We start from the raw sequence: 230,686 nt of genomic DNA on the forward strand, positions 1-230,686 counted from the left end.
ACAAAGGAAAGTCAAGTTTCCCCAGATGGCTATACTCTTGATATAGCTTATATGTCCCGGCCGGGAAATGATGAGAAACAATTGGATTTAATTTTTGATTACCAAAATAATGTAAAAATGTACCCGGAGTTTCAACAGTATCTCCGTGAATATCAGCCGCCCTTGCTAGCAGTCTGGGGTGAAAATGATGTTTCCTTTATTCCGGCTGGTGCTGAGGCTTTTAAGAAAGATTTACCTAAAGCCGAGATTCATTTATTAGATACTGGGCACTTTGCATTGGAAACACATGCATATGAAATTGGAGAACTAATGTTGGATTTTTTAGGAAAACAATAGAATTTGAAGATTCAAAAGTTGGTAAATCCCGGATGGTTTCTACCGTCATTTCTTGTTATAGGAATTGATTTTTTTAATGTTAACCAGGATTTATGTTCATATTAATTGATGTATTGAGAGGTAAATTGAATTTAGAAGGGTGACAGGTCAGTCTCATGGAGAATTCAGGAGCTAAAAATGCGAAATTGTTTAATTCCACAAAGACCATGATCGGTGGTTTAGTTATGCTCATTATTGCAATGGGAATCGGACGTTTTTCATATACTTCCATACTTCCATTGATGCAATCACAAGCTCATCTATCCGCTACGGAATCCGGATATTTGGCAGGGAGTAATAACTTGGGTTACCTTATCGCTGCCTTTGGTGCAGGTTTCATAACCTGGGGATCCCGAAGAGCCTATCATCTTCGGATGCAATTGGTACTCTGCATCATTTTAACGGGACTTATGGGAATCACTTCATCATTTTTATGGTGGATGATTTTGCGCTTTCTTGCTGGAATTAGCAGCGGCCTTATTTTCGTTCTATCATCAAGTTTAGTGTTGGATGCGTTGTTTTCAGATAAGCGTGAAAAATGGGTAGGTATATTTTACGGAGGAGTTGGCGTTGGTATTGTTTTAGTTGGTTTACTTACGCCTTTTCTTAGCATTTTCACTTGGAGGGGGCCTTGGATCGGCCTTTTGATCATTAGTATCATCCTTATCGTACCCGTTTGGTCATTTATCCACGATAAAGAGCCGAAACCTATAACTCAAAATGCTGAATCCCTGAGTTCATCAGCGGAAAATCCATCTATTTTCGGCTGGCTACTTATTGCTTATGGACTTGAGGGGTTAGGTTATATAGTAAGCGCGACGTTTCTTGTAGCAATGGTTAAGCAAATGCCTCATATGTCAAGTTTTGCTGACTTTAGCTGGATTATCGTTGGGATAGCGGCGGTACCATCAACAGTGATCTGGTCCTGGTGGGCGAGTAAAGTCGGTTATATCAAACCATTGATTATTGCGCTTATCCTGCAGGCTGTTGGGGTCATACTGCCTGTATGTCTTCCCAATATATTCGGCGTAACGTTAGGATCTGTCCTTTTTGGAGGCACTTTTATGGGCATCTCCATGCTTGCTCTCGCCGAGGCTCGTATGTCTAGACCATCCAGTGGTAGTAGAGCAATTGCTTTGATGACAGGATTTTATGGCATAGGTCAAATACTCGGTCCAATCGGAGCCGGAATCGTGTTGGAAATGGCGCATAGCTACAACCTATCACTACTTCTTGCCGCTTTGGTGCTTGTTGTTGCTGCTATAATATTGCTATCCGGTGCAGTCATTTCAAGTCAAAAAGGAGCGGTAGGAAATTTAAACCATGCTCACATTCATCCTGGTCAAGAGCTTAGTTAGATCCTGGGCAGTTTGCTTTGGAATCAGATACAAATGGAATTGTGAATTGATTCCTTATTGGAGGAATAAAAAATGCAAATAGGTTTTTTTGATTCTGGTATTGGAGGCATTACTGTATTGCATGATACATTAAAAGTTTTACCTAATGAAGATTATATGTATTACGCAGATACATTAAATGTTCCATATGGGCACAAAACGAAAGATGAAGTTAAAAAGTATGTTTTAAATGCTATAGAATTTATTAGCCAGCAAAAAGTAAAAGCGATAGTGATTGCTTGTAATACTGCCACAAGCGCAGCAATCGAAGAAATAAGGGGAAAATACAGCATTCCAATCATTGGTATGGAGCCTGCCGTAAAACCAGCTGTTAAATCAAAAAAAAATATAGATAAACGAGTTTTAGTAACTGCTACTGCTTTGACTCTAAGGGAAGAAAGACTTCAAAATCTTATTACTAAATTAGATAACGAGCATGTTGTTGATTTATTACCTCTTCCGAAATTAGTTCAGTTTGCAGAAAGTTTTGAGTTTAACGAGCAAATAGTGCTGCCTTATCTTCAAGAACAATTATCTATATATGATTTAAGTAAGTATGAAACTATTGTTTTAGGATGTACTCACTTTTCTTACTATAAAGATATATTTAGAAAATTATTTTCATCGGATGTTAATATAATTGATGGAAATAACGGTACTGCAAAAAATCTAAAAAAAGTACTGGAAGAAATGAATTCTTTAGATGAAGGCAATGGCAATATTTCATTCTATTGTTCAGGGGTCAAAGTCGAGGATAAGGCTAAATTAAAAGAGTTTAATAAACTGTTCAAAAGATTGGATGCTATTAACGAATATAATTGAAAAGTCTGCCAGCCTTTCGGAGTAAACTTCTATCTGCCTGAGCAATCAGAAGATTCGGAAGAAGCAGTTTACCGGATCACAGATTATCTGAATAAATACCGCATCAAACTTAGAACTGCTCAAAATCCATCTCATATAAAGTTTTCAGAATCATTTGAAGAGCAGCTACTGGTACTGTTGGAGGAGCGTGTACCCTTAGTCCGATAATTTTCTTTTATTAGAATGGTTGATAATAAATAGGGAAAAATAATTTTTATTAAAGGGAGGAAGTTAAAATGCCATTACTTCGTTTTGATCTTATTAAAGGACGAGATAAAGCAAGCCTAAAAAAACTTTTGGATGTTGCCCACCAAGTTGTTGTGGAAGCTTTTGACGTTCCTGAGCGAGATCGTTACCAAATCGTTCACGAACACCCGGCGGACCATATGATTATTGAGGATACTGGGCTAGGATTTAACCGTACCGATAGTCTAGTTATTCTCTCCATAATAAGCAAAGCCCGGCCAAAAGAGAAGAAACAAAAGCTCTACTCCTTGCTGGCTGAAAGGTTAGAAGCTGAATGCGGCATCGCACCAACCGATTTAATGGTATCTATTGTTGAAAATAATGATGATGATTGGAGTTTTGGACTGGGGGAGGCACAATTTTTGACCGGTAAGTTAAGCTGATTCAATGCTAGTCGTTTCGATCTTAATCGGTAATATCTCTAATTCTAATCGCCCTTAAATTGGCCTGGTAGGCTAGTTGAAGGGCGATTTCCATGAGGTTTGGTATTGAGATGGTAAAATAGGCTTATGGATGGTCCAAAATTACAATTACATCCAATCATTCTGATGTGAAACAACCCAATTCATAGTAAGTATTATTGTTGAAATCAAAGCTTTTAATCACGTCAAGACCAAGCTTTTTGGTATGGGCAGCGTAAGATCTATGATTGATGTGGTTTATAAAAGTTATCAATATCGGATATTTTTTACTCATTTGCATTCTGGAAAAATCAAAAACCTTTCGGAGTACTACCGTCCCCCTGTAATCCGTATCAATGCAAATTGGCCCATACTGATAAGTGTTTTCAGTAGAAAGCGTAATTCCCTTATATTCTGTATCTTTCAAATCGTCAATCATAAATTGAAAAAGAGGCCACTTAGCCCAATACTTCCATGAGGCAGCCATCACATAAGCAATAATCTTCTGGCCATGACATGCAATTGTAATTCCATTTTCTTTTTCAATTAATTCCTTAAATTGTTCTTCTGTAAATAAGGTTGTTACGAAGCCATCGGGTTTGTCTTTTTCACTAATGGTTGTAATGTGATATTTTTTTTGTAATTCCACTATAGCAGATATATCATCAACAGTAGCGTTTCTATAAATCATTGTTATCCTCCTATATGAAATAAGCTTAAAAAAACTTTACTTCAGCATTCGACATATTGCAACCATTTTAAGTTATAGGTTTTTGCGAGAGGAAGGCTACACTATGATCAGGAGAGCGTTAACAGGGGGAGAGCGACTGGAATTTCTATTATCCTACCTGTCTTACAAGGAAACATTGGAAAAGTTTTTTAACAATTTTCCCAAGAGGGAGAGGATTTTCAGATCGACCCACTGCAGATTAGTGTAGCCCCTGACGAATAAGCAAATGGAGTTAGTTATTAGATCGCGGCGGGTAAAAGAAAATAAAGATTTAGACTGAAAAATAAAGTATTAGACTGACGATGCTTCATTAAGCTAACGGGCAAAATTTCAATGCTAAGTGTATAATTTAGAAGACGTATTAATTATATATCACACTCCAGGACATTCTCCTGGCCATATTTCAGTTTTCGATGAAACAAAAGGGTATTTATTTACTGGCGATCTGCTCTATGATGAAGCGCCAATATATGCCTTTTATCCTTCAACGAACCCTGTTGATTTAGTGAATTCATTAGAAAAGATTGCAAGAATACCCAACGTCAAAATGGTATACGATTCTCACAATACATTAGGACTTAATCCAATAATTTTAGTTGAAGTAAAAATTGCAGTTAAATTTCTGAGGGAACATGATCTCGTCAAATTTGGAACTGGGATTCATAAATTCAACGGATTTAGTGTTCAGTTCTAATAATCTTGTCAAACTAACGGGAAACGTTAGCTCAATAAAATAGCGACAGTCTAGGACTTTATTTCGTGTTATTAGGTCAATCAGAGATTTCTGGTTGGCCTTTTTTCTTAGGCATCATATGATGGCGGTAGCCGAGAGAACGTTGACTTTATTGGGGCGGGCCCGTCGTGAAAACAGTTCTCTCACTGCCCTCAATGACCATGTTTGAGCTGGTTGAGACAGGGATCTCGTATCACAAGCGAAGCTATGGGGGAACCATCGTGGGAGTGGCCGCAACTTTAATATTAGGGAGTGTGTTATGGAGCCGGTTGTAGGATTAGATGTGGATTAGTTTCCTATTTTAATACGCGAGGAGTGCAAGCATTTTATAATCAATCCACTTCAAACTAAACGTGCGAGAAACACGCAACTGCGAAAAGTAAAAACCGACACTGCAGATGTCAAAAGATTGAATTTATCAATAAATAGGCAAAATGAATAAAGTCCCTGGACTCTTAATGCGATGTGCATGCGGATCGGGGACTTATCATGTGAAATACTCAATATAAGCAGTTTGCTTAATTTTTGAAAAACACTTAAAAACACTTAACAAAAAGCGTTAAATTGCTTATGATGAATATAGGGAAAGGGGGAGGGATTATATTCACCAAGAGAAACGACTTTTAAAAATTTTGGAGTATCTCCAAAGCCGTAACCAATTATCAAATTCGGAAATTTGCGATTTATTGAACATCTCGAGAGATACGGCAAGAAGGGATATTATTAAGCTTGTTCATGAAGGGGGGGTTATCAGAACCCATGGAGGTATTGCCTTACCCTTATTAAAAGAAGAAATAAGAGCCTACAAGGAACGTGTAACCTCAGCAACAAAGCAAAAGATGCTTATTGCAAAAGCAGCTTCTGAGCATATCGCTGACGGAGATGTATGCTTCATGGATGTATCGACTACCATTCAACTGCTCTGTGGGCAATTGGACAAGAATCTGACGGTTTACACACACTCGTTGGATAATGCAGAAGCTTTATCAGCAAAAAGTGAAATTAACATAAATTTGCTCGGGGGCAAATTTAATCATGAAAACCGTTTTTTTTATGACTACGACACGGCTATGCAGTTGAACGATGTTTTTTTTGACAAAGCTTTTTTAGGAGCTGCCGCCATTATGGAAGACGGAGTGTATTTTGCGAACCGTGATGATGCTTTAGTTAAAAAGCTGGTATCGAGGCGTGCCAGAGAAGTATTTTTACTTGCCGATTTCAAAAAATTTAATTTAACAAGCCCGTTTAAAGGTCTGAATTTTTCCGAAATTGATATTCTAATTACAAATCAGGATGCCCCGAAGCATTCATTGCTGATGTTGCAGGATAGCGGAGTAGAAGTTATCAAGGTGCTTGAGGAAGAAAAGTGATAAAAAATCGCAAGGGAGCATGGGCCATGATACAAGCAATCTTTAGCGATATTGACGGGACGTTGTTAAATTCAAAACATCAAATTACATTCGACACCAAAAATACAATCCAAAAGGTTGTGGGAGGAAATATCCCTTTTGTACTCGTTTCAGCGAGAATGCCAAGCAGCATTTTTGCTCTTCAGCAAGAGCTCAATATTAACGCTCCCGTCATTTGTTATAGCGGTGGTCTAATATTGGGCTGTAATAGGGAAATCCTCCATAGCATCTGTTTATCAAAAAAGAGCATTAAACAAATATACGATATTGTATCGGATCATTATCCTTCTATTAGTTTTAACTTATATGGCTATGACCAGTGGATCGTTGATAACACTCAAAATCCTTGGGTAATTCAGGAAGCGGGAATTATTAATGGCTCTCCCATACAGAGGGTGCTTTCCTCATATATAGAAGAAGATCATGAAACTCACAAAATTTTATGCATGGGACCTCCCGAAGACGTTGAGCGGCTTGTACAACAAATCAAAAATGAAGTTACTGGTATCAGTGTCTATAAATCCAAGGGAACCTATCTGGAAATTATGGATGAGATGGTGTCCAAATCGTATGCCATTCAGGAACTCGAGGGGATATTTAATATTACTTATCGTGAATCGATGGCCATTGGAGACAACTATAATGACATGGATATGATTTTGTACGCAGGCCTAGGAATTGCAATGGGGAATGCGCCAGAGGAAGTTAAGAAAATTGCCGACTGGGTCACATCGAGTAATGATGAAGACGGTTTGAAAATAGGCTTGGAGAAATACATTTTGTCCGTTTGAAATGATCCAGTGACATTGTATATCCAAACACCAAAAAACTGTAGGCATTAGAAATAGAACAGAGGGGGACACATAACCCTGAGGATACTGAGTTTGTATCTTCTCGGTCTGCGAGTGACGAGAACGGTAGAAAAAGAAAAGCACAGTGAGACGACAAAAAGAGATGAGGAAAGTTAGGTTGGGAGTTTGGTCGTCTGGATTTGTAGTGAAGAGCTTATTTACCTGTAATGCAGAAGAGCAGAAGGGATTAGTGATGCACGTTCTTATTATGGGCATCAAAAGTCAATTTTATTAAACTAAAGGGCAGGATAGTCAATTTTTTCACGAATACTTTACATTTGAAAGAAATTTGCGAAATTCGTAGATAAGAGGTTATGAGAAAAGTGATGTAAGCTTTTGGGTGCTAGGTGAACAAGGAGAGCCTGCTTGCCTTATGACGGATTTTCTTATAATGGACTGATTAAAACCCATGAAAACGTGGGTTCTTTTTTATGCAACATTAACGTTATCTTTGTGTGATCAAACATAGGGCTTTAGCAGTTAGACACTATTCATAGATATAGTGAATAAGTGGATAGTGTATAATGAAGAAAATAGGAACGGAGGACAAATCGGTGAAGATACAACTATTGGTACTAATCATTTCTATTGGTGGAGTAGTATTAGCGACATTCATTTCTGTGTTTGCTGTGCTTCGATTGAAAAAGAGTCATCAAACGGCGAGTGACGAACAGAAGAATAGCAGAAAAGTAAACTTAGCCATACCGTCTAAAACATTTGAAGTTGAACTCCATCAATCACTCTTTCAGGACTGGGGAAGTGGTGTGGAGGAATCATCGTTTCAAGACGATAAATCTAGTGTTTATCTAGAAGTTTATAATCATGGAAATATCCCAGCAGAAAATGTCATGGTTGAGATTGCGGTTGATTTTGATGAATTAAATGATTTTATGAAAGATCATACTGCTTTCAATGATGAAGATAATCATTCATTTTATCTTTCTGAGGAAGAAGAAAAAGTCGTTATTTCATTTAATAAAGTAGAAAATATCAAACATGAAATCAGTTTTCATCTTGAGGAATTGGGAACGATTCATCCTGTTGGCGCAGAAAAACACGGTATAAAAATACATCTTCCTAGATGGTACATATACTTATTGAACATAAAGGCATTTAATGAAAACTTGGATTTATTCAGTTTGAATATCATATTGGTGTACAAAGATCCGAATAATGAAAGTAAATTATGTACAGAAGAGTTTTTGATTGAACCTGAGATACATATGGCGAAGAGGGAAGAAGAGCATTCTAATAATAAGGTGAAGTATAGAATTAAGGGTGAGTTAATAATAGAATAACTGTTTGGCACGGTTTATACGGCTTCCAGTAGGTAGTCGTTCTTTTTTTTGTTTCAAAAGATACTTAACAATATCCTGGCAGCCAGCTACAAGGCAATTAAAATGAACAAATGGACTTCAAGGATCAATGTGAAATCGGTGAACCTATTTAGGTAACTTTGCGTCATTAATGTAGGAACATTTTTGTCATTGGATAAAAATGGGGAGAATATGGACTAAGTAATTGTATGACACAAATCTTCTCTAAGTCTAGCCTCAGGGATAAATACAGTGAGATTGATGAATTTTACCTGATTTATATCATGAAGAATCTACGTTGCTATGCGGGTTTTCTAAGACATCTTCACAAAACCCGTATCTCTTTTAGTTTGATTAAATTATTATTTAGTCTTTATTTAATAAGGATTTTATATATTGTGTCACAATATATATATATTTGATTGTAAGTATAGGTTTAAGCCATAGACACATCGGCAGAGGAATAGCCACAGAAGCAACAGCGAAAGCGATAGCTCCTATCCATTATGAAAAGAAACATGAATTCATTCATGCTTTTTGCAATCCTGCTTCTAATGTCATTTGTCGCAAGCTTGGCTTCTTCTTATTGGTGAATGTGATTTTGAATACCCTGTTGGTACTACCATACGATGTAATGACTGGAGGCTGAGGGTCGGGGACGGCTTATCTTAGTTGTGTAAAATAGATATTAATTGTAATTTGCAAGAAATATGTCGTACCGTTCGGCACAATAGCATGCAGCGCTTCCATGAGCTTGAGTGAGGAAACTAAATCATTTCCAGGGAGCTTAATGATTAAGTGAATTTATGAATCCCAGTACGGATTAGCATTCAGTTCTAATAATCTTGTCCAACTCACGGGAAACGTTAGTTCAAGAAAATAGCGACAGTCGGTAAGAAGTTCTCTTGTTTTCAACTATCCATTCCCCTTTATATATTAATACCAATTACAAAAAAGTCCCAAAAACAAATGTTTTTGAGACTGGGTTAAAAACCAAGTATTCTTGTTTACTGACTGGTATCCTATGCTACATATTCATTTTTTCCTGCGCCTATACCCGTGATAAAGATAATAACAGAAGTTAAAACTAACATCAGTAAGGAAGTATTCCAATTATGTGTCACATCATGCAACCATCCAAATAAGACAGGGCCAATAGCAGACAAAAGATAACCTAATGATTGAGCCATACCGGATAATTCTGCTGCCTCATTCGTATCTTGAGTACGTAAACTAAAAAACATCATAGCTAAACTAAAGGCAAATCCCACTCCAATTCCCACCATAATTATCCATATTGGAATAAGGATCGTGCTTCCGTGTAAGATACCGAATACCCCTCCAATAAGCAAGACGACTGAAACCAGTACTAATGAATGCTGCTTCTTTAAACGTCCAGCTAAAATAGAGACAATAAACGTAGTAGGAAGCATAGCAAATTGCATTAAAGACAACATCCAGCCAGCTTCATGAGTGTTCAGCCCTTTTTGTTCAAGAATTTCAGGAAGCCACGTTATCATGGTATAAAAGATTAAGGATTGAAAACCCATAAATAACGTGACATTCCATGCTAGTTTAGAATGCCATAAGTTTATAGATTTAACTTTCTTTTTAGTTTGTACAAATCTAATAGATTTATGTTGATTTTGTATTAGTGGTAACCAAAAGAAAAGTGTAAGAAGAGATAAGATTCCCCAGCATCCGAGACCTCCTGACCATCCTAACCCTGATAATGAGGAGATGGGGATACTTATACCGGATCCAATAGCTCCACATAAATTCATAGAGACTATATAAATCCCTGTTATCATTCCTACATGTTGTGCAAAGTTATGTTTAATGAGACTGGGAAGTAATACATTACCAATGGCAATACATGAACCAATTAAGATTGTTCCTATAAATAAGGTTATTACACCACCAAAAGAACGTATTCCAAATCCAATGGTTAATAAGATTAAAGAAATAAATAGGATAAACTCCGTACTAAAACGTTGAGCTAACTTAGGGGCAAAAGGGGATAAGAATGCAAAAGTAAGTAAAGGTACTGTAGTTATTGTCCCTGCTAGTATATTAGATATGCCTAAACTGTCACGTATAGAATTTATTAGTGGACCCACTGAAGTTAGTGGGGCTCTGAGATTGGCTCCCATTAGGATGATACCTATAATAAGTAATCCTATTCTAGGCTTTAGATCCGGTTTCGGTTGTCCTAGTTGATTGGTTTTTTGTGAAATACCCATGATCGCTATAGATCCTCCGTATTTAATACTAAAGCTTTTCTAAATTAGTAATCAATTCATTTATTGTTTGGATTGCCACACTTCTATATTGTTCCACAATAGTAACCGTAAAGCAGAGAACATAATAAAATGTTGTTTTCTACTTGACGGTTACTTTTAAACATTTTAATTAAATTAAGCGAATTTTTGGACTTCTCCCGTTAGTTAATAGGAGAACGACAAGCCCCTACTTTTATACCTAAAGAATTATAGTGATTTTTTATGTTTATGATGGCTTGACCACTTGTAACTTTATTAATTAATTGTTTTATCTTCCAAAGGTCTACTGGTTTATTCATTAATAAGTCATTAAAAATTTGTTTGATTTCTTGTGGGTAAACATTTCCTACCATACTAGAAAGTCCATTACATCCATTCATTATCTTTTCTATAAGATTTACATCTCCACCAGCGAACATGATGAAATCATCTGGTAAGTCAGTATTATGGTGACGTTTGGCATCACTCTCTTCTTTAAGTCCTACAAGGTTAGAGTATTTCTGGTTAATAACAGTCTTTAATGATTCAGCACTTAGCTCAAATCCTGTTCGGAAAGGATTATTATAAAGGACAACGTTTTTAGTGGTATGTTGTAGCAGCTCATTGATATAAGAAATAGCTTGTTGTTGTGTCGGCTGAATGTAAGGTGGAAACTGAATTAGAATAGAATCAAAAACAGATTCCTCAAGCTTTTTAACCAGTTTTATTGCATTTCTTGTTGTTGTAGCTGATACGCCAAACATCAGTTCAACATTTTCAAATTTTTGTTGATTAAAATAATCAATAATATGGATACGCTCTTCAATGCTCATTGAATTTTGTTCGCCTGTCGTAGCAGACACAAGTAGTGAATCTATCCCGTTATCTGTTAAATGTTTAACAATAGGATTGAATCCTTCTAAATATAAGCTCTCATCATCACGAAAGGGAGTTGGAATAGCAACATTAAAATTTTTCATCAGTTATATCCTCCAGTGCATATACATTACAAGAACTAATTTGTACATAAGGTCAAATACTAAATCCTTTCAGATAATTTTTAAAAGGTATATTTGAATGACTAAATTGTTCTATGTTCATGTTGTTTAAAGTTTGGTTACATTCTTACAGGCCAAAAGTATTAACTAATCTTTTCTAGTTATTCTTTGTTTGTGTATCTGGTTTGACTATGTGACGAGGTGTACTACCCACCGGTTTCTCTAAAAACCAAGTGCCCATTGAAGTAAGAACCGGTACATTTTAAAACGTGTAAATAATAGCATCCTCTGTTTGCTAAGTGTTGCAATGCTCATGAGCAGAGCAAGGAGGAGCTAAGAATAGGTCACCTTTTTTCAATTCAATCTTTTCTCCATCCACGATACTTTAACCCTCGCCCTGAAATACTAGATTGAGAGCTACATTAGTATGACGATGAGCTTTATTATGCCCACCAGGTTTAAAAATTTGGACGACTACTTTCATAGTTGATGAAGTTCCATGCGTATCCCCTGTATGATTATGAATGAGTGACAATGTTCCACGGCCACTTTAAAGAAAGCCTTCCGATACAGATTAATTGAGTAATGGATAAATGTCTTTCCATTTCCATGAACATGCTCGAACGGCAGGCTTACTACTCTTTATTAAAAACTCACTGTAGTAGATAATCTCTGTTTTTTGACTACCCATCTTATCACCCCCACAAAATTTTTACACAGTTTAAAGAATGTATACTTTTAGGATTAAAGACTTTACTTGGATCTCTGTGCAACTAATAGTCTAAGACAGTTCAATCAATAGTACAATTCAATTATTTATATAATAATCATAGGTTTAACCTATGATATAATATGTAATATCTAAGATTGTTTATAGTATTCCTATTGAAATTCATGTTAATGAACTTGCAAAATGCAAAGGTAGGAACTATTACCGTTTAAATCAGGAGGCTTAAGAATGGAGTTAAGACAACTTGAATATTTTTACGCTGTGTGCCAAGAGCTACATTTTACAAGAGCAGCAGAAAAGGTAGGGATTTCTCAACCTTCTTTAAGTCAACAAATTCGTTTGTTAGAACATGAAATTGGCACACTTTTATTTGATCGCATTGGTAAAAAGACGGCTCTTACGGAATCAGGGCAATTACTCTTAAAGTATACACGTAACATTTTTCATGAACTGGAACAGGCAAAAACCTCAATAGATGAACTAAATGGTCTTCAAAGAGGAACCATTTCTATAGGCACCTTGTTAACCGTTGAAAATTACCTCATTCCGCCCACATTACGTAGTTTCCATCATCTATATCCTGGTGTTAAGATATCTGTGTTTGGATTACGTACTGGGGATATTCAAAAACAACTGTTAGAAAATAAGCTGGATATAGGCATTGTTTTTTTACCTATGAAAGGGGATGAATTAGAAACCATTTCTTTATATAGAGAGGAAATGGCGTTTGCAGTGCCTGTTGGACACCCGTTAGAGAATCAGGATAAATTAGGTATAGAAGTCTTGCAAACAACACCTTCCATCTTACTTCCTGAACAATACTTTATAAGACAGCTTATAAATAAAGCTTGTAAAGATGTGGGGTTTATTCCAGAACCGGTCTTTGAAATTACAACCATGCAATCTTTAATTAATATGGTTATAGATAGGATAGGGGTAACTATATTACCGCGACCTTACTTAGAGTACCTTAACCATCCTCGTATCAGAATTATTCCCATTTTAAATGTTAATCTTGCTCGATATATAGGAATTATCTACAGGAAAGATAAATACCTGAGTGCTGCGACACGTATTTTTATTAATACTCTAAAAGAGACTTCACTCCATTTGACTCAGAATTTTATGAAAGGCACTGATTAAACAGTCCACTCATTTTATTAATCTTTATTTATATACTACTGGACATATAAAAGAAAGAAGCTACGACGGTCAGTTCTTTTTTGGATTGGAAAAGTCAGAGGGAATAGCTTCAGGTGCTATTAATATGTAAAGAGAACGGAAAAGTCACCATTTCAAAAATAATAAGGTCACCTTGAATCACTGATTGAATCGTATCAAAGGGCAATCGCGTAGGTAAAGATGCGTACGAAAAACCGTATTGTGATGGTGGGCAGACTTGAATTATCTCGATTCAGATATGAATTTGACTTTTGAGAAAATAATGAGGTTTATACTAGATGCCATCGCTCCATTTAAGAAGGAATGACCCATTTTGCGTTAAAAGACTTGGATCTTAGTCTACAGAACAAATTTCCAAGGAGTGCATTGGTACTTAGGGGAGCGGTCGAGGATTCAGCCGCTCCAAAAAAAGTCAAACAGTCCTCCTTTTATTAATGGCTATGATGTGCATGTGCATCCGGCGCACCTGACTCTATAGTGCACAAAATGGATTCATCGTGTCTATGCTGTTCGGACTCGATCTGCAAAGTAGAGTGAGGAATGTTCTTATGCTCCAGCATATGCTCGATACTATGCAGTAGGGCCTCGGTTTCATACACTGTTTTATTTCCATCAACTACAATATGCGCAGTCAGAGCGTTTAAGTTGCTAGTAATTGACCAAATATGCACATCATGTACGGCTTTCACACCTTCGAACTGCGAAATGGCTTGTACGACTTCCTCTACATCAATGTTACGGGGTGTTCCTTCCATAAGCACATGCAGGGAAGACTTACTAACAAAGTAACCACTGCGAAGGACAAGTACTGCGACAATTACACTAGCAAGTGGGTCTGCCCAACCCCATCCCAAGAACATCATCAGAAGAGCGGCAATAATCGCTCCAACAGATCCCAGCATATCGCTGAGGACGTGCAGATAAGCACCTCTCATATTCAGATTGTGCTCTGTATCGCTGCCTCGCATCATAATCCAGGCAACGAGTATATTAATGAACAGGCCAACAATACTGATAACTAGCATCCCTACTGTAGCTACTTCTGGAGGATTTATAAACCTTTCAATCGCTTCGTAAAAAATGTATAAGGCAATCGCAATCAGAGTAACACCGTTTAGCATTGCAGCCAATATTTCAAATCTCCTGTAACCAAAGGTTTTTTCCTTATTGATAGCTTTCTCTCCAAACTTAAACGCGAACAAAGCGATCGCCAACGCAAGAGAATCCGATAACATATGACCTGCATCCGAGAACAAAGCTAAACTATTGGTAATAAATCCACCAAAAGCTTCGACCAGCATGTAAGTAGTGATGATGATGAAGGAGATCAGCAAAACTTTTTTATTGTTGTGTCGATGTCCATGATCATGTCCTGCCATACATATCCCAGCTTTCTATTTTATTAACATATGAGCAACTGTTCATATGTTTTATTGACTTTAATTATATGTGGGGAAAATCTACACGTCAAGTGCAGCATGGCCCAACATCAGTATTTAGTTGCCTTTAAGTTTTATAAAGCATTAAAGCACTTCCGTATTGAGAAAGTGGTTAATAGGTCTAACGTTGTTTTAGTGTATCTATTTTATGGTGTATATAAAGAGGGGATATTTTAAACAGCTTTAAGAAGTCGAGTAGGAGCGTCGAATTTAAAAAATAGAAACAAGCAATCAAAGCTTATTGTGAACAATATCCTAAGATTAGCTATGCTTTTAATGGTGAGCTACATACAAGTATTTTTGACATGTGGACTCAGTTGAAAGATGGAACTGTAAAATGTTGTGAGGTTAAATATGAATTCGACTTAAATACCGAAAATCCGCGTAACTCCCGAACATTGAAACAAATAAAGGCACAGAAAATTTGGTGCGATAATAACGGGATTATACATGAAGTTGTTACAGACAAAGATCTAAGAAAGAACCACTTAGAATTGGAAAATAAATTAAAGGTTATTGTCGGGTGATAAGAACATTATCTCATTAATTGCTGCGAAAATCGCGGCTTTTTTATTTTATGGGATAAAGTTCTTGTCAAAACCAATTGACAAGAACTTTATCCTAATACCGATTTTGACAAGAATATTATCCCATTCCCAACGAACCAATCATCGAAGGTTTATATTTTAACAGCTTTTTTTGTTTATTGGTACAAGTAAGTGTTCGGAGTCGACAACAAAAACTTGTACCTGTTGCTGAAAGGACAAGAACATAGTGTCATTATTGTTTGGTATTTACCTAAACAGCTTAATTCGGCTTATGCGTAAGAAAAGTGGACGTATCGGCAGTTATTAATAAGTTTCTTATCTAACAACTTCCTTAGCGGTATCTTCTATACTAGGAAATTCCTACTGAAACTGTAATCCCATTTGAATAGATAAAACAAGCTCGTCAATAAGCACTTTAGCAAAGAAATGGGGAGGACGGTGAATGTGTTTTTGAGACGTACTTTGTGCTGATTTGTCATTTTTGAGGGACAAGAAGATAATCCGATTACCGATTATGTATACATCTAAATAAAGCACTGTAGTTAAAACTTAAATAGGTAGGATACTGAAGGTGTGTTTTCACATTTCTTATGAACCAAATGGTTCGAGAAGAGATAAACACAGTCGGATAAGCCCACGCGCAGTATTGAGCCGAATCCGTTGTACCAACTATTTGGAACATCTGATTCAAAATAATAGCAAGAACCTTTTTTAATTAAAGGTTTTCTGCAATAATTATACTATAATTACTTCAAGTGATCTGGAAAATTATATAACAGAAAGAAGGGATTGTTTTTGGTACGGTATAAAACGGTAGTGACAACTATAGGTCGTGGTAATAAGTTAAGTCGTTGTACGGACAGCGCAGGTAATATATTCAGCCGAGAAAAAATACTTGATAGTTGGAGATTGTCTTACCAGGAGAGAGTTTCTCGAAGTAAAGGTGAGAGTGGTTTACGTTTACCTCAATTTGGAGCTTTATCTGCAATTCGTGCACATTGGGCAACATCAAATTCTCCAGCTACAATAGTATTACCTACTGGTACAGGAAAGTCTGAAACAATGTATGCAACAATTATTTCTGAAAGAATAGCTTCAACATTAATCATTGTACCTTCTAATCTCTTGAGAGAACAAATTTATGAAGGAGCGAGTCATTTTGGTATACTCCCAAAATTAGATATGATTTCTGATGAAACTATTTATCCAACCACTTTTCTTTATAAATCTAAAGTTGAAGATAAAGATGAAAAAACTATGATTGCTGCACTTGAGGAAGCAAATATCGTGGTTTCTACCCCAGGTATGATAAAAAAAATGCCTTCTTCTGTTTGGGAAAAATTTGTTCAAAAAGTAGAAGTAGTGATCTTTGATGAAGCACATCATCTTGCATCTCCCGATTGGGGAACGGTAAAAGAAAAGGTTTTAGGAAAGAAGATTCTACAATTTACTGCAACTCCTTTTAGAAACGATGGAAAGAAGGTTGATGGTAAGATAATTTTTAATTACGGATTGGCACTGGCGCAAAAAGCTGGATATTTCAAGCCAATTGACTTTTATCCAATTCAAGAATTTGACGACCGAAAGTCTGATGAAGAGATCGCGAAAATTGCAATCAAATATTTAGATGAAGATCTGGACAAAGGATTCGAGCATGTACTTTTAGCGAGAGCCAAAAGCCGTAAGCGCGCTGATGAGTTATATGAAAAAGTATACTCCCAGTATAAAGAGTACAATCCAGTTGTAATTCACACTGGTATCCCTGTTACACAGAGAAATAAATACTTAAGGGAAGTTAAAGAAGGTAATGCAAAAATTGTGGTATGTGTAGACATGTTTGGTGAAGGCATCGATATTCCAACACTCAAAATTGCGGCAATTCATGATAAATATAAGTCACTTCCAATTACTCTTCAATTTATTGGACGATTTGCTCGAACAAGTGGTAATAATTTAGGCAATGCAAAGCTTATAACAAATGTGGCAATGGATGATTTAAAGGACTCGATAGAAGAGTTATACCGTCAAGATTCTGATTGGAATTTACTTCTCAATATCCATTCACATCAAGCCATCGATAAAGAAGTTCAACTCGGTGAGTTCATTGGAAAGTTTGAAAAAGGCCATGTTAAGGAGATAGATTTATCACAACTTAAGATGAAAATAAGTACCCGAATGTTTCGGAATCCTACAGGAAGAACTTTTGTAGACGGGTGGAAACTAGTCTTGAATTCAGATAGAACTACATCATTGATAAATGAAGAAGATTCTGTTTACATTTTTATTGAGGAAATTGAAACAAAAGTAGTTTGGTCTGATCAAAAGGATATTGTGCAATATGATTATGATTTTTTTGTTTTGTTTTTGGATAAGGAGAATGGAATCATACATATAAACGAAACTGATACTGGAAAAGGAAATCGACTCGTTGAAAGTATATTTCCAAAAGCCATAGCAATTAAGGGGGAATCTGTATATCGAAGCTTGAATGAAATTAATAGGTTAATGATTGGCACTTTAGGATTGAAACAACAACCAAGTGGAAGAATTAGTTTTAGAATGTTTGCTGGTACTGATATTAAGTCTGGAATAAGTGAAGCAGTCGTATCTAATTCGACTAAATCTAATTTATTCGGTTATGGTTATCAAGGTGGGGAACGTATAAGTATTGGTTGTTCGTATAGAGGGAAAGTTTGGATGCGTTGGGTAGAACGTATAAACTTCTGGACAGAGTGGTGTCAGGATATAGGTAAGAAGGTTTTGGATGATACCATTGATACGAATAGTATATTAAATAATTCGCTCACATTAGAAGTAATCAAGGAGTTTCCAGAAGGTGTTCCTTATAAAATACTGTTACCAGAAATTGTTGAAACATCTAATAGTTCCACGAAACAGTTGCATATCACTAAAGAAGAAAAGGCATATCCTTTCTATCAATCGGAGTTAAGGAATCCCAGTTTAGTTGATGGAAATCTTCGCTTTGAATTTTTGATAAATGCAAGGAAATTTATTTTTGAACAGATTATTAATGAGTCCTCATATAGTTTTAAGCAAATTGAAGGTGAAGAGCTTATAATAAAATGGGGTAAGAATAATGTTAAAATGATCGATTATTTATACGAGTATTCACCAGAAATCTCATTCATACAAAATGATGGGACTGTAATTGTAGTTCAGGAAAATCTAAAAACAGTTATCAAACCAAAAAGTGGTATTAAGTTATCATCAGATGCTCTTATTTCTATTAACTGGGACGAACTTGGAGTCAATATTAAATCTGAATCTCAAGGAAGAGGGCGAAAGACTGATTCTATTCAATACGCTACGATACATAATATTGTCGATCAAAGTTCAGATATTATTTTCGATGATGATGGATCGGGGGAAATTGCAGATGTCGTTTCAGTTAAAATTGATATGCAACATCAAAAAATTTTATTTCATCTTTATCATTGCAAATATTCACACGGAGAGCGCCCCGGTGCTCGTGTTTCAGATCTATACGAAGTATGTGGTCAAGCTGAAAAATCAATTATGTGGAATGATAATGTAATAGAAATAGTACAAAGAATGATTGAAAGGGAAAATACGAGACAGAGAAGCTATGGTGAAACACGATTTGAAAAAGGGAACTTACAAACTTTAAAAATGTTAAAAAAGATGGTGAGAGCTGGTTTTGAAACGGAATTTGAAATATCTATTGTCCAGCCAGGGGTCTCGATATTAGAGATCACAAATCCTATGAAACAAATTATTCTTGCAACAGATGCTTATTTAAAAGATACTTATGGCCTACGTTTTACATGTTATTTTAGTAATTAAATGGATGCTTTTGTTCATATTTTGCTACTAAATAATAAAACAAAGTCATAAAAAAGGGGCGTACGACTATAGAGAGTTGTACGCTTAGTTTTAAGGACATGCTACATCCTTCGCAACAACAAGTCGAAGTTCCCATTGAAGTCACTAAATGTTCCGAGACAAGAACATTGTTCAATACAAAGTCGAGAAATGATTGTCGAGGGACAAGAACATAGTCCGATTACCAACTTGATGAATATCTAAATAATGAGCACCTGCAAATCAGCCTTCATTAGTAACACAATACACTTATACAGTTGTGACTTCTTTAATGAATAACTGAGTTCTTGTGGGTAAAATATAACTAGCGTTGGGGGACAAGAACTTGTCCTTTAACGGTACAAGGAATTAGAACAGAATGGGGCACTTTCTGCCATTTTTCCAGGGGACGTTAATCTGCTAACAACCATACTGAATACCCAAATAAAGGTTTCTTATTAGAGGCATTAAAAATAGAAAAGAGGGGGCACTTAACCCTTGATCTGCGAGTGACGAGAGCGGCGGAAAAACAAAAGCAAAGTGGAACGGCAAAAAGAGATCAATGTGTTCTGACCGTTGGTCTCTTTTTGTGTTGAGCTCACTCAGCACGACAGATTACAACAGAGATGAGGAAAGCTAGATTGGGAGCAATCAAAATCAATGCTATCACAGTAAAGAAAAGGAGTCATATCATTAAGTTTCTCTATTTAGCTTGTTTGCTAATTTGAACAATCTCTATCAAAAAGAATTCCACCTTTAAAGTCGCCATCACTTAGTATTGTAATTTATCCAACCATTAAATTAATGTGTAATCCCTAAACTGAATTCTATAGTAAAAGGGGGAGGGAATAAACATATAAAAGGTTGAATATGGTTTGATGATCCTAATCACTACAATAAGTGCAAACAAGATATTATAATACGAATGATAATGAACGAAGATATTGATTTATATTCATAAGAGAACAATGGATCACAGTGCAAATAACCTGGCAAATCTGGCGTGTGTCAGTTAAATGAATAATACTTGTGGACTTCCATTCTGTGGTCCTTGGTTCTAGTTTAGTCTATATACAATGTTTATATTATTAGCTCATCTAACCAATGTATTTAGCATTTTGTAAAAGGCAGTAAGAGAAAACGGAAATAAGTTACCTCAACATAATTGAATAAGATAACGACGTTTCCGAATATTGATCATACTGTACTGGAAACACAATGAACGCTCCACCACTTTATTCCGCTCTTTTTACACCGAAACTCTGAACGATCCCTCCAGAAATGCCTCTGGACCTGACAATTAATAATGGGAGGATAAACGAACCATAACGATGTCAATCAAATACGTAAGCAAACAACGAATAAACGTAAACTAACCATTTACAGAGGAGCAGTAAGGCATATTTTTAAGGACGATAACAAAAAGGGGCGAGTTATTTGTTTAGAAATAGTAAAAGAAAAAAATTTAACAAAAAACAAAGATATCAGAAAAATGAATTGAGTTTCTCAGAAAGAACAACCAGATTAGTATTAGTTCTAACTATAATAGGGGGTATTTTTGGATTTATAGGGAGATTTTACTTAGACTTTTTTGTGTATTCTTTTTCTTCAAGAGTACCTATGGAATTTTCTATAGGTTCAGAGCATATTGTACTAGGGCGTGTCTTCAAACTTAAGCAAGCCACACTACAATGGATGCCAAGGTCAAAAACGCCTTGAACGTACACGCTAATTTATCATAGCGAGTCGCCAAACGACGGTAGTTTTTTACTTTATTAAAGAAACATTCCACTAAGTGACGTTCTTTGTAGATATCCCGATCATATTTTGGAGGCACTCGGCGGTTTTTCTTCCCCGGAATCACGGGGATGGCTCGCTGTTCTTCCAAAAAAGCCCGGATTGCATTCGTATCGTAAGCTCGGTCGGCCAAGACTTGCTTCATGGTCAGTTTCATGGCTTTAAGCATTTTGTATCCATGGACGGAATCATGCGCCTCGCCTCCGGTCAATTCAAAGCGAAGTGGGTTGCCTAACGCATCCACCACAGCATGAATTTTGGTGCTTAATCCACCACGGGAACGTCCGATCGCTTGCTTACTTTGCCCCCTTTTGCGCCTGATCCATGCTGGTGAACTCGCACAATCGTGGCATCAATCATCACGCTTTCCTCATCGGAATCCAGCGAAACGTGTTTTAACACTTCATCCCAAATCCCTGCTTTCTGCCAGCGTCGAAAGCGGGTGTAGACAGATTTCCAATTGGGAAAGATTTCGGGCATATCACGCCAAGGGGCGCCTGAACGGGCCACCCATAGCATGGCATTCAACATGATTCGATTGTCCACTGCAGGACGTCCTCCTTGTGGTTTTCGTTCAGGTGGAAAAAGATCTTGAATCTGCCGCCATTGTTGATCTTGAATTTCATATCGTGTACTCATTTAATGGTTTTAACCAATATATTCCTACTCAAACACTTTGAAGACACGCCCTAATATGTTTAGGAATAAATTTAACCATGATTATCGGAAATATTATAGTTTATATCTGGAGAGAGTTTAATAGCTTTAACTTACAAACAAATCTAGTAGAAGTTACTGAAAAAAAAATAAAAAAGGCAAATCAAGCATATGGCAACATTTTTAAGAGCATAAATATGAATCTTTCAATATCATCAATAATAATTGTAGTCTTTATTGTCGTACGGAAATTTTATTTTAAGGATCGATTGGTTATCGGCATTACACTTATTTTTACATTTTTGACGCTATATATAATCATTTTGTTTTGTATTAAGAAGAAATATAAATTTGATCCTAAAAAAATACTGAATTTAATTATGCGTATATCAATTATGCGTGTTTGGGTATTTGTTGCAATTTCCTTTTTATGGTGTCTATTTGGTGTAATAACTATGATACCGAAGCAACCAATAGATATTAGGTTTGAAAACTCAAATATTGTCATTGACAGCAACAATTACCCACCACAAAATGTTTCTATTACTTTTATGAGTTTCGATAGGAAGGGGGCTCCGCTTACAAAGAAAATACGTTTAAAAGAGGATGATTTTAAAATAGCGTTTCAAGAAGTTATAGAAAACCCGAATACAAACGATGATTATTTGTATCAGTTGAGAAAATCGTCACCTAGTAGTGATCAAGTAATTCAAATGGGGAATACAATATATAACTATCGTTATAAATTAGATTACAGAAAATATATAAAAGAAGGAGAAAACTTTGTTCGTATAACTTTTGATGCTAAAGGATTATCCAGCAATAAAAAAACAACAATAGTTACTCCAATAATTTATAAGAATAAGAAATATGACATCCAACAAAATAAATTCCATATCAAATAGTTGTTATGAGACAGCAAATCGCAGTCTTCTTTCTTATCTACTTCAATTCGGACTGAAGACCAGTAGGGGACAGCAGATCTCTTCTGAGCGGTGTAAAGAAAACAGTAGATATCACTAAGCATAAGTAAAATGTAAATCCCCTCATGATGGAGTGTTTTATTTGCCGTTCACTGTTGATCTCACAACCGGGTATAAAAAGATCTGTACAACTTACTCGCAGTAAGTGGACAAAGTTTTAATATATAATTGCAATTAATTATGAAGAGACTATAACAATGGGAACCCTAGATCTAGAATTGTCAGTATAATCGGGATATCATATATGTATGGAAAACCGGTATTGATGCTGCATTACTTGAGGAATTCCTTTCATTTGCATCGCGTATGTTTAACCATCAAGTTTATTAGTCCTGTTATGGATAAATAAAAAAACTCATTTTTGTTAATGAGTTCAGGCTGTCGAGAAGTTCGACTGGATCGTCTACACTTAGTTGGACAGAAAAATAAGGGCTTGTAGAATAAACCATCAAGCTAAGGAGCGGATCTCTACAATGTCCAAACAACAACGAAGAACGTTTACAAGCGAGTTCAAAAAGCAAATGGTGCAGCTCTATGAGAACGGAAAACCCAGAGCAGCGATTGTGGAGGAATATGACCTCAAATACAGCTGCGAGTTGAGAATATTTATAAAAGTGAGTAGGGGGGACAAATTAGGTTTACTGTTAGGAATGCTTTTGCTGTCGCTGATGACGGCAACTTCGAGCACGTTGATGTGGATTTGGCGACGGCTTGGATAGTCGTGCATCACTATATTTGTTGATCGCAGAGCATAAGGTCATCAAAAGACGATAGACTTGCCGCAGATGTTTTCCGTTATATGGCCTGGCCAATGCGGATTGATTACTTTTCTCGCAGCCAAAAGCCCACAAAGAAAGCGACTGGCATTGGTATAAGTCTATTGAATCCTACACTAACGCTCTTATAGCATTCTTCGTTCCCCAGCTACTTCCTCACTTATAGCGGGTGAAAATGTACATGGTAACATCAAGTAGCCTACCCACTTAGCAAAAGGGCAGGCTCTTGATTCGTTATTCTTCGATACTTTTTATGCGAATTCTATACCTGGCTCCTTTAAATCTCCAATTCTGCAGAAAATACAAGGCGCCGCTCAGTATTGTTATTGTCACCTTCATTGCCTCAAAACGTTCATATACGCGTCCGATCAAACATTAAAATTTTTCTTTACAAGCTCTGGGTAAGGTAACCTGTCCTGTCCACACCTTTGGATCATCAATTGCTGATAAGGGATAGCTAGCATTAGGTGTCGGCAGCCATCCTTGTTTTGATGAATTGGAGTCCTTAGTTTCAAGCTGTACTTCAACATCCCCACCTAATGTTAGGGATGTTCTTTGTGGAGAAAATCAAAACATCAAGTATCATCCTCTCAAGATTTCATGGAGTAAGAAATATGGAATTATTGGACTTCAAGAGGAAACAAAGTAGGGAACGCAATATTGAACTATACAGTGATTTGGAGTTTGATCACTGGCTTACCGTGAAGACGAACCAGGAGGTTATCACTTACTGTGAGCAGCCTTTGAAAATATCATATGTTTTGAAGGGTCAACTACGTACAAGCATATTTGATATGTGGATTTTGAATCGAGATGGTTCATAAACCTTTGTAAAAGTCAAATACGAGAAGGAACTCACATCAAAATATCCTAAATATGATCGAACTCAACGGCAAATCGAAGCACAACTAGAATGTTGTCGAGTTTACATTAAAAATTACGTGGTTCGTACAGAAGACAATATAAGAAAGGGCCGCCATTCAATTGAGAATAGAACGTTCTTATTTATGTCAGTAGTCAATAATAAGAAGCCTGTTTATTCAAATGAAGCGCTCGGTTCTATTAGGGCATAAAGGGTTAACTATTAAAGAAATTGTACAGCAATTAACTCATCCTTCTGTAAAGGACGTACCTTTTTTAACCCTAAAATGGCTCTTCTATGTGGGAGATATTAAAGAAAACATAAACGGCCAACCAACTTATGGGATTCGAAATAGAGGTTTGGACAAAGTGAGCAGGTCGCGAATTTCAGTGACATCGACTGGGCGATAAATCAAAAAGGGCTATAAACCAGACTGAGAACCCCAATAGCCAACCAACCTTCTAAAGTGAGGGGAAACACTGAAGGAACTTGCGTAATCTGATATCGAATTGTTCTTTATTTTGTACAAGTAAAACAAGCAAGGAAAGTTTTGGTTTTCGTCTTGCTTGTTTTACTATAATTTATTATATCTGATAGAAAATACTATGCTTTAATCATTGTTTGACGAATCCAATTTGCCAGTGTGGTTAACTGAAGTTTGGTTTTAATGCTCTGGTCGACCTCTTGATACAGCGGAAGATGATCCGTATGCTCATAAATCCACTGATATACCTCTTTTAGACCAGTAGCTGTATCTTCCCCTAGAAATGGGCGTATACCCGCTTCGAAGCTATCAAAAGGCAAGGAGACAAAGCTTATATTTTCACCCAATGCATCACTAAATGTCTCAGCCAATTGTGAACCGGTGAGAGCCTCTAGGCCTGGTGCCGGTATAATACTTCCTGCAAGTTCAGGATGTCTTAAAGCATAGTAATGATATTGCGCTGCATCATTGATGCTAATCCACGAGATAGGTTTATCTGCAGGCACTGGATAGGATAGTACCCCATTATTCAGTGTCCCTGGAATCAAGAAGTTCTCCATGTAAATAATCGGTTCCACAATAATAAAGGGCAGGCAGCTCTGCTTTACTTCATTTATGATTTCGCGTTTTATTTCCAGCCCTGCCGATTCGGTAATTAGATCAGGAACATAAATACTTGTATTGACAACAAACAATTTTACGTTTGCTTTCAAAGCTGAGGCAATAGCGTTTTTAGTATACTGTCTTAATTTGTCCAGGTTAAACTCGACAGGGAGGTTCAGGAATACTCTGTCAACACCTTCATGTGCTTGATGTAGCAGTTCAACATCAGCCAAATCTCCAATAAAAGCTTTGATTCCTTGACCCCTCAAAACTTTTGCAGTTTCTTCGTTACGAGTCACTGTCCGAACCTCAAAACCATCTTGGACGAGTAATTTCGCGACTGCACCTCCTTGTGTACCAGATGCTCCATATACTAAATATCGTTCAGTATTCTTCATGATTATGAACAACTACCTTTCAATGAGTATTTTTGAATGCTTATTGAATACTAAGTAGTACTCAACGTGTGTTCCTAAGTTAACATTCTGAACTCCGTAATGTAAGTACGCACATTATTGATATGAAGTATCTTCGGAGATACTGAGGGATCAGAAGAGAAGTACTAAAAGTCTTTGAAGAAAAGGGAGTTAGTTAATAATTTGTATGGAGATACGCGGCTAAAAGCAGAGGCGTTGCCAATTACATGATGATGAATAAGCTAAGTTAAGAATTATTCATCTTGAACTTAGCTTAGAAAAAATTATTAATATATAAGTGTAAACTCCCATTATGGAATGTTGGAAGTGCAACCTATTCCATATGATTTAATCCCCAGTCTTCTAATTGTGAAAGAATTGTAGTCAGACTTTTCCCTTTTTCTGAAAGTGAATATTCGACCTTAGGTGGTACTATAGGATAAGTAACGCGATTAATCAGGCCCGAATCTTCAAGCTCTCTTAGCTGCCGTGTTAATGTTCGATGGGTTATGGGCGTAAGCATTTTTTGCAATTCATTGAAACGAATGGTTTGATGAGTCATTAGCCGATATAATATCAAAAGTTTCCATTTCCCTCCAATCAAACTCACAGCAAACTCTACGGGACAACGATCATTTATTCTAATAGACTCCAAGTCTCTAATACCTCCTTGAATGTTGATTACTAATAATTTTGAAAGAATTTATAACATAAGTCGCTTATTTTGTGTAAGTATATCATTTGGTCTCGGTTTGACCAAGTAATCTTATTTTTCAAGCATTTACATCTCTGAACATTATCTGGTCACTCCCGGAACGTTAAATTACGATTAGAGTGACAGACCATTATTTTCAAATACTGATTTTCAAATTAACTTAAAGCGTTGCTCATGCAATTGTGAATCATCTTGGATAAAGAAAAAGCTGCATACCAAAATAGGTGTACAGCTTTTTCTATTTTATGAGGCTAGTCATCGTTTCGATCACTCACTGAAAGGAGCTGCTCGTTATCTTTGATATGATAAAGTTCGTTTTCTACTCGTTTTCACCTCAAAGTATAGCCGAAAAGCAATTCAATCATTAAAAGAGACTGAGACAACTGCGTAATAACAAAAGAGTGGAAGCTCACGAAGGACATTTAATGCTAGTTTACAATTAACATATTAGTGCTTATTCCACCGAAGATGAGTGACTAGCTTTATGGGATATGTGATGGTAAATCTAAAAATATCTACTTACTTCCTTAGCCACTCTAATCCAATTGTGAATTTCATTAAGATAAGATTATTCATAAGTTTGATTTTTTTAGAGAGAAGTTTGACATCGAAATCGTTATATCGTAATATTACAATATAACGATAACAACGGGGGGATGAATTTGAACACCACTACTTTTGATAGTAACGATTTAAAGCAGTTTGACGAACCTGCTAATCTACTGAAAGCTTTGTCTCACCCGATTCGCTTGTGCATTGTACGTGGGCTGATGCGGAAAAAGAAATGTAATGTTTCATATATGCAAGAATGTCTTGGCCTTCCGCAATCAACAGTCTCTCAGCACTTGCAGAGGCTACGCAGTACAGGCATTGTCGCGACCGAGCGCAATGGACTTGAAGTGAATTATGTGATTGCCGACCCAAGGATTGAACAGGTTGTAACTATTTTATTTGGAGAGGACGATTGTGAATCATGAGCAAAAAAGTACTAATTGTTGGCGGTGTAGCAGGTGGTGCTTCCGCAGCTGCACGCCTGCGCCGTTTGGATGAAGATGCCGAAATTATTATATTTGAGAAAGGACCATATATATCATTTGCCAATTGCGGACTACCTTATTATATTGGCGGCGCGATTGCTGACCGCGAGCGTCTGTTGGTACAAACACCTAAAGGCATGGCGGATCGCTTTCGGATTGATGTGCGTACGAAGAGCGAGATCATTGCTATCGATCCACACAATCGTACGGTTCAGGTACAAAACCATGAACGCGGTCAATATGAAGAAAGCTATGACGAGTTAATTCTATCACCAGGTGCACGTCCGTTTATTCCCGATATGCCAGGAAAAGATCATCCGCTTATTTATACAGTTCGTAGTATACCTGATATTGACCGTATTAAGGAACAAATAAATTCGTATAACAACAATTCTGCGATCGTTATAGGTGGTGGATTTATCGGTGTCGAAATGGCAGAAAATTTAAAGGAAGCAGGCCTAGATGTGACGCTGGTCGAGGGCAATGAACAACTATTGGCTCCATTTGACGCTGAACTGGCAGCGGCACTGGCACAGGAAATGGAGCAGCATGGCGTAAAGCTGCTGTTTTCGCAGCGTGTTCAAGGATTCCGTTCACTTGAGCAGGGCATTGGCGTTGAGCTTATCGATGGTAATGTTCTGTCTGCTGATCTGGTTATTCTCGCGATAGGGGTAACTCCGGATACATCTTTTTTGAAAAATAGTGGTGTTACTCTGGGCACACGTGGGCATATTATTGTCAATGAAGCGTTGGAAAGCAGTGTGCCACATATCTATGCTGTTGGTGACGCCATCGAAGTAACTGATTACATTCATGGAACAAAAACAGCTATTCCGCTTGCAGGACCTGCCAATAAACAAGGGCGAATTGTTGCCGATCGGATTGCCGGACTGAATTCCACATATAAAGGAACACAGGGTACATCCATTATTAAAGTGTTTGGAATGACAGGGGCTGCTACTGGCAGTAATGAAAAAACACTAAAACGTCTCGGTATTGATTATCGCACGGTTATCGTGCATCCTGGCTCCCATGCATCGTATTATCCGGATTCCAGTGCAATTACTCTTAAACTGTTATTTACACCTGATGGTAAAATTTTGGGTGCTCAGGCAGTTGGTTATGATGGTGTGGACAAGCGGATTGATGACATTGCCGTAGTCATTCATTTTGGGGGGCACGTCAGTGATCTGACAGAGCTTGAGCTAAGTTATGCACCGCCTTATTCCTCTGCGAAAGATCCGGTTAATATGATTGGCTATGCAGCAGAAAACATTATTGCAGGACGTGTGCATGCTTTCACATATGATCAGCTATCTATACGCAAACAGGAGCAATCCATATTGCTGGACGTTCGGAGTGATCTGGAGCACCGCAGCGGGTATATTCCAGATTCGTTATCCATTCCAGTAGACGAGCTTCGTCAGCGACTAAATGAACTGGACTCCTCTAAGGAAATCTGGGTATACTGCCAGGTCGGTTTACGCGGATATACTGCTTCACAAATTTTGCGTCAGCATGGCTTTAACGTAAAAAATTTGAGTGGAGGCTATAAAACATACCGTCAGGCGCAATTTAGGCCCACTACTTTTTCTAACGAGAACCATGACGACAATGACGGTCAGGACCGTAACGAACAAATGCCTACTGTAAAAGAGACTATTTTGCAGCCGACGGAGCAGGTTTCTGGACAACCGCTTCATATCGATAACGAACTGAATGTATGCGGCTTAAGCTGTCCCGGCCCGCTAATGCAAGTCAAGCATTCCATGGATCAGTTAACCGAAGGGCAGACACTGCGCGTAAAAGCTTCCGATCCAGGATTTTACGAAGACGTGAAAGCATGGGCAACTATGTCTGGTTCCCCGCTACTGCAGTTAGAACGTGGTAAAGGCGGAATTATTGAGGCGGTGATTGCAAAAAAGACAGTACAAACTATATCCTCAACTGTGAAAGCTCCTAATACTGAGCCTTCCAGCACCATGGTTGTCTTCAGCGGCGATCTGGATAAAGCGATTGCCTCTTTCATTATTGCGAATGGTGCGGCTGCAAGCGGACGCAAAGTTACGATGTTTTTTACATTCTGGGGTCTCAATATTATCCGGAAGCATCAGCCTCAGGTGGTATCCAAAACGATGGTTGGCCGCATGTTTGACATAATGCTGCCGCGCGGCAGCCGCAAGCTTAGCATGTCTAAAATGAATATGCTCGGTATCGGACCTAAAATTATCCGTGGCATTATGGGTAATAACAATGTTGCTTCTCTGGAAGAACTCATTCAAAGTGCAGCTGAACAGGGTGTTGAAATGGTAGCATGTCAGATGTCAATGGATCTTATGGGCATTCAGCACGAGGAATTAATGGACCAGATTAAAATTGGTGGTGTTGGTTACTATCTAGGACAAGCGGATCATGCAAACCATAACCTGTTTATATAAGTTGGTATTATACATTGGATTTACTCGGTGACATGTATGGGCATCTGTAGCATAACGATTGTCCCACAGTAACTGTTGAATTAAGGGAGCATCGTTTAATTAAATTTTTATAGGTTGATGAACCCGCAGAAGTAGAGAACGTTGATTCTATTGTAGAAAAATTTATGGTACATATGAGACAGTACCTTTTTTTCCTAAAATAGATTAGTACAACTCAGACAACTCGCTCTTAAGCGGGTTGTTTTTTTGGTTAATTAGATGATCAAATTCCGAAGTAGCCAGTAAGCTGTGCTTTAATCGTAAATCATCTCATTCAATTCTTGAAAACAAATTATAAGCGATATCTGAGAGAATTCTCTAATCAAAGATTCCATGTGAAATTGGTTGGGTAGAGGGGATTACTCTATCTCCGTTATAACATACTGAGGAAATAATAATGAACAAGACCCCATTAGGTACGATGTATTGAACTTTTGTATTAGTGTATTTAGGGGGCCGTATGATGTGTTAAAGTAGTGGTGTCTACCTTTATAAGAAATTATATTAAGAATTAAACAATAAAACTCTGTTTAAGCCGATGTTCGGTTGGGACAGAGTTTTTTGCATTCATTTTGTTTTATATCTATTTATCCCAATTTTGTAGAATCTGTAGTGCAGCTCCAGTTACCACACCGTCCTCTCTATAAACTCCTGTAGAAAAGATAGGGTTGTAGTGTGGATAATGATAAATATTCTTTTTGGCAATCTGAGTTGCTGTATCATATACAATTGGGTCTGCATTGATAAGCGCTCCACCTAAAATGACATATTCGGGATGCACAGTATTAATCAGATTAGCAATCCCAATTCCTAAATACGAAGCTGTCTCAGTGAACAATTCTCTTACCAAAGGATCTTTCTGTTCTAACGCTTTGACAAGGGAAGAGAAAGTAATACATTCAGGTGGTATGCTCGAGAGCGAGCTTTCACGGCCTAATTTAAGTTGAAACTGTGCACGTTCTTCAAGTGAAGGTACGGATACATATGCCTCGAGAGAACCATAATTCCCTTTGTCTCTGAGTCTTCGCCCACCTGCATGAATGATCATTTGCCCGATTGCTCCTTCTGTGTCAGCAGCACCTCGTAAAATCTGCCCTTCAGACATGATTGATGAGCGTATGCTCACTCCTGCATGGACATATAACATATGCTCACAAGCTTCATTTCGAAGTGCCCAGTGTTCTGCAAGCAAGGCTGTGTTAGCTCCATTGTCGAGTTTTGCCGGGATTTTAAGTCCTTTCTCCAGTAACGTGCAGATAGGTACATTGTTCCAATCAGCGGAAGGAAAATGTTCAGGTTGTAAGATAATACCCTTTTTGGGATCCAGGGGACCGACTGCCCCGATACCCATCCCCAGAATCTGTTCCTGAGCTATATGATGATTCCCTAACATTTTATTTGTCTCGTTTATCACCAGTTTAACGAGTAATTCGGGGGTGAGGCTACGATCCATTTCCCAACGAACAGAAGATAAAGGATTGAGATGCAGGTCAAACAGTCCCAGTGAGGAACTGATACGCGAGATTTCTAACCCCAAAAGGTAACCATAGTCAGGATTCGTTTGAAATAGAATTGGTTTACGTCCTCCAGTTGATGTACCGAGTCCGGATACTACAATACGTTTTTGCACTAGCATGTCCTCAAGTATACGGGTCATACTGCTACTTGTTATAGAGAAATAGTCTAACAACTCAGCTTTAGATGCCGTTCCAAGATAAGCAATCCGATCATAGATCTGCTTTTTGATTGAAAAATGGGAATGATTTAACAATGGTATTTCGCTCCATTTCCAAGTGAATGAGTCGGGATATATTGAGTATAGCTGATGTAAAACTTATTTTCCAGCTAATGTTATAGGGATTATTGAGTTTATTTCAAAATGGATTTAAAAAAAGGGATTTAACATTATTTTTAGTTGATTTCTATATTATTATTGACTTACATATTATAAATTCAATATCTTTCATCCAAAATGAAATTAACGTGTTATAATGAAAGATATCGAACTCAAAAGATTTATGAACGGAAGGTGCTATATGCATGTACAACAAAATGAACGCCTTAACATGATTGGTCAGTTGTTTGTTGTTTTTTTTAAATTGAGTCCCTCAACCTTCGGTGGAGGATATGCGATGATTGCAGCTATTGAGCGAGAAATTGTCGATAAGAAAAAATGGATACGTCCTAACGAGATGGGGGACATGGTATCTGTAGCTGGCTCCGCTCCTGGCGGAGTAGCTGTGAATTCAGCTGCTTTCATCGGATATCGACTGGCAGGAGTGATTGGTGCGGTAATGGCCGTTATAGCGATTACACTACCGACCTTTGTCATAATGCTTGGTCTCAGTATATTCGGTATGATGTTTCAGGATATCCCGAAGGTAGAAGCGGCCCTAAAGGGAGTCCACGCTGCAATTATTGCATTAATTATTGTGGCGGTATTTAAAGTGGGGAAGACATCCATAATAGACCTATCCACAATGTTTATTTCAGGTATTAGTGTCTTTCTGCTACTTTTTACATCGTTCCATTCTTTGTACCTGATACTTGGAGGTCCAATTTTGGGGATAGTTATTGTTTCCATCAAGCGTTCTCTTGGTCTTTCAGCCCTTACTGAAAAAAAAGAAATGAAGCATCAGTCAGAACCAAATTATCCTGAATACTATATTTGAAGGTGTTGAGCGCATGTTATTAAAGCTATTTCTCGTATTTTTAAAAGTGGGATTGATTTCATTTGGTGGGGGATATGCAGTGATGGCTCTCATCCAGCGCGAAGTGACTGAAAAAGGATGGATTGAGCCTGAAAAGTTTCAAGAGATAGTTACTCTAGCAGGAATGGCTCCAGGTCCGATTGCAACCAATACAGCAACTCTAATTGGTTATTCCCAAATGGGTATAATAGGTGCAACTATATCTACAATTGGAATTATATTACCTTCACTTTTTATTGTCATTCTTTGTTCAGCTTTTTTTCTTCGTATGCAAAACAATCAGTGGGTACGATATTCGTTTTACGGATTGCGCCCGATCATAACAGGACTCGTCATTTATGCTGCAATTCATTTTGGATTTGGAAGTAATCAGGAACCATTGTTTAGCTGGTCGAACTTTGGGATGCTTATTATTTGTGCAATCTGTCTAACCGCGATTACTAAGTACAAAATACATCCCTTCAGAGTGATCTTGCTAGCCGCAGCATGTGGAATCATTATATTTTGACGGTTATGCAGGCAGACGTGCTACCCAAACGAGTAAGATTACGATCCTTTAATTAAAATAGGCCATCAAGAAATGACGGAAATATTGCGAGAAGCAACGAGAGCGCCATCTTCAATTAATTTTCAGCCTTGGCGTTTTTTAGTGCTAGAGAGTGACGAAGCAAAGTCATAACTTGTACAGATTGCACCATTCAATAAACACATTATAGAAATTTCTGCAGCAGTAATAGCTATTTTTGGAGATCTAGAAAATGAACATTATGCCGAAGAAATATTTAGTGAATCTGTGAAATTGGGATTTATGACTAGGAAAGTTTAACAACAACTACTTTCTAGATTACTTGAAAATTATAAAAAACTTTCCGAACAAGAACGCAGAGATATTGTCATGACAGATTATGGGCTGGTAGCAATGTAATTAATGCTTGTTGCACGGGCTCATGGATATGATACGAATCCTATGGGGGGTTACGAAAAAAATATATTGCTTAAGTTTTGGTTTGGATAAAAATCGCTATGTTTTCAGTGATGGTTGTAGCAATCGGCAAAGGAATTGATATAGGATACGCAACGATGCGATTGCCCACTAATAGAATTACAGAGTGGAGACAATACAACAAAAGTAGTTTAGAACATAATAAGACAAAAGTTTAGTTTGACACGTTTATTTAATTGAACTATTGGAATCTAAATTATTGCCGATTGCTGGCTTTATATAGGGCCTGAAATGAATGAAGATCACCTTCCACCTTGCTTGGCAAAGAGGAAGGTGATCATAAATTTCGGTTTATACAGTAATGCAAGCTTTTACAACGATTATTATTAAATGAATTAGATAAACGTTGTTTTAAAGCAACTTTTTTATTATTAATTAGATTGTGTTAACTTTTTTGTTGTAGAAATTCTTCAGTCGATTTCACATCGCAATACATACTTTCAAGTGCGCTGACAAACGCATAATGAACCATTTCAGCTGGCACAACCTTACCATGGTAAGATAAGTCTCTCGTTGCACATGCATCTTCAATAAGTGTAGTTTCATAGCCGAGATCCACTGCCGCTCTAACTGTGGCATCAATACACATATGTGTCATCATACCCACAACCACTACCTTAGTTACTTTTTTTTCTTTTAATTTGCTTTCTAATTCAGTCTGTAAAAAGCTGTTAGGAAAATGTTTTATAATGATGTTTTCGTTTTCTAATGGTAGAACAGCTTCATGTATTTCTACTCCTTCCGTATCTGGAAGAAAGAAACCTAGCCCTGGATCACTTGCGATATGCTGAACATGGAAAATATTATCTTTGTGGTTTTGTCTGAACCAATCAAGCACTTTCGCAGCATTAGCTGCCCCCTTTTCAGGGTTACTTAACTCCATCTTTCCATTCGGGAAATAGTCGTTTTGAATATCTACAATAATTAAAGCTGTGCTCATTATTCTCCACCTCGTTTAAAGTATTTTGTTACACTATTATCATAAATCTTATATTGAGCTTTATCGATCAGTTGACGAAACACTTTTGTCCCAAAAAATTTCATGGTGAAAGGATTTTATTATGGAACTTGATAACATTGATTTTCAGATCCTTCGGTTGCTATCCAAAAATTCACGTATACAGTGGAAAGACTTAGGTGAACAAATTCATTTGACAGGACAAGCAGTAGGGAATCGTATAAAGAAACTTGAAGAAAGAGGTGTAATTAAAGCTTACTCTCTAACTGTTGATGAAATGAAATTAGGACTTACTTATACAGCGTTTGTTATTATTTATATGAAAACAGCAAACCATGAATCGTTTATACGATTAATGAATAATCGAAATGAGGTTGTAGAAGTTCACCGAGTATCAGGAGAAGGCTGTTACCATTTAAAAATTAAAGTTAATTCTCAAGAACAATTGAATCTTTTTCTGGACACAATTCTTGAGTATGGGAATTATACTGTACATCTATCCATACAAGAAATTAAACATCAGAATCCGATGACTGCCACATGATAAAGAAGACTACGAAGGGTAGCTACTTATCTTGGCGATGCAACTAAGGGTTAACTTGTTCATTTAAGAGGTGTAAGTTTATTTTTTTGCTCTATACTTTACCTGTATAGGTATATCTTAGAAAGGAGATGAAAAATTAATGGGATACGATTACCCAGATGAAATAAAAACACGCTTACGGAGAATTGAAGGACAAATTCGCGGGGTATTACGATTAATGGAAGAAGGGAAGCCTTGTAAGGAGGTAGTTGCGCAACTCTCTGCTGTCCGCAATGCTTCTGACCGAGCCCTTGCACAAATTGTGGCGGAGAACCTTCAGCAGTGTATCTTAACTGAGCAGGAAGCCGGCAACACTAGTACCGGAAAAACTGTCAGAGAAGCTGCAGAACTGCTTGTAAAAAGCAGATAAGAAGCTAATATTTTTCATTCAGCGAGATGAATTCATTCAAAATGGCATCTAACGAAAATAAACTGCAAGAGATTTCAGAACGCCTTAAAAGGGGAACCCTTCCTGAACAGACAAATTAGTAAGGGATTAATTCTAAGAATAGAACAAAACCAGATATTTGGCATTAGCCAAACAATGCATCTACAATAAAATCGATAGGAGTGATTTTTGTGCATTTCTTTGATGATAAGATCGATACACGGAGAAAATCACAGAAAAGGAGTGGAATAAATTGGTTAAACACGCTTGGCTTTTTACTTTAAGCGCTTGTCCTGTAGGAAGATCAATGGGAACAATCCTAAATGAAATCAAGAGTCACAGATCGGATTTGTCGTTCAGAACCGTTTATCTCGACGTGGAAACAGATCTTACCAACCTGTACCGAGTAAAGAAAAATCCAACCACGCTATTTCTCGATGAACAGGAGAAGGAGCTGGGACGAATTGTGGGATTTAAAGAAACGGATGCTGTTCTTTTATATATAAACCAGTTAAACGATATAACATCCTCTGCATCATTTCCACTTGAGGAAAATCAGCCAAGCAAGGAAACCTACACTTTATTTTTACTGCAGGGAGAAAATTTAAAACCTGTCCTTTGGGAGTACGATAATTTAACCTCAGTTCGTGCACCTAGAATAACGGCAATTCAGCTTCTGCTTAGATCTAAGAAAGAAGGTTACATCAATCCGTTCCCTCCGTCATGTAAGCTAGAGTATGTGGACTTTAAAGAAACTAATGGCCGAGTCGTCTTAAAAATTAATAGCGAAGAGAAATCTCTTTTGGACATGAATAGAGCAGTAGACTCCCTTAGTTTAACTCTCAAAGAATTTGGGATCCAAGATCTTAAGGTTGAATTTTTAGCAAATGATTAGGATTAATTAGAAATAGTTAGATTGTAAGATTGAGCCATATGTAGCAAAGCCTTGTTGAAGTAGCCGTGACCTAATCAGCGGAAAGTGGAAAATCCTTATTTTGTATCACTTAATCAATCATAAGGTGAGGAGATTCAATGAATTAAGAAAATCCCTTTTAACTATCACCCATCGAACTCTGACGCGCCAGTTACGTGAACATGAAGAAGATGATTTTATGAGCCGGGTAGTCTTTGCTGAGGTACCACCCAAAGTTGAATTGTAGGCTAACTCCGACAGGTAAAAGTCTAAATCTCATGCTGATTGAGTTGCAACATTAGGGAATTATTTGCAGAAAAGAATGACTATTTTATGTCTGTATATCCAGATAATATCCTATAATTGGGTTCTTATTTTAACTAAGGATATGAAGGTTAAATTTGTAAATGATCAGAACCTTGTCAATACTAATGGCAAGGACATGATTTCTAAATGTCATCGAAGTTGTATTCGTCCTATAGAACTTTACATTATTCTGGTAGCTTTACAATGTCAGTAGTAGAAGGTTCAATAGGTGATACCATCTTATATTGATGAAAAATCCTTCTTAATTATAAAAATTTAAATAATTATTGACTTTTTAATTTCTATATATTAATATCATAACAACAAAACATAAGTGGACATGTCACTGGTAAAGCAGGCAGGATCCTTAAAACGATAGTATCTCAAGAGAGGTACAGTATCGTTTATAGGGTTCTGCCTTTTTTGTTAGCTTATTTTTTCGGCCGAAATGTAAGCGCATCAGAAATGATCTAAAGGGGAAATTTTAATGGATTACAACAAAACAGCAAAGGACATCCTACATTTTGTTGGGGGCAAGAATAATGTAGTTCATCTTGGGCATTGCGCTACTAGATTACGCTTCACCCTTGCTGATAATCGCAAAGCTAATGTCGAAGAAATTAAAAAAGTTAACGGTGTCCTAGATGTAGTATCGACTGCCCAATTCCAAGTCGTTATAGGCAATAGTGTGATGGAAGTATATGATGAATTGGTTAAAATTGGGGATTTTGGAGATTCAGATCAAGACGATACAAAATCAAATTCAAATGGAACCCCCAAACAGAAGAAGAAGATTGGAGCTGTAGTTTTAGATTTTTTCGTAAGTGTATTTCAACCCCTAGTGCCAGCAATGGCTGGTGCAGGAATTCTAAAGTCTATTTTACTCTTACTTTCAGTACTGAATTTGATTGATAAGACTGAACCAACATATCTTATCTTGACCTATATTAGCGGCTCTGTGTTTTACTTTCTACCTGTCCTAGTTGCCATTACAACGGCATCCAAGTTGAAGGTTAATTATCTGGTTGCTGCCGCAGCTATGAGTGTACTTTTATTCCCAGATATGATAGCCCTTATAGGGGATGGAGCAAGCTTTATGACTTTACCTGTAACAAGTGTTAACTATGCTTCACAGGTATTTCCGTCCATGCTAGGCGTTATGTTTTATGCTCTTATGGAAAGATTTTTCTTTAAATTATCACCGAAACCAATTCGTGTATTTTTTGTTCCTATGATGTCCATGCTGTTCACGGTTCCTGTAACTTTGCTGTTGTTAGGGCCGCTTGGTTTTATGTTAGGAAAGTTATTAACGGCTGGAATATTGTTTATTTTCCATACAGTTGGTTGGATCGCAGTAGGCATTCTGGCTGCACTTCTTCCATTCATGATTGCAACTGGTATGCACAAAGCTCTGACCCCATATGGAATATCTGCACTTGCTGCTACAGGAAGAGAGACATTGCTGTTACCTGCATTTCTTGCACATAATATGTCTCAAAGCGCTGCGTGTTTTGCTGTAGCGATTCGAACAAGAGATTCACGTCTTAAATCCGTGGCAATTTCTTCTGGTATTTCAGCATTGTTTGGCATTTCAGAACCTGCTTTATACGGGGTTACACTACAGAGAAAGCGCATTCTTATTAGCGTTATTATCTCATGTCTTATTGGAGGGCTGAGTCTTGGATTACTAGGGGTATCAAGTAATACGTGGGTTAGTCCAAGTCTTGCAAGCTTTTCTATGTTCATAGATCCGACTAATGCAAAGAATTTTATTTACGCTATTGTAGGACTTGTTATTTCTTATGTCTCCTCATTTGTAATCACGATGTTCCTGTGGAGAGAAGATAAGGCAACTTCCGGGGAAAGTATAACAACGAACGGCACAGCAGAGACGGGAAATGTTGATAAAAACACAAGTGCTGAAGTCAGTATTAAACAACCCGTCCATGGAACCGTCATTCCACTTGCTGAGGTAAAGGATGAAGTTTTTTCTACGAAATCCATGGGTGAGGGGATAGCTGTCATCCCTTCATCAGGAGAATTGTACGCACCAGCTGATGGCAAAATTAAAATGGTGTTTCGCACACAGCATGCTATAGCCATGGAGACAACAAATGGAGTTGAAATGCTATTTCATATTGGCATCGATACAGTTAAACTGCGAGGCCAGCATTTTGAATCTCAAGTAAAGATTGGGGATGAAGTAAAGACTGGTGATTTGCTCGTCAAGTTTGATCTCCAGAAAATTATTGAGGCAGGTTATGATCCTGTAACAGTGACAGTGGTAACGAATCAAGATAAATCCTTAGTCAAAGTTGTAGATTCAACAATCAATGATCATCAAGGCACATTGATGTTTGTAACGGCGGCAAAAAACTGATTTATGGAGGGAAACGAAATGAATACAGGATTTCCGGAGCATTTTTTGTGGGGAGGAGCTACCGCAGCTAACCAATGCGAAGGTTCATATTTGGTAGATGGTAAAGGTTTAAGTACAGCTGATGTCATGACAGCAGGCAATATTAATGTTCCTCGGACAATAACTGCGGGCATAAGTGAGAGTGTATACTATCCAAGCCATGTGGCTATTGATCATTACAGTCATTTTAAAGAAGATATTGCTTTATATGCGGAAATGGGGTTTAAATGTTATCGATTGTCGATCAACTGGACACGGATTTTCCCAAACGGTGACGAAGACACACCTAATGAAGCAGGATTACAGTATTATGATGAAGTATTTGATACGTGCAGATCTTATGGAATTGAACCCTTGGTGACGATATCTCATTTTGAGACACCCCTGGGATTGATAGCATACGGTTCATGGGAGAGTCGACAAGTAGTTGATTTTTATTTGCGGTATTGCAACACAATCTTTAATCGATACAAGGGGAAGGTAAAATATTGGATTACTTTTAATGAAATCAATGTAATGTCCACAAAACCTTGGATGGCTGGCGGGATTGAAACGGATGATGAGCAAGTCAGGATGACAGCGGCCTATCACCAGTTTTTAGCCAGTGCTAAAGCTGTGCAACTGGCACATGAGATTGATCCCGAGAACAAAGTTGGAATGATGTATGCAGGACATTTTTCATATCCCAATAGCTGTGATCCTGAAGATGTGCAAGCAAATGCTGATTTTATGCAGTCTATGTTGTTTTACTGTGATGTGCAATGCAGAGGCTATTATCCAGCCTATAAAATAAAGGAATTTGAGCGCAAAGGAATCGTTCTACCTATTCTAAACGGTGATCAGGAAGATTTGATGAAAGGGAAAGTTGATTTTCTATCTTATAGTTATTATTTTACTCATGTAGTTGGCAAAAATACACCAAATAAATTCGTGGGACTGAATGGAGTAAAAACGGGCTACTCTAATCCTTATCTTCATACAACGGCTTGGGGTTGGTCCATTAACTCAATGGGTCTTCGTTACTCATTAAATCTTCTATATGACCGCTATCAGATACCCTTGATGGTGGTTGAGAACGGGTTAGGAGCAGCTGATATTGTAGAAGCTGACGGAGGTATTCATGATTCATATCGCATTGAATATCTAAGGGAACATATTAAAGAAATGAGAAAGGCTATCGATTTTGATGGAATCCCTGTTATGGGTTATACTATGTGGTCACCGATCGACATTATTTCTGCAAGTACGGGTGAAATGAAAAAAAGATATGGTTTAATTTATGTAGATGTAGATGATAACGGGGAAGGTACATTTAAAAGAATAAGAAAAGACTCTTTCTATTGGTACAAAGCTGTTATTGAATCAAACGGTGAGAATTTGGATTAACTAATAATAATGTAGACACTAAAGCTCATAGTGCTTTAGTGTCTTTCCCCTTACGGTTTGGTTAAAAGTGTTGGATTACTTCTTGTGTGTTTATTGCAGACATTTTGGTTCAATTACTCAAGTTCCCAAGAATTTCTGCGGTGTATGTTATAGTCTTGGTACAGGTTTTAGTGGAAGGTGATGTTAATGATAAAAATTAAAAAGGTATTGAATTCCAGTGTTGTATTGGCTCAAGATGATCAAGAGACGGAATTCATCCTTATAGGCAAAGGGATTGGTTACGGACAAAAAACGGGGGCTATTATTGAAGAGCATCAAGCTGATCAAATATTTATACCTATTGAGAATGTCAAAGTCAAAGAGCTTCTTGGTTTGTTGAGTACTATTTCTCCTATATATGTGGAACTGGCTCAGCAAATTATAAATTATGCTGAAGAGAAGCTCAATACTAAACTCAATTCAGGTGTATATTTTACACTAATGGATCATTTGAATTTCGCTGTAGAAAGATTTAAAAAAAACATAAACATCACCAACCGAGTATATTGGGAGATTAAAAATTATTATTCCGAAGAATTTAAAATCGGAGTATTCGCTTTAAAGCTAATGAATGAAAAGCTCCATCTTGATTTACCTATTGAAGAAGCGGCAAATATAGCATTTCATTTAGTTAATGCCCAAGGGGAACAGAAAGATTCCAATAACGGTATGAAGTACGCTAAGATGATTGGTAGCATTGTCAACCTAGTCAAATATACTTTCAATATTGAGATGGATGGCGAAAATATTCATCACACTCGATTCATAACCCATGTTAAATTTTTTGTAGAACGGTTCTATTCAGACAAGATGCTCGATGATAAAGAAAATATTTTATTCGAACAAATTGCCAACTTGTATCCGGAAGCAATGTATGGTGCTTTTAGAATTAAAGAATATCTTGAACAAATTAACAAAAAAACGATTCCAAATGAAGAAGTGGCCTATCTCGCAGTGCATATGCACAGACTAATCAACTATAATCAGCTTGGATGATTATTGCTGTAACAAGATTTGAAGGTGTCTGATTCTGGCACCTTCTTTTGTTTATGCAATGCTGCTAATTATTTCACTTGCACTGTGAGACTGAGTCAATGAACAAAACAGTAAAGAGCTTACAGCATCATGGACATATAAAAAACCAATTTACAAGCTCGAAGAACTGGAGAATGAGAGAAATCACCATTTTTCTTTTGACAATTGATGGATATCTTAAGATTCATATATGACAATGTTATAAAAATAATTAATGTATCCTAAAGGCTTATTTAAATTTTTGGTTTTTTCCCATAAGAAGTTTGTGACTGCTAAAATGAAATATTTGCTAAACGTGACTTGACAAGAGATTTTTTTTATTATACAATTCAATCAATCAATTGAACAGAATAATAGAAAAGGGTGAAGTTATGGGAGCAATATCATTAACCAAAGAAACATTTCAAAACAGTATACAATCAGGAGTAGCGCTAGTTGATTTTTGGGCTCCCTGGTGTGGACCTTGCCAGGTTCAACTTCCAATAGTTGATAACCTTGCTGATGAGTTAAATGGAGGAGCACTCATTGCAAAAGTCAATGTAGATGAGCAACCTGAGTTGGCTTCACAGTATTCTGTCCGAAGTATTCCAACGCTATTGTTATTTAAAAATGGTAAATTGGTAGATTCAATGGTGGGCATTAACCAGAAACATACGCTTGAAGAAAAGATAACTAATATTTTAAAAAATTAAAGGAGATGTTTACAATGGCTGATAATCAAGTGGAATTTAATACAGTTTGGTATCAAGGAGTAAAAGGAAATGGGAAAATCCAAAGCGGCGAGTCATTGAAGACTAGCATTGCTATTCCAGAACTAAAAGGAGGGAGCGGAGATGGAACGGAACCATTTCGTATGCTGGTTTCTTCGACAATAGCCTGCTATGTCATGACCCTTACATTCATGCTTCATCAAAACAAGTTGCCCGTCTCTGGACTGTATATGAATACGGAAGCAAGTGAAACTAAAGAGAAGGGGATCGTAATAACGCATTATCCTCATCTTATTTTAATGGAAGAAGCAAATGAAGACCAAATCAAGACGGCACAAAACTTAGTAGACGAGGCAGAGAAAAAGTGCCATATTGGCAACTTTGTGAAACAGGCAGGTGCTCAAATTAGTGTTGCTGGTAAAGTGTCCCTACTTTCAGATGTGGATGAAGTAAGTGATTATGTTGATAAACATGGCTTGGACTGGTAAAAGTTTATCTTTTAAATATATCCCCGAAAGAGATTTTTTGAAGATCGTCTGCTTTTGATTAATCAATTTGGTTTAATGAAGGGATGTCCCCAAAGGCCATAAAATGGCTGTTGGGGACATCCTTTGTTTTTAGAGAAGGTCCATTCCAATAGAGAACTTCTTTTGTACAATCAATACACCATGGAGAACAGCGTATGCTAGGGAAAATCCCCAAATAATATTGCAGATGCAGCCTATGGACGTAAAGAAAATTAAGCCCGTCCGGAAAATTAAAAAAACATTATAAAGTAAAGTATAGTAATTACCATGAAAAAAGGAGAAAGGCTGGTATGAAAATAACGGAAGGACTTGAGAATTGGACGAAACAGCGAAGCCGAGATATATGATCTATTCAGCCGGACAAACGTTGTATTTCAACAAAGAAAATAAGAATCCTTAAGAGTTCACTACCAAGTCAGAACTGCAATGGCTGGGCCATAAGCAGGCTCGGAAACGGTTAAGGAACAAGAAAGTTACGAGGTTACTATAAGGGGAATTTGTTTAGTTTTAAAATAAAGTTATCATGGATATGATACAATAAACTAAAGTGTAGATGATAAATAAAGTGAGGTACTTTAGATAATGATACATTTTAATCTAGAATTGAACGTTAAAGAACGTGTGTATCATCAATTTGCTCGCATAGGGAAGTGTCTGTCAAGTGATAAAAGGCTAGAAATAATGGATCTACTGTCGAATGGACCTAAAAATGTAGAAGAAATAGCATTACGAACCGGTATGAACATAGCGAATGTATCGCGACATTTACAGATACTATTAGACGCTAAATTAGTTAAATTCAATAAAAAAGGGAACTATGTGATTTATAGTATAAGCGATCCATCAGTAATACGATTTTTGATTGCTATGAATAGTGTTTGTGAGAACAGACTTTCGGATGTACAGCAAATCAAAGAAGAACTTAAGTCGCAATATAAAAGTGTTCAGAGTATTGGTAAGCAGGAGCTTCAAGAAAAAATGAAGCAAGGCAAACTGATTGTTATAGATTTTCGTCCAGCAGATGAATATGAAACAAAACATATACCAGATGCTGTTTCAGTTCCATTCGAACGATTAGATGAATATTTACAGACAATTTCTCACGATACTGAAATTGCTGCCTTTTGCCGAGGGATGTTCTGTTCTCTCACATTCGAGGCAGTAGAATTCATGCAAAAAAAAGGATTCAAAGCCTATCGAATTGAGGAAAACATTCAAGAATATGAAGCATTTTAGGTGAATAAAATCAATGTAATTATAATTAAATATGACTCGAGTGGCTTTGTATGAGAGCAATATTTGAGCTCAATTTCGCATTAATGCGAAAAGGTAAGGAGCTTCCCTCTACGATACTCTGTGTATTACGTACAGCCTTGCGTTTTTTCATTGATCAAAAAAGAATACTTGAGCGAAGATCACTTTAATATTCTTAAATCGAACTAAGGAACGAATTGACGCACTTTTAGCGTTAATTGATATTATTGAGTTATGTATGAGGATAGGAAGTGAGTGATATAATTGAAATTAAGAATCAGAAATGCTTCAACATTTTTTTACTTGGAAAGCGTAAAAAGAGAAACAAGGCAGCTACACACCTTGTTTCTCTTTTTCTTTGGATCAAAATCTATGTTGATCTTCGCTCAATCAGATTAAATGCTAGAGAATATAGTTTAGGTACAGATTGATCCAGCATACTTTTAATAATAGCAAAGGCATTCTCCGCTTGTTTATCTACGGGGTAATGAATGGTCGTCAGATCCAGTAGATGGGCAATATCTGTGTTATCGAATCCCATAATCCCCACGTCATCTGGAACCGAAAATCCGGCATGTTTAAGTTCCATTAAGATACCTGCTGCCACCTCATCGGTTGAGCAGGCAATCGCCTCTGGTTTGTCCGTCTGTTTTATCCACCATTTCGCTATTTCTTCTCCATCATATATTGACATTTTATTGTGAAATTGCGGGAATCCGCTATCATTCAGCCCATGCATTTGGATAAAATCCCTGTAGGCTCTGATTCGTTCCAAGGTATTTAGACCTTTGGACGAGAATACGTTTAAAATTTTACGATAGCCTTTTGAATACAAATATTCGAGACTGAGCATGTAGCCTTGATATTGGTCCATAAAGACAGATGGTATGCTGTCGCTTGTGAGACGCTGCCAAGTTACAATGGGGCCGTATTTTGTGTAGGACTCTATAATATTCCACTCATTTGTCCTGACCAGGCAAAAAAGAGCGTCCAACTGCCTGCTACGCAACATTTCAAGAGCTACAAGTTCTTTACTGCACTCTCCGTTAGTCATGAAGAGCATTGTGTTAAATCCGAATTGTTGAGCAATGGTATGGAAGGAGCGGACAAGTGACATCAAAAGCGAGTTGTAATCAACAGCTATGATGCCAATACTCTGGGTTGCTCCCTTTTTTAAAGATGTTGCATTGTAATTTGGGACATAGTCCAACTGTCCAATTATTTTCAAGACCCTTTCTCTCGTTAAATCACTTACATAGGGATGCTGGTTAATTACTCGTGAGACCGTTGCCGTAGAAACGCCCGCAAGACGTGCGATCTCTTGAATATTTGCCATGGTGATTCACCTCATGATTAAGTATAGCATTTTCGGGTTCTTACAGAATGAAACTGGAAAAGATAATCTTGAAATTGTGAGAGATACAGAAAAAGGTTGATAGGGGCAACAGGAATCGACTGTGAAATATACAGCAGATCACCATTACGTCGTGAGATAAAAGTTCCATTTTATATTTAATGATATCTTAAATTCTTAGACCTTGTCGTTGACAGAAAAGAAGAGGGAACCCATTCCCTCTGGATACGATTCCCCCCTTTAACTTTGTAATATTGATCCCCAACTAAATCCCTGAGGATCAAGTCCTCAATACAAATATATGCATTTTCTCTATTTTATCTATCTTTATTATGCTCGCCCCATTGGCACATTACTTGAATAATAGGCCAAAGAGTTTGCCCTTTTTCAGTAAGGCTGTATTCGACCCTTGGAGGAATTTGTGGATATTCCTTACGATGAATCACACCATCATTCTCCATTTCCTTTAATGTAGAGCTGAGAGTTCTATAGGTTATTTTACCTATTAGACGCTGGAGTTCATTATAACGCACTGCACCATGCTTTGATAAATTATAAATAATTAACAGCTTCCATTTACCATTTATAATAGAAAGTGTGTAGCCAAAAAAAGTATCTTGGCTGTCCGCAACGGTTCCTTTGTATTCTTTCATAATTACACTATCCTCCTAGATAGTATGCGTCAAAAAAGTGCATACTTGTTTGCGAATCTATATCCACTTTATACTACATTTGAATCCAAGTAAACAAGGATTAAAGATGAGAGGAAATATAGGATACCTCTGGATTCGACTATTAAAGAGATATCATTGGGAGGCTAGTAAAGTATGTTATCAGAACAAAATCAAGAATATATTTCTACCATACTACAAAAAATTCAAGAGGCTGAGGCGATTATAGTTGGCGGTGCAGCTGGTATGTCTGCGGCTTCTGGATATAACTGGTATCGTGATGATGCAATGTTTCGAAAGTATTTTAACGAATTTGCTGAAAAATATGGAATCGACAGTATTTTCGGTGGATTTTACCACCCATTCCGTACTGAGGAAGAACAGTGGGCATATCTTGCCACGTTGATCAACTTTGTAGCAGATGTTCCCCTCGGCCAGCCTTATAAGGATTTAGATAAAATTTTACGTGGTAAAAACTATTTTATTCTTACGACAAATCAAGATACCCAATTTTTGCAGGTGTTCCCGGAAGAAAAAGTCAGCGCCATTCAGGGCAACTGGACATATCTGCAGTGCTCCCGTCGCTGTCATGACGGTATTTATCCTTATGTCCAAGAGGCAAAGGAACTGTGTGCCCATATAGAAGGGACAAGAATTCCGTCCGACATGGTTCCCCAATGCCCAGTGTGCGGCGGCACTATGGAACTATGGGTACGCTCCCGTGTATTTCTGGAAGGAAGCAAGTATAGAAGTGAGATCAATAAATACCATGAATTTCTTGTGAAGAATCAGACGAAAAAGGTTCTCTTTTTGGAGTTGGGCGTCGGTCAAATGACTCCGATGTTCATCAAAGAACCCTTCTGGAATATGACTTACAACTGGCCGGACGCGTACTATATTACCATTAATCCAAAGGACGCATTGCTGCCGAAGGAACTGAAGGATAAGGGACTCGCCATTCATGAAGATATAGCGCCGGTACTGCGAAACCTGGTGTTGCATATGTAGAAATATATTATTTATTAAACAAATCAGAGATCATCCTATTCGGAAGGTATTCATATCTTTGCTGGGTGAAACGCTTCAAACAGAATAGACACAGAGACTTGTTGAATTTGCAAAATACATTTTGTAGAAGTGTCGCGTGAAATAGAAATTTAGTTTAAAGCGGCTTTTACTCTTGCGAGCAGGTTCGAGCGTATTTTTTTAGTTTAGGAGAAAAAATGTTATGAACAAGTATATAGATGATACTTTTGCTTTACACACAGACTTGTACCAAATCAATATGGCAGAAGCTTATTGGAAAGACAACACTCATACTAAAAGAGCTGTTTTCGAATTGTATTTTCGAAAATTACCATTTGGAAACGGTTATGCGATCTTTGCTGGATTAGAACGAATCATAGACTATCTTCGAACGTTTCATTTTTCTGAAAGCGATTTGGATTATTTAAAAGAGTTTGGCTATCAAGAAGATTATGTTGATTTTTTGAGAACTATACGTTTCACAGGGTCTGTTCGTGCCATGAGGGAAGGGGAAATTATATTTGGAAACGAACCAATTGTTCGGGTCGAAGCAATGCTAATTGAAGCACAACTCATCGAGACGGCCTTGTTAAATATCGTGAACTACCAAACACTTATCGCAACCAAAGCTTCTCGAATCAAACAAGTTACGGGTGACCAACCCGTCTTGGAGTTTGGCACAAGACGGGCACATGAATTCGATGCTGCATTATGGGGAACAAGAGCTGCTTATATTGGTGGGTTCTCTGGTACAAGCAATGTTAGAGCAGGAAAACGATTTGGTCTTCCTGTTTCAGGAACACATGCTCACTCCTTTGTTCAAGTGTATCGAGATGAGTATATCGCTTTTCATAAGTACGCAAAATGTCATAAAAATTGCATCTTCTTAGTGGATACCTACGACACTCTAAAATCAGGTGTTCCTACAGCAATCAAAGTCGCCAAAGAACTGGGCAACAACATCAATTTTGTAGGCATTCGGTTGGATAGCGGGGATTTGGCTTATCTATCTAAGGAAGCAAGAAAATTATTAGATCAAGCAGGATTTCTTGATACCAAAATTTATGCTTCGAATGATCTCGATGAATATACCATTATGAGCTTAAACGCACAAGGAGCGAAAATCGATGCATGGGGAGTTGGTACCAAAGCCATAACAGCCTTCGATCAACCGGCCTTAGGTGCTGTATACAAACTAGTCTCCATTGAAGATGACAACGGGCAAATGGTCGATACTATCAAAATTTCTGCGAATCCTGAAAAAGTTACGACACCAGGATTAAAAAAAGTTTATCGCATAATCAACAATTATACGAAAAAATCAGAAGGTGATTATATCATCCTAGCCCACGAACAAGCAGAAAAGGAAACTAAACTTTACATGTTCCATCCTGTGCATACGTACATCGGGAAATTTGTCGCCAATTTTACAGCCAAAGATCTACATGAAGATATTTTCGACCATGGCGCACTTGTGTATGAATGTTCTTCAATCCAAGACATTCAATCCTATGCACAACAACAACTAAGCCTTTTATGGGAAGAATACAGACGTTCTTTAAATCCAGCGGAATATCCTGTGGTCTTAAGCCGAGCTTGTTGGGACAACAAAATGAAAAACATAGAGATAGCAAAAAAAAGCAATTAATGCTAGATATGCTTTAGCCTTTCGAATGGTCGTTTGTGCAAAGGGGCCCATTTCAACGTAATAGAGTTGAACGGTTTGAAGATTAGCATGTATATAGTTCTTCGTCTAACCCCATCACGATTATTCATTTATGGACTGCTTCCACTGTTGCTCACCAAAAAAATTAGATACAGTGTTTTTTTCCCCGAAACAAATTTATCATATCACATGGCTAGAGACGATCATGATGATGGTTCAAAATTTAATTTATGAATTACAGGAGCGAATTGTAATGGGAAAAGAAGCTTTATTAATTGTTGATATGAGTAATGATTTTATAGCTGACAATGGGACATTAACTGCTGGTAAGCCAGCACAAGAAGTAGTACCTTATATTGAGGGATTGGCGACAAGATTTTTAGCAGAGAGTAATATAGTTGTAGTAACAATGGATGAACATCAACCCAATGATCCACATTTTGAATTATGGGCACCACATAACATTGTAGGTACAGAAGGGCAACAATTGTATGGAGAATTATATGAATGGTTTCAAAATAACAAAGATAATGAGAATTTAATTTATGTGCCCAAAACGAACTATAATGCATTCTTTAAAACGGATTTAGCTGAAACTTTAAGGGAATTAGGAGTAGAGAAGGTTCATACTGTTGGAGTATGCACGGATATTTGTGATTTTTTCACAGTTGCAGGAGCAGACGCAGAAGGTTTCAAAACAGCTATTCATAAGCGAGGTGTAGCAACATTTACCGACCTTGGAGAAACAATGGTGAACCATATGAAACTTTGTTTCCATACTGAAATCATTGAGTAAATACAAAACTAATTAGGTTGGTGAAGTACATGATTGACTTTTTACAACGAATTAATGAGTTAGCAAAAAAGCAGCGTGAAGAAGGTTTAACAAATGCTGAAAAAGTCGAACAGCAAGTCCTTCGAGAAGATTATTTACGTGTAATACGCGGACAAGTTCTCCATACTTTCTCGGGTATGAAGGTGTTAGATTTACTTGGAAATGATGTAACACCCGAAAAAGTCCGCAATTTAAAAATAAGAGATTAGATAGAAAAACATGGTTTGATAATACTGAAACTTCTATTATATCTTTATTTAAATGAACAAATTAAACGTATTTATAAAAATTCCTCAAGATTATAAGGTGAAATTATGTTCTGGCAGCTTCTTAAAGAGGGCTGCTTTTTTGCTTTAAAGAGATCGTAAGAAAAGAGAATGCGTTTTTGTCTTTCAGAGATACAGTGTAACCATAAGGCTTGCCGCCAGTGACATCTTAGCTTGAGGAACCTTTCAGAATAGAAACATTGTAATATAATCTATGTCTTTTTTATGTTTAACGTGGTTATGAAGATGATCATAAACACAAAACAAACATCATAAAACAGACGCGACTAGGAGGCGGGAACTAAATAGTTACTGAAAACAATGAAGCTGATGATTTTGAAACAACTGACATAAAGCTTCTTAAGAACGAAGTTCTATTCATACTCGATGTACGCAATTCGTCGGAGTACAGCAACTGGAGAATTAAAGGCACAATGACAGACGTTGAGGAACAGATTCTTGCTGATAGACTGCGTCAGAGATCTGCTCCGATTGCCGCCGTTTTTAAAATGCGTGAAATCCAACAATTATTACCATTACCATAATAGCTGACTTCTCTTCCTCTTTTGGAGGAAAGGTTAAGCCATGCAAGAGCTAATTTTCACTTTCGGCCAATGTGCAACCTCTCTCAAGAAATGCCTCATTCGTTCAATCAATTACGTTGTGCTTCGGCTGATGCAGTTTAGCTTATATCCCATAACGCTATTGCCCTTACGCAGTATCTTGTATTGCTCACTAAAGATAAAAATGTTATTAATTTTTTGTAAAATAAAAGACTTTTACCGTTTAAGCACACTAGGTTGTAAGGACCTAGTGCATCGCACTAACCACAATAGATAATTTGTAATTTGCATGCTTGTTTAACTTTAATAGAAATTGATCTAACACTTCATTTGTTGGGAATCGGCATTCCAGGAGATAGCAGCCATCACCACTGATTTTGTAGTTATTGATCACATATTCCTCTTGAGTTTGGATAAATGAGAGGTATGGTTCATGGTGAATGTCGTTCATATAGATATTCAGAAAGGCATAGATTTGGCAACCTATTTTCACTTCATTCACTTTGATGGTATAGCCCTCAATGACCCCGTTGTCTCCTAATTTCTCAACCCTTGATGCGACTGCTTGTCCTGTTAAATGAACCCGATCGCCCAGTTCTTTCATCGTAATCCGGCTGTTTTTAGATAACTCCTCTAATATTCGCATGTCTGTTTGATCCAGCATAAAATGAACTCCTTTCAAGTTTCAAGTAAAATGGGGAAAACAATTGATTTAATCCATTTATAACAACACTATCCATATTATAAACTAAATAATGTAAGGAAACGCAAATGGAAAAAAGGAGATGTTCAAATGCATATTCAACAAATTCGTAATGCTACGATTATTGTTCAGTACGCAGGTAAAAAATTTTTAATTGACCCAATGTTAGCAGAAAAGGGTGCATACCCACCGTTTGGAGCAGGTGACGGCTTCCCTATCGCATTAAGACAAGACCAATATAATCCTTTAGTCAACTTGCCCATATCACTTGATGAGATAATTCAAGACATAGATGCTGTCATCCTTACTCATCTGCACTTGGATCATTTTGACGAGGCTGCTCAAAAAGTGTTACCTAAAGAGACCAAAATGTTTGTCCAGAACGAAGAAGATGCACAAGAAGTTCAATATGCAGGTTTTTCAAATGTAGAAGTGCTGCAAGAAGATACCATCTTTGCAGGCATCCAATTAATAAAAACAAAAGGCGAGCATGGACGGGGAGAAATCTTAAAAATTACGGGGCATGTGTGCGGCGTTGTATTCAATCATTCGACGGAAAAAAAACTGTATGTAGCTGGAGATACCGTATGGTATGACGCAGTCCGAGAAGTAATTGATATACACAAACCAGAAGTCATCGTAGTAAATGGCGGCGGCAATCAATTCTTAGAGGGTGGCTCTATCATCATGGGCAAAGAAGATATTTACGAGGTATATATAGCTGCCCCCAAAGCTAAAATTATTTCGGTTCATATGGAAGCTGTGAATCACTGGGCTCTGTCCAGAAACGAATTGAAAAGCTATCTTATCGAGAAAAGGATTTCGTCCTCTGTTCTCGTCCCCGATGACGGAGAATCTTACACATTGTAAAAACAAATAAAATTAATTATGGATATACTGGAATAATTAAGAATTAAAGAGAAATTTTTGTCATCTGGAATTTTCCATTTATCCGCAAGTTGCTACACCTTGTAATGGAGTAGAAGGTATTATGAAATCAGAAAAAATTTAAATGCGTTTCCTGTTTCAAAATGCCAATTTAAGCAATGATCGCTGAAGGAGACTAAGCGGTTACAATAAAATTGTACTTTTGGTTTAAATCATCTGTAAAATAGAGATCATTTTCCTTCAAAACATAGGCATTGCCTTCTAGCTCAGATTGAAAGAAGCTAGATACTTACAGACATCGTCTCTATATAGCAAGCAGAACCTTCATGATGGTTTATCCGACACATTAAATCATTGCGGTAGGAGTTACCCTAGGCGTCTATCACTTTCAGCGATAGACGCCTTAACAATTTGTTTCTCCCCATTAACTTTGCGATGCTTGTCCTAGCTAAATCCTTGAGGATCAAACCACCAAATCAAATATATGCATTTTCTCTATTTTATTTATCTTTATTATGTCCGCAATATTGATATATTACTTAAATAGTAGACCAAAGAGTTTGTCCTTTTCCAGTAGGGATATATTCGCACTTTGGAGGAATTTGTGGATATTTCCTTACGATAAATCATACCATCATTGTCATTTCCTTTAATGTAAAGATAAAAGTTCTATAGGTTATTTTAACTATTATAATAGAAAATGTGAGCCGAAAAAAAGTATCTTGGCTGTTCGCAACGGTTCCTTTGTATTTTTTCATAATTACACTATCCTCCTAGATAGTATGCGTCAAAAAAGTGCATACTTGTTTGCAAATATATACCGACTTTATACTACATATGAGTCCACGTAAACAAGGACCAAGTATGAGAGAAAATATAGGATACCGCTGGATTCAAATATAAAAGAGATCTCATCAGGAGGATAGTAAAGTATGTTATCACAACAGTATCAGGAGAATATATCCACCATACTGCAAAAAATCCGCGAAGCTGAGGCGATTGTGGTTGGAGGTGCATCAGGCATGTCCACAGCCAATGGTCATGATTTTTATGGGCACAGCAAGTATTTTATAGATAATTTCAGTGAATTTGAAAAAAATTATGGGGTTCGCGGCAATTTCGAATCTCTTTATTATAAATATCCCACCAGTGAAGAACGATGGGCTTATTTAAGCAAGCACGGAACACTTATGTTTGACACCCCACCAGGACAGACTTATCTGGATTTGTACAAGCTGATAAAAGACAAGAATTATTTTATTATTAGCACAAACCAGGATATGCAGTTTTCCAAGCTTTTTCCGGACGAAAAAATCTGTCTGCCTCAAGGAGATGCGCACTGGTTCCAATGTGGAAATCCTTGCCATGACGAGGTTTATTACGCTGAAGAGATGCTTCGAAATATGGCTGACAATATTGTAGATACAAGGATTCCCACCGAACTCATCCCAAAATGCCCCGTGTGTGGAGGTGAAATGGAGCCCTGGATCCGTTCCTATGTTTTTTTGGAGGGAGGTTTATGGAAAGATGGGATAAAAAGATATCAAACATTTTTGAATGAGAATTCTCATAAGAAGGTTGTATTCATCGAACTGGGGGTGGGGAGAATGACACCTAATATAATTAAATATCCATTTTCCCAGATGACGTATAACTGGCAAAATGCCTTCTTGGTTCGTATTAATCAGGGAGAGGCTCCAACTCCAATGCTAAAAAATAAATCAATAACGATGGACGCGGATATTGCCCAAGTACTACATGATCTGACTTCACATATGTGAGAAGGCATGAATGATTTTATCAAAATTCCTTGAAAAAATGGAGGATCATTATGGAAGAGAAGTTGAGTGAGGTTTTTAAAAAAATTAAAGAGGCCGACAATATTATAATAGGTGCAAGTAACGGTCTCTCCATTTCAGAGGGTTATCATATCTTTGCGGAGGATTCGTCTTTCTTGGAACATTTTGGTGACTTTCGTGAAAGATACGGTTTTCGCAGTATTATAAAAGGATGTTTCTATCCATATCCTTCTGAGGCAGAGAAGTGGGCATTTTTCAGCAGTATGTATGAACATTTTTTATACAACAAAGAAGCCAGCACGGTTATGAAAAACCTTCATGAATTGGTGAAAGATAAGAACTATTTTGTAGTTACCTCTAATATAGACGATCATTTCACAATGGCTGGTTTTCCAAAGGAACGCCTCTTCGAAATAGAAGGCAATTGTCGCAATCTGCATTGTTCTCATGGTTGCAACAATCAAATTTATCCAGGCGACGAAATATTGAGTAAAATGGCCCATAACCAAGAGAATGGAAAAGTCCCTTCAAATCTTATTCCTAAGTGTCCCGAATGTGGTGGTACCATGCAAGTCCATATCGAACTCGATGGAAATTTCCTGAAGGACGGATTCTGGCAAACCCGCTTTCAGGCTTATCATAATTTTATCCATCAAGCTCATGGCAAAAAATTAGTCCTTTTGGAATTGGGAGTAGGTTACAGAAACCAGATGATTAAAGCCCCATTTATGCAGCTAACTCATCTTGAAGAGTATGCTAGCTACATTACTCTTAATAAAGGCGAGCTTTATATTCCAGATGCAATTGCTGCTAAATCCATTGGTTTCGACGGCGATATTGCGGAAGTGTTACAGCAATTGGTGCAGATGAAATAAGCTAATTTAGTAAATGAGAAACTAGAGGAGTGAGCGGAAGATGTTCCCAGCAAATGTTCTAAATGATTATGCCAGTCAACCAATTAAAAATAAGTATAAGCTATGGTATATATTTATGGAGCAAAACATAGAGTTCTGGCTCCCTGAAAGTAAAATGCATACAAAAGAACATTGCGCTCGCGTCCTTTTGCTTTCACTCCTCATCGGACATCAAAAAGGATTGAGTGATAAGGAAATGGATGCACTAGGGATGGCGGCTATTTTCCATGATTCTCGTCGCCTCGATGATGGGATTGATAAGGGGCATGGAAAGCGAGCTGCAGAGTATTACGAAGATTATTGCCGTGAACACGATTTGTCCTTTAATGCTCATTCTTACTACATCATCTATTACCATGACCAGAATGATTCGCTTGGCTTGTCAGAGATTGCAGCGGCGCCTGCTACCAATGAAAGGGGCGTGCTGCTGTATCAGATCTTCAAAGATGCCGACGCGCTAGATCGTTTTCGTCTGGCAGCAGATGCTTTGGATGTTAGTATGCTTCGGACAGAAGAAGCACAAAGACTTGTTGACTTTGCAAAATATCTCTTGCAGAAAAGTCGTGAAACTGACTTGTGAATATATAAAAGATAACAGCTTCTGTGATACGAATTGTAACCAAACTAGTAAGTTTTGAACAATTAAAATCATAGCTTTATGAGGACGAATTGATGGAGATACAGAAACAAAATATCGGTTTAAGAAGGAAGTGTTCTAAACAAGTATATTGATGATAGCTTTGTCCACCATGGAATTGCAATTCATCAATATGACAGAAGCCTATTGGGAGGATAACATTCATACCAAGAATACGGTATTCGAAATATATTTTGACAATTGTTATTTGGAAACGGTTATGCGTTTTACACAGGATTATAACGAACCATAGACTATCTCACACGATTCATTTTTCTGAAAGCGATTTGGATTATTAAAAGCAATGTTCGAGCAGGAAAACGATATGCTCTTCCTGTTTAAGGAAGACATGATCGCAACTTTATTCAAGTGTATCGAGATGAATACGTCGCTTTTAGTGTTTGCTTATAACATTCTAAAAATCAGGGTGTTCCTACGGCAATCCAAGCACCAAAGAACTCGGCAACAACTTTTGTAGGCATTCGGTTACCGCATTCAACCAGTCTTAGACGCTATGTATAAACCAGTCTCTGGAGATTGAAGATGACAACAGGCAGCAGATCAATACCACATAGATTTCTGCAAGTCCTGAAAAAGTCACGACACCAGGATAAAAAGCTATACCGCAATATCAACGACTATACAAAAAAGCAGAATCTATAAAGTTATATTTTATGATATTGGCCAAAGGATAGTGAATCATCCTTTGTATAGTCAGTGTGTTTTGTTACGAGTAAGCCACATGCAAAATATCCTATCGATGTTTGATAAATGGAGGATCACGATGTCAAATGAAGAAGCTTTGAAGCAATACGATGTAAGAAAATATAGAACCCCGGACGGCTACACCTCTGATATTGCTGTCTTTACGATTTTGCCAATTATAAATGAAGAATTCAAGCAGCCTGAAATGGATCTAAAAATCATGCTGATTCAACGTAGCATGACCGATAGCGAAGGCCGTCCTAATATCGAAGCAGGTAAATGGGCGCTACCTGGTGGATTTGTAAATCCGAACGAAACAGCATTTGACTGTGCGAAGCGAGAACTGATGGAAGAAACCGGTGTAGAGAACATCCATCTGGAACATTTTGGAGTTTACGACAAACCGGGGAGGGATCCGAGAAGTTGGATCATCTCCAATGCGCACTTCGCCATTGTATCAGAACACAACCTTACGAATCGGCAAGCAAACGATGACGCAAGTGATGTTCAGCTGTTCTCTATCAAAGAAGTTTTGAACTTGGATCTTGCATTTGACCACGCTCAAATTATTGAGGATGCCATTGAGGTCATTCGCAAGAAATTGCTCGAAACGACTGTCGCCAAAGAATTTCTACCAGCAGAGTTTACTTATGAGGAGCTTCAAGCGGTTTTATTGACGGTGACAGACGACTCTGCAATTTCCTTGGGCGTTGCTTTTGCAAAATCGTTACCTTTTATCCAAGAGGTTGAAGGAGAGAAAACGCCTAAACGCCCTACACAGTTGTATCGATTTGTAGACGTGGAAATCAACCATTCCATCTATTACACCAAAGCGTAGGAAATATTTTGTCATATCAATATTTTGTAGCGGCCGAACGGAAATTTGGCATACCTTATGGCATTTTGCATAGGTCGATTAGCTTCAATCCAATCGATTAACCAATTTTGAATTCTCTGACCACTAGATCATACTGTGATTTAGTGGCTTTTCGTATGACTTGAAGGCTTAATTGATAGGATTTTACCAATCTCGACCTAATCGTAATCCGACAAGAATGAAGTTGAAATTCCGTGGCCATCGGCAGATATGAGCGACAATTACTAACTTGATTTATGCCTTAAAATTAGGCTTTGGACTATCTTTAGATTTATCATACCTGAAGAGGAATCTAGTAACAATGAGAGATTTTCAGAAACTACATTAGTTGAGGGAGGATATTGGGTTGGTATGTACCGAAAGTTTTGGAAAACATTATCATATAGAAAAACTCCTGTAGAAGTTCGACAGGAGTATATTGACTGAATTTATTAGAGTTTCTGAATGGTAGCTCTTGATTACTTCACGCTTTTCCTATGTCCACATTGGCAGAATAACGAACTATATGACTTTGAATCCTCCTAACTATAATAAAAGTAATGGCCACAATGATGAGGAGGATAGCTAAAAGCTGAGATGTACGGATGTTTTCACCCGTCTGCATAGCTCCCCAACCTAAAAATTCAATTGGACTCCACATGGTTTTTAGTAATGTGGCAAGCCACTGCGGGCCTGCAAAAGATAAGCTATCTGTACGCACACCTTCTACATAGAAACGACCAAGTGAGTACCAGATCAAGTAGCTCATGAACAATTCTCCCGATCTTAAAAATGGTCTTCGACGAAGAATAATCAACAGAAATAATCCAATTAAACTCCAGAACGATTCATATAAAAATGTAGGATGATAATATTGTCCGTCAATGTACATTTGTGTAATAATGAAATGGGGAAGATGCAGGATATTTTCCAAGAAACTTTCTGTCACAGGACCACCATGTGCTTCTTGATTAACGAAGTTTCCCCAACGCCCGATCATTTGCCCTGTGATTAACCCGGGTGCGCAGATATCAGCAATTAGCCAAAAATTGTATGCCTTCCGCCTTGTATAAATCACTCCGGCAAGGACTGCACCGATTAAAGCACCGTATATGGCAATGCCTCCGTGCCAAATCATAATAATCTCAGCTAGGTTGTTTTTATAACTCTCCCACTCAAAAGCAACATAGTAGATTCGTGCACCAACTAAAGCTGATGGAAGCCCAATCAAAAGCAGATCCATGAAGAAGTTACTTGAAATACCAAATCTTTTACCTTCACGAATGACAAGCATTAATCCAAGAAGAGTACCTACTCCAATAATGATGCCGTACCAATGAATTTGAAAAGGCCCTAGTGAAATAGCTATAGGATTAATCAAAAATTCTCACTCCCTCTCCTTCCAGCCTTCATAAAAATCCACCATACAATAACGCTTTGAGATTCCTAATGTAGGAGGAATTGAACCGTCTGAGGCTTTTGATATTTTGTATTCATGTCAATTTGAATGAGTTTCACAAAAATTCCACCTCATATTGACTGATTTTATGTACATTATACCATCTTTACACCAAAATAAAATTAACTTTAAATATATATTTATTTTTGTTGGTAAAGGAACATAAGACAAGTAAATAGCAGCAGTAGAATGGACGATAATTTGATCTATATTAATATGATATTCGAACTTAATTTTATATTGGAATAAATGAGACTCAGGTCACTAGGGTAGTCATGACTGTAAATAAGAGATAATGCTTACTTAAAACGGAGCGATAATAGAAAAGCGCCCTATGTTTTCACCGATTAAAAAGGCTGTTGAGGAACAGATTGCCCAAAAGAATGACGCATCAAAAGTGGAGCTGTTGGCTTAGTCTAGTTTGAAAAGTAGTAGCCTGACTCGGTTGTTGGAGGAATTGACAGGGGAAGGATGGACCGTAAAATCATGACGAGCAAATCTATCGAGGGAAGAAAGCCTACTCTTAACCAGATAGATCCAACTCAAATGTGGATCGCGATAATGAAGGAAGCGGCTCCATAGAACGTTATAAAAAAGATTCTTTTAATTGGTACAAAAACAAATGGAGACCAGCTATAAGTCATCTCTCTAAGTATGAGTTATGAGTCGTTTAAGAACATCTAAAACAGATACTTTTTCTGTTTTAGATATTTTTTATAACTTTAGATCCATTGAGCCAAAGCGTGATAGACAGAAAACCACCTGCTTTTGAGTTTGAGAACTCGTGAGCAATGTATTTATTTTAACCTGTTGTCTATAACGTAAAAGCATTCCATCGTGGGGACCCGTACATAAAGGAACTGTTTTTACAATCTGCGACCTATCTAGGAATCGGACTTGGTAATCTGGTAAATATCTTGCACCCCGAGTTGTTATAGGCGGAGCAATGATTAAGTTGATGATAGCTATTTCAATATGGCCGTAGCTACTGGACAAATAAAATATTTACTATGCATCCGAATATCAACGGTATTCTCCAGAGACATCTTTCAGAATATACCGTGGCAGTAGGCGCAACTGTACTTGTATTAAAACAGATCTCTATATAATACATCTAATCAAGAACAGGTATAATTTCCATTTACAATTCTAAATACAGATAAGAATCAATAATGTAAAATGTAACCGCTTGAAATTTGATTTAATCAGGATTATAATACAAACCAACAACAAAAAAATAAAACAGGACATGTTACTGGTTAAGCAGGCAGGATCCATAAGAATGTATAATCTTTTAATTATTATACGTCTCTTAGGGATTCTGTCTTTTTTGTTTGCAGCTTATTTTATGGCCAAAACATAAGCGCAGAAAACAACAGGGAGGATCTAAAATGGACTATAAAAAAACTGCAGAGGATATTTTGAATTATGTAGGTGGTAAAAAAATGATGCTCACTTAGGGCATTGTGCCACTCAATTGCGTTTCAAGTTAATGATGATCAAAAGGCAGATGTTCAAGCACTAAAGAAAGTACCAAGCGTGTTAGAGTTTATTAACAAAGAACTAGTTTTCTTTGTACGTGGCAATAAAAATTAGGGAATATAATTGAGCAGGTTTATGGGAATCTGCTTCCAATGAAAAGCTAGCTTACCTTGCAGTGCACTTGCACAGATTAACTAATTATAACCAGCTTGGTTGACCCTTACCATTTCATAAATTTGAGAGTTAAATTAATAACTCAGTATCTAAGAAGATATTTTAAATCATACTAAAGGGAGAGTAAAATCATGCAAAAAAGCTTTAGAATTATAGACGAGGATGGAATTCACGCGCGTCCGGCGACAGCTCTAGTCAATACAGCAACTAAATTCAAAGGTACTGACGCTTTTGCAGAATCCAAGGGCAATAAGGTAACTCTAAAATCCATTCTCGGTGTGCTTTCTCTTGGGCTTGAAGCCGGAGACACTCTTACGTTAATCACCGAAGGTAGTGAAAGCATGGAAGCTTTGGACGAACTTACGGATGTTATGATTAAAGAGGGTCTAGGAGAGGTTAATGAGTAAAACTTTAGGTATTTCCTTTACAATAATTCGATTGTAGGGGTTTGGTGATACTCTGTGAAAATTTGCAATGATCTTTTTCCAACAACAATTTGGCCGATTCTTTCGAGAATCGGTTTTTTTTAATGCTGGGATGTTCTTGAAAGCTATTTTTAGAAGAATATATGTTGCCTTTGAAAGGCTTATTTATAAACAGATTTTTTCCACGTTAAGCTAGGTTTCGCTTCTGAATCTATATTTCCTTGGCGAAACGCCAACAAACTTCTTAAACTGCCTCATAAAATGGGTGTCATTCTCATAACCACACGAGTTAGCAATTTGAGTAACTGACAACGCGCTGTGATCTAAAAGATACCTCGCATGTTCAAGTCTGGCATTAATGATATCCGTCATTACAGAACAACCAAATAGCTCTTTATATATATGTTGGAAATAAGATTTGCTCAAGTTTAATTGCAAAGCCAGTTCCTTCACAGAAAGCTTCTTATGAGAGTAGCGGTAAAGATCGTTGCGTAGCTCAGTAAATTGAATGTAGTAACGGTTGAGTTGATGGGGAGCAGTTCTTTCCCGTAAGTCGCTCAATTTCATAAAAAAGGATCGAAGGTCACAATCGATAATATGCTCACGTAGTGTTCCGTCAAGTCTATAGCTGTTCTGGAGTTCCATGATACATCTAGAAATCAGCAGCGGGTCAGAAGCGTCAATAAGAGTATCCAAAGGGAAATTTATATTCAGAAGAAATTTATGGAAATCGTAGCCGTTACAATGAAACCAATCATTAATAAATGGGCTTTCCAACTCGCGGTAATAATGAGGAGTTTGAGGTTGAAAGAAAATAAATGTATTTTTTTGGACAATTGTTGTGTTTTCATGTAACTTCACTTCTGCTCTGCTATTAAAAAATACAAAGGTGTAGTTTCCCGACCCATTCGGCCTATTTCTTACGATTCCTTCATGATGAATAGTATGATAGCCGCAAGAAAACAATTTAAGCATTCCTTTTCCTCCTCGACACAATAGGTCAGTTTTTGATGATTATAGTTTATTGTAGGGGAGGAAACAACCGCTTATAATTTTTTAAAAAATACTGACTTGTTTAGGAGGAAGGGTAAATGATGGTCGATAGAAAGTATTGGGTGGATACCTTGGTTCGAATTGCGCATCCTGTACTCTATTCCTTATCGGAAAGCAGACTTGTTATCAATATGCCTGTCGAAGCGAGCGTGGGCGATCGATCCGACTACACCTATTTAGAAGCTCTGGGGCGAACACTGGCTGGAATTGCACCTTGGCTTGAACACGGACCACGTTCGGGTGAGGAAGGAGAAATTCGAGCTAAGATGGCGGATTTGGCAAGGCGGGCAATCGAAGTGGCTACAGATCCTGATTCACCCGACTTTATGAATTTCACAAAAGGCGGACAGCCTCTTGTCGACGCAGCCTTTCTCGCGAATGCGGTGCTCCGCGCTCCAAACGAGCTGTATGAACTGCTTGAAGAGAAGGTGAAAGAAAATTTGACTTCAGCCTTACTGGCAACACGTATTATACGCCCTGTATTCAACAATTGGCTGCTATTTAGCGCTATGATCGAAGCCGCTCTGTCTCGATTGGGAGTAGAAACTTGGGATCGCATGCGAGTGGATTATGCATTAAGGCAACACGAGCAATGGTATAAGGGCGACGGTGTATATGGAGACGGCCCCGCATTTCATTGGGACTATTACAACAGCTTTGTTATTCAACCCATGCTAGTGGATATATTGGATGCGATAGGAGATCAATTTGAAGATTGGAAAGGAATCCGAGTCAAAGTGTTAGACAGGGCGGCACGCTATGCAACCATTTTGGAACATATGATTTCACCAGAGGGTACCTTCCCACCAATTGGACGATCACTTGCCTATCGTTTCGGTGCATTTCAGCATCTATCGCTCATGGCCTTGAGAGAGGAGCTCCCAGAAGAACTAGAACCGGCTCAAGTTCGCTGTGCGCTCACGGCCGTTATCAAACGGCAGATTCAGATGCCCGGTACTTTTGATGATTCTGGTTGGCTGCGAATTGGCTTCGCCGGAAACCAGCCGGAAATCGGAGAAGCTTATATATCGACGGGTAGCTTGTATCTGTGTACGACAGTGTTTCTTGCTTTAGGACTGCCATCTAGCGCTGAATTCTGGCAGGGAGAGGCCGAGTGGACTTCAAGGAAGGTATGGTCTGGAGGAACCATCAAGTTAGATGCAGCCATATTAGGATAACAATAAGGAGTTCATATTAAGGGAGGAGCGATTGAAAAATGACGATTAAACCGGATTGGGTGCAAGAAGCTTGGGATCAAACGAAGGCAAAAGTTAAGCGAATTTCTCATCGAATCGGGGATGCATTTCCTCATGCAAGTGTGAATGGAGAATACCAGTTGGAGCGAGCATCTTGGTGGACCGCTGGTTTCTGGCCGGGAATGATGTGGCTTGTTTACCGTGATACAAAAGACACTTATTTAAAGGAAGCAGCGGAATCATGCGAACGTCAGCTGGATTCATTGTTGACTGATTCTCAGATGGTTGATCACGATCTTGGTTTCATGTGGACCTTAACAAGCGGAGCTAGATACAAGCTTCTAGGAGCAGAGGACTCCAAACGGAGAACTCTGCTTGCCGCCAATCTTCTGGCGGCACGCTTTAATGTCCAAGGAAACTTCATCCGCGCATGGAATGGGGAAAATATCGCAGGTTGGGCCATAATCGACTGCTTGATGAATTTGCCACTGCTTTATTGGGCATCCAGCGTAACTGGAGATCCTCGGTATAAACACATAGCAGTCAAGCACGCGGATACGGTGTTAAAGCATTTTTATCGACCTGACGGATCCGTTGCTCATATCGTTGTTTTTGATCCTGAAACCGGAGAGAAACTTGAAGTAAAGGGAGGACAAGGGCATGCACCGGAATCTGCGTGGTCGCGTGGAACGGCGTGGGCGATTTATGGGATGAGCCTAAGCTACCATTATACGGGCAACCAGCAATATCTGGATGCAGCCAAACAAGCAGCTCATTTTTTTATGGCTAATTTACCGGAAGATTCTGTCCCGTATTGGGATTTTCGTTCGCCAGAAGCATTTCTTTCAATCCGCGACTCATCGGCCGGAGCCTGTGCCGCTTGCGGACTTCTACTTATAGCGGACCAGGTGAGCAGTCAGGAGGCAGGGATGTATCGCAAGAGTGGGGAAAGAATCTTACATTCCTTGTACACAAATTATGGAGCATGGGAATCGGAAACAGAGGAAGGACTTATTTTACATGGAACAAGCCATTTCCCTGAGAAAAAAAATGTTGATGTCTCATTGATTTACGGGGATTATTACTTTGCAGAGGGCATTTCCCTATTAATGGGTAACCGAGAACGTTTCTGGTAGATTTCAGCCGTTACAAAGGCTTGGTGAAATACTGGATTATATTTAACGAAATTAATATGGTCTTGGAGGCTCCTTTTCTGGTAGCGGGACTGTACATCTAGGACCAAGAAGACGTGGAGACTGTGAAATATACAGCCAGTCACCACAATTTGGTGGTAAGCGCCTTGGCCACTAAATTGGCACATCAGATAGATCCTGACAATCAAGTTGGCTGTATGCTCGCGGCTAACGCTCCATATCCTAGAACATGCAAGCCTAAAGATATTTGGAAGGCAAGACAAGTGGAAAACCAGAGCTATTTCTTTATAGATGTACAGGTTCGAGGCGATTACCCCCCATTTATTTTAAAAAAGCTGGAACGTAAAGGCATCACACTTCCATTCGAAGAGGGGGACAGAGAATTATTGAAGCAGCAGACGGTAGATTTTGTTGGCTTCTCGTAATACTCATCCAGCGTTGTCAGCGCTGATCCCGAACAGACGGACACGATTGGGGCAACCCTTTCCCAAGCTTGCCAAATCCGTACTTAAAAGCTAGTGACTGGGCGCGTCAGATTGATCCTCTCGGAATACGAATTACGCTAAATAATATTTATGATCGCTATCAGAAACCCCTATTCATTGTTGAAAATGGATTTGGAGCGGTTATCATACAGACAAAAACGGATATGTGGAGGACGACTATCGCATTGAGTATTTTAGAGAGCATATTCGGGCTATGAGGGATGCCGTAGAGAATGATGGTGTCGATTTTTTAGGGTTTACAACCTGGGGGCCGATAGATATTGTAAGCGCCAGCACAGGTGAAATGAGAAAAAGATACGGTCGACAAAGATGATCATGGCCAATGCACATTAATGCGAACGAAGAAAAAATCAATGGTATAAAAAGGTGATTGCTAGCAACGGCAGGGATCTAGATTAGAATTTTCTGATTTATATCTTGCAAAACTTAAAGTAAAAAGAACTGACCGTCAACCTGCTTAAAATTATAAGCCGGCATGACGGTCAGTTCTAAAGGATATGACCGTGATGAGTGGCCAATGGCAATGTGCGCTGGAGGTGGCGCAGGTGCTGTTATTCAGATACATAACCCCTAGTGATAACAGGGGAGCAGGATCTTGGGTAAGTCATCAGTTAGATAAGTATACTCATGGAACTAAAGTGAGGTTTATAGTGAAATAGTAAAAGGGTCTGCTAACTTTAATTGGTCGGCAGAGCCTTTTACGTTGATCAGTTTGAATTTAGAGTACATGTAAAGGGGATTACAAGTCATAGAGTAGGATTTTTTCTGAAATTTTTGTATTTGGGACAAACTACCTGCTTAATGGTTATATATAACTGTATTTTAAATTCGACAAGATATATCTTACTTCGACTTTCGATATATTATATATTGATATTAAATTTACAATATATTGGAGGGGTTCGCTTGAAAAAAATTTTGAGCTTAGTGATTGCAATATTTTTATGTTTTTCTGTACCTCTTACGACCTTCGCATCTAATGAAGGTAATGAGAGTGTAGAAAATGGAAATGTTTCTGAAGAACTTAATCAAGATTTTATTCTAGTTGAAAGCAACATTAACCCTGATGAGTTAAAGGATACAAAAGATTTGAAGTCTTTAACTGAGAATAATAATAGTAGAATTGAAACACAGGCCAAAGGTAGCGTTGGTGGATACGGGAAAATAAATTGTAAAAATCTGAAAGCCGGAAAAATGAGTTGTAATTGGAGTATTACTTTGACAAAGAAAGGTGAGGCAATACAAAGCATAGCAGCCATCTTTGATGTAAAGAATTTAGATGGTGACATTGTAGGAAAAAAAGATTTCTATGTAAAACCTCTTGGAGGAAATTATAAAACGTATAGAGATCAAATGGACTTTAATCCGGGTGCTGGATCCTTTAAAGTAGAGAAATATGGGGCGGTTGAGGGCAGATATGCAGTCTACACAATTGTGGCTGTGACTGGAAGTGTGGTTAAAGTTACTAATTAAAAAAATAGCTGTCCGGAGGAATTAAATCGGACAGCTATTTTTTATTATGGAGGAATTATATGATTTGGTATAAAGAAAAGAACTTATTAGAAGATAAAATTGAAAGGGATAATGATGATGATTATATGGATTTTTATATAAAAGAAATAGAATGTAATGCGACTCCAGATTTTAATCGGTTAAATGAAGATATAGTTATACAATGGGTTATTGCTCCCTTTTTGTTGGGGGAATATGGAGTTGTTTATGATCTTTCAACCCATACAGAACAAGAGGAATTTATTTTAAGTAACATTGCCCCTTTTTTTGACACAGTTAAAGGAATATACGAAGGCGAAAAACTCACCACAATACGGTTATCTGATTTGAAAGTGGAGATTCCAATAAAATGTGAGGATATATCATTTCATCCGATCATTCAGGATTTTAATTTTTGTGAAAATGAAATTTCTCAAAATTCTATCCAGACAAAAAATTATGAATTAATTATTGATAGATTCCTTGAAAAAAACAAAAATTTAGATAGTGTGGAAAAAGATGACAATTTATGGGATTTTCTAAAGAAAACTCAAACAAATGAAGAAGGATACATGGTTATATATCCAAGGAATTGGTTGTTTAATCAATCACTTCAAATGTCACCAGCACTAAGGTATTTTGTTGAGAATGCAAAGGAAATTACGCTAACGGTTAATACTTACAATAAACATGTTAGAGTAATTGAATTGAAATAGTAATCAACAATATTCTAAAGTATGTAATTATGTTTATAGAAGCAGGAGGGTACCTCTATTGCTCTTTTTAAAGAACAAAATAAAAAGCCCTCAACATGAGTGAAGTGCACCCCTTAGAATAGACATTGGAATGAACTCCTGGTTTATCCGATGAAATCTAAGGGGTGCATTTTTTAATAATTTAAATGAATTACGAGTTTTCCCTTATACATATTCACAAAACCCGTATTTTGTACATATGTATTACATGAGCTGCTGAGATAAAACTTCTTCTCAACGATTGTACATCTGTCCAGTGACACAAAGCTTACCTCTTTTTTGACACAAAGTTTGCTCCTTTTGAATTAATGACACAAAGTTTATCCTCTTTTATTGCAAGTTGTTAGCTAGAACTAGGTCGATATAGAGAAACTTGCGCTATTACATCTTATAAGGGTACCGCCGGTATACCCTTGAAAGGCGACATTTGTTTGGAATTGTCAGCGAAGAGTGTCAACCATTATTCGACGAAGTTCAGGCCTACCTCAGCCAATCCAAGGATGTTATTCCTTTGGAGCAACTTTATCAAGTCATCGTGAGCTATGTTTCCTTTTTGGAGTCGAAAGTCCCCTGGCTTTGCGCCGTCAGCCGCGCATCTACCGGACATCGCCCGCTTCATTCGCCGCTATGTCAATGGATGCGTACAACATGTAGATATTTATATAACGAGGCTTCAGCAAAAGGAGATATTTCGGACGTTGACATTGTATACACCGTAGAAGCTTTACTTGCAACTCTCCACAACATTGATTTTCATTTAAAAGATGAAGGACTTTCGACGAAACAAATTTTGAAAGGAATTCGCAGACTTTACATTGATGGCTTGAAAGCGTCAAAAAGTGGATGACCCTACGATCAAATCGAAATGACACTTAAGATCGGAAACGACAAATAAGCGCCGCATAGTTCGGCGCTTATTTGCATGCGTTGTCATTTAGGTGGCAATTCGCTTAATGAAGTTCTATAAACATTCCAACGACTAACAAATGGGTGCAGTTTTTTGCCTAAATTCAGTTTAGATGAGAAATTCGAGGTCATTCGTAGGTATCAGCGTTGAAATTATTAACATCATTCTGATTGTGCGTCAGTCGGTGTAGTAGTGTATGTATCTGTAAGCACATCAGTCGGTGCAGCCGCAGGCACATTCTCCGTTGCTGATTCACTGTTCTGGATTAGTGCTCTCGGATAGGTCCGTGCACGTTCATTGTACCAGTCAAACAAGAAACGGGCCATCGCCTGACGTCGCGTATCCCCATCCCACTTTAACCCGGCCGTTGGGTCTGCAAATGAACTCCTTGCTCCTGCTTCCAGCAGAAATCCATTCATGTGTGCGGTCATGCTGACATTACCAGCTGCTGTAAAAATCGACTTCGTGTTTTTCCCAAATCCATCATTAGAGCCGTTAAACAAGTTCCAATACTCTGAGTCGCCGGGCTGAGTTTTGAACCAGGTAAACTCTGTAATATTTATTGGATAGGCTTGAGCTGCCGCTTTAATGTTGGAATTCCATTGCGATTGTAGCTTGTCCTTGTCATCATGTGCTCCGTAGCCCGGATACCAGTGGACAGCATAGCCGTAGTTGTTCAATGGGTCCATCAGCGGGTGTTTTGCTGCCGGACTGTAAAATTGGTCGTATCCAAGCCCTGCAGCCCATATAACATTATCCGCTCCTTTACTTCTAATCGTGGAAATGATAGAGTTTTGGAATCTTCTGAGATCATTCCAATGGTCAACAAAATCATTTTCGCCGGCATAGCCCCCCCAATGCCCATTCGCATACGACTTAATGGGCTCGTTGATTAGTTCAAACATGACGTTATCCGCGCTCTTAATAGCTGGCTGCGAGGCAAGATACCCCCATATTTGATTGAATTTGTCTAAATTGGATTGTGTGGTAGCTTGGTCGTTAGCCAAAGTGAAATCGAGACCAAGAGTCACATAAATACCCTTTGTTTTCGCATAATTGATATATGGTATAATCACATTTTGTGTAGCTGCTTGTAAACCTGAAAAGTTGTATGAACCTGCGGCCACATCTCCCATATCCTGGCGATCAATAAACAATCGAACCTGATTCATATACCAGCCGTGGTTGCTTCCATACTTTGGTCTGGTGTCTGTAAAGGTGTCGGTGATATCCTTCAAATAGGCCAAAATTGCTGCATGACGATTGTTACCATTCAAATTGAGATAATAATTACTGTTTTGATAGGTCCAGTATGCACCAGACGGCTGATGCCAGCCATTCAAAACAATAGGTTTTCCGCTGCTGTTCACCAATTGATTGCCCTTGACATGAAGCTTTCCCATAGGCATACCTGACCATGCATCTACATGTTGACCAAAGGTCGGTGTTAAAGGCGTTAAGAATACAAGTATCAGAACTATTTTACATACCATCCCTAATTTTTTCAAAGAAAGGCCTCCTCTTTAAAAATTAATTGTCCATTATGCCAAAACAATAAAATGGTATAAACATGTAGTAGCCTGCTTCCTGAAGCTACCCCAATCCAAAATCATCATTCCCCCCTTTAAAGAATATTTTAATTCTAATTTGCATTTCTTGTATCTAATTGTATTACTTACATTTACAAACCACAAATTGATAAATTTTTTTTTTTTTTTGAAATTATTAGGTTTACAATAGTGTTCGCCCTGATTACAAGCCACGACAACGATACCAAATGTGTAATAACTAAAGACTGTCCTCTTTTGTACGATCGTTATTATCTCAAAAAAATTATTACGTAGTTCGTTAGTTTTCTAAGCAAACGGGACATGATAGTTTAAAAGTAAAAAAACAGGAACCTGCGGTCCGAGTAACGTAGGCGCTGTTGAGGGCTTAACCGTCGGGAGGGGCTGCTCACCAATCGGATCGATCTTGGCATTGTTTATCTACCGCTGGATCACAAGCAGCTAGAGAGCAATTTTGTTGAACCCTTCCATTTAGCATAATGCCGCTATTAGTCTATAACTTTATTTTCACAGTCTCATGTAGTGCTTCCTCTGTTAAGTTCTTTGTTTTTCTATGCAAAAAAACCTGTCATTTCGACAGGTTGAATAATCATAAAATATGCAGCGTAAAAAACATGGAGCGCATCATTTCTGTTAAAGAAGTCCCAGAGGGATGTCCTGCCGGCTCCAAACCTATGTTTCTTATTGGCTATTCAATAACTCTTTAAAAGCTTTTAGATTTGTATCAAAATTAGGCACAGTTTGAGATTCTTCTGCAGATTTGACTTGGGCTACAACTAAATCATTAAATGGTGTTGAAATACCAGTCCCTTCTGCCATTTTGGGAACCACACCATTAATGTAATCAATTTCAGTTTTACGTTTCTTCTCAAGATCCTGAAGCATACTTGCTCTTAGCAGCCTGGACGGTTCCATGACTAGCCTAAAGGTTTGGATACGTTCAGGAATATCATTTTCGCTTCTTAATTCCAAAGATTCTATATCAAATCCACCCATTTTAGCAAATTTGACACCCTTTGCGTGTCCAATCTTGATCGTCTCATCTGCGATATGAACTGCACAAATAATGCTAATTTCATTGTCAAGAATGTCTCCATATTCTCCGTTTAATGCTGCAGATAAACCACTGAATGCATTATTGATCAGTAATTTTGACCACTTCGTTCCAACTAGGTTATCGGAAATGTTTGTTCCGCCGACAAGGTCTAAAGCCGATTTAATACGTTGTATTCTTTCTGTGACTTCGCCGTTTAATTCTCCAATTTGAAAAGCGTACTTTTTAAATTGCGTATACTCGGTTGTAAGGCTAGATACGCCTGGTTCAATAAACGTAGCACCAAATTCAACAGAACCTGCAATAACACGTTCTTCACCAACAATTGAAGCAACGTTCTTTTCGGGTATACCGTTTTGTAGAGAACATACAACACTATCGTCCCTTAGAAAAGGAAGTAACTCTTTAAGAACAGAGTCGTTATATAATTGTTTTGTTAGCAGTAAAACTAAATCATACTTGCCTGACTTGTTTTCAGGGATGATGGCTTTTACCTTTGCTTGAAATTCCGTCGTACCCACTACTTTAGCACCTATTTGATTTAAAGTATCTACATGTGCTTTGTATGCATCAATCAACTCAACATCCATTCCGCCAGCAGCAAGATATGCTCCAACTATGGTTCCTAAAGACCCTGCTCCTAAAATTGCAATTCTCATCTCAAAGTCCTCCTTATTTTTCCTCTAAGTAGTTGTATACAGGTTGTGCAGCGTTTAAGGTTAAATCCGTAAGGATATGAGATGCTGAAACGACTTCTAATACAGGCAAATCTGCAAGAGGTGCCAGTGCATGCTCAAATAATTGAAGTCGAGCAGGACCTGTCCAAGCCCCTTTAACCTCTATATTCGTTATTTGTGTTCGTACTAAGTCGCAGATTCTTAAATCTCCATTGTAATCAGTAGCAATCTTAACCATAAAGTTAGGTCGACAAATTTCATTTTTAGCTAGTTCCTTATCCATCTCAAAATGCTTGTACCCCATGGTGGCTGTGGCTACGCGAAGTGTACCGTAATCAAGTGTGCCAACAAGAGTATCTGAATCTACATAAAGCTTGGGAGCACCTAACTTCTTCGGATATGCAGTTAGCTCCCGACCACTTGCAATCGCTGGAAAGTTGTCAACGTACATCGAATGCACGTAATCTCCGTCCTCTCCATTAAATCGGACAGGAATTACTTGTCCAGCCTCAGTATAAGCACCTAGTCCGGAAACATCGGGCATCCACATCACTTCGAATTTAACCAAGGGATCACCGATTTCTAGGGGTTCCGGCACTGCTGTCCGTAAAGCTTTTTCATCCGTTCGGTAAATAATGTTAAGATATTCACGATTAACAAATTTATAGGTTGGCACCGAATATGCCGGTGCTGTTAATGGTGTATTGAAATTTTTGAATGTGTTATTTACATCAATTCTCATAGAAAGTACCTTCCTTTCTTGCTCAAATTTTGCACTTTTCATTATATGTCGCTTGAGTTTGATCTTGTTCACTTCACTTGATGACATTATCTTATATCTATATTTACATTTAATCTAATACATAATAAGGTATGTATATATTTATCATAATAAATAAGGAGACAAGCTAAATGGAGTTGCTTCAACTCAAATACTTTCAGACAGTTGCTTATACCGAGCACTTTACTAATGCAGCCAGACAATTGAATATTGCTCAGCCCTCTTTAAGCCTGACTATTAAAAGACTTGAAGAAGAATTGGGAACAACCTTATTTGAAAGGAAAGGGAGAAATATTCAACTGAGTTCGTCAGGAAAGATTCTTTTGAAACACGTAAACAGGATTTTTACGGAGATTGAAAATGCGCAAATGGAAATTAGATCGGAGGAACATCAAATTGCCAACACCATAAGAATATCAATTTCCAATTCAAGATTCCTTACAGGACTCATCAGTGAATGTATTACCCGCTTTCCTGAATCAAAAATACTTCAAACCATCGGAGTCAAAAGCGAAATATTGACAAGTTTAAAAAAAGGAGAAATGGATTTAGGAATAACAGGTCATCCTATTCAAGATGAAGAGCTAGAGAGTTGTTTACTGGTAAATGAAGATATTGTTCTGGTTTTACCTTCGAACCACAAACTTACGGGTAAAAACGAGATCTCATTAAGTCATGTAGCCAATGAACCATTTATTACTCTTGCTAATAATGTAGAATATAGTGACTTTACAACCATGCTTTGTGAAAAAGCTGGATTCATCCCAAATATTTCCTTTGAAGTCGATTCTTATTTATTGGTTGAAATTTTAAAGGTTAATCAGGGAGTGGCTTTACTCCCTATTTCAATTTGTAGAACACTAGGGTTGAATTATATTAAAATTACGGATAAAGCTTCAAAATATCCTGTCAGCTTATCTTGGAAAAAAAATAAATTGTTATCTTCTTCAGTGAGAAATTTTCGTGACTTTATTATTTTGTTCTATAAAGATAATTATGTAATTTTCAAGATTTAAAAAATATAGTTACATAATTATCTTAGATTATCCTACATTTCCCGGATTGTTCCCGAAAACTTCTCTTAAAAATGAGGCACAAAAACCTCATATTTGATAATCCTCTTCAATTACGGTTAACCATACATGTTCTTGTTTTTTCGGCTAACGATATCTGCTCTTGGCTTTTGGTTTGGACAAAAACAGATATTGTTAAAACAAAAAGCCGCTGCAACGCGACTATTAAGCTTGTATTAACTTGTCGTCTTATATATAACAATAACTGTAAAATCCGTCCCTCAAGTTGTCATACGTATACGAAAACCTCATCCTCATCATAGACCAGTTCATAGAAGATCAGGTCACCTTCAACTGATTCGGCACACCCATGTCGAGATTCGCCAGAAAAAGCTTCCACTTTTCGAGATTGTACATCTTTCCGTTTAAGTGGTAAGTAGTTGCATTTAATTAAACTTCCTCATTTATCCATTACAGAATTTCGATATATCCTTCAGTTCCATGCACGCGAATTCTTTGCCCATCTTTTATCGATTTGGTCGCATTTTCCACTCCCACAACGGCTGCAAGCCATATTCACGTGCAATAACGGCTCCATGGGTCATTAGTCCGCCCACCTCTGTAATCAAGCCTTTTATGGATAAAAACAATGGAGTCCAGCTCGGGTCGGTAAAAGTGGTGACTAGTATATCGCCATCTTCCAGTTCAGCCCCTTCTATATTCAGGATCACACGAGCCCGCCCCTCTACAACGCCTGAAGAAACAGCAAGGCCTACAATAGCTTCACTGGGAATATTTTCTCGTTTGTACTGACCCGTAATGATTTAGCCGTCAGACGTGATAACACGTGGTGGAGTTAGTTTTTCATATAATCTGTACTCATCTTTTCGTTTGTCGATGATCTGGTAATCCAGTTTATTTGTGCGTATGGTTTCCTGCAATTCTTCAAAAGCAAGATAGTAAATATCTTCTTTTTTATGAAGAACGTTAGCCTGTACGAGTCGTTCCGCTTCCTTTAATAAAGCCTGTTTATAGATGAAGTAGCGACTGACAATGTCGTATTTCGGATATTCACGATAACCGATGAAATTCCGGATCTGGTCGATCATTTGTTTTGTCTCTTTGGCTTTTTGTTCACCATTCGGTAATTGTTTCAATCGAGCTAATAAGTCCTTGGACGAGGATAATCCTAATTGCTCACGGCATTACGTGCATCAATAAGCATAACCCTTAGGAACTGAGTAAGATCTTTCGTTTGATTGACGCACAAATCTACGTTCTCATATTGGTCGTCCTTTTCTACTTCAGACGCAGATCCAGCACGGAAACACCAATGCTCCGCATGATTATCAAAATCGATTCCATACCTTGCATTCAGAATAGACAAATCTCCTCGTTCGATTTCCTCCAATTGACTGCTATCGGCATAGGTAGATACGAGTTTATCAATTGAACGTTCTAGCGGCGACCTTAAATCTGGTTTCATTTCCATACCTCCATTTAATCAGTTAGCTGTTAGTTAGAATAGCTTACTGACCGACACTCATTCATAGTCCGTTCACGAAAACTGTCCGTTAACTTAACCAACGCGAACCAGTCTAATACTTCATTTTCTCAGTCTACAACTTTATTTGCCGAGTCTAACACTTTATTTTTCAGTCTAGAACTCTATTTTCATTTGACAGTAGGACAATGGTGTAATTTCTGTATCCGCTGCAGCCTTGTTTGTAATAAAAGAAAAAGGTGGGAGCTGCAAAAGTAGCAGTACCCCCACCAGCAATACGGCCAGAATTCGTTGCGTCTTCTTCATAAGCTTAGCGTCCTAATTCCTTAAATGCTTGATAGAGTCGATTTTTCTTACTCTCGTTACTAAGTTTCCGAAGTAAGGTTGACGGTAGAATTTTACCCTCCTTGATTGACAGAACTACCTGTAAGAGATCTTTCCAATGGGTTTCAAGTAAATCCCAATCCACAGTATCACTGAATAGTGGATCTATGTGTTCGTATACGGTGTCTTCACTTGGCCTGAAGAATATGAGATCTTTCCAATTTCGAATTCTAGGCATTAGGTTGATCCCTAACAGGTACGCTAATGCGAAAACAGGAGTAGATTGTCCTTGGGTATCAGCGTGCAACGTATCAGGTTGGATGTCTGATTTGTTCTTTAGTAGACCATCTATTATGTAGACAGCTTCCCATACTCCGCAGGGAATGAAGTGACTAAATAAAGCAATGTAGGTATCTGAAATATGATGATAAGCAATTCCGCCATACCCACCATAACGAATATGATATTCAGATAACAAATTTTCTTCGTACAAATCGAACTTCGTTCCGTCTGCAGCAGCTGTCTTCCCGTCTCCCCATAGTTTAGGCAGGCTTAGTGTATTGTATTGATTCAGAATGTCACGTATGGCTGCATCGATCTTCTGGGCAGTTACATGTCGGCGGTTTACAAATGAGAGCATATGGGGTGTAACTAAACTTCGCATATGTTTGGATGTTTGGGCTGGCCCAAGATTGCACCCGTATCCATCGGTAATCCGATCAGGAAAATGTCCCATGCGTTCGCGCAGGTGTGAGTTATAACGTAAATTGAGACTGTTTATCTCGGACATTCCGTCGCGGGCAGAGGAAACGGTCGGGGCCGAGATGGCAGCAAGCTGGCACCGGAATAGGAAATTTCCGGTGCCAGCTTGCTGGTGTTCTTAATGTGATGAAGAGCCAATGAGTTGCTCGGCAATGCTTTTGGAAAGAGGCAACGTATTAATTTCAGAAGGCATCGCATTGATATTAAGGGTTTGTACATAATCCCCGCCGCGAGTTCCACCTGCGAACGTTGCGAATCCTGGAAAGTTGCCGCCATGCCCCCAAATCGTAATACCATTCGTCAGCTTTGTTCCAAGGATCCCCAAACCGTATTCACCTGCTGGAGTTTCAACCCCAGTTAACATCTGATCTAAAGTAGCTGGTTTTAATAGCTTGCCACTAAGTATAGCTTTGAAGAATGTATTCATATCATCCGCTGTGGAGATCATAGATCCCGCAGCATCTGCCCAAGAGGGATTCATTTCAGTTCTGTCTATGAATTGACCGTCGAGTACGAAGTATCCTCGTGCATGTTCACCTGGAATAAACGAGTAGTCGTCGGGTACATAAGTGTTCGTCAGATTAAGGGGAGCTATAAAACGTTTCCTAATATGTTCCCCGTATGTTTCTCCAGTAGCCTTCTTAATAATCATCCCTGCCAGTACCGTATTCGTATTGGAATAAACCCATTTCTCTCCAGGCTTAGAGGTTGCTTTCATGCTCAGTCCGGTACGAACTAATTCGTCTGCAGTAAAGGAATGTAACGGGTTTGGGAGTAATTTATCGAGAATATCCTTGTGTTCTGAATAGTCAGGAATACCGCTTGTTTGGTTTAATAGTTGCCGAATCGTGATATGTTCCCCTTCATATTCTGTACCCTTAACAACATCAGGCAGCCACTTTTCTATCGTGTCATCCAGGCTCAGTTTTTGTTCATCAACAAGCTGAAGAACGACCATTGCAGTAAACGTCTTTGTTAGACTACCGATCCGGAAAGTAAAGTTCGTCTTAACCGGGTCGGTACCGTAAATGCTTGCTTCACCGGAAGCATATGCCCATTTTGATCCTTTGTTTGAGGAGGCTACAATTATGCCCGGTATATTTTGATGGTTAGCAGCTTCATCGATAAGTTGCTTGGCTTTGGTCTGCGAATTTTGACTGTAAGTAGTAACGAGGGGAGCCGCCTGCTTTGCAAAACCAGTTCCTTGTAATGGCAGTAATAGAGCCGCGGTAATCATTGCCGATACAGTGAGCATAGAAATTTTGTTCATTCCGTTTCTCCTTTTGATTAAGGATTCGTATTATTCATTCATTTGTGATGGAGTGACCTTTTTGATATAGAAAAGGATGTCAAATGTCTTGCCGAATGCAGCGTCTACAAACAAAGGTACTTCAGGTCCCAATTTTGTTATTCCGGCAAATGTAGGACGGGTTTCATCTAACCAAGTTTTCACCGAACCGCTTGCTTTGCGCAAGTCTACAAAAAATTGATCATGTTTGACTTGTCCGACGGTATAGTTAATGCTATTAGGGTCATCGATTCTAACCGTTCCGTAAGGACCGAATTTGCCGCTTTCATTAACAACGTTATATGAACCTGAATGGATTGAAGTCCCGATGGATACGTATTTGTCGCCGTAATGTTTAGCCAAATGTTGTCCTGACATCTCCGGATATACGAATGGAAGAGTATTGGTTTTGGATATATGTCCGTTATGACCCCATACAATGGTTTTCCCCCATTGTTCTTGTGTCCACTTCGCATTTTCATACATTGCAATATCATGTCTTAAGAAGAACTCCGGCTGTTGTTCAGCTGAAAGCATATAAATAAATTGCTCGATAATACGGGAGCTATGCAATGCCCATGCGTAAGCTTCTTTTTGCTTGCCGGCATTAGCTTTATTTTTTTCTAGCAGCTCAATAATAGACCGGGCATTGGAAAGATGCTTTTCTTTCTCATCTTTCGGCAGTTTCTCAAAACTTTCTTCATCTTTTGCTGCGGAAATAAGCTCTTTCATTTTGTCATTTAATTGAGAAACCAAATCCGGATGATATTGTTGGATATAGTCCGAAATTTTGTTAAACACAGGTTCATCTAATTTTTTTTGATCCATCCCGATTACACGTATTTTGTTGGGATGTTTGGGATTGGCATTGTAGTCACGAATCCATTCCAACATTTGCGTCATTTCTTTATTGTTAAACACGGGGCTAAGAATTTTGTCTGGATGCCCTTTACCTGTAAGAACATATTGATCAAGCATCAATCCTTTCCCCCAGTCCTCCTCTAAGACGAGGTTTGTAAACCCCAATTCCGTAACCATATACTGTACGATACGGTGTTTCATCGTGAATACTTCATGCATGCCATGAGAAGCTTCGCCTAAACCAACAATAGAAGCAGACCCTATCATCTCTTTAAGTGGTTGTAAATCTTCCAAAGAAGCACGAGGCTCTGTTGTTGTTAATTTGCTTGCATTCTTCTCCAGCCACTGTAATGGAGTCTGGTTGTCCTTCATGGCAGTTTCAAGTTTAGATGCAGGCGTATTGCCCGAACTGGATGGTGTTGATGGGATTTCTTCTGTGGAACAACCGGCCAAACTTATACTACATATTGTAGTAAGTGCCAGCCTCGTTAATAATTTCTTGTTCATTTTTTTCCTCCCCAGGGTTATTGTTTGACATTCGTTGCGAAGCGATTTGTCTCCCCGAGTATTGCAAAGTAATTGTCATACTGCCAAGATGCCATTATGTCACCATGATGCGTTTTTACTGTCATATGACGGCTTATCGCCCGATTAGGACGGGATTATGAGGGTCCTGACCAGCATTTTGTCCAACAAGTCCTCCAGCTCGGTTGACGGTCGTTGTGACTGAACCCGTTGAATAAGAATTGCTCACGATTCCGATAGAATTGTATCCGACTAAACCACCAACGCGGGATAGTCCATCCACTTGGCCAGTTGCATAACTTTGGCTGACGGTGCCCCGCACATTATAGCCTGCAATTCCTCCAACGTATCCAGCAGATTTTATATGCATTGCAGTATCGACATACATTTAATAAATATTTATATGAAACAATGCTGCTTCCCTGTTCACAATCACTCTCTCTCCTTATGTAGGTTTTGGCTGTTATTTTGATACGAAGATTTTAGCATGGTATGACTGAACAAATTCTGAACATTCACACTCCTGTTTCGTCGAAGAATGCACTAATCCAAAATCTGGCTTAGATTATAGAATATTTGAGAAGAACAATAAAACTCTTTCTAAGAAGCCAAAGACTGGTGAGGATTTATATAAGTTTTTAGTTGATATTTACTATCAGCGATACAGCAGTATATCCCCTGTAAAGGATAACCTTCCCTACATCAATGATGATCAGAAGAATGCATTGGCCACGTATTATGGTTCAGGACAGCAACAACATCAACTGAGAAAATGCACGCACGAGGCATTTGGTTGTACAGGGAACTGTTTAGAACAATTCCAGGAGAGCCTGAGAGTTAAGATTAATCAATGTGGAGGGACATTAGAGGAGTTGGTGATACAACCTGACGTGGAGTTCAGTGAACCTAATGTGGAGATTGATGGAGTCATTCCGTGGCCAATTAATGAAATCGCCGAGCTAGTTCTTAACGGGTTGGCAGTCGGGCTTTAGACAAAATGAAGGATAACATCAATAGCAACATGACGGTTAGCCTATTGTTCCCGCGGCTTAATGGGGTAGTATACTTTTATTTTGGATTTGATCATGTGGATTTTATGAGAATAGTTCAGTAATCGTCACAGGTATTGCAAGTGATGATTAACATCCTTGGAATATGATATTTCTTTAGAAATGGTGGTAGCTTCGAATGGAAAAAATTCAGAGTACCGCCTTTTTTTTTGTTTTTGAACTGTTGATCAAACTCACATGTATGTCAGTTATCCGTTGAAGGCGGGCAAAGGGAAAGAAAATAAAGAACTGCCTGCGGTGATGAATTTTTAAAGTTCATATCATTAGACGTTTCAGGCTTTGAGCCAGCAACTCCTCATGTTTCCCCGTCAACTTTATAATCACCGCCTCTCCATTGAAGTATGTAGTCTCCAGAACGCAAACCATCGCTGAAACCTTGGTCGTTAGAATTCCAAGTCACTGTATCGTGAGGAGCGATTACTAAACTTTAGATATATAGTTTGTTTGAATCAATGTGAGTTAAACTTACCTTTACTGGATGATCAGAATGATTCTTCAAACAAAGTTTAACATGACCCCCGCCTTTAGGGACACTAAACACTTCTCTACTGTTGTGCTTCCGCCCGATCTTTGAGAAATAATATTGTCTCCGCTAGTTTTACTTGGTGAGGCTGCAGCTTTTTCCTTCATGGTTTTCCACACCTATCTCTTGATATGGTTTACCAATTAGGGACTAGTGAATACAATCTGGTAGGACCTTTTCTTATCTTCTCTATATTCAAATGCACAACTCTATAGACAAAAACGCCAAGGATAATGAATGCGATTTTTGTTGCCCAGAATACCACTTTTCCACTTTTTGAAAACACAAATTGGTCACTCTGACCCCAAGTGACCTATTTGTTAAACAGTTTTATACCAGACGATCTAATACAATTATTGGCTCAGTCTCTTCCCACATCGGGTGCACGATTTATCCACGAACGCTCTACTTTGCGAAATATTTTGAACATCGGAAACTGGTGGAATGTCTTCTTCTTTCAGATGGGCAAGAGCAGGGTTTTTGGCCCACTCCCGATATGAGGCTAAATCCTTCCATCCCATCTGCCAGGAATCAACAGCATTAACAAAGCCCTGATTAATGACTACGCTTGAAGATTTGCGGAGTAATCCTGTGTAAAAAACCGGCAATATTGCACCGGGCTTAACGCTTAATTTTATTTCCCGAAAATATCGTTTAGTTTTGTACCGACCACTCCTTTTATGGTAGAAGCCATTTTGCATTTTTAAGCGTGCAGCGGAATTTACAATGCTTATCCGGTACGACAGCGACATCCGATAAAAAGGAAAGTTTGAAAGTTAGCGTGATTAAATTTTTATTGCCCTGCAACCGCCGGTGTAGTATTCTACATCCTGAGTATTTTTAACCACTTCATTACCGAACCTCAGGGGGAAGACATCATGATGTTTCGAACACGCACGAGACGATTCGCCGCGCTTATCGCGGCGGCAGTAACCTTCACTACACTAGTCCCAGGACTCCCGGCAAGCGCGGACGCAAGCCCGAACCCGATGGAGGGGATCGTGCTCACGAAGCATGAACGACTCGGTCCCGAAGGGTTTGGGACCATCAGCTATGAGGATGGGATCTTCTACCTCACTGGAAAGAACAACCGTGCGTACTCCGACGACGGTGGGTCGAGCTGGAAGAAGCTGTACGGCAATAACGCCCAGATGGACACGGCCGGCGACGGCAACGGGAATTTCCTCACCGTCGTCGGTTCTGGCGGATATATTCGCTGGGATACGACCACACGGGCATTGGAATCGTTCGAAAAAACCATCTACTACCCGGGATTTAAGCCGTCCATGCCAAGCGTGGCCTACTTCAAGGGGTCTTTTTATGCGGCAGGCTACGAGACGGCCACGATGCCGCAGCTCGGCAGAATCTTCAAGCTGAACGACGACGGCGAATCCTGGGAACACATCGCGGTGCAAGGTCCTGCGCTGGAGAACAAGCGGTTCAATAAAATCAGAACGAACGGAACCACGATGGTCGCCGTCGGGGAGTACGGTCTGATCGCGACCTCGACGGACGGCGTCACGTGGACCCAAAGAGAATCCGGGTCGAGTCAGCACTTGGTGGACGTCACGGTCCCGGCCGACGGAAGCCCTATCATGGCCGTGGGCATGTACAATACGATCACGATCTCCGAAGACGGCGGGGAAACTTGGCAAGCGTATGGCTTCAAATATGATGACCCGGATATTTACAGCGTTACTTATGCACGCGGGTATTACGTCATCTCCAATGAATACGGAAAAATCCTTTACTCAACCGATGCTCGGAATTGGTCGGAATTCAATCACGGCTTCGGAAGAATAGGGATTAACGCCATTAATATCGACCTGCCGGGGCAGATGGTGCTTGTCAGCGGAGGTGGCTTGGTATATTCCGTAAGTAAGGCTACTACCTCTACGGCGTTAGCAAGCAGCGCGAATCCGGCTTCGGTCGAACAAGAAGTCGTCTTTACGGCAACCGTGTCGAAGCCGTCGAATTCCCCGGTGACGGCCGCGCCGACGGGGACGGTTACGTTCAAGAACGGCGAATCGGTACTGGGCAGCGCTCCGCTCACGGTAGGACAGGCGACTTATTCCGTGTCGGATTTAAGCATCGGGACGCATCAAATTACTGCGGTATACAGCGGCGATGGAGCGTTTGGGACAAGCGCCTCCGCTCCGCTTGGTCAAGTCGTGACCGACGCAGTGCCGAAGAAGTCCACGACCACGACCGTGACGAGTACGCGAAATCCGTCTACGGTAGGTCAGTCCGTCACGATTCACGCGACGGTAACGGGACCCTCCGGTACGCCGACAGGTACCTTGACCTTCAAGGATGGCGACACGGTGTTGGATGCCGTACCGATGACGGTAGGCGCGGCAACCTACTCGACGACGCAGTTCATGGTAGGCGTGCATCCCATTACTGTGACGTACAGCGGAGACGTTCAGTTCGAAGGCAGCACCTCCGCCACGCTCCATCAGACGGTAAACGCCGACGATTCCGGCAACTGCGATAACGGGTCCGGCGGAAGCAGCGGCGGAAGCGACGGCGGAAGCAGCGGCGGAAGTGGCGGTGGAAGCGACCCGACGACGGGAACGACCCCGACGGCGCAGCCAACGACGCCGGAACAGCCGGATGCGCAGAAGCCGGAAGGAAACGGGGAAATCCCCCAAGACCCGAACGATATTTTCAGAAGCCAAGTCGTTCGTGCGGACAGCAACGTCATTGCCGGCGTTCAAGCGAGAACGGCAGAAATCTTAGAAAACGGCGGACAATTCGCGTCGATTCAATACAACGATCTCGGGGATCACTGGTCTATCCCGAACGTCGAGAAGCTGACTAAGCTCGGCGTCATCCACGGGTACCCTACCGGTGGCTTCGAGCCCGATGCGGTCATTACGCGGGCCGAATTCGCGGCGATGATCGACAGGGGCTTCGTGGATATGGCTAGTAGAAAAGTTGAGATCAATGAGGAAGATTTCGCGGCCTTCAGCGATATCGAGGGGCATTGGTCTTCCGATAACTTAAAGCAGCTTGTAGCGGTCGGCGTTATGACGGGATACGAGGACGGCACGATCCGTCCGGAGAAGTTGATAACGCGCCAAGAGATGGCCCTCATGATCACTCGAGTACTGAATGCATATATTTTGAACCGCGATACATCTGATGTAGCGTTTAGCGATTTGGACGGCGCGTACGGCGCGGAGGCGATTAAGAAGGCTACGGCACTGGGCATCTTCACTGGGAAGACGAAACAGCGCTTCGACCCGCATGCGGGTGCGACGCGCGCCGAGTCCCTCCAGACGATCATCAACACTTATACGTTAAGCCCAGCCATCAAGGAAGCGTTGGACAGCTTGAGTTGATGTCGGGCGTCTATAACATAAACCGATAGGACGACCCAAATATATAAAACCAGCGGCAGTCAAGGACCTGAAAATAAAGTCTTAGACTGCCGCTGGTTTATTGAACTAACGTTCTCTGTTAATTCGACCATATCTGGCGCACGGGTCAGCACTTTCCGATGCGACTTGCCGAGAATCCTCTGATATTCCTCGAATCTTCGTTCGATGAAATGTTGAAAAACCGCTCTGTAAACGGGCGGTTTTCTTATGCTTGCATGAATGCTTCTAACGGCTCCAGAGTCGAGAACGTCTTCTTTGCATCCTTCTTCCGTTGCTCATCATAGAGTTTGGTTAACTCTACGAATGATTCAGCTTTAATCTTCGTATAACTCGATTTGGTGTATCTGATTATGTACTTCTTTTGCCCTTCCTCTTCAACCCATTCGTAAACGACGTCATATTTGTCCCTCAAATTCTTCAAATGAAGTGCCCGGCGCAACACTGCATAGTGTTCTTCAATGGCTTCATCGCATTCCTCCATAATCTTCTCGTATGAGCAGCCAACTCGCATCATAATCTCTAATGCCCGTTCATCGCCGTATCTCGCGAGAAATTCCTTCAACGAAACCAGCGCATATAGCGTTATTTGTTCCTTGTCATTCGGATTTCTGTATTCATAACAGCCTACAACCAAATTGCGGTCGGTCATTTCCTCCTTACTGAATTGCATCTTAAACAAATACTCGAGTGTCTTCTGCTTCATAACGGTTTCCAACATCTGTTCTTTATCAATCCTGATGCCCGTTGTCACCCACGGAAACGGTAGTTGGCCGTTACTTTCACGCGGTATGCTACCCCTAATATTCAAAATCGGCAAACCCGTAGCAATTGCGTACGACCTGTTATATCCTTCGTCCGCGAATATTTCCTGTTCTTCTCGCATGTGTCCTGCCCCTCCTTTTAGTACCAAGTTCCATTCGGCGCGAAGTGCCACCAGTTGTCTGCGAAGTGAATCTCCGCTCGATTGTATCATATGAGAACCATAAGTTCATCTAATGGTTGCATTATCCTGCCCGTTGGCTAATGCCGGCTGCCAGTCTACAACTTTATTTTTCAGTCTAACACTTTATTTTCACAGAACAGCGGTAACACAGCTCTCTGGCAGTCGCTTTAAATAAAGGCGGCTTACAAGGTGGGCTTTAAGAGGAAATACTTCTGCATAAATGCTTGTATTAATGTCGGTGTACATATTTTTCATAGATTAAGGTAATGATAGAAAAAAAATTATGGGAGTGAGCATGAGATGTTTAAAGACTGGGTGTACAATATACCTTCTTTGAGACACTGGCTAAGTAAGTTGCCATCCTTACCTTATCCATTAAAAGCATTGTTGATTGTAGTGGTTGGAATTATGCTGTTTCGTCTTGCTGGAAAAAGATCGCTCGCAGAAATGACAGTGGCCGAAGCCGTCATAAGAATAGCCATAGGTACGGTACTTATCCAACCCCTTGGTATGAAAAATGAGTGGGAGGCAATTTATGGAGGCACTCTGCTCATTATTGTAGTTATAATCATAACGAAAATGATGCAATACATACCGAAATTTAGGGTCTTATGATCGCCGTCCCTTCCGTAGTTATTAAAGACGGTGAAATGATGCTGAAGGAGATTAAAAAGGCCAAGTTAACCACTGGTGAGGTGGAAGTTAGCCTACGACAAAACAAAGTCGGTAATATAAAAGATGTAGATTTGGCTATTTTCGAATCAAACGGTAAATTATCGACTATTCTAAATAATGAGCAAGCTGCGGCAACAAAGAAGGACATCCAGATGACCCTGGATGTCCTAGCCAACAATGGTTTTCGCATTCCTGAAGAAAAAATTACCGAAGGGAAAACAGCACCATTATTTGAAAGAAGCTTATAAGGAGGCTGAAAAAGTTGATAACATACCAAATCAGTATTGAGTTTGACTCATATTTTTTTCTGCTGACTGGTTATGTAAACAGCTTACTATAAGGTATCCGAGAAATCCAGGCAGGTACGTGTAAAAAAGTTTCCAGATCGATACTAGCATACTTCTTCAGAATTATCTTAACGCAAGAATTTATTATAATAGTGCTGATCGCCAGCTTTCTGTATCCCATGAAAAATCTGATTGGCCTTTTAACACGTTTAGCCTTGTTCGGAATGATGGCCTACACTCTGTTTTCAGGCTCTATTCCGAATTGGGGGGATAAATTATTGTAATGGTCATATTGTCCTTGCCTATCCTCATAAATTTGTTGGTTAGATTCCTGAAAATGAAAATAATAAAGGCTTAAACCGTCCTTTCAACAGGACATTTTTTTTTCAACACATAACAAACTAAATGTCTGCTTTAAATACTCTCTTATATCAAATTTCAACTTACATGTGCCCATGCATGAAGCGAAGCTGCAGGAACTGCAGGACGATTATGAACAGCTGCCTGTCATGACCTATGAAGAGATTGTAAAAATCTCCAACATGCTGTCCCTGCTGTGCAACTATATTGTAGAGGAAGCTCTCAATAAAAACTTGCTGGTGGAGATGTTCGAGAAGGCTTCCGGCTCCCAGGAATCCGTTAATCTATCCAAGATTTTGCCTGGGTACTCCATTCGCAATATTGAATCCATCAAAAAGGAAATGACCAATGCGATTGCGGATGCCTATCTCAAAAACAGCCCAAGCGATAATGCATGTACCAGCCCTGCGTTACAGCCTGCTTTTGAATATATTCACAGTCACAAGAGTGAGCAGGTGACATTGAAACACATGGCAGATCTATGCCACCTTAGTCCAAGCTATTTCAGCAGACTATTTGCCAAGGAAACCGGGGAGAATTTCACAACCTATCTGGCCAAGCTCAAAATCAAGTGGGCCAAGCAATTGCTGGAGGTTACCGACATGCCGATCTCACAGATCAGTGATGAGCTGGGTTTTAACGAATCAGGGTACTTAATCAAAATTTTCAAAAAATTCGAAGAGATCACGCCTGCCCTATATCGCAAATACATTCAAGAGCAATCTGTCACCTGGTCTGACTATTTCATCTGTTCCTGAACCCAGATCGCAGAACCGGCCAGCATCTCCATCAATCCGTTAAAGTGAGGCGCTACCTCCTGAAATGGATAGTCGCCTGCATAGTCGTGGATAAGCATCAGAACTTTACCCGAATTCCGTTCCAGAACAGCAATGCTTCCTTCTCCAAAACCGCCAATCGGGAACGGATTCAGGTCTTCAGGCAGGTCGTACTCTTTCTTATACTCATGATACGCTTCCACAAATGCTGGGTATGCCCAGTCCAATTCCTGTACGGAATAGAGCGCAGGATCACCGAAGTGGCAGGCACCGTAGTACAGCAGAAGTTCCCGGTACGACTCGGGAAGAATAACGTTGTGCTTTTTCTCAAAATCAACGATCGCCTGCTCCGATTCCCGCGTACAGCTCTTCCCCATTACGGTCTTATATGCCTGATTCAAAAGAGTCCGAATTGGTTCTAATGCCGCTGATTCCATGAAACATCCTCCTTTTATAGGTGAGATAAAGCCTGCCATCATTGTACCGATGTAAAATATTATTGATTAGGCCCTCGATCTAACGAATTCGAGTTCGTCCCTCACTGTTAATAACAATACAACCCCGATAGAGTTTTATGAAATAGAATTTTTTAGCCTTCGTTACTCCTGGTTGTCATCATCTCCAGCAAGCCACGTAATGCGGCCGATAGATGTTCACTTTGGGCATGTACAAGTCCCACTTCCAACCTGCAATATGGCTCTGGCAAAGATATCACTGAAACCTCTCCTCTTAATTCGGCTTGAACAACCGAAGATCGCGGGAGTAAAGATACCCCTATTCCGGCAGATACACCACTTAGGATCGTGTTCAGTGTACCAAATTCCATTACATTGAGCGTATGGACACCACGGCTATGTAGAAAAGCTTCAGCTTGAATTCTGTGTGTACACCCGATCTCAAAGAACAACATCGGTTTACCTAATACTTCGGGCATCTGATGCAAGCCGGGTTCCGCAATCAGAACCAATTCTTCATCAAACACCTTGATTCAAGGATTCCTTGAAGTAATCGGAACATTCATTAGCAAAAACCGGTTCATTCTCTATTAACATACCAAATTCATAGTTCTTATAGAAACCATTAAACGTAAAGTTAGCAGATCTGGTAATAACCGAAGTCCCATCGAATATATATAGCTTTGAGTGTAGGTCCTGCAGTGCATATATGTTGGCACCAGCACTTAACAATCTATCTAAGCCATCAATGTTGCTAGCGCCTTGTATAAAATCCTCCCGATAGAAGCGGGTTATGATGTTGCACTCAAGCTCCTCATCGCTTTCTAAAACCGCAGAGAGACTTATGGCCATGTTTCTCCCTATGAAAGGAGAAATAATGTTGATTTGCGTTGTACAGTTGTCTAGAAGCCTTAAATCTTCTCTGTTAGGCTTTGTCCTCTTTTAAGTACATTGTTGGGAATCAAATTCAAACGCAAATCTGATGATATCACCCTTGGTATCAATTTCCTTGTATTCTTCGGTACTCGATCGGAGAGAGACCATTGCGCTTTTTGAACGTTTTACTGAACTGGTATACGTCAGAATAGCCACAGGCTCTCGCGATATCTGTGACGGAATCACTTGTGAACAGGAGCCGGCGAACGGCATGCTCATTGCGAAGATGATTCAGGTACTCCTTGGGACTGCACCCGTACCGGGATCCAAAGGTTCTGCGTAAATAAACAGGTGAGAAACCCGTCTGCTCCGCCAATTCGGTAATCCGCAACTCGGTAGCAAATGCCGTATCTAACTTCTCCTTGAATTTACGAAGAGCCTCTACTATTCCGTCCCCATCGTCGTGCCTCCCTCCTGCTTCCGCTGCCTCGTGTACCTCTTGTACCAAACGATACCAGACTGACTTTACTCTGGTCTCTCGCACAAGATCTCCAGGTACCCATTCCCTTTCCGCTTCCTGGAATTGTTCCCCAATCCGGCCCGCACGCTCACTCTGTAGAGGCATAAGAAATGGAAGCCGCAGCCGCTCAATCGACTTTGGCGTATCCCATTCGTTCTCATTTTTTATGAGCGAAGCGCAATCAAACAGTATCATCGTCATTCGGAGTGGATGTGCATCAGACGATTTCATGTAAAGAGGCAGTCCAGGCCATAGGTATACCAATGTTCCCCCGCTAACCTCTAGATCACTCTCCTCACAACGAAAGGTTCCCTTCCCACTGTAAATGTAATAAAAGGTATGTCCTGATACCGTCTGCCGTATATCTTCCCAGCCTGGCAAGGGCGGCTTGGCGATTACCCAATGGATATGCACTACCATATTTCCCAAGGCGTAATCCATATAAATTCCTCCTTTCCTTAATAGTATCATTTATGACAAATGATGAAGATTGTTTTTGCCATTGTCGCTGGCTTGGTACCAATGCTACACTCCCAACATACAGGCCATCCATGATGTTCTATTGCAAAAATATACTGGAGATGATGAATATGATTCGAACGTTTCAGCAGCATCGACTTAGGGAATCCCAACAGCTTGATGGATTATGGGATTTCGTTTTAGACAAGAATAATGTTGGATTATCTGAAGAGTGGAATACGAATTTCCCTTCCAATCATGATCGTGTGCCTGTGCCAGGCTGTTGGAATAACGAGCTCGGCAAATACGAATACGAAGGTGTTGCGTGGTACCGGACATGGGTAACCCTTGACAATCCCAGCCATCTGCGTCTACTGTTCCACGCTGTCATGGGACATGCCGATGTATATTGGAATGGACAGCATTTAGGGTACCATTATGGTGGCTTCACTCCTTTTGACTTTACTATTCGGGATGTTACCTCTGGTGTACACGAACTCATTGTCCGCACAGACAGCACTCTGGGGACCAACACCTTACCCTATCATATCGTAGACTGGTTTCATTACGGCGGAATCATACGGCCCGTAGAGGTTCAGCGTTTGCCAGATGTATGGGTTGAGGGAATGCGCATTACCTATGAGATGACAGGAGATTCCAGTGCAGATACCCGAATCGTGCTCAAGCTCCGTTCGTTGTCAGATAAACCCGTTGATGTCCCTGTTTCCCTCTATCGGAATAATGAGATATTTACAAATCAAAACGCTTACCTTCCAGCTAAGGGTAGCACGGAACTTGTGCTGGAACAAGAATGGTCAGACCTCCAGCGTTGGAATCAGGAAGATCCTGCCCTATACATGATTCGAGCAGTCGTGGGTCAGGACGACCGGACAGATCGCATTGGGTTCCGTACCGTAGAGACGCGGGACAAGAAGATTCTGCTAAATGGCAAGGAACTTTACCTGCAGGGTGTTAACCGTCACGAAGAACACCCCGAATGGGGTTTCGCTTTTCCCAACAAATTGATGACCAAAGAACTGGATATTATCCGTCAGATGGGATGCAACACGGTACGCGGGTCACATTATCCGCAGAGTGAGTACTGGCTCGACCTGCTTGATGAGCAAGGTATCCTCTTCTGGAGCGAAATTCCGATTTGGGGCGCTGCTTTTCCCGCCAAGGAGACAGATGATCCCATCTTCGTGGAACGAGCATTGACCATGATGGATGAGATGATCGAGCGAGATTTTCACCATCCTTCAATCCTGTTCTGGTCTGTACACAACGAGATTGATACACGCTCTCAGCAGGCTTATGTTCTATCAGTCAAATTGACCGAGCTCGTTCGAAACAAGGATCAATCTAGACTGGTTGCTTTTGCCACGATGTACCCTATGACAGACATCTGTCTTGGACTATTCGATGTCATCGGGATTAACTATTATGGTGGATGGTACTTCGGACATGTCGAGTTTGAGGAGATGCTTAAAGTCTTTCATGAGCGTTGCAATGAATATGGAGCCGAGTATACCCCGGTGCTCATGACCGAATTTGGTGGAGCCGGTGTATATGGAGATTCTGGCTGGGAACCGCGCTTATTCAGCGAGGATTATCAAGCTGATTTGCTCGGCAAGTCGCTGAAGCTCTTCCGAAGCGATCCGAAGATTAGTGGCACTTACGTTTGGCAATTTGCAGATACACGGGGCCAACTTCTGAGCCATCAACCGCACTTCAGAGACCGGGCACGCTCCTTCAATAACAAGGGGCTGGTTAACGAATATCGCAAACCCAAGCTTGCCTATCGTGTGGTGAAGGGTATTTACACCGACCACAGTGATCCGTATGACTGGGGTTCTACACTGAAATGAGTTTGTAGAGATTCTATAAGCTTTTTTTGAACTCGCACTAATTAGGGGGTACTTTTGGAACACGTACTTATATGGTCAGAGGCTATCCTTTTGAGGATAGCCTCAAAATATAAAGCCGTTTTATAAACCGTCATCCCAATGGTAATGGCAAAGCCGGCGAAATTCCAATCTTCATGTCGGCAGGCGAGTTAGCTTTTGCGGGTGCCTTCGGAACCCCTGTCGGTTTCTACCAGGAGAATGACACCGTCAAATACGGCCCGATTATAGTTTAAGCCCGTTAGCTTAATAGCTTGTATCTTTACCATTATGAAAGCTTATTCATCATGCTTCATGGAGATTAAGCTCATAAGTCTGTTCAATGTGACGTTTACCCCAAGATTCGTTTTCTTGTTCGGAAATCTTCTGAAAACCTGCTTTCACATACATGCCAATAGCCGTTTTCTGGTCCTCTGTCGTTTCCAGAAAAATGAACTGGTAACCTCTTTCTTTGCAGTAACTGATCGCCTCATGTAAAAGCTTTTTCCCGAGTCCCATTCCTCTGGCATCCGGATGCAGCATAAACCACCTTAACTGCGCTTTTTCATTAGAATGGCTGATGATAGCTATGCTGCCAATTATTTCGCCATTGGCTTCCGCTAGCCAGAAACGGTCCTTGTCCGAGCTGTAGGTTTGAAGCAAGTCGTAAAACGTCTTGCAGACATATCCTTCAAAAAAAAGATTATAACCGCACTCCTTTGCATAGATCCATCCGTGCATATGAATGAGCATTCCTACGTCTCCTGGTTTCAATTCAGTCCGGATGCTTACGCTCCGCTCTGTAGGATTGTCCGATAGCTCTCTTTCAATGTTAGTCATGCTTCTGGCAATGCTTACTTGGCTTTGATACGGCAATCCGATGATCATATTGCGAATCTGATTATCGGACAAGGTATTCATTTTTGACAACGTCTCCTCACCGAGACTCGACAAGTACAGAAAAAAAGATCTGCCATCCTTCTCGGATTGGACCCGGTAGATTACGCCCAGCTTTTCGAACCGTTTGAGAATCCGGCTTAAATAGCCCGCGTCGATACTTAGAAGGTCGATGAGCATTCTGGCCGTGCAATGCTCCGTGTTGCCGATTTCGTAAAGAACTCGGGCTTCCGAAAGTGAAAAATTGCTATCCAGAAGGTGCTTATCAAGCAACCCGAGCACCTTCGTGTAGAATCGGTTAAATTTGCGAATAGTCGGGATTAAGGACATTTCCGAACCCATTTGTAAGCCTCCTAAATTAACTGAACTACATTAATCCTTATACTTTAATTGACTAATATCAACTAAGTAAAAAATATAATGATTTTAATTGACTTTGTCAACTATATTAGCAACAACAGTTGGAATTATCTTGTCCGTTAGCTTAATGAGGCTACGATAGTCCAACACTTTATTTTCTTTGGACAACAACCAGCCGCCGGAGCTTACCGACAGCTGGTTGCTTATATACAAAGTTTCTAATTATTAATGAAAAAATTCCCGAAAGATTTTTAAGTATATCAGCAAACAGACATGCCTGTATTAACAGCAGCACAGAAGTTTATCGATATAATAAAGGTTTAGTTTATATAAGTAGTACGAAAAAACTCAAAGGTTTGATCTTATGCTTTACCCATAACGAACTTCATTTGATTAGCAAAAAAGGCGTTCCCTTCAGCTGAATATTAAACTATAACACGAAACCTTTCTCTGACTAAGGTTAGAATTTATTATTTTTCATTAATGTGCGCTCACAAGCCATAATCCTATGGCTTGTGAGCATTAAATTAAATACACTCTTATCTCCCATCCAAATAAAAATTGATTCAGTTTCGTTTTACAAGTACCTGCCCTTCTCCTTTGCCATTTCGAATGACAAGCTATCTGACTATTCGGTTTGCTCGGAGTGACTACAGGACTCACGGGTATTCTGTATTAACAAGAGTCAGTTGTTGGTTTTCTTCTTTACCTGAACAGGTACATTAAAATCATCGACGTTAATATGTCCAAACCCGCCTTTGGATTGGTCAACCACCTTTATATAAAGCTCCTCGCCTATATAATCCGACGCATCCCAAATCTTCCGTTGATATTCCTCATAATTAGTTGCTGTCTCTTTAAATAACTCTTTGCCGTCCGACGCCCGAACCAGCGCAACATACAGACGATCCATATCCCGGCCCCCGCTGATAAGGAAGTTGATCTTACCGTTCCCACCAAGGACGAAATTTTGAGATCTTAGCGATCCGGTTAAGCTATCGCCGCCGGCTTGCTCGTTGAAGCCCCACAAATGGTAGCCGCCCGGAATTTTATGCGACGGGTTGAAGTAAATGTTGTCCCAGAAGAACTGGGTATTGGTCACATGGACATTCTGGAAGGCGTCTCCTTCCGTTATCCACCCCGTTAAGTCGCCCGTAGCAAAATCATGGTTAGGCAGCTCTGTAATATCCTTATACACAGAATTATCCCACTTATCGGTTACATAGACCGGAGCAGCCGGTTTACCCGTTAAGGCATTCATATCCCATACTTGCATCGATTTGATATTGATATCGCCATCGGCCCAGACCTGTAAGCCTAAGGAGTCGTATCTGCCTATATAGACACGAGTTGTCAGCTTCTTCTTGTAATTTGCAAAGGCTTCAATGACCGAGCGATCGAGAAAGATATGGAGTTTCAAGTTCTCTCCTTTAAGATCTACATATCCTCCTTGAATGCCGTCCACACGCACATCCGGATCAATGCTGCTCTTGGTTCGATCCACGTTAAATGTCCCGTTCTTCTTGTCGTAGTAAATGAGCGTCTCTTCTTGGCCTTTTTCCGAGCGTCGCACCTTGAGACCAAATTTCTGGGCTTCACGCGGATCAATCTCCATCACAATCTCTAGCATGTCGCCTTTGACATTCTTAATCAATTGATTGGCACTCTCCAAATTTTTGTCCGAAAAATCAACCCACTTTTTCCCTCGAAGACTCTGCAGTTCTTTAATCGGTTCGATATTCAATTTATCATGCTTATCGAGGCTTAGGGAAACCGGCAAAGATAAATTATGAGCCCATCCGGATTGATATTCAGCTTGCGGTGTTCTAACATTTTGCACCATGGAGAATACGACCGTTCTTCCGTCGGGTGTGACCAGACCGCTCTCTGCGGTTAAATAGCCGTCACCTACATCCATTTTGGAGGGTGCCTCCTGATCAGGAATAAATTTAAAGTTATCCCGGTCCCAGGTCCCGATCCAGTAAAAGACCTCAACATCTCTTTGCACATCGTTCGCTGGAGGAACATGCTCCGGCTTTTCATGGGGATTAATCATGAAAATATATTTTTGCTTGCCCGTACTATCTGTGCCTAACGGCAATAACACTGGTAGCTCCCATACCGTACCCAACTCCGGATAACGGCTTCTGTCACTAACGTATAACGGCCCCTTATATTCCCAATTGTACATATCATCGGATACATACACCAAAGCTGTGCCGCTGCTGAAGTCTGGAAGACCAGATGTCACTAACTGATACCACTTGTCCACCTCTTTGTCGTACCATACAAACGGATCGCGAAACTCGTTGTGGATGCCTTTTCCGTTCTGCTCCGTTACCGGTTTAGGATATTTCACCCATTTTTCCAAATTGGGATCAGACAAATCCGCCGGAGTTGCCAACCCTGTTCTTTGGTTCGGCGACAAGGAGTCGTTGCCAGCGGTATAGAACAGAACAGGATTGCCGTTTCGATCATACGCTGCACTGCCTGACCACGTGCCATCCGGATCTAGGGTGCCCGCTTCGGGCGCAAGAGCAGGTCTTACATTTTCCCAGTTCACCATATCGTCACTCATCCAATGCCCCCAGTGGATTTGATGCCAGAATGGACCTTGCGGGTTATGTTGATAAAATAAATGGTATTTGCCGTTATAATAAATCGGTGCATGTGCTTCATTCATCCAGTTTTGCGGAGGCATCGCGTGGTACTGGGGACGATGCTGATCTCCGTCAAACACACTTGGATCCTCATCAATGTCCGAATTCGGAATTTTCGGAATTGAACCTCCATGAAGCGCCTTCACGCTCTCATATCCAGCAAGTATCTCCTGGTTCGTAAGGGCTTTATTATGCAGCTTCACTTCATCTAGGAGTCCGCTGAACATATTGAAAGAGAACACCCCTGCTAACTCTACAGGTTTATTATTTTTCCCGTCATGAAGAAGGGGGAATATGAATGAAACGTTTCCAAACGGAAGAATGCAAAGTTTCTTGATCATTTGTGCATACCCCATTCGTAAGGAGCGCCTAAACAACCGTCTTACCAAATGGACTGCATATCCCATATATCCAAGGATTTAACAAACGGTTCTCCATCTCCCCAAATCTCGAGTCCCAAAGCATCCATACGGCTCGGATATACCCGGGTTGTCAGGCTTTTCAATCCGTTTGCATAGGCTTCGACCATGGAGCGGTCCAAATAAATGTGGAGCTTCAGATTCTCCCCAAGTAGCTCCAACTTTCCGCCTTGAACCCCTCCGCACTTTTCTCCCGGGTGCAGCGTCGTTTTCGACCGGTCGACCAAGAGCATCGTTTGATTCCAATCATAATACAGCAGAGTTTCTTCCTCTCCGTCCGGCGTACAACGGACCTTGATTCCGAATTTTTTGGCGCTGCCGGGCTCCAATTCCAATTGAATCTCAAGCATGTCACCATGAACATTCCTAAGCTGCACATTAGTTTCAGCCAATGACTGGTCCCGAAGCGATAGCCGCTTAGGGCCACGCAGCGATTGAAGCTCCTGAATCGGCTCTATTCCCAGACGCCCGTCATCCCTCAAATACACGCTTAACGGCAAGCCTCCGTTATGAGCCCAACCCGACTTATATTCCATCTCGGACGTCCTGTCGCCTTGGGCTATCGTAAAGACGATATTTCTGCCGGTCTTCGGATCAACCATTCCGCTCGGTCCGGTAAAATGGAAGTCCCCGACATCAATCAATTGAGGCTCATCTTGATCGGGGATGAACGAAAGATTTTGCTTGTCAAGTTGTCCGATCCAATAGAACACCTCGACATCCGCTCCCTTCCCCACAGGGCTGACAAGCAGCAGATGTTTGTTCACCCCCTGCTTGTCCCTGCCAAGGGGAAGAAGCACAGGGAGCTCCCAGATGGGTCCAAGGTAAGGAAACTTCTGAATATCCGCTTTAAAAAATGGGCCTTTATACGTCCAATTCAGCATATCCTGTGACGCAAATGCCAGTGCTGCTCCACCTTCAATTCCGGACCCGACCAGAGCATACCAGCCGTCGTCGTCCTTCCATACGAATGGATCTCGGAAATCCCCAAATGCGCCCATTCCCTTCTTCTGCACGATCAACGGCTCTGGATGTTTGACCCACTGAACCAGATCCGGGTTTCCGTCAAGGGTATAAGTGCTTCGGGCAAGCGCTACGCTCTGATTCGGAGAGGCGCTGTCATTACCTGCCGTAAAGAACAAGACAGGAAGTCCGTCAGCATCATAGGTTGCGCTTCCCGACCAGATCCCGTCCGGTGCGAGCTGATCCTTTTCGGGCGCCAGAGCCACGGGTAGATCACGCCAATGCACCAAATCCTGACTTACCCAATGCCCCCAATGGATCTGATGAAAGAACGGTCCCTGCGGATTATGCTGATAGAACAAATGATATTGCCCGTCAAAATAGATCGGTGCATGGGGTTCGTTCATCCAATGGGCCGGTGGGCTAACATGATATTGCGGTCTGTGCCGATCAAGTAGCAGTGGCGTCCGGTCTAGCTTGATCTCGTCATAGTTTAATTGTGGCTGGATACCTTCATGAAAGGTGTCCAGCACATGACGATAAGAAGCGGCCACTTCTTCCGCGCTCAGCGCCCGATTATAAATCTTGAGTTCATCAATGATACCGCTAAACATGTGCAGGCTGAACACTTCCGCCAGCAGGCTGCTATGGTTATTCTTTCCAATCAGAAGATCCGTGTCTGCCGCCTCAGCCAGACGGGAACCACGAGGCACGGCAGCTGAAGCGATTTCACTGCCGTTTAAATACAGCTTGATTTCCCCTTGGTTCCCATCGAACACAGCATTCACGTATGACCATTCATTCTTGGGCAGTTCATGGCCGTCCGGCGACCAAAGTTCCTTCCAGTCTCCTCCTTCCAGCCCGACTTGGAAGGACCAGGAACCGTGACGGAACATGCCGAGCAGATAACCCTGCTTGCGATCCAGGTTGTAGCGGTTCACGATGGCGGACAATTTGCCATCATCCCCCCATTCATAGGAGTGTGGGGCTACCCATACTCCTATGCTTAACGCTGATCGATTCTCTGGCTCGGTGTTCTGATTTCCCTCATCGAACGAATGCGCAATGTAAGTCGAATAACCATCGAACAGAAGCCCATTTCCACTTACCCCCTGTCTCCATCGTGGAGGGCAAGGTTGAGTAAACTCCGCTTGGTTAAATACGTACTGGATATTATCCTGGACTTGGGATACGCTCTCCAGAGCGCTTGTACCGGTTCCTTCATTGAAAGCCCAATACATGATCAATCCCCGATTATCGGTTGCATGACTCATACTTCAATCCTCCTTGATGTCTGCTGCGTTGGACCATTGGGAATATGAATGGAGTTAAGAGCATGCATATAAAACGAGTTCACTACAACTTCCCCTGATTTCGCACTTATCTCAATACGATCCATCGGAGCATCAGGGAATATTTGATCCGTCAGTGCAACCAAGCCCTCATTCGCGTACACTTCAACCGCGTTGCGATCCAGCCAGATATGCAGCTTGATCTTCCCATTCTCCGAAACCATTCTAGCACCGTGCTTGCACGCAAACGATGGATGGAAATCAGTCAGGCCCGATTTCGAGCGGTCGATGAATAGCCATTGGCGCACAGGGTCATAACCGATAATAGTCTCACTTTGCCCAGAGGACTTCATTTTAATATGAACCTCGTCTTCGGAACGAATGTCGATATCCGCTTCAATTTCAAGCAGAACATCATTCGTTTTTTGCGTAAACGGCACCTCTGGCGTAACCTTAACCTCATTCCAGCAGAGCGTTCCTTTCCGCAGTTGCTCTATTTCCCGAACAGGCATTTGGGTCAGAACTACGCCCTCGTCTCGGCTGGTCAATGATAAGACGCGAGGCAGAGTCATTGTGCCTCTCCAGGCCCCCGTAGGCGTTTGGTTAGCATATTTCCAGTTGCTCATCCATCCGATGATCACACGCCGTCCGTCCTGCTCAGCTATATCCGACCAGGTGACCCCCGCATAATTGTCCCGGCCATAATCCAGCCACAGGATATGATCGGCCGGATGGTCATTGATGAACGTATTTCCGTCGAACTCTCCGATAAAGTATTGCGTGCGTGAGCCTTCCGGACAGTTGGGATTATCTCCGATGCTTATGATAAGTACCCATTTGGAATGTCCGCTGTCATCAACCGGCAATTCAAAGAGATCAGGGCATTCCCAAACTCCGTCATGCGAGCCTTCACTCTTTCCGAATTCGCCTGACAATGACCATTCACGTAAATTGTCGGAACGATAAAACCGAACGTGGTCTCCCGCGACAAGAGCCATAATCCAGGATTCACTTGACGAATGCCAGAACACCTTGGGGTCCCGGAAGTTGACCAGATCATGCTCGTCGAGTATTGGGTTCCCCTCATATTTGTGCCAAGTTCGGCCTTTATCGCTACTATAAGCCAGGCTTTGCCGCTGGCGAGGTTGTCCGGTCTCCGGACAGCTGTCTGCATGAGTGAAGAGTGCGATCAATCCATGGGAACCATCGAACAGTCCGCTGCTATTATTCCAGTCAACCACACAGCAACCAGAGAAAATTGCGCCATGCTCATCCGGGAACAGAGCGATAGGCATATGCTCCCAATGAACCAGGTCTTGGCTTACAGCATGACCCCAGTGCATTGGTCCCCATTGGTTACTATAAGGATGGTGCTGATAAAACAGATGATAGACTCCTTCGTAATAGACTAATCCGTTGGGATCATTCAACCAATGGGAGTGAGGTGAAAAATGAAAACCCGGCCTAAATCTATCATCATCGTGCTGTTTATTTGTCTCGATTATCTGGGTAATTTCATCTGTCGTCGGCATAGATTGAAGAGCCCCTTTCCGTGTGGTTACTAATGCACCGCCGGCATTAGCAAAAGTTAGCATACCGATGATTTGCTGTTTGGTCAGCTGATTCAAAGAAATACCGGTTTTCAGTATCTTATATAACAAGCAGCCCAGAAAAGCGTCGCCGGCTCCTGTCGTATCAGTGACCTCTACTTGAAAACCCGGCACATATCCGTCATGACCCGCTAATCGGTAATAACAGCCTTTTTCCGCTAAAGTTACGAAGATCCCGGCGATGCCGAATTGCTGTTGCAACTCTAGCGAGCCTTTTTCCACATCAGTTGTACCCGTTATAAAGTGGAGCTCATCTTCTGATATTTTCAGGATGTCGGCATACTTCATGCCCCAAAGGATATTCCGTTTCGCTTCCTCTTTACTCTCCCATAAAGCAAACCGGATATTCGGATCGAATGAAAGCAGGACTCCTGCCTCTTTAGCCTTCACAACTGCCGCTCTTGTTGCCGTACGGGCCGGCTCATGGGTCATCGACAAAGAACCAAAGTGCAGTGCATGGCAGTTTTCAATCCTATCGAACGGGACATCCTGCGTGCGCAAGTATGTATCCGCTCCTGGTTTCCGGTAGAAGCTGAACGATCGGTCTCCGTTGTCATCCAGATGGACAAATGCCAGCGTTGTATTAGCTTCATCTGTAAACGTAAGCGCAGACACGTCGATGCCGCCGTTCATCAAGGTATCGTGCAGCAAGGAACCGAATTGATCATCCCCTACTTTGCTAATCAATGTCGCTCTAGCTCCTAAACGGGATAGAGCAGCTGCTACGTTAGCCGGAGCCCCTCCAGGATTGCATTCAAACTGCTCGTTGCCTCCCGCTGTACGACCTGATGGCGTAAAGTCTATCAATATTTCCCCAATGGTTATTACATCAAGCACAGTTTTCTCCCCACCTATCGTTTGATTATTTATTTTTTAAATTTGCATTATATCGATCCAACCCTTTTTGATAGATCTCCATTAATTCGTTCAGCCCCATCTTCTCGAGTGTCTTCACATAGCTGTCCCACTTTTCATCTACCTCGCCATCGACGATGAACTTGCCTCTTTGGGTATTTACATATTTAATAAGTTCTGGCTCGATCCGATTGATTTTATCTAGTTCATCCGGTTCAAAGAAGATGCTCGGATAGTTTTCCTTTGTCATATATGGAGTGTAATATTTCTTCAAATAATCAGCACGCTTCTGAGCTCGGGGTTCCATATCAACAACTTTTCCGAAGTCATCGAAAGTAATAACGCCCGGATTTCCTGTACCTGGAGCCACTTTTTGACGGAATTCACCTGCGGAGACTCCCTTGGGAAGCGGCAGGTTCACCAATTTTCCTTTTTCGTCCTTCTTGAATACGACATCCAACGGACCCCAGTGAATTTGAGCCGCCATGTAAGGGTCATACTGTTGATCGATCCAACGCATCGTCATTGCCGGATAACGGTTCTCCTTTGTAATCACGAAGCTACCTCGTCCCGGACCGCCGCCGTTGTTGCGACCAATCATTTGATCTCCATTTGGGCCTTTAAGCGGGGGCAGCAGAGCATAATCCTTACTACGCTCCGGTCCGACAACTTCTTCAACTTCCCACCAAACGTAGGAGCCGAGCGTTTCATCTGGTGTTTTGCCTTTTGCTAAATACTGAGCGGCATCCTGGGTGAACGATTCAGGGTCAATCAACCCCTGCTTATACCAGTTATCATGGATATATTTTAATGCTTCCTTATATTGAGGTTGCGAAGCGGTAAAGATTACTTTACCTTCGCGGACGATCCGATGTTCCAAATTATCCGGAATACCGAAAGCACCGAATATGCCAGCAATGTCACTACACCACTGCATGTGCATAAAGCTTAATGGGATTTCATCAGCCTTGCCATTGCCGTTCGGGTCCTTCGTTTTAAAGGCAATCAAAGCCTGCGTGTATTCGTCCAGCGTTTGAGGTACTTTTAAACCCAGTTTATCGAGCCAATTTTTATTGATGACGTGAAAGAAGGGGTTGGTATCGAGCTTATTCTCTTCCCACGACGGCAGCCCATAGATGTGACCGTCTGGTGCTGTGATGGCTAGTTTAATGTCAGGCCGACGATCAAGAAGCGCTTTCAAATTAGGCGCATATTGATCAATTAAATTCTCCAACGGAATAATGGTTCCGTCTTTACCGTAATTGATTAGCTCGTAATCTGTGAATCCGGCTCCGTAAAAGGCATCTGGCAAATCTCCGCTGGCCAACAACAAATTTTTCTTTTCTGCAAAGTCAGTGTCCGGAATGTTTTCCCAATCAATTTTTACGTTTGTTTGGTTTTCCAGCCGCTTAAATATTTCCATTTTCGAGTAATCTGGCGCTAAAGCAGCTTTTGGGGATACCATCTTTAATGTCACCGCTTCTTTAACAATCGGAAGACCGGTTTTATTAAAATTTGCATCCTGATCCGGATTCACCGTCTGATTTTTTGACTCGCCACCGCCTCCCGAACATCCGCTAAGAGCAAACACTCCAGCCAGCATTAGAATTCCAGCCCTTTTGAATAATTTCATCGTACATACCCTCCCTATGTCAGTCCACAAGCTGAGAACTTCCCTTGTCCTTGTTACTTTATTTGTCTAAATGCTGAATTTATGGTTTCTGTTGCACATTCCCCCTTTCAGGCACCCTGGCAATGTTAGCCTTTGATCGAGCCGATCATCACGCCTTTTACAAAGTATTTTTGCAGGAAAGGATACAAAATCAGCAACGGTAGGCTGGATACCATGATGACACCATATTTGATAAGCTCTGTAACGCGCATCTTTGCTGCGTAGGATTCCACGTCGATCATCATGCTCGAGTTGGCCTGATTCTGGACAAGAATGTTGCGAAGGACCAGTTGTAATGGATACTTGCTTTCATCGTTTAAGTAAATCAAAGCGTCAAAGAAACCATTCCAGAACCCGACAACATGATACAGTACCATTACGGCTATAACAGACTTAGACAAAGGCAATACAATGCTCCAAAAAAATCTGGTATTGGAACAACCATCAATGGAAGCGGCCTCCCACATTTCATCCGGGATGGTCGACTGAAAAAAAGTCCTTACGATAATGACATTGAACACACCTCCCGCTCCAGGAATAACAAGTGCCCAAATCGTATTCAGCATATGAAGATCTTTGATCAGCAAATAGGTTGGGATCAACCCCCCACTAAAAAACATGGAGATCAGTAAAAACCACATTATCACCGGCTTTCCAGCCAGTCCTTTACGGGCTAACGGGTAAGCTGCACATACGGTCACGGCAACTCCGATTAAGGTTCCTAGACTCGCATATAAAATCGAATTGGCATATCCAATCCATATAGATGAATCGCTGAATATTCGCCCGTATCCATCCAGCGTAAAACCCTTTGGAAAGAACCATACTTCACCTGAGTAGATGAGATTGGGGTCACTGAGTGAAGCAATCAGTACAAAATACAGCGGGAATAATACAAGCAACATAACTATGGTCAGCATGACGTAGTTGATGATGTCAAACCATAAGTCTCCTTTACTTTTTCTCTTTAATAATTGATTCATAATGATCTCCCCCTTACCACAGGCTGGTTTCCGTCAATTTTTTTGCGATCCGGTTGACGGTGACTATCAGGATAATATTTACAACTGAATTAAACAGGCCAATTGCTGTAGAAAAGCTGTATTGTGCTTTTTGGATCCCAATTTCATAAACGTAGGTCGGAATAATATTGGAGGTGGCATAATTCAAATCGTTCTGCATAAGGAAAGCCTTTTCAAAACCGATGCCCATAATGTTGCCGAGTGCGAGAATCAATAAGATGACGATCGTCGGCAAAATGCTTGGAATATCCACATGCATTACGCGCTTCCATTTGCTTGCTCCATCCATGATCGCCGCTTCATGCAATTCCGGATTGACCCCTGCCAGAGCTGCAAGGTAAATGATGGTAGCAAAACCTGTCTCTTGCCAAACCCCTGATAATATATACAAAGGACGGAACCACCCTTCGTCGGCCAAAAACATAATGGGGTCCCCTCCAAACCAAGTGATGATGTGATTCACAATTCCGCTGTTTGGAGACAGAAAAACATTAAGCATACCGACGAGCACTACGGTAGAAATAAAGTGTGGTGCATAAATTACAGTTTGTACAATTTTCTTGTATCTCTTGGCCAGCATCTGATTGAGCATAATCGCTATAATAATCGGAGCTGGGAAGCTAAATACAAGCGATAGAGCACTGAGTGTAAGCGTATTAGTCATGATCGTCCAGAAGTTATAGGAATCGAAAAAATCAATAAAGTGCTTAAAGCCCACCCACTCGCTTCCCCAGATTCCCCGACTTGGTGAAAAATCCTTAAAAGCAATTTGTATTCCATACATCGGATAGTATTTAAATACGAGATAAATAATAATGATTGGCAGCAAAAACAAATACAGTTCATAATCGCGTTTGATCTGGTTCCATATTTTGCGATTTGGCTTAATCGTGGAGTGATCTAATTCGCTAATTTTTGTATTCACCATTACATTCCCTTTCTTGACATAGGATATTTTCATTTTTGAAACGTTTCCAATTTGATATAAAAAAACGTCAATCGGCAGAGCCATACATGAACCACCGATTGAATTCGAGTTTTTCTAAAATCAAAAACAATCTTGTCTAAAAAAACGGGAAGACGATGCATTTGTTGATCCAAACTTATTCCTTTGATCTTTTAACAAAGTAGTTTCATCTCCAAATGAAACGTTTCCAATTTATTATAAAAAAATGACGAGTTTATAGATTCAAACAGAGATCCAACTGAAATGAGCTAATATCTTTACATTTAAGATCATGTAGTTTCGCCTTGCCTGAAGATAACGGGGAGACGATACACTTGCTGATCTAAAGTTATACCATCCATCTTTTGATACAGCAGTCTGATTGTCATACGTGCCATTTCCTCCACTGGCTGCCTGATTGTGGACAATATCGGATGAAAATAAGGATGATTCTGAATCCCGTCGTAACCGATGACCTTTACATCCTCTGGAACGCGAATACCCTGCCTGCCTACTCTTTCTATATATTTGGCGGCTAACATATCGGTAATAGCGAAAATGCCGTCCACATCCTGATACTTATGTAGAAATTCGCTAAAATAGGCATCGTCGTTCACAATAGGGTCTGGTTTCTCGTATACAACATAGTCGACACCTAATTTTTTCGCCTCATCAATGAAACCTTTTCTTCGATTCATGGTTTCACTAAATACGGAAGTTACACTTCCTATAAAAGCCGGCCTCTGGGCTCCCGCTTTAATAAGTTCCCTTAAAGCCATACTCCCTCCCTTATAATTATCCGAGGTCACACAGGTAATTTTTTTGCTAAAGTGTCTGTCAATACTTACAATCGGAATGTCATTGCTTATGCTATTCTCAATATCATTGTAGGTAATGCCGACAATTCCAGCCACTTTATTTTGCCGTAGCATATCCAGATAATACAGTTCCTTTTCGGGCTTGCCACCGCTATTACATAGCATGAGCTTAAAGCCTTCCCTATCCAACTCATCCTCAATGTAATAAGCCAGTTCAGAAAAAAAAGGATTCCAGATACTTGGAAGTAGCAAGGCTACCATCTTGGATTTCCTCATCTTAAAATTTCGAGCGACTTCATTAGGGATATAATTCAATTCTTGTATAGCTTTTTCCACCTTATGGCGTGTATCTGGTTTTACAGAGCCCGAGTTGTTAATAACACGGGAAACAGTTCCCACAGCTACGCCAGCCAGGTTAGCGACATCTTTAATACTTGGCATTTAGCCCCCCCTCTCTCTTATGAAAATTATAATAACACGAAGTTGGAAACGTTTCAATAATCTTTGAAACGCTTTTTTTTGACTTTTTTTCCTAGCCCATGTAGCTAAATCAAGTGTAATCCGGTCAGAAAGATGGTAAGCCAGCTTCCTGATCTTTCTCCTTCTTCACTACTCGAATACATATATGATTATGAAACCTTCTTTAACTATCTTCTGGCTGAAGGACTTACTCCTGCTGGCCCTATTAGTCAAATTCCGTTAGAAACTCTTGAGAAGCTTTCATTGAATTCAATTCTCGGATATAGATTTCATCTTCTCACCAAAGCAGGAAACTCAAGAACGACAGTATCAAGAAAGCTATCATCGCTTCGAACTTTATTTAATTACTTGAATCAAAAAGCTGAGGACGAAAACTTCAATCCTTTACTAATTGGAAATGTGATGGCGAAAGTTGATATTCGCAAAAAGAAGAAATCTAAGTATACAGCAGCTAGCATCCTAGCTGGGAAATTGCTTCGAGATAATGAGATTACTGAATTTGTGGAATATATAAATTAAAGGATACGAAAAAGACATTGCCGGCAGAAATAGAGCCCTTTTATCATATAAATTTAATCGAGTACGTGATGCTTGTATAGAAGTTTAATCCTTAATTCAGGAATACGCGTTTCTGAAACTGTGAATCTTGATGTAGATGATATTGATCTTATGAACAAATCTGTCTATGTTTATCGAAAAGGTGCAGATGACCAGACTAAGTCACAAGTTCATTTCCGTGAGGAGGCAATTCCGTGTGCGTAGTTCATGAATATCTTCTTTGGATACATGCTCATGCTCCAAAAAATTCAGCACCATGGAATTCAGTGCCCCATTGTAAAAACGATCGAGAAAGGATTTGCTTTCATACTTGATATATTCATCTTCTTTGATCAAGGGCGTATATACAAAAACTCTGCTCTCTTTCTTATAGGTCAGCGTATTTTTCTTTACCAGCCCAGGGTTTGAATCGTCTTTGGACTCCATTTGCTCGTCTGGGTAAGTTTTTCAATGACTTCGTTGGTGTTGATCGGCGTATGACTCCAGATAATTTTCATTACTTCGAATTCGGCTTCTCATATTTGCAGCAATTCTTTCATCGTAGGAACCTCCAATCGCTGTTGACCCCAAATTTCTCAATTATATTTTTAGCGGATGAAATTCAGGATCAAATGCGAACGCTTCGATTTATCGGAATTGCTTCATTCTCTCCGCTGCTGCATGCATAACCCCAACTTCAAACCAATCAAAAGAATACTCTAATCCAGAGGAATTCTTGCGATTCCCTGTTTGGCAAACAGGTCGAGAACAGGAGCATGTTTCCCCTTGTCTCGACCTTTTGTGCTTGGTTTAAATAGCCCTATCGACTTACCCAACAGCTCTGCTACGCTTACTCCAGAGCCTTAAATGCCGCCTTGGCTGCCTCAGCGATTAGGGCATTGTTATACTCTGCATCTTTGGTATCACGGCTGGACATTACAGCAATAATGATCGGCTCCCTGTCCGGAGGCCATACGATGGCAACATCGTTGCGTGTGCCATAGCTTCCTGCGCCTGTCTTGTCACCAACTACCCAGCCCTCTGGCACAGCCGCCCGAATTAGTTCGTCACCGGTAGTATTTTCCTTTAACCAGCCGATAAGCAGTTCTTGTTTGTCATTAGGCATGGAATCGTCAATCGTCAGCAATTTTAAGCTGTTGGCAAGGGCGTTGGGTGTACTCGTATCACGGTGGTCCCCAGGAATCGCTTCGTTCAACTCTGTCTCATAACGGTTGGCCATAACCACAGTGTCACCGTTGTCTCTCATTGCTTTTTCGAACCCTTCGGGCCCGCCGAGCGCCTTTAGCAGCAAATTTCCTGCCGTATTGTCGCTATAACGAATAGCCGCATCACTGATTTCCTTGAGATTCATCCCGGTATCTACATGCTGTTCCGTAATCGGTGAATACGTGACCAGATCATCCTTGGCAAACTTAATGACTTTGCCCAGTCCATCGTTAGACTTCTGCTGCAGGACCGCGCCTGCTGCCAGTGCCTTGTAAGTGGATGCATAGGCAAAACGTTCATCGGCCCGATAGGCAACCTCTTTCCCTGTTCCCGTATCAATAACATATACGCCCAGCCGCGCGTCAAACTTGACTTCAAGCTGTTTAAAAACCACATTCGCTGCGTTTGAGTTTGGTGGCTCCTTTTCAGTCGGCGGAGTTGAAGCCCCCTGTTTTGTACAGCCAACGAGCAGCACAAGAAAGAGTGTCATCGCAAATAAAGCTATTCTATTTGTATTTAATACGTATTTTTTCAAGATTTTAGACTTCTTTCCCTAAAAATATATCGTCTGTTTGAACCCCTGCCAGCAGGTTATACCCGATGTCCTCCTCTCTTCTCATTTCCACATGTATTACAAATGTAATATTTCAGTTATTATATATGTCCCTAGTACATCTTATCTATTTTGAAATCGTTCTCTTCTGAATGCGGACATACGTGCCTCGATTGCATAAAACGACGGTTAATTATAGCAGAAACCGACATTCGCCCTCAAATAAAGGGCGCGATGTCGGCTTTAAACTTAACTGCCAAACTCCTTATCGATTATTTTATTGTGAGCCGGCTCCACTTCCGGAGCTACCGAGTTGATGCACGTTACCAAAATATGCTGCCCGCCTAAAGATCCGAAGGCTCTTGATTCAAGTCCGAAAGTACCGCCGGTATGTCCCCAGAATGATTGCCCGTCAGAAGTGCTACTCCTTTTCGAATGGTGAATGTTTTCATAACGCAATCGCTCCTATTATTTTAGAATGTTGTTCTGCTTTCCCCCTCACCTTACCTCCAATATTGTTAAATCGAACAGTGATAAAACCGCCAAGCTTTTGATGACATCGTACTTGGACCTGTCACATACACCGCATGACAAACTGTCAACTGTTATATGACGTGCTTGCTAAGATAAGGATCTCTAGTACAAAAGGTGTTAGGACAACAACCTTTACCCATAGGCAAAGAAACATGCCCAGAATGAGTTGTTGTTCTAACTATGTTATTTGATAGAGCTCATACAATTTAGTTAGCAAGGATAAACTATCACGACAGTTAAACAAGAAGACTTCACTGGAAATTTGAACAATTCATTTAGCAGCATTCTCCAAATTCATTGCTTCTTGTCATCAACCTAATTTTCTGAATATCATTAATGTTGTACTTTTTGATTATCCCCGGAGGTGCCGAAATTCCCCAACCCGGCCATACAATTTTTTGATAGCATTCGTAACACTTTTGTTTTCACTTATTATTTTCTTTTTTACGATTCAACTCTCCCCTGTTTCAGTGTACTTTCTTTTTTGATTGCAATCGTAGGAGTCCTGCTTGAGAAAAGCCAGCAGCCCATGAAGCACATCTTTAGAGGCTAAGAAACCGATATAGGCCAAGGTGTTGTTGCTCGGCGGAATGGAGAGCGCGATGAAGTTAGCTGCAAGCCGATGAGCAAGACCAGGTATCCATATTCGTGAAACAATTGTTCAACTAACCCGATCAGGTCCATGAGCATTCTCCCTCTTGTGCTGCAATGTCCCGCGAGCCGAGACAAGCTTGTTTTGCGGCAAAATTAAATAAAAAAGTGCAAGAACAGCCAGTAAAGCAGCGCTGATGCTAATGGCAGTTTCATTCGTATACTGGCTGGCTATCCATCCCCCGATGACCGGACCAATCATAATACCGAGCCCTTCAATCCCGGAGAGTACTCCCCACCCGGTCCCCTTCTGATCCTCCGGAACAAGGTACGACAGCACCGCATTCCAGGCCGGAAGCACGGCTGAGTAAGACAATCCCAGCATAAAGGCAAACAGCATCGTTAATGCAGGCGGCGGCATGGATACGATTAACAGAGCCAATATGACCGTAAGCGATACGAAACCGGCGAACAGCATTTGCTTGTGCCCCCATCGATCGGCCAGCTTCCCCATCGGGACCAGAAACAGCATCGCACCGGCCCCGCCGAATATAAGCATTATCGAATATTGCGGCTGGCTCAGACCGAGATGGTCAGCGGCAAAACCGGGCAGTATCGGCAGCAGCAGTCCCGCGGCGGTCATCTGCAGAACCATGCCTGGCAGTAGCCATTTCAGCTGAACGAGTCTTCTTCGCAGTCTTGTCGCTTGTTCGGCAAAGCTGACGTTCTGGAGGTGCAAGGGGGTTGTTCTGTTAATCCCGAACGATGCAATGCAGCCGACGGCGAGCAGCGCAGCCATCAGCCGGAAGGCAGGTACGAAGCCATAATCGAAGGTGAGATTGATTGTGATCGGCCCCAGACCGATGCAGGCCAGCCACACGGTGTATATCGCCCCAATCTGGGCTGCCCGCTCCGTCAGCCGGATTTTCTCCAGACAAATGAGCCATATAGGCGACGCCCCCATCCCAAGCATCACGGAACCGGCAACGAGCCCCCAGGCATATGGACTAACGAACACAGCGGCTAGTCCGGACAGCATCAGGACGAAAGTGGCGGGCAGCAGCCAGCGCAGCGAAAACCTGTCCAGCAAATATCCAGCCACACATTTAATCAGCGTATCGGCTGTATAATGAAGCGAGACGGCAAGACCGACCAAAGCAACGGTTTGCCCCGATTCGTTGACGGCAAAGTTCGGCAGGAACGAGAACAAGAAAGCGCTTCGGACAAACTCTGTGCAAAAAAGCACTGTGAACAGCATCAGAGTAGAAAGCTTGAACGCGCTCCTCCCGCTCATCATATTCCACCCCTTCTTAAGGGGCTTGCCTCAGGAAACAAATGCCGAACAATATGGTCCGCAGACGTTTTCTGCCTTGCTGCGAGCAGCCCGTTCATCATTGACTGCTTGATCGGCTCAGAGGAGATCATCGCTCGTATCTGCAACACCAGATCATGAATCGTAAAGGCCACGGCTGCCGCTCCTTTGCGCTGCAAATACAAGGCATTTTCCTTCTCCTGCCCCAGAAACGGATTTAGGATGAAAATCGGAACCCCGGCCTGAATCGCCTCGGATAGTGTAACGCCTCCCGCTTTCGTGATGACGCAGCAGGCACTGCTCATCAAAACATGCAATTGATAGGTGAAGCCGAATATATCCACTCTTGCATCATCCACCCAGCTCTCCGCAAGTCTCCGTCTCCATCTTTTCTGCCGGCCACAAATCACTTGAATGCGGACGCCTGACAAGAGTAGCAGCTTCCCGATGAGCCTCGATAGCGATTGTAATGTGCCGCAGACGTTGGCCATAAGCAGAATCACATGCTCATCTGCCTCTTTAACGGAGCTGGAACCGATCATTGCCGCATCATAAAATGACTCCCTGACCGGAATTCCGGTCACGGTAATACGACTCTCGGGGACGCCCTGCCTGACCATGGCCTCTTTGACGTCGCTGGCAGGGACAAAATAGTGATCCGGCTTGGCGAACAGCCATCTTCGGTGAACGTCAAAGTCCGTTATGACAACAGCAGTCCGGGGACGGATCGCAGATAATGCTTCGCTGCTTGGCAAGCTGCCGAACGGGAATGTATAAATGATGACTTCCGGCTGGTACTGGAGGATGATTTTCTTGAGCCTGTCGCCGCCAAGACTGTTCATCCAGGCCGCAATCTTTCCCTTCATGGGAAGCCGGTTGGTCAGATGGTAGATCCATCCGTAATAGGGAATGCCTAAACTGGCTGCATGCGAGCTTTGCCGGTATAGAAAGCGGATTATTTTGTTCAGCACAGGATAAGCTTCCCGGAACAAGTCGACAACCGCCACCTCGCTATAACCATTGCGAATTAAGCTTTGCTGCAACACCTTGGACACCTGATGATGACCTTCTCCGTAATCGGCCGTTAAAATTAAAATTTGTGGTTCCTGTCTCACTATTGTCACCTCATTCACTTGTCAAGCCATTTCATCCAGACGAACGAATTGCAAGTTGCGTCCCTGTAATTGATGTAGTACTTCCTCCAGAGCCTGAAGCATAAAATATGGCGCGTGACGGTCCGCTCCCGGCGTATCTCCGCTGTCATGCAGTAAAATAACAGATCCGTCCGTAATTCCGTTCAGCAGCGTTGCCTTCAGCTTCTTGCGGCAGCTCCTGCTGCGCCAATCCCCCGCCTTCAAGGACCAGAGTACGATGCGGTACGATTTGGGATGAAAGAAATCGAAAGCGTTCATGAGCCCCCATGGCGGACGATAGTGATCCGGCCTTTTTCCAATTATGGATTCAATAATATCTGCGGTCCGTTTCATATGATCACGCCGCACCGTCCAGGGAAGCATCAGCCAATTGGAGGTGTGAGCGTAATTGTGGATTCCAATCTGATGACCTTCACGATCCATTCTTCTGATTAGATCCGGGTGCAGTTCCGCCTGCGAGCCAAGCACGAAGAATGTGGCCTTCACTTGATAATCCTGCAATAAATCCAATAATTCCGGTGTATACCTCGGATGTGGCCCATCGTCGAATGTGAATGCTACCTGGTTCTTGGTCGTTCCCTTACGAAAGGCTCCCAATCTGACTATTCTTGGCAGAAAACTGGGAATTAGCATATACAGACTGATGAAGCCTATGAGCCCAATCAACAAATATTTAACAAGCAACGTCTTTATCCCCCTTAGTGAAAAATAAGTTTAAGCATATTGCTGCAAGGAGCAAACCCATTTTTCTTCCTGGGTATCGCTCTGCATGTTCAGAATTTGCAAGACCGCATGTCTGGCGGAATCCTGCTGTCTGCACAGCCCTGCATTCTCCCTCATTTCTTCCATTAGGGAAGGCTGTTGAACCAGCCGCTGAAGCTGATCCTGCAAACTGTCAATCTGACATAGATACGCTACTCCCGCTTGAATCAAATAACTGGCATTATCCTTTTCCTGCCCCATTTGTGGCTCCAACAGCAGCATGGGAAGCTGAAGCGCCAGCGCTTCGGAGGTCGTCAGTCCGCCCGGCTTGGTAATCAATACGTCTGCGGACGCCATCCATTCATGGATTCCCTCCAGGAAGCCTGTCAGCATGACGTTATCCCTGTCTCCCAACGCTTCATGCAGACGGTTCAGCAGCTTCACATTGCGTCCGCATACGATCACAAATTGCACGTTAGGGGGAAAAGAGTCAGATTGCATTTGCTCTATGAAGGATTTATCGATAATCCCGCAACCGCCCCCCATCACCAGCACGACAAAGGCGTCAAGAGGCAAGGCCAGCTTCTCGCGCAGCCGGTCTTTATTGTTGGTCTGACTGTAGGATGGGCGAACAGGGATGCCCGTTACAGCAATTTTGTGGTCAGCAACGCCTTTTCTCTGCAGAGCTGCACGCACACCTTCGGAGCCGACCAGATAAAGATCCGTAAACGGATGTATCCAATAACTGTGATCGGAATGGTCAGTAATGACTGTTGCCGCAGGCAGATCCGTCATCCCTTTTTCCTTAAGCAAGGAAATGGCGGCTGATGCCAGCGGGAACGTACTGACAATCAACGTCGGCTGTTCCTCATTCAGAAGTTTGAGCAGCCGCTGTAGGCTGGTTGTGAGAAAATGCTTCAGGAAGAAAGTAAGTGTACTGTCCGTCCGGGTCTTCTGATACATATATCCGTATGAGGAGGGAAAATGCTTCACCCATTGCAGGAAGCAATACCGTTCAACCACATGCATGCGGGGATGGATCCATTGCATAAAGTCGACCACCTCTACTCCCTGTTTGTACAACACCGATGCCTCCAAAATCGCCTTGGCCGCCTGCATATGTCCATCCCCGAGCGCGCCGGACAAAATCAGAAGCTTTTCCCGTTTTATGTTATTCATCAACAATCGCCTCCTTCGTGAAATTTAACTATGTATGAACAAAATAACCAGCACCGCCGTTAGGAATCCGACCATCCCACCAGCCACACAATCGATTGGATAGTGATAGCCCCAATAAACCCGGGATATGGCCACCAACAAGGCCAGACCAATCAAGACAAGCATAATTGCCGGCGATGAGGCCAACATAAAAGGTGTAACCAAGGCGAAAATAGCGGTTGTATGGCCGGATGGGAAGGAATAATCTTTCAACGGGAATTTGCCTACCTTTACCTGCTCCAGCTTGCGGAAAGGCCGGTCTCTGCGCACCTTTCTCTTGATCAGAACAGCAACGATATGGCTAACGGCCAGTGCGATCAAGCTTTGCAGCCCGATTCTGCTGAACTCCCCCTCGGCGAACCATGCCAAGGACACTGCGCAAATGATGGTAAATAAAGCTCCGCCCAAATGGGTAATCCATCCGAACAATCGGTCCAAGACCCGACTACTCAGCCGATGGTTGCACCAGAAGAACATCGTTTGATCAATTCGCCTTATCCACTGCATCCTTCTTTCCGCCTCCATTCCCTTTTTTTTTCATAGATTGATGTTCACCCCTTATCTTCCTCCGCTCAGACAGCTTCCGTATTAAGAACCATATTGCCGCAATCGCTATACCAACGCCCACCAGCATAATCGTGAGAACTTGGTTCACCATATTCTCTGCCGCGCGGCCATATATATAGAAGAGAAAACCGACTACATAAAACTTCACCGCCCGGCCAATGGCCGCATAGCTGAGCAGCTTCCATAACGTATAATTCATGCATCCGGATAAAATCGTAAATATTTTAAACGGAATCGGAGTGAACGATCCGATCAGGATTGCGGCCTCGCCACGGCGGGCAAATAAGTCGCTTGCCGAATCCAGCCATTTTTTCTTCATTACACTGCCTAAAACATGCTTTCCCGACAGCTTGCCAATCCCATAACCGATCGGTGTTCCAAGCAGGCTTCCGGCAAAGCCAACCGTAGCGAGCCATAAAGCCGACTCCGGTTGCATCGCGCTTAAAGAAAGCTGCAGGAAGAACGCCGGGATAGGGAAGATAATCGCATCGAGCATAGCGTGAATAAAAAGTCCCGTCGCTCCGAAGTTCTGTAAAAATTCCATAATTTCATCCATGAATGCCTTCCCGCCTTTGTTACAGAGCATGATGAAAAATAGGTTACCTCTGGGTGGTATGGGTTTCCAGTCGCTGTGTTTCAACTCCATACCGCCCTCCAGGAACTTACCCACCACGCTCCTAGTTTCTTTTGTTTTTAATTAATTAGATCTTGATTTGGGTAGACATAACTCCTTTGAAACGGACTGTCTCTTCATCGTCATAAATCGGTTCTTCAGCGAGCTGCGGGAGTGAATCAGCATCATCGGTATCAATTGTTCGGTCTTGCGGCCAATCCGCTTCTTGCCTTCAGGGTGCATGACGGATAACAACAATCGTAGATAAGCCGTTGTAATGCATTGGAACAGATCTGATTTCATCGGTTGTTGTTCGAAACCAAGACCATGTATCAAACCACGATGAAGCAGCGTAATGGCGACTAACGCCTTCACCTCTCTGAACTCCGGCTGACTTGCGAATGCCTCGCTGATCTGCTGCATGGATTTCCGTGTAAGCCGGGCCGTCATGAGCGCCGCGCGGTCTGAGTCTTCGGATTTGGTCAGCATCAGAATCGTTTCATTATTGAGATGGAGTTCCCCGACCAGATCGCCTTTATCGATGATGGTGGAGTCCGCACAGACGATGCTCTCCCCTCGGTGTTTCTTAATCATGACTTTGCAAATTCCAAAGTGCGATGTACGCGAGCCGCGAAAGCGTGATATCCAATCGAACCCTCTTTCCCACACCATCCAGACTGCCTGCATTGAAGATTTGCGTAAACGAAGCAACATTGATCCAACCATCCCTCAATCTTATTTTAATAGACAAATTCCATTGAAATTGTCGAACTGAAATAATATTTCTATGTGAATTCCTTATCTCTGTTAACTTAATGATAGAGGATTTAACCAAGATAGCATACGGGCTGAAGTACTGGCAGGGCCGGATACATCCGGTTGCCTACTGTACATGATTAAGTATGAAAAACAAATCTTAATTAAACGTAAAGAGATTCTTAAAAAAAAGTTAATTTTTGTTTCGGGTTGGGGGTCCGTCACACAATTTGATGCACATCGCTGCTCGCTCAAGTTTTCATATATAAGTGCGACCAAAAATAGTAAGCCAATAAGAAACACTTAAACTTTGATGAGGTAAGTATCAGAGTGGCAAATAGGTCGGAATGGTATTGAAAATCTGCCATATTTCACTCCTTTTCGAATGGTGAATAATTTCATAACGCAATCGCTCCATTATTTTAGAATGTTGTTCTGCTTTACCCCCTCACCTTACCTCCGATATTGTTAAATCGAACAGTGATAAAACCGCCAAGCTTTGATGACATCGTACTTGGGCCTGTCACATATACCGCATGACAAACTGTCAACTGTCTTATATGACTAGGTCTGAATCATTCGAAAATTGATTTGCAAAAAAATATAAGAAGGTGTGCGTAATTCGTGTTCTGGATAATGAAAAAAGGTTCTGATTATAATAATGGAATTTATTCCCTCACTTTCTAAGGAAATTCTGCCCGTTAAAAAAGGAGCCGATCACGTTGATCAGCTCCTTTTTTTATTAAGTTAGCGTTTGCCGTTAAAGTTTAATGGATCACATTTGTTGCCTTAATGGAACCTGGCACTTATTCCATTAATCTACCTTTACTTCATTATCATTCGGAATTAATTCATACAATGTACGAACATCACAACCGATGGAATCGGCGATCGATATGGCAATTTTGAGAGGCATCACTCTCTTGTTTTCAATAAAGTCGTAAACTCGTTCCGGTTTAAAAAGCAAGTCTTTTGCCAGCCATTCTGCTGACTTTCCAGATTCCATCAATCGTTCACTCAGTAAGCAACGTCCTAGTTCAAATTTCAAGAAGCGATGACCTCCCGCATAAGATAATATTTAACCTAAGCGTTGTCCATTGCCAGCATGAATATACTTCATAAAGGGAGCCATAACGATAAAGTTCCTCTTGCGTCGGCCCAATTTGTTGGGTGAGCTCCTTCCCGTCGCTATCGTTTCCCCTTATTTATCCATTACAAAAATTCGATATACCCTTCTGTTCCATGCACGCGAATTCGTTGCCCATCTTTTATCAGTTTGGTCGCATTCTCCACTCCGACAACGGCTGGCAAGCCATATTCACGTGCGATAACGGCTCCGTGGGTCATCAGTCCGCCCACCTCCGTAACCAACCCTTTTATGGATAAAAACAATGGAGTCCAGCTGGGATCAGTAAAGGCGGTGACTAGTATATCGCCATCTTCCAGATCAGCCCCTTCTATATTCAGGAGCACACGTGCCCGCCCCTCTACAACACCCGAAGAAACAGCGAGGCCTACAATAGCTTTAGCGGGGATATTTTCTCGTTTGTACTGACCCGTAATGATTTCGCCATCAGACGTGATAACACGTGGCGGAGTTAGTTTTTCATATAATCTATACTCGTCTTTGCGTTTGTCGATGACCTGGTAATCCAGTTTATTTGTGCGTATGGTTTCCTGCAATTCTTCAAAAGCGAGATAGTAAATATCTTCTTTTTCATGAAGAACGTTGGCTTGTACGAGTCGTTCCGCTTCCTTTAGTAAAGCCTGTTTATAAATGAAGTAGCGACTAACAATGTCGTATTTCGGATATTCACGATAACCGATGAAATTCCGGATCTGGTCGATCATTTGTTTTGTCTCTTCGGCTTTTTGTTCACCATCCGGTAATTGTTTCAATCGGGCTAATAAATCCTGTTCTTTTTTCATTGCCTCCTGTCGCCCTTGCTCAAATTTTCGTTTACTGGCGCCAGGCTCAAGGTTTTTGATGTTACTGAGGATCATAGGTACCAATATATTTGGTTTTTCACTCCAGCGTGTTCTTGTAATATCGATCTCCCCGGCACATCGCATTCCATATTTGTCGAGATAAGCAGTAATAACATCACGCACCTGCTGTCCACCTTCGAATTGAACCAGTTCTTCTAAAAAGTTATCATCCTTTACCTGTTGTAAATACTCAATTATTTTCGGGTAGGGACGAATCACATCTGCAACATCCAATAGCTCCATACCCATTTCAGAAGTGACGTTGTTAGGTACAGATAAGGAAAGTGTGTCTGCTACGTTTTTTTCACCTAACCATTCATCCATTTTTTCATTGATCCATGCTGAAGCATGGATGGCGGACATAATCACACTCAAGTTTTTCAGATCTGACGCACGCTGCCTCCGTTGCTGCATATCTTCCAGGATACAATCTAATACATCCAATCCTGATTTCGTTTGGGTGTTATGTTTTAACGCTGATAACGATGTCTCACTACTCTTAATCAAATCGGCAACAATTGCCGGGTCGTTTCCTGCTTCTGCCAGAATATCCGCAGACGACATACCCTTATGGCTTTTAACGGGTCCCGGTTCGCTTTTGTCAGATGGGTCCAATTTTATGAAATCTCCCCGCTCTATGATGGTAATAAGCGCGTCTTTTATGAGCGGATCGGAGTGTCCTAAAACATCCAATAAATTTTGCCTGCCATCTGGTGAAGCCAGACCCATCGTGATATCCACAAACAGCCTTCCACCACCAGTTTTAAACATGGGTGTGGCACCTGTTAACATCCAAACAGATATTCCCAGTGGTTTAATAGGATCAGTCATCATTTGCTGATGGCCGACAGATACATACACGTGATTCTCCTGGTCATTTGCTTCAGGTATGGGATATAAAGTGGTGATCGGCCGGCTCTGGACAATATAAAATATATCATCAGCCAAACACCATTCGATGTCTTGGGGGCAGCCGAAATGTTCTTCGATCTGTCTTCCAATGCGTGCCAGTTGTAAAATTTGTTGATCCGTAAGGGTTTGCGTTTTTTGCTGATCAGGATTGAGCTGCTTGGTCTCTGTTCCGCCTTCTTTTCGTCCATAAATAGCCATTTTTTTGGTTTCTATCCTCTTGCTGACTATTACCCCATTCTGTACTTGATAACAATCGGCAGATACCAAGCCGGAGACCAGCGCTTCTCCAAGTCCGATACTTGCATCGATAGAGAGCAGCTTTCGGTTGCCATTGATGGGATCAGCGGTAAATAAAATCCCTGAAGCTTGTGGGAACACCATCCTTTGAACGATGACAGATAAATAAACTTGGCTGTGATCAAATCCATTCAGCATTCGGTAAATTACCGCGCGTTCCGTAAATAAAGAAGCCCAACATTTGCGGATATGCTCCAGGATGGATTCTTTGCCGATAATATTTAAATAGGTATCTTGTTGACCAGCAAAAGAAGCATGCGGCAAATCCTCAGCAGTCGCACTAGAACGTACGGCATAAGCATATTCATCACCAAACTGGGAGAGATAGTGAGCAACTGCTTTCACAACATCAGAAGGAATGGCTACTTCCATAATGGCCTGTCGAATCTTCTTGCTGATATCATCAATTTGTTCTCGATCTTCTACTTTAAGCGTAGCTAGCTGATCCAGAAAAGCATGAACTATTTCGTTTTGTTCGATGGCTTTTTGATATCCCAATGTTGTAACACAAAACCCTTCTGGCACTTGTATTCCTTCCATTTTGGTTAATGCCCCTAAGTGCAATCCTTTTCCACCAACCAGCAAAAGCTGAGTGTTATCCATTTCTTGAAAATCGAGAACCAGTGAATTCATTCAACATCTCTCCTAACCATTAATATAGAGAAAAAAGCGAACAATCATGATCATGCCTAGTCACCGCCGAAGTAAGTCGCCGCGTACTTCTTCTCAAAACCGCTTGATTATGTACGCAGCCTGATTGCACATTCCATCTTCCTTTCTATTTTCTGGGGGGGTAAAAAAAACATTGACAAATCAAAGTTCTAGATGTACTATAATAGTAGGGATAATATTTTTTCGGTTGTTTATATGATTTGTCAATAACGCTATCGATTATATCATAGCTATTTTTTGTGTTCAATTATTTTATGTAAAAAGAGATGATCCTTGAATTTATCAGGGTCATCTCTTTTTGTGATTACTCTTTTACCGATCCTACAACAATTCCAGTCACAAAATATTTTTGAAGTAACGGATAAATCAGCAGTAGCGGGATGACAGCGACTACGATTTTTGCCGCATTTAGATTTTTATTTGAAATTTCAGTCAAGTTGCTAAGTTGTGCTGAGTTGGTGCCGGATTGAAGAAGTTCCGCAATATTCACGTTAAGGGACTGAATATACGTCATGAGCGGATAATTGCTGACTTGAGTCATATAGATCAAACCGCTGAAGAAATCATTCCACGTTCCCACGATACTGAATAGTGCTACCGTCGCCAGCGCAGGGATGGACACGGGAACATACACTTTGAACAGGACCTGCAACGGACTTGCCCCATCGATGAATGCTGCTTCCTCTAGGGCCTTAGGTACAGCAGAGAAGAAGTTCATGACAAGGATGACACTGAATATAGGGACAGCTCCTGGTAGAACAAGCGACCAAATTGTATTGAGCATATCGAGGTTTTTGATCAATAGATAACTCGGGATCATCCCACCGCTGAACAGCATGGCAAAAATCATGACGTTCATATAAATGTTTCTGCCCTTAAATTCTCTTTTTGACTTGGAGAGCGGGTATGCCATTAGAACAATTAGAATCATGTTGAGAAGAAGTGTAAGCACAACACGTAGAACAGATATGCCAAAGGAACGCCAGAACTGAGCATCATCGATAATTTTCGTATACGCTGCGGTTGTAAAATTGACCGGTACGAGACCTACAGCATTAGCTGACACGGCCTCACTGCTGCTAAATGAAATCGCAACGATATTCCATAATGGAAGTAGGCAGATCAATGCCAGCAATATGACGATGGCATAGATGACTAACCCGCCAATTCGATTTTTTTGGCTTACAGAATACGACACAGGCTTCGCCTCCTTAAAATATTTTTCGGTCGGTGTATTTTTTGGCTAATTGGTTGGCGGACAATAGCAAAACAATACCAATCACTGACTTGAACAGGCCAACAGCCGTACCGAAGCTATACTGTCGCCCAACGAGTCCAATCCGATATACATAAGTATCCAGAATATCTCCCGATTCATAGACAACTGGGTTATACAGATTATAAATTTGATCGAAGCCGGCACTCAAAATATTGGTCAGACTCATCACTCCCATGAGCAGGATAATAGGCAGCATGCCTGGCAACGTAATATGCCATACTTTTCTCCACCAGCTGGCTCCATCCATTCCTGCCGCTTCATACAGACCCGGATCAATCGAAGTAATTGCAGCCAAATAGACGATGGAACTGTAACCGAACTCCTTCCACACGTCTGTCCCAATAATCAGCGGCTGAAACCAGGTGTTGCTGCCGAGAAAATTAATATTCTCCAGACCGAAAAAGGTCAAAATTTGATTCACAATTCCATCTAAACTGAACATGTTAACAACCACGGACGCTAGAACTACCCAGGACAGAAAGTGTGGCAGATAAACAATTGTCTGCACGGATTTTTTAACGAATTTGATGCGGATCTCATTTAACAAAATGGAAAAAATGATAGCCATCATTGTTCCCAATAGAATCTTGGCAATGGCAATCACCAACGTATTACTAAAAACCTGTGCGATGTCCGGCAGCTTAAACATATAAATAAAGTGCTTCAGCCCTACAAATTTGGAGCCTAACATTCCCTTGGCTGGTATATAATCCTGAAACGCCGTAATGACACCGACCATCGGTACATAGCTGAATACCAGCAAAAATAAAATACCCGGAAGCATCATCAGATGATATATGGCACCCGTGCCGAACCGGATTTTTGCTTTATCGTTTCCCTGTTTCATGGATGGACCCCTTTCCTAAAAGCAGGGCTGCAATACGCAGCCCTGTTAGCAGTTTAAGATTGTTTATTTTTTGGATGCAACCTCGTCTTTAATTTCCTGAATTACCTGGTCACCGCCTTGCTTCTTCCAATTGCTAACGAATGTATCGAAGTAATTCAGAGGTTCTGCACCTGTCACGATTTTGATAAAAGATTCCTGCTCCATCTTGGTCAGATTAGCCCAGGTCTGTTTCATGCTTGGTGTAGTTCCGGAGAAAGCGGGTGTCATCCATACAAATTTGTTTTCCCGTGTCAGTTTGTCAATGAGTCCCACTCCGTTGATACGCGAGTGATATTTCGACCAGGCTGTTACGTTATCCGTATCCATATTACTTAAGTAAGTCTGGATACTTTTAATATTGTTCTTTGATTCTGTTGTCCGGACCTGATCCAAACTTATCTCTCCTTTAATCCCTCGAACGATATCAGAGTAGTCATCCAGTAACGAGGTCGCCGAGTTGACTTCAATATTAAACGGTCTGGTAGAACCGTCTACGCCGTTCTCTTGATACTTGGCAGCTTCTGGCATAGATGTTCCCACATTTTTATCATTTGCCAATTTATCGTAGAAAAGGTTTACGATTTTAACGGCGAGTTCCGGGTGTTCGTATCCTTTTCTTACAACGATAAACTGATTAGCTGGATTGGCGTGTGCCACGTTTACCTTTCCATCTGCATCTTCCAAAGTGTAAGCCGTGAATTTCGCATTCTTATCCTTCTGCTTCACGTTGCCCAGACCCCAGTCGGGAATATGCCATGGTCCAAAAGCAATACCGCATTGGCCGTTGGTGTACAGTGCCGTAATATCATCAAATGTGCGTGTTCCAAATTGCGGATCGATGATGCCTCTCTTGAACCAATCTGCCATGACGCCTAGCATCTGCTTGGTTTCCTCTGTTGTCGAGCCATAAACAATGCTGCCGTCTTTACCCTTCATCCAGTACTGAGGGAATGAACCCTTCGTTGAGGCAACTCCCAGCATGGTATAGGCGGAACCATTGTAGTCAGTTGTATTCAGGGTGTTCACAAAGGGAATACCTACTGGTTTCCCGGTTTGACCAGGATCTCTTTTTAAGAATTCCTCGGCTGTTTTCTCCACATCTTCCAGCTTGATGGCACCATCTCCGTCTGCGTCAAGTTGGATTCCCAGTAGATCCAGCCAATCCTGACGAACCCAGACCATGGTTGGTGCGGAATCTAGGGAAGTAGCTGGAAGCGCCATTAAACGTCCATCTATCGTCGCATTGTCTAACGCCCGGCCCTCATACGAGTCGTAAATATTCTTGATATTATCTGTGGCATACTGCTTGTAAATTTCCGTCATATCTTCAATCAGATCATTATCAACCAGTTCTTTGAGTTCATCCTTGGAATCGACACGCATCATGTCAGGCAGTTCTCCAGAGGCGATGGCGAGCGAAACCTGACGGCTGTAATCTTCTCCGTTGGCTTCAAATTGGTCTTTAATCTGAGCGTTAAACGCTTTTTTGACCAGTCGAGTATACGCATTATTCTCATACGAATCTCCAGCCGGCAGCTTCGGGTTGGCCGTAGTCACACGACCCATCGTGACGGTTATTTCGTCTTTATAGGCACTGAATGGGTCTCCGGGTGTTACCTCATATTTGCCCGCTTCCTTCGCAGTGGGAGGGTTGGATGAAGCCCCACAGGCTGCAAGGGTTGAAATCATTAGGGCAGATATCGACAGTACGGCCAGACGTCTCGTCAACAATTTGCTTTTTACGGACCATTTAGTTGTCATCTCATTCGATTCCCCTTCGTTGTGAATATTTCTCTATCATTGTTGTTTACGCTTTCATTATAAAACTCGATGAAGACAAAACGAGATAGGGATTAAACGTCTGTTTGGATAGAAAAATGTATGCGGTTTCACGCCAGGCAGTGAAGTCATACTTGGCTTGTAAGCATTTATCCTACCTGCCGACATACATTTGTCTATCTTTACTTACTAACCAAAGTAAAGCACAAAAAACCGGCAGCTCCTATCAGGAATCTGTCGGCTTGACTGAATTATAAAAGAGTACGCTTTTTATCCCCTCTGCCCAGCTGTCGATATTCACTTGGAAGCAGGCCTGTCAACTCGCGGAAAATTCGGCTGAAATATTTTTCATCCGTATAACCCACTCGCTCAGCAATCCAGAAAATCTGATTATTTGTATTCAATAAATACTCTTTAGACTTCTCTATTCGTATAAAACGGGAGTACTCATTAAAGGTTTTCCCCATCAGATCCTTGAAGCATTGACTGAAATAGCTTCGGCTGATGTTCAGTTGCCGGGACAGACCTGAAGCAGTAAAAGCTTGATCCAAATCATTTTGCATGATCATAATCGCTTTTTTCACGGCGTCTACAATTTCCTGTGAATACGAGGTCTGTTCATCTGCCTTACGAATGTCCACAGAGGTCTGCTTGATCCAAGCTTCTACCTCGTACCACGATAGAAAAGAATGGATCATTGAGATTCTACCAAGCGTAGACTCGGCAAAAAGGTGATTCCATTCCATAACTATCGAGTATAGCAATCCCATCAACTGGCTTTTTTGCAGTCTTAGTGATTTGAACTGTTCAATCAGTTGGTTGTAGTAACTGTCGTTATGTGTCCATGGTGATAGAAACCAACTTTGCTTAATTCGATCCATGTCTTCATCCTGCGGTTCTATTGGAAATGATTCCTCCACATTCATCGAAACGGCAATGACAGGATCATAAGGGTCGTATGCATAGAATAAGGACGTTTCTGTATAATTCATAATCCAGTTTTGGATTTGCGACCACGTTCGCTCTTGTACATCGGACATAACTAGCAAGGCGCCTTGGGGAACTTGGTCCCGGTATTCCTTCAGTTTGTGGAACAGTTGATCCTCTAAGTCCATGGGTGCCGCCCACATCCAACTGTTCCGTTCAACCTCCCATCGGATCTCATCTACACTGGATGTCGGTTCAATCGGCCAGCTCTGTCCTAACTTGCGATCCAGTGAAACAAGTGCATACACATGGCGGTAATGGACATTAGTCTCACTAAGCAGCGGCAGCTTTCGTTTTTTATTCGCCAGCTCGTCAATCCGGATATGTATTCGATGCAGCACGTGTTCGAATTGCTCCTTCTCGAGCTGAACCTTGGCTATATAGTCGATGGCTCCCAGCCTGAGCGCTTCCTGGATATAATCGAAATCTTGATGCAGTGTTAATACGACAATATGAAGCTCTGGATAGAGTTGCCTTGCAGCTCGCATCAGTTCAATACCTGACATCACCGGCATCGCGAGATCCGTCAACATCAGATCGACCGGTTGGGATTTCAGAAAATCCAGTGCTTTCAACCCGTTACTTGCTTCTCCTACAACTTCCATATTGAACTCATTCCACGGCATCGCGGAGCTTATGCCTTTTCGTACCAATTTGTCGTCATCCACAATCAATACTTTAATCATCCCCGAACATCTTCTCCTTTGATAGGAAGTATGAGCAGAATACTTGTCCCTGTACCCAATTCACTTTCGATCACCAGTTGTGCTTGATCTCCGTACTGTGCCCTCAACATGCGGTGAACATAATTGAGTCCGATGCCCATCCCTACTTTTTTATGTTCTGCTATACGATTGTTCAAGAGTTTTTGAATCGCTTCCTCGGTCATGCCGGCTCCATTATCCTGTATCAGAATATTCAGCGTTTTGGTGAGTGTAACTTCAATTTGAATAAAACCTTCGTCACTCAGTCCATGATAGAGAGAATTTTCAACCAACGGTTGCAGAATAAAACGAGGCACAGGTATTTGAAGCACATGGTCATCTGCTGAAATACGCACGTCAAATTCAAAGTCATATCGAATTTGCTGCAGGACTAGATACTGTCTTAGCGCATCAATTTCCTCTTCCATCGTCGATACTTGCCCTAATTTACCCAAATTGTAATACAACAGCTTGTTCAAGGATTGCACCAACTTGTCAATCTCCCCTTGTCCATTCATGACGGCCAGCCAATGTACAGTATCTAGCGTATTCATCAGAAAGTGAGGATTGATCTGATATAACAATTTTTCCACTTCCAAATCTGCACGGATCTTCTCTTTCTGCTGCACTTCCTTGAACAGGTCACCGATTTGGTGCTGCATATTTGAGAATTCTCCCAATAGAAAATCGAACTCGGGAATATGAGTGCGAGTCTGGCTACCTGCCTTTTGTGGATTCTGAGACATTCCGTTAATTTCCGAATGGAACAGACCGAGTGGCTTGTAGACCATCTTCCACAGAAGCCAAGCAAGAAATACAGTAAAGCCGAGAAAAAATAAAGCGACCAGTAATATTTGAAGCAACCACTGGTTTTTCTCCTGTTGATACTTAGCCTGCGAAATTACCGAGATGACGCTCCAATTCTGAGCGGAGTCCTCCTTAAACCAATGGTAGTCACGGGATATTCCGTCTTTTGCAGCACTTTTTGATAAGCTGAAGAAATTCTCCCCCACTTTCATCGTTTCCGGAATTTCACTGTAAACAATTTGACCTTCACCATTTAGGATCAAATGCGATAAAGCTCCTTGGTATTGGTTGTAACCTAGTATATTCTGGGTAAGACGAAAGCCGGATTCGACGTAAATATATACATCGTCCCTTTGAGGCAGTTGTACCTTTCGCATGGCAGATAAAACGAGCTGGTCATTAAATCGGTTCATACTGATATGGGGACCATAGTACGAAATGCCATAAGATTTGAAAAGCACAGGCAAAGACTCAGGGGCAAAACGATCTTTGATGGGAAAGTTAGCGAACTGTGTAGCGCCTTCTTTCTGGAAATAATATAAGGTCAAGCCTATATTCGGATTAGTAAACGTTACAACATTTAACTCATTCTTTAATTCATCTCTAGCCTCAATCAATTCAATTATATTGGAGGAAGGTTGCAAGACTTCATCCAGTTTTTTGCCTAAAGTACCGCTATATGATAATTGCTGAGTAACATGATTCAGATTGGTAATTGAATTTTCCAGTGATGAAGTTACCTGCTGTAGATTGCTCCTAATTCCATCATTGATTTTATTTACAAAAATGGAATCAATGGTATAATAAGAAATTGCAAATATACTAATAAAGGGAATAAACGCGCTGAGAAAAAACAATAAAAAGATTCTTTTTTTAAGTGTCATTCCGCCCCATTCTCCTTAGGTAAATAAAAGAGCAAGCCCCTGATTATGGAGCTTACTGTTTATTGAACAACAGCTCTATCAATTATCGTATTCCTCATAGACAGCGACCTATTTGAGAATAGACAACATCTACATCCGATCCAGACTGGAATAATCAGGATTTTTCCATCTCGGTGAGGTCCAATTCTGTTCATAATTATAGAATGATATTCCAATATGTCAAACGCTTTCATGGAATTCATAGAACTTATTCTCCCTTCCTCTTTGCATACATCGCATCGCATTGTATTCGTTCTTTTTAGACAAAGAAAAACTCCCCTTCAATTAGCGGTTTATTTATTAAACCTGTCTACTTGAAGGGGAGCATATCAAAATCGGTAGCCTGTTCCGTAATTTATAATAGCGAGGTTACGAACTTCACCTCCGGAAAGCGGCTATCCGGTCCTTTCATTAAGTTTCCGCCTTGATTTTTCAGATACCTATCGAAGAAATCTAGCATATAGGCATTGATAACGGAGTTCGCTCTTTCGGGCGCAATCTTTCCTGTAATGCCCAGCATTTTGAAAATCGGAGAAATGAACTGTACGTCAGCGAAATTCAAATGCTCCGTATTTTCGATATAGAGGACTTGTCCCCCTTCGTCGACCGTTTCACGCATCCGTTCAAGCTCCAACTTTTTATCTTCCGTTACTTGATCCTCCCACTCTCTTGTTGATCCCATACGGTTAAGCTCTGCATCCGTGTAGACCCGATTATCCATTACCATTTTTAATTTTTCGAAATAGCTTTCCGAGTTGATGAACAAAAACGGCTTTCGCAGACCCTCTCTGTCACGCAGTCGATAAAGCCCTCCATCAAGGTCTATCCCGACTGCGATTCGCGGATCGTAAGAAGCGTCATAGGCCGTCGCTCCGCCGATGGAATGACCGAACACCCCGACATGACCGAGATCAATCCTCCCTTTTAGATGACTTGGAATCTTCCCCGATTGGATGAGCTCGAATTGGTCCAGCGCAAACGCCACATCGCCGGTTAAAACTTGTCCCAACTTGTCGCGATTTTCTCTGCTCGTCTGGTAATCATGGTCGGGCGAGAATAAGTCGTTGGTTGTGCTGGTTGTGATTCGACCGTCCGGAAACTCGGTTGCAAATGTATTGTAGGTGTGGTCGATCACTGCCACCATATATCCGTGACTCGCGAGATATTCGGCTTGCGAGGTGTGGAGGAACCTGGAAGAGCCGTTGCCGGGATTCGCAAGGATCAGCGGGTATGAAGTCTGTGCCGAAGAAACTTCGGCCCCCGAATAAGTATGACTGGATACGTACCTCAGGTGTTGAAACGTAAACCCGGGAAGACCATAGTTCGCGGCCATATAACGTAAAATCTGGGTATCGGGAATAAAGGGAGCATACTTGCCAGTGCTAGCTTGAGCCGGATACCAGACCTGAACCATCAATTCTCTCTTACCATCTCTGGATTCGTCGAAAATCTCTTCCCTATTTGTATCCACGAAATGAAAAGTTTGCGTTCCTACCTTAAATTCGCCTGTCGGTTCAGGTAGTTTAAATACAGGAAAAGCATACATAAGACCCGCTGTTACGACCAGCATTATCGCTATAGCGGTATAAGCTGAACCCAACATGAATCGTGGGATTTTTTTTGGACCGTCTTTTTTAAAATAGCTATAACCTGAAATGGCTAAAAAAATGATCGTTATGCAATATGGGAAAAATAGCTGAATTCTGTATCCTTCCACCGTCCAATGAATGACCAGTAAAAGTGTGGCAATACCGCTTGCAACGAATACTGGAATTCTACGCCTTTTTTTTAATAGAAAGTTTAATGAAAACAAGCCGATGTTTGACAATAATAGCAACAGTTCAAACAGCCTCATCTCGATTCTCCTTTTAAAAAATTTCTATTTTCGTTTGTTCCAATCTTATCCTGCCAGGCTGGCATAAGCTATCGATTTGCCTTACATCTACCTTACAATTTTGTAATTCGATCTTGCGGTATTGGAGGACTCGTAAAAACAGTAAGTTCAATCATTCAATCATATATGGAGAAATACGGGTATCGAGCTGAAGCGGTCTAATTGTTTATTTGCAGTCAATGCTATCAACCTTTCTCTATAGAAAAATAATGTTGCGCCTAGGATGCCTCTCCATAGCAACAAGCAATCGGTGATCATAATGTGACCCTCGAATTAAATGATAATAATTATCATTATCAATTATGGTGTATCAAGAACTACGGAAATTGCAAATACACAAATTGTGAATGCTATATATAAAGACAAAAGCCCTCGCATCTAGAGGGCTTTTGGAATAAATCAGCTATTCATTTGAGTCGCCTCAATCCGCCACTTGCATCAACGGAGTATCAGCACGCACAGGACTCCAAGAGGATCAGATTTTGCATAACCCGACAAAAACTCTAGCTTTGCTTCACTCATCTGCACCGATATTCACGGCTTTCCCTTTCACACGGGGTTCCCCGTCGATATCCTCGGTTCCGATGATGGCGTTATCCGTTGATCCGGAATCGATCGCTGGTGACAAAGACTGCAAACGGAAGTCGCCATTCGTGGCATTCACGAATATAGGATCGGCAAACAGAGAATGCGCATCGTTGCCCGTTCCCGATTTGTACGTGGAGAATCCTGTATATTCTTTATCTTTCCAGGTCCAGTTGGCCCCCGAACTGCCACCAGGTGCAAAATATAAATTATAATCAACAACATTGCCCGAATTTTGAGTATATCCATTGTAGATCAACACATCAGTCGAACTGGCTACGAAAATATTGTTCTTGATCACGTTGTTTCGTGTATCATACTGAACCAAAAGCTGGCCGCTTCCGTCGTACAATGTATCGTTCTTGTACAGCGTATTGTTCACGATCTTGCTGTTTACCGTTGAGCCACGCTCGTCATCGTAGCCGCCCATAGCGATGCCGGTTAACCGGTTGATATATATCACGTTACTGCGGACCGTAATATTGCTGGTGGTTTTGCCGGCATGCTCGGAGGCAATTTCGACGCCGATGTCATTGTTATAGCTGTAATTCTGCTCGATAATGTTGTCCTTGCCCCCATCCACATAAATGCCGCCGGCCGAGTTGTCATCGCTTTTGTAGGATGGGTTATTTCGAACCGAATTATTGTACACTCGATTGCCTTTTACCACCCCATTCCGCACCTGATCGTAAGCAGTATTCGGCGCGGTTCCTTCAAAGCCGATTAGATCGATTCCAATGTTGTCGTTATCGTGAATGAGGTTGCTGGTCACTGCAAAGCCGTTCACATTACCGTTTAAAACAAGCGATTCGCTGGAGCCGAGCACGAGATTGTATAGTTCATTGCCGTTGATTGTAAGGTTGTGAATCGATGCAGGAGCTTTCGTGCCATAAACAGCGATGCCGTGAGCGTCCCGGCCTAGCCGGTCTTTTCCAGTTGGGGTGGCCGTGTTTTTGATGTCGTGGATTTTGTTATCAGACAGATTAATGAACCCCCCTGCACCGTGAACGTAAATGCCTGTAGGCACTGCGTTCTTGGAAGCAGTGGTAAAATTGCGGATTTCAAACCCTTGGATGGTGACGTAATCGACATCGGCCAATTCGATTAACCCTTCGTTCCCACTGACAGATAGGCCAGTACCGTCAACAATGGCGGTTTCCGTGCCATAGCTTGCGAACACGGTTGGGCCTTGCGAGGCGGAGCCAGAGCGGGTGATTTTCAGTTTCTCCTTATAAACACCACCTCGGACATAGACCTTGCTGCCCGGAGGGACTGTGTCGGCCGCATGCTGGAGCGTTTTCCACGGCGCATCGCTTGTTCCCGCGTTGGAATCGCTACCACTTGTCGCCACATAATATTCGGTACCAGCGGCAGAGGCGGCAGGAGTCTGCACATTACCGATTGCAAGGCCTAACCCCAAGCTTAAACCTATAAGCAAAATTTTACCGAATTTCTTCAAGAATTTTCAACTCCCATCCTAATTCAGCTTTCGTCAAACTAACGTTATCATCACTTTACGGCTTCTTGCAAGCGAAGAACATCCTCCACCGTCCATCGGCAGGCTTTCCGTACAAAAGTCGATAGCGCCCACACGCATTGGTGAATTGCAGTAATTCTTCGCCTTGACAAAGAAACCTAAATAAAAACAACCCTGAAAATATTATGTATATTTTCAGGGTTGAACGGCTAACTCAATGTCTTCAATAACACTGAACACTCTGAAATGAAACTGTTGGATGCTGCCTGTATGAAGGGCCATTATGGTCACACACCATGAGAAGACTGCCGATAAATTTCATCGACAGCCCTTCTCTTCCAAGTAGTATACTCCTCAATCTTGTTCGCTGGACAATTCCTTGAGCGATTTGATTTTACCATGGGGATGCTGTTCTTGCTTTCGTGACTTCCATGCAGCTTCTTTCCTTCTCTTCTGGTGAGCCATAACAGATATCCTCCTTTGGAAATTGTGAATATATACTACTTCCTTAAGTTGTCATTTCTCGACTCTGTTCATTCATAAAATTAAATTCGTTGGGTTTTGTTTTTAGTTAACGGGCATCTTGTTAAAGAATGTGATATCGTCTATCGGCAGCCGAGTTGTCTGATGACCCGGTTGTGCCGCTTTACCGAGTGCAATCAGCATGATTGGAATGTATCGGTCACTAATACCGAACGCTTGCTTAAGCTCGGCCGCATTATAGCCGCCCATCGCGACGGTATCGTAGCCGTGAGCACGTGCAACCAGCATAAGCTGCTGGGATACAATACCACCATCAATATGAATGACTTTATGAAGTGTTTCCTCTGGCAATGAAGCATACGTATGAATCGATCTTTCCACGAACGATTTGGCGGTATCTTCTGCTATATAGCCGTGTTTTACTGCTTCGCCGAAAACTTCATCGAGCTTCTTATATCCTTCCGTATCACCAAGCACAACGATCACCGCTGCAGCCTCAGTAACCTGGGATTGATTGTAGGCGATTGGCTGCAGTTTTGCTTTCAATTCCTCTGTCTCAATAACCAAGAAGCGCCAGGGCTGAACGTTACTCGAAGAAGGCGCAAGCGTCGCTTCTTTCAGAAGATCCTTAATCTCCTCGTGAGACAGACGAACCGATTTGTCGTAATGACGCACAGAGCGGCGCTCGCGGATGACATCGGCGAACAAGGCGGAGCTCTGACCAGTATGAGTTGAAGTTGACATTATGAATCCTCCTTTAAATAAATACTGTTTTTTATTCAGCACAGTTAAATCCAGACTAAGCGATTAGTCAAAGTTTGAAATCTATTAAAACGAAGTGCCTTGAAAAAATTCCAACAATATTTCCGCTTATGCGCACAGGCATAACTGTGTTCATTATCACACAGTATAACCTTAAAAATTAACGTTGCGCGCGGCTTGCGTTTAACTGTTGTTTATATTGCACAGTATAAAATCTAAGCAAGCCGCTGTCAACCGTCTTTTTCCAGGTTCATCTAAAGCTTGGCTTCCAGTTGATTGGCGAGATCAGCAATCGTGTACTTGCTTAATACTCCACGTATGCTATCGTCCATTTCTTGGGTAATATCCTCAAGCGTAGATTTCATACATTTACCGAGCGGATGCGTGCCAGCTGTCTCGGTAATACCAAAGGAAAGCCTGCTGTCTGAACGGAATACATCGTACACATCAACTAGTCGTATAGACTCTGCCGGTTTCCTAAGGTGGTACCCGCCGTCACGGCCTTCCCGGGTTCCGATAAGCCCTTCCTTGGCGAGAACGGAAAGTATGCGGCGCAGCAAAGAAGGCTCCGACTGAAGATATTTGGCGAGTTCAATACTTGGACAAGCTATGCTTTTGTCCTCCTGCGATAATATAACAAGCGCTTGAACAGCCAGTCCAAACCACTTTGGGTGCTGAGTCGGTGTACAATACTCCTGCTTCAACCTTTACTCTCTCCTTCCAGCTTACTCTTAAGTAGTATGAGTAAATTGTACCGAATTCCCTAATATGCTGCAATAGACGAGCTTACATCCAATTTATATATTTAAATATGGTATTGACTTCTGTGCAACAGCTTCTTTGAAAGATGGAAAGCTTAACACATGATCTGCGACTTCACGCAATTGATTTGTAGTCAAGCTTTCCATTTGTAACTTAATGTCTGCTCCCATATTGGCGACTTGCCCTGCGATGATCGGCTTGATCCGTGTTCCCAAATGCCTCAAAACAAAGCTTATAGAAGTCCATTGCTTGGTTAAAGACTGTCTTGTTTATTATTCTTTTATTGTTTGTAAGCTGGCAGCTCATGCAACAAAAAAAGCCGCCAACTTGGCGGCTTTGTGTACAGAAAAAGCTTGTTTTCGTACTGAACATTGTTGACTAACGTTAAATACTCATGGTTTACTGGATGACTGTTTGTTGGCTGAATCACTATAAACCGTGCTTAATTTTGATGTCGCCCTAATACCATTGGGACCTTCAATGATAATACGACCTTGTTCCGTTAAGCTTGATCCTTGCCAGTCAGTGGTCATATCTAAATAATCGAGACCCGGACTGTTTCCTTTCCAAGACCATGCAAGATAACCTACACCCTTTTGCTCAGCGTAACTCATAATGGTAGCCTCATCCACATCACCGCTCGTATGCTTAATGCCGAATTCTCCAATCAGCAGAGCTAGGTTTTTATTCAGTACATTATCCATATTGCTCTTTACTGTGGCGGCATTACCTCCGGCATATTCGTACATATGAATGGAGAACATCGTATTTTTAAGCGGATCTGCATTAAATACTTCTTTTCCGTAGTCAAAAATAGATTGCGGATACTGTCCCCATCCTGCACCATCAACAATGATTGTGTTTTTGATGCCAGCATTTCTGAGCTTAGGTATAACAGACTTATAACCTTGCGCCCAGCCTCCGCCATCCCAAGTTCCATACCATTCGTTCGCGATATTGAGGATGACGGTGCTTTCTTTTCCAATGAGTGCACTTTTCATTTCAATCCAGTACTTGGCGATATTATCCAATACAGCAGCGCTGTCAGACCCTGTGCCATCATGTACTTCTAGAACAACGACCAATTTGTTCTGCTCTGATAAAGTGATTAAATTTTGTATCGCAGACAGATCATCTTTTGTCCATTGCTGACCATCCGACAGTACGATTCTGATGGTGTTCGCTCCCGTTTTTGCAATGGCAGGGATCGCTACAGACTCTTGCCCCTTATACCAGGTATAAGCGTGATTGATTCCCCTCATAACAAACGGATTCCCCTTGGCATCGTAAAGCGTTGTTCCATTAATATAAAAACCTGTATTCTCCGTTGTAGAATTCGTCGTAACCTTTAGGACATTGCTTGCTGTTGAAATATTTCCTGCTGCATCCCTGGCTTTGACAGTGAAGCTGTATGTTGTATTGGCGCTAAGCCCTGTCACCGTATAACTTGTCGTGGGGGTTGAATCGACCAAAGTTGTTCCATTGTACACATCGTAGCTGGTAACATCGACATCGTCTGTTGATGCTGTCCATACAAGGCTTACCGAAGTGTTTGTTTTGGAGTAGCTTTTCAGGTTTGCTGGTGCTGTTGGTGCCGTTGTATCAGGGGTTGAGTCAACAAGCGTAAACTTCCATTTCTGCTGATCATTTCCGTTATCCGTCCATTGCTGCACATTTGCCCCGTCATTAGTATAACCTCCGATTACATCCAGCGCTTTACCGCTAGATTGTACAAGCAGCTTATAATATCCACCGCCGACGTCAATCATTTTCCATTTTTGATTAGTTAAATCGCTGTCTGTCCATTGCTGTACACTAGCCCCATCTTCTGAAGAGCCTCCGGCCACTGTTAATGCTTTACCGCTGGATTGCACAATCAATTTATAATATCCATCGCCAACGTCAATGACTTTCCATCTTTGCCGAGCGCTACCGTTGTTCGTCCACTGCTGCACCTTCGCTCCATCGGCAGTTGAGTCTCCTGCTTCCAGATTTTTTCCGCTATGCTGTGCCGTTAGTTTATAAGTTTCACCTGAGACAATATTTGTGTCAGCTGCGCTGGTGGTAACATCAATCACATTGCTTGCATCTGACACATTACCTGCGGTATCTCTGGCTTTCACATAAAAGCTGTACGCCAAGTTGGCTGTTAGGCCGGTAACGATGAAGGATGTCGACGCACTGGATCCAACGAGGTCTGATCCTTTGTAGATGTCGTAGTTGGAAACACCTACATTATCTGTAGATTCCGTCCACTGCAAGCTTACTGTTGTATCTGATACCGAGGAACTAGTCAGGTTGGAGGGAGCTGTTGGAGGTGAGTTATCCTCCGGTTCATCAGCTGAATGCACTTCAAATTCCCAAAGGGAATATCCGTAGCTGGTAGCTCTTTCGATACCGTTCATTTTTACATATCTAGCGTCTGTTACTTCGAAAGATATCTTATCGATTCCTCCATCTCCAGTCGTGGTGGAATAGACGGTAGTCCAATGATCATCATCCGTCGATGTCTGAACTTGGTAGGACTTCGCATAAGCGGCTTCCCAGTTGAGCGTAACGCCATTGATTTTGGTGGTGCTACCAAGATCTACACTTATCCACTGCGGATCTGAATATTGTGAGGACCATCTAGTTTGCGGGTCACCATCAATCGCAAAATCAGCCGCTTTACTTGAATCTTCGACGGAGCTTGCGGTTGCCGATTGGGTAAGCCTAGCATTTTCGAAAGCGCTCACACTTTTGAACGGCAACATACTCATCAGCAGTCCAAACAAAATCAAGCATGTTATAGTTTTTTTCATTCCCAAGCCTCCTATTTACCATCATAAATAGCTAATTGGTTACCCCTGCATTCTCATAGATTTCAATTCCATTCTCCATCCCTGAGGCACGGTAAAGTCTTCTCCTTTCCGATCATAATTGGGACCAAAACAAACAAACGTAGAGCAATCCTAAAGTAACCGCTTTCTTTTACAACTGCAATTATTTCGCTTTAATAGATTTTCTGTATCATTCCCAGTGATGAGATTTTATCAAAGCGACCTAAAGCATATATATTTTTGTTTTCCAGTACTATTCCTTGATGATTAAAAAGTTTTAAAATCTGTTTTCCTAACTCCATAGCATGGGTCCTAAAAGTGCAAAACAAGACAACTTTCTCCCAGCAGTTGTCTTGTCTAGTATTTTTATATTTGTATAATTGTCGATTCAACTCGTTATTCTCAAGATTGTAATCTTGTTTAACAGAATTATAAATCGCTACCCTTGAGCTTGAATATAGCCTCTATGAAAAAATAATCGCCGTAAATGATGGATTGATGATGAAGTGGTCTCTAGGTTCTTCGGCTGGAAAAAGATGGATCGGCAAGTTCGGAGCTTCTGTCTCCAGAGTCGGTAACTTGCCGCCATGACTCAGGCGCAGCCAGCCGTCTTCAGTCCATATACACTTCTGAATCGCTGTTTCCCTGCCGAGTGGATTCATTAAAGAAGTACCAGGAAAAAGCCGAGTACATATATGGGCCATATACCATTCCCCATGCTGCGTTTCGACCAGCGTCCCATGACCCGCCTGCCAGTAGAAAGATTAGATCTTCTAAACATCGCTTTGCCGGATGGAAGCCTCAACTTTGTAAAAATGCTATCTGCGTCTACTACGTGAGGGATGAATATAAAAACACTCCTTTCCGCTTCTTCAAGCTGGCCATGATTGAGCCGCAAAGTACGATGTTGAGATCAGTGAATTGCGAATTTACGGTCAACGTCATGAATTTTAAGTAAAGTGCCCCACACCAAACAATCCTCTACCTATTTGGTAGAGGATTGATGTTTCTAGACTTCCTATTATGTATCTGTGCGCACATCATCCCAATCCTGTCCCATGTAACTGGTGAGCCATTTAAGCACACGATGACGTTCATACACTACACCATCATCCAGATTTCCAGGGGCTGGCTGTTTATGAATGCGGCTATCCACACACATCCAATCGTAACGACAAATTAAATCCGCTTCATCTAAAATTTCCTTGCTGCTGCGCAGTCTTGAGCTTGACAGAAAAGCCTCAAATGAGTCGAATTGCTGCAGCTTTGAAACAGACAACGGCACGTCGCAAATCCCAGTTGGGTCACCTAGCTTCTCAAGATGGCCCAAAGCCCATAACAGAGTCCAAAAGCCTTCATAACGCCAGGAGAACTGGATGCCCTCCGACTCATCGACGTAATCATTGAATAAGAACCTCTTTTCTTCCGGTGAAAAGAAACAGTCCGCGCCATACTGATCAGTCACTTGATTTATCATCCGTTTCGTATCATCCATGCTTTCGCCCGCACCGATACACTCGCCTTTCAGTGCTACAATACACAAAGCAACGGCACGGCCAGCCACTTCCTTGAGAGAACGGATGCTGTCTGCGGCTTCATCTCCTAGCCTGCCTGGGATCGGCGGCATTTGCGTAAAGCCTTGATCGACCAATTTCTTTTCCGACCGCAGCTTCCGCTCCATCCCGGATTCGCTAATTGGGTCCTCTCCGTGCAAATAACTGACATGAGCAGTAACTGTATAATCTTCCACTTCCGAACGCCCATTGACATCTAATAACAGACTTCCATCAGGTGCAAGTAAATTACCGCCACCCCAGAACATCAGCCCGTCCAACGAATTTATGATATCAAGTAATTCGGCAAAAAAGGCTTCAGATATATCCTCCTCGGTCTCCACACCAATCACCATATTTAGCGTACTCATCTTGATCAGCAACTTTTGCTGCAACTGTTCGTTTTCAGCAGGAATCTGACTGAAAAAATTTATCATTCCGTTAAGCATGGAGGCAAACTCCTCCGGATTCGTTTTGCTGGTCATTATGTTAAAGCCTTTGACTTTCTTATTAAACCAGCCCTTGCTTTTGACCTCAACTCTAGTTTTGCTTTCATTCACGTGTATCTTGTTATTGGGATAAATCGACTCTAATAGTCTCTCAACCTGATCCAGATCAAAGGTGGAGCTGTATAGCGCACAATTTCTCATGATGACCTCCTTATGGCAACACTACGAATAGTTCATGTTTGTTACTTGCTCGATTCAATTAACTCTGCAAAAGCCGATGCAGTAATGCCTCTCCCTCATTCTCAAACCTTCGCTGTTCCTTCAGGAATCCAGGAACATCTTGTAGCTGGGAAGGTCTGTACCCAGGACCGTCACATCCGCAGGAATGGTAAGAGTATCCGTTTTGGTACAAAAGCTCTACCTTTTTCCACTGCTTGATATCCGTTTGCTTCGGGGCCTGAAAATCATGCCCCATGTCATGCATGGGCGTCTGGCATTGCGGACATACATGGACAATCCCCTCATATTCTTCCTTTGGAATCTCAAAGCGGGATGTTTGCTTATATACCTTCCTACAAGCAAAGCAGGCAAAGATATCTTTGTATGGACCGTACATTGCATATCTACACATATTTTCACCCTCTTCAAAAATTGCAATTGGTCTAATATTTTTCGCTCACAATTTAGCAATCTATAAATCTATTTTTGAAAAATTAAAAATACATTCACATCACCGTAGTATTAAGAGTACATAGATGTCAAGCTGATGTTTCTTTTATATTAGAACGACACTATAGAACTAATCAAGCTAAAAGGTCCATTCTAGCGCATTCCTCGCAGTAGTGATGTTATTTTTATAGCATTAAGATCTTGTTCAAGGCGCAAAATTATGTAGCATGATGTTTCAAAATTTAACTAAGAAGACTCCAAAGCCGCAGTCAAAGCAGAGCTGGAGCCTTCTTTTTTATAGTAATTAATATCAAATCAGAATGCGCAAATCCCCAGACCGACTTTTGGGACAGCCCCTCCAGTCTTATAATTCTTGTATGCTGCAGGTCAGCTTCAGGCTGGTACTTGTTTTATACATCTAACGTATATAAGGGTAGGTTTTCCGGTAAAGCCGCCGGGCGCTGACATGTACTCTGCATCGTATAAAAGGTCTGCTGATCGGAAGAATCATGGAACGCCCACATCGCTTCCAGCACATGGTAGGCCAGTTCCCCGCTGGCGCGGTGAGGTCGTCCGTTGCGGATAGCATAGGCCATATCAGCAACTCCGATACCCCGTGTATTTTCCTGGTAACCTGGCAGCAGCGGTACCTCTGTCCAATTGTGCTCGCCTAGCAGCCTGAAGCGAACTGGCCCTCCGAATGTGTTCGGGTCAGGTACCTGCAACGTGCCATGCGTACCATACACCTCGATCGGTGGCAGAGTGCTACCTCCAAAAATGTCAAAGCTGGTAATCAGCGTACCGACAGCTCCCTGCTTGAAGCGCAACAATCCAGCCACATGGGTCGGAATATCGACTGGGATAGTCTGGCCTCTCTTTTTCTCGCTCGTAATCGTTCGCTGATCCATCGCCTTGCTGGTCATGCCCGAGATGGTGGCAATCGGTCCCAGCAATTGCACTAAAGCAGTCAAATAATAAGGGCCCATATCAAACATCGGGCCACCGCCGTCTGCATAATAAAATTCAGGATCGGGATGCCAATGTTCATGTCCACGGCTCATCATGAAAGCCGTAGCAGCAACCGGATTCCCAATGACTCCGTCTTCAATCAACTTCAATGATGTCTGTATACCGGAGCCGAAGAAGGTCTCCGGTGCGCAGCCAACAAGTAGTCCCTTTTGATGAGCAAGATCCAAGACAGCCTGACCCTGCTTATGAGTGACGGCAAGTGGCTTCTCCACATAGACATGCTTGCCAGCCTCAAGAGCTCTGAGACACACCTCGGCGTGAACGGCCGGAATGGTCAAATTAATGATGAGTTCGATCTGCGGATCAGCCAAAATCTCATCTACCGAATATACGTTCGGAACGTTGAACGCTATCGCCTGCTCCTCTGCCCGACTTTGGTCCAGATCCGCTACTGCGAACAGCTCCAGAATGTCGAAACGATGGCAATTTTCCATATAAATTCCGCTAATTTTACCGCAACCGATGATGCCCACTTTCATTTTTTTCATGCCTGGACTCCCTTCTCCTTCAGAAAAAATGGATAATGGCATTCTTTTATTACATCGGATACTATCCTGTTCACGCTACTGTTGCTGGTTGTCTGCCATACCCGTGTATGCCTCTGCCAGCGAGCTACCTCGGCTGGTCGCCGCCTGTTTGCCTGCCGTAGTCCACAGGAATCCGCTGCGCATCATCTCGGTCACTTGAGGTATTTCTATGATATCTGCGTGATGACCTAGCGAATTGTAGAACACGCGGCCGTTTCCCCACCGCTTTGTCCATACAACGGGCATATCCACTGGCCCATTAGCCGAATGAGGTCCCGGAACGACCGGGAAGCGTGTGGTTGCCAGCACCTCAACCGCAGGGTCTACATGGAGGTAGTACTGCTCGCTTTTGACCTGAAAATCCTCAATATGGTCCAGCAGCGGGCTCGATCCACGCTTTATGTTTACCATGTACTCCACCCCATCATTGCCGGGATGTGCAACCCATTGCCCACCTGTCATGAATTGCCAGTCCACGTTGTTTCGAAAGGCATCACACATGCCACCGTGACAGCCTGCCAGACCTACGCCGCTTTGAACCGCTGCTGAGACATTATTGATCAGTTCCTGCTCAATCTGTCCCATGGTCCACATGGGAACGATCAGGTCCAGGCCAAGCAGTTTCTCCGCATCCTGATACGCTTCAAGGGTACTGGACACCTCCACCTCAAACCCTTCTTCCTTCAGAATGCGTTCAAAAATGGCCGCCACCTGCTCCGGTTCATGTCCGTTCCATCCACCCCATACAATCAGTGCCTTGCGCATCTGTAATCCACTCACCTTTCGGAATGTGTTGTTAACCTACATTTCTTCAATGGATACCCAACGGCGTTCCTCTATAGATCGTTCTACTGCTTCAAGCACAGCCTGACAAGCGACCCCGTCGTGGAAGTTCGGCGAAGGTTGCCGCCCTTCGGAGATGGCACTCAACATCTCAAGCATCTCGTGGGTGAAGGTATGCTCGAATCCAATTGTATGTCCTGCAGGCCACCAGGCTTCGGAATACTTGTGTACCGGATCGGTGGCGAGCACGCGGCGGAACCCCTGAACGCCTTCCTCATCCTGTGTGAAATACACTTCCAGCTCATTCATCCGCTCAAAATCAAACCGCACACTGCCCAGACTACCGTTGATTTCGAATGAATTTGTGCTCCGATGTCCGGCTGCAAAGCGTGTGGCCTCAAAGCTGCCCAGTGCACCTCCAGCAAAGCGTGCTAAGAACAACGTGGCATCATCAACCGTCACTTCTCCCATCGGTGCATTGGCCTCGGTACTCCTTTTGGAGCTCAATCCGCTCATCTCCGTAGCCAGCGGACGCTGTTTGATGAACGTCTCGCTCATGCCGATGACTTCGTGGAACTCGCCGACCAGAAACCGAGCGAGATCAATCAAATGGGCGCCAAGATCACCATGAGAGCCAGAACCGGCCACTTCTTTTTGCAACCGCCATACCAGCGGGAAGGACGGGTCCATAATCCAGTCTTGAAGGAAAAAGGCGCGAAAATGATAAATCTTGCCCAGGCGACCGCTTTCGACGAGCTGCTTCGCCAGCTGGACAGCCGGAGAAAAGCGGTAGTTGAAGCCAATCATATGGTTGACCCCTGCTTTCTCTGCTGCTTGCAGCATGTCACGGGAATCCGCCAATGAAAGCGCAAGCGGCTTCTCACAAAACAGATGCTTGCCATGGAGGGCAGCCTCAATGACAATTTCCTTATGGGCATTACTCGGGGCGTTAATGTCAACAAGATCAATATCGCTACGTTTCACTAGATCACGCCAATTCGTAACACTTTCGCTCCAGCCGAACTGGCGGGCAGCTGCCTGAACCCCCTGCTCGTTACGTCCACAGATAACGGACATCTCTGATTGCAGCGGGGCATCCGGGAAGAACATGGGTAGACTACGGTAAGCGTTGCTGTGAGCCTTGCCCATAAATTTGTAGCCAACCATTCCAATACGAAGACGATTAGACATGTCGTGATCCTCCTTATGGGTATGAGTTTCAACGAATTATTGATGAATGATGTTATTGACGAATGGATGACGCCCTAATAATCAGCTCTGTGGACAGGAGTTCTCTGATTAAGTCGCACCCAGTCAGTTCCAGAGCCGGAGTGAGATCCTGAGAATCGGGTATAAGCTTCGAGGCTGCAAGTTCCCCCATCTCATAAAATGGAACACGGACACTGCTTAGTGGCGGAACAGCCATCTCAGCTGCATCCGAGTCATCATAGCCTACAAACGCTGGAAACCGCTCAACTGCCAGCCCGCGCTCACGGAGACCCTGCATTACACCGAGGGCCATCCGGTCGTTCGCCGCAAATACGGCATCAATATCATCTAATTTGTCTGCGATTGTAGCCGACGCTTCGAGCCCGCTTCGACGACTGTAATTGCCTTCCAAAATCAGCTCATGGTCATATTCAATACCAGCCTCCTGAAGCGCGATGAGATAACCCTTCAATCGCTCAGTACTGTTGGAATAGATATCCGGACCGTTGAGAAAGGCTATCCGCTTGCATCCCTGCTCAATGAGATGACTTACAGCCGCCCGGCTTCCTTCTACATGGTCTGCATCCACTTCACAGAACGACTGCCCTTCAAAATGGTGATTCATGACACAGAACGGTCGCCCCTCTTGCTGAAGTCTCTTCAGAGCCTCCACCTCATCGTGGTCATCCCTTGCTCCAAGGATGATACAACTGTCGACCTTTTGCTGACGGAAAAGACTGCTGTAGTCCATCCGTTCGCCCGGTTTTCGGAATAATAGTAGTAGATCGAGCCCGCTGTCTCTGGCCTTGTTACCGATGCCGCTCAGCATCTCGGAGAAAAAATAAGCAGAGAACAGGTGCGCCTTCGGGACATAAGGCATAACCACACCAAGATGGCCGCTTTTGCTTCGGGCAAAGTTGCGGGCCAATGCACTGGGAACATATCCAAGTTGATTGGCAACGTCCAGGACCCGTTTCCGCGTATCTTCCTTGATAGGACCGGTCGCGTTCAATACCCGAGACACCGTCGCTTCAGACACGCCAGCGAGTTCTGCTACTTCCTTGCGCGAAACGATATTGCCCACCTCCAATCATTTTATGTACGCGCGTACATTTTCTCATGCTGCTATACCTCTGTCAATCCCGAAAAGCGTGCCCTATTGGTATATAGGCTTTTTCTCCACAAATTCTCTCTAGGGCTTAAGCAGGCTAATCATTCCTACTCCTATCATCAGCACCGTAATTCCCACAAGTATAGCTAACCATTCATAAAGACTTTTCTTTTCCTTAAATAATAAAATGCTGCCGACACAAGCAATTGCAATGCTCGCTTGAGAGATCGGAAAACTAGCCGCCATGCCGATCAGACCGTTGGAAATAAATAGTGCTAGATTAGCAATGCTCCAAACCAATCCTGTAAACAAATTGCGAAGCACTGGAGAGAAGCGTAGCCGATGTTTGCCTTTCAAATTTATGACCAGGGCCGAGCATAACATCCCGAGCGATTGCGGCAGAATGACGGACAGCCCAGATATGTTAAAGTACTGATTGATAACTACATAACTGCTTAACGCTAACCCGGAGCAAACCAGCATCATGATAATTCGTAACGGCATAGGCTTAGACAGCCCAGCAGACTTGCCCTGATAGCTGGTCAATAGAACTCCCGCTAAAATACACAGAAGAGAACCAACACCCATCCCATATTGGTAACCTGTTATCCATTCACCCAAGATCAGTGCGGCAAATAACGTCGTCCCTATCAACTGTAGACCGCAAATAACAGGAATGGTGATGGATGCGCTTACTTTTTGGAAAGATCGAAACTGGAACAATTGTCCAGCAGCCCAGAAAATACCGGATATAAAACTTACCACGAAAGGAATCGGTGCTAATGAGGCTGGATGATTGATATACACGCACAGGGCAAACAGCACAGCACCAATAACGGTACCTGTCAGCTGTTCTCGGGGACTGGCTTTAGTCATATACGCCAATATCGGCATGACTCCCCAGCCGACAGCTGGAATAAAGGTAGTTATGAAATCCACGTGCGGTTCTCCTCCCGTAAAAAGTATTCTTCCTACAATCGTTAAAAATACCATGCAGGAAAAAACCAATAATTTTACGATAGCAAAGAAAACCGCTTTCAAATACCAATATTTTTATAGATTAATATAGCAAAAACAAAGAAATTGTTCTCTATATGTGCCTATCCACAATTTTATAGAATCAGATCCGATATATTTTCATGCTCTGAACTGGGATGTGTATCTACATCCTGAAACGTATTCTGGCCCATTCGCACCCTCCCCGTACTTTGCCCAATATAGAATCTATGTTTGTTAATTTATCAGTATAGCATAAGTTAAGGATGACAAATACTTAGAAAAAGGTTGAATCTAACTATAAATTTTCTTTGAAGGTTTCTTTGTTTTTCCCATAATACGCTTAAAAAAAGTAATGTATTTTCTTCCCCTGGCTTTGTTATGCTGAGTTCGATAATAACGCTTTCAACAGGACAGTTATATTTTGAAAGGGGCTATGTACATGGCTAGTATACAAGTTAACCCAAAGGAACGTACATTTCACTTAACGAACAAATACTGCAGTTATCTTTTCCGTGTCATGGAGAACGGGCAATTGGAGCATTTATATTATGGCAAAAAAATGGAGTACCTAGGTCAGTATGACCGTTTTATTGAACGAAGTTACCGCTCTGTGTCTGTCGGTGAATTTGATGGTGACTTGGTAACATCATTGGAAAGCATCAAGCAGGAATTTCCTTCTTCGGGAAGTGGAGACTTTAGAGAACCAGCAGTTGAGATCATACAGGAGGACGGTTCTCATGTCATGGAGTTCATCTTTGACCGTTACGAGGTCATCACGGGGAAACCTAAAATCCCCCATCTCCCTGCTACGTTTTGTAAGGAAGCAGATGAAGCAGAGACACTCCAGATCACGCTGACCGATTCCCTTACAGGAGCGGTTGCCGTGCTTGCTTACACCATCTTCAGTGAACTGCCTGTAATCACGAGATCCGTATCCATAACGAATTCCGGAAATAGTATTCTGAGAGTCAATCGTCTTATGAGCGTGAGCCTTGATCTTCCTGACTCCGAATATGAAATTATTCATTTGTCGGGGGCATGGGGGAGGGAACGACATGTGGAGCGTACACCACTCAGACCAGGTGTTCAGTCCATTGGGAGCACACGAGGAATTAGTAGTCATATTCACAATCCATTCTTGGCGCTTGCCAAACCGGGATCTCAGGAACACCAAGGAGAAATATATGCAGTGAATCTTGTCTACAGCGGAAACTTTCTTGCCCAGGCGGAAGTGGACAGCTACTCAACTACCCGACTGAGCCTCGGTATTCATCCTGACAAATTCTGCTGGACTCTGAATCCTGGAGAATGTTTTTATTCGCCTGAAGCAGTTATGGTCTACTCACAGAGCGGTTTGAACGGCATGAGCCAGGCGTTCCATCGCCTGTACAATAAACACTTAATTCGTAGTAGCTGGGCTGAACGGGAACGACCTGTATTAATCAATAACTGGGAGGGTACCTACTTTGATTTTACCGAGAAGAAAATAGTGGATATGGCTAAAAAAGCAAGTGAACTAGGGATTGAGCTCTTTGTCTTGGATGACGGTTGGTTCGGTCAAAGAAACAATGATACCTCCTCGCTCGGTGACTGGTTTGAAAATCGTGAAAAGCTACCGAACGGAATCTCGAATTTGGCAAAGAAGATCAATGAGCTTGGTATGAAATTCGGTCTTTGGTTTGAGCCGGAAATGGTTAATTCCGACTCTCATATTATGAGGGAACATCCGGATTGGGTTGTGGGAACACCCGGGCGTAAACGCAAGCATGGACGGCATCAGTATGTTCTTGATTATTCCCAACCGCCTGTTGTGGATTACCTGTTTAAGTTAATGGATGACGTGCTCTCTTCTGCTCATATCGAATATGTAAAATGGGATATGAATCGCTGCATTTCAGAAGCCTATTCATTATCTCTGGGCAAGGAAAGACAGGGCGAGTTTTTCCATCGTTACGTCCTAGGCGTGTATGCTTTATATGAGAAGCTGATTACCAAATACCCTGAGGTTTTGTTTGAGTCCTGTGCTTCCGGTGGAGGACGATTTGATCCAGGGATGCTTTATTATGCTCCGCAAACATGGACGAGCGACGATAGCGAAGCTATTGAACGTCTTAAGATTCAGTATGGCACTTCCATGGCCTATCCGCTTAGCAGCATGGGTGCTCATGTGTCAACCATTCCGAACCACCAGGTAGGCAGAACCGCACCGCTGCAAACCAGATCAAATGTCGCCTACTTCGGTGTATTCGGTTACGAACTTGATCCATTGGCTTTGACCGAGGAAGAGTGCAATATAATCAAAAAGCAAATACAACTGTATAAACGTCACCAACGATTAGTTACCCAGGGAACGTTTTACCGTCTGCTAAGTCCCTTTGAAAAAAATGAGACAGCTTGGATGACCATTGATGCAGAACGTGAGCATGCTCTCGTCGGCTGGTACCAGGTACTCTCACGCCCCAATGCAGCTTATTCACGGCTAAAGCTCATCGGACTGGACGAAATGGCAGTATATTTCGTGGAAGAACTGGATCGACGTTTCACGGGCAGCGAGTTAATGAACATCGGACTTATACTCACCCCGCCTTATAAGGCTGACCAGGATTTTAATATTGCGGAGAAATATGATTTCTCATCTCAATTATTCACTCTAACTAAAGAGACTTCCTCGTGATTGATATAAGTTTCATTAAGGGATAGACTTTAGTTAGAACGCTATGATTGTGCTATTGATCTTAAATACGTCATACCGGGTAAAATCATTTTCGTATAAATTCGATGATTTTACCTGGTACGACTCTCTGAAAAAAAGGTATTCCATCAATTCAATCTCCACAGCTATGAAGAATTAGATCATAGGCCTGTTCTTCTCTCCAACTCCTCCGTATATCTCATACTCATCAGCCTTGACTGCATGCCTAATCGCGCAATATACAGTGCTGTCTGGGTAGACATTATGTCCAGCAATAGAAGACAAGTTAATGATGTGTCCCGATTTGTGTTCCCGCATCGCAGGCAAATCAGCTGCAATTCCATACAAAATCCCTCTGCTGTTCATATCAATCATCATATTCCATTCATCAATTTGCTCTCGCCTAACTATTCGAATCAGACCATTGAGATTTCTAATCTCAAATCGCATTTGCCTAGGTTCAATTGTTTTGTGTCGGCATATGTTGTAACAAATAAAAAAAATAGAGGAGTGCTACTTGTGTACTACAATCTGGTACCTACGCTAACTCATTGCAGGCTTATGCACAATCGGGAGTCTTTTGTTAATGCACAAGCGACTCGGCAGGAACCGGATATGACGGGAATCTAACGAGGCAACGATGGAGGCATATACTACATTCGGCACCTTAATAACAATAGGATCTGGTGGACAGGATTAAGCGACAACGGCAGTGGTCATAATTGGACCAATGTGTTGGAAGGGGAAGTGACTTATGATCCGACCGGGGCGGTGGAAGTCAGCGGACAATGGTATGATGTACCCCGTGGAACGAACAGGGGCAGCGGTATCTTGGGCTTTTCTGTACGACTTGGTGATCTCGTCAAAACATACCAAAGCAGTGGATTTGGTGCGAATATTTTGAGGAAAATATCATAGTTGGTTGAGGGCACCCGAAAACAGGTCCTTTTACGTTTAAGCCCTCACTTTTACCTTCCCTCCAGTGTACTTGTCCAATAATAGATGAACTTCGGGACGAGGATGGCCGAGCAAATTGGCATGCTTTTGGACCGGAAATTGTGAATCTGGGCAAAAAAAGAGTAGCAGACGTATCTATCTGCTACTCTCAAATCCATGAGTCAGAAGCAGCTCAAGCGAGTTGCTTCTTCAATTTCAGGTACAAGCATTAAAGATTGTGTTTATCGGGACCAAACACAAGATTGGCCGACTGTTTGGCCTTCTCAATGACATTCATGACCTTTTCGCTATGTTCAAGCATATCCGAGACTTTTTCCAAATCATTTTCTCGGATGATACGTTCGAATTCAACGAATTCGTCATACATACGATGCGAATGATCTTTTAGGTCCACCTGGATGGGCGTTTCCTTATTAGGAGTGTATTCAAAATAATCGCATATATTAGCTGAACTCGCCATGTGTACATAGCCTTTATTGCCTTGAATGTTCACTGCATTGGGTGCCGTACTGTCTTTTGAACCTATGCAAACACACTTAAAATCGCCGTAATCAAGCAGCAGTATGCCTGAAGTGTCAATTCCACGTTCCATGTTCGCCAAATATTCTACCTTCTTAGGGCTCCCGAAGAGGCCAACAACAAAATGAATATTGTATAAATTGATATCCATCAATGCTCCGCCAGACATTTCCGGATTAAACGCAGGCTGGATTACTCCCGCTTTAAAAGCCTCATACCGGGATGAATATTGAGAATAGTTGCATTCAACTATTTTAATCTCGCCAAGTTTAGGCAGATACTCCTTTATGGACAAATAATTTTTCAAATATTGATTCGTAATAGCTTCCACCAATACCAGTTTTCTTTGCTGAGCAATTTCTTTTAGCTCTAGAAATTCATGCACATTTGATGTAAACGGCTTCTCACATATAACATGTTTACCACTCAGTAATGCTTCTTTGGCATATGAATAATGGAGATGATTAGGCAAACCAATATAGACAGTATCTACGTCATTATTCCTCAGCATTTTGCTGTAATCCGTATAAATCTGAGAGATTCCATATCTATGTTGCCAAGCTAGTAATTTCTCCTCATGGCTAGGTCTAGAACAAATGGCCTTTAATAAGATCGTCGGGATTTCCTGAATAAAGCTCAATAGATCCCCTACGATCATTCCTGCTCCGACAATTCCCAATTTCATTCTAGTTACACTCCTCTATACCCTTCTCAAGTATTTCCATTGAAGTTATGGTTTCTTCATCTGTAATCGCTTTTTCTTTGCCGTGTATGATCGAATGATAGAGATTGTCATACACTCGGGCATAATCTCCTTTTTCAGAAACCACTTTTTCTTCATGGTACTGACCATCATCATCCAGGTACGTTAAAATGCCATAATGCTCAGGCTGGTCGATGCCAAAATCGGCGTGTCCCTTAGGCAGATAGTATAATTTAAGATGCTCCTCCTGACGATCCTTTGTCTGCTTTATAAAAACGCCTTTTTTGCCATATACTACAAAACTCGGCCGCTCTTTTAAACGAAAAAAGCTGGATTTAATGGATACCTTGAGTGAGGGATAATAAAAATCCAGATCAAAATAGTCATTCATTCTTCCAGAACCGAGCAATTGGCGCACGTCGTAATGGATCGTGTCAGGTTTCCCAAAATAGGAAAGAACCTGGTCAATGGTATGAGCGCCATGTCCATAGAGGTAACTGTTATATTTGGAAAAATGAGAGGTGGAGTTGGGGGTTTCAGGGCGGTAATAATCAAAATGCATTTCCACCTCCAACAAATCACCGAGTTTTCCTGATTCAATGACCTTCTTGGTAGTGAGAAAATCCGAATCGTATCGTCTGTTTTGGTAGCACTGTATAATCAGATTTTTCTCTTTGGCATATTGGAAGATGGACACTGCTTCTTCTTTCGTTAACATAAAGGGTTTCTCAATAAGTACATTTTTTCCGTGGTCGAGTGCCATTTTCGCATAAGTGTAGTGGGATTCTACAGGTGTACAGACAACAATCAACTGAATTTCCTTATCGTTCATTAAAGATTCAAGATTATCTGTATACTGCACGCCAGGAATTTTCCCCCACTCCCCTTTATCTGGATTACGGGCGTAGATCGTCTTTACTTTCAAATGATCTCTGGTCAATGAAAAAGGCAGATGATACCGATTGGTGCTTTTGCCATTCCCAATATAACCGATGGTAAGCATATTAATTCCCCCTAGGCTCTTTTTCATTTATTATAGTAGAAGAACGTCGATCGTAAATAATTTGCCATCAAAACGGTACATTTAACCGAATATTTGTAAGCATGACGGCTTGTTTTTAAACAAAATGTTTATTGGGTATCTTTTATCAAACGTTATTTCAATTGAACCGGGGGGAACCTGTTGAAAATACTGATGCAATTATCAGAAATGCAAAACTTTACACCAAACGAAAAAAGCATTGCTTCCTACATTTTGGTCCACAAGGAATCGATCCTGCACTTAAATATTCAGGAGCTTGCCAAAGCTACGTATACTTCGCATTCCGCCATTAATCGATTAATTCACAAACTTGGGCTATCCGGCTTCAAGGAGTTTATAATAAAACTCGCTCGGGAATTCCAGCAAGATACCCAGAATATTTCTAATGTAGACCCCAACTATCCATTCGGGTTTGATGAAACCCCACTTCAAGTGGCGAAAGAAATTGCTGAATTAATGAAGGAAACGATTGAAAAAAACTTTACATTCATGGATGATCACTTGCTGTCACAAACAGCCCAGTTACTGGATCAAGCAAATAGGATCTTTATATATGCGTTAGGCGATTCACAAATCCGAGCAAAAAGTTTTCAGAATAAATTAGTAAAAATCAACAAGTATGTGGTTATAGCCACGGAGCTGTCTGAATGGGCTTACCATACGGCTAATCTAACTTCAGAAGATTGCGCTATTTTCTTAACTTACCACGGTAAGTCACCGATTTTTTTAAAAGCGGCACGACATTTTACGCGTGAGAATATCCCTTTTATCACCATTACAGCTACCAATCAAAGTGAATTGGCCAAACGAAGTAGTATATGTATCCAGGTGCCTAATGACGAAGTAAAGCATGCCAAGATTGGTACTTTTTCGTCGCAAATTGCCTTTGACTATGTATTAAACGTGATTTACTCCTGTATCTATAAAATCGACTACTTGAAAAATATGCAAACCCTGACACAATCGTTGGAGAATTCGCATCTCAACGACATGATGAATGACGTGTAGAGGGTTCAGCTTCTCTCTAACTGCAAAATAAGCGGCAATTTATAATTATATATGGTTGTTCTTCGACAAATAAGGTCTAGTTAGTTTTATGCTAACTAGACCTTTTTCTTTTATTGCTTCAAGCCCATCAGTACGGCCGACAGCAAGCTAGGAAAGCGTTCATTCAAATCATCGTAACGGATAGAGATAAAGCGTTGGGTTCCCTCTATTCTCGTATGAATGACCCCTGATTCCCGAAGAACCTTAAAATGATGAGACAAGGTTGACTTTGGAGCTGAAATATCTATCGAGCTACAGGATTGCTCCCCTTTTTCGTCTAAAATCTGGATGATATTAAGCCGAATGGGGTCACTTAGAGCATATAAAACTGTAGGTAGAGTAATTTCAATTACGTTGGGATGATACAGCGTTCTCAAGATCCGTTCACCTGCCTAACAAAGAATTATAGTTGCATTATAGCATATTGGAATGCTATATTTCTATTATTCGAAAATATTCGAACTATAGAACAAATGGAGGGTTTCGTTTTGAATAAAATTATCACCTTGTTTTTTTTGATCATGTTTTTCATTGGTACAGATACGTTCATTGTGTCGCCTCTTCTACCTATTCTTCGTGAAAGCTTCGGCATTTCTATCGAACAATCGGGCTGGATTGTTTCAGCCTATGCTTTAGGGTATGCTCTGTTTGCCTTAATTGCAGGACCGTTGTCAGATGCATGGAATCGAAAAAAAGTACTACTGTTCGGCTTACTTGGTTTTGGTATCTTCACTCTACTTTGCGGCTTTGCCGTTGATTTTTGGACCATGTTTGCTTTTCGCTTATTGGCTGGCATTAGTGCCGCTTTTGCCTCACCTCAAGTTTGGGCAGCCATTCCTCAGTTAGTTCAACCACATAAAGTGTTAAAAGCCATGGGAGTTGTCACCGCAGGATTAGCTTTTTCCCAAATGCTGGGCGTGCCCATTGGCAGCTATCTCGCTACCGCCGGGTGGCAAACACCCTTTATTATGATTGGTTGCTGCACCTTCCTGATCGTTATTTGGACTGCTGTTCTCTTGCCCGCCTTGCCTCCTTCTATACAGAAGCAAAAGGCTCTCTCGATTAGGAACAGATACCGTTCATTGCTGCAGGGGTCAACACCTAAGGTCGCTTTTCTGGCCTACTTCCTGTTCCAACTCGGAAATTTTGCTGCCTTCTCTTTTATTGGCACATGGCTGTCCGACAAATTCAGCCTCAATGTTGCAAATATTGGTACGGTGATATTATTCCTTGGTTTAGGAAATACGATCAGCAGCTTATTTGGGAGCAGCTTAGTTAACAAAGTGGGGCCTAAGCACTCTTTGATCTATGGCGTAATTTTCATCGGTCTGCTTTATTTGCTTCTGCCCTATTTACCTAGTGTGACCTATGTCGAAATTACATATTTTCTGATCTTCCTTATCCTTGGAATGATTTTTCCGCTTATGATGAGTATGCTTCAAACCTTGTCTGCCACAGCACGCGGAACAGTCTCATCACTTGCCAATTCTTCTATGTATTTTGGAACAATGGTTGGCTCTTTCACAGCAGGAATGCTATACGCGCACAGCGGTGGTTTTATTTCCGTTAGCCTGTTTTCTGTGATTTGTTTCGGTGTGTCACTAATCTTGTTCCTACGTAGCGGGGTTTTACTAGGTCTAAGACAAAAATAGAAACGAGTAACCTTAAAAATCGACATAAGCTCTATCTTTGGGCCAGGAAAAGAACTTATATTATCAGAAAAGCCGCCAGTATGGCGGCTTCTTATGCATATCTACTGTTGTCTAGCTTCAAGGATCAATCTTCATCAATAGCATTTCGAATATCATAATCATCAATGTTGATATCCAAAGCCATTCCCAGTGCTAACTTTGCCAGTTGGCTTCCAATAAAGGGACCCATGGTCAGCCCGGATGCTCCAAGCCCATTGGCAGCTATAAGGCCGTTCCAGCCAGGCACAGCTCCAAGCACCGGTAGAAAACCGGGGGTAAAAGGACGGAAACCGACTCTTACCTCCTGAAAAGTGCTATTTGCCAAACCAGGTGCTAATTCTAAACCTTTATTTAGGATTTCCTGCATTCCACCTGCTGTTACTCTTGTATCGTAGCCTTCGATTTCATTTTCGTGAGTCGCACCTATTACGATCTTCTGTTGATCAAACGCCAACAAATACTGGTCAGAAGGCGGTATGATTACAGGCCAGGTGCCTGTATCTTGTCCGGCAGGGATCTGCAAATGCATGATTTGTGCCTTTTGAAAACTAACTTTAAAGCGAATGCCCAAAGGCAGCATCAGTTGATTGGCCCATGCACCAGCACAAACAATGACTACGTCAGACGAAAAACTATGTCCATCGACCGTTACTCCGGTTACATGGTCGGAATTATATTGAAGCACAGCATCCCCATGGATAAGGGTTGCCCCATTTCTTTGGGCTGATCGGATCAACGCGTCACGTAGCGCACGACCATCTATACGAGCGGCACCGCTAATATGAACAGAATGATATCGATCTTCTAATAAAGGAAACTGTTCATGGGTTTCCTTTTCATTTAGTTGCGTAATTTCACCGATTTCCGGTGCATCTGTATGTCGTAAGTGTGCTCGTTCCTGCATTTTTTTGATTTTCTCCAAATCATCGTGAATACTGAGAGCCCCAACTTGAGCATAGCCAGTTTCTGTTTCTCCCTCGCTTTTGAGTTCTTCAATCAACCCGGGGTAAAAACGTGCGCCCGCTTTGGCTAGCTGGTACCAAGCCTGATTGCGTCGCTGTGATAGCCAGGGACAGATAATGCCAGCAGCTGCATCAGTCGCCTGTCCTTTATCTTTGCGGTCTACAAGAATGACATCAGCGCCCATTTTTGCTAACTGGTATGCTGTCGATGCCCCCAAAATTCCTGACCCGATTACGATAACCTTCTTCATGATTACATCCCTTTCCTAAATCACTGTATCCATTATAGCGAATACTGCATGAATGCATAAAGTTTGAAACATTAATATTTCAATCCTTATAAAGTTCTTAGAATTGATCTGTAAAGTAGTTGTCAGAACGAATGAAAAGGATGAACTGATATGGATAATATTATTTTACAGACTAAAAATCTCTGCAAAACCTTTGGACGACAGCAGGCAGTGAACAACGTCGCGTTGTCTATTCAGGAGAATTCCGTGTATGGATTGCTCGGGCCAAATGGGGCAGGAAAATCAACTACCTTAAAAATGCTAACCGGTATGCTACGCCCGACAGCCGGTGAGATTTTATTTCAAGGGAAACCTTGGTCCCGAAAAGATCTTGCTCAGATCGGCGCGCTGATCGAAGCTCCTCCACTCTATGAGAATTTGACAGCTAGAGAGAACCTGAAGGTTCGCACAACGTTGCTTGGACTACCTGATTCGCGGATTGATGAAGTGCTGAGCATTGTTGATTTGACCCATACCGGGAAAAAGCGCTCCGGCCAGTTCTCGATGGGTATGAAGCAACGGCTGGGCATTGCGATTGCTCTCCTCAATCATCCCAAGCTATTGATCCTAGATGAGCCAACCAATGGACTAGACCCCATTGGTATTCAGGAGCAACGTGAACTAATTCGCTCCTTCCCGAAGCAAGGAATTACCGTAATTCTTTCCAGTCATATTTTATCCGAAGTCGAACAAATCGTTGACCATGTTGGTATCATTGCCGGCGGCGTATTAGCTTATCAAGAGGCGGTCACTCCAGGGCAAAACCTGGAATCGTTGTTCATGCAGATTGCACAGAAATATCGAAAGGGAGGTGAGTAGGATGCAGCAATACATAGCCGCCGAACATCTAAAATTAAAGCGCACCTTCACGAAAAAGTTGGTCTGGCTTGCCCCCATCGTTACTCTTACTCTGTGTACCGTGCTCATGGGGGGACGTATGCTCCAAAGCGCCAGCTACAATTGGTGGTATTTCATGCTGCTACCAGGTGCCCTCACCTTAATGTGCTCAGGAGTGATCCAAAAGGATGGCAAGAAGCTGAAATACCGTGCTGTCCTTGGCATATCTGTAGATTTGGCTCGGGTATGGTACGGTAAAATCGGGGTTTGCGTAAGGCTCTTAATGGCTTCCTCTATTATCCTATTTATAGGGATAACTCTTGGCGGATTCGTATTCTCAACTTCCGTGACACTAGCAGAAAGCGTCGCTGCAACTCTGCTACTCTTCATCACCTTTTTGTGGCAAGTTCCACTTTGCCTGTTCCTAACGGATCGAATAGGCATGTTTGCCACCCTAATCATCAACATGCTGGGCAACGTAGCCTGCACCGTCTTGTTCGCTACGTCTTCTGTATGGTGGGCGGTACCCTATGCTATTCCAGCGCGATTGATGTGCGCCGTCATTCAAGTGCTGCCTAATGGGCTTGCCGTTCCTTCAGGAGATCCACTTTTGGATAGAGGCATAATTGTTCCCGGCCTGTTGATCACAGTATGTCTATTCATGATTCTGTCAGTGCTGACGGCCATGTCTTTCCGTAAACGGGAGGCTAAGTAAGATGATATCTTTCTTCCGCAATCTGAAATCTGATGTGCTCAAACTTAGAAGGCAGCCCTTATTGCTGGTGCAGCTGCTTGTGCCACTCTTAGGCATAGCAATCTTTCTAGCCTATTATTCCTTCACTCCATACTCATCGATTTCGAAGATAGACGGCTATTTGCAGGTCCTGGCTGTGGTTCTTCCTACCATGATTGGTATTGTATGCTCCATTGCTGTTGAACAGGAGTCAGTCGCTGGAAATTTTCAACACCTCTTGACCTCGCCGGTGAAGCTGTTACCTTTTTTGAGCAAGCTTAGCCTGCTTCTGTGCTTGGGATTTGGTAGTGTGCTGCTTGCCTCAGGCGGCTTTGGAGCTGGCTATATATATCTGTTGAAAGAGTCCCCGTATGGCTTGAAGTTTTATGTGTTGGGTGCCTGCATTCTGTTTATGTCGAGTCTATTCCTTTATATTCTACATTTTTTCGTTAGTTTGCGATTCGGTAAAGGAGCTTCTATCGGTCTGGGCATCATGGAGAGTCTATTGTCCGCTTTGCTTCTAACTGGGCTGGGTGATCATAATTGGATATTCATCCCCTCTGCTTGGGCTGCCCGCTTCATCACGATCTGGGTGCAATACGGCGTAAGCTCAGCAGATTCTATCCCTGAAACTATACAGCTTGATTTGGGAATCAGGTATTGCGTAGTAGGGACCTTAGTCATCATGGTATTATTAGGGTTATGGATTTGTCGTTGGGAAGGACAAAATTCATCCGAGTAAAGATTAGAGAAAGAAAGCAAGGGAAGTGAATAAAGCATGGCAAACTTGTTGGCCGTTGATGATGAACCCGCCGTTTTGGCACTACTTCAAAATATCTTGCAGAAAGATGGCCATGTTGTCACGGTAGTCTCCACCTCCCCACAGGTTCTCACCATGCAGCTTGGAGCCTTTGACCTCATCCTGTTGGACGTGATGATGCCGAGCATGGACGGATTCACACTCTGTCGGGAAATTCGCAGCAAGGTAGACTGTCCGATCCTGTTCCTTACAGCAAAATCCATGGAGAACGATGTAATGTTGGGCCTTGGGGAAGGAGCCGACGATTATATTGTCAAGCCGTTTGGGGCTGGAGAGCTGCGCGCTCGAATCAACGCTCATCTCAGACGAGAGAATCGTGAAAGGCGTAATGTATTCTGCATCGGGGAAGTTCATTTCAATCTATCGGGTAAGGAAATCACCGTTCAAAATGTTGTAATCCCGTTTACCAAAAGTGAATATGAGATATGTAAGTTTCTAGCTCTGAACTGGGGTCAAGTGTTCTCTAAAGAGCAGATTTACGAAGCCGTCTTCGGCTTTGATGGAGACAGCGACTCCGCCACCATCGTGGAGCATATCAAAAATATCCGGGCCAAGCTTGGCAAAGTAGAGGTTTCGCCAGTGGAGACAGTTTGGGGGATCGGGTACCGATGGAAGTAGCCAAAATACAGCAAGCACATAAGACAACCAAACTGCGAACCATTTTTCTGGGTTATTTAGTTATGTTCTGTATCGGGACGATTGCGCTAGCGCTGTTCCTGGTCCTCATCTTCTATATCCTGATGTCTTGTGGAACCATTCTTCCCGCGAACTATGCTGAGAATCAGGTACGGGAGGATAAGGCAATCCTTGAAGCTGGCAAGACCCTACAGCCGGATTCTCGGCAGAAACTATATAGATACGCGTCATTCACTTCGGAAGGCCGCCACATTGAGGGAAATCTTTCTGAAAAGCAGGCTCAAGCCGCTTGGAGTGTTACGCAGCAGAGCAATACTGCCTATCAATTTCCCTATAACTATGTAAAAGTTTCACATAATAATGAAGTTACTGTGATGCGCTACTCTGTCTCGGCGCAGTTTGAACTTCCTATTCTACGTCAATATCTGCCGAACGCGGAATTGTCCTTTTTTGCCGTGTTTTGTATCGCCTTCCTGGGGGGAGGAGCCCTGCTCGCTTCCTCCTTCGGACGAAAGCTGACGCGCAAAATGAGTGGATTGCAGCAGGCTACAAAGCAAATTCAGGCACAGGACCTGGACTTCTCAATTCAGCTCAGTGGTGTGATGGAGATCGATCGGGTGCTCCATTCTATGGATAAAATGAAAGAAACGTTAAAGACTTCGCTTCAGAAACAATGGAATCTCGAAAAATCCCGTCGTGAGCAAATATCCGCCCTGGCACACGATGTCAAAACACCACTCACTATCGTTCGCGGAAACGTAGAGTTGCTGTCCGAAACCGATCAATCGGAGGAGCAAAAAAACTATACCGATTATATAGCGGAGAGCACCAGGCAAATGGAGCAGTATATTAAGACTCTTATTGAAATTTCAAAAGCGGAAACAGTAGCCACCCTGCAGGCGGAAACGATAGATACTGACTTCTATCTAACTAAGATAAAAGATCAGGTAATGGCTCTGGCCGCTGTCAGAAAAATATCTGTCGTATTTGCTACATATAACCTCCCTAGTACGTTGTATGTAGACCCAGTTCTGCTTGAGCGAGCCATCATGAATGTTGCTTCTAATGCGGTAGAGCAAGCGCCGGAATATAGCGAAATCCGGCTGACTGCGGAGTCTGCCGAAGAGTGTATTCGTTTAAGCATCGTAGACGAAGGCCTAGGCTTCTCTCCTGAAGGCCTCAAACAGGCAGCGGAGCAATTTTATATGGGCGACTCATCCAGAAGATTAACTGGACATTACGGCATGGGTCTGTATATAACAAAATCCATTGTGAACCTACATGGCGGACAGCTGATCATCACTAACTCCACCCAGACAGGCGGCGGACAGGTAAGCATTGAGATACCAATCCGTGTATCATCGACATCATGATAAACTCCTAACAAAAAGAGTTCTAAAGTTTTTTACTTTAGAACTCTTTTTGTTAGAGTATTTACTTGGTAATCGTAATTTGTTTGGATACACTATTATAGTTTACCTGATAACCCGAAAGCTCGCTGATGACTCGTAATGGAACCAGCGTATAGCCGTTAATAATAACCGGAGCAGTGATGTTCGTCGAATAATTTCGGGAGTTGTTTAACTCATATACAGCAAGGGTGGAATTCTTGACTTGAAGTACTATTTGTTTGCCGTCTGTAGGACGATTCAGAATGATCTTTTTAGTCCCTTTTTCATAGTTTACATCGTAACCCACCCGTTCACTGATAAAGCGTAACGGGACCATCGTTACCCCATTTATAATTTTTGGAGCCTGAGCTATCGTTGTAGCCCGACCATCAACATAAGCTGTTTTAGCTCCTGGTGTCAGGGTGAACGATGTTGTATATGAAGCAACCGCATTGTTCGTGTAACTCGTCGTAGTGCCGGAAGTCGTTGTAGTTGAACTCGTCCCGGACGATGAACTACTGGTGCCTAATGCCCTATTGCGAATAGCCTCCAGTCGATCTAGCAGGTCGCTTTTACGTGTACCGGTTGGCAGATCACTTATCGCATCTCTGGCAGAACGCCAGTCGGACGCATTTAGACTGTTCTCCGCAATCCGCATTAAATCTCTCGCTTTCTCATAGTTCGATGAACTAGAGGACGAAGAGTAGTAACCATCCGAATTCGTGCGTTCGGATATCTTTACACCACTAGATTCCCTTCCACTACTATTTACGGTTATGACTTTAATCTCATACCAGCGTCCTTCTCGTAAATCCGTTATTTTATAGGATTCTGAGGTTGTAGTTCCCTTATAATCACCATCAACATAGATTTTTACCCTCTCTGCTCGACTCGGCATATCATAGGTGATTTTGATCCAGGTGTCGCTTTTGCTATCGACTTCAAGATTAGAAACTTCTGACGAATTGGAAGATGTACTGTCCGTTGTGGCAGTCAGCTTCACACCGGAGGATAACGCACCTGTGCTCCGCTTGGATTTTATCGTGAACGTGTATGTCTGGCTTGCCGAAAGATTATTAAATGTATAGGATGATCCTGTTGAATCAGTTACTAGTTGTCCATCCTTATATAGACTGACTGTACTAATTCCGCTAGGTTTTGTCCAGGAAACAGTAACACTATAGTTATTAACTGATGTCACTGAAGCACCTGTCACTTCGGGCACGATATCGGTAGAGACTGAAGACGTTGTAACGGGAATACTAACTCCTTGAGATAAGTTTCCGGATTTGTCTATCGTTTTGACCGTTACATTGTAGGCAGTAGCAGCATTTAACACATTAAACGTGTAAGACGTGCCTGTGGTTTTCTGAATTTCTGTACCATTTAAATAAATAATCGCTTGGCTTAAGTCAGCATCCTTAGGCAGTATGTAATTGATGGTAAATCCATTATATCCTATATTCGTCGCTGTCAGCCCGCTTACTTCTCCTGGGGGTGTCTTATCTACAGGGGCGTCAGTGGAAGCTGTTTTAACCTGTACTGTCGTACCTAGAGATTCGTTGCCGCTCTTATTCACTGTCTTTACTCGAAAGGTATATGTCGTATTCGGCTGTAAACCACTCATCATATAAGAGTTACTTCGAATGTTATCAACATATACATCGTTAGTGACATTAACCACTTTTACGTGGTCAAAATTGATGTCCGATGGATTAGTCCAGGACAAATTTACTTTTGTTGTTTCTGTAGGGATCGCTGTCAGATTGCTTATCTCTGCTGGCGCAATATTCGCAGTAACCAATTGGGTCGACATTAATTTCATCACTTGGTTAATATTAGGCTTCTGACCGGTTAATGTAGTCAATTTCGTGCTAGAAGTGATCGGTATTTGGCGTCCTTGAACGGTCGCTAATTTGGTATGTGATTGTGGTATGTTCAAACCTGTCAGATTTGAGTTATGCCTTTCAGTCGGCAACGCGCTAGCCACTGCATCGGGTCCCAAAATGCCATACCCCGTATTCAAAATCAGCGTAGCCGTTGCGAACGGAGCCATCCATTGACGCAAACGTTTTTTATTCATGTTTTATGCTCTCCTTGATACCAGTATTGAAATTTTATGTTGTCAAAATAAATAAGTAAACTCACAAATCCTTCTGCTGTAATCCAGCTTTTAAAATATATACCATAACGTACAGACGTTCATTTAACTGTTATCGGAATTTCCATACCAAATGTTTAGACCTGACACTAGCATTCTTTAGTAATTGGGTACATGTTAACCTCGAAATGTCCATATACAAAGCCTTCGAGCTTGGCTAACTAGACATTTTTTTCTTGCGCTAAGCCATACAAAGCAAACCTTGTTACCCTAGTCTCAGAGGAAATATTAAAAGCTAGCTGTAAATATTCGATATATCGTAACTTTCTACCGTTTAATAACATTGCATTATAGGATATATTAAATTTTAAGTAATAGAAAAAGGATGTGTATTATGTTCAAAAATGCTTTTAAGACGTTTGGTGCCATTGGTAATATTGAAGCGATTTCTTATCTGCTGCTTGTGTGTATTGCCATGCCACTTAAATACGCAGCTGGAATGCCGCAAATGGTAAGCTGGGTGGGAATGATCCATGGGGTACTGTTTGTGGCTTATGTGGTTGCCACTATTGTCATGCTGATTTTGCGTAAAATTACGCTACTGCAAGGGCTTGCAGCCTTAATTGCCTCGCTGTTGCCGTTCGGCCCCTTCATTTTCGATCGTAAGGTGCTTAAGAAAGCCGAAGCCCGTGCCAGTCATGCCAGCTCGATCAAAGCTACATAAACCCATACCAGGCCTAGGTCAACGCAGCAATGCGGTGTTCTCCTTACCACTTATACAGCAGAATATAAAAAAACAACCGATGGCTGTAAACCACTCGGTTGTTTTTTTATTCACGAATAATAATTATTAGTTCCTGACATTTTCCAAAAATTCATAATAGCCATCATTTGACGGATCATCCTGGCTGTTACGTTTGAGATATCCTACTGTAGCTAGATAAGCAAAAAGTCCGAACATAGCAGCAGAAACAACTATATATACTTTAAAACCGAAAATTATTGAAAAGATGATCATAAAAATACCGATTGTAAGGGAGACGCCTAACTTTGACATTCTTTCATCCCTTTCTGTTATATTTATGTAATCACAACTAATCTCTCGGGTAATTTACACTCATGATATCCATAAAAGGAACTTTATCCGTTTCTCCATTACTCTCTACATGAACCTTGCCTGTTCTCGAGTCCATTTTAACGATTTGTCCGCGGGTTGCTTCTTCGCGTCCCCATACTGTCAATACAACTTCGGATTGCTCTTGTTGTGCTTCTACAAGCTGATTCCCGATTTCCTCCAGTACAAATTCATCCCGAGTAGGCCGTTTGGGTACCTTCGCTTTTGCCACTTGCTATCACTCTTCCTTTCGCGCAAAATCAAATTCATTCCATTTTACCATACTTTTCATCATTTGGTGCTGGTAATGTGAGTAAAATTACGTCCCAGGATGCACCAAAAAGCCGAGTTCTCAAAAATGAAAACATCGACTCTCTAAAGTCGCTTGTTAGAGCTCATTAGGGGCGCATGAAAACCGACCAGCTAAGTCATTTGACCAACTGTGGAATGTAATCCACGATATTATAAATAGGAGCACTGCTCTGTTGTGTAACCGCTAAAATTAATGCCCCTTCGAGCATCGAGATGATCAGTACCGCCAGACTGTGTGCCTTTTCCTCGTCCAAGCCCGATTCCTGAAGGCGTTCCATATAGATGTGCTGCCAATCTGTAAACGTATTCACACAGGCATGACGTAGTGATTCACTAATACAGGAAGTTTCCGCGGCAGCCCAGAAGCCAATCGGCATGAAGCTGTCAAAGCCGAGACGGTCTGCCTCCTCAGCCGTATGACGAATAAAATCCTGAATGGCTACTACAGGATTTTCGTTTCCACTCAGTGCCTGTTTTAATTTTTGCTTAATAAACTCATTCCCTCTTCTTATGCACTCCAAAGCCAACTCTTCTTTACCATGTGGAAAATAATAATAAAGTGATCCCTTCGGTGATCCACTCTCCGCAAGAATCTGATTCAGTCCGGTAGCATGATACCCCTGGTGAAAAAAGAGCCTCGACGCCGTTTGTACGATATTCTCATATGATTCGGGTTTAGCAGCCATATACAGCATCCTTCATTATATAATATTTGAAACTTTTACTTTGACAAAAAAATAATAGCATGTTTATTATATATAGACCGATCGTTATAATTCAATACCCATTAATTTATTGGAGGAACAAAAACAACATGAGTACAATGAGTCAAACAAGCTCACCCTCTGAACCCAAAACGTTCAAGGTGCTACCTATTATGATTGCCCTGCTCCTTAGTGGCTTTATTGGGATGTTCAGTGAAACGGCACTTAACATTGCGTTGAATGATTTGATGCAGATTTTGCATATTACAACTGCAACAGCTCAATGGCTGACTACCGCTTATCTGCTGACACTTGGTATCTTGGTGCCTGTATCGGGATTGCTGCTTCAAACCTTTACCACAAGACAGCTGTTTGTGACATCGTTGCTATTTTCAATAGCTGGTTGTCTCGTTGCAGCGCTTGCCCCTACCTTTTCAGTGTTATTGATCGCACGCATTTTGCAGGCTATGGGTACAGCGCTGTTATTGCCGTTGATGTTTAACACGATCTTAATTATCTTCCCAGCTGAAAAGAGAGGCGCGGCTATGGGAATCATCGGATTGGTTATTATGTTTGCACCTGCGGTAGGACCTACCATTGCAGGACTGGTACTTCAGAATTTATCTTGGCACTGGATCTTCTGGATCTCTCTTCCTTTCTTGGTCCTCTCGCTGATCTGCGGTATTTTGTTTATGCAGAACGTCTCAGAACCGACCAAGCCCAAGATTGATCTTTTATCTATTATCCTGTCTTCCATTGGCTTCGGCGGTGTCGTGTTTGGTTTCAGTAAATCTGGTGAAGGTGGCGAAGGCTGGACCAGCCTGGTTGTTTTGCTTCCTGTGATCATCGGCGTGGTATCGTTGATTCTGTTCTCTGTACGACAGTTAAAAATGAAAGCACCTATGCTAAATTTGCGTGTATTTAAATATCCAATGTTTGTGATCGGCGTTATCATGGTGTTCTTATGTATGATGACGATCCTTTCTACGATGCTGATTCTTCCACTCTTTTTGCAAAAAGGGCTGGCCTTGTCCGCTCTAACAGCAGGCTTGGTGCTTCTGCCAGGTGGAATTATCAACGGTCTCTTGTCGCCTATTATGGGTTCCTTATTTGATAAATTTGGTCCTAAATGGCTTGTGATTCCAGGACTTGTGATCGTGGCCGCTGTGTTGTTTTTCCTGTCCGGCATTACAACGACATCCACGCTCGTACTCATTATTGTGCTGCATAGCTGCTTGATGATCGGCATTTCTATGATTATGATGCCAGCCCAAACTAACGGTCTAAACCAGCTCCCTATGGATCTATACCCGGATGGAACGGCTATTATGAGTACGCTCCAGCAAGTCGCTGGTGCAATCGGTACTGCCGTAGCGGTAAGTATACTCTCCAAAGGCATGGACAGCTATTTGAGCCAATCCAGCATGCCTCAATCCGTAAATGAAATGGCTAATGCCATGGTAATCGGATCTCAAAATTCATTTTTCTTTGCAATGGTCATCAGCGTGATCGGTCTGATCCTTGCATTTTTCATCCGCAGAGTTCATGTTGAACATGGCACTGCTAAAGCACCCATGCACTAATTAATTATTATTTTCATTCCAAATGTAATACCTGAATAAACTTAAAGGCTGCTAACCATCCCATTTATGGTTAAGTAGCCTTTTTTTATGAATCTAGATAGGTATTCATATAATTACATATTTACAAATCCTCCTCATTTGGTTACGATATGACTCACGGAGTAAAGCGTAAAAATTACGATTACTATTAAGGAGGATTCCCTGTTGTTTAAACGTTCGTATTTCAAACTATTTATCCCTGCGGTCATGGCGGTGATGATGACAGCCTGTGCTACATCTCCATCAGCTTCATCCACATCCTCTACGGCACCACAAGATAAAAGTGTCACCTTATTGTTCAACGTGCAAAGCCCTTCTATTGATCCTCATGCAGATATCAATTACACAGCCGTTCGTGCTGGAGTAAATGAAACACTGATCAAAGTGAATAAGGATCTCAAGCTGGAAGCTTGGCTTGCAGAAAAATGGGACAGTAAGGACGGGCAGCACTGGACCTTTAGCATCCGACCAGGCGTGAAATTCCATAGCGGTAAAGCCGTAGATGCCGCAGCTGTCAAAGCCTCTTTGGAAAGAGCACTAAAGCTCAATCCATCGGTTAAAAATGCGCTACATATCCGTGATATTCATGCAGAAGGGCAGATCTTGAGCATTACGACGGACAAGCCCTTCCCGGAATTTGTATCTGAGCTGGTTCATCCGAATACCGCAATCATGGACACCACAGCCACAGGTGACTTCCCAGCAGGAACGGGGCCGTTCAAAGTTGTCAGTTTCCGTGCCGGAAGTGAACTGAATCTGGATCGCAACGAGGACTATTGGAACGGTGAAGTAAAATTGAAACATGCCAAATTCATGTTTAACGAAGATGCCAATGCACGTCAACTTGCTTTTCAAGCTAAGACGGCCGATATTGTGTATCGTCCGCCCGTTGAAAGTCTGGAGCTCTTGAAAGCTGATTCTACCGTTAAAGTTGACTCACTTCCTAGCCTGCGGACGCACCAACTTATTTACAATATGAACAATCATGATCTGAAAAAAACAGCTGTGCGCAAAGCATTCGATAATTTGATCAACCGGGATGAGATTGCGAGCGGTATTATGTCTGGTCAGGCAACCCCTGCTCAAGGTCCGTTCTTGCCGGACTTTCCTTTTTCACCGGAATATATTACGAAAAAGTTTGATTTGAATGCAGCACGAGAAGGCTTCAAAGAAGCTGGATATACAGTGGAGAACGGAAAAGTTACGAATTCTGACGGGTCCTCCCTTCATCTTACATTGTTAACCTACCAGTCGAGAGCGGAGCTTCCACTCATTTCACAGCTGATTCAGGCTAACGCTAAGGAGCTTGGCATCACGATTGATATCCGTCAGGTTGATAATATTGATGAATATCTGGCCGCTCATCAGGATTGGGATTTGGCGACTTACAGTAACATTACAGCTCCGCGCGGCGATGCAAGCTATTTCCTGAATGCGGCCTATATGCCGGAGGGAGCATTGAATTACGGTCGTGTGCATGTACCAGAACTCGCGAGTATGATTACGCAGCTAAACACAACCGTGAATGAGGAGCAACGCAACAAGCTAGCGCTGCAGGCTGTCACGCTGATTGACCAAGAAAATCTGCAATCCTTTCTAGTTCATCCAAACAACGTAGTGGCCTATCGTAATTACGTACATAACTGGGTAACCAGCCAAAGTGAATATTATCTGTTGACCCAGGACTTGGATGTGAACTAGCATGCTTCAATCTATTGCCAAAAAGTTTCTGACGCTTATATTGTTCTTTCTTATTCTTTCCTTTGTGAGCTTCTGTCTGCTTAAGCTTGTTCCGGGCGATCCCGTTCGGAGCATTCTCCGAGTAGATGATGTAGCTGTATCCAATCAGCAAATTTCGGATATGCGCAGCCAACTGGGGCTGGATCAACCATTACCTGTGCAATATGGTAAGTGGTTGGTTCAGTTGCTACAGTTGGATTTTGGACAATCTTATCTAACCCATCGTCCAGTCTTGACAGAGTTTATAGAAAAGCTGCCTTATACACTCCTCCTGACTGGAGGCTCTCTGTTCATTATGCTGCTGATAGCTCTCCCGTTGGGCACAATGTCCGCACTGTACCGTAACCGCTGGATTGACAGTGCCAGTCGTGTATTTGCCTTAATTGGCTCCTCAATTCCCAGCTTTTGGTTGGGGCTTTTGTTTATCGAATGGTTTGCAGTTAAATTGCGTATTTTGCCGTCTATGGGGGATGGAACCGTTTTTCATTTAGTCCTCCCTTCTCTTACCCTCGGATTGGCAATGGCGGCTGTTTATGTACGAATGATTCGCGCAAGTCTGATTGAAAGCTCGGGACAGGATTTTATCAAAGCAGCTCAAGCCCGTGGAATCAGTCCGGTTCGCATTTTTTTCAGACACATGTTCCGTCACAGCTTAATTCCACTTATAACGGTATTCAGTGAGAGCATAGGCAGCCTACTGGGAGGTACGGTGGTAATCGAAGTGCTGTTCGCCTATCCGGGGCTTGGCAAATGGATTGTGGATGCAATTGCCGCGAGAGACTATCCCATTATACAGGGCTATACAATTTTTATGGCCATATTCATTATATGCCTCAATATCTTGGTAGAACTGTCCTACCGTTGGGTCAATCCTGAAATTGCTTTGAAGGAGAAACGTTTATCATGATAAAATCCGTACATGCGGAAAACAGGCAGTTCACCAGGGCACGATTGTCCAAAGCATGGATCGGATCACTCTCCATCTTGTTCATTCTTACAGCCATTACAGTCATACCCTTCCTAGCTCCACAAGATCCGTATCATATCCAGATGGGGAGTCGACTTCAACCGATCAGCGCAATGCACTGGCTGGGAACCGATCATTTGGGTAGAGATGTGCTATCGAGGGTCATAGCAGGACTACGGACGACAGTCGGAACCAGTTTGTTGATTTTGATCGTTTCACTGGTTGTTGGGGTACCCCTCGGTCTGCTGTCAGGATTTATTGGAGGCTGGATGGATCGTGTATTCCAACGTGTGGTCGATGCCTTCATGACTTTGCCTGATTATATTTTTGCCATTGTACTAAGTGGCCTGCTCGGACCAGGCTTAGGGAATCTTATATTTGCGGTGTCTGCAGTAAAATGGGTTGGTTATGCCCGACTGGTGCGCAGTACCGTTCTGGCTGAAAAGCAAAAGGATTACATTTCGTTATCCATACTCGCGGGTACCTCCTCCCTGCGAATTGTCATGCGGCATATTCTGCCCCATGCCATTGGGAATGTACTTGTACTGGCTACGCTGGATATCGGCAAAATCATTTTAATGATCGCCTCTCTATCTTTTTTGGGCTTAGGTCCTCAGCCGCCCATTCCCGAATGGGGCACGATGTTGAATGAAGGGCGTGCATATTTTCAAATGGCCCCTCATTTAATGCTGGGTCCCGGCATAGCTGTCGTGCTCACGGTACTATTAGCGAACGTGTTTGGAGACAAGCTACGCGACCGTTATGATGTTAAAACCCGGTCAGAGGAGTGAACTACATGCTGACTATTGAAGGCTTAACGATTCGGACAAAAGCAAAAACGATTGTAGAACAACTGGAGCTTGCCATTCGTCCGGGAGAATGGTGTGCTCTGGCAGGAGAAAGCGGAAGCGGCAAAAGCATGACTGCGTTCGCTATTGGCGGTCTCCTCCCCGCTTCTGTTAGCGCTGAAGGAATCATAATGTGGAATGACGAGAATTTGCTTGCCCTACCCGCTAAACAAAGACGTTCCTTGCTTGGTAGTGAAATATCTTACGTTTTTCAAGACTATCACGGGGCTTTTACCCCTTTTTTGCGTGTGGGCAGCCAACTCGACGAGCTGATGCGTGCTCACGGCAAGCAAGACCGTAAAGCGCGTAAGCAGCGCTGTCTTGAGGTGTTGGAGCACGTACAGCTTCCCGCCGAGCGTGTGTACCGCAGCTATCCATTCGAGCTCAGCGGCGGTCAATTGCAGCGAGCAGCTATTGCAGCTGCACTGCTTCTAGAGCCAAAGCTGCTCATTGCCGACGAGCCAACAACTGCGCTGGATACGCTCACTGCACACCGAGTACTCCAGCTCATTGACCAAATCCGGATGGAAACGGGGATTTCCGTCATGTGGATCACTCACGATCTACGGCATGTACGGAAGTATGCGGATCGAGTTGCAGTAATGCGTACAGGTGTTTTGCTTGAAGCTGGTCAAACGCAAGCGGTGCTGGACCATCCAGCCCATCCATATACGCGTCGCTTACTGGCGGCTATTCCGCCGCTGTCTCCAGACGCTCCTTCACGTTTGCCATGCAACAGCACCGATGAACAGCTTGCACCGGAAAGGAGCATATTACATGAATAATCAAGCCGCCTGCGCTCAGTGGCAAGACAGCCCCCATCCTGTTGTTACCGTCTCCGGTTTGACGAAGGCTTACGCTGGGGGCAAAACTGTACTGCACGATGTTGCTCTGTCGGTCTCACCCGGAGAATGTCTGGGTGTTGTCGGAGAAAGCGGCAGTGGGAAAAGCACACTTGCTCGCTGTATTTTGACATTGGACACGTTTGATCAAGGTGAGCTTAAACTGGATGGACAGTCCATTCGAGGATTAAAGCGAAGTGAATTAAAACGGATTCGCAGCAGACTGGGGGCGGTATTTCAACATCCATCCGCAGCTTTGAACCCCAGACTAACCATTTTGCAATCCCTGCTGGAGCCATTGGATCAGCTTAAATGCTATGTTCCTTCCTTTATGGCGGGGATGCCCTCTGGACGTTGGAATATAGCAGAACAACTGCTAGGTATGGTAAAGCTTCCGGCAAGCTACCTGGATAAGTTTCCACATCAGCTCAGCGGTGGGGAAAAGCAGCGTGTAACCATTGCACGCGCCATTAGTACAGAACCGGAATTTATCGTATTGGACGAGCCGACTGCAAGTTTGGATGTGACCACACAAGCCACCGTTTTAAACCTGCTCAAGGATTTGCAGGATGAGTTTGGACTGGCTTATCTGTTTATCTCGCATGATCTGGCGGCTGTGCACTTTATGAGTGATCGAATCTTGGTTATGAAAGAAGGCCGTGTGCTTGAGCATTTTTCCAAGGAAGCATTATTTCATTCGGATCGGCTTCCCTATACACAATCATTACTGGAGGTTTTTTCAACATGCTGCCTTCCCACCGAGCCTATCTTGCTTTAGCAATCCCTTTAATTATTTCGACGATTACTACCCCGCTACTCGGTGCGGTGGATACAGCAGTAATCGGTCATTTGAGCCAGTCTGCCTATTTAGGCGGCGTGGCAGTCGGTACTCTTATTTTCAATACTTTATATTGGCTGTTTGGCTTTCTGCGAGTCAGTACGTCAGCTTTCACAGCACAAGCCGCAGGTGCACAAAATAACGACCAAGGCATAGCTGCTCTCATGCGCCCACTGGCTATAGCTCTACTCATCAGTGCAGTATTTATTGTCTTGCAAAAGCCCATCCTGCTAGCTTCTCTCCAGCTTATCCGTCCAGCTCAGGATGTGGCAGAGCAAGCTGCAATTTATTTTAACATCCGCATTTGGGGAGCACCCCTTACATTGGTGAACTATGTGCTGCTCGGATGGCTGATGGGATTGTCCCGCGTGAAAGCTACATTATTTTTACAAATATCAATGAATGTAATCAATATGTTATTAGCTCTTGTATTTACACAGATCATGCATTGGAATGTCACTGGGGTCGCAAGCGCTACTCTGATTGCAGAAGCTCTTGCATGTGTATTGGGTCTTGCACTGGTGTTCCGTTCACCGATTTGGAGAGAATGGAAGCGCAGTGGACAGAGGAATTGGCGAGAATGGTTCGGTGCCTCAGAGTTGAAAAGTGTCATGGCGACGAACCTTGATCTCATGATTCGTACAGCCTGCCTGTTGACGATGTTTAATCTGTTTACGGCGCGCAGTGCGAGCTTTGGCACCGATCAGTTAGCGGCAAATGCTATTTTGTTGCAGATCCATTACATTATGGCTTACTTTTTTGATGGGTTCGCCAACGCCAGTAGCATCATGACGGGTCAGGCTCGTGGTGCCGGAGATCGTAAAATGCTGCAAAGAGTTATTCATTTGTCCTGGTTTTGGACACTGGTTACCGGTGTAGTGACGGGAGGATTGTACCTTGCACTGAAAGAGCCGCTGATCTCGCTATTTACAGGGAACGCTACAGTGATTAGCCTGACAATTCCTTACAATGGGTGGCTGGTGATCTTTCCCCTAGCAGCCGGGCTGGGACTGGTATTCTATGGTGTATTTACAGGGATGACGGTAACGTATCCGATCCGTAATTCGATGCTGATTTCACTGGTCTGCTTTTTGATCGCTCTCTTCTGGTGCGTTCCGCATTATGGGAATCATGGACTTTGGTTATCCTTTATCATCTTTGCCCTGGGACGGTCACTGTTTCTGGTGGTCTATTTGCCTCGGTTGAAGAAGATTTAGCAGATCTGCTTTACATCGCTCTCAAAAACAAAGGATGTCCCATCCACCATGTACGTGGTGTGGGGACATCCTTTTATTATTTATTCATACTGTTCTTAGGATAGGAGTTTACCAATCCTTCTATTCGCCTTGTGGAACGGTCAAGCCTAGACCATCCGCTACACGACGTCCGTATTCAGGATCAGCTTTATAGAAATGGCCGATCTGACGCAGTTTGATTTCATCACTTTCTACAGGCTTCATCGCATTTACGATGTTTCGGACCAGACGTGAGCGCTCCTCTTCACTGAGCAAGCGGTACAGGTCCCCTGGCTGTGTGTAGTGATCGTGATGATCATAGGCTACACTCTGTGCCTCACCAGACACTTCAAAAGGAGCAATTTTGTGAGCTGGTGATTCTTTCGGTCCACCGAGACTATTAGGCTCATAATAGGCAGATCCGCCGCCATTACTGTCACTGCGCAATGCACCATCGCGTTGGTAGTTGTGTACCTCCGCATGCGGCCGGTTGATAGGCAACGCATTATGGTTTGCACCTACACGGTAGCGGTGTGCGTCACCATAGGCAAACAAGCGTCCTTGCAGCATCTTATCCGGGGATGCCTCAATACCAGGAACAAATGAACCCGGTGAAAATGTCGCCTGCTCTACCTCAGCAAAGTAGTTCTCAGGATTGCGATTCAGTACCATGCGTCCTACCTCGATCAGCGGGTAATCCTTTTGAGACCATACTTTGGTCACATCGAATGGATCAAAACGGTACGTATCCGCATCTTCTATAGGCATAATCTGCACATAAAGTTTCCATGCCGGGAAATCGCCCTTTTTAATCGCATTAAACAAATCTTGTATATGATAATCCGGGTTTTCACCGGCAATTTTTGCAGCTAAATCCACATCAAGATTTTGTATACCTTGTTCTGTTTTAAAATGATATTTCACCCATACGGCCTGTCCCTGGGCGTTTACCCACTTGAATGTGTGGCTGCCAAAACCATGCATATGTCTAAGTGTAGCGGGAATACCGCGGTCAGACATCAGAATACTTACCTGATGCAGTGATTCAGGAGATAGGGACCAGAAATCCCAGACCGCATTTGGGTTTTTTAAATGCGTTTGGGGATGACGTTTTTGCGTATGAATAAAGTCAGGAAATTTAATGGCATCTCGAATAAAGAAAACAGGCGTATTATTGCCCACGAGATCATAGTTCCCTTCTTCCGTATAAAACTTTACCGCAAATCCACGTGGATCACGTACAGTATCGGACGAGCCTAACTCACCTGCCACAGTAGAAAAACGGATAAACATCGGTGTACGCTTGCCCACTTCGGACAAGAAACTTGCTTTTGTATATGAAGACAAATCATTAGTGACTTCAAAATATCCGTGCGCCCCGGCACCTTTAGCATGAACAACGCGTTCCGGCACACGCTCCCGGTTAAAATGCGCCAGTTTCTCCAGCAGATGCACATCCTGAATTAATGTGGGACCACGTGAGCCTGCTGTAATCGAATTCTGATTATCTCCAACAGGAGCGCCCCAGCTTGTAGTCAGGTTCGTTGGTTGGTTACTCATAATTGAAATCACCTCTTGAATGAATTGGTTGACCATGTGCTTTTCACTATAAATTGTGCACAAATAAAAATCAATACTTTTTTATAATTATTATAATTTAGGATTTAGAATTAGTTTAAATTAAAAAAAAGAAAAAGCAAGCCCCATAAGGCTTGCCGTAATACGTGCTGTATTTATTTACAATAAAATGACTTGAATTTTTTACGTTCTGTAATAATTACATTGATCACTTTTTAGGTTTTGTTATGGAGACTTTCAGACAATATTCATATGGAATTCATCATAAAATCATATTAGGAGCTGCTTTCTATCGAGAAAGTCTAGAATATCCTGTACCGACTGACTTACCTCCCGACCTTCAGTGGATACGATTAAATCAGGTTCCAGCGGTACTTCATATGGAGCATCAATCCCCGTAAAATGATGAATTTCTCCGGCTCGTGCTTTCTTGTACATTCCTTTTGGATCACGACGTTCACATTCCTCTAGACTGCATTGGATATAAATCTCGTAGCAGCCTTCCTGTTGTAAAATGCCCTTTACCATTTCACGATCCTCACGATAAGGCGAAATGGTAGCGCAAATTGTTAGAACCCCCGCATGTGCCATTAGCTTGGACACTTCCGCTATACGACGAATATTTTCTTTGCGGTCAGCGGGTAGGAAACCCAAATTGCGATTCAAACCATGCCGAACATTATCCCCATCCAAAATAAACGTACGTATCCCTCGTGCATATAATGCTTTTTCGAGTGTGGAGGATACCGTTGACTTTCCCGAGCCAGACAGCCCCGTAAACCAAAGCACCGGACTCTTATGTCCGTTCAGAAGCTGTCGAGCTTGCTTATCCACTTCTGATACATGCCAGGTAATGTTGGAAGATGGGTTCATTCAGCACTCTCCTATTTCATCAGTATTAATGGTTAATATGTCTCTGATATCAGGATAGAGCATTTTTAAAACTGTTTAAAGTACGCTGCTCTGTTTTGTGGTCCAATACTGCAAAAACAATCTGTTCAAACAGCAGTCCATATCCTTCAGCTACAAGCACTTGCTTAAACCAGTCGGCAACCTCTTCCGGCTTATTGCGGAATACCCCACAACCATAAGCACCAAGCACAAGATGTTCTACACCATTTTGCATGGCCATTCCCAAAATATAACGGATACGCTCCAACATGACTTCTCCAATCCGATTGACCTGCTCTGGCTCCCGTTCACGCACGACTCCAGCATTCACAGCAGGCGCGGTCAGGAAATCGACTAAATACGGATTTTCCAGCAATGTTCCCTGATCATCCCGAAAAACAGGAACTTGGGGAGAATAAATCATATAATCTGAATAAAAACAGCTCCGCAGCTTCCGATTATGTTGATACATTTCCTCCATTTGTGAAATGCAAGGATACAGCGCTGATGAACGAGCTAAGCTTTCCTCTTGAGCCTGGCTGCCTCCAAGGAATCCGCCCCCGGGGTTTTTGGCTGATGCAAAATTCAAACACGCTACGTGTTCCCGTTTCTCTTCGACCTGAAGTCTATGTGCGGCCTGCAACGTACTTTCTCCCGTAACTTCCAGCTTTCCAATGATCGCCTGTGCGCCTACATCGGAAGAATCTACCCATATAGTTTTTATTCTTTGCTCTGCCTCTTGCTTTATGGCTACCAGTTGAGAAGGTCTATATAGCTTCGAGCCTGTGCCCGCATTTTCTACCTCTTTTGCTATATTTACTTGTACCTCTTTGGTATTCGTATAATGCCCATTTTCCAAAATGGACAGTGTTTCATGCGCCATATATGATCGAACATCCCGATTACTCCGGGAATTCATTGTGTTTTTCATGGTGACTAATCCTCCTTTTGCAATAAATCCTCACGTAAATTCGTCAATATTTCCCCCAGCCAGTTCGTACCCCGCCATAGCTTCCGGTGCCGTATACGAGCATCATTTTCAGCTAAGCCTACACCCCAAATGGTGTCCGTCGGACTTGCCTCAATTAGAGTAGTTCCCTTCGTTTTAAGCAGGTGCTTGAGCAAATTCTGATTTTGGGTGAACTTGGCATAATTTCCGTCATACACAATTTGCTGGCAATTTGCTTCCCACAAGGATTGATCAAATCCGCGCACACTGCGACCACGGGCTTTTTGCTCCCTTGGGGTGGGGGCTTGCATAATTTTCAGGGCTGCCTCTTCGTCTCCAAAAAGCTGCGCTTTTTTTAGCATCATATATTGCTCGGCACAGTTAAACTCCAACCCATCCACGACAAATTCACAAGGGTACCATTGCGAAAATGGCGAATGACTGCGATAAAAAAATGTAAACTTTTCCATGAATATTCCTCACTTCTTCTTTCTTTTATGCTATATAAAACGTGACCGTGGCTTAAATCGGTATAGCTTGGACGGACGATGTCCGGCCGCCTTCCTGTATTCATTGGTTTCTTCCACGAGATCTGCTATTTTACGACGAAAAGCCGCAGCCAACAGCTCTTTACCTAAAATAATTTCATATACCTGTTGGAGTTCACTCAGTGTAAATAGAGCTGGCATCAGGTGAAACGCAATATCTGTGTATTCAATTTTGCTGCGTAGACGCTCAATACCGTACGCAATAATTTTGGCATGATCAAAAGCAATTCCCTGTGACTCCAGCACTTCTCGCTTGATTTCTATGGTTTTCCCCTTAAGAATTTCAGTTACTTTCACTTTGGCTGACAGGAGGATGTCCGCATGCTTCAATGTAATGTCAATGTTTTGCTCCCATGTATAACCTTCCGGTTGATTCGTCCGCGTCTCCTGAACCACACTGTAATCCAGTTCAAACCATTGAGCATCTGCGGCATCATCCCCTGCCTGTACCTCCAAGGATTCATGATCAACTAACGCCATATAAGCGCAGCTGATCACCCGCATACGCGGATCACGTGCCACATCTCCCCAAGTATACAGCTGCTCCATATAAATCTGATCTACATTGGTTTCGGTTTTAAGCTCGCGTCGTGCAGCTTCTTCGAGGCTTTCATTCATGTCTACAAAACCGCCAGGCAACGCCCATTGTCCTATAAAGGGGTGCTCTCCTCTTTGGATCAATAGAAGCTGAAGTGTCTTCTCCGGTAGCTTACGGTAATTTTGCTGGAGCTGATCCATTACAGTAAATAGCAGCATATCTACCGTTACGGATGGGCGTTCATATTGATTCGCATCATAAAGGGCCAGAAACTGCTCTTCCGTCAAGCCACTGTGATTGTGTTTCAATTTATCTTTCATTTGTGTCACCTACCTGCTCATATTTGGGGCATCCTCGCTTTTGCTTCACAAGCAAGCAACGAATGCTTTATGTAAATTTTAATTTGAATCAATTGATAAAAACAAAATGTTAATATCAATACAATAATATATAAATAATGCTTCGTCAATAGGGTGTATAGACCTATTTTTGATCATATGATAGTACTATTAGACTGTTTACTGAATTTTGCTTGTTGCTTATTGTCATATCATGTATGATGTTTTGGTCAATATAGGAAACACAACATACTAAACACGTAGGGAGAAGATTCAATTGTCTAACCAGTTTAATCCGCAACACAATCAACAAGGAGCACCATCCAGACCAGCCCCTGTTTACCCGCCACCTGTTTCATTCAAGGAGTGGATGATCAGTTTACTCCTGATGGCTATACCGGTAGTTGGGCTTGTTATGCTGTTTGTGTGGGCTTTTAGCGGCTCGACGAATCCGAGCAAAGCGAACTACGCTAAGGCAGGTCTTCTTTGGGCTGCTATTGTAATTGTGATCTATATCATTATGGCTGTTGCTCTATTGCCTGCTATTATAAGCTCATTGAACTCCAGCAGCTACTATTGATTTCAAGTACATATCAAAATAACCTTCCGATGAATCAAACTGAACCATCAGAAGGCTTTAAACTAAACTGCCGATCCTGTCGGCAGTTTTTTTATTTGATCTCTTTCACTTTACTTGTACCAAAGATCATCGGTTTCGAGCTCCTGTAGGCTGCTCAAAAACGATTTTGAGTTATCAACATAAAGTTCGGTGTCGATATAGTACAGCTTTTTATCTTGTAAGCATTGATCAATATACTCTGCATTCAAAATACTTTTATCTTCTACATTGGCGGCAAATGCTTGCAGTTTGGGAAGTGCAGTTTCAAGCCACGAATGATGGAATCCAGCCGGCTCCTCCAGACAATAAATGTCATGATACAACGCTTCAGCAATCCCCTTTTTCCTGAGATAATCGGGTGAGAAAGGCATACTTTTGAAGTAGCGTCCGGTCATAGCAAACACGCGATAGCTCCAATGAGGAGCACCATGATTAGATTGGCAAAAAAGATTCAGGAAAAATACAGAATAGTGCATTTTTATCGTCATAATATGATGTTTCTTCACTTCCGCAACAATACGATCCGCCATCCGGCTGTCAATGATCTCATCGAAATCAGCCAAGATGATCACATCATCATCCTCAACCTTTTCCTGCAAAATAAAGGTGCTCCTGTTTCTTTGGCAAGCTTCATTGTGAAACGCACTGTTATGACTGAGCAGACTCCAGTACCAGTGGTCAAAGTGATCTGCGCCGCAGCGATCCACATCAAAATACAATGAATGCTCTTCAGGTGCGCGAAACAGTTCATCCGCATGAAATGGATGGTGAATGACCTTGGGACCTATATAATCTGGATTAAAGTTGCAGGGCTTATCCAAATAGCTGAATGTCTTGTTGGCTTCGATTACGTGCAGTTCGTCGATCCAGCTGGCATTTTCTTTTATTTTAATCTCTGCAATGCGATTTTCATTGAAAAAAGGGCAAAATTCATATATTTTCATAATCTGAGGCTCCCTCCATTATCATGCTATATGTTCGAACACCAATGCTTCGATACAGATATTCGGATATAAAGCGTATTAGCTCTGCGATCGTCTGATCCTTATAATGCAGTGAACTATAATAGCAGGTTAAACTTAATCTATCTCGTCTAAGGTCTGCCGTCATATTTAACTTGTAAGCAGAGGGGTTGTCCGCCGCATTCGTGCTTCCGTAAGAAATCGATAAAGGCTCATACAAATCATCAGCTATTCCGTTCATTTCCTCTGATTGGTAATGGAAAAGCATGTGCGTTCCGTCTCTCAGTGGTTTCGTATTTGGATAAACATCCTGTATCATATAACGTAAAATAAAGTAATCCATGCCTTCAGATGGAACATGCTGCAACATGTGTATGACATGTCTCAGTGCCATTTCCCAATTGTCCGACTGATCTCCTGCCGGGATCTGAATACGAAGGGGATATGCTCCAGCAAAAAAACCAATAGTACGATCAATCACAATACCCGGCAAAAAGGACTCACGTTGATAAGACATGACATGCAGCAGCAAATCCGATTGGTTTTTCAATTGAAAACAAGCCTGTGATAATGCCGTTAGTAGGATGCTCAGTGGTGTAGTTTGATGCTTTACAGCCAATGCCTTTAATAGCTGAAGATGCTCTTCTCCTTCGAGTAAATCAAGCGTTATAGTTTTCATGTGGCGATGGAGAGGCTGTGCCTCAGATTCCGTGTCAACCTGCAAAGATTGTCCGCCTTCTACAATCCTATTCCAAAAAGTGAATTCTTTAGAAAAAGTGTCTTTCGCCGCATATTGCGTCAACGCCATGCACCAATCCCGATAACTGCTTCCCTCCTCCACATGTAGCGCCAGATTACTCCCTTGTCCCGGCAAGAGAAGATGTCTCAAATCCTCTAAAAAAATGTTTATAGAGATTCCGTCAAAAATTAAATGATGGAACAGAAGCAATAACACCTGTTGGCTCTCGTCGTAATAGTGCTCAAACCATACAACCTTCCATAAAGGTCCTTCCTTGATATCGAATTCATGCTGCACTTTCGAGCAGTAGTCCGAAATATAGGCGTCATGTGATCCCGAAACCATGCGCAAATCCACGTAAGAAACCACCTCTTGTACACTTATTTTCTGCTCAAATTGATACCATTCATCATCCTCCAGTTGAGAAAATGACAGCCGTAACGCCCCATGTTTGCTCAATAGTTGTTCAATCGACGTGTTCAGCAATTCTGTAGGAATGTAATTTTTGAGCCGAGCCAGGTAAGGTACATTAAACATGTTGCGATTCACAAGATCTCTTTGGAAAAAACGTTTTTGTACAGCAGACAGTGGAAATCCGTCATACGGGTATGTTTTTCTTATAGACTGAATATACGGGTTATCCATGTTTGGAAAGAGGGCAGCCGCTGTATCCGTTATTGCATTGCTCAACGAAAGTGCCAAACGTTCGATCGTCTGTTCGCGAAATATCTGGTTAACCGTAACCGGATATCCGCTTTTTTGCAGCAGGCTGGCTATGCGCAATGCATGGAGTGAATGTCCTCCCAACGTGTGAAAGTCTTCATTCTTGCCAATGTAATCTAGCTTCAGGACCATGCTCCAAACTTCTTCTATGGTTTGCTCCAATTCAGTCCACGGTCCAGCATTTGCTTCTTTATCGCTATGGATTTCAGGTAAAGGAAGCTTTTTGCGATCAATTTTCCCGTTAATCGTTAATGGGAACGATTTTAGCCAAATGTAACGAAACGGCAGCATATATGATGGCAGAACGTCAGCCATAAAAGCATGAAGCTGTTCCTCTCGTTCTTCCTCTTCCGCTGTATAGTAAGCGAACATTCGGAGATCGCCATGAACCTCCCCGACAAGGATCAGGCATTCTTTTACCACTGGACGGCTGCTTAAACGGAACTCGACTTCTCCGAGTTCGATTCGATATCCGCGGAGTTTTACCTGATCATCAGCCCGTCCGATATACTCGATATTCCCGTCTGGCAACCATCTCACTCGATCTCCCGTACGATATAATACTAAATTTGTGCCTCTTTCACGATCTTTGGCAGAGCGGTGTGGATTTGGAGTAAACGCATGCTGTGTCAATTGGTTTTGCTGCCAATAACCCCTCGCCACCCCGTCTCCTCCCACGTATAATTCCCCGACTGCTCCGACAGGCTGAACACGGCCCCGTTTGTCCAAAATATAACAAGTTGAATTACTTATGGGCTTACCGATAGGAATATTCTGCTCAAATGGCTTTTCGATCCGGTAGCTCGTCGAAAAAGTGGTGTTCTCCGTAGGACCGTATGCATTGAGAATCGAGAGTTGCGGATAGGCGAGCCGGATACGATTGATATGTTTAACCGACAAAATTTCCCCACCTACGACCAACCATTGGAGTCCAGCAAACAGCTTTTCATTTTCTTCAATCCAGTGATTACACAGAGCAGAACTTAACCATAGGGTATTAATTCTCCACTCCTTTATCCGCTGCTCCAGCACATGGATATTTAAAAGATCGTCTTTGGAAATTACAAACAGCTGACCACCATTTAACAACGTCCCCCAAATTTCAAACGTAGAAGCGTCAAAAACAGGCGAACCTGTATAGAGTAATCTGATGTCAGAAGAAAATGGGAAATAACAAGTGTTTTTGACCAAGCGAATGACATTGCGATGTTCCACCATTACGCCTTTCGGTTTTCCCGTCGATCCAGAAGTATACATGAGATAAGCAAGATCATTGGGAGCAACCCTATTTTCCTTCTTTTCCTGTTGTACAACTCCATTTTGGTCAAAATGTTCTGTATCAATCAATGTTAAACGGATTCCCTTACAAGCTTCCGCGATACGTTTTGTTCCTTCCTGTGAAGTGAGGATAGTGTCCAGTCCAGCATCCTTGATTAATTCTCGGGTTCTTTCTGCCGGAAAATCAGGATCAATAGGAACATAGGCATATCCCGCTTTCATGATCGCCAGGATGGAGACAATGAATTCAAGAGAACGCGGCAAGTAAACTCCAATAAACTTTCCATGACTACTGGCATTAGCATCATCCGCTAACCTGTTGGCAATGTGCTGAGACATGAGGTTTAGGCTGTGGTAGGACATAACCTGATTGTGAGCGATTACTGCTGGCTGTGAAGACCGCAGCTTTGCTTGCTCCTGAAATAAGTCAACAATCGAACGATCTCTGGGATATGCTGTATACGTATTATTCCAGTCATAGACGATTCGATCATATTCATCCTTATTCATGAAGCAAACGTCTCCGACGGTGTGATTCGGATAATCCAGCACATATTGCACCGTATTTTGCAGTTGTTCTGCCAATCGGCTAACCGTTTCTTGCTTCAGTCGATCTGCATCATATATAAACTTGATGATGATCTGTTCCCCGTCATGAGCCACGGTGATCGTCATTGGATAATTCGTTTTCTCTCGTTCCTCCATAGCTGACATCTTCAATTCATTTTCAGGCTGCCGATAGTCGTTCAAATAATTTTCGAATGCCACGATGCTATAAAACATGGCATGTCCTTGAATACCAGACCAGCTCTTCAATTCGTTCAGACTCACATAACTGTGGTCATTTAGTTTCTGAATGGTTTGGTGCAGCTGTTGTACATACTCCGTGATGGTTTGCTCCACATTCCAGTGCATGACTAAAGGCAGTGTATTAATCAGCATACCTGTGATCCGATCCGCTTGTGCAAGATCCGATCCTCTCCCGGATACCACCATGCCAAAAATGGTTGTATCGGCATCATGATAGACTTGTAGCATTTTGCCCCATGCGAACTGTACCAGTGTATTTAGCGAAACTTGTACTTGCTGTACAAAATCGGCGATCTGCTTGGTTCGTCTTGAATCGATAATAAGCGTTTCGATCTGCTGGTTCTCTATCGGTTGATGTACATCGGGAAGTGTACCTTTTTCTATCAGTGGTCGTGTCGGCTCCGTTACGTCGGCCAAATATGCCCTCCAGAATGTCTCGGCCTCCGTGCGATCCTTATTATTTAGCCAACGATTATAAGATTCAAAAGAACGGTTCAAGTTACGTTGAGGTATCCGATTTTGCAGGCTGCAAGCATAGAGCTCATGTACCCGATTCAGTAGTAGCGGCAGGCTCCAACCGTCCAGCAAAATATGGTGGTAACTCCAAATCATCGTCCATTCGTTCGAAGCAATCTGAATTAGGGTTAGGCGGAACGCAGGCTGAGTTAGATCAAAACGGCGATTACGATCCATTGTCATCCAGCTTTCGATATGCTCTTGTTGCCGCTCTGGTTGCTCTGCTTCAAAATCCAAAAACGTCCATTCCAATTCTGCATTTCGGACAATACATTGTATGGGCTTGTCCAACGTCTCCCAAATGTAGCAAGTCCGCAAGCTATCATTTTCGGCAATGACGCTGTTCCAGGCTTCCCGGTAACGATCTACCTCTAGCCTGCCATGATATTTCCAATGAACCTGCACGAAATATTGATCGGAGGCGGGATGGTCCAAGTAATGGAACAGTAGTCCTTCCTGTAAGGGACTTAGATACAGCATTTTATCTAGACCATGTTTCAAATGATATGTCTTTACGATCTGATCGAGCGAATGCTGTTCCAGGGACACGGATGGAAAATCACTAGGCGTGAATTCTTCGTGTTCAGCCTGGCTGCAATGCTCGATAATAGCAAGCAGACGTGTTACAAAAGCTTCTAGCAATTGAGTTATAGTTACTTCTTCATAGTGACATTTGCTATATTTCATAAACAGATGCAGCTTGCCATGAACTATGGAACAATTGAGTTCCAATAGGCTTGTTCCATGATTAAGCGGTGAGCTATAATCCTGTGCTGCGTCACGTGTAAACTCTAGCCACTCTTTTGACTCGTTCATATTACCCTGATCAAATTGGCCCAAGTAATTAAAAAGAGCCTGAGGTTCAGAAGCTGCTAACTCGGAACGGACTTCTTCGTGCGGATGGCAGTATCTCAAAGCACCATATGACATACCACGGTGAGGAATATAGCGCAATTGCTCTTTGACAGATTTAATCGTCGCTCCCAAAGAGCCGCTATCCAGAATCCGAATGCATACCGGAAACATAGAGGTAAACCAACCGATAGTTCTTGTAAGGTCTATATCGGATACAAAATGCTCACGTCCATGACCTTCTAAGCGAAATGCAATCGTTGTCTGTCCAGACCAATCGGAGAGTGCCAAGGACCAAGCTGTAAGCAGCAAATCGTTGATCTCAGTATGGTAAGCCTGGGAGCAATGGTGCAAAAGCAGCTCCGTATCGTCGAAAGTAAGCATCGTAACCAATTCCGACGATGCACTGCTCTTTTTATGAGCCGGGTAATGGTCTACTGGCAGCACAAATGCTGCAGCTTGGTGCTGTACTATTTTCCAATACTCAATATGACTTAACGTATCCTTATGTTCAGAATAACTCATCAATACAGAGTGCCACTTTTTGTATGGATTTAAAACGGGCGGCAGTGCAGTCCCCTGATACAATTGACACAATTCCTGAACCAATATTCTCCAGGAAACTCCATCAATGACCAGATGATGTATAGTCATAAATAAACGAGCTTTACCATCAGGATGACCTTGGATTACTCCTGCATATATCATAGCGCCGGTCTCATAATTCAATTGTCTGTTCCACGCATCACATATGCTTAAAATTTCGGATTCAGGATAATCAATTTGTTGAAGGGTATAGCTAGCCAGTTGGATGGAAGTATCCGTTCGGTAGCGCTGCCAATACACATGTTCCCTGACCACGATCTCCGTCGAAAGCTCTGGATGTAATCGAATCAATTGATTAATGGCAGTTTCCAATCTCACAGGATCAAAATCACGGAGCACAAACAGCTGGGGTTGATTGAAATAATGCGGCTCTACAAACTGTTGCTCGAAAAACCACTGCTGAATCGGTGTCAAGCCAAATTCGCCTGTCAAATCAACCATAAGCTCTTCCGTTTGATTACTGTTTGTCCAAGTAACAACAGTAGCTAATTTCTTAATAGTTGGATGCTCTGCCACTAGTCTTGGAGTAAGTATCATACCGTGATCTCTGGCTATAGATACGACCTGAATGGCAAGAATTGAATCTCCCCCAACAGCGTAAAAATGGTCGTTAACTCCGATATCTCCCCTTTTTAAAATCTGTCGCCAAATCCTAAGCAAACGCTTTTCAAGATCATCCTCGTCTGCTTCCACAACTTCATCAGCTTGAAGAAATAAGATGCTCTTCGGATCAGGGAGAGCCACACGGTCGACTTTTCCATTTCTATTTACCGGAAAATACTCCAAATAACAAAAATATGATGGAACCATATAAACTGGTAATACAGCACCCAAGTGCTGCGTCAATTCCGCCTCTTTCAGTTCTTCTAGAGCAGTATAATAAGCTACCAGTTTATGGTATGACCCGTCCTTCCAGGTTTGAACGACACATTGACCGATGTCAGGATGTTGGCGTAGCTGATATTCTATTTCACCCAGTTCGATACGATACCCTCTGATTTTAATCTGTTCATCACTACGCCCTATAAATACCAGTTCTCCATCCGGCGTCCATTTCACAATGTCCCCGGTTTTATATAACCGCTCACTGTGTGACGGATATTCACTGCTGACTGCAATCTCTTTGTGAGCGAATCGTTCTCGAGTCAGTTCCTCACGATTCAAATATCCTCTGGCAAGCCCAATGCCCCCTACCCATAGTTCGCCGGGAACGCCGACAGGCACAGGATTGCCGAATGAGTTCAAGACGAATAAACGTTTGTTATAAACGGGTTTGCCAATCGTAATTTCTTTTCCTGGCTGGCAGACAGAAGTAGCACAAATAATCGTTACTTCGGTCGGCCCGTAAGCGTTCACAAATCGTCTTCCTCTTCCCCAATAGTCGACAATATCAGGTGTACAGGGTTCTCCAGCAGATATAAGTGTACGCAATTTTGGCAATTCTCTATGTTTCATTGTTCGGAGCACCGATGGCGTCAGCATGGCAATGTGGATCTTTTTCTCTGCCAGAATATCTGAAATGTCTGCATAAGGTGGTAGTTCATCGTCTGAAAGGACAACCAAAGTCCCGCCTACTGATAACGTACCGATCCATTCGTAGACCGAAGCGTCGAAACTCATGGAGGCGAATTGCATGACTCTTGAGTCGGACGTAATACCAAACTTTTCAACAAGATAAGGGATCAACGTAACCAAGCCAGCATGTTCAATGAGAGTGCCCTTCGGTTTTCCGGTAGACCCGGATGTGTAGATGACATAAGCCAGATCATTCTGTTTCAGCCCGATCTGCAAATTTTCGTAAGGATAGCAGTCCTGTTGCTCCGAGCATTCATCCACACAAATCAGCGTATGTGGTTTCATACCCAGTTGAGAAATATATGGATTTATTCTAATTACTAATTGACTGTGCGTTATAATCATTTGGACCTGTGCATCTTCTAAAATAAATCGCAACCGCTCTCCAGGATATTGGGGATCGACCGGAAGGTAAGCAGCTCCTGCTTTCATAACTCCGAGCATTGACGGGAGCACATCTGCGCTCCTGTCCATAATGATAGCAATTAGCGTGCCAGTCGGCAGAGAGCCATGTCCTTGCAGCAAATGCGACTCTATAATCATGTGGCTGATTTGATTTGCCCGGTGATTTAACTCATAATAGGTCAGCTTCTGCTCACCAAACTCCAAAGCGATCGCATTGGGTGTTCGATCAGCTTGCTCCTCGATCAATTGAACCACCGTTTTATCCAAAGGATAGGCTTGTTCTGTATCATTCCATTGTTGCATCTGTTCGCGTTCTTCCGTGGTCAGCATGGGGTGAAATAGTATCTTTTTCTGCGGAAAAAGGAGTGCATTTTCCAGCAATGTTTGAAAATGGCCTGCGAAGCTAGGGATTTGTTTTTCTCCAAAACGATTGCCATCATACTGTATTGCGCACTCCAATACATCCGCATCATAATGGTAGCAGAGTGCGATTTCTAGCTGATCTATACTTTGTAAAAGAGCCTGTGCTTTCACATTTGAACTTGGAGATAGGAAATGATCACACATTTCTGTGATACCCACATTGAAGAAATCCTTCTCTCCTCCTGATCGAGGATCGACTTTAGTCTGCTGCGAAGAATCCTCTCTCCAATCGCCGCTGGTATGTCGTTTGTTCCAATCCATTTGTATCCTTTGTGTCAAAGAGAAAAGATCATCTTCCCTTTGTATATGAATGAGTAGCGGATAATCCAGACGATCTCCTTTTTCTTCTTTGTCGGATATCATAGAATATACAACAGGCAAAGCATATTGATTGGCGTAATGGGATAGCAGTACGGACCATATGGATGTTATAAAGGAAGGCATACCTATCTGATGATCCTGTACAAATTCTAAAATCGCTTGGACCTGTCTTGTCTCCAAACGTATGCCGTAAAGCACTTGATTGTGGCCTGCAGGCTGTGAGATATTTCTACTGGAGTGAGAAAATAAAGGCAAATAACGTCGTGGTCTATCAGACCCACTCTGACTAGGTATATTGGATGACTCTATCACTTATTGTACCTCCCCTATCCGGGATGCTATACCAGCAGCTTGATAAAAAGCAGCCCTGACTTCCTCTACTTCTATCTCGTAACTGCATCGTATAGAAAAGATAAGACCATCCGTGTAGGAAGAAGCAATGCAATTGAACAGTGAATGGATCGGCAGTGGATTCGGTTGCTTTATAACGGTATCATCATAATAATTGCTGTATTTTGAGCCTGCCTTTGTGCTGTTTCCTAAATAGTTAAACATGAATAAATCTAGTTGCTCATACTGCTTCCCCAACTGTGCAAGTGTTCTGGTCCGCTTCCACTTGTCTTTGTAATCAGGGCTTGTAAGAAGATGCATAAAATTGATCGTATGGTATTTTAATAAATCCAGTCTGCTTCTGACAGACTGCATCATTTCATCTGGATTTTGCTTCAGATCCAACAGCATAGGCACAAAATCAATAAATTCACCGGTCGTGTTATAATAAGCTTCCTCGTCGTATCTTCTTCCATCATATAAAAATAACAATGGCAGCTTATCCATACCTAAATATGTTTGCAGGCCCCTTGTATAGACATAAAGCGCCAGCTCTAAAGAAGGATTTGCAGCGGGAATGCATACGTTAAACAGGTAGGCTTCTGTGCTCGTTCGAAGCTTCGGGGCTTGGAAGATGTATTGCTTGCTTTTTTGGAACGCTTCCAAATTAAAAGATGATATTAATTCTGGTTCCGTGATTCCTTTTGGTCCACTTTGGATTTGTCTAACATACTCCACATAGGGCTTCACTTCATCCATAGGAAGGGAGCGATTTTGAAGTAGACTCCTGTAGCTAGCAATCAGCTGTCGCTCAGCTACTTCCGAGGTCACCCGGTCGCATATCGCATGATGATAAATAGTAATGACATAATGTTCACGCAGGTTCCGTTTCAGCACAAACATGTGGAATAACATTTGCTCTCCGGCGAATCGGGTATTTGTAACATAATCATTTATCATTTCCATGAGGGGGCCACATGGATTGTAAGCTGACACATCAATAATGTTAAGTCTTGGCACATTATCACTAGGCAGTACGTATTCCCTCCAATAAGTCCATCCATCTCTTTGGGTCGGAACACTCCTCAGTAATCCTTGACTTTGGACAAAATGATTGTAGGCCTGATTCAAAAAATTATAATTTACACACTCATCCAGCCTAAATACACCTAAACTTGGTGGTGTTTGAAACGAAATTTGCATTTGTTGAATTCCACTTAGTGGATATTCTTGTGCCACTTCTCCTCTTTTAAGAAACTGATCTTTTTTCAAATAATCATCTTTCAATTGCTTGCGTAAACTTTCCACTGGATCCGAATTCATGCTCTTTAAGCCTAGACGCTGGAAAAATTCCTCTTCATCCATCGTCCAGTATTGATCAGCCATTTCAGCTCTTAGATGCAGTGGTACAATATAGTGAGGCAGTAGCTCTGGAGCTACTTTTCCGTCCATAATCCGCAAGATATGGTTAACGTTAGCCACCATGTCGGAGTAAAGCACCTGAATATCTCTAACTTCGTGAATAAAATCCCTTACTTGGTATTTCACCCACTCAAAAACACCATCCGTTTCTTGGTGAAGCCAAGACATCAGCTGATGTCTTGTTTTAATGATGCCCTGCTGCTGTTGGGACCCGATAACACTATTCTGTGTTGAACGAAGGTAATCAGCGAGGGCCCGAATCGTTTTATAGTGATAAATGTCTGCTAAAGTGACGTGATATCCTGCCCACTCCATCCTTGACATTAATGTAAGCGTATGAATAGAATGTCCACCGAGGTCGACAAAGCTATCTAAAACACTGAACTGCTGCAGTCCCAATACATCCTGCCAGATATCCATCAGCTTCGTCTCCAGTCCCGGCTCAGGAGGGACATATTCTGCTCCAGCATGCTTATTTCCTTGAAGGGCCAACAGTGCCTTGCGATCCAGCTTACCATTCAGTGTCAGTGGCATCTGCTCTAATTGAATAAAAAAAGAGGGGATCATGTAATTCGGGAGTTTTATAGAGAGAGCAAATTTAATTTCATCTGCTGTCAGTTTTGTGGTCGCTGTAAAGTACGCTTCCAGTTGCTTCTGACCGGCCTCATTTTCGCGGGCAATAACAGCCGCTTCTTGTATATCATTTATTTTTAATAGTTGCGACTCTATTTCTCCTGGCTCAATTCGGTACCCCCGTATTTTTACTTGACCGTCGATCCGGCTAATATATTCGATGTTTCCGTCCGCTTGCTCTTGTACCCAATCTCCGGTACGATACAATCTGCCTCCAGGTACCCGTGAAGACTGAATAAACCGCTCTGCTGTCAGCTCTGGACGATTCAAATAACCTTTAACTAATCCATCGCCAGCGATGTACAATTCGCCTGTAACTCCCTGCGGCAGAGGACGCTGCTCTTGATCCAAGACATAAATCTTCGTGTTGCTAATTGGTTTGCCGATCGGCACAGTATTTGCATTTTCGTCCAAATGATCAATCGGATAATACGTAGCAAATACCGTGCTCTCCGTCGGCCCATAGACATGAATTAAACGGCCGGGACCCAGAACAGCGAACGCTTTACGTACATGGCTGACCGACACCTTCTCACCACCGAATAGCAAGGTTTCAATGGTTGCAAAGCAGCCGGGGTCAATATCCACCAATGCATTAAAAAGAGCCGTCGTGACAAAGCATTTTGTAATCTGTTGTGTACGTAGTATATTTGATAGCTCCCGTGCATTCATAGATTGATCCTGTGTGCTCAAAACAAGAGTGCCCCCATTAAGCAAAGCTCCATAAATACCAAATGTAGCACCATCAAACGAAAAACTGGACACTTGCAATATCCGATCTTTTGTCGAGAAATGGATGTAATTTGGCTTTTTAACAACACGTGTAATGTTGTAGTGCATCGTTAAGGTTCCCTTAGGTTCGCCCGTAGAACCGGACGTATACATAATGCATGCTAGCGTATCGGAACCTTGAATAGATGTGAGATTCCGTGTTTCTTTTCCATAATTCCGCTTGTCCATCAAATCCAGAACAAGACTGTCGAGCTCCAATGGGTTGTGGATTGGAAGCCGGGTCAGCAGGAGGGTTGCGCCGGAATCCGTCAGCATATAGCGTATACGTTCCTTGGGATATTGCGGATCAATCGGCACATAGGCTCCCCCGGCTTTTAAAATTCCGAAAATCCCGATAATCATCTCCAATGAGCAGTCAACCATGATCCCGACGGGCTCGTCTTTATCTACACCTTTGGCTCGCAAAACATGTGCAAGCTGATTGGCCTGTTTGTTCAGATCGGCATACGTCAAGTCCTTGTCCCCAAATACAACCGCTACGTGGTCCGGTGTACGCTCAACCTGCTCCTCAAACAATTGATGAATCGTTTTCTCCCGCGGGTAATCCGCTAACATACCGTGTAACATGTTTAAGATCATCTCCTTCTCCTGTCAGCCATAATCCAGATATTACAATAGGTTGGATATTTAACTGGAGAAAAAGAAATGACATCAGAGCTTGTTTTTCGACTGAAAATTTCTTTAAAATAAGTATATAGCTACTTCTTGCTCTACAATAAAATACCACAGATTGGTTACTCGACTGGAGGAAAAGAAATGACATCGGAGTGGCAAAGATTACAGACCAAACTGCCGGAATGGGTAGAACAAAGCCGCCATGAGTATATTCATGGCAAGGTAGCAGCATATATTCCCGAACTGTCCAAAGCCCCGGCCGACGCGCTGGGTATTGTGGTAATGAACGGTGCGGGTAAGACCGTGGTAGCCGGAGATACGGAAATACAATTTACGATGCAGAGCATCTCAAAGGTATTTACGCTCATTCTGGCCTTGATGGATAATGGAGAGGACGTTGTCTTCTCTAAGGTGGGGATGGAGCCTACCGGGGACCGTTTTAATTCCATGCTAAAGCTAGAACTGGTTGAGCCGGGGATACCGTTTAATCCACTGATTAACGCTGGAGCAATTGCTGTCTCCTCTCTGATTCGCGGAAACAGTCCAGAAGAGAGATTTGCCCGTGTCCTTCAATTTTTCCGTCTGCTTACTCATAATGACACATTGGAATATGATCAGGATGTCTACGATTCAGAATCAGCCACAGGCCATTTAAACCGTTCCCTTGCTTATTTTCTAATGGAAAAGGGGATTTTAAGAGGTCATGTGGAGGATGTGCTTGACGTCTATTTCAGACATTGTGCTGTCAAATTGAACTGTACAGATTTAGCACGTATGGGACTCATACTAGCCTACAACGGCCGTGATCCGGTCACAGGTATACCTCTGATTCCCCGTCGTTATGTACAGATCGCCAAAACATTTATGACAACATGCGGTATGTATGACGCCTCTGGTGAATTCGCCATTCAAGTCGGGCTCCCTGCCAAAAGCGGCGTATCTGGCAGTATAATGACGATGGTACCCGGACGATACGGCATCGGGCTAGTGGGTCCTTCATTGAATCGTATGGGCAACAGTACAGCGGGGGTACACTTGCTGGAGACAATGTCACGGGATTTGGATTGGAGCTTGTTTTAGTATAAAAAAAGGGTATTCCCAGCCAGTACGGCTTGTAGGAATACCCTTTTTGTTACGTTCCTGCTATGTTAAATGGTTTGACCATGTACCAATTTGATTTGAATGCGGAACGGGTCAGCCACATACAGGGCCCCATCACGTTCTTGTATCCCATAACCTGCCGCAGTCAAACGAGCAGTAATGGCATCCAATTCTTGTTGGTCTGGAACAATCAGTTCAAAATAATCCAATCCAGTAGCCTGCTCGGGAGCTGGTGGTGCTCCTTCACCTGCCCATATATTCAAGCCCATATGGTGGTGGTAGCCACCCGCAGAAACGAACAGGGCTGAAGATCCGTATCGGCACGTAATGTCAAAGCCAAGCACATCGCAATAAAATTGCTGTGCTGTGCGCAAATTAGATACATGGAAGTGAACGTGCCCAATTACTGTTCCCTGTGGCAGCCCCTTCCAAAGTATATTTTCAGAAATGGCAATCAGGTCTTCTGCATCCACGGGACCTGTTCCCATCATGTAAAATCCATCTGCATCTCTTTTCCATTGATCACGAGGACGATCCGCATAGATTTCAATCCCGTTATTATCGGGATCATGGATGTATAGTGCTTCACTTACATCATGATCTCCCTGTCCAATTTCAATCTCATGAGCCAGCAAATTACGCAAAGACAGGCCAAGAGCTACACGGTTCGGTAGAAGAATAGCAAAGTGATATAATCCGGCTACGGACTGGCGCGGCAGAATAACTGCATTTTCAATATAGTTAAGAATCAGTAGCGCATGCTTTCCGTCGACAGTCAATTCAGCCGTATCCGCCGTTTGACGCAGAAGCTGTAAACCAACGACCTCAGTGTAAAATTGAATAGAACGCTCCAAGTTACTAACTTTTAATGAAACCTGCCCGATTTTAGTGTTGTCATGAATATGTGCTGTCATCAGATTTCCCTCTTTCTACATGGATTGGAGGACTAAGGATGAAACGAAATTATTGTTCTGTTGACCCACGACGACTGAACAAAGAATCCAGAGACAAGCGAGTTGTCGGTACAAATACGAGATGAAGAGCTACCAGAATAAAAGCAATATCCAGCTCATAGCCAGCTCCTTGACCATTCCCCATCAACCCGCCGGACAATTTGGCCGTGAAAATGGCACCGATCAATACAATAACTAAAAGTCCGGATACATAGCGAGTAAGCAATCCAAGAATTAATGCAATCCCGCCGACCAACTCTATCACCGCAACGACATAACCTAAAAATCCTGGGACGCCAATGCTGGAAAACCAGCCCGCAACATTACCCAACCCCATTTGGAATTTAGCAATTCCGTGTGCCAAAAACAAAATTCCGAGCGCCACCCGCATAATTGTAGAAACGTTTCTGCTTGCCGAACTCATGTTATCTCTCCATTCTGTTTGTTTTATTACACTTATACAAGCGTATATGAATAATTAATTTATATTACTAATAACTTAGTTAAAAAAATAATAACGTTCGAATCTATACGGCAACATATATGTGTGAATCAAACTCAATTATTAGTAATAGTAATAATTATTTTGTAATGTGAATTTAGCATAAGAAACTATAGTCTGTCAACAAATTATTTGGTATGATAAATAATAAATTAGTATACATTATATTTCCCAAAAGGAGGAACGCTCAATGGGTATAGGATGCAACATTCGTGCCGCTCGTAAACGTAAAAATTTATCCATCCAGCAAATATGCGAACGAACCGGACTATCTCAAGGGTTTATGAGTCAAGTAGAAAATAATAAAACCTCCCCTTCCATCGCTACATTGGACAGCATCGCTAATGCGCTTAATGTACCTCTCGCTTTTCTGCTTCTTAAAGAAGAGGAACGAATGCAAGTGATTCGCAAGGACGAGCGCCGTAAAACGTTGTATGGAAAAAACAAGCTCCAGGTCGATCATTTGGGAGGGCAGGGTAACGTCAAAATGATGCTCGTTGAAATGCCGCCAGGCTCCTCTACAGAAGAAGAGCATGCTCATGCAGGAGATGAGATTCATTTTATTTTGGAGGGCACAGTATACGTGGAGCAGGGTGAGGATTCAGCTACTCTGGAAGCAGGAGATTCCTTTAGCTGGAGAGCGGCCATTCCCCACTATGCCAAAAATGTAGGAGAAAACAACGCTCGTATTCTGATCTCCGTATTCCTCGAAGCAGAAAATGATGCTTAATCAAGATTTGAGCACATCACAATATCAATTCCCCATATCATTGCAAAAAGCGTGTACCTGGAAGTTAAATTAACTTCAACGATACACGCTTTTTTGTAGTAGCTGTTTAACTTATTCCATCGCTTGCTGAGTATCTGTACGCGATTCCCACGGAAGCTTGAAGGTTTTCATGATCTTTTTGGCATTGGCTGAGAGTACGGTTACCGGATCACCAGTCATTCCCAGCAGTTCTTCTTTTTTATCTATAGTAACACGCCCATAAAAAGTAGTGCTGCTATCTCCCCATCCTGTAGTATACTTGTAGATCAGCGGCTTATTAAATTTCGGATAGGTTCCCCACTGATCTTTGGCTTTATTGGCCAAAAACAGCTCCAGTGGATCGTATTCCATCGTAAAGGTATTATCAAAGGGAGCTCCCACATACCCTTGATAGGTGACCATCGGAAAATCGTCCTTCACTTCAACCAGACTCAGCACATCCCCGTCCACTGTAAAATACCGTAATGCTTCACCTTGAGGAAACATGTAGACACTAGACAAAAGCTCAGTGTTGGGACGGTGAACTTCTATATAAGGATGAACAGAACGTGTTTCTAAGTGGATTAACGCTTCGCGTGCTGCTACGAGATCCCCCTCATACAATTGTTCTTTTAGTTTACCGTGAATCGGTGGCTCGATCTGAATCTGTGTGTTTGTCTTCTCCAACGTATAACCTAATTCAAGCGACACATCTCTAAGAGGTACATATACATCTTTACCTACAAACTTAAAGGTCAGCTGCTGCTGGTTCTTACGTAATTGCTCTTTAAGAATTAAGGGTTCTGCCCACTTTTGCAGCGTAATCTGCTTTTGTTTAGCGTCCCAATGGTAGCTTGCACCCACAGCTTCAGCGTATGGTTTGAGAGGTACCATCAGCTTACCGTCGATCAATAGCGGTTTGATTTTGTTGTTTAAGGGCTGACCAGCTATAACAATATCGGTTAGCTGTGTTGCTTGAGGTGCTGTGCTTTCCTGTTTAGCCGCTTCGGCGTCTCCTTGGTGTATTGTTGTCAAGAGTAATGGTAGCATCAGCAAGGCGACAAACAATCGCTGAAATCCTGTTCGATCTAGCTTCATTATTAGTCTCCGTTCACTGAATAGACTTGTTCATTCCCGCTCTATCTCTTTTTGGCTGCATCAATGTCTCCAGGTCTCATCCCTGCCCATATGTTCGGGATACTGACGGTCTCTGGATGCTCAAATACGAGAAACGCAGTCGGCAAATACCGTTCACCGTATTCAGAGGAAGGCTTGTTGACAATGGTGTTGTCCTTGACGAGCACGGTTGACGAACCTCCATCCAGATTAGCACCGATAACCGCTCCATGTTTAAGTAAAATATTTTGCATATCATACAAGTTGGCACCGATGCTGTACCCAGGCTGGCGACCGTCGACGGTTACAAAAATAATTGCCCCGTCTGCTCTCTGCCCCATTGCAGTTCGGGGAGCAATTCCCCATCCCTCGCTTGCATTGCGAATCAGACCTTTTCCATTCACGATTAGGCGTGGCTGAAAGGTAACCGCTTCTTGCACATTCATTTTGGACAACTCGGACAACGAATAGTGGCCGGCTATCATTTTTCCCTGTTTATCAATACCTACGATTTGAACAGAGGCATTTTTACCCATATCGTTGTAGTATATCTGACCCTGAGAAATGACAACACCAATCGGTTTAAAGCCATTCCCGTTCCAGTTGGGATCAGCGAATCCACCGCCATTCACCCCAGCAACAGCCCCCAAACGCTCGACCATGCTAGATACATGTTCTCCCCGGCCGACTTTAGCAGGAACCCCGAGCCTAATTTTAGTGGGGTCATGCACCGTCATAACATAGCCATGATAGTTACGACCTGACACCTCTTCCACTTCAACCAACGGCGTTTGTTGTACTTTAGTAGGTATCAGATCAGGCAAGTTGATTGTATGTCTATCCTTCTCTTCACCCATCTCTTCGAACCGGGCCGAATATTCAGCCACTCGTTGCTTCGCCTCTGCTTCGCCGATAAAATATTTCGCCCAGTGACGATGCTGAGTCGTAATCAGCGTGTCTGCAGCCAAATAGCGCATGTCCTTGCCAGAAGGGGTTAAAAACAACCATGTACCACCTCCAATTCCCGCTAACAGGAATACAATAAAAAGTCGCAGCATAAAGCGACCAAATTTTCCTTTCCGTTTCTTTTTCTTATTTTTCTGCCTGCGAGCTGCTGCACGCTGTGGCAAGACTTCCGGTTTCATTCATCATCTCTCCTGTTTGGTGACTTCTATCGTATTTCATCACTATTGCCCATCAAATGATCAGTAACGATAGGCTGCGACATCTAACGACAATATCATAAACTAATTTTGTAGAATGATAGTGTCAATTTTTTAACAGATTCATCCACTCTGAAAAAGAATACAGCAAAAAGCCCTTCACATAAATGTGAAGGGTTGTAACTATAGGGGGGATATCCGATTTACGGAGCAGCCTCCGGTTCGAGCAGCATGAACAGCTCTTTCATCTGCTGTCGCTTGAGTTTGGGACTAAGCACATACAAAGTATCGCCCGGTTCAATCACGGTCGTGCCTCTCGGGGCAATAATTTGCTCGTCCCGAATAATGGCTGTAAATAAGATATCTTCAGGCAGCTGTATATCCTGAATCGCCTTGCCCGCTATCGACATCCCCTTTTGTACCTGAATGTGGTTGATTTCCGAAGTGGTTTTTCCCAGAGAAACTAATTCCAGCAGTGAAGGAGACGATGTCTCGTTAGGGTCCATCAAGCCAAGCTTCACCGCTAGCCACGAGATTGTGGTACCTTGGATAATCGCAGAAGTGAGCACGACGAAAAATACAACATTAAAAAATAAAGGTCCTACATCCATTTCATCCAGTAATGGATAAGTTGCTAGTACAATGGGTACCGCCCCCCGCAATCCTGCCCAGGATAACAGTGTCTTCTCGCGTACAGAGTACCTGGAAAAAAGCAAGCTTAGGAACACGCCTATTGGACGAGCCACGAGCATGAGGATGAAGGAAAGCGCCAAGCTTTGCCACGCGATACCCAGCAATTGATCGGGAAAGACCAACAAGCCGAGCAGGACAAACATCATAATCTGCACCATCCAGGCGAAGCCATTGTTAAAATGAATAATGGATCGCTTGTAGGTTAAGTCGGAATTTCCCAATACAATGGCCATGACATAAACTGCCAGCAATCCGCTCGCCTCCAGTAACGATGCCGCCGCATACGTCAATACCGCAAATGCCAATGCCATCACAGGATACAAACCGGATGAATCAAAATTCATTTTATTAATCGCATATACACCTAAGCGTCCGAGTACAAAACCAACGGCTAAACCAAAACCCATTTCCCATAAAAACAACAAGATATGTATCCAAATGGATTGTTCAGGGTGATGTATCAGCTCAATCAATGTTACTGTGAGAAATACAGCCATCGGGTCATTGCTGCCGGATTCCGCTTCAAGCGTCGAGGTAATTCGCTTTTTGATGTTTTTACCTCCTAAAACGGAAAACACTGCTGCCGCATCCGTCGAACCAACAATAGCGCCAAACAGCATGGATTCCATCCAGCTCACGCCTAAAATAAACTTGGCGCAGACGCCAATGACTACAGTCGTAATGATGACTCCTAACGTTGATAATGACAACGCAGGTCGAATTACTGGCTTAACATCTGCAAACTTTGTCTGCATCCCGCCTTCAAACAAGATTACAATGAGCGCAAGAATGCCCACCAGCTGTGTGATAAAGGCATTATCAAAATAAATAAACTGACTGAGCACCATGCCTACGGCAATAAACAAAACAAGCGCAGGCATACCGAAACGGCTGGAAAATTTGGTAGTCAGCACACCGACCAGCAGCAAGCCGGACAGCAAAAGCACAATCAAATTAATCACGGTTGTCTGTTCCATACGGCTTCTCCTATCTTGAAAATAAATGTTCATTTTTTCGCCTTCTAACTATATACCCTCAAATCACACAGAATACTAATCATAAGTAAAAAAAATTATAGGAGAAAATTAAAAAATCCAGCTTATGGTCTGTGCTAAATCGGCACTCCATAAGCTGGTCTGTAATTTTTATAGGTGTTAAGCTGCGACAATTGCCGTGCTTTAGGCTTTAGGATGAATCATATGCGCCGGTACAACATATTGGTCAAACTGCTCTTCAGTCAGCAGTCCGCTACGGAGTGCCGCTTCCTTTAGAGACAGTCCTTCCGCATGTGCAAGTTTGGCGATTTTAGCGGCATTTTCATAGCCGATATGTGGATTCAATGCTGTCACCAACATCAGTGAATTATTCAAATTGTGCTCAATCTTAGCGAGATCAGGCTCGATGCCGACGGCACAGTTGTCATTAAAAGCAATGATGGAATCAGCCAGCAGATGAACTGATTGCAAAAAATTGTATATGATTACTGGCTTAAACACATTCAGTTCGAAATTTCCTTGACTTGCTGCAAAGCCGATGGCTGCATCATTACCCATGACTTGCGTAACGACCATCGTTAGTGCTTCACTCTGGGTCGGATTTACCTTACCAGGCATAATAGAGCTACCTGGCTCGTTAGCAGGAATCGTGATTTCGCCCAAGCCGCTCCGTGGACCACTAGCCAACCAGCGAACATCATTGGCGATTTTCATCAAATCTGCAGCTAACGCTTTGATTGCTCCATGTACAGCCACCACTTCATCGTGACTGGTCAGTGCATGAAATTTATTAGGTGCAGAAGTGAACGTTTTACCAGTGAAGCCGGATATTTCCGCAGAGGTTCGGGAACCAAACTCTGGATGAGCATTAATTCCTGTACCCACTGCTGTTCCGCCAATCGCCAGCTCCTTCATATATTGAACCGTATCGACGATCATTCGTTTGCTTTTATCCAGCATGGCATACCAGCCGCTGATTTCCTGACCCAGTGTTAGTGGTGTCGCATCCTGTAAATGGGTTCGGCCAATTTTGATGATATCCTTGAATTGTTCTGACTTCTGTTGAAAAGTCTCTTTCAGCTTATCAATGGCAGGCAACAAACGGTCCTCAACGGCAATAACACCCGCTACATGAAGGGCTGTAGGAAACGTATCATTTGAGCTTTGTGACATATTCACATCGTCATTCGGATGCAGCTTCGCATCTTTTCCCTGTTCTTGAAGCCATTGGCTACCCAGATGAGCAATCACTTCATTGACATTCATATTGGACTGCGTTCCGCTCCCTGTCTGCCATACAACCAACGGGAAATGGTCATCGACTCGTCCAGCTAAAATTTCGTCCGCTGCATAAATAATGGCGTCCTGCTTTTCCTGAGATAGCTTACCCAACTTATAATTGCTGATCGCTGCACTCTTTTTGAGCACCGCGAACGCCTGAATGACCTCTAATGGCATTTTCTCCGAGCCAATCGGGAAATTTTCCTTACTGCGCTGTGTTTGCGCTCCCCACAAACGGTCTGCCGGTACTTTGATTTCGCCCAACGTATCCTTTTCAATGCGGTAGTTCAACTCATTTCCTCCTCTTGGCCTATGTAATTCAGACAAAATATGGTGATCTTCTTTGCCTATTATACATTAAATTTCAGATGTTATCATATATTTTGCAAGCGCTTTTTTTACAATAGGGTCAGAGGAGAGACAGAAGAAAAATTCAGCTATGAGCTTGATTACCAGTCTCAGCTAATCGTGATGTTGCTTTTGGCATGAACTTCTTTTCTGCCCAGTAGCTTGTTTAGTGCGTCGATATAAGCTTTAGCGCTAGCTTCCAAAATATCTGTACTTGTACCTCTTCCCAGTGCTGTGTATTCACCTTGCCTCAAAATAGCGTGGACTTCCCCCAATGCATCTTTGCCGTACGTTACAGACTGGATGGAGTAATCCTCCAATTCCACCACTTCCCCACTGGCCTTGTCTATCGCATTGAAAATCGCATCTACAGAACCATTACCCATCGCTACTTCATCAATCGATATACCATCTTGCTTATTCAGCCGTATGGAGGCGACCGGGACAGACTGATTACCATAAGACACCTGAATGGAATTTAGCGTGTAAATTTGAGGCGAGGCATTGCGGCTTTCATCCATCAGGACGAGTAAATCTTCATCCAGCACCTGTTTTTTCTTATCCGCCAAGGCTTTGAATTTGCGGAACGCATCCTGAAGCTGTTCCTCTGTCAAAACATCAAAGCCCATGTCCGCCAGCTTTTCCTTAAACGCATGACGTCCCGAATGCTTGCCTAATACAAGTTTACTCGTCTTCAGACCAATGCGCTCTGGGGATACGATCTCATACGTTGTACGCTCCTTCAGCATTCCGTCCTGGTGGATACCGGACTCATGTGCAAATGCATTGGCCCCCACAATAGCCTTGTTTCCTGGTACCGACATCCCCGTACGTTTGCTTACCAGTCGACTGGTGGCATACAGCTCCTCCAAAATCAGACTCGTTTGTGCACCATAGAGATCGGTTCTCGTATCAAGGGCCAGTGCGACCTCCTCGATAGGTGTATTTCCGGCTCGCTCACCGATGCCATTAATGGTACCTTCAAATTGATCTACACCGTTACGGATAGCTGCCAGCGTATTGGCTGTTGCCATGCCAAGATCATCATGACAGTGTGTGCTAAGCTGTATTTTTTCGATACCTGGTACTTGTTGTTTTACGATTCTAAACATTTCTCCAAATTGATCTGGCGAGGCATATCCCACCGTATCCGGCAAATTGACGACTGTCGCCCCAGCGCGAATTGCCATATCTACAACTTCACAAATAAAGTCCAACTCGGTACGACTGGCATCCTCTGCCGAAAATTCTATCTCGCTAAAATACTTGCGTCCATAACGAATGGCAGCGGCAGCGGTCTCTAATACCTTCGCTTTATCCATTCGCAGCTTATGCTGGCGATGAATAGGTGAGGTAGCAAGGAACAAGTGAAGACAAGCGTCCTCCGCTTCCCGTAGAGCTTCTCTGACCGCATCTATATCCTGCTCTTTCGAGCGTGCAAAACCAACCAGTGTTGCTTGGGTGACCTGTTTGGCAATTTTCTGCATGCTGACGATCTCACCAGGTGAGGTTGCCGGAAAGCCAGTCTCAATCCGATCTACGCCTAATTTTTGAAGCTGAAGAGCTATTTCCACCTTTTCTGTGCTGGTTAAGCTAACTCCTGGTGATTGTTCTCCATCTCTTAACGTTGTGTCCAACACCCATATTTTTCGCATACAGATACCACCTTTGGTTTGATTTTAGGAGATGCTCAAAGTAGAAGGTTTAAACATCATTTCATTCATCTGATCATCTGATGTTTAAGATTAAAAAAATTAAGAACTTCCCATATGCTTTTGCAGCTCCAGCTTGGTGCCGTCCAAATGCTGAATACTATACAGTTCTGCAGCTTTGCCATCCTGCTCCAAGATCGCTTCATAAATTTTTTCATGTTGAAGTGTAAAATGATTTTGCATTGCTGGATCGGTAATCAGATTGCTCAGCGCCTTGCGAATAGCCTCTACAAAGCTGCGGTAGACGTCCGTAAGCACCTTATTGCCTGTAGCTGCTGCAACAGCTAAGTGAAAAGTGATATCCGCATCCAAGTACCCATTCATATCTCCAGCGGCCAATGTCGCAGCTCGACGGTCCAGCGCCTCCCGCATCAAGCGTAAATCTTCGTCATTACGACGTAACGCAGCTAATCTGGCAATCTCCAGTTCCAGCACGCTCCGCACTTCATAAACTTCAATAATTTCAGCGCGACTTAGTCGGTAATCCAATGGTTCTTGAGAAGTCGTTGGTTGGCAGACAAAGGTTCCGTGTCCTTGCTTTTTCTCTAATAGACCGGCATGCACCAGTACGCTAACCGCCTCTCGAACTGTAGATCGCCCGACTCCAAATAGCTTCATAAGCTCGGGTTCCGTTGGAATCCTAGTGCCCACATTCCATTCACCAGCAGCAATTTTTCGTTGCAGCTGCTCAGCCACTTCATCGGCAATTTGCTTACGTTTGACGGCTTGAAAAGGCACCATTTCATAATTCATCTGATCATCTCCTGTTTCGTATCATACTATGACACATTGCTTTTCTGCAACCTATTTCACCTTCCTTCCCCATTATCTTTTATACAAGGCCTTACCAATCGAAAAAGCTTGCACCGTTCATCACGATGCAAGCTTATAAGGATAGAGAATATTAAGATTTCGTTTTATTCGGAGTAACACAATACAGACGGCTGGTTGTTTCAAAAATATGCCCCGGAGCCAGTGCAATTAACCCGATGTCTTCCGCAGGCAAGTCTGGTCGATTCGGCGCATTGATCATGTTCATTTGCGGTTCGGGACAGATAAATTCCTTGTTCGCTTTGTTGTTCCAGATCATCCAATGCTTATAAGCAGTGCCTACATCGTATACAAGGGTAGCACCTGTCTTACTGTGTGTGAGTTCCATGTAGTTACGTCCATTTTGCGGAGCCGCCGTATAATGATTATCCATAGAGGCAAAATAAGGGCTAACTCCTGTTGTCTTCATCAATTCCTCTTCCGGGGATAGCGGTTGGAACTGCCCAGTGGCCAACAATCGATCTGTCAGCTCACGCCGCTCACCGATCGTAACCTTAATCTTGTAATCCTCAGGCGAGCTATCAGGTACAAACGGTACCCGAATGGCTGTGTGAAAGGCAAACAAGTTGGGAATCGGCTGATCCCCCTCGTTATGAATCACATAACGCTGATGCAGGCCAAATTCGTCCAGGCTGTACGTCAGCTTCATTGTAAAGGTGAAGGGTAAATAACGGAACATAGGATGCCCTTCCCTTACATGCTGATTCATTACTACATAACTACCTTGCTCCCCGGAACCGTAGTCCTCAACCTCCCACCGAACGGTGTGTAAAAAGCCGTGCAAATGGTTATGGGTAGCCTCTTCATTAATTGGCAGCTCATATGTAACACCATTCCACAGGAATTTTCCATCCTCATACCGATTCGGAGGGAACAAAAAAGGAATTCCGTAAACGGATGGACTTTGCTTAAAAGCCTCTATGCTCTCAGCATCCGGCTCACGTAGAAAAGAATATCCCGTCTCATTGTCACGAAAAGAAATCAGATTTGCGCCGTTTCCTGGCAGGGCAACCGCTTCATATCGTCCAAATTTAAGACGAATCGCCGGTATTCCATAATAAAGATCACCAATTGCAGTATGCTGTTGTGTCATCAAAAATCCTCCTTGATGAAATGACGATGTTTAATGAAAGCGTTTAGCTTTTGGCTTGACTATACCATGTCCAGCAAAAAAATTCCACGTCAACACAAAAAAACGATGCCCCGCAAGGCATCGTCCTTCACACATATTACACATAGCGTCCCTGTTTGGGTACTGCCATGTGTTCAAAATTCCCAGCCAGCCGTTCCAACTGATCGGTCAGCTCGGTACCTTGCATGAAATGTCCATGCCCTGTAACTGCAATTGCGGGCTTTAAACCAGCTAACATTTTCACTGACCGCTGTGCAGCTTGCCAATCTGTTGTAAAATATGCAGGCGGTCCGTGGATTTCTTTTTCCTGTAAAAGCACAGCCAATGCCGATTCCTGCTTTACCGTGATAAAAGCGTCACCAGCCACCATTAAGCGTCTCTGCTCATGAAAAAGCGATACATGACCAGGCGTATGTCCTGGTGTGTGCAGCCACTTCCAACCAGGGGCGCCGGGGATACTGCCATCTTTGGGCAAGGAGGTGATGCGATCATCAAGATCTATAGCATCATTGGGGTACAAAAAGGAAATTCCCGACATCAAACCTCCCCCCACACTAGGGTCAGGTTTTTGATAATCTTTCATTCCCGTCAAATAAGGTAGTTCCAAAGGGTGTGCATAGACAGGCGTACCCCAATGCTGTACCAACTCAATAACCGAACCTACATGGTCAAAATGACCGTGAGTAAGCACAATAGCAACCGGAGGACCCGTAAACCGTTCCTCAGCCAGGCGTATAATCGAGTCTGTGAATCCTGCCATCCCCGTATCCACCAGCACCCAGGATCGGCTTCCCGGCTCTCCGATAAAACACACATTTACAAACAGCGTCCGTAAGCTCAGGAGATCGGGAGCAGCCTCTTCATTTGCCGTCATTCCTTCGGTGAACAGATGATTTGCCAAAGCTTCACCCTCCTATTCACATGGAATTTCTTGTTATACTCGACCTATAGGCTTCCCCCATGTCAGCAGATTATGCGGACACTGCTAAATATAATCCGCTTGTCACGAAAATAGACCATGTTTACATTACTCGGGTAATTTACTCCATGCCGCATCCAGCAAATAGTCGAAAAGATCATCGTTCTCTTCAATCCAGCTATCCATCTGTAGCATTTCTTCCTCCAAGCGCGGCTCTCCAGCAAAATGGAGACTATAATCCCACTCCTTTCCCTTTTTACTGTGGAAGGTAATTTCATATATAGAACTCTGTCCGTCTACTCCAAATACCACTTGACCTAAATATGCACCGTTCTCATCTCTTGTCATTTGTGCCTGTTGAATATGTACTTCTTTCAATTCCTGAGAAGAATTTTGCTCTGTCATTTATTTAACCGCCCTTTCATTTTCACTAAAAAGTACCAAAACTGATTTGTGAACCTTTTCGTTACATTGTACAATATATAAGCTATGTGTGGAATTTGCAAAAAAACTGTGCGAATTACCCTATTCTTATTTGAGGCTTTTTCGTGAAATGGAGGAAAGTTACATGTCAGATTTTCAACAAAAATTGCAGAAATATGCGGAATTAGCCGTTCGAGTGGGCGCAAATGTCCAACCTGGGCAGACACTTATCGTTCATGCGCCAATCTTGTCCGCCGAACTCGTACGACTTATCGTTAAATCAGCGTATACTGTCGGAGCCAAGCTGGTAAAAGTAAAATGGAGTGATGAGACGGTTACCCGATTACAGTATGAACTAGCTCCTGATGAAACTTTTAATATTGCTCCCAAATGGTATGCAGCCGAAATGACTGAAGAAGTGGAAAATGGCGCTGCAGTACTCCATGTCATTGCCGAGAATCCTGATTTGCTTCAAGGGATTCCGTCCAGCAGAATTACCGCTGCCCAGCGTGTGCGATCACATGAATTACGGCAATACCGTGAATACCAAATGGCTGACAAGTTCAGCTGGTCTCTGATTGCTTATCCTTCAGCAGAATGGGCAGCCAAAGTGTTCCCTGATCTGCCAGCTTCCGAGCAAATGGATAAACTGTGGGAAGCCATTTTCAGTACTGTACGTGTGGATCTGGACAACCCTGTGGAGGCGTGGAATGAGCATTTGAAAACTCTTTCCAGCAAAGCTGATATTTTAAACTCCAAACGCTATAAAAAGCTGCATTATCTGGCTCCAGGTACAGACCTCACCATCGAACTTGCAAAAGACCATCTGTGGGTAGCAGCCGAAAGCATCAACCAACAGGGACATAGTTTTGTAGCCAACATGCCTACTGAAGAGGTATTTACTGCTCCACTTAAAACGGGAGTAAACGGTAAAGTCAGCAGCACCAAGCCACTCAGCTACAGTGGCAACATTATCGACAACTTCTCACTGACCTTTGAAAATGGACGTATTGTCGATGTACAGGCCGAAACCGGCTTGGAGACTCTCCAGCATCTCGTAGAAATGGACGAAGGTTCACACTACCTGGGCGAGGTTGCGCTCGTGCCTCACAAGTCACCGATCTCTGACAAAAATATTTTATTCTACAATACATTGTTTGATGAAAATGCCTCGAACCATCTGGCTATCGGTAATGCCTATGCATTCAACCTTAAAGGTGGTAAAGATATGACTCAAGAGCAGTTGGCTGCCAACGGTCTGAACTCCAGTCTGACTCACGTCGACTTTATGATTGGTTCAGGTGAAATGGACATCAACGGCGTTACCGAAGACGGTACTGAGGAACCGATCTTCCGTAAAGGAAATTGGGCGATCTAACACGGCAAAAAAGGCTCTCACCACTTTATGCGGGAGAGCCTTCTTGCTTCGTCCGTTAGGATATGTTACCTATATTCACAGTGTATTAATCCAATAGTTCGCTGCAAGTCCAAAAACGATTTGTACTATGCTGATGATGAAAAAGACAATAAAGCAGCTTACGACTCTTCGATTAATGGTTTGATGTAAGGATAAAGATGATTTCACATAGAACATACTACCTAATATCCCTAAACACAGACCAAAGACGCCTGCAAATAACCACCCTATAACCAAGCTGACCACGACAAAAGCCCAACTCCAGCCAGGAGCCTTACTTACTGGAACATAAGGTTGATTGGACCCAAGATATATACCGTTCACAGCTAAATCTGCTTTGTTGCCAATGACTACAACATTCAGAGCTTTCTCCTTTAATCTTATTGGAAAATCAATCAAGTTTAAAAATGCGTTCTGGCTTTTCACCTTCTGCTCGCTACCATTCACAATGACTTTTCCACCGTTAAAGCCACGCTTATACTCAATAGTATATTGAGTACCTTGATCTTCTACATTCCACTTTGCCATCGCTAAACTCCTTTCAAAATTTAGGGGAGCCGTAAATATACTCCCGGGATTTCCTAATTATGTACCATGAAAATCATACCATAAGCTGCAAGTTAAATAATGGAAAAAGGCCGCTTATTAGCGACCTCTGAACCTACTTTATTAGTATGGGATTAGTTTCAATGTCCAATTTTAGCCTTGTAGGCAACTGAATACTGGTCAGCTGCTAAGATTGCATCAAGCACATCATCCGCTGTAACAGCAAATGGTAAATTGTGAGCTGTTTCGCCTTCTTTGGTAGCAGCCTGAGCTACCCGGTACAAATCCTCTCGTGAGGCTTCTTGCAGCTTAATGTCTTTCAGCGTAACCGGCAAATCCAGTTTTAGGTAAAAATCAATATACCGCTCCACCTCAGTTAAAGGTCTTTTTTCCAAGGCAAGCTGTACTAAGGTGCCAAAGGCTACTTTTTGACCATGCGTCAGGTGATGAATGTCTCCTTCGAGTACGGTAAAACCGTTGTGAATGGCATGTGCGCCTGCCAAGCCACCGCTTTCAAAACCCAAACCACTTAGCAACGTATTGGCTTCCACCACCGCTTCAAGCGCCGGTGTAACAACTTTGCGTTTCACAGATTCATAAGCTTGCAGTCCGTAATCGAAAAGAACTTCCTCGCACTTGGACGCAATGGCTTCTGCCGCCAACGTTGGCAAACCACCAGCCATAGTGGTAGCACGAGCTTCAATGACTGCGCGGGCTTCAATCCACGTTGCCATAGCATCCGCAATGCCTGAGGAGAGGAACAAAGGCGGTGCTTGAGATATGACTTTCGTGTCAACCAGGATTAAGCTTGGATTTTTACTGAAAAAGGAATACGTATCAAATGCACCCTCATCGGTGTACAAAACAGATAGTGCACTGGTGGGTGCGTCTGTAGAGGCGGTCGTTGGAACAATCACAACTGAGGAATCGAGTAGCTCATTAACGGCTTTGGCGGTATCCAACGTTTTACCGCCACCTACACCAATGACAATATCGACCTGGCCGCTTCGTCCCTCATCAGCAATACGGTTTACTTCATTTTTGGATGCTTCCCCTTGAAACTCAACCTTTACCACCGTAATCTCAGCCTGTTCTAGACTTTTGACCACCCGATCGGCTGCAATCTCCCAAACCAGCTTGTCCGCAATAACCAAGGCCGTATGACCTAAAGGCTTAACATATTCACCTGTTTTATCAATCACATTTTTCCCTTGCACATATTTACCTGGACTAATAAATACTTTTTCGCTCATCATTCAACTCTCCCTTCCATGTTTGTACAATCTCTATTATACGGCTGAAAGAGCACACATCTCAATTTCAAAGCCAAGATCTTCTATGATTTGATGATCAGCGGTAACTTCTTGGCCTTCTGTCGTTAAATAATCTCCTACAAAAATCGAATTTGCTGCATAAAGGGATAGCGGTTGTAATGAACGCAGATTTAACTCCCTTCCGCCTGCAACGCGTATTTCCTTGGATGGACAGATGAACCGGAACAGTGCCAACACCTTCAAAGCTTGGATCGGCGAGATCCGCTGTGCTTCTCCTAAAGGGGTTCCGGGGACTGGGTTCAGGAAATTAATCGGAATAGAGTCGGCATCCAACTCTCGTAAGGCATAAGCCATTTGAACGATTTCCTCATTCGTCTCCCCCATACCGATAATAACGCCAGAGCATGGAGACATTCCATGTGATTGAGCTATTTTCACAGTTTCGACGCGTTGATCATATGTATGTGTGGTTGTAATCGAGGGATAGTTGGCCTTGCTTGTATTTAAATTATGATTGTAACGGTGTACCCCCGCATCTGCCAATCGCCGTGCTTGATCTCCCTTGAGAATCCCCAAGCAAGCGCAAATCTTGAGCGGCATGGTACGAGTAATTTCCTGTACAGCATCAATTACCTGATCCAGCTCCCGATCTGTCGGACCTTTGCCGGAAGCTACAATGCAATATGTCCCTGCTTTTCGTGCTACGGCTTCCCTTGCCCCAGCCAACAGTGATTCCTTGTCCAGCATACTATACTTGCTGACAGGTGCCGTGGAAACGATGGATTGTGAGCAATAACTACAATCCTCCGGGCACAGACCACTTTTGGCGTTCATGATCATATTGAGCTTTACTTTTTTTCCGTAAAAATGATGCCGCACCTGAAATGCAGCTTGCATAATCGGTAATATTTCTGCATCGTCCGCTTCCAGTACCGCCGTACCTTCTTCCAGCGTCAGATTGCTGAAATGGATCGCTTTTTCAGCTAATCGGCCCCAATCTACATCCTTATTGAATACATCCTTATTGAATAAATTCATACTTCATCCTCCCTCATTTAAATGAACATGTAACCAGATGAGATTTTTAGCGTAAGGAAATTTGCTCTATTGTCAACCTATTGACATGCAATTAGGTTGACAATAACACGAATATCATATCAATTCATATCCTTTATGTAAAGAAGGCAAATTAAAAAGCGACCCCATATCATTGAAGGTCGCTTTCCATATTTATTCCATTATGAGACTCCTGCTTCCTCCACGACGATAGGCTGTTTAATTAGCCGAATACGTGAAATCCGCTTGTTTTCAACTTCTTCCACAATGAACATACATCCTTCAAACACTACAGACTGGCCTGGCTGTGGAGGAATAACCTCTACATGTGAGTACAGCCAGCCTCCTACTGTATCATAATCCTCATGATCAAGATCCAGTCCAAAGCGATCGTTCACTTCATCAATTAATAACATACCGTCAATGGAAAATTCCTCGTCATTAATCTGCTCACAACTCGGACGTTCTTGGTCGAACTCATCCTGAATCTCACCGACGATTTCTTCCATAATATCTTCCAGCGTTACCATACCCGATGTGCCACCGTATTCATCAATCAAAATTGCAATTTGCGTCTTGCTACGCTGCATGCGTTTGAGCAGATCACTAATTTGCGTTGATTCAGGAACAGCAAGAATCGGGCGAATCATCGTACGGGTATCCAGCGTGTTTGCACGTAGAAGATCTTTAATATGGATAAAGCCGATAATATGGTCCTTATCTTCGGCGCAGATTGGATAACGGGTTCTCATGCTTTCCGTCGCAATCGCGAGATTTTCTTCTGTAGACTCATTACTGTATAAACAGATCATCTCCGTGCGCGGAATCATGATTTCCCTGGCGGTCGTGTCGGCAAAATCAAATATATTATCAACAAGCGCCAATTCCGTATTATCAATTAGTCCGCTCTTATTGCTTTCTTTCATCAGAATGCGTATTTCATCCCCCGTATGCGCGGAATCATCATATTCGGATACCGGCTCCAGACGAAATAAACGCAGCAGGCTGTTCGCCATTCCATTCAACGCCCATATGAATGGATACATCAACTTGTAAAACCAAGTCATCAGCATGGCCGAATACAGCGTAATAGTCTCAGATTTACGAATAGCTATCGTTTTGGGTGCCAATTCACCCAATACAATATGCAGAATCGTAATGATAATAAATGCAATGACCACGGCAGTACCGTGCACGTATACCGCTCCCAAGCCAGCGGCAGTAAATATAGGTTCAATCAAATGTGCGATGGCCGGCTCTCCGATCCATCCCAGTCCCAACGATGCTAGGGTAATACCCAATTGGCAAGCAGACAAATAAGCGTCCAAATTGTGTATCATATTGGCGGCGTATACGGCCTTTTTATTGCCCGCCTCCACCAAGGTTTCTATACGGCTGCCCCTAACCTTCACCATGGCAAATTCCGCAGATACAAAAAATCCATTCAATAATACTAATGCAAAAACAATAAATAAGTTAAACATACTCGGTAAAGGGTCACTCAATATGCTCCCCATCAGCCGTCATTACGGCAGACAGGCGCACCTCCTTCGGATAGTTTCATCATAGACAGAACGATAACACATCATAAGCAGCGTCAACTTCCCAACACATTCACCCCTTCCGGCTTCCCTAAGCCATATTCCGCAAAATGATTAAATCATTTATCAGCTTATATTTAATTATATAACTATACTCTATACAGTCAAACCACAAGCAATGTCAGAAAAATCAATCCCTCTATCATTTAGGTCGGAAAGCTCTCATTTTCGCCTCTTACCACCAAGAAAGCAACTATATTTGAGAAAGAATATAAACAAAATACATCCCCTGCCGTCTGGCAGAGGATGTAAACTCATATATATGAAGGCATCAGCGAACCGGAGATCCGCCCGGGTTCCCGATGACGCCGGGATATTGGTACAACAATGGCTCATCAAAAGTTGCATAATCCAGGTTTAACATCAGCAGAATGGTCCGTTTGCCTGTCGCCGGATCACTAATAATAATGTGGTCCCGACCTGCTGCTTCTAGAATGCCTTTGAATATTTTAGCATTCCATTCCCGGTTATTTTCATAGGTCATATAAAAGGTTCCCGTTTTGCCCAAGTTCAAGCGTAAAATATTCTCGATGTATGATTGCTCGTATTGCGGAGTCTGAACCTGCACCACTGTACCCGTTGGTGTCATAGGGCTGCCACTACTTACTTGAGGTGGAAAGCCAGTCATAGGTTGCATAGGTTGCATAGGTTGCATGGTTCCGGCTGGAGCCATCCCTCTTGGCCATTCGGGATATCCATTACCGGAAGCATAAGATACGGGACGGTAAGCTTGCTGTGAAATCATGTAAATTCCTCCTAAGATGGTTTTAATTTAACTTTAATTCTTCAAGCCATTCTGAAAGGTGTCTAATATACATTAGGACAGTCCTGTGCAGTCGGGCTAAAAAAGCAGTGGGCTTTAAAGCGTCCGGTATTGGTCTGGTTATACCAGGTACCCGGGCATTCACCAGCCGGTCTGAAAAACCATAATGCATTGGATGCCGGACGTATTTTTTCTCCATTAATTACACGCTGGGCAAGTCGAATGTCCCGATCACGGGCTTTCTGATAAAAATACCCCTTCTGAGTAGCTTCAAAACCTCCGGGGCTTTGAAACACCATGTCATTCATGAGGCGTATCCCTTGGAAATCCAGGCAATTGGATAAAATTCGGTTCACACCGACATTACCAACCATGAGCATTCCCATCTCACCTTCACCTTCGGCCTCAGCCCGCATCAGCCGGGCGAGGGTCCTCACATCCCCTGAGTTGGTCTTGATTACAGCCATCGCGTCCCCTCCTTGCTTCTCAATCACATACCCTATCCTATGGTACAAATGCCCAATAAGTGACAGTCCAGAAAATAAAAAAATAGCCCCAAGAATGGGACTACTTATTTAGGCTTTTATCATGGCTCGTAAACCATCTTACGCGTCATGCCACCATCGACCACCAAATTCGTGCCTGTTACAAAATCATTGCCCGGTTGTGTCAAATACAGACAGGCTCGTGCGATGTCTTTAGGGGTCCCTACTCGTCCAGCCGGGTGCTGTTGATGGTCTTCAGCACGCAATTGCTCGTAATCCCCGGTTTCAATCCATCCTGGACTAATACAATTGACCTGAATCCTATCCTTTCCTAGCGATATGGCCATCGCGTGTGTAAGGGCGGCTATGGCTCCTTTGGATGCTGCGTAGGCTTCTGTATCCGGCTCTGACATGAAAGCTCGTGTAGAGGTCATATTAACCACTGAGCCCCCTTCTGCGTTCCGCTTCATTACCTTAGCCGCTTCTCTTGTTGCAATAAAACAGCTGCGTACGTTTGTGTTCAAAATGTCATCCCATTCTGCTACGGTTAACTCATATGGAGATTTCCATCTGGACACGCCTGCATTGTTAATCAATGTATGAATTGTACCGTATTCTTCTTCCGTGGCACGGATCAGCGCTACAATATCTTCTTCCTTACGCACATCACAAGGGATAAAAATGGCCTGATGACCCTCGTTCCGGACTGCTGCAGCAGCTGCGGCGCCCTCTTCCTCATTGCAGTCAGCAAACACGACTCTGGCACCCTGAGCAGCGTAGGCAAAAGCGACCTCTTTCCCGATACCATGCGCTGCTCCTGTTACAATAACAACTTGTCCTTCAAATGACACGACTTATTCCTCCTCTGAACTACTCTGTTTTAGTATATATGTACCAAAATGTGCCGTACAAGAAACATTCACAGCCCCCTACCCTGACTCCTAGCAGAAGGCTGTAAATGAGCATGAATATTTTTGACTGAATCCTACATTTTAACCTGCTCCAAACTATAGCGATTAAGACGCTGAAATCCAATATACCTTGTACCTTGAAAAGTAAGCCGTCCCTCATCCCCTTCAGCACATTGACCATATTCTTCCCCAGATACTTTGAACTCCATCCGGTCGCCACTCTCCACCTCAAAGGTTACATAATAGAAGGTATAGGTACGAGTGCCTTGTTCCTCCTGGCGCCTCTGTTGGAGATGTGTCCTTCTGGCCGTAATGCGGGAACCCACCGTCAACACAGGCTGCCGCTTGTTCCGGCTCCATTCCATGACTTCCCTGCCCGCAGACAACACGACAATACCCAACACAACTACGAAAAATACGGGCAATACCGTACCCAGCCAATCGAACATCCATAATGACTCAAATCCCATGCACCGCACTCCTCTCCGCCAGGCATTCCACAGGGAAACCACCGGGCATCCTGACCTGCCTCAAGCCTTCTATAACAGTATATGTATGTTGCTGCCCAAATTTGATAGTAACCCTCAAGAACGCCAAGAGCCTCCACGGATTAATCCGGGAGGCTCAAGATATGGCGATATCAGAATAGCTCATCGATTTACACATGTACAAGCTGGAGATAACGTTGTGTTTCATCCAGAACTTCATGATCTTCTTCCTCGGCGTAACGCTCTGCGCATTGCTTGCAGTCCTCTTCAGTCGTGCAACCGTAGGCATCCTGACAAGTGTAGCAAAATTGAAGGTAGTATTGGGTTAACATATGATCCTGATTCGCTCTCATGATTATCACTCCTATCGTTGTTTACAGGTTTAGTATAACAGTGGCTTATTTGTTAGTTTGTGATTTTTTTCACATGTTGTCGTATAAAATTTAAATTTTTTAAAAATAAAACGCCCTGGGAAGACATCCCAGGGCAATCACCTTTATCGTGATTATAAAATCCTCCAGTTTGCACCACCGTCCGTTGTTTTTAACAGCAGTGATTTCTTGTCGTCTAGTCGTTCCAAAAGCAGCCAACCTACCGATGAAGAAGCAAAACGTAGCTTGACTGATCGTGGATAGTCTTTTAGCTTCGAAGGCAGCACCTTGTTGCCTCTGAGACTTGTCCACGTCTTCCCTCCATCCATTGTACGGCTCATTCCGTTTACGGTTATAACCCACCCTTCTTTATCGCTTAGAAAGGTACGCCCAGGAGTTATAGAAGTATTATTGCTACTCAGACCCAATGGCACATCATTCCATTGTGTTCCTGTATTATTCGTAAATAGCCCGTTATATTTTGTACCTTTATCCCCGTAGCAGAGAACCGGAATCCAATATGAAGAACTGTTACCTTCAAGAGACTGCTGAGCTTCTGCCTTAGCCTGAGGGCAACCCTGCATGCTGTTAGCGACCGGAGTCCACGTTTTCCCTAGATTCGAAGTTTTATACAACTTCACCCTGCTGTCCACATTAATCGCCACAAAACCCTGATTGTTGGAAGAAAAGCTCATTCCCGCCACACTGCCCTGATCGGGTAAACCTGAGCCTGACTTGTTGGATGTCATACCAGAACTTTGGGCAACTTTATTCCACGTGGCTCCTCCGTCGGTGGTGTGATACAACATTTTTTGTTGATCCTGCTCATTCAGTTTTATATAAGCCATGATCCAGCCTGTAGTTGGATTTACATATTGAATCGAGCTTACATGGTCTCCGCTTGGTAGCGCTGATACATCCCAGCTCTGTCCTCCATCTGACGTTCTTAGAATGACCGTTGCTGTTTGGTCCAGATTTTGACGGACAACCCAACCGTGACGGGAATCTGTGAAGCTGATATCCTTGCCATATTCAAGCTTGTCTTGAAATTGAACATTTTCGGAGGGAGAAATATTATTCCATGTTTTCCCACCATCATGGGTATCATAAAGGCGCAGCTCATTATGGGTAACTCCCCAAACCAACCCTTTATTGTTATCGATTAAATGAAAATCCGCGATTCGTGTTTGTACAACATATTTGGCGTTTGGATCACCCGCCTTCGGGGTCACCGGCGGATTAATAGTTATCGTCTGTCCCTGGTCATCTGGTTCCTCAATCGAAGGTTTAGTTACAGTTTTTGGGGTTTCAGCAGAACAGGCAGTTAGCAAAATACCCGTCAACAGCATTACTCCTCCCAAGAGCGCACGCCAGCGCAGTTTCATATCAAAATCCTCCCTCGATGGCATGCGGTAATCACGTGCCAAAAGCTTATCTGAAACAGAATTATACCATAAACACCCCTATGTGACACTTTTCGCGTAATGACAAAAAAAACCGGCTCCTTCACAAAAGTGAAGGATACCGGCTTTTTTTATACTAATATTGTTCAGGATTTATGGTTCAACAAACTTTTGTGATATCCATAGAAGAAATAAATCAGTAATCCAAGCAGTAGCCACACGATAAATCCGATCCAGGTGCTGATATGAAGCTGAAGCATCAGACCGATGCAAACCAAAGCACTCAGTAGCGGAAGCAACGGAACCCATGGTACGGTAAACCCTCTTTTCAAATCCGGGCGTGTCTTGCGCAGAACGATGACCCCGACCGAGACTACAGCAAAAGCGAACAGAGTTCCAATACTCGTTAGATTGGTCAGTGCATGCAACGGGAACAAGCCGCTAGCCAATGCGATAATGCTACCCACCAGCCATGTACTTCGAATTGGTGTTTGGGTTTTGGTATTTATTTTAGATAAAAAAACGGGTAAAAGGCCATCACGTGACATGGAAAAGATTAATCGTGTCTGGCCGTACAACAGAACCAGTAAAACGGTCGTCATCCCTGCAATCGCACCGACTGAAATTAATCCAGCTACGAAATCCTGATGAATAAAGCGGAGAGCAAACGCAACCGGATCACTAACGCCCAACTGCGTATAAGGTACCATCCCCGTTAGCACAACTGAAACGGCAATATACAATATCGTGCAGATGGCTAGAGAAGAGATAATGCCGATGGGCATGTTCCGCTGCGGATTGCGTACCTCTTCGGCTGCAGTTGAGATAGCATCGAAACCCAGATAAGCGAAAAATACGATTGCCGCAGCACTTAATACACCAGAAAATCCATAAGGCAAAAATGGTGTCCAGTTGGCAGGCTTAACATAAAAGATTCCAATCGCAATGAATAACAGTACAACCCCAACTTTGACACAAACCATAATGAAATTGAATCGGACCGTTTCCTTGGCTCCGAGACTTAGCAACAGTGTAATGAGCATGATGATGCACACCGCTGGCAGATCAATAATGGTCCCCTTGGTCGAATCAAAGGCTGCGGTTAAAGCTAACGGTAGATGTATATCAAATCCGGCCAGCAAGCCTTGAAAGTAAGCAGACCAGCCACTACTCACAGAGGCGGCCGCTACTCCATATTCCAGAATCAAGTCCCAACCCAGTACCCAGGCCAGAACTTCTCCAAAAACAATATAACTATATGCATAAGCGCTCCCAGCCGCGGGAACTGTAGATGAAAGCTCTGCATAGCACAAGGCTGCCAATACGCAGGCAATCCCTGCAATAACAAAAGAAAGCATCAAGCCGGGACCTGCATTTTCTGCTGCTGCCTTGCCAGTAATAACAAAAATCCCTGTCCCGATGATGCATCCTACTCCTAGCATGGTGAGATCAAAAGGCCCCATTGTTCTCTTTAAGTGACCTGTAGATCCGCTTTCCTCGTGCGAGAGCAGTCCTGTTTTTTTTCGAAATAAGTCCATATTCCTAATCCTCTTTCCATAATTTCATGCGTCAATATCGGTGCTGCAACGCTTTAGTGCGTGTTCTTATCATTCGATTAATTATTAGCGAGCTCGCCTTTGAAGTCAAGGAAAAATGTCATATTTCTTTGCGGTGGGTTAGTATATAGGGTACACTAAGTTGGAAAGATAAATTTTTAAGTAATATCCCAAAATGAAAAGGTATACAACCCGAGAAGGAGATGAGGATTTTATGAGCTTAAAACCTTACAAACGAAGTAGAGTGGCTATTGTCGGCATGGGAGCGGTTGGCACAACAACCGGCTACACCCTGCTGCTGCGCCAACGCATGCAAGAACTTGTCTTTATTGATGTCAACGTCAAAAAGGCGAAGGGGGAAATGCTCGATATGAATCATGGGCTTCCTTTTCTCGGCGGTGTCAAAGTATGGGCGGGTGATTATGAAGACTGCCGTAATGCAGATATCATCATTGTTGCAGCGGGAGCTTCACAAAAGCCGGGAGAAACACGTATTGATCTTCTCAAGCGTAATGCCGAAATTTTTGAAAGTATTATTGATAATATCGTCAAGGTCAATACACATGGCATTTTGCTGATCGCAACCAATCCAGTGGACATTCTCTCCTACATCTCTTGGAAACGCAGTGGTTGGCCTTCAAGCAGAGTCATTGGATCAGGAACGTTGCTGGACAGCGCACGCTTCCGCTATCTGATCGGGAAGCAAAAGGGCATCGATCCACGAAGCATCCACGCCCATATTATTGGAGAACATGGTGACTCTGAGTTACCTGTATGGAGCACAGCCAACGTGGCTGGAACTCCACTGGAGTTGGACGAAGGAACGAAAAATGAAATTTTTGAGAATACGAAGAATGCTGCCTATGAAATTATAGATGCCAAAGGCGCTACATCCTACGCCATCGGGCTGGCTCTTGACCGTATCGTAGCCGCTATTCTCGGAGACGAGGGGTCGGTACTTAATGTGTCCACCCTGCTGGAAGATTATAACGGTGTATCTGACGTTTATTTAGGTGTTCCAAGTATCGTGGATCACAATGGAGTACGTGAAATTTTGGATCTTCCGCTCAATGACGAGGAACGTGCAAGGTTGGTTCAATCTGCGGACAAGCTGAAAGATCAAATTAGTAAAGTGCATATGTAATTCAGTAAGTCAAAAATATATAAGCTAAACAAAAACGGACCTCCACAGCGGATACATCCGTTGTGAGGTCCGTTTTTTTATAATATAATTTCGTTCGTTTGTCGCCCTGCTATGCGTTCCAAATTACCAAGGTGGTGTATCGCCATCCACACCCTCATTTTCATGCTGCCTTTTCTCTTTCAGCCGCTCAGCCACTGCTTCAAAGGATTCAGGTTGTAGTAGTTCAATCGGAGAAAATCCCTTTTCAAACGTAAATGCATCACCTTCAATAATAAGTGCATATCTATCATGAAGTTTTGTGATATGCAGCTTGGCACCAAAGTCGGATAGTAAACCACGCACAGCCGTATCATCCAGTTTGAAACGAACTTCAATTTCCGGTTTTAGCTCGACAATATGCTGCGCAGCCTCTACGACCTGAAGGGGTTCCCACTTCCCTTGCAAATCCCGTTTTTCGCTGGCTGCCCACAGTTCCAGATCGCGCTCTTCCTGCTGTCTTTCCTCATTAGATGCATCCGGCCATTTGGTTTCTACATAGTTCTGAACAAAGCCCATGACATGCTCATTAACGATTTCCGGCATGGATTGCTCATAAGTGACGAATTTCAAAAAGTCTTCAAAATACCGTGCATGCGAAGACTGATGTATTTTAAGCTCCCATTCATCGTTCATACCCTCCTCCAGCATGTAAGGATACATGATGGATTTCATATTACGGGCTGAAATCGCCATTTCGACCTCACTTACCAGACTACTCTCAGTAATCCGTGCAATTTTAGGTTCAAAATCACATTTGAGTACAAAAATAAACGGGTCGTCAGAGTGGGTATTTAATGTAGCCTGTACAATGATCAGTGCTCCACCTCGTACCGCGCTTGTATCCAAATACATCCGCACCAGATCATCACATGCATTTTTAAAATCTTCCTTATCCTCTGCTGCACGTAGTCGGGCGAACATATTGAAATTCGGATTACTGCTCAGTTCATGTTCCGGTTCGACGATAAAGCGGCCAATTTTGGTCGGTGCCTGCTCTGTGCTGGGATTTTTTTCAACCTTTCGCTTGCTAATACGAGCAAATTCCCCGTCCAGAAATTTTTTGACATCACTCTCGTCGTAATCATAGTCATCCATTGTAGCATAATGCTTGTAGGACTTACCGCCTTGTCCTTCTTTTCCGTCTACCTGAATCACAAAAAAAGATAAAAAGTCCACTTGAAAGTTCATTTACGTTCTATACGCTCCTTTTCAGGCATGTACGCGTAATTATATCACTATGATTTTAAAAGGTACATCGGATTCAGATTCTGATAGATAAAGATGCGCTTATTAGTTAACATAATATTAATTATGTTCGTCTTTTTTATTTGAGTATAATTTCCAATTTATAAATATGTAGTGACTCATTCCCTTCTATTCTAATCCGCATTCTTTAGCATGATTGATCACTTCCTTTTGCCTGCTCTACTTCATTCATAATCACAAAAAAACATTTGACTAAATAGTAGTATATTTATTATATTATCTATTGTTATATAGACAAATATTAATTTTGTTTATAAAAAACAAAAAATAAACCCTAAGGGTTTTACCCCCTGAAAACTGGAAAGGAGAGTTTGTTGTTGTTTAAAAATCCATATATAAGGACTATTATCGCCTCCAATGCGTTGCTAAATTTGGGCATCTGGGTGCGGAACTTTGCCATACTGTTGTATGTAACAGATCTGACCCATAATGATCCCGTATACGTATCGCTCATTTCGGTTGCTGAATTTGCGCCTATCTTTCTGTTTGCCATCATTGGAGGTACGTTTGCGGATCGTTGGCGGCCTAGACGGACAATGGTTAGTTGCGATCTGCTGTCGGCTGCATCCATTTTTATCGTGTTGCTCGCATTGTGGTACGGGTCATGGCAAGTGCTCTTGCTATCCACTTTCTTCTCGGCCATTCTATCTCAATTTTCTCAGCCATCTGCGATGAAGATATTAAAGCAGCATGTAGCACCAGAACAGCTTCAGGGAGTGATGGCTCTTTTTCAGTCTCTCATGGCATTATTTATGGTTATCGGTCCTGTCGTCGGTACATTTATTTATCAACACTTTGGTATTTTCTCTTCATTGTCTATAACAGGAATGTTGTTTCTCATCTCTGCGCTTGTTCTGACTCGTATCCCACAAGATGAACAAGCAATTGAGATAGATCGACCAACTCATTTTATTGAAGAGCTTAAAGAAGGAATACGTTATGTATGGAATAACCGTACACTTCGCACGCTTGGAGGAACATTTACCATAATTGGGCTGGCAGTTGGACTTATTCAACCATTAATGGTTTTTGTCGCTATCGAGAACCTCGGACAAGAAAAGGAATTTTTACAATGGCCGTTAATGGCGAACGGAGCAGCTATGCTGTTGGGCGGCGGTCTGATTATGGGGATTGCCAAAAATGTTCAGCCGCAATTGCTGCTGGCGACTGGACTTCTGGTCAGCACACTGACAACCTTTGGAGTCGGATGGTCGCACAATATTGTGCTGACAATGGCATTACAAGTACTCAGCGGTCTATTTTATCCTTGCATTCATATCGGTATCAACACGATGATGATGAAAAATGCCGAAGCTGCTTTTATCGGTCGTGTCGGTGGTGCCCTCTCTCCCCTGTTCTCCGGGATGATGGTCGTCGGTATGAGCATCGGCGGAACACTCAAACGCGAATCCTCCCTGTACACCGTATATATCGTGAGCGCCGGCTTATTTTTAGTCGGATCGATGTTGTTGTTACCGCTGCTTCGTGACAGACAGCCTGTACAAGCTGTCACATCCGTTGATTCTAAATAAGAGCACAAGAAACCGCCCTGGGAGATATGATATGCCAGCTACTAGGGCGGTTTCTTAATGTTAGTACTCTGTTTCATATGGATGCTGTATTCCTGCTGGAGTGGGATCATTTTCATAAATCATTTAATCGAAATTAGTTAACATAATATATTTTTCGTTAACTCATTGTCCTCATGATCACTTTTTCATCAAATTGATGAAGTCAGCCTTGACTTCCATACCTGTCTGATTGTATATTGTGGATATATCTTCAATTAAGGGAGAGATTTTAATGTCGGTGAACGTTCTTAACTAAGCAATTGCATATTCAGGGAAAACCATCAGGCGCTTGTACCCTTCAGGGACAGGTTTGTTTGTTGCTGAGTTTTCACCCTGGTATTAGTTAAGAACATGCGGATATCATAAATCGCCTTAGGGATTATTTTCATTTAGGCCTTATTCCGTGCTGTGTTCAGCACGGTTTTTTTGTTTCCAGCTTTGTGAACTCCTTTTACACGTTTTTCTATTCATAAGCCAATTAACTGATATGTTGGTTGGCCTGTGGTTTAAAACGCAGAATTGGTGAGTTCACATGCTGGATTATAGGCTTATTTGATGATACATTCCCTCTTCCTTAAAGGGCGGAGAATGAACGTTTTGTTCATTCTCCGCCCTTTTTTTGTTTTTCAGAAAAGTTTTAAAAAAATCCTGTCAATACACAACTAAAGGAGAGATTTATTCATGAACGAAACTACAATGCTGCGTTTGGAATATGATCAGATTAAAACAAGAGTATCTGAATGTGCTTTTTCGTACCTGGGTAAGCATCATGCCGCTTCCATGCAACCAATTACAGATATCCGTACAATCAAAATTCGTCTTAACGAAACGAGCGAAGCTTTACAGCTCATTCGCCACGGAGCTAGCGTACCCGTTCCTTCATTGGAAGGAATGGAGCACATTCTGCACCTCTTGGGAACCGGCTATATGTTCAGCGAGCGTGATTTTTCTCATTTGGCCCAATTCATCAGAAGCTGCATGCAGCTGATGAAATATATGCATGCCAAGGCGGATGCAGCTCCAACCGTCAGTGCTTATGCTTCTTCCATGTATGGTATGGAGTCACTCCTATCCGAAATCGAGAGATGCATTTATTCGGGTCGAGTGACGGATAACGCCAGTAAAGAGCTAGCTAAAATTCGCAAAAAAATTGCAGTTACTGAAGAACGTATCAAGAGGAAATTAGACTCTCTCACCAGCCGTCATCGATCCATCATGCAAGAAAATATGATCAGTCAGCGCAATGGCCGTTATGTACTTCCGATCAAAAAGGAATTCCGCAAACAGGTGAAAGGCAATGTACTGGATGAATCGGGAAGCGGTCAAACGGTCTATGTTGAACCTGCAGAGATCGTAAATCTACAATTCGAACAAAGCGCAAACATGGCAGAGGAATCAAAAGAGGAAATGAAAGTGCTGGGAGATCTGACCGCAATGGCTGAGTCATACAACCGGGAACTAAGCATTAATACAGAGACGGTAGGCATACTGGATTTTTTATTGGCTAAAGCTAAATACGCCATGACCCTGGATGCTGTTTCTGTCGAGCTTAACGATGAGGGGATTATAGATATCCATGGTGCACGTCACCCATTGATGGCGAATACTATGGTGCCGCTTGATTTCTCAATTGGTGAGGGTTATTCCTCGCTTATTATTACCGGACCGAATACAGGCGGAAAAACGATGGCTCTCAAAAGCGTCGGTCTGTTAACACTCATGGTGCAATCGGGCCTGCTGGTACCTGTTTTGCAAGGCAGCCGCATGTCTGTATTCGAGGACATTGTGGTAGACATCGGGGATGGCCAAAGTATTGAACATGCTTTGAGCACCTTTTCTGCACATATTCGCAACATGATTGGCATTTTGGAAACGGCCGGCAGCTCTACTCTAATCCTGATCGATGAAATGGCTTCTGGTACTGATCCGGGAGAAGGCGTAGGCCTATCTATCGCACTGCTGGAAGAATTTCATCGTCGACGGACGACAGTAGTGGCTACCACCCACTTTAGCGAAATCAAGCATTTTGCTGAAAACACACCGGGATTTCAAAATGCTCGTATGGAGTTTGATACCGAAACGTTGCAACCCTTGTACCGACTTCGCATCGGTGAGGCTGGGGAAAGCTATGCATACGCAATTGCTTTGAAACTAGGCATGTGGACTCGCATTATCGAACGTTCGGAGGCCATTTCTGCTGGAAGAACGTCTCAGAATACACAGAAGTCTTTGGTTCCTCCCCCTTCTTTTGACGATAAAAGGCCTGAGGATGTATGTAAACCTACCTCTAAAAAAGCATCTACAGACCGTACAGTCGCAAAACAGGAAAAACAAGAGAACCCACTCATAACCAGGTCGTTTGCTCTTGGAGATAGTGTTTATGTCGGCTACCTAGATCGAACTGGTATTGTTTGCAAAACGGAGGATGAACGAGGCAATGTTGGAGTTTTGATTCAAGGACAAAAGCTGATCATAAACAAAAAGAGGCTCGTTCTTCACATCGCAGCAACAGAATTATATCCAGACGATTATGATTTGGATATTGTTTTAGAAACAAAGGAAAATCGAAAAAAACGAAAGCTTCTAGCACGCAAGCATGTTCAGGGGCTAATCATTGAATCTCCTCCGGAAAATGAAAAGTAAGCGTACGTGCATATTCTTCATTGAAAAATAAGTTGCTTCGGAATGTTATACGCACCAAATGGACATAATATATATTATGTAAACGAGGTGAATACAAAAGAGCATGTCTTAAGCTTAAAGACACGCTCTTTTGCTTTTATTTTATCTCATACTTCAAGATGCTGTGATTGCATGTAGTTGTATATAGCACCTAGCAAATTCGCTTCATTGCCTAATTTACTTTGCTCAATATCTGCACGCACAAAATTTAAGATTGAATGCAAATAAAGCTTCTCTAGCTCTTCCTTAATAGTAACAACCAGCAAAGGATTGGCAGATATGCCTCCCCCAATCACAAACTTTTCAGGGTCAAGAATTGTTTGTAGGTTAATAATTTGTGTTGCGATGTTCCTGCAGTATTCTCGAAAAATCTTTTGAACCGTGTGATCACCTTCTTCAATGAGCTTGAATACTTTTTCACCTGTAATAGAATCTGCTGGAAGTCCTTTAGCCTTGGCAACCGTTTTAGCTAAAACAGAACTACTACCCTGCATACCAAGCAGATAATCCACATTGTCTGCATGCTCGTTGTTAGTTCTGATGAAGGAGAATTCCCCAGCCGATAAATGATGGCCTTTCAGCAATTTACCTTGAGAGATGATTCCACCGCCCATCCCTGTTCCAACAACCAAAACAACACCATCAGCGATCCCCTGTAGTGAGCCGCGCCATACTTCTCCAAGAGCAGCACACTTTCCATCATTTTCAATGGCTACGGGTAAATGAAACGCTTTCTTAAAAACTTCAATGATATTGATATCGTTTATATACCTTAATGAACCACCATGCACCATATGACCCGTGACAGAGTCCACAATACCTGGCATGCTGACGGCTATACCTTCACATTCATCTATAAACTGACTGTGAATTTGCTTCAAAGCTATAAGCAGATTCTCTAGTGAATCTAACGGTGTAGCAACTTTGCCCTTTGTCATAAATTCACCTTGAGAATATAAACTGAATTTAATAAAAGAGCCGCCAATATCAAAAACCAGTATTTTATTTTTCATGCTGCGTATAGTCCCTTCATTCGGTAGTGTGGAATCTGGAGGTCTATCTCTCATAAACGATAATTAATATTAGTGCTTTTGTAAATCCATCATTTTCTTTATCGTTAACAATACACCGTTTTCTTCATTGGATTTGGTAATAAAACTTGCTGCATTTTTAGTGTTCTCACAAGCATTTTTTACAGCAAAACTGTATTTGGCAATACTCATAAGCTCCACATCATTTTCACCATCTCCAAAAGACATGGTTTCATCCATAGTAACGCCCAATATCTCTTGGAGTTTTCTTACCGTCTCCCCTTTATGAGTATGAAGCGCTGTTATATCCAGCCAATTTGCTTCAGAATCGACAATATAAATTTGATCTAGCAGCGTTTCTTCAACATGTTTTCTTAACAAGGAACTTCTCCCGGATGGATCGTAAACCGTTATTTTAAGAAAGTTGCTGTTTATTTGATCAAATGAATCAATCTTTAGCACTTCCTTGTAGGAGCCCTTCACAATTTTGTAATATTCCTCTTGAATATGAGAGTGAACATAAGCTCCTTCTGTTGTACATGCTATGATAATAAAATTCTTAGCAAAAGCTTCAATTTGATTGATCGCTTGTAATGCTAAATTACGTTCAATTGTAAACTCTTTTACAACGACTCCATCCTTTTTAATGCGAGTCGCGCTGTCCCCTAAAATCCAGATTCCTTTTCCATGTTCACCAAACAATTCTTCTACTCTTTCACATTGCTTACCTGTACAAGCAACAAAGGAGATATTATTTTCTTGCATTTCTTCATACACTTGATTGAATAATTCAATATCAAACGTGCCACTATTGTTCAGAAAAGTACCATCCAAATCACTTACTACCAGTTTAAACATAAATAAGCCTCCCTTAGTTGTTTGATACACTCATTGTCAGTTCATACTACGGTTTTTTATGTTCATTCCAGGGAACAACATCAAAGTCTCTATTAAAATTCTCAAACTTACGTGCTGCAAGCTTTTGAACAAAAGAAGAATGAGCCAAACTACTGATTATGAAATACGTAATGCATAAAACGGTAACGCATAAGACTCCTTCAATCCCCACATTGTCGCACTCCCTTCTGTCGTATCTGCAACTTTTATACAACATCTAATCCATTTAAACAGCTCGATACAGTTCCAGTCCACTTCATAAAAGATTTAATTAAAGAAGTTAATAAAGATGGTAAAAAAAGTACCTTTATTAAGTGATTATAAAGCTACTCAAAAAAATCATCGATGGAGCGGTAAGGTTTTACATCCATAGGCTGTCTTGATAATGCTAAGCACCAGTAAGTACCACACCATATAACTAAACATAATAAAATGAGTGAGATCATAGAGTGCTCTCCTTTCTCTTTTAGGGTATACATTTACTTTAGCTGATGAAACGCGTTTCAAGTCAAGTTGTAATTTGTCTTAACCCTTCAAAATTCTCTTTCTCAGTATACGATTCACTTGTTCTGAACTGAGTAGCATAAAAAGAAGGAAAACAAGGACTGCAACCGGAAAAAAATGAATACTTACCTGAGATGCTATCAGCCCAACAATGGGCGGGAGTAATGTTGTGCCTGTATAAGCAACAGCCATCTGATAACCCATGAGTTTGGCGGAGTTTTCCTTACCGAACCGTGTTGGCGTTTCATGAAGAAGTCCAGGATAAATCGGTGCAAGCCCTAATCCAATAAGGATAAAACCGGGCAATAAAAAGGCAACAGGCAACGGAAGCAGCAAAATGAGTCCGCCTGCAACAGCAGTAAGTTGGCCAATCCGGATTAGGATACGATTATTTATTTTTAAAGTTACAAACCCCGTAATCAGCCTGCCTACCGTGATTCCACCGTAGTACAAAGATACCCAACCAGCAGCAGTTTCAGCTGGGATGTTTCTAGCCCCTACCAAAAAGCTGGCTCCCCATAAACCTACCGTTGCCTCTACACCACAATAAAACAAAAAAGCAACGAGCGTGTTCTTAACTCCTTTCATTCGAATTAGATTTTGTTTGGGTGTGTTCTCAACTTGTGCTATATTGTGATCCATCTGTGAGTAGTCTGATTGAGCTTCAGAAATAATCGAATCTTGTATCGCGTTTACACGTTTCCATAATGGCAGTGTAATAAGCAAAATAATAACAAGTCCCCACTGAATCATGGATACGGCTGTATAGCCACTTCTCCATGAATTGTAGTTCGAAATGTAGAAAGACATAATGATTGGTCCCATCGTAGCTCCAACACCCCAAAAACAATGCAGCCAGCTCATATGATGTGCCTTATAATGAGTAGCCACATATTGATTGAGTGCTGCATCTACAGCTCCCCCGCCGAGACCAAGAGGAATTGCTAAGAGTACGAGCCAGAACAATGAAGGTGCAAAAGAAAACCCGAGTAACGCTCCTGCAGTCAAAAAGCAGCTCATTAGAGTAATCTTGCCTGTACCTATTTTTTCAATGATAGTTCCACTGGCTAGACTTGATACAATGGTTCCGCCTGCAACGACCATGGATACTATTCCGGCTGACCCAAAATCAGCCCCGAGTTCCGGCCACATCACAGGCCATGCTGCCCCAAACAGGGAATCCGGGATTCCCAAGCTAATAAACGCTAGATAAATAATAATCAGAAACCAGGTTGCCATCATGTTTCTCCTCCTCTGCTCAAACGATAGATGTCATTATCTAAAAACAATAATAGGACGCTCTAATTCTTTTAGGGTTAACTCTCTCAACCCTGTTTTAAAATCCTCATAAAATAAATCGGAGAGAACAATGTCAGGATACAAAGGCATCTCATGCTTAGCTTTGTAGGTTTCCAAAAAACGAAAGAAAGAGTCTTCTTCTATATTCTCTCTATAGACTACAATTTGATCAGGATCAAATATAGATTGTAATGTTTGAATTATTTCACATATACTATTGAAAAAAACTTCTCTTCCCTTGCTTTCATCCCACACTATAGACGGGAGGAATTTGATTTCACCAGCCAATCCATGTTTGCCCTTTAAAACTCCATTGCGTAAATAAATCCCCATCCCTGGTGGAGAATTTTCAGGAAAATAGATAGCTAGCACACATTGATCTTCATCTAACTGTTCTCTGTAAACGTATCCACATACAGCCGCATTTACATCATTCTCCACCATAACGGGCAAACCAAATTTGCTCTGCACATCCTCTGCCAACCGGATTCCATTCAACCTTTCATGGCTGCTGACTGTAATCTCTCCATCAACCGATTGTCCCGGGATTCCAATACCAATAACCTTAATAGAAGGATAAAGTGAAATGATGCCTTGAATCGTGGAATAAAATTGTGCATCATCAAAAATTTGAAAGGGATGTTCTTCTTTCATGAGAGCGTCCTCGTTTAAATTAACGACCGTGGTTGATACTACATCCGTTCCTTGTTTTTCATTAATATGTATAATCAGTGCCAGACTATACTCATAATTAAAACGATAGGTTAATGCATGTCTACCACCGTTGGAAGGCACAATCTCATCTTCAAAAATCTCTCCATTATTAAGCAATTCCTGCATAAGCGTATTGATAGTCACCACACTTAAATCAGTCAATGCGGCCAGTTGGGGCTTTGTGGCCTTGCTGATCTGCTTTAATACTTTACGAACCAGATTCAGATTTATTTCTTTAATTAAATTTGTATTAGCTTTTTCCATACCGTGCTCCTTCTTTTTACAAAATTAGTGGAACCACTTCATAAACCATATTTATAAAGTGGTTCCACTAATTTTGTAGCAAAATATTACCTTTGTCAAGACCAGAGTATGCTGGGCATTAAATAAACAAAGCTGTAAAAATCAAGACAAAGCTTATGATAAAGATTACAAGTTCATAATATTAAGAACATAGTATCATGGATTTAATTTACAAGTCAGGTTCAATTATTTTCTAGTTTGTTTACGTAAAAATAATTATGTAAACTAACTCTAGATAAACTATACAATATAATCGTGGAATATACTTACAATCCCGTTATAGGTATCTGAATATCCAGTTTATCCATCGCTTTTTCTTTTTCCCGATCAGTGACATGTGTATATACCGTGGTCGTCTGAATGGATGAGTGCCCCAGCAGCTCTTGCACTGTACGCAGATCTGCTCCCTTGCGTAAAAGCATCGTGGCAAATGTATGTCTCAGCTTATGACTGGAATAAGCCTCCCGACGTTCTGTGCCCTTATCTTGCTGGAATCGTTCAAACGTTTCTGTAGCAATCTGTTGAATAGAACGCACCGCCAGACGGCGGCCTTTTTGGGATATGAACATCGCGTCTTCCTTACCTCTCCACGGCGTCAATCTTTCCTCCAATGCATGCTCTACAAAATCACATACAGCCGTCGGCACTGGCAGGGTGCGCCACTTACGTCCTTTACCGAACACATCTAAGGTGCGTCTTTCTCGGCTGTAATCTGAGATATTCAAAGAATGAACCTCCCCCACCCGTAATCCCATGTAAACCATAAGTAGAAAGATAGCCATATTACGATTTGCATACTTCCCTTCCACCGCAAGCAAAAACGGCTGGATATCCTTCTCATCCAGATAGACAGGCATACGATTCTTTTCAGTCTTTGCTTTTTTGATTCCCGCTGCCGGATTCGTGCTGCATAACTCAAATTCATGTAGCGCTCTAAAAAAACTGTTCACCGCTGCATGCTTCCGGTTCCGCGTACTATCTCCGGCGCCTCCCTCCCGCGCTTTAGACAAATACGACATCACATGAATCTTTTTCACCTGGTCAAGTGGTTTATTACGCAATGTACGTAAAAACTGTTTTACATCCCCCATGTAATTTTTTTGCGTATGTATTGTATATCCCGCATCCTTCATCCAAATCAAAAAAGCTTCCAGCTCTTCAGTATACACTTCATCAATTTCGTCTATAGTATCCAGATCCATATGCCGCAGCTCTTTTCTCATCCCGCTTGCCTCCATTCAGTTCAAATTCCAAAATATGCTGTAAAACGATCATCTTCGTCTGATTTTTATCGACAATCCAATCGACATCTTATGCAGGAGAGCATATAAAAGTCGTTTTAAACCTAAACTGCGTATAATTTATATTATACGCAGTTTTTTTGAGCACTTTTTAAGTATAAATAAAGCGTGTCCCTCTTGTCCAGCCTATGTACTTACCCTTTTTTGCTCATCCGATTATACATCAGCACGTACTGGCCTTTGTGACGGCAGATTCCTGCTGGACGCCTACATGCCCTATCATTTAAACTATTAGAAATTAATTTTTGAAAGTACGGGATTACAGCGAAAGCATGAGGCTCCATCACCCCATCTTACAATGTAATACAAGCATCACTTTCTGCCAGCTGTAATCCCGTTTATTATTACATAATAATTATTATGTAAACTAAGAGCGGAGGATGAATGTATGATTAACAAATTGTACTGGTTACCGGTCGGTCAGCTTGATATTGATCGCTCCTCACTCAACCATCATGCACAGCCTGGTGAACTGGTGCGCCTGCAAATCTGGTCGTATCTGCTGGAGACAGATCACGGTCCGATTCTCATTGACACCGGTATGCCGGATTCGTTTATCAACAATCCAGATTATTTTAAAAATACACCGTTTGAAGGGCGTTTCATTCCCCATATGTCAGCCGATGATAGTATCGTAGCTGTACTGGATCGGATTGGCTATCAACCAGACGATATCCATGCCATCGTAATCTCTCATATGCATATGGATCATGCCGGAGGCAATCCGCATTTTCCGAATACACCGATTTATGTGCAGCAGGCCGAAGCAGACGCTGCGATCGGTAATCTGGAGTATGCGCCGCCGGAATGCGTGCAGACGAACTTGAATTACCGACTGCTCCAAGGGGACCATGAGCTGGTTCCGGGCTTGCAACTGCTCTATACTCCGGGTCATTCGCCGAGTCATCAGTCCGCGCTGGTCACAACAAAGGAATCGGGTCCGGTCATGCTGACGATTGATGTTGCCTACACGCAGGAGAATTACGCAAACGACGTGCCGTTTGACGGCTTTGACCGTGAACAGGCACGCCAGTCAATCGCCCGCGTTCAGCAGATTGTGCAGGAGGTTAAGCCGAACCTATTGTTCTTCGGTCATGATCCTGAGCAGGTAGCCGTTCAGCCGGTATATCCACAATACAAATAATGATAAATGTTATAGCCTCTTATTTTTTTCTTTTCATTAGGTAGTTGTAACGACTTCGACATTTAGGGCTGCAAAATTTGGTCACCTGAGATCGCTGATATGGAATAAACCAAAGATTGCATTGAATAACCTTTGCTGTTCTCGTTGCTCCTCTCCATAGCTTCCAGCAAACTGATAAGTGATTGCATAAACATGAAGCTAATGTCCCTAATCTCCTGTTATCGCCAGCATAAGGAAGTATATCTAAGAACTCAGGGGGTGAGCAGCTGTCGACGCGGTATGGATGATGAGGATAAGTATTTTGCTATCTCATTCTGTTTTCCCTTGATCATCCAGCACGATATACTTAAAGAAGTCGAAAGGCAACCTTATATTCAGTCTATGCTTATTTCTAAAATGTAGATTTATTCATGACAAAGGGAGTGTTCATTTACTTATGAGTACCGAAATGCTGGAACGTCGAAGTGAGATTTTAAAACGAAACATCCATCAGTTGCTGGTTCAGGAAAATCAACACGGCGTGACACGGCAGGAAAATTACACGTTGCATAAAATGATCAGAGAGCTGCATCAAACCTCTCATGCCTTGAATACTTCCCGTTGAGATGAAAGGCTGCTACATCAAACAAAAAATAACCTTCAGCTCCACTTCTTTAGTGGTGTTGAAGGTTATTTTTTATGTTATCCTTTTGAGCGACTCAAAAGATATAAGAAGTATGGCGCACCTATGATGGCAACAATTAATCCTGTCGGAATTTCTTTCTGTAAAGGTAAGGCTCGTGTGATCGTATCCGCTACAAGTACCAGGAGTGCTCCGACTAAAGCACAGGTTACCAGCAGCATTTTATGCTTCGGACCCACTAGCTTTCTTGCCAAATGTGGAGCTACCAAACCGACAAAACCGATCCCGCCACTAACCGACACACTTGAACTGGCTAGTCCAACTGCAGCCGCGAGGAGAAGAATGCGTTCCTTTTCAATAGGTGTACCTAACCCGGATGCCGTCTGATCCCCCAAATTAAGCACATTCATTACGTTTGCTTTATAGTATGCGAAGGGAAGCAATACAATTATCCAAGGCAGCAGAGCCATTACGAATTTCCAGTTTGAACCCCATATGCTTCCTGCTAACCAATTAGCTACAAACGTGTAGCTTTCAGGTGTCAACTTAAGAGTCATAATGATCATGGCAGCACTGATGCCCGCCGCTACCCCAATTCCGCTCAGCAATAGCCTTGTCGGAGAAATGCCTTCGCCTTTTTTGTAAGAAAGAGCATAGATCAGAATAGCAGCCGCTCCCGATCCAATTAGTGCAAGAGCGGGTAGTAAAAATAATGAATTCATAGTTTGCATAGATGGGAAAAGTAGTACAAACAACATCACCATCAGCCCGGCGCCTGCATTAATCCCCAGAATACCAGGGTCTGCTAGACTGTTGCGTGATACCCCCTGCATAATACAACCGGAAACAGCCAAACCTGCACCGATCAGAATGGCAATAATCATTCGCGGTAACCGAAATTCAAAGAGAATTAATTCCTGCTGTGGAGTCCCTTGTCCGAACAAGGTTCTAAAAAGCTCCATTGGCGAAAGTCGGATCGTTCCCGTGTTCGCGCTCACAGTGAATGCAGCAATGAGCAATACAAGCAAAATGATAACAACCATCCAATCATGGATTTTTTTACGGTGACTTGCTTTGGCAATAGCCTCATTCGTAACGTTACTCATCTTACAGTGCCCTCCTTTCTTTACGTGCCAGGTAAAGGAAGAATGGAACACCAATTAAGGCAATAAGTACACCCACTGGTGTTTCCTCAGGTGCATTAATCATACGGGCCGCCAGATCGGCAAACACGATAAGTAAAGCTCCCATAATAGCCGAACAAGGAATAATCCAGCGATAATCGACCCCAACCAGTTTGCGCGTGATATGGGGAATAATCAACCCTACGAACCCTATAGAACCAACCAACGATACCGCAGCACCCGCCAGGATTAATACGAGAACCATACCGGCGACCTTTACCATCCCAGTTCGCTGACCAAGGCTCAACGCAATTTCGTCTCCTAGACTAAGTAACGTAATGGAGCGTGATAACATGAGAGCACCGATAAAAGCTGCCACAACCCATGGAACGACAATGCCTAGCTGAACCCACTTGGTCCCACTAAGTCCTCCAGCATACCAAAAGGCCAAATCCTGTCCAACATTAAAGTATAAACTGATCGTATCTCCTAAGGCAGACAGCAATGCCGTGACAGCTGCACCCGCCAATACAAGGCGAACTGGCGTAATACCTGATTTGGAAATAGCGCTTGTACCATAGACCAACATAACCGCCAAGGCTGCACCCACAAAAGAATACAGCATTAACTGCAAAAAGGAAGTACCCGGAAAAAGAGCAAAGCAAATCGCCATCGTCAAGCTGGCGCCCGAATTCAGCCCAAGCAAGCCAGAGTCCGCAAGCGGATTGCGGGTCATCCCCTGCATAATGGCCCCTGCTACGGCGAAACAAACTCCGATTAACACACCACCCAGAATCCGAGGTAGACGGATTTCCCATATAATTTGATGGTTTTGCAGCTCAGGATTAAAATGAAAGACGGCGTTCCAGACCTCCTCCAGTTTGATTGAGGCTGCACCAAATGATAAAGACAGAGCGATACCGAATGCTAACAGTGCTAATCCGGCTGTCAGGATAAGCGAAGCCGCCCATGGCCGCGATTGAAATTGAGTCGGCGGCTGATTACGATTGCTTTGAGCAGAACTATCCGAAGATTCTGATAATTTCATAACTATGGTTCACCCTTACTGTTAAATAGTATGTAGGCTATCACGAAAACCTGTAGTGAAGATAATATTTGATAATGAGAATTATTATCATGCAATCTTTACTATTGTAAATTAATGCGGCAACAGCTTCAATAGCAAAATTTCGACGATTTTCTTATGTTCAGCTGTTTGTGAAAAATAAAGCCCTCTGGCAAAAATACCAAAGGGCTGCCAACATTACCGAAACAACTACTTCTGTGAGACGTTCTCTTTATTCCGCTGGACGATCATATCTGCCAATTCTTCAGCTTGCCCCGCAATAGCGATAGGATCGAAGTACCAGTATCGATCCTCCTGAAGCTCAAAAACTTTTCCATTTTGGACCGCATTTAGTGATTTCCATATGCTGTCTCCTTCATAACCGCTCAAATCCTTATTAACCGTCAGGAAAATGTAAGAGCCAGCATATTGATTAATAACTTCCTTGGAAATTGACTTCCATTGCGTCTCGCCTAATAGTTCTTTTTGGACTTGTGGTGGAGGTGTCAAATTCAATCCTCTATAAACCGCCTGTCCGCCTCTGCCAAAATTATCACCGTATACATA

189 protein-coding genes and 11 pseudogenes (2 of these 200 running past the window's edge) are annotated in these 230,686 nt (G+C 42.3%); 83 read left to right on the top strand and 117 right to left on the bottom strand.

Annotated elements, in window-relative coordinates; all coding sequences use genetic code 11:
- From EGM68_RS12660 to EGM68_RS12680, 4 genes are all read left to right on the top strand, one after another.
- Positions 1-336, top strand: partial view of an alpha/beta fold hydrolase gene (locus EGM68_RS12660; RefSeq protein ID WP_013371233.1) — the end only. 513 nt of this gene lie to the left of the window's left edge; 336 of the gene's 849 nt are visible here — the last part of the coding sequence; its start codon lies beyond the left edge, outside the window; it ends in the stop codon at positions 334-336.
- Positions 337-491: 155 nt separating this feature from the next.
- Complete coding sequence (locus tag EGM68_RS12665; RefSeq protein WP_013371234.1) at positions 492-1,733, top strand: YbfB/YjiJ family MFS transporter; 1,242 nt, start codon at positions 492-494, stop codon at positions 1,731-1,733.
- 72 nt (positions 1,734-1,805) lie between these two features.
- Positions 1,806-2,594: a glutamate racemase gene (murI, locus tag EGM68_RS12670; protein ID WP_013371235.1), complete on the top strand. Its 789-nt coding sequence runs from the start codon at positions 1,806-1,808 to the stop codon at positions 2,592-2,594.
- A 275-nt stretch (positions 2,595-2,869) separates the two neighbouring features.
- Positions 2,870-3,262 carry a tautomerase family protein gene (locus tag EGM68_RS12680; RefSeq protein ID WP_013371236.1) on the top strand — a complete coding sequence of 131 codons (393 nt, stop codon included), beginning with the start codon at positions 2,870-2,872 and terminating at the stop codon, positions 3,260-3,262.
- Between the two features lie 157 nt (positions 3,263-3,419).
- On the opposite strand, the gene EGM68_RS12685 is transcribed toward EGM68_RS12680, so the two are convergent.
- Positions 3,420-3,971 carry a GNAT family acetyltransferase gene (locus EGM68_RS12685; protein WP_014599766.1) on the bottom strand — a complete coding sequence of 184 codons (552 nt, stop codon included), beginning with the start codon at positions 3,969-3,971 and terminating at the stop codon, positions 3,420-3,422.
- 400 nt (positions 3,972-4,371) lie between these two features.
- Between EGM68_RS12685 and EGM68_RS12690 the strand changes: the two are divergent.
- From EGM68_RS12690 to EGM68_RS12705, 4 genes and pseudogenes are all read left to right on the top strand, one after another.
- Positions 4,372-4,704: pseudogene (locus EGM68_RS12690) on the top strand (MBL fold metallo-hydrolase); the annotation flags it as partial.
- Between the two features lie 641 nt (positions 4,705-5,345).
- Positions 5,346-6,113, top strand: a complete 768-nt coding sequence (locus EGM68_RS12695) for a DeoR/GlpR family DNA-binding transcription regulator (RefSeq protein WP_129549313.1) — start codon at positions 5,346-5,348, stop codon at positions 6,111-6,113.
- A gap of 26 nt (positions 6,114-6,139) precedes the next feature.
- Positions 6,140-6,943, top strand: coding sequence for a Cof-type HAD-IIB family hydrolase (locus tag EGM68_RS12700; protein ID WP_129549314.1), 804 nt, complete (start codon positions 6,140-6,142; stop codon positions 6,941-6,943).
- 614 nt (positions 6,944-7,557) lie between these two features.
- A complete protein-coding gene (locus tag EGM68_RS12705) occupies positions 7,558-8,301 on the top strand; it encodes a hypothetical protein (protein WP_231124630.1) in 744 nt (247 codons plus the stop codon).
- A gap of 1,040 nt (positions 8,302-9,341) precedes the next feature.
- On the opposite strand, the gene EGM68_RS12715 is transcribed toward EGM68_RS12705, so the two are convergent.
- Positions 9,342-10,562 carry a CynX/NimT family MFS transporter gene (locus EGM68_RS12715; RefSeq protein WP_058830784.1) on the bottom strand — a complete coding sequence of 407 codons (1,221 nt, stop codon included), beginning with the start codon at positions 10,560-10,562 and terminating at the stop codon, positions 9,342-9,344.
- A gap of 200 nt (positions 10,563-10,762) precedes the next feature.
- Positions 10,763-11,560 carry a dihydrodipicolinate synthase family protein gene (locus tag EGM68_RS12720; protein ID WP_029515236.1) on the bottom strand — a complete coding sequence of 266 codons (798 nt, stop codon included), beginning with the start codon at positions 11,558-11,560 and terminating at the stop codon, positions 10,763-10,765.
- A 976-nt stretch (positions 11,561-12,536) separates the two neighbouring features.
- On the opposite strand from EGM68_RS12720, the gene EGM68_RS12725 reads away from it, so the two are divergent.
- Positions 12,537-13,451 carry a LysR family transcriptional regulator gene (locus tag EGM68_RS12725; RefSeq protein ID WP_058830785.1) on the top strand — a complete coding sequence of 305 codons (915 nt, stop codon included), beginning with the start codon at positions 12,537-12,539 and terminating at the stop codon, positions 13,449-13,451.
- A gap of 470 nt (positions 13,452-13,921) precedes the next feature.
- Here EGM68_RS12725 and EGM68_RS12730 read toward each other — a convergent pair whose 3' ends face one another.
- Positions 13,922-14,869 carry a cation diffusion facilitator family transporter gene (locus EGM68_RS12730; protein ID WP_129549315.1) on the bottom strand — a complete coding sequence of 316 codons (948 nt, stop codon included), beginning with the start codon at positions 14,867-14,869 and terminating at the stop codon, positions 13,922-13,924.
- Between the two features lie 290 nt (positions 14,870-15,159).
- Here EGM68_RS12730 and EGM68_RS26560 point away from each other — a divergent pair, with 290 nt between their 5' ends.
- Positions 15,160-15,456, top strand: coding sequence for a TnsA endonuclease N-terminal domain-containing protein (locus EGM68_RS26560; RefSeq protein WP_129550321.1), 297 nt, complete (start codon positions 15,160-15,162; stop codon positions 15,454-15,456).
- An 816-nt stretch (positions 15,457-16,272) separates the two neighbouring features.
- Positions 16,273-19,302, top strand: a complete 3,030-nt coding sequence (locus EGM68_RS12740; RefSeq protein ID WP_129549316.1) for a DEAD/DEAH box helicase — start codon at positions 16,273-16,275, stop codon at positions 19,300-19,302.
- 1,690 nt (positions 19,303-20,992) lie between these two features.
- Here the strand turns inward: EGM68_RS12740 and EGM68_RS12745 are convergent.
- Positions 20,993-21,756, bottom strand: a protein-coding gene (locus EGM68_RS12745) for an IS5 family transposase (protein ID WP_206099025.1) whose coding sequence is annotated in 2 segments (ribosomal slippage) — positions 20,993-21,420 and positions 21,420-21,756 — 765 coding nt in all. Because the reading frame shifts where the segments join, the coding sequence is not laid out codon by codon here.
- A gap of 77 nt (positions 21,757-21,833) precedes the next feature.
- Between EGM68_RS12745 and EGM68_RS12750 the strand changes: the two genes are divergently transcribed.
- From EGM68_RS12750 to EGM68_RS25720, 3 genes are all read left to right on the top strand, one after another.
- Entirely contained in the window at positions 21,834-22,679 is an 846-nt protein-coding gene (locus EGM68_RS12750; RefSeq protein ID WP_129549317.1) for a hypothetical protein, read from the top strand.
- A 551-nt stretch (positions 22,680-23,230) separates the two neighbouring features.
- Positions 23,231-23,476, top strand: coding sequence for a transposase (locus EGM68_RS12755; protein WP_129549318.1), 246 nt, complete (start codon positions 23,231-23,233; stop codon positions 23,474-23,476).
- Positions 23,477-24,147: 671 nt separating this feature from the next.
- Positions 24,148-24,357, top strand: a complete 210-nt coding sequence (locus tag EGM68_RS25720; RefSeq protein ID WP_165264034.1) for a hypothetical protein — start codon at positions 24,148-24,150, stop codon at positions 24,355-24,357.
- A 641-nt stretch (positions 24,358-24,998) separates the two neighbouring features.
- Here EGM68_RS25720 and EGM68_RS12760 read toward each other — a convergent pair.
- Positions 24,999-25,880: an SDR family oxidoreductase gene (locus EGM68_RS12760; protein WP_129549319.1), complete on the bottom strand. Its 882-nt coding sequence runs from the start codon at positions 25,878-25,880 to the stop codon at positions 24,999-25,001.
- A gap of 352 nt (positions 25,881-26,232) precedes the next feature.
- Positions 26,233-26,553, bottom strand: a complete 321-nt coding sequence (locus EGM68_RS12765; RefSeq protein WP_129549320.1) for a winged helix-turn-helix transcriptional regulator — start codon at positions 26,551-26,553, stop codon at positions 26,233-26,235.
- A 716-nt stretch (positions 26,554-27,269) separates the two neighbouring features.
- Between EGM68_RS12765 and EGM68_RS12770 the strand changes: the two genes are divergently transcribed.
- Both EGM68_RS12770 and EGM68_RS12775 read left to right on the top strand, forming a co-directional pair.
- A complete protein-coding gene (locus tag EGM68_RS12770) occupies positions 27,270-27,590 on the top strand; it encodes an ArsR/SmtB family transcription factor (RefSeq protein ID WP_129549321.1) in 321 nt (106 codons plus the stop codon).
- Entirely contained in the window at positions 27,587-30,088 is a 2,502-nt protein-coding gene (locus tag EGM68_RS12775) for an FAD-dependent oxidoreductase (protein ID WP_129549322.1), read from the top strand. Before EGM68_RS12770 ends, EGM68_RS12775 begins: the two co-directional genes overlap by 4 nt.
- 622 nt (positions 30,089-30,710) lie before the next feature.
- On the opposite strand, the gene EGM68_RS12780 is transcribed toward EGM68_RS12775, so the two are convergent.
- Positions 30,711-31,898, bottom strand: coding sequence for an ROK family protein (locus EGM68_RS12780; RefSeq protein ID WP_129549323.1), 1,188 nt, complete (start codon positions 31,896-31,898; stop codon positions 30,711-30,713).
- A gap of 265 nt (positions 31,899-32,163) precedes the next feature.
- On the opposite strand from EGM68_RS12780, the gene EGM68_RS12785 reads away from it, so the two are divergent.
- From EGM68_RS12785 to EGM68_RS26095, 3 genes are all read left to right on the top strand, one after another.
- The gene (locus tag EGM68_RS12785) at positions 32,164-32,799 is read left to right on the top strand and encodes a chromate transporter (protein ID WP_129549324.1); all 636 of its coding nucleotides are present in this window, start codon (positions 32,164-32,166) and stop codon (positions 32,797-32,799) included.
- A gap of 13 nt (positions 32,800-32,812) precedes the next feature.
- Positions 32,813-33,346 (top strand): chromate transporter, encoded by a 534-nt coding sequence (locus EGM68_RS12790; protein WP_129549325.1) that lies wholly within the window; start codon positions 32,813-32,815, stop codon positions 33,344-33,346.
- A gap of 72 nt (positions 33,347-33,418) precedes the next feature.
- On the top strand, positions 33,419-33,517 hold the full coding sequence (locus EGM68_RS26095; RefSeq protein WP_240664021.1) for a nitroreductase family protein: 99 nt from the start codon (positions 33,419-33,421) through the stop codon (positions 33,515-33,517).
- Between the two features lie 709 nt (positions 33,518-34,226).
- Here EGM68_RS26095 and EGM68_RS12800 read toward each other — a convergent pair.
- Positions 34,227-34,781 (bottom strand): cysteine hydrolase family protein, encoded by a 555-nt coding sequence (locus EGM68_RS12800; RefSeq protein WP_129549326.1) that lies wholly within the window; start codon positions 34,779-34,781, stop codon positions 34,227-34,229.
- Between the two features lie 121 nt (positions 34,782-34,902).
- Here EGM68_RS12800 and EGM68_RS12805 point away from each other — a divergent pair, with 121 nt between their 5' ends.
- From EGM68_RS12805 to EGM68_RS12850, 10 genes are all read left to right on the top strand, one after another.
- Positions 34,903-35,343: an Lrp/AsnC family transcriptional regulator gene (locus tag EGM68_RS12805; protein ID WP_129549327.1), complete on the top strand. Its 441-nt coding sequence runs from the start codon at positions 34,903-34,905 to the stop codon at positions 35,341-35,343.
- Positions 35,344-35,482: 139 nt separating this feature from the next.
- Positions 35,483-35,752 carry a metal-sensitive transcriptional regulator gene (locus EGM68_RS12810; protein WP_129549328.1) on the top strand — a complete coding sequence of 90 codons (270 nt, stop codon included), beginning with the start codon at positions 35,483-35,485 and terminating at the stop codon, positions 35,750-35,752.
- Between the two features lie 271 nt (positions 35,753-36,023).
- On the top strand, positions 36,024-36,665 hold the full coding sequence (locus tag EGM68_RS12815; RefSeq protein WP_129549329.1) for a thioredoxin domain-containing protein: 642 nt from the start codon (positions 36,024-36,026) through the stop codon (positions 36,663-36,665).
- 124 nt (positions 36,666-36,789) lie between these two features.
- Positions 36,790-36,930: a winged helix-turn-helix transcriptional regulator gene (locus EGM68_RS12820; RefSeq protein ID WP_240664171.1), complete on the top strand. Its 141-nt coding sequence runs from the start codon at positions 36,790-36,792 to the stop codon at positions 36,928-36,930.
- 546 nt (positions 36,931-37,476) lie between these two features.
- Entirely contained in the window at positions 37,477-39,369 is a 1,893-nt protein-coding gene (locus EGM68_RS12825; RefSeq protein ID WP_129549330.1) for a beta-glucoside-specific PTS transporter subunit IIABC, read from the top strand.
- A gap of 18 nt (positions 39,370-39,387) precedes the next feature.
- Complete coding sequence (locus EGM68_RS12830; protein WP_129549331.1) at positions 39,388-40,794, top strand: glycoside hydrolase family 1 protein; 1,407 nt, start codon at positions 39,388-39,390, stop codon at positions 40,792-40,794.
- Between the two features lie 186 nt (positions 40,795-40,980).
- A complete protein-coding gene (locus EGM68_RS12835; RefSeq protein WP_129549332.1) occupies positions 40,981-41,829 on the top strand; it encodes a PRD domain-containing protein in 849 nt (282 codons plus the stop codon).
- Between the two features lie 410 nt (positions 41,830-42,239).
- Positions 42,240-42,560, top strand: coding sequence for a thioredoxin (gene trxA / locus EGM68_RS12840; protein WP_129549333.1), 321 nt, complete (start codon positions 42,240-42,242; stop codon positions 42,558-42,560).
- Between the two features lie 14 nt (positions 42,561-42,574).
- Complete coding sequence (locus EGM68_RS12845) at positions 42,575-43,066, top strand: OsmC family protein (RefSeq protein WP_165264036.1); 492 nt, start codon at positions 42,575-42,577, stop codon at positions 43,064-43,066.
- A gap of 621 nt (positions 43,067-43,687) precedes the next feature.
- On the top strand, positions 43,688-44,341 hold the full coding sequence (locus EGM68_RS12850; protein ID WP_129549335.1) for an ArsR/SmtB family transcription factor: 654 nt from the start codon (positions 43,688-43,690) through the stop codon (positions 44,339-44,341).
- A 388-nt stretch (positions 44,342-44,729) separates the two neighbouring features.
- Here the strand turns inward: EGM68_RS12850 and EGM68_RS12855 are convergent, their stop codons facing one another.
- Together EGM68_RS12855 and EGM68_RS12860 are read right to left on the bottom strand one after the other, a co-directional pair.
- Positions 44,730-45,695 carry a LacI family DNA-binding transcriptional regulator gene (locus EGM68_RS12855; protein WP_129549336.1) on the bottom strand — a complete coding sequence of 322 codons (966 nt, stop codon included), beginning with the start codon at positions 45,693-45,695 and terminating at the stop codon, positions 44,730-44,732.
- 335 nt (positions 45,696-46,030) lie between these two features.
- A complete protein-coding gene (locus tag EGM68_RS12860; protein WP_129549337.1) occupies positions 46,031-46,366 on the bottom strand; it encodes a winged helix-turn-helix transcriptional regulator in 336 nt (111 codons plus the stop codon).
- 174 nt (positions 46,367-46,540) lie between these two features.
- Between EGM68_RS12860 and EGM68_RS12865 the strand changes: the two genes are divergently transcribed.
- From EGM68_RS12865 to EGM68_RS12880, 4 genes are all read left to right on the top strand, one after another.
- Positions 46,541-47,392: an SIR2 family NAD-dependent protein deacylase gene (locus EGM68_RS12865; protein WP_129549338.1), complete on the top strand. Its 852-nt coding sequence runs from the start codon at positions 46,541-46,543 to the stop codon at positions 47,390-47,392.
- Between the two features lie 220 nt (positions 47,393-47,612).
- A complete protein-coding gene (locus EGM68_RS12870) occupies positions 47,613-49,058 on the top strand; it encodes a nicotinate phosphoribosyltransferase (protein ID WP_129549339.1) in 1,446 nt (481 codons plus the stop codon).
- Positions 49,059-49,329: 271 nt separating this feature from the next.
- Positions 49,330-49,872, top strand: a complete 543-nt coding sequence (locus EGM68_RS12875) for a cysteine hydrolase family protein (RefSeq protein WP_129549340.1) — start codon at positions 49,330-49,332, stop codon at positions 49,870-49,872.
- A 29-nt stretch (positions 49,873-49,901) separates the two neighbouring features.
- Positions 49,902-50,120, top strand: coding sequence for a DUF896 domain-containing protein (locus tag EGM68_RS12880; RefSeq protein WP_129549341.1), 219 nt, complete (start codon positions 49,902-49,904; stop codon positions 50,118-50,120).
- A gap of 867 nt (positions 50,121-50,987) precedes the next feature.
- Here EGM68_RS12880 and EGM68_RS12885 read toward each other — a convergent pair.
- Positions 50,988-51,404, bottom strand: coding sequence for an Lrp/AsnC family transcriptional regulator (locus EGM68_RS12885; protein WP_129549342.1), 417 nt, complete (start codon positions 51,402-51,404; stop codon positions 50,988-50,990).
- A 129-nt stretch (positions 51,405-51,533) separates the two neighbouring features.
- Between EGM68_RS12885 and EGM68_RS12890 the strand changes: the two genes are divergently transcribed.
- The 5 genes from EGM68_RS12890 (at position 51,534) to EGM68_RS12910 (ending at position 57,224) form a co-directional block, all read left to right on the top strand.
- Entirely contained in the window at positions 51,534-52,313 is a 780-nt protein-coding gene (locus tag EGM68_RS12890) for an MBL fold metallo-hydrolase (protein ID WP_129549343.1), read from the top strand.
- Positions 52,314-53,353: 1,040 nt separating this feature from the next.
- A complete protein-coding gene (locus tag EGM68_RS12895; RefSeq protein WP_129549344.1) occupies positions 53,354-54,112 on the top strand; it encodes an SIR2 family NAD-dependent protein deacylase in 759 nt (252 codons plus the stop codon).
- Between the two features lie 50 nt (positions 54,113-54,162).
- A complete protein-coding gene (locus EGM68_RS12900) occupies positions 54,163-55,005 on the top strand; it encodes a Sir2 family NAD-dependent protein deacetylase (protein ID WP_129549345.1) in 843 nt (280 codons plus the stop codon).
- 40 nt (positions 55,006-55,045) lie between these two features.
- Positions 55,046-55,624, top strand: coding sequence for an HD domain-containing protein (locus tag EGM68_RS12905; RefSeq protein WP_206099026.1), 579 nt, complete (start codon positions 55,046-55,048; stop codon positions 55,622-55,624).
- Positions 55,625-56,465: 841 nt separating this feature from the next.
- Entirely contained in the window at positions 56,466-57,224 is a 759-nt protein-coding gene (locus tag EGM68_RS12910) for an NUDIX domain-containing protein (RefSeq protein ID WP_129549346.1), read from the top strand.
- Positions 57,225-57,726: 502 nt separating this feature from the next.
- On the opposite strand, the gene lgt is transcribed toward EGM68_RS12910, so the two are convergent.
- Positions 57,727-58,623, bottom strand: coding sequence for a prolipoprotein diacylglyceryl transferase (gene lgt / locus EGM68_RS12915; RefSeq protein ID WP_129549347.1), 897 nt, complete (start codon positions 58,621-58,623; stop codon positions 57,727-57,729).
- Positions 58,624-59,249: 626 nt separating this feature from the next.
- On the opposite strand from lgt, the pseudogene EGM68_RS26100 reads away from it, so the two are divergent.
- Positions 59,250-59,366, top strand: a pseudogene (locus tag EGM68_RS26100) (hypothetical protein); the annotation flags it as partial.
- 1,122 nt (positions 59,367-60,488) lie between these two features.
- Complete coding sequence (locus EGM68_RS12920) at positions 60,489-60,764, top strand: HPr family phosphocarrier protein (protein WP_129549348.1); 276 nt, start codon at positions 60,489-60,491, stop codon at positions 60,762-60,764.
- 210 nt (positions 60,765-60,974) lie between these two features.
- Here the strand turns inward: EGM68_RS12920 and EGM68_RS12925 are convergent, their stop codons facing one another.
- Complete coding sequence (locus EGM68_RS12925; protein WP_129549349.1) at positions 60,975-61,757, bottom strand: helix-turn-helix transcriptional regulator; 783 nt, start codon at positions 61,755-61,757, stop codon at positions 60,975-60,977.
- Positions 61,758-61,873: 116 nt separating this feature from the next.
- On the opposite strand from EGM68_RS12925, the gene EGM68_RS12930 reads away from it, so the two are divergent.
- The 9 genes and pseudogenes from EGM68_RS12930 to EGM68_RS12960 all read left to right on the top strand — a co-directional run bounded on the left by EGM68_RS12930 (position 61,874) and on the right by EGM68_RS12960 (position 67,784).
- On the top strand, positions 61,874-63,013 hold the full coding sequence (locus EGM68_RS12930; RefSeq protein ID WP_129549350.1) for a DUF2264 domain-containing protein: 1,140 nt from the start codon (positions 61,874-61,876) through the stop codon (positions 63,011-63,013).
- Positions 63,014-63,051: 38 nt separating this feature from the next.
- Positions 63,052-64,167 carry a glycoside hydrolase family 88 protein gene (locus EGM68_RS12935; RefSeq protein WP_129549351.1) on the top strand — a complete coding sequence of 372 codons (1,116 nt, stop codon included), beginning with the start codon at positions 63,052-63,054 and terminating at the stop codon, positions 64,165-64,167.
- Between the two features lie 122 nt (positions 64,168-64,289).
- Positions 64,290-64,610 carry a family 1 glycosylhydrolase gene (locus EGM68_RS26450; protein WP_481855669.1) on the top strand — a complete coding sequence of 107 codons (321 nt, stop codon included), beginning with the start codon at positions 64,290-64,292 and terminating at the stop codon, positions 64,608-64,610.
- Between the two features lie 68 nt (positions 64,611-64,678).
- Positions 64,679-64,888 (top strand): family 1 glycosylhydrolase, encoded by a 210-nt coding sequence (locus tag EGM68_RS26455; RefSeq protein ID WP_330706840.1) that lies wholly within the window; start codon positions 64,679-64,681, stop codon positions 64,886-64,888.
- Entirely contained in the window at positions 64,885-65,004 is a 120-nt protein-coding gene (locus EGM68_RS26460) for a hypothetical protein (RefSeq protein ID WP_346427881.1), read from the top strand. Before EGM68_RS26455 ends, EGM68_RS26460 begins: the two co-directional genes overlap by 4 nt.
- 171 nt (positions 65,005-65,175) lie before the next feature.
- Positions 65,176-65,350: pseudogene (locus EGM68_RS12945) on the top strand (NucA/NucB deoxyribonuclease domain-containing protein); the annotation flags it as partial.
- A 247-nt stretch (positions 65,351-65,597) separates the two neighbouring features.
- Positions 65,598-66,164 (top strand): hypothetical protein, encoded by a 567-nt coding sequence (locus EGM68_RS12950; protein ID WP_129549352.1) that lies wholly within the window; start codon positions 65,598-65,600, stop codon positions 66,162-66,164.
- 59 nt (positions 66,165-66,223) lie between these two features.
- Entirely contained in the window at positions 66,224-66,898 is a 675-nt protein-coding gene (locus EGM68_RS12955) for a hypothetical protein (RefSeq protein WP_129549353.1), read from the top strand.
- 466 nt (positions 66,899-67,364) lie between these two features.
- The gene (locus tag EGM68_RS12960; protein WP_240664023.1) at positions 67,365-67,784 is read left to right on the top strand and encodes a transcriptional regulator; all 420 of its coding nucleotides are present in this window, start codon (positions 67,365-67,367) and stop codon (positions 67,782-67,784) included.
- A gap of 221 nt (positions 67,785-68,005) precedes the next feature.
- Here EGM68_RS12960 and EGM68_RS12965 read toward each other — a convergent pair whose 3' ends face one another.
- From EGM68_RS12965 to EGM68_RS12975, 3 genes are all read right to left on the bottom strand, one after another.
- Positions 68,006-69,352: a cellulase family glycosylhydrolase gene (locus EGM68_RS12965; protein WP_058830789.1), complete on the bottom strand. Its 1,347-nt coding sequence runs from the start codon at positions 69,350-69,352 to the stop codon at positions 68,006-68,008.
- Between the two features lie 741 nt (positions 69,353-70,093).
- Positions 70,094-71,125: a ketopantoate reductase family protein gene (locus EGM68_RS12970; RefSeq protein ID WP_129549354.1), complete on the bottom strand. Its 1,032-nt coding sequence runs from the start codon at positions 71,123-71,125 to the stop codon at positions 70,094-70,096.
- Positions 71,126-71,138: 13 nt separating this feature from the next.
- The gene (locus EGM68_RS12975) at positions 71,139-71,885 is read right to left on the bottom strand and encodes an acetoacetate decarboxylase (RefSeq protein ID WP_013371261.1); all 747 of its coding nucleotides are present in this window, start codon (positions 71,883-71,885) and stop codon (positions 71,139-71,141) included.
- 170 nt (positions 71,886-72,055) lie between these two features.
- Between EGM68_RS12975 and EGM68_RS12980 the strand changes: the two genes are divergently transcribed.
- Positions 72,056-72,940, top strand: coding sequence for a LysR family transcriptional regulator (locus EGM68_RS12980; RefSeq protein WP_013371262.1), 885 nt, complete (start codon positions 72,056-72,058; stop codon positions 72,938-72,940).
- 468 nt (positions 72,941-73,408) lie between these two features.
- Here the strand turns inward: EGM68_RS12980 and EGM68_RS26105 are convergent.
- From EGM68_RS26105 to EGM68_RS13010, 7 genes and pseudogenes are all read right to left on the bottom strand, one after another.
- Positions 73,409-74,106 (bottom strand): annotated as a pseudogene (locus EGM68_RS26105) (PEP-utilizing enzyme); the annotation flags it as partial.
- A gap of 20 nt (positions 74,107-74,126) precedes the next feature.
- On the bottom strand, positions 74,127-74,423 hold the full coding sequence (locus tag EGM68_RS12990; RefSeq protein WP_040103706.1) for a hypothetical protein: 297 nt from the start codon (positions 74,421-74,423) through the stop codon (positions 74,127-74,129).
- A 174-nt stretch (positions 74,424-74,597) separates the two neighbouring features.
- Positions 74,598-74,747 carry a hypothetical protein gene (locus EGM68_RS25725; RefSeq protein WP_155617192.1) on the bottom strand — a complete coding sequence of 50 codons (150 nt, stop codon included), beginning with the start codon at positions 74,745-74,747 and terminating at the stop codon, positions 74,598-74,600.
- A gap of 10 nt (positions 74,748-74,757) precedes the next feature.
- Positions 74,758-75,468, bottom strand: a pseudogene (locus tag EGM68_RS12995) (Tn3 family transposase); the annotation flags it as partial.
- A 177-nt stretch (positions 75,469-75,645) separates the two neighbouring features.
- A complete protein-coding gene (locus EGM68_RS13000) occupies positions 75,646-76,797 on the bottom strand; it encodes a serine hydrolase domain-containing protein (protein WP_058830793.1) in 1,152 nt (383 codons plus the stop codon).
- A gap of 30 nt (positions 76,798-76,827) precedes the next feature.
- A complete protein-coding gene (locus EGM68_RS13005) occupies positions 76,828-78,183 on the bottom strand; it encodes an erythromycin esterase family protein (protein ID WP_129549355.1) in 1,356 nt (451 codons plus the stop codon).
- 133 nt (positions 78,184-78,316) lie between these two features.
- Entirely contained in the window at positions 78,317-78,571 is a 255-nt protein-coding gene (locus EGM68_RS13010) for a GLUG motif-containing protein (RefSeq protein ID WP_240664024.1), read from the bottom strand.
- A 2,101-nt stretch (positions 78,572-80,672) separates the two neighbouring features.
- Here EGM68_RS13010 and EGM68_RS13025 point away from each other — a divergent pair.
- Positions 80,673-83,141, top strand: a complete 2,469-nt coding sequence (locus tag EGM68_RS13025) for an Ig-like domain repeat protein (RefSeq protein ID WP_129549356.1) — start codon at positions 80,673-80,675, stop codon at positions 83,139-83,141.
- 244 nt (positions 83,142-83,385) lie between these two features.
- On the opposite strand, the gene EGM68_RS13030 is transcribed toward EGM68_RS13025, so the two are convergent.
- The gene (locus EGM68_RS13030) at positions 83,386-84,063 is read right to left on the bottom strand and encodes a hypothetical protein (protein ID WP_025679565.1); all 678 of its coding nucleotides are present in this window, start codon (positions 84,061-84,063) and stop codon (positions 83,386-83,388) included.
- A 360-nt stretch (positions 84,064-84,423) separates the two neighbouring features.
- Between EGM68_RS13030 and EGM68_RS13035 the strand changes: the two genes are divergently transcribed.
- From EGM68_RS13035 to EGM68_RS13045, 3 genes and pseudogenes are all read left to right on the top strand, one after another.
- Positions 84,424-84,738, top strand: a complete 315-nt coding sequence (locus EGM68_RS13035) for a DUF421 domain-containing protein (protein ID WP_058710363.1) — start codon at positions 84,424-84,426, stop codon at positions 84,736-84,738.
- Positions 84,735-85,046, top strand: a complete 312-nt coding sequence (locus EGM68_RS13040) for a YetF domain-containing protein (RefSeq protein WP_129549357.1) — start codon at positions 84,735-84,737, stop codon at positions 85,044-85,046. The genes EGM68_RS13035 and EGM68_RS13040 overlap by 4 nt, the downstream gene beginning before the upstream one ends.
- A 494-nt stretch (positions 85,047-85,540) precedes the next feature.
- Positions 85,541-86,203, top strand: a pseudogene (locus EGM68_RS13045) (helix-turn-helix domain-containing protein); the annotation flags it as partial.
- Here EGM68_RS13045 and EGM68_RS13050 read toward each other — a convergent pair.
- From EGM68_RS13050 to EGM68_RS13065, 4 genes and pseudogenes are all read right to left on the bottom strand, one after another.
- On the bottom strand, positions 86,185-86,658 hold the full coding sequence (locus tag EGM68_RS13050) for an SMI1/KNR4 family protein (RefSeq protein WP_129549358.1): 474 nt from the start codon (positions 86,656-86,658) through the stop codon (positions 86,185-86,187). The pseudogene EGM68_RS13045 and the gene EGM68_RS13050 sit on opposite strands and share 19 nt — an antisense overlap.
- A 152-nt stretch (positions 86,659-86,810) precedes the next feature.
- Positions 86,811-87,203, bottom strand: a complete 393-nt coding sequence (locus EGM68_RS13055) for a LysR substrate-binding domain-containing protein (RefSeq protein WP_240664029.1) — start codon at positions 87,201-87,203, stop codon at positions 86,811-86,813.
- Positions 87,196-87,576: pseudogene (locus tag EGM68_RS13060) on the bottom strand (phospholipase D family protein); the annotation flags it as partial. The gene EGM68_RS13055 and the pseudogene EGM68_RS13060, both read right to left, overlap by 8 nt.
- Positions 87,577-87,676: 100 nt before the next feature.
- Positions 87,677-88,513, bottom strand: a complete 837-nt coding sequence (locus EGM68_RS13065) for an AraC family transcriptional regulator (RefSeq protein WP_129549361.1) — start codon at positions 88,511-88,513, stop codon at positions 87,677-87,679.
- 149 nt (positions 88,514-88,662) lie between these two features.
- Between EGM68_RS13065 and EGM68_RS13070 the strand changes: the two genes are divergently transcribed.
- A complete protein-coding gene (locus EGM68_RS13070) occupies positions 88,663-90,399 on the top strand; it encodes a glycoside hydrolase family 2 protein (protein ID WP_129549362.1) in 1,737 nt (578 codons plus the stop codon).
- A gap of 321 nt (positions 90,400-90,720) precedes the next feature.
- Here EGM68_RS13070 and EGM68_RS13075 read toward each other — a convergent pair whose 3' ends face one another.
- The 8 genes from EGM68_RS13075 to EGM68_RS13110 all read right to left on the bottom strand — a co-directional run bounded on the left by EGM68_RS13075 (position 90,721) and on the right by EGM68_RS13110 (position 104,369).
- Complete coding sequence (locus EGM68_RS13075) at positions 90,721-91,653, bottom strand: bifunctional helix-turn-helix transcriptional regulator/GNAT family N-acetyltransferase (RefSeq protein WP_013371284.1); 933 nt, start codon at positions 91,651-91,653, stop codon at positions 90,721-90,723.
- 703 nt (positions 91,654-92,356) lie between these two features.
- Complete coding sequence (locus EGM68_RS13080; RefSeq protein ID WP_240664032.1) at positions 92,357-94,672, bottom strand: glycoside hydrolase family 32 protein; 2,316 nt, start codon at positions 94,670-94,672, stop codon at positions 92,357-92,359.
- A 41-nt stretch (positions 94,673-94,713) separates the two neighbouring features.
- The gene (locus tag EGM68_RS13085) at positions 94,714-96,987 is read right to left on the bottom strand and encodes a GH32 C-terminal domain-containing protein (protein WP_129549363.1); all 2,274 of its coding nucleotides are present in this window, start codon (positions 96,985-96,987) and stop codon (positions 94,714-94,716) included.
- Positions 96,984-99,452, bottom strand: coding sequence for a PfkB family carbohydrate kinase (locus tag EGM68_RS13090; protein WP_129549364.1), 2,469 nt, complete (start codon positions 99,450-99,452; stop codon positions 96,984-96,986). The genes EGM68_RS13085 and EGM68_RS13090 overlap by 4 nt, the downstream gene beginning before the upstream one ends.
- A 25-nt stretch (positions 99,453-99,477) precedes the next feature.
- Positions 99,478-101,103 carry an ABC transporter substrate-binding protein gene (locus EGM68_RS13095; RefSeq protein ID WP_129549365.1) on the bottom strand — a complete coding sequence of 542 codons (1,626 nt, stop codon included), beginning with the start codon at positions 101,101-101,103 and terminating at the stop codon, positions 99,478-99,480.
- Positions 101,104-101,228: 125 nt separating this feature from the next.
- Positions 101,229-102,125, bottom strand: coding sequence for a carbohydrate ABC transporter permease (locus EGM68_RS13100; protein ID WP_013371289.1), 897 nt, complete (start codon positions 102,123-102,125; stop codon positions 101,229-101,231).
- 13 nt (positions 102,126-102,138) lie between these two features.
- Positions 102,139-103,092, bottom strand: a complete 954-nt coding sequence (locus tag EGM68_RS13105; RefSeq protein ID WP_240664033.1) for an ABC transporter permease — start codon at positions 103,090-103,092, stop codon at positions 102,139-102,141.
- 308 nt (positions 103,093-103,400) lie between these two features.
- The gene (locus tag EGM68_RS13110; RefSeq protein WP_013371291.1) at positions 103,401-104,369 is read right to left on the bottom strand and encodes a LacI family DNA-binding transcriptional regulator; all 969 of its coding nucleotides are present in this window, start codon (positions 104,367-104,369) and stop codon (positions 103,401-103,403) included.
- Positions 104,370-104,501: 132 nt separating this feature from the next.
- Here EGM68_RS13110 and EGM68_RS26110 point away from each other — a divergent pair, with 132 nt between their 5' ends.
- Complete coding sequence (locus EGM68_RS26110) at positions 104,502-104,927, top strand: site-specific integrase (protein ID WP_240664035.1); 426 nt, start codon at positions 104,502-104,504, stop codon at positions 104,925-104,927.
- 120 nt (positions 104,928-105,047) lie between these two features.
- A complete protein-coding gene (locus EGM68_RS26115) occupies positions 105,048-105,170 on the top strand; it encodes a hypothetical protein (protein WP_235329985.1) in 123 nt (40 codons plus the stop codon).
- Here EGM68_RS26115 and EGM68_RS13120 read toward each other — a convergent pair.
- The 32 genes and pseudogenes from EGM68_RS13120 to EGM68_RS13275 form a co-directional block, all read right to left on the bottom strand.
- Positions 105,129-105,463: pseudogene (locus tag EGM68_RS13120) on the bottom strand (BlaI/MecI/CopY family transcriptional regulator). The gene EGM68_RS26115 and the pseudogene EGM68_RS13120 overlap by 42 nt on opposite strands.
- Positions 105,464-105,795: 332 nt before the next feature.
- Entirely contained in the window at positions 105,796-106,662 is an 867-nt protein-coding gene (gene bla, locus EGM68_RS13125; RefSeq protein WP_129550325.1) for a class A beta-lactamase, read from the bottom strand.
- Between the two features lie 312 nt (positions 106,663-106,974).
- A pseudogene (locus EGM68_RS26565) lies at positions 106,975-107,145 on the bottom strand (serine hydrolase domain-containing protein); the annotation flags it as partial.
- Between the two features lie 775 nt (positions 107,146-107,920).
- Positions 107,921-109,147: an MFS transporter gene (locus tag EGM68_RS13135; RefSeq protein ID WP_129549367.1), complete on the bottom strand. Its 1,227-nt coding sequence runs from the start codon at positions 109,145-109,147 to the stop codon at positions 107,921-107,923.
- Positions 109,144-110,277, bottom strand: coding sequence for an MGDG synthase family glycosyltransferase (locus EGM68_RS13140; protein ID WP_058712613.1), 1,134 nt, complete (start codon positions 110,275-110,277; stop codon positions 109,144-109,146). Before EGM68_RS13140 ends, EGM68_RS13135 begins: the two co-directional genes overlap by 4 nt.
- 21 nt (positions 110,278-110,298) lie before the next feature.
- Positions 110,299-111,000, bottom strand: coding sequence for a polysaccharide deacetylase family protein (locus EGM68_RS13145; protein WP_058830807.1), 702 nt, complete (start codon positions 110,998-111,000; stop codon positions 110,299-110,301).
- A gap of 30 nt (positions 111,001-111,030) precedes the next feature.
- Positions 111,031-112,197, bottom strand: a complete 1,167-nt coding sequence (locus EGM68_RS13150) for an MGDG synthase family glycosyltransferase (RefSeq protein WP_129549368.1) — start codon at positions 112,195-112,197, stop codon at positions 111,031-111,033.
- Positions 112,198-112,221: 24 nt separating this feature from the next.
- Positions 112,222-112,743, bottom strand: a complete 522-nt coding sequence (locus EGM68_RS13155) for a phosphatase PAP2 family protein (protein ID WP_014599784.1) — start codon at positions 112,741-112,743, stop codon at positions 112,222-112,224.
- The gene (locus tag EGM68_RS13160; protein ID WP_225683768.1) at positions 112,721-113,359 is read right to left on the bottom strand and encodes a YqaA family protein; all 639 of its coding nucleotides are present in this window, start codon (positions 113,357-113,359) and stop codon (positions 112,721-112,723) included. The genes EGM68_RS13155 and EGM68_RS13160 overlap by 23 nt, the downstream gene beginning before the upstream one ends.
- A gap of 141 nt (positions 113,360-113,500) precedes the next feature.
- Positions 113,501-114,130 (bottom strand): YkoP family protein, encoded by a 630-nt coding sequence (locus EGM68_RS13165; protein WP_129549369.1) that lies wholly within the window; start codon positions 114,128-114,130, stop codon positions 113,501-113,503.
- An 856-nt stretch (positions 114,131-114,986) separates the two neighbouring features.
- Positions 114,987-115,220, bottom strand: coding sequence for a hypothetical protein (locus tag EGM68_RS13170; protein WP_025675940.1), 234 nt, complete (start codon positions 115,218-115,220; stop codon positions 114,987-114,989).
- A gap of 164 nt (positions 115,221-115,384) precedes the next feature.
- Positions 115,385-118,003, bottom strand: coding sequence for a phosphoenolpyruvate synthase (gene ppsA, locus EGM68_RS13175; RefSeq protein WP_129549370.1), 2,619 nt, complete (start codon positions 118,001-118,003; stop codon positions 115,385-115,387).
- A gap of 343 nt (positions 118,004-118,346) precedes the next feature.
- Complete coding sequence (locus EGM68_RS13180; RefSeq protein WP_013371307.1) at positions 118,347-119,240, bottom strand: carbohydrate ABC transporter permease; 894 nt, start codon at positions 119,238-119,240, stop codon at positions 118,347-118,349.
- Positions 119,241-119,253: 13 nt separating this feature from the next.
- A complete protein-coding gene (locus tag EGM68_RS13185; RefSeq protein ID WP_025677288.1) occupies positions 119,254-120,168 on the bottom strand; it encodes an ABC transporter permease in 915 nt (304 codons plus the stop codon).
- A 63-nt stretch (positions 120,169-120,231) separates the two neighbouring features.
- The gene (locus EGM68_RS13190; RefSeq protein ID WP_040103686.1) at positions 120,232-121,968 is read right to left on the bottom strand and encodes a type 2 periplasmic-binding domain-containing protein; all 1,737 of its coding nucleotides are present in this window, start codon (positions 121,966-121,968) and stop codon (positions 120,232-120,234) included.
- Positions 121,969-122,237: 269 nt separating this feature from the next.
- Positions 122,238-123,659, bottom strand: coding sequence for a response regulator transcription factor (locus EGM68_RS13195; RefSeq protein ID WP_013371311.1), 1,422 nt, complete (start codon positions 123,657-123,659; stop codon positions 122,238-122,240).
- Positions 123,656-125,368: a sensor histidine kinase gene (locus EGM68_RS13200; RefSeq protein ID WP_025677291.1), complete on the bottom strand. Its 1,713-nt coding sequence runs from the start codon at positions 125,366-125,368 to the stop codon at positions 123,656-123,658. The genes EGM68_RS13195 and EGM68_RS13200 overlap by 4 nt, the downstream gene beginning before the upstream one ends.
- A 394-nt stretch (positions 125,369-125,762) precedes the next feature.
- On the bottom strand, positions 125,763-127,262 hold the full coding sequence (locus EGM68_RS13205) for an alpha/beta hydrolase family protein (protein ID WP_129549371.1): 1,500 nt from the start codon (positions 127,260-127,262) through the stop codon (positions 125,763-125,765).
- A gap of 553 nt (positions 127,263-127,815) precedes the next feature.
- Positions 127,816-129,345, bottom strand: coding sequence for a right-handed parallel beta-helix repeat-containing protein (locus EGM68_RS13210; RefSeq protein ID WP_129549372.1), 1,530 nt, complete (start codon positions 129,343-129,345; stop codon positions 127,816-127,818).
- Between the two features lie 372 nt (positions 129,346-129,717).
- A complete protein-coding gene (locus EGM68_RS26120) occupies positions 129,718-129,828 on the bottom strand; it encodes a DUF6254 family protein (protein ID WP_014599788.1) in 111 nt (36 codons plus the stop codon).
- 102 nt (positions 129,829-129,930) lie between these two features.
- A complete protein-coding gene (locus tag EGM68_RS13215) occupies positions 129,931-130,590 on the bottom strand; it encodes a nitroreductase family protein (RefSeq protein WP_129549373.1) in 660 nt (219 codons plus the stop codon).
- Positions 130,591-130,862: 272 nt separating this feature from the next.
- A complete protein-coding gene (locus EGM68_RS13220) occupies positions 130,863-131,312 on the bottom strand; it encodes an RrF2 family transcriptional regulator (RefSeq protein ID WP_013371316.1) in 450 nt (149 codons plus the stop codon).
- Between the two features lie 123 nt (positions 131,313-131,435).
- Positions 131,436-131,634, bottom strand: a pseudogene (locus tag EGM68_RS26125) (hypothetical protein); the annotation flags it as partial.
- A 128-nt stretch (positions 131,635-131,762) separates the two neighbouring features.
- On the bottom strand, positions 131,763-134,171 hold the full coding sequence (locus EGM68_RS13230) for a cellulase family glycosylhydrolase (protein WP_129549375.1): 2,409 nt from the start codon (positions 134,169-134,171) through the stop codon (positions 131,763-131,765).
- Between the two features lie 482 nt (positions 134,172-134,653).
- Positions 134,654-134,935, bottom strand: a pseudogene (locus EGM68_RS13235) (family 43 glycosylhydrolase); the annotation flags it as partial.
- Between the two features lie 275 nt (positions 134,936-135,210).
- On the bottom strand, positions 135,211-136,392 hold the full coding sequence (locus tag EGM68_RS13245; protein WP_129549376.1) for a DUF4272 domain-containing protein: 1,182 nt from the start codon (positions 136,390-136,392) through the stop codon (positions 135,211-135,213).
- A 58-nt stretch (positions 136,393-136,450) separates the two neighbouring features.
- Positions 136,451-136,822 carry a hypothetical protein gene (locus EGM68_RS13250; protein ID WP_129549377.1) on the bottom strand — a complete coding sequence of 124 codons (372 nt, stop codon included), beginning with the start codon at positions 136,820-136,822 and terminating at the stop codon, positions 136,451-136,453.
- Positions 136,823-137,270: 448 nt separating this feature from the next.
- On the bottom strand, positions 137,271-138,377 hold the full coding sequence (locus EGM68_RS13255) for a Gfo/Idh/MocA family protein (RefSeq protein WP_129549378.1): 1,107 nt from the start codon (positions 138,375-138,377) through the stop codon (positions 137,271-137,273).
- A 75-nt stretch (positions 138,378-138,452) separates the two neighbouring features.
- Complete coding sequence (locus EGM68_RS13260) at positions 138,453-139,181, bottom strand: ThuA domain-containing protein (RefSeq protein WP_129549379.1); 729 nt, start codon at positions 139,179-139,181, stop codon at positions 138,453-138,455.
- A 36-nt stretch (positions 139,182-139,217) separates the two neighbouring features.
- A complete protein-coding gene (locus EGM68_RS13265) occupies positions 139,218-140,390 on the bottom strand; it encodes a Gfo/Idh/MocA family protein (RefSeq protein ID WP_129549380.1) in 1,173 nt (390 codons plus the stop codon).
- A gap of 52 nt (positions 140,391-140,442) precedes the next feature.
- Complete coding sequence (locus EGM68_RS13270) at positions 140,443-141,498, bottom strand: LacI family DNA-binding transcriptional regulator (protein ID WP_080683406.1); 1,056 nt, start codon at positions 141,496-141,498, stop codon at positions 140,443-140,445.
- 102 nt (positions 141,499-141,600) lie between these two features.
- Positions 141,601-142,458: a GRP family sugar transporter gene (locus EGM68_RS13275; RefSeq protein WP_129549381.1), complete on the bottom strand. Its 858-nt coding sequence runs from the start codon at positions 142,456-142,458 to the stop codon at positions 141,601-141,603.
- 499 nt (positions 142,459-142,957) lie between these two features.
- On the opposite strand from EGM68_RS13275, the gene EGM68_RS13280 reads away from it, so the two are divergent.
- Complete coding sequence (locus tag EGM68_RS13280) at positions 142,958-145,192, top strand: alpha-galactosidase (protein ID WP_129549382.1); 2,235 nt, start codon at positions 142,958-142,960, stop codon at positions 145,190-145,192.
- 174 nt (positions 145,193-145,366) lie between these two features.
- Here EGM68_RS13280 and EGM68_RS13285 read toward each other — a convergent pair whose 3' ends face one another.
- The gene (locus EGM68_RS13285) at positions 145,367-145,660 is read right to left on the bottom strand and encodes an SDR family oxidoreductase (protein ID WP_025678519.1); all 294 of its coding nucleotides are present in this window, start codon (positions 145,658-145,660) and stop codon (positions 145,367-145,369) included.
- Positions 145,661-145,964: 304 nt separating this feature from the next.
- Between EGM68_RS13285 and EGM68_RS25730 the strand changes: the two genes are divergently transcribed.
- Positions 145,965-146,114, top strand: coding sequence for a hypothetical protein (locus tag EGM68_RS25730; protein WP_165264038.1), 150 nt, complete (start codon positions 145,965-145,967; stop codon positions 146,112-146,114).
- 261 nt (positions 146,115-146,375) lie between these two features.
- On the opposite strand, the gene EGM68_RS13290 is transcribed toward EGM68_RS25730, so the two are convergent.
- Complete coding sequence (locus EGM68_RS13290) at positions 146,376-147,371, bottom strand: Gfo/Idh/MocA family protein (RefSeq protein WP_129549383.1); 996 nt, start codon at positions 147,369-147,371, stop codon at positions 146,376-146,378.
- A 1-nt stretch (position 147,372) separates the two neighbouring features.
- On the bottom strand, positions 147,373-148,392 hold the full coding sequence (locus EGM68_RS13295; protein WP_129549384.1) for a Gfo/Idh/MocA family oxidoreductase: 1,020 nt from the start codon (positions 148,390-148,392) through the stop codon (positions 147,373-147,375).
- Positions 148,393-148,572: 180 nt separating this feature from the next.
- Here EGM68_RS13295 and EGM68_RS13300 point away from each other — a divergent pair, with 180 nt between their 5' ends.
- Positions 148,573-149,439, top strand: a complete 867-nt coding sequence (locus EGM68_RS13300) for a MurR/RpiR family transcriptional regulator (protein WP_013371333.1) — start codon at positions 148,573-148,575, stop codon at positions 149,437-149,439.
- A 110-nt stretch (positions 149,440-149,549) separates the two neighbouring features.
- Here the strand turns inward: EGM68_RS13300 and EGM68_RS13305 are convergent, their stop codons facing one another.
- Positions 149,550-149,855 carry an ArsR/SmtB family transcription factor gene (locus tag EGM68_RS13305; protein WP_014599797.1) on the bottom strand — a complete coding sequence of 102 codons (306 nt, stop codon included), beginning with the start codon at positions 149,853-149,855 and terminating at the stop codon, positions 149,550-149,552.
- A gap of 111 nt (positions 149,856-149,966) precedes the next feature.
- Between EGM68_RS13305 and EGM68_RS13310 the strand changes: the two genes are divergently transcribed.
- A complete protein-coding gene (locus EGM68_RS13310; RefSeq protein WP_129549385.1) occupies positions 149,967-151,130 on the top strand; it encodes an MFS transporter in 1,164 nt (387 codons plus the stop codon).
- Positions 151,131-151,254: 124 nt separating this feature from the next.
- On the opposite strand, the gene EGM68_RS13315 is transcribed toward EGM68_RS13310, so the two are convergent.
- Positions 151,255-152,382 carry an NAD(P)/FAD-dependent oxidoreductase gene (locus EGM68_RS13315; RefSeq protein ID WP_129549386.1) on the bottom strand — a complete coding sequence of 376 codons (1,128 nt, stop codon included), beginning with the start codon at positions 152,380-152,382 and terminating at the stop codon, positions 151,255-151,257.
- 150 nt (positions 152,383-152,532) lie between these two features.
- Between EGM68_RS13315 and EGM68_RS13320 the strand changes: the two genes are divergently transcribed.
- Genes EGM68_RS13320 through EGM68_RS13340 form a run of 5 tightly spaced genes read left to right on the top strand, consistent with a single transcriptional unit; the run spans position 152,533 to position 156,820 of the window.
- Positions 152,533-153,240: a lantibiotic protection ABC transporter ATP-binding protein gene (locus EGM68_RS13320; RefSeq protein WP_058711645.1), complete on the top strand. Its 708-nt coding sequence runs from the start codon at positions 152,533-152,535 to the stop codon at positions 153,238-153,240.
- A gap of 1 nt (position 153,241) precedes the next feature.
- Positions 153,242-153,973: a lantibiotic immunity ABC transporter MutE/EpiE family permease subunit gene (locus EGM68_RS13325; RefSeq protein ID WP_129549387.1), complete on the top strand. Its 732-nt coding sequence runs from the start codon at positions 153,242-153,244 to the stop codon at positions 153,971-153,973.
- A 1-nt stretch (position 153,974) separates the two neighbouring features.
- Positions 153,975-154,733 (top strand): lantibiotic immunity ABC transporter MutG family permease subunit, encoded by a 759-nt coding sequence (locus EGM68_RS13330; protein ID WP_129549388.1) that lies wholly within the window; start codon positions 153,975-153,977, stop codon positions 154,731-154,733.
- Between the two features lie 36 nt (positions 154,734-154,769).
- A complete protein-coding gene (locus tag EGM68_RS13335; RefSeq protein ID WP_058711644.1) occupies positions 154,770-155,429 on the top strand; it encodes a response regulator transcription factor in 660 nt (219 codons plus the stop codon).
- A complete protein-coding gene (locus EGM68_RS13340; RefSeq protein WP_129549389.1) occupies positions 155,420-156,820 on the top strand; it encodes a HAMP domain-containing sensor histidine kinase in 1,401 nt (466 codons plus the stop codon). Before EGM68_RS13335 ends, EGM68_RS13340 begins: the two co-directional genes overlap by 10 nt.
- Positions 156,821-156,881: 61 nt before the next feature.
- Here the strand turns inward: EGM68_RS13340 and EGM68_RS13345 are convergent, their stop codons facing one another.
- Positions 156,882-158,921, bottom strand: coding sequence for a fibronectin type III domain-containing protein (locus tag EGM68_RS13345; protein WP_129549390.1), 2,040 nt, complete (start codon positions 158,919-158,921; stop codon positions 156,882-156,884).
- 412 nt (positions 158,922-159,333) lie between these two features.
- Here EGM68_RS13345 and EGM68_RS13350 point away from each other — a divergent pair, with 412 nt between their 5' ends.
- Complete coding sequence (locus tag EGM68_RS13350) at positions 159,334-159,663, top strand: DUF3817 domain-containing protein (RefSeq protein ID WP_013371343.1); 330 nt, start codon at positions 159,334-159,336, stop codon at positions 159,661-159,663.
- Between the two features lie 126 nt (positions 159,664-159,789).
- Here EGM68_RS13350 and EGM68_RS13355 read toward each other — a convergent pair whose 3' ends face one another.
- The 3 genes from EGM68_RS13355 to EGM68_RS13365 all read right to left on the bottom strand — a co-directional run bounded on the left by EGM68_RS13355 (position 159,790) and on the right by EGM68_RS13365 (position 161,051).
- On the bottom strand, positions 159,790-159,996 hold the full coding sequence (locus EGM68_RS13355; protein WP_129549391.1) for a hypothetical protein: 207 nt from the start codon (positions 159,994-159,996) through the stop codon (positions 159,790-159,792).
- 37 nt (positions 159,997-160,033) lie between these two features.
- Positions 160,034-160,285, bottom strand: a complete 252-nt coding sequence (locus EGM68_RS13360; RefSeq protein WP_013371345.1) for a YolD-like family protein — start codon at positions 160,283-160,285, stop codon at positions 160,034-160,036.
- Between the two features lie 196 nt (positions 160,286-160,481).
- Positions 160,482-161,051, bottom strand: coding sequence for a TetR/AcrR family transcriptional regulator (locus EGM68_RS13365; RefSeq protein WP_025364963.1), 570 nt, complete (start codon positions 161,049-161,051; stop codon positions 160,482-160,484).
- A 137-nt stretch (positions 161,052-161,188) separates the two neighbouring features.
- Between EGM68_RS13365 and EGM68_RS13370 the strand changes: the two genes are divergently transcribed.
- The 7 genes from EGM68_RS13370 (at position 161,189) to EGM68_RS13400 (ending at position 169,143) form a co-directional block, all read left to right on the top strand.
- Positions 161,189-162,652 carry a DHA2 family efflux MFS transporter permease subunit gene (locus EGM68_RS13370; protein WP_206099057.1) on the top strand — a complete coding sequence of 488 codons (1,464 nt, stop codon included), beginning with the start codon at positions 161,189-161,191 and terminating at the stop codon, positions 162,650-162,652.
- A 204-nt stretch (positions 162,653-162,856) separates the two neighbouring features.
- Complete coding sequence (gene nikA, locus EGM68_RS13375) at positions 162,857-164,392, top strand: nickel ABC transporter substrate-binding protein (protein ID WP_129549393.1); 1,536 nt, start codon at positions 162,857-162,859, stop codon at positions 164,390-164,392.
- Between the two features lies 1 nt (position 164,393).
- Positions 164,394-165,338 (top strand): nickel ABC transporter permease, encoded by a 945-nt coding sequence (gene nikB / locus EGM68_RS13380; RefSeq protein ID WP_129549394.1) that lies wholly within the window; start codon positions 164,394-164,396, stop codon positions 165,336-165,338.
- On the top strand, positions 165,335-166,189 hold the full coding sequence (gene nikC, locus EGM68_RS13385; RefSeq protein WP_064964132.1) for a nickel transporter permease: 855 nt from the start codon (positions 165,335-165,337) through the stop codon (positions 166,187-166,189). The genes nikB and nikC overlap by 4 nt, the downstream gene beginning before the upstream one ends.
- Positions 166,190-166,194: 5 nt before the next feature.
- Positions 166,195-167,031 carry an ATP-binding cassette domain-containing protein gene (locus EGM68_RS13390; protein ID WP_129549395.1) on the top strand — a complete coding sequence of 279 codons (837 nt, stop codon included), beginning with the start codon at positions 166,195-166,197 and terminating at the stop codon, positions 167,029-167,031.
- Positions 167,024-167,866: an ABC transporter ATP-binding protein gene (locus EGM68_RS13395; RefSeq protein ID WP_013371352.1), complete on the top strand. Its 843-nt coding sequence runs from the start codon at positions 167,024-167,026 to the stop codon at positions 167,864-167,866. The genes EGM68_RS13390 and EGM68_RS13395 overlap by 8 nt, the downstream gene beginning before the upstream one ends.
- Entirely contained in the window at positions 167,833-169,143 is a 1,311-nt protein-coding gene (locus EGM68_RS13400; RefSeq protein ID WP_013371353.1) for an MATE family efflux transporter, read from the top strand. The genes EGM68_RS13395 and EGM68_RS13400 overlap by 34 nt, the downstream gene beginning before the upstream one ends.
- A 120-nt stretch (positions 169,144-169,263) precedes the next feature.
- Here EGM68_RS13400 and katA read toward each other — a convergent pair whose 3' ends face one another.
- From katA to EGM68_RS13425, 5 genes are all read right to left on the bottom strand, one after another.
- A complete protein-coding gene (katA, locus tag EGM68_RS13405) occupies positions 169,264-170,721 on the bottom strand; it encodes a catalase KatA (protein WP_129549396.1) in 1,458 nt (485 codons plus the stop codon).
- Between the two features lie 288 nt (positions 170,722-171,009).
- Positions 171,010-171,612 (bottom strand): adenylyl-sulfate kinase, encoded by a 603-nt coding sequence (gene cysC / locus EGM68_RS13410; RefSeq protein WP_129549397.1) that lies wholly within the window; start codon positions 171,610-171,612, stop codon positions 171,010-171,012.
- Positions 171,613-171,661: 49 nt separating this feature from the next.
- Entirely contained in the window at positions 171,662-172,561 is a 900-nt protein-coding gene (locus tag EGM68_RS13415) for a TIGR02452 family protein (protein WP_129549398.1), read from the bottom strand.
- Positions 172,562-172,566: 5 nt separating this feature from the next.
- A complete protein-coding gene (locus tag EGM68_RS13420; RefSeq protein WP_129549399.1) occupies positions 172,567-173,049 on the bottom strand; it encodes a riboflavin biosynthesis intermediates N-glycosidase in 483 nt (160 codons plus the stop codon).
- A 30-nt stretch (positions 173,050-173,079) separates the two neighbouring features.
- Positions 173,080-173,985, bottom strand: coding sequence for an NUDIX hydrolase (locus EGM68_RS13425; RefSeq protein WP_013371358.1), 906 nt, complete (start codon positions 173,983-173,985; stop codon positions 173,080-173,082).
- 295 nt (positions 173,986-174,280) lie between these two features.
- On the opposite strand from EGM68_RS13425, the gene EGM68_RS13430 reads away from it, so the two are divergent.
- The gene (locus EGM68_RS13430; RefSeq protein WP_043885972.1) at positions 174,281-174,583 is read left to right on the top strand and encodes a hypothetical protein; all 303 of its coding nucleotides are present in this window, start codon (positions 174,281-174,283) and stop codon (positions 174,581-174,583) included.
- Between the two features lie 110 nt (positions 174,584-174,693).
- On the opposite strand, the gene EGM68_RS13435 is transcribed toward EGM68_RS13430, so the two are convergent.
- Genes EGM68_RS13435 through EGM68_RS13445 form a run of 3 tightly spaced genes read right to left on the bottom strand, consistent with a single transcriptional unit; the run spans position 174,694 to position 187,588 of the window.
- Complete coding sequence (locus EGM68_RS13435) at positions 174,694-175,566, bottom strand: glycosyltransferase family 17 protein (protein ID WP_129549400.1); 873 nt, start codon at positions 175,564-175,566, stop codon at positions 174,694-174,696.
- Positions 175,553-184,144, bottom strand: coding sequence for a non-ribosomal peptide synthetase (locus EGM68_RS13440; protein WP_129549401.1), 8,592 nt, complete (start codon positions 184,142-184,144; stop codon positions 175,553-175,555). Before EGM68_RS13440 ends, EGM68_RS13435 begins: the two co-directional genes overlap by 14 nt.
- Positions 184,145-187,588: an amino acid adenylation domain-containing protein gene (locus EGM68_RS13445; protein ID WP_240664037.1), complete on the bottom strand. Its 3,444-nt coding sequence runs from the start codon at positions 187,586-187,588 to the stop codon at positions 184,145-184,147. It lies immediately after the preceding gene.
- Positions 187,589-187,765: 177 nt separating this feature from the next.
- On the opposite strand from EGM68_RS13445, the gene glsA reads away from it, so the two are divergent.
- The gene (gene glsA / locus EGM68_RS13450; RefSeq protein WP_090738983.1) at positions 187,766-188,704 is read left to right on the top strand and encodes a glutaminase A; all 939 of its coding nucleotides are present in this window, start codon (positions 187,766-187,768) and stop codon (positions 188,702-188,704) included.
- A 68-nt stretch (positions 188,705-188,772) separates the two neighbouring features.
- Here glsA and EGM68_RS13455 read toward each other — a convergent pair whose 3' ends face one another.
- Both EGM68_RS13455 and EGM68_RS13460 read right to left on the bottom strand, forming a co-directional pair.
- On the bottom strand, positions 188,773-189,639 hold the full coding sequence (locus EGM68_RS13455) for a VOC family protein (protein WP_129549402.1): 867 nt from the start codon (positions 189,637-189,639) through the stop codon (positions 188,773-188,775).
- Between the two features lie 49 nt (positions 189,640-189,688).
- Positions 189,689-190,102 (bottom strand): DoxX family protein, encoded by a 414-nt coding sequence (locus EGM68_RS13460; RefSeq protein WP_025678924.1) that lies wholly within the window; start codon positions 190,100-190,102, stop codon positions 189,689-189,691.
- Between the two features lie 268 nt (positions 190,103-190,370).
- On the opposite strand from EGM68_RS13460, the gene EGM68_RS13465 reads away from it, so the two are divergent.
- On the top strand, positions 190,371-190,910 hold the full coding sequence (locus EGM68_RS13465; RefSeq protein WP_013371366.1) for a helix-turn-helix domain-containing protein: 540 nt from the start codon (positions 190,371-190,373) through the stop codon (positions 190,908-190,910).
- 111 nt (positions 190,911-191,021) lie between these two features.
- Here EGM68_RS13465 and EGM68_RS13470 read toward each other — a convergent pair whose 3' ends face one another.
- From EGM68_RS13470 to EGM68_RS13510, 9 genes are all read right to left on the bottom strand, one after another.
- Positions 191,022-192,026 (bottom strand): stalk domain-containing protein, encoded by a 1,005-nt coding sequence (locus tag EGM68_RS13470; protein ID WP_129549403.1) that lies wholly within the window; start codon positions 192,024-192,026, stop codon positions 191,022-191,024.
- Between the two features lie 41 nt (positions 192,027-192,067).
- Positions 192,068-193,189 carry a phosphodiester glycosidase family protein gene (locus EGM68_RS13475; protein ID WP_129549404.1) on the bottom strand — a complete coding sequence of 374 codons (1,122 nt, stop codon included), beginning with the start codon at positions 193,187-193,189 and terminating at the stop codon, positions 192,068-192,070.
- Between the two features lie 221 nt (positions 193,190-193,410).
- Positions 193,411-194,877: a potassium/proton antiporter gene (locus tag EGM68_RS13480; protein ID WP_013371370.1), complete on the bottom strand. Its 1,467-nt coding sequence runs from the start codon at positions 194,875-194,877 to the stop codon at positions 193,411-193,413.
- 201 nt (positions 194,878-195,078) lie between these two features.
- Entirely contained in the window at positions 195,079-196,467 is a 1,389-nt protein-coding gene (gene fumC / locus EGM68_RS13485; RefSeq protein WP_025678927.1) for a class II fumarate hydratase, read from the bottom strand.
- Positions 196,468-196,634: 167 nt separating this feature from the next.
- Complete coding sequence (locus EGM68_RS13490) at positions 196,635-198,179, bottom strand: 2-isopropylmalate synthase (RefSeq protein ID WP_129549405.1); 1,545 nt, start codon at positions 198,177-198,179, stop codon at positions 196,635-196,637.
- A gap of 99 nt (positions 198,180-198,278) precedes the next feature.
- A complete protein-coding gene (locus tag EGM68_RS13495; protein ID WP_025678929.1) occupies positions 198,279-198,989 on the bottom strand; it encodes a FadR/GntR family transcriptional regulator in 711 nt (236 codons plus the stop codon).
- A gap of 151 nt (positions 198,990-199,140) precedes the next feature.
- Positions 199,141-200,160, bottom strand: coding sequence for an aldose 1-epimerase (locus tag EGM68_RS13500; protein WP_025678930.1), 1,020 nt, complete (start codon positions 200,158-200,160; stop codon positions 199,141-199,143).
- A gap of 136 nt (positions 200,161-200,296) precedes the next feature.
- Entirely contained in the window at positions 200,297-201,100 is an 804-nt protein-coding gene (locus EGM68_RS13505; protein WP_064964149.1) for an MBL fold metallo-hydrolase, read from the bottom strand.
- 126 nt (positions 201,101-201,226) lie between these two features.
- A complete protein-coding gene (locus tag EGM68_RS13510) occupies positions 201,227-201,523 on the bottom strand; it encodes a hypothetical protein (protein ID WP_013371376.1) in 297 nt (98 codons plus the stop codon).
- Positions 201,524-201,686: 163 nt separating this feature from the next.
- On the opposite strand from EGM68_RS13510, the gene EGM68_RS13515 reads away from it, so the two are divergent.
- Complete coding sequence (locus tag EGM68_RS13515; protein WP_013371377.1) at positions 201,687-202,919, top strand: aminopeptidase; 1,233 nt, start codon at positions 201,687-201,689, stop codon at positions 202,917-202,919.
- Positions 202,920-202,994: 75 nt separating this feature from the next.
- Here the strand turns inward: EGM68_RS13515 and EGM68_RS13520 are convergent, their stop codons facing one another.
- The 11 genes from EGM68_RS13520 to bcaP all read right to left on the bottom strand — a co-directional run bounded on the left by EGM68_RS13520 (position 202,995) and on the right by bcaP (position 213,394).
- Positions 202,995-203,486, bottom strand: a complete 492-nt coding sequence (locus tag EGM68_RS13520; RefSeq protein WP_025678931.1) for a hypothetical protein — start codon at positions 203,484-203,486, stop codon at positions 202,995-202,997.
- A 158-nt stretch (positions 203,487-203,644) separates the two neighbouring features.
- A complete protein-coding gene (locus tag EGM68_RS13525; protein WP_025678932.1) occupies positions 203,645-204,757 on the bottom strand; it encodes a glycerol dehydrogenase in 1,113 nt (370 codons plus the stop codon).
- A 36-nt stretch (positions 204,758-204,793) separates the two neighbouring features.
- A complete protein-coding gene (gene bioB, locus EGM68_RS13530) occupies positions 204,794-205,816 on the bottom strand; it encodes a biotin synthase BioB (RefSeq protein WP_129549406.1) in 1,023 nt (340 codons plus the stop codon).
- A gap of 200 nt (positions 205,817-206,016) precedes the next feature.
- Positions 206,017-207,318 (bottom strand): hemolysin family protein, encoded by a 1,302-nt coding sequence (locus tag EGM68_RS13535; protein WP_170973170.1) that lies wholly within the window; start codon positions 207,316-207,318, stop codon positions 206,017-206,019.
- A 388-nt stretch (positions 207,319-207,706) separates the two neighbouring features.
- Positions 207,707-208,180 (bottom strand): spore coat protein GerQ, encoded by a 474-nt coding sequence (gene gerQ / locus EGM68_RS13540; protein WP_025678937.1) that lies wholly within the window; start codon positions 208,178-208,180, stop codon positions 207,707-207,709.
- 62 nt (positions 208,181-208,242) lie between these two features.
- The gene (locus EGM68_RS13545) at positions 208,243-208,665 is read right to left on the bottom strand and encodes a cell wall hydrolase (protein ID WP_013371384.1); all 423 of its coding nucleotides are present in this window, start codon (positions 208,663-208,665) and stop codon (positions 208,243-208,245) included.
- Positions 208,666-208,784: 119 nt separating this feature from the next.
- Positions 208,785-209,534 carry an SDR family NAD(P)-dependent oxidoreductase gene (locus EGM68_RS13550; protein ID WP_013371385.1) on the bottom strand — a complete coding sequence of 250 codons (750 nt, stop codon included), beginning with the start codon at positions 209,532-209,534 and terminating at the stop codon, positions 208,785-208,787.
- 134 nt (positions 209,535-209,668) lie between these two features.
- Positions 209,669-210,064 carry a DUF2500 domain-containing protein gene (locus EGM68_RS13555; protein ID WP_013371386.1) on the bottom strand — a complete coding sequence of 132 codons (396 nt, stop codon included), beginning with the start codon at positions 210,062-210,064 and terminating at the stop codon, positions 209,669-209,671.
- Between the two features lie 188 nt (positions 210,065-210,252).
- Complete coding sequence (locus EGM68_RS13560; protein ID WP_013371387.1) at positions 210,253-210,435, bottom strand: hypothetical protein; 183 nt, start codon at positions 210,433-210,435, stop codon at positions 210,253-210,255.
- A 152-nt stretch (positions 210,436-210,587) separates the two neighbouring features.
- Positions 210,588-211,838 carry a WD40/YVTN/BNR-like repeat-containing protein gene (locus tag EGM68_RS13565; protein ID WP_129549407.1) on the bottom strand — a complete coding sequence of 417 codons (1,251 nt, stop codon included), beginning with the start codon at positions 211,836-211,838 and terminating at the stop codon, positions 210,588-210,590.
- A 164-nt stretch (positions 211,839-212,002) separates the two neighbouring features.
- Positions 212,003-213,394, bottom strand: a complete 1,392-nt coding sequence (gene bcaP, locus EGM68_RS13570) for a branched-chain amino acid transporter BcaP (protein ID WP_025678942.1) — start codon at positions 213,392-213,394, stop codon at positions 212,003-212,005.
- A 232-nt stretch (positions 213,395-213,626) separates the two neighbouring features.
- Here bcaP and EGM68_RS13575 point away from each other — a divergent pair, with 232 nt between their 5' ends.
- Entirely contained in the window at positions 213,627-214,556 is a 930-nt protein-coding gene (locus tag EGM68_RS13575) for an L-lactate dehydrogenase (RefSeq protein WP_025678944.1), read from the top strand.
- Positions 214,557-214,679: 123 nt separating this feature from the next.
- Here the strand turns inward: EGM68_RS13575 and EGM68_RS13580 are convergent, their stop codons facing one another.
- Positions 214,680-215,783 carry a DUF3900 domain-containing protein gene (locus EGM68_RS13580; protein WP_129549408.1) on the bottom strand — a complete coding sequence of 368 codons (1,104 nt, stop codon included), beginning with the start codon at positions 215,781-215,783 and terminating at the stop codon, positions 214,680-214,682.
- A gap of 395 nt (positions 215,784-216,178) precedes the next feature.
- On the opposite strand from EGM68_RS13580, the gene EGM68_RS13585 reads away from it, so the two are divergent.
- Positions 216,179-217,393 (top strand): MFS transporter, encoded by a 1,215-nt coding sequence (locus EGM68_RS13585; RefSeq protein ID WP_129549409.1) that lies wholly within the window; start codon positions 216,179-216,181, stop codon positions 217,391-217,393.
- A 720-nt stretch (positions 217,394-218,113) separates the two neighbouring features.
- A complete protein-coding gene (locus EGM68_RS13590) occupies positions 218,114-220,075 on the top strand; it encodes an endonuclease MutS2 (protein WP_129549410.1) in 1,962 nt (653 codons plus the stop codon).
- 146 nt (positions 220,076-220,221) lie between these two features.
- Here the strand turns inward: EGM68_RS13590 and EGM68_RS13595 are convergent, their stop codons facing one another.
- The 5 genes from EGM68_RS13595 to EGM68_RS13615 form a co-directional block, all read right to left on the bottom strand.
- Positions 220,222-221,127, bottom strand: coding sequence for an ROK family protein (locus EGM68_RS13595; RefSeq protein ID WP_025678948.1), 906 nt, complete (start codon positions 221,125-221,127; stop codon positions 220,222-220,224).
- A gap of 69 nt (positions 221,128-221,196) precedes the next feature.
- Complete coding sequence (locus EGM68_RS13600) at positions 221,197-222,003, bottom strand: HAD-IIB family hydrolase (protein WP_025678950.1); 807 nt, start codon at positions 222,001-222,003, stop codon at positions 221,197-221,199.
- A gap of 564 nt (positions 222,004-222,567) precedes the next feature.
- Positions 222,568-223,788, bottom strand: a complete 1,221-nt coding sequence (locus EGM68_RS13605) for an MFS transporter (protein WP_129549411.1) — start codon at positions 223,786-223,788, stop codon at positions 222,568-222,570.
- Between the two features lie 33 nt (positions 223,789-223,821).
- Entirely contained in the window at positions 223,822-224,823 is a 1,002-nt protein-coding gene (locus tag EGM68_RS13610; protein ID WP_013371398.1) for an ROK family protein, read from the bottom strand.
- Between the two features lie 305 nt (positions 224,824-225,128).
- On the bottom strand, positions 225,129-226,085 hold the full coding sequence (locus EGM68_RS13615) for a tyrosine-type recombinase/integrase (RefSeq protein WP_129549412.1): 957 nt from the start codon (positions 226,083-226,085) through the stop codon (positions 225,129-225,131).
- A 466-nt stretch (positions 226,086-226,551) separates the two neighbouring features.
- Between EGM68_RS13615 and aiiA the strand changes: the two genes are divergently transcribed.
- Together aiiA and EGM68_RS25735 are read left to right on the top strand one after the other, a co-directional pair.
- On the top strand, positions 226,552-227,307 hold the full coding sequence (gene aiiA / locus EGM68_RS13620) for a quorum-quenching N-acyl homoserine lactonase AiiA (protein ID WP_129549413.1): 756 nt from the start codon (positions 226,552-226,554) through the stop codon (positions 227,305-227,307).
- Positions 227,308-227,743: 436 nt separating this feature from the next.
- A complete protein-coding gene (locus EGM68_RS25735; protein WP_007432475.1) occupies positions 227,744-227,911 on the top strand; it encodes a hypothetical protein in 168 nt (55 codons plus the stop codon).
- 77 nt (positions 227,912-227,988) lie between these two features.
- Here the strand turns inward: EGM68_RS25735 and EGM68_RS13630 are convergent, their stop codons facing one another.
- The 3 genes from EGM68_RS13630 to EGM68_RS26130 form a co-directional block, all read right to left on the bottom strand.
- Complete coding sequence (locus EGM68_RS13630) at positions 227,989-229,035, bottom strand: FecCD family ABC transporter permease (protein WP_129549415.1); 1,047 nt, start codon at positions 229,033-229,035, stop codon at positions 227,989-227,991.
- 1 nt (position 229,036) lies between these two features.
- Positions 229,037-230,101, bottom strand: coding sequence for a FecCD family ABC transporter permease (locus tag EGM68_RS13635; RefSeq protein ID WP_025674533.1), 1,065 nt, complete (start codon positions 230,099-230,101; stop codon positions 229,037-229,039).
- Positions 230,102-230,329: 228 nt separating this feature from the next.
- Positions 230,330-230,686, bottom strand: partial view of an ABC transporter substrate-binding protein gene (locus tag EGM68_RS26130; RefSeq protein WP_240664038.1) — the 3' portion only. The gene runs 261 nt beyond the window's last position; only the last 357 of its 618 coding nucleotides appear in the window; the start codon falls outside the window, past its right edge; the stop codon is at positions 230,330-230,332.

Source organism: Paenibacillus sp. M-152 (genome assembly GCF_003856555.1).
Classification (GTDB): domain Bacteria; phylum Bacillota; class Bacilli; order Paenibacillales; family Paenibacillaceae; genus Paenibacillus; species Paenibacillus polymyxa_C.

Excerpts from the sequence above, each read along its gene's own strand:
- EGM68_RS12665 (WP_013371234.1), top strand. The coding sequence starts at position 492 with ATGGAGAATTCAGGAGCTAAAAATGCGAAATTGTTTAATTCCACAAAG.
- murI (WP_013371235.1), top strand. The coding sequence starts at position 1,806 with ATGCAAATAGGTTTTTTTGATTCTGGTATTGGAGGCATTACTGTATTG.
- EGM68_RS12680 (WP_013371236.1), top strand. The coding sequence starts at position 2,870 with ATGCCATTACTTCGTTTTGATCTTATTAAAGGACGAGATAAAGCAAGC.
- EGM68_RS12685 (WP_014599766.1), bottom strand. The coding sequence starts at position 3,971 with ATGATTTATAGAAACGCTACTGTTGATGATATATCTGCTATAGTGGAA.
- EGM68_RS12700 (WP_129549314.1), top strand. The coding sequence starts at position 6,140 with ATGATACAAGCAATCTTTAGCGATATTGACGGGACGTTGTTAAATTCA.
- EGM68_RS12715 (WP_058830784.1), bottom strand. The coding sequence starts at position 10,562 with ATGGGTATTTCACAAAAAACCAATCAACTAGGACAACCGAAACCGGAT.
- EGM68_RS12720 (WP_029515236.1), bottom strand. The coding sequence starts at position 11,560 with ATGAAAAATTTTAATGTTGCTATTCCAACTCCCTTTCGTGATGATGAG.
- EGM68_RS12725 (WP_058830785.1), top strand. The coding sequence starts at position 12,537 with ATGGAGTTAAGACAACTTGAATATTTTTACGCTGTGTGCCAAGAGCTA.
- EGM68_RS12730 (WP_129549315.1), bottom strand. The coding sequence starts at position 14,869 with ATGGCAGGACATGATCATGGACATCGACACAACAATAAAAAAGTTTTG.
- EGM68_RS12750 (WP_129549317.1), top strand. The coding sequence starts at position 21,834 with ATGATTATCGGAAATATTATAGTTTATATCTGGAGAGAGTTTAATAGC.
- EGM68_RS12755 (WP_129549318.1), top strand. The coding sequence starts at position 23,231 with ATGTCCAAACAACAACGAAGAACGTTTACAAGCGAGTTCAAAAAGCAA.
- EGM68_RS25720 (WP_165264034.1), top strand. The coding sequence starts at position 24,148 with ATGGAATTATTGGACTTCAAGAGGAAACAAAGTAGGGAACGCAATATT.
- EGM68_RS12760 (WP_129549319.1), bottom strand. The coding sequence starts at position 25,880 with ATGAAGAATACTGAACGATATTTAGTATATGGAGCATCTGGTACACAA.
- EGM68_RS12770 (WP_129549321.1), top strand. The coding sequence starts at position 27,270 with ATGAATTTGAACACCACTACTTTTGATAGTAACGATTTAAAGCAGTTT.
- EGM68_RS12775 (WP_129549322.1), top strand. The coding sequence starts at position 27,587 with ATGAGCAAAAAAGTACTAATTGTTGGCGGTGTAGCAGGTGGTGCTTCC.
- EGM68_RS12785 (WP_129549324.1), top strand. The coding sequence starts at position 32,164 with ATGCATGTACAACAAAATGAACGCCTTAACATGATTGGTCAGTTGTTT.
- EGM68_RS12790 (WP_129549325.1), top strand. The coding sequence starts at position 32,813 with ATGTTATTAAAGCTATTTCTCGTATTTTTAAAAGTGGGATTGATTTCA.
- EGM68_RS26095 (WP_240664021.1), top strand. The coding sequence starts at position 33,419 with ATGACGGAAATATTGCGAGAAGCAACGAGAGCGCCATCTTCAATTAAT.
- EGM68_RS12800 (WP_129549326.1), bottom strand. The coding sequence starts at position 34,781 with ATGAGCACAGCTTTAATTATTGTAGATATTCAAAACGACTATTTCCCG.
- EGM68_RS12805 (WP_129549327.1), top strand. The coding sequence starts at position 34,903 with ATGGAACTTGATAACATTGATTTTCAGATCCTTCGGTTGCTATCCAAA.
- EGM68_RS12810 (WP_129549328.1), top strand. The coding sequence starts at position 35,483 with ATGGGATACGATTACCCAGATGAAATAAAAACACGCTTACGGAGAATT.
- EGM68_RS12825 (WP_129549330.1), top strand. The coding sequence starts at position 37,477 with ATGGATTACAACAAAACAGCAAAGGACATCCTACATTTTGTTGGGGGC.
- EGM68_RS12830 (WP_129549331.1), top strand. The coding sequence starts at position 39,388 with ATGAATACAGGATTTCCGGAGCATTTTTTGTGGGGAGGAGCTACCGCA.
- EGM68_RS12835 (WP_129549332.1), top strand. The coding sequence starts at position 40,981 with ATGATAAAAATTAAAAAGGTATTGAATTCCAGTGTTGTATTGGCTCAA.
- trxA (WP_129549333.1), top strand. The coding sequence starts at position 42,240 with ATGGGAGCAATATCATTAACCAAAGAAACATTTCAAAACAGTATACAA.
- EGM68_RS12845 (WP_165264036.1), top strand. The coding sequence starts at position 42,575 with ATGGCTGATAATCAAGTGGAATTTAATACAGTTTGGTATCAAGGAGTA.
- EGM68_RS12850 (WP_129549335.1), top strand. The coding sequence starts at position 43,688 with ATGATACATTTTAATCTAGAATTGAACGTTAAAGAACGTGTGTATCAT.
- EGM68_RS12855 (WP_129549336.1), bottom strand. The coding sequence starts at position 45,695 with ATGGCAAATATTCAAGAGATCGCACGTCTTGCGGGCGTTTCTACGGCA.
- EGM68_RS12860 (WP_129549337.1), bottom strand. The coding sequence starts at position 46,366 with ATGAAAGAATACAAAGGAACCGTTGCGGACAGCCAAGATACTTTTTTT.
- EGM68_RS12865 (WP_129549338.1), top strand. The coding sequence starts at position 46,541 with ATGTTATCAGAACAAAATCAAGAATATATTTCTACCATACTACAAAAA.
- EGM68_RS12870 (WP_129549339.1), top strand. The coding sequence starts at position 47,613 with ATGAACAAGTATATAGATGATACTTTTGCTTTACACACAGACTTGTAC.
- EGM68_RS12875 (WP_129549340.1), top strand. The coding sequence starts at position 49,330 with ATGGGAAAAGAAGCTTTATTAATTGTTGATATGAGTAATGATTTTATA.
- EGM68_RS12880 (WP_129549341.1), top strand. The coding sequence starts at position 49,902 with ATGATTGACTTTTTACAACGAATTAATGAGTTAGCAAAAAAGCAGCGT.
- EGM68_RS12885 (WP_129549342.1), bottom strand. The coding sequence starts at position 51,404 with ATGCTGGATCAAACAGACATGCGAATATTAGAGGAGTTATCTAAAAAC.
- EGM68_RS12890 (WP_129549343.1), top strand. The coding sequence starts at position 51,534 with ATGCATATTCAACAAATTCGTAATGCTACGATTATTGTTCAGTACGCA.
- EGM68_RS12895 (WP_129549344.1), top strand. The coding sequence starts at position 53,354 with ATGTCCACAGCCAATGGTCATGATTTTTATGGGCACAGCAAGTATTTT.
- EGM68_RS12900 (WP_129549345.1), top strand. The coding sequence starts at position 54,163 with ATGGAAGAGAAGTTGAGTGAGGTTTTTAAAAAAATTAAAGAGGCCGAC.
- EGM68_RS12905 (WP_206099026.1), top strand. The coding sequence starts at position 55,046 with ATGTTCCCAGCAAATGTTCTAAATGATTATGCCAGTCAACCAATTAAA.
- EGM68_RS12910 (WP_129549346.1), top strand. The coding sequence starts at position 56,466 with ATGTCAAATGAAGAAGCTTTGAAGCAATACGATGTAAGAAAATATAGA.
- EGM68_RS12920 (WP_129549348.1), top strand. The coding sequence starts at position 60,489 with ATGCAAAAAAGCTTTAGAATTATAGACGAGGATGGAATTCACGCGCGT.
- EGM68_RS12925 (WP_129549349.1), bottom strand. The coding sequence starts at position 61,757 with ATGCTTAAATTGTTTTCTTGCGGCTATCATACTATTCATCATGAAGGA.
- EGM68_RS12930 (WP_129549350.1), top strand. The coding sequence starts at position 61,874 with ATGATGGTCGATAGAAAGTATTGGGTGGATACCTTGGTTCGAATTGCG.
- EGM68_RS12935 (WP_129549351.1), top strand. The coding sequence starts at position 63,052 with ATGACGATTAAACCGGATTGGGTGCAAGAAGCTTGGGATCAAACGAAG.
- EGM68_RS26460 (WP_346427881.1), top strand. The coding sequence starts at position 64,885 with ATGAGGGATGCCGTAGAGAATGATGGTGTCGATTTTTTAGGGTTTACA.
- EGM68_RS12955 (WP_129549353.1), top strand. The coding sequence starts at position 66,224 with ATGATTTGGTATAAAGAAAAGAACTTATTAGAAGATAAAATTGAAAGG.
- EGM68_RS12970 (WP_129549354.1), bottom strand. The coding sequence starts at position 71,125 with ATGAGAATTGCAATTTTAGGAGCAGGGTCTTTAGGAACCATAGTTGGA.
- EGM68_RS12975 (WP_013371261.1), bottom strand. The coding sequence starts at position 71,885 with ATGAGAATTGATGTAAATAACACATTCAAAAATTTCAATACACCATTA.
- EGM68_RS12980 (WP_013371262.1), top strand. The coding sequence starts at position 72,056 with ATGGAGTTGCTTCAACTCAAATACTTTCAGACAGTTGCTTATACCGAG.
- EGM68_RS12990 (WP_040103706.1), bottom strand. The coding sequence starts at position 74,423 with ATGAAACCAGATTTAAGGTCGCCGCTAGAACGTTCAATTGATAAACTC.
- EGM68_RS25725 (WP_155617192.1), bottom strand. The coding sequence starts at position 74,747 with ATGAAGAAGACGCAACGAATTCTGGCCGTATTGCTGGTGGGGGTACTG.
- EGM68_RS13000 (WP_058830793.1), bottom strand. The coding sequence starts at position 76,797 with ATGAACAAAATTTCTATGCTCACTGTATCGGCAATGATTACCGCGGCT.
- EGM68_RS13005 (WP_129549355.1), bottom strand. The coding sequence starts at position 78,183 with ATGAACAAGAAATTATTAACGAGGCTGGCACTTACTACAATATGTAGT.
- EGM68_RS13010 (WP_240664024.1), bottom strand. The coding sequence starts at position 78,571 with ATGCATATAAAATCTGCTGGATACGTTGGAGGAATTGCAGGCTATAAT.
- EGM68_RS13025 (WP_129549356.1), top strand. The coding sequence starts at position 80,673 with ATGATGTTTCGAACACGCACGAGACGATTCGCCGCGCTTATCGCGGCG.
- EGM68_RS13030 (WP_025679565.1), bottom strand. The coding sequence starts at position 84,063 with ATGCGAGAAGAACAGGAAATATTCGCGGACGAAGGATATAACAGGTCG.
- EGM68_RS13035 (WP_058710363.1), top strand. The coding sequence starts at position 84,424 with ATGTTTAAAGACTGGGTGTACAATATACCTTCTTTGAGACACTGGCTA.
- EGM68_RS13040 (WP_129549357.1), top strand. The coding sequence starts at position 84,735 with ATGATCGCCGTCCCTTCCGTAGTTATTAAAGACGGTGAAATGATGCTG.
- EGM68_RS13050 (WP_129549358.1), bottom strand. The coding sequence starts at position 86,658 with ATGGAATCAGCGGCATTAGAACCAATTCGGACTCTTTTGAATCAGGCA.
- EGM68_RS13065 (WP_129549361.1), bottom strand. The coding sequence starts at position 88,513 with ATGGATTACGCCTTGGGAAATATGGTAGTGCATATCCATTGGGTAATC.
- EGM68_RS13070 (WP_129549362.1), top strand. The coding sequence starts at position 88,663 with ATGATTCGAACGTTTCAGCAGCATCGACTTAGGGAATCCCAACAGCTT.
- EGM68_RS13075 (WP_013371284.1), bottom strand. The coding sequence starts at position 91,653 with ATGGGTTCGGAAATGTCCTTAATCCCGACTATTCGCAAATTTAACCGA.
- EGM68_RS13080 (WP_240664032.1), bottom strand. The coding sequence starts at position 94,672 with ATGATCAAGAAACTTTGCATTCTTCCGTTTGGAAACGTTTCATTCATA.
- EGM68_RS13085 (WP_129549363.1), bottom strand. The coding sequence starts at position 96,987 with ATGAGTCATGCAACCGATAATCGGGGATTGATCATGTATTGGGCTTTC.
- EGM68_RS13095 (WP_129549365.1), bottom strand. The coding sequence starts at position 101,103 with ATGAAATTATTCAAAAGGGCTGGAATTCTAATGCTGGCTGGAGTGTTT.
- EGM68_RS13100 (WP_013371289.1), bottom strand. The coding sequence starts at position 102,125 with ATGAATCAATTATTAAAGAGAAAAAGTAAAGGAGACTTATGGTTTGAC.
- EGM68_RS13105 (WP_240664033.1), bottom strand. The coding sequence starts at position 103,092 with ATGGTGAATACAAAAATTAGCGAATTAGATCACTCCACGATTAAGCCA.
- EGM68_RS13110 (WP_013371291.1), bottom strand. The coding sequence starts at position 104,369 with ATGCCAAGTATTAAAGATGTCGCTAACCTGGCTGGCGTAGCTGTGGGA.
- EGM68_RS26110 (WP_240664035.1), top strand. The coding sequence starts at position 104,502 with ATGGTAAGCCAGCTTCCTGATCTTTCTCCTTCTTCACTACTCGAATAC.
- bla (WP_129550325.1), bottom strand. The coding sequence starts at position 106,662 with ATGACACTCTTTCTTGTGCTGCTCGTTGGCTGTACAAAACAGGGGGCT.
- EGM68_RS13135 (WP_129549367.1), bottom strand. The coding sequence starts at position 109,147 with ATGATGAGCGGGAGGAGCGCGTTCAAGCTTTCTACTCTGATGCTGTTC.
- EGM68_RS13150 (WP_129549368.1), bottom strand. The coding sequence starts at position 112,197 with ATGAATAACATAAAACGGGAAAAGCTTCTGATTTTGTCCGGCGCGCTC.
- EGM68_RS13155 (WP_014599784.1), bottom strand. The coding sequence starts at position 112,743 with ATGCAGTGGATAAGGCGAATTGATCAAACGATGTTCTTCTGGTGCAAC.
- EGM68_RS13160 (WP_225683768.1), bottom strand. The coding sequence starts at position 113,359 with ATGGATGAAATTATGGAATTTTTACAGAACTTCGGAGCGACGGGACTT.
- EGM68_RS13165 (WP_129549369.1), bottom strand. The coding sequence starts at position 114,130 with ATGTTGCTTCGTTTACGCAAATCTTCAATGCAGGCAGTCTGGATGGTG.
- ppsA (WP_129549370.1), bottom strand. The coding sequence starts at position 118,003 with ATGAATTCACTGGTTCTCGATTTTCAAGAAATGGATAACACTCAGCTT.
- EGM68_RS13185 (WP_025677288.1), bottom strand. The coding sequence starts at position 120,168 with ATGAAACAGGGAAACGATAAAGCAAAAATCCGGTTCGGCACGGGTGCC.
- EGM68_RS13190 (WP_040103686.1), bottom strand. The coding sequence starts at position 121,968 with ATGACAACTAAATGGTCCGTAAAAAGCAAATTGTTGACGAGACGTCTG.
- EGM68_RS13195 (WP_013371311.1), bottom strand. The coding sequence starts at position 123,659 with ATGATTAAAGTATTGATTGTGGATGACGACAAATTGGTACGAAAAGGC.
- EGM68_RS13200 (WP_025677291.1), bottom strand. The coding sequence starts at position 125,368 with ATGACACTTAAAAAAAGAATCTTTTTATTGTTTTTTCTCAGCGCGTTT.
- EGM68_RS13205 (WP_129549371.1), bottom strand. The coding sequence starts at position 127,262 with ATGAGGCTGTTTGAACTGTTGCTATTATTGTCAAACATCGGCTTGTTT.
- EGM68_RS26120 (WP_014599788.1), bottom strand. The coding sequence starts at position 129,828 with ATGGCTCACCAGAAGAGAAGGAAAGAAGCTGCATGGAAGTCACGAAAG.
- EGM68_RS13215 (WP_129549373.1), bottom strand. The coding sequence starts at position 130,590 with ATGTCAACTTCAACTCATACTGGTCAGAGCTCCGCCTTGTTCGCCGAT.
- EGM68_RS13230 (WP_129549375.1), bottom strand. The coding sequence starts at position 134,171 with ATGAAAAAAACTATAACATGCTTGATTTTGTTTGGACTGCTGATGAGT.
- EGM68_RS13245 (WP_129549376.1), bottom strand. The coding sequence starts at position 136,392 with ATGAGAAATTGTGCGCTATACAGCTCCACCTTTGATCTGGATCAGGTT.
- EGM68_RS13250 (WP_129549377.1), bottom strand. The coding sequence starts at position 136,822 with ATGTGTAGATATGCAATGTACGGTCCATACAAAGATATCTTTGCCTGC.
- EGM68_RS13255 (WP_129549378.1), bottom strand. The coding sequence starts at position 138,377 with ATGAAAAAAATGAAAGTGGGCATCATCGGTTGCGGTAAAATTAGCGGA.
- EGM68_RS13260 (WP_129549379.1), bottom strand. The coding sequence starts at position 139,181 with ATGCGCAAGGCACTGATTGTATGGGGTGGATGGAACGGACATGAACCG.
- EGM68_RS13265 (WP_129549380.1), bottom strand. The coding sequence starts at position 140,390 with ATGTCTAATCGTCTTCGTATTGGAATGGTTGGCTACAAATTTATGGGC.
- EGM68_RS13280 (WP_129549382.1), top strand. The coding sequence starts at position 142,958 with ATGGCTAGTATACAAGTTAACCCAAAGGAACGTACATTTCACTTAACG.
- EGM68_RS13285 (WP_025678519.1), bottom strand. The coding sequence starts at position 145,660 with ATGCGATTTGAGATTAGAAATCTCAATGGTCTGATTCGAATAGTTAGG.
- EGM68_RS25730 (WP_165264038.1), top strand. The coding sequence starts at position 145,965 with ATGATCCGACCGGGGCGGTGGAAGTCAGCGGACAATGGTATGATGTAC.
- EGM68_RS13290 (WP_129549383.1), bottom strand. The coding sequence starts at position 147,371 with ATGAAATTGGGAATTGTCGGAGCAGGAATGATCGTAGGGGATCTATTG.
- EGM68_RS13295 (WP_129549384.1), bottom strand. The coding sequence starts at position 148,392 with ATGCTTACCATCGGTTATATTGGGAATGGCAAAAGCACCAATCGGTAT.
- EGM68_RS13315 (WP_129549386.1), bottom strand. The coding sequence starts at position 152,382 with ATGAAGAAGGTTATCGTAATCGGGTCAGGAATTTTGGGGGCATCGACA.
- EGM68_RS13320 (WP_058711645.1), top strand. The coding sequence starts at position 152,533 with ATGGATAATATTATTTTACAGACTAAAAATCTCTGCAAAACCTTTGGA.
- EGM68_RS13325 (WP_129549387.1), top strand. The coding sequence starts at position 153,242 with ATGCAGCAATACATAGCCGCCGAACATCTAAAATTAAAGCGCACCTTC.
- EGM68_RS13330 (WP_129549388.1), top strand. The coding sequence starts at position 153,975 with ATGATATCTTTCTTCCGCAATCTGAAATCTGATGTGCTCAAACTTAGA.
- EGM68_RS13335 (WP_058711644.1), top strand. The coding sequence starts at position 154,770 with ATGGCAAACTTGTTGGCCGTTGATGATGAACCCGCCGTTTTGGCACTA.
- EGM68_RS13340 (WP_129549389.1), top strand. The coding sequence starts at position 155,420 with ATGGAAGTAGCCAAAATACAGCAAGCACATAAGACAACCAAACTGCGA.
- EGM68_RS13345 (WP_129549390.1), bottom strand. The coding sequence starts at position 158,921 with ATGAATAAAAAACGTTTGCGTCAATGGATGGCTCCGTTCGCAACGGCT.
- EGM68_RS13350 (WP_013371343.1), top strand. The coding sequence starts at position 159,334 with ATGTTCAAAAATGCTTTTAAGACGTTTGGTGCCATTGGTAATATTGAA.
- EGM68_RS13355 (WP_129549391.1), bottom strand. The coding sequence starts at position 159,996 with ATGTCAAAGTTAGGCGTCTCCCTTACAATCGGTATTTTTATGATCATC.
- EGM68_RS13365 (WP_025364963.1), bottom strand. The coding sequence starts at position 161,051 with ATGGCTGCTAAACCCGAATCATATGAGAATATCGTACAAACGGCGTCG.
- EGM68_RS13370 (WP_206099057.1), top strand. The coding sequence starts at position 161,189 with ATGAGTCAAACAAGCTCACCCTCTGAACCCAAAACGTTCAAGGTGCTA.
- nikB (WP_129549394.1), top strand. The coding sequence starts at position 164,394 with ATGCTTCAATCTATTGCCAAAAAGTTTCTGACGCTTATATTGTTCTTT.
- nikC (WP_064964132.1), top strand. The coding sequence starts at position 165,335 with ATGATAAAATCCGTACATGCGGAAAACAGGCAGTTCACCAGGGCACGA.
- EGM68_RS13390 (WP_129549395.1), top strand. The coding sequence starts at position 166,195 with ATGCTGACTATTGAAGGCTTAACGATTCGGACAAAAGCAAAAACGATT.
- EGM68_RS13395 (WP_013371352.1), top strand. The coding sequence starts at position 167,024 with ATGAATAATCAAGCCGCCTGCGCTCAGTGGCAAGACAGCCCCCATCCT.
- EGM68_RS13400 (WP_013371353.1), top strand. The coding sequence starts at position 167,833 with ATGCTGCCTTCCCACCGAGCCTATCTTGCTTTAGCAATCCCTTTAATT.
- katA (WP_129549396.1), bottom strand. The coding sequence starts at position 170,721 with ATGAGTAACCAACCAACGAACCTGACTACAAGCTGGGGCGCTCCTGTT.
- cysC (WP_129549397.1), bottom strand. The coding sequence starts at position 171,612 with ATGAACCCATCTTCCAACATTACCTGGCATGTATCAGAAGTGGATAAG.
- EGM68_RS13415 (WP_129549398.1), bottom strand. The coding sequence starts at position 172,561 with ATGAAAAACACAATGAATTCCCGGAGTAATCGGGATGTTCGATCATAT.
- EGM68_RS13420 (WP_129549399.1), bottom strand. The coding sequence starts at position 173,049 with ATGGAAAAGTTTACATTTTTTTATCGCAGTCATTCGCCATTTTCGCAA.
- EGM68_RS13425 (WP_013371358.1), bottom strand. The coding sequence starts at position 173,985 with ATGAAAGATAAATTGAAACACAATCACAGTGGCTTGACGGAAGAGCAG.
- EGM68_RS13435 (WP_129549400.1), bottom strand. The coding sequence starts at position 175,566 with ATGAAAATATATGAATTTTGCCCTTTTTTCAATGAAAATCGCATTGCA.
- EGM68_RS13445 (WP_240664037.1), bottom strand. The coding sequence starts at position 187,588 with ATGATCTTAAACATGTTACACGGTATGTTAGCGGATTACCCGCGGGAG.
- glsA (WP_090738983.1), top strand. The coding sequence starts at position 187,766 with ATGACATCGGAGTGGCAAAGATTACAGACCAAACTGCCGGAATGGGTA.
- EGM68_RS13455 (WP_129549402.1), bottom strand. The coding sequence starts at position 189,639 with ATGACAGCACATATTCATGACAACACTAAAATCGGGCAGGTTTCATTA.
- EGM68_RS13460 (WP_025678924.1), bottom strand. The coding sequence starts at position 190,102 with ATGAGTTCGGCAAGCAGAAACGTTTCTACAATTATGCGGGTGGCGCTC.
- EGM68_RS13465 (WP_013371366.1), top strand. The coding sequence starts at position 190,371 with ATGGGTATAGGATGCAACATTCGTGCCGCTCGTAAACGTAAAAATTTA.
- EGM68_RS13470 (WP_129549403.1), bottom strand. The coding sequence starts at position 192,026 with ATGAAGCTAGATCGAACAGGATTTCAGCGATTGTTTGTCGCCTTGCTG.
- EGM68_RS13475 (WP_129549404.1), bottom strand. The coding sequence starts at position 193,189 with ATGAAACCGGAAGTCTTGCCACAGCGTGCAGCAGCTCGCAGGCAGAAA.
- EGM68_RS13480 (WP_013371370.1), bottom strand. The coding sequence starts at position 194,877 with ATGGAACAGACAACCGTGATTAATTTGATTGTGCTTTTGCTGTCCGGC.
- EGM68_RS13490 (WP_129549405.1), bottom strand. The coding sequence starts at position 198,179 with ATGCGAAAAATATGGGTGTTGGACACAACGTTAAGAGATGGAGAACAA.
- EGM68_RS13495 (WP_025678929.1), bottom strand. The coding sequence starts at position 198,989 with ATGAATTATGAAATGGTGCCTTTTCAAGCCGTCAAACGTAAGCAAATT.
- EGM68_RS13500 (WP_025678930.1), bottom strand. The coding sequence starts at position 200,160 with ATGACACAACAGCATACTGCAATTGGTGATCTTTATTATGGAATACCG.
- EGM68_RS13510 (WP_013371376.1), bottom strand. The coding sequence starts at position 201,523 with ATGACAGAGCAAAATTCTTCTCAGGAATTGAAAGAAGTACATATTCAA.
- EGM68_RS13515 (WP_013371377.1), top strand. The coding sequence starts at position 201,687 with ATGTCAGATTTTCAACAAAAATTGCAGAAATATGCGGAATTAGCCGTT.
- EGM68_RS13520 (WP_025678931.1), bottom strand. The coding sequence starts at position 203,486 with ATGGCAAAGTGGAATGTAGAAGATCAAGGTACTCAATATACTATTGAG.
- EGM68_RS13525 (WP_025678932.1), bottom strand. The coding sequence starts at position 204,757 with ATGAGCGAAAAAGTATTTATTAGTCCAGGTAAATATGTGCAAGGGAAA.
- bioB (WP_129549406.1), bottom strand. The coding sequence starts at position 205,816 with ATGAATTTATTCAATAAGGATGTATTCAATAAGGATGTAGATTGGGGC.
- EGM68_RS13535 (WP_170973170.1), bottom strand. The coding sequence starts at position 207,318 with ATGTTTAACTTATTTATTGTTTTTGCATTAGTATTATTGAATGGATTT.
- gerQ (WP_025678937.1), bottom strand. The coding sequence starts at position 208,180 with ATGATTTCACAGCAAGCTTACCGTCCCGTATCTTATGCTTCCGGTAAT.
- EGM68_RS13545 (WP_013371384.1), bottom strand. The coding sequence starts at position 208,665 with ATGGCTGTAATCAAGACCAACTCAGGGGATGTGAGGACCCTCGCCCGG.
- EGM68_RS13555 (WP_013371386.1), bottom strand. The coding sequence starts at position 210,064 with ATGGGATTTGAGTCATTATGGATGTTCGATTGGCTGGGTACGGTATTG.
- EGM68_RS13560 (WP_013371387.1), bottom strand. The coding sequence starts at position 210,435 with ATGAGAGCGAATCAGGATCATATGTTAACCCAATACTACCTTCAATTT.
- EGM68_RS13565 (WP_129549407.1), bottom strand. The coding sequence starts at position 211,838 with ATGAAACTGCGCTGGCGTGCGCTCTTGGGAGGAGTAATGCTGTTGACG.
- bcaP (WP_025678942.1), bottom strand. The coding sequence starts at position 213,394 with ATGGACTTATTTCGAAAAAAAACAGGACTGCTCTCGCACGAGGAAAGC.
- EGM68_RS13575 (WP_025678944.1), top strand. The coding sequence starts at position 213,627 with ATGAGCTTAAAACCTTACAAACGAAGTAGAGTGGCTATTGTCGGCATG.
- EGM68_RS13580 (WP_129549408.1), bottom strand. The coding sequence starts at position 215,783 with ATGAACTTTCAAGTGGACTTTTTATCTTTTTTTGTGATTCAGGTAGAC.
- EGM68_RS13590 (WP_129549410.1), top strand. The coding sequence starts at position 218,114 with ATGAACGAAACTACAATGCTGCGTTTGGAATATGATCAGATTAAAACA.
- EGM68_RS13595 (WP_025678948.1), bottom strand. The coding sequence starts at position 221,127 with ATGAAAAATAAAATACTGGTTTTTGATATTGGCGGCTCTTTTATTAAA.
- EGM68_RS13600 (WP_025678950.1), bottom strand. The coding sequence starts at position 222,003 with ATGTTTAAACTGGTAGTAAGTGATTTGGATGGTACTTTTCTGAACAAT.
- EGM68_RS13605 (WP_129549411.1), bottom strand. The coding sequence starts at position 223,788 with ATGATGGCAACCTGGTTTCTGATTATTATTTATCTAGCGTTTATTAGC.
- EGM68_RS13610 (WP_013371398.1), bottom strand. The coding sequence starts at position 224,823 with ATGGAAAAAGCTAATACAAATTTAATTAAAGAAATAAATCTGAATCTG.
- EGM68_RS13615 (WP_129549412.1), bottom strand. The coding sequence starts at position 226,085 with ATGAGAAAAGAGCTGCGGCATATGGATCTGGATACTATAGACGAAATT.
- aiiA (WP_129549413.1), top strand. The coding sequence starts at position 226,552 with ATGATTAACAAATTGTACTGGTTACCGGTCGGTCAGCTTGATATTGAT.
- EGM68_RS25735 (WP_007432475.1), top strand. The coding sequence starts at position 227,744 with ATGAGTACCGAAATGCTGGAACGTCGAAGTGAGATTTTAAAACGAAAC.
- EGM68_RS13630 (WP_129549415.1), bottom strand. The coding sequence starts at position 229,035 with ATGAGTAACGTTACGAATGAGGCTATTGCCAAAGCAAGTCACCGTAAA.
- EGM68_RS13635 (WP_025674533.1), bottom strand. The coding sequence starts at position 230,101 with ATGAAATTATCAGAATCTTCGGATAGTTCTGCTCAAAGCAATCGTAAT.